General features: G+C 69.5%; 214 protein-coding genes, 1 other RNA gene and 4 pseudogenes (1 of these 219 cut by a window edge). 87 read left to right on the top strand and 132 right to left on the bottom strand.

Annotated elements, in window-relative coordinates; all coding sequences use genetic code 11:
• The first annotated feature begins 275 nt into the window (after positions 1–275).
• Positions 276–503, top strand: a complete 228-nt coding sequence (locus tag A3CU_RS0110755; RefSeq protein ID WP_027942291.1) for a hypothetical protein — start codon at positions 276–278, stop codon at positions 501–503.
• 85 nt (positions 504–588) lie between these two features.
• Positions 589–1,251, top strand: coding sequence for an LppX_LprAFG lipoprotein (locus A3CU_RS0110750; RefSeq protein ID WP_027942290.1), 663 nt, complete (start codon positions 589–591; stop codon positions 1,249–1,251).
• 54 nt (positions 1,252–1,305) lie between these two features.
• Here A3CU_RS0110750 and A3CU_RS0110745 read toward each other — a convergent pair whose 3' ends face one another.
• Positions 1,306–2,835 carry an alpha/beta hydrolase gene (locus A3CU_RS0110745; RefSeq protein ID WP_052371626.1) on the bottom strand — a complete coding sequence of 510 codons (1,530 nt, stop codon included), beginning with the start codon at positions 2,833–2,835 and terminating at the stop codon, positions 1,306–1,308.
• A 79-nt stretch (positions 2,836–2,914) separates the two neighbouring features.
• Positions 2,915–4,555, bottom strand: a complete 1,641-nt coding sequence (locus A3CU_RS0110740) for an alpha/beta hydrolase (protein ID WP_084143193.1) — start codon at positions 4,553–4,555, stop codon at positions 2,915–2,917.
• A 66-nt stretch (positions 4,556–4,621) separates the two neighbouring features.
• On the opposite strand from A3CU_RS0110740, the gene secA2 reads away from it, so the two are divergent.
• Together secA2 and A3CU_RS0110730 are read left to right on the top strand one after the other, a co-directional pair.
• On the top strand, positions 4,622–6,949 hold the full coding sequence (secA2, locus tag A3CU_RS0110735) for an accessory Sec system translocase SecA2 (RefSeq protein WP_027942287.1): 2,328 nt from the start codon (positions 4,622–4,624) through the stop codon (positions 6,947–6,949).
• A gap of 147 nt (positions 6,950–7,096) precedes the next feature.
• The gene (locus A3CU_RS0110730; protein ID WP_027942286.1) at positions 7,097–8,827 is read left to right on the top strand and encodes an NAD+ synthase; all 1,731 of its coding nucleotides are present in this window, start codon (positions 7,097–7,099) and stop codon (positions 8,825–8,827) included.
• Between the two features lie 158 nt (positions 8,828–8,985).
• Here the strand turns inward: A3CU_RS0110730 and A3CU_RS0110725 are convergent, their stop codons facing one another.
• The 3 genes from A3CU_RS0110725 to A3CU_RS0110715 are packed head-to-tail and all read right to left on the bottom strand — an operon-like array spanning position 8,986 to position 12,070.
• Positions 8,986–9,702: an ABC transporter permease gene (locus tag A3CU_RS0110725; RefSeq protein ID WP_027942285.1), complete on the bottom strand. Its 717-nt coding sequence runs from the start codon at positions 9,700–9,702 to the stop codon at positions 8,986–8,988.
• Positions 9,699–11,150, bottom strand: a complete 1,452-nt coding sequence (locus tag A3CU_RS0110720; RefSeq protein ID WP_027942284.1) for a DUF1349 domain-containing protein — start codon at positions 11,148–11,150, stop codon at positions 9,699–9,701. The genes A3CU_RS0110725 and A3CU_RS0110720 overlap by 4 nt, the downstream gene beginning before the upstream one ends.
• On the bottom strand, positions 11,147–12,070 hold the full coding sequence (locus A3CU_RS0110715; RefSeq protein WP_027942283.1) for an ATP-binding cassette domain-containing protein: 924 nt from the start codon (positions 12,068–12,070) through the stop codon (positions 11,147–11,149). The genes A3CU_RS0110720 and A3CU_RS0110715 overlap by 4 nt, the downstream gene beginning before the upstream one ends.
• A gap of 128 nt (positions 12,071–12,198) precedes the next feature.
• Between A3CU_RS0110715 and A3CU_RS0110710 the strand changes: the two genes are divergently transcribed.
• From A3CU_RS0110710 to A3CU_RS0110700, 3 genes are all read left to right on the top strand, one after another.
• Complete coding sequence (locus A3CU_RS0110710; RefSeq protein WP_052371625.1) at positions 12,199–13,335, top strand: sensor histidine kinase; 1,137 nt, start codon at positions 12,199–12,201, stop codon at positions 13,333–13,335.
• Positions 13,332–13,985 (top strand): response regulator, encoded by a 654-nt coding sequence (locus A3CU_RS0110705; protein ID WP_027942281.1) that lies wholly within the window; start codon positions 13,332–13,334, stop codon positions 13,983–13,985. Before A3CU_RS0110710 ends, A3CU_RS0110705 begins: the two co-directional genes overlap by 4 nt.
• A 65-nt stretch (positions 13,986–14,050) precedes the next feature.
• Entirely contained in the window at positions 14,051–14,587 is a 537-nt protein-coding gene (locus A3CU_RS0110700) for a methylated-DNA--[protein]-cysteine S-methyltransferase (RefSeq protein ID WP_027942280.1), read from the top strand.
• Here A3CU_RS0110700 and A3CU_RS0110695 read toward each other — a convergent pair.
• From A3CU_RS0110695 to A3CU_RS0110675, 5 genes are all read right to left on the bottom strand, one after another.
• Positions 14,584–15,174: a DinB family protein gene (locus tag A3CU_RS0110695; protein WP_027942279.1), complete on the bottom strand. Its 591-nt coding sequence runs from the start codon at positions 15,172–15,174 to the stop codon at positions 14,584–14,586. The two genes, A3CU_RS0110700 and A3CU_RS0110695, sit on opposite strands and share 4 nt — an antisense overlap.
• Positions 15,175–15,252: 78 nt before the next feature.
• Complete coding sequence (locus tag A3CU_RS0110690) at positions 15,253–15,921, bottom strand: response regulator (protein ID WP_027942278.1); 669 nt, start codon at positions 15,919–15,921, stop codon at positions 15,253–15,255.
• A complete protein-coding gene (locus tag A3CU_RS0110685; RefSeq protein WP_027942277.1) occupies positions 15,918–17,102 on the bottom strand; it encodes a sensor histidine kinase in 1,185 nt (394 codons plus the stop codon). The genes A3CU_RS0110690 and A3CU_RS0110685 overlap by 4 nt, the downstream gene beginning before the upstream one ends.
• 17 nt (positions 17,103–17,119) lie before the next feature.
• Entirely contained in the window at positions 17,120–17,950 is an 831-nt protein-coding gene (locus A3CU_RS0110680; RefSeq protein ID WP_027942276.1) for an ABC transporter permease subunit, read from the bottom strand.
• The gene (locus A3CU_RS0110675; protein WP_027942275.1) at positions 17,947–18,861 is read right to left on the bottom strand and encodes an ABC transporter ATP-binding protein; all 915 of its coding nucleotides are present in this window, start codon (positions 18,859–18,861) and stop codon (positions 17,947–17,949) included. The genes A3CU_RS0110680 and A3CU_RS0110675 overlap by 4 nt, the downstream gene beginning before the upstream one ends.
• A 147-nt stretch (positions 18,862–19,008) precedes the next feature.
• On the opposite strand from A3CU_RS0110675, the gene A3CU_RS0110670 reads away from it, so the two are divergent.
• The 5 genes from A3CU_RS0110670 (at position 19,009) to panB (ending at position 24,305) form a co-directional block, all read left to right on the top strand.
• Entirely contained in the window at positions 19,009–20,256 is a 1,248-nt protein-coding gene (locus tag A3CU_RS0110670) for a DUF1727 domain-containing protein (protein ID WP_027942274.1), read from the top strand.
• Positions 20,246–20,965: a type 1 glutamine amidotransferase gene (locus A3CU_RS0110665; RefSeq protein ID WP_027942273.1), complete on the top strand. Its 720-nt coding sequence runs from the start codon at positions 20,246–20,248 to the stop codon at positions 20,963–20,965. The genes A3CU_RS0110670 and A3CU_RS0110665 overlap by 11 nt, the downstream gene beginning before the upstream one ends.
• 80 nt (positions 20,966–21,045) lie before the next feature.
• Positions 21,046–22,458: a sensor histidine kinase gene (locus A3CU_RS0110660; RefSeq protein WP_245616983.1), complete on the top strand. Its 1,413-nt coding sequence runs from the start codon at positions 21,046–21,048 to the stop codon at positions 22,456–22,458.
• 17 nt (positions 22,459–22,475) lie between these two features.
• On the top strand, positions 22,476–23,201 hold the full coding sequence (locus A3CU_RS0110655) for a response regulator transcription factor (protein WP_027942271.1): 726 nt from the start codon (positions 22,476–22,478) through the stop codon (positions 23,199–23,201).
• 255 nt (positions 23,202–23,456) lie between these two features.
• Positions 23,457–24,305, top strand: a complete 849-nt coding sequence (gene panB / locus A3CU_RS0110650; protein ID WP_043840880.1) for a 3-methyl-2-oxobutanoate hydroxymethyltransferase — start codon at positions 23,457–23,459, stop codon at positions 24,303–24,305.
• An 80-nt stretch (positions 24,306–24,385) separates the two neighbouring features.
• Here panB and A3CU_RS0110645 read toward each other — a convergent pair whose 3' ends face one another.
• The 19 genes from A3CU_RS0110645 to A3CU_RS0110560 form a co-directional block, all read right to left on the bottom strand.
• On the bottom strand, positions 24,386–25,321 hold the full coding sequence (locus tag A3CU_RS0110645; protein WP_043840879.1) for a cytochrome c oxidase assembly protein: 936 nt from the start codon (positions 25,319–25,321) through the stop codon (positions 24,386–24,388).
• A 13-nt stretch (positions 25,322–25,334) separates the two neighbouring features.
• Positions 25,335–25,625 carry an undecaprenyl-diphosphate phosphatase gene (locus tag A3CU_RS0110640; RefSeq protein ID WP_027942268.1) on the bottom strand — a complete coding sequence of 97 codons (291 nt, stop codon included), beginning with the start codon at positions 25,623–25,625 and terminating at the stop codon, positions 25,335–25,337.
• A 239-nt stretch (positions 25,626–25,864) separates the two neighbouring features.
• Positions 25,865–26,635, bottom strand: a complete 771-nt coding sequence (locus A3CU_RS0110635) for a helical backbone metal receptor (RefSeq protein ID WP_027942267.1) — start codon at positions 26,633–26,635, stop codon at positions 25,865–25,867.
• Between the two features lie 40 nt (positions 26,636–26,675).
• On the bottom strand, positions 26,676–28,085 hold the full coding sequence (locus A3CU_RS0110630; RefSeq protein WP_027942266.1) for an RNB domain-containing ribonuclease: 1,410 nt from the start codon (positions 28,083–28,085) through the stop codon (positions 26,676–26,678).
• 93 nt (positions 28,086–28,178) lie between these two features.
• Positions 28,179–28,547, bottom strand: coding sequence for a hypothetical protein (locus A3CU_RS0110625; RefSeq protein ID WP_052371635.1), 369 nt, complete (start codon positions 28,545–28,547; stop codon positions 28,179–28,181).
• Between the two features lie 45 nt (positions 28,548–28,592).
• A complete protein-coding gene (locus A3CU_RS53440) occupies positions 28,593–28,751 on the bottom strand; it encodes a hypothetical protein (RefSeq protein ID WP_169739611.1) in 159 nt (52 codons plus the stop codon).
• Positions 28,752–28,833: 82 nt separating this feature from the next.
• Positions 28,834–29,934 (bottom strand): hypothetical protein, encoded by a 1,101-nt coding sequence (locus tag A3CU_RS0110615; RefSeq protein WP_027942264.1) that lies wholly within the window; start codon positions 29,932–29,934, stop codon positions 28,834–28,836.
• A gap of 87 nt (positions 29,935–30,021) precedes the next feature.
• Entirely contained in the window at positions 30,022–31,020 is a 999-nt protein-coding gene (locus tag A3CU_RS0110610) for a C40 family peptidase (RefSeq protein WP_027942263.1), read from the bottom strand.
• A gap of 5 nt (positions 31,021–31,025) precedes the next feature.
• On the bottom strand, positions 31,026–31,622 hold the full coding sequence (locus A3CU_RS0110605; RefSeq protein WP_027942262.1) for a hypothetical protein: 597 nt from the start codon (positions 31,620–31,622) through the stop codon (positions 31,026–31,028).
• A 339-nt stretch (positions 31,623–31,961) separates the two neighbouring features.
• Positions 31,962–34,139, bottom strand: coding sequence for a hypothetical protein (locus A3CU_RS0110600; RefSeq protein WP_027942261.1), 2,178 nt, complete (start codon positions 34,137–34,139; stop codon positions 31,962–31,964).
• Complete coding sequence (locus A3CU_RS44335; protein ID WP_052371623.1) at positions 34,136–37,012, bottom strand: ATP-binding protein; 2,877 nt, start codon at positions 37,010–37,012, stop codon at positions 34,136–34,138. Before A3CU_RS44335 ends, A3CU_RS0110600 begins: the two co-directional genes overlap by 4 nt.
• Positions 37,013–37,015: 3 nt before the next feature.
• A complete protein-coding gene (locus A3CU_RS44330) occupies positions 37,016–37,435 on the bottom strand; it encodes a hypothetical protein (RefSeq protein ID WP_052371622.1) in 420 nt (139 codons plus the stop codon).
• A 15-nt stretch (positions 37,436–37,450) separates the two neighbouring features.
• Positions 37,451–37,717, bottom strand: coding sequence for a hypothetical protein (locus A3CU_RS0110585; RefSeq protein ID WP_027942260.1), 267 nt, complete (start codon positions 37,715–37,717; stop codon positions 37,451–37,453).
• A 523-nt stretch (positions 37,718–38,240) separates the two neighbouring features.
• Positions 38,241–39,107: an SCO6745 family protein gene (locus A3CU_RS0110580; RefSeq protein WP_027942259.1), complete on the bottom strand. Its 867-nt coding sequence runs from the start codon at positions 39,105–39,107 to the stop codon at positions 38,241–38,243.
• 72 nt (positions 39,108–39,179) lie between these two features.
• An RNA gene (gene rnpB, locus A3CU_RS49715) (RNase P RNA component class A) lies at positions 39,180–39,601 on the bottom strand.
• A gap of 135 nt (positions 39,602–39,736) precedes the next feature.
• Positions 39,737–40,864 (bottom strand): bifunctional RNase H/acid phosphatase, encoded by a 1,128-nt coding sequence (locus A3CU_RS0110575; protein WP_027942258.1) that lies wholly within the window; start codon positions 40,862–40,864, stop codon positions 39,737–39,739.
• A gap of 23 nt (positions 40,865–40,887) precedes the next feature.
• Positions 40,888–41,625 carry a zinc ribbon domain-containing protein gene (locus A3CU_RS0110570; RefSeq protein WP_027942257.1) on the bottom strand — a complete coding sequence of 246 codons (738 nt, stop codon included), beginning with the start codon at positions 41,623–41,625 and terminating at the stop codon, positions 40,888–40,890.
• Positions 41,626–41,628: 3 nt separating this feature from the next.
• Positions 41,629–42,477, bottom strand: a complete 849-nt coding sequence (locus tag A3CU_RS44325) for a Nif3-like dinuclear metal center hexameric protein (RefSeq protein WP_052371621.1) — start codon at positions 42,475–42,477, stop codon at positions 41,629–41,631.
• 39 nt (positions 42,478–42,516) lie between these two features.
• On the bottom strand, positions 42,517–43,137 hold the full coding sequence (locus tag A3CU_RS0110560) for a TetR/AcrR family transcriptional regulator (RefSeq protein WP_245616981.1): 621 nt from the start codon (positions 43,135–43,137) through the stop codon (positions 42,517–42,519).
• 87 nt (positions 43,138–43,224) lie between these two features.
• Between A3CU_RS0110560 and A3CU_RS0110555 the strand changes: the two genes are divergently transcribed.
• The 4 genes from A3CU_RS0110555 to A3CU_RS0110540 all read left to right on the top strand — a co-directional run bounded on the left by A3CU_RS0110555 (position 43,225) and on the right by A3CU_RS0110540 (position 46,720).
• Complete coding sequence (locus A3CU_RS0110555) at positions 43,225–44,109, top strand: alpha/beta fold hydrolase (protein ID WP_027942255.1); 885 nt, start codon at positions 43,225–43,227, stop codon at positions 44,107–44,109.
• A gap of 259 nt (positions 44,110–44,368) precedes the next feature.
• On the top strand, positions 44,369–44,833 hold the full coding sequence (locus A3CU_RS0110550) for a low molecular weight protein-tyrosine-phosphatase (RefSeq protein ID WP_043840878.1): 465 nt from the start codon (positions 44,369–44,371) through the stop codon (positions 44,831–44,833).
• Positions 44,830–45,687 carry a fructosamine kinase family protein gene (locus A3CU_RS44320; protein WP_043840877.1) on the top strand — a complete coding sequence of 286 codons (858 nt, stop codon included), beginning with the start codon at positions 44,830–44,832 and terminating at the stop codon, positions 45,685–45,687. Before A3CU_RS0110550 ends, A3CU_RS44320 begins: the two co-directional genes overlap by 4 nt.
• A 154-nt stretch (positions 45,688–45,841) precedes the next feature.
• Positions 45,842–46,720 (top strand): SURF1 family cytochrome oxidase biogenesis protein, encoded by an 879-nt coding sequence (locus tag A3CU_RS0110540; RefSeq protein ID WP_027942253.1) that lies wholly within the window; start codon positions 45,842–45,844, stop codon positions 46,718–46,720.
• On the opposite strand, the gene A3CU_RS44315 is transcribed toward A3CU_RS0110540, so the two are convergent.
• Together A3CU_RS44315 and A3CU_RS0110525 are read right to left on the bottom strand one after the other, a co-directional pair.
• Positions 46,614–47,525 carry a cobalamin biosynthesis protein CobD/CbiB gene (locus A3CU_RS44315; protein WP_052371620.1) on the bottom strand — a complete coding sequence of 304 codons (912 nt, stop codon included), beginning with the start codon at positions 47,523–47,525 and terminating at the stop codon, positions 46,614–46,616. The genes A3CU_RS0110540 and A3CU_RS44315 overlap by 107 nt on opposite strands.
• Before the next feature lie 199 nt (positions 47,526–47,724).
• A complete protein-coding gene (locus tag A3CU_RS0110525) occupies positions 47,725–48,324 on the bottom strand; it encodes a PadR family transcriptional regulator (protein ID WP_027942252.1) in 600 nt (199 codons plus the stop codon).
• 136 nt (positions 48,325–48,460) lie between these two features.
• Here A3CU_RS0110525 and A3CU_RS0110520 point away from each other — a divergent pair, with 136 nt between their 5' ends.
• Complete coding sequence (locus A3CU_RS0110520; RefSeq protein ID WP_027942251.1) at positions 48,461–49,303, top strand: alpha/beta fold hydrolase; 843 nt, start codon at positions 48,461–48,463, stop codon at positions 49,301–49,303.
• A 96-nt stretch (positions 49,304–49,399) separates the two neighbouring features.
• Here A3CU_RS0110520 and A3CU_RS0110515 read toward each other — a convergent pair.
• The 5 genes and pseudogenes from A3CU_RS0110515 to A3CU_RS0110495 form a co-directional block, all read right to left on the bottom strand.
• Positions 49,400–49,763 (bottom strand): annotated as a pseudogene (locus A3CU_RS0110515) (FAD-dependent oxidoreductase); the annotation flags it as partial.
• A 237-nt stretch (positions 49,764–50,000) separates the two neighbouring features.
• The gene (gene nudC, locus A3CU_RS0110510; RefSeq protein ID WP_027942249.1) at positions 50,001–51,005 is read right to left on the bottom strand and encodes an NAD(+) diphosphatase; all 1,005 of its coding nucleotides are present in this window, start codon (positions 51,003–51,005) and stop codon (positions 50,001–50,003) included.
• Entirely contained in the window at positions 51,002–52,387 is a 1,386-nt protein-coding gene (locus A3CU_RS0110505; protein ID WP_027942248.1) for a M16 family metallopeptidase, read from the bottom strand. The genes nudC and A3CU_RS0110505 overlap by 4 nt, the downstream gene beginning before the upstream one ends.
• Positions 52,388–52,480: 93 nt before the next feature.
• Positions 52,481–53,767 carry a M16 family metallopeptidase gene (locus tag A3CU_RS0110500; protein ID WP_027942247.1) on the bottom strand — a complete coding sequence of 429 codons (1,287 nt, stop codon included), beginning with the start codon at positions 53,765–53,767 and terminating at the stop codon, positions 52,481–52,483.
• A gap of 239 nt (positions 53,768–54,006) precedes the next feature.
• Entirely contained in the window at positions 54,007–54,852 is an 846-nt protein-coding gene (locus A3CU_RS0110495) for an RDD family protein (protein WP_027942246.1), read from the bottom strand.
• Between the two features lie 24 nt (positions 54,853–54,876).
• On the opposite strand from A3CU_RS0110495, the gene A3CU_RS0110490 reads away from it, so the two are divergent.
• The 3 genes from A3CU_RS0110490 (at position 54,877) to A3CU_RS44305 (ending at position 56,527) form a co-directional block, all read left to right on the top strand.
• Entirely contained in the window at positions 54,877–55,884 is a 1,008-nt protein-coding gene (locus tag A3CU_RS0110490) for a stage II sporulation protein M (RefSeq protein ID WP_027942245.1), read from the top strand.
• 111 nt (positions 55,885–55,995) lie between these two features.
• The gene (locus A3CU_RS44310) at positions 55,996–56,247 is read left to right on the top strand and encodes a hypothetical protein (protein ID WP_052371618.1); all 252 of its coding nucleotides are present in this window, start codon (positions 55,996–55,998) and stop codon (positions 56,245–56,247) included.
• Between the two features lie 16 nt (positions 56,248–56,263).
• The gene (locus tag A3CU_RS44305; protein ID WP_043840913.1) at positions 56,264–56,527 is read left to right on the top strand and encodes a hypothetical protein; all 264 of its coding nucleotides are present in this window, start codon (positions 56,264–56,266) and stop codon (positions 56,525–56,527) included.
• 111 nt (positions 56,528–56,638) lie between these two features.
• On the opposite strand, the gene A3CU_RS0110475 is transcribed toward A3CU_RS44305, so the two are convergent.
• The 5 genes from A3CU_RS0110475 to A3CU_RS0110455 are packed head-to-tail and all read right to left on the bottom strand — an operon-like array spanning position 56,639 to position 61,721.
• Positions 56,639–57,934 carry a DUF58 domain-containing protein gene (locus A3CU_RS0110475; protein WP_027942244.1) on the bottom strand — a complete coding sequence of 432 codons (1,296 nt, stop codon included), beginning with the start codon at positions 57,932–57,934 and terminating at the stop codon, positions 56,639–56,641.
• A 40-nt stretch (positions 57,935–57,974) separates the two neighbouring features.
• The gene (locus A3CU_RS0110470; RefSeq protein ID WP_027942243.1) at positions 57,975–58,928 is read right to left on the bottom strand and encodes an AAA family ATPase; all 954 of its coding nucleotides are present in this window, start codon (positions 58,926–58,928) and stop codon (positions 57,975–57,977) included.
• A complete protein-coding gene (locus A3CU_RS0110465; protein ID WP_052371616.1) occupies positions 58,925–60,073 on the bottom strand; it encodes a DUF4350 domain-containing protein in 1,149 nt (382 codons plus the stop codon). Before A3CU_RS0110465 ends, A3CU_RS0110470 begins: the two co-directional genes overlap by 4 nt.
• A complete protein-coding gene (locus A3CU_RS44300) occupies positions 60,070–60,705 on the bottom strand; it encodes a DUF4129 domain-containing protein (protein WP_245616979.1) in 636 nt (211 codons plus the stop codon). Before A3CU_RS44300 ends, A3CU_RS0110465 begins: the two co-directional genes overlap by 4 nt.
• Before the next feature lie 26 nt (positions 60,706–60,731).
• Complete coding sequence (locus A3CU_RS0110455) at positions 60,732–61,721, bottom strand: DUF7847 domain-containing protein (protein WP_027942241.1); 990 nt, start codon at positions 61,719–61,721, stop codon at positions 60,732–60,734.
• Positions 61,722–62,064: 343 nt separating this feature from the next.
• Between A3CU_RS0110455 and A3CU_RS0110445 the strand changes: the two genes are divergently transcribed.
• A complete protein-coding gene (locus tag A3CU_RS0110445) occupies positions 62,065–62,961 on the top strand; it encodes a neutral zinc metallopeptidase (RefSeq protein ID WP_043840911.1) in 897 nt (298 codons plus the stop codon).
• Between the two features lie 162 nt (positions 62,962–63,123).
• On the opposite strand, the gene A3CU_RS0110440 is transcribed toward A3CU_RS0110445, so the two are convergent.
• From A3CU_RS0110440 to A3CU_RS0110420, 5 genes are all read right to left on the bottom strand, one after another.
• Positions 63,124–63,579, bottom strand: a complete 456-nt coding sequence (locus A3CU_RS0110440) for a hypothetical protein (protein WP_342668904.1) — start codon at positions 63,577–63,579, stop codon at positions 63,124–63,126.
• A gap of 62 nt (positions 63,580–63,641) precedes the next feature.
• Positions 63,642–64,661, bottom strand: a complete 1,020-nt coding sequence (locus tag A3CU_RS0110435; RefSeq protein WP_052371615.1) for a potassium channel family protein — start codon at positions 64,659–64,661, stop codon at positions 63,642–63,644.
• A 203-nt stretch (positions 64,662–64,864) separates the two neighbouring features.
• The gene (locus tag A3CU_RS0110430; protein ID WP_245616977.1) at positions 64,865–65,689 is read right to left on the bottom strand and encodes an NAD(P)H-binding protein; all 825 of its coding nucleotides are present in this window, start codon (positions 65,687–65,689) and stop codon (positions 64,865–64,867) included.
• 112 nt (positions 65,690–65,801) lie between these two features.
• Complete coding sequence (locus tag A3CU_RS44295) at positions 65,802–69,131, bottom strand: ATP-dependent helicase (RefSeq protein WP_084143190.1); 3,330 nt, start codon at positions 69,129–69,131, stop codon at positions 65,802–65,804.
• Positions 69,128–72,292, bottom strand: coding sequence for an ATP-dependent helicase (locus A3CU_RS0110420; protein WP_156960308.1), 3,165 nt, complete (start codon positions 72,290–72,292; stop codon positions 69,128–69,130). Before A3CU_RS0110420 ends, A3CU_RS44295 begins: the two co-directional genes overlap by 4 nt.
• An 85-nt stretch (positions 72,293–72,377) precedes the next feature.
• Between A3CU_RS0110420 and A3CU_RS0110415 the strand changes: the two genes are divergently transcribed.
• Complete coding sequence (locus tag A3CU_RS0110415) at positions 72,378–72,665, top strand: MGMT family protein (RefSeq protein WP_027942234.1); 288 nt, start codon at positions 72,378–72,380, stop codon at positions 72,663–72,665.
• A gap of 139 nt (positions 72,666–72,804) precedes the next feature.
• On the opposite strand, the gene A3CU_RS0110410 is transcribed toward A3CU_RS0110415, so the two are convergent.
• Positions 72,805–73,773, bottom strand: a complete 969-nt coding sequence (locus A3CU_RS0110410) for a helix-turn-helix transcriptional regulator (protein WP_027942233.1) — start codon at positions 73,771–73,773, stop codon at positions 72,805–72,807.
• A 63-nt stretch (positions 73,774–73,836) separates the two neighbouring features.
• Here A3CU_RS0110410 and A3CU_RS0110405 point away from each other — a divergent pair, with 63 nt between their 5' ends.
• Both A3CU_RS0110405 and A3CU_RS0110400 read left to right on the top strand, forming a co-directional pair.
• Positions 73,837–74,223, top strand: coding sequence for a DUF3224 domain-containing protein (locus A3CU_RS0110405; RefSeq protein WP_027942232.1), 387 nt, complete (start codon positions 73,837–73,839; stop codon positions 74,221–74,223).
• A 9-nt stretch (positions 74,224–74,232) separates the two neighbouring features.
• On the top strand, positions 74,233–75,357 hold the full coding sequence (locus A3CU_RS0110400) for a winged helix DNA-binding domain-containing protein (protein ID WP_027942231.1): 1,125 nt from the start codon (positions 74,233–74,235) through the stop codon (positions 75,355–75,357).
• Positions 75,358–75,374: 17 nt separating this feature from the next.
• On the opposite strand, the gene A3CU_RS0110395 is transcribed toward A3CU_RS0110400, so the two are convergent.
• The 6 genes from A3CU_RS0110395 to A3CU_RS0110370 all read right to left on the bottom strand — a co-directional run bounded on the left by A3CU_RS0110395 (position 75,375) and on the right by A3CU_RS0110370 (position 81,355).
• Positions 75,375–75,677 carry a hypothetical protein gene (locus A3CU_RS0110395; RefSeq protein WP_027942230.1) on the bottom strand — a complete coding sequence of 101 codons (303 nt, stop codon included), beginning with the start codon at positions 75,675–75,677 and terminating at the stop codon, positions 75,375–75,377.
• A gap of 51 nt (positions 75,678–75,728) precedes the next feature.
• On the bottom strand, positions 75,729–76,409 hold the full coding sequence (locus A3CU_RS0110390; RefSeq protein ID WP_027942229.1) for a sirohydrochlorin chelatase: 681 nt from the start codon (positions 76,407–76,409) through the stop codon (positions 75,729–75,731).
• On the bottom strand, positions 76,406–77,533 hold the full coding sequence (locus tag A3CU_RS0110385; protein ID WP_043840875.1) for a uroporphyrinogen-III synthase: 1,128 nt from the start codon (positions 77,531–77,533) through the stop codon (positions 76,406–76,408). The genes A3CU_RS0110390 and A3CU_RS0110385 overlap by 4 nt, the downstream gene beginning before the upstream one ends.
• Positions 77,530–77,859, bottom strand: a complete 330-nt coding sequence (gene nirD, locus A3CU_RS0110380; RefSeq protein WP_043840909.1) for a nitrite reductase small subunit NirD — start codon at positions 77,857–77,859, stop codon at positions 77,530–77,532. The genes A3CU_RS0110385 and nirD overlap by 4 nt, the downstream gene beginning before the upstream one ends.
• Before the next feature lie 5 nt (positions 77,860–77,864).
• Positions 77,865–80,399, bottom strand: a complete 2,535-nt coding sequence (gene nirB / locus A3CU_RS0110375; protein ID WP_027942226.1) for a nitrite reductase large subunit NirB — start codon at positions 80,397–80,399, stop codon at positions 77,865–77,867.
• A gap of 161 nt (positions 80,400–80,560) precedes the next feature.
• Positions 80,561–81,355 carry a TIGR02569 family protein gene (locus tag A3CU_RS0110370; RefSeq protein WP_084143189.1) on the bottom strand — a complete coding sequence of 265 codons (795 nt, stop codon included), beginning with the start codon at positions 81,353–81,355 and terminating at the stop codon, positions 80,561–80,563.
• Positions 81,356–81,450: 95 nt separating this feature from the next.
• Here A3CU_RS0110370 and A3CU_RS0110365 point away from each other — a divergent pair, with 95 nt between their 5' ends.
• Entirely contained in the window at positions 81,451–81,930 is a 480-nt protein-coding gene (locus A3CU_RS0110365; RefSeq protein WP_027942224.1) for a hypothetical protein, read from the top strand.
• A gap of 77 nt (positions 81,931–82,007) precedes the next feature.
• On the opposite strand, the gene moeZ is transcribed toward A3CU_RS0110365, so the two are convergent.
• The 3 genes from moeZ to A3CU_RS0110350 form a co-directional block, all read right to left on the bottom strand.
• Positions 82,008–83,186 (bottom strand): adenylyltransferase/sulfurtransferase MoeZ, encoded by a 1,179-nt coding sequence (gene moeZ / locus A3CU_RS0110360; RefSeq protein ID WP_027942223.1) that lies wholly within the window; start codon positions 83,184–83,186, stop codon positions 82,008–82,010.
• Positions 83,187–83,293: 107 nt separating this feature from the next.
• Positions 83,294–84,394: a DUF3152 domain-containing protein gene (locus A3CU_RS0110355; protein WP_027942222.1), complete on the bottom strand. Its 1,101-nt coding sequence runs from the start codon at positions 84,392–84,394 to the stop codon at positions 83,294–83,296.
• A gap of 114 nt (positions 84,395–84,508) precedes the next feature.
• Positions 84,509–85,501, bottom strand: a complete 993-nt coding sequence (locus A3CU_RS0110350; protein WP_027942221.1) for an alpha/beta fold hydrolase — start codon at positions 85,499–85,501, stop codon at positions 84,509–84,511.
• Between the two features lie 85 nt (positions 85,502–85,586).
• Here A3CU_RS0110350 and A3CU_RS0110345 point away from each other — a divergent pair, with 85 nt between their 5' ends.
• Positions 85,587–86,240: a TetR/AcrR family transcriptional regulator gene (locus tag A3CU_RS0110345; protein WP_027942220.1), complete on the top strand. Its 654-nt coding sequence runs from the start codon at positions 85,587–85,589 to the stop codon at positions 86,238–86,240.
• Here A3CU_RS0110345 and A3CU_RS44290 read toward each other — a convergent pair.
• Together A3CU_RS44290 and A3CU_RS52300 are read right to left on the bottom strand one after the other, a co-directional pair.
• On the bottom strand, positions 86,155–87,087 hold the full coding sequence (locus A3CU_RS44290; RefSeq protein ID WP_063628810.1) for an alpha/beta fold hydrolase: 933 nt from the start codon (positions 87,085–87,087) through the stop codon (positions 86,155–86,157). The genes A3CU_RS0110345 and A3CU_RS44290 overlap by 86 nt on opposite strands.
• On the bottom strand, positions 87,084–87,983 hold the full coding sequence (locus A3CU_RS52300; protein ID WP_027942219.1) for an AurF N-oxygenase family protein: 900 nt from the start codon (positions 87,981–87,983) through the stop codon (positions 87,084–87,086). The genes A3CU_RS44290 and A3CU_RS52300 overlap by 4 nt, the downstream gene beginning before the upstream one ends.
• 49 nt (positions 87,984–88,032) lie before the next feature.
• On the opposite strand from A3CU_RS52300, the gene A3CU_RS0110330 reads away from it, so the two are divergent.
• Positions 88,033–88,782 carry a TetR/AcrR family transcriptional regulator gene (locus A3CU_RS0110330; protein WP_027942218.1) on the top strand — a complete coding sequence of 250 codons (750 nt, stop codon included), beginning with the start codon at positions 88,033–88,035 and terminating at the stop codon, positions 88,780–88,782.
• Between the two features lie 71 nt (positions 88,783–88,853).
• On the top strand, positions 88,854–89,171 hold the full coding sequence (locus A3CU_RS0110325; protein ID WP_027942217.1) for a DUF4873 domain-containing protein: 318 nt from the start codon (positions 88,854–88,856) through the stop codon (positions 89,169–89,171).
• A gap of 58 nt (positions 89,172–89,229) precedes the next feature.
• On the opposite strand, the gene A3CU_RS0110320 is transcribed toward A3CU_RS0110325, so the two are convergent.
• Positions 89,230–89,460, bottom strand: coding sequence for a DUF3107 domain-containing protein (locus tag A3CU_RS0110320; protein WP_027942216.1), 231 nt, complete (start codon positions 89,458–89,460; stop codon positions 89,230–89,232).
• Positions 89,461–89,541: 81 nt separating this feature from the next.
• Positions 89,542–90,189 carry a ferritin-like fold-containing protein gene (locus tag A3CU_RS0110315; protein ID WP_027942215.1) on the bottom strand — a complete coding sequence of 216 codons (648 nt, stop codon included), beginning with the start codon at positions 90,187–90,189 and terminating at the stop codon, positions 89,542–89,544.
• 354 nt (positions 90,190–90,543) lie between these two features.
• Between A3CU_RS0110315 and A3CU_RS0110310 the strand changes: the two genes are divergently transcribed.
• The gene (locus tag A3CU_RS0110310; RefSeq protein WP_084143198.1) at positions 90,544–92,151 is read left to right on the top strand and encodes a DEAD/DEAH box helicase; all 1,608 of its coding nucleotides are present in this window, start codon (positions 90,544–90,546) and stop codon (positions 92,149–92,151) included.
• 88 nt (positions 92,152–92,239) lie between these two features.
• Positions 92,240–93,616, top strand: coding sequence for an Rv3212 family protein (locus tag A3CU_RS0110305; RefSeq protein WP_027942213.1), 1,377 nt, complete (start codon positions 92,240–92,242; stop codon positions 93,614–93,616).
• Between the two features lie 265 nt (positions 93,617–93,881).
• Here A3CU_RS0110305 and A3CU_RS0110300 read toward each other — a convergent pair whose 3' ends face one another.
• The gene (locus A3CU_RS0110300) at positions 93,882–94,211 is read right to left on the bottom strand and encodes a hypothetical protein (protein ID WP_027942212.1); all 330 of its coding nucleotides are present in this window, start codon (positions 94,209–94,211) and stop codon (positions 93,882–93,884) included.
• A 91-nt stretch (positions 94,212–94,302) separates the two neighbouring features.
• Positions 94,303–95,160, bottom strand: coding sequence for a RecB family exonuclease (locus A3CU_RS0110295; RefSeq protein ID WP_027942211.1), 858 nt, complete (start codon positions 95,158–95,160; stop codon positions 94,303–94,305).
• A gap of 183 nt (positions 95,161–95,343) precedes the next feature.
• Between A3CU_RS0110295 and A3CU_RS44285 the strand changes: the two are divergent.
• Positions 95,344–96,704: pseudogene (locus tag A3CU_RS44285) on the top strand (aspartate aminotransferase family protein).
• A gap of 23 nt (positions 96,705–96,727) precedes the next feature.
• Here the strand turns inward: A3CU_RS44285 and A3CU_RS0110285 are convergent.
• Together A3CU_RS0110285 and A3CU_RS0110280 are read right to left on the bottom strand one after the other, a co-directional pair.
• Positions 96,728–98,239 carry a multicopper oxidase family protein gene (locus A3CU_RS0110285; RefSeq protein ID WP_027942210.1) on the bottom strand — a complete coding sequence of 504 codons (1,512 nt, stop codon included), beginning with the start codon at positions 98,237–98,239 and terminating at the stop codon, positions 96,728–96,730.
• The gene (locus tag A3CU_RS0110280) at positions 98,236–98,460 is read right to left on the bottom strand and encodes a DUF5957 family protein (protein WP_027942209.1); all 225 of its coding nucleotides are present in this window, start codon (positions 98,458–98,460) and stop codon (positions 98,236–98,238) included. The genes A3CU_RS0110285 and A3CU_RS0110280 overlap by 4 nt, the downstream gene beginning before the upstream one ends.
• A gap of 134 nt (positions 98,461–98,594) precedes the next feature.
• Here A3CU_RS0110280 and A3CU_RS0110275 point away from each other — a divergent pair, with 134 nt between their 5' ends.
• The gene (locus A3CU_RS0110275) at positions 98,595–99,779 is read left to right on the top strand and encodes a sensor histidine kinase (RefSeq protein ID WP_027942208.1); all 1,185 of its coding nucleotides are present in this window, start codon (positions 98,595–98,597) and stop codon (positions 99,777–99,779) included.
• Positions 99,743–100,402, top strand: coding sequence for a response regulator (locus tag A3CU_RS0110270; protein WP_027942207.1), 660 nt, complete (start codon positions 99,743–99,745; stop codon positions 100,400–100,402). The genes A3CU_RS0110275 and A3CU_RS0110270 overlap by 37 nt, the downstream gene beginning before the upstream one ends.
• 6 nt (positions 100,403–100,408) lie before the next feature.
• Here A3CU_RS0110270 and A3CU_RS44280 read toward each other — a convergent pair whose 3' ends face one another.
• From A3CU_RS44280 to A3CU_RS44275, 4 genes are all read right to left on the bottom strand, one after another.
• Complete coding sequence (locus A3CU_RS44280) at positions 100,409–101,086, bottom strand: DUF2269 family protein (RefSeq protein WP_043840874.1); 678 nt, start codon at positions 101,084–101,086, stop codon at positions 100,409–100,411.
• Between the two features lie 219 nt (positions 101,087–101,305).
• Complete coding sequence (locus A3CU_RS0110260; RefSeq protein ID WP_027942206.1) at positions 101,306–102,175, bottom strand: PHP domain-containing protein; 870 nt, start codon at positions 102,173–102,175, stop codon at positions 101,306–101,308.
• Between the two features lie 73 nt (positions 102,176–102,248).
• A complete protein-coding gene (locus A3CU_RS0110255) occupies positions 102,249–102,809 on the bottom strand; it encodes a PH domain-containing protein (protein WP_027942205.1) in 561 nt (186 codons plus the stop codon).
• Positions 102,810–102,821: 12 nt separating this feature from the next.
• On the bottom strand, positions 102,822–103,013 hold the full coding sequence (locus A3CU_RS44275; RefSeq protein WP_043840873.1) for a hypothetical protein: 192 nt from the start codon (positions 103,011–103,013) through the stop codon (positions 102,822–102,824).
• A gap of 210 nt (positions 103,014–103,223) precedes the next feature.
• Between A3CU_RS44275 and A3CU_RS0110245 the strand changes: the two genes are divergently transcribed.
• The gene (locus A3CU_RS0110245; protein WP_245616991.1) at positions 103,224–103,601 is read left to right on the top strand and encodes an NUDIX hydrolase; all 378 of its coding nucleotides are present in this window, start codon (positions 103,224–103,226) and stop codon (positions 103,599–103,601) included.
• A 203-nt stretch (positions 103,602–103,804) separates the two neighbouring features.
• Here A3CU_RS0110245 and A3CU_RS0110240 read toward each other — a convergent pair whose 3' ends face one another.
• Entirely contained in the window at positions 103,805–104,896 is a 1,092-nt protein-coding gene (locus A3CU_RS0110240) for a DUF2332 domain-containing protein (RefSeq protein ID WP_027942203.1), read from the bottom strand.
• A 39-nt stretch (positions 104,897–104,935) separates the two neighbouring features.
• Entirely contained in the window at positions 104,936–105,439 is a 504-nt protein-coding gene (locus A3CU_RS0110235) for a MaoC family dehydratase (protein WP_027942202.1), read from the bottom strand.
• Between the two features lie 300 nt (positions 105,440–105,739).
• On the opposite strand from A3CU_RS0110235, the gene corA reads away from it, so the two are divergent.
• From corA to A3CU_RS0110215, 3 genes are all read left to right on the top strand, one after another.
• Positions 105,740–106,822, top strand: coding sequence for a magnesium/cobalt transporter CorA (gene corA / locus A3CU_RS0110230; protein ID WP_027942201.1), 1,083 nt, complete (start codon positions 105,740–105,742; stop codon positions 106,820–106,822).
• A 180-nt stretch (positions 106,823–107,002) separates the two neighbouring features.
• A complete protein-coding gene (locus tag A3CU_RS0110220) occupies positions 107,003–107,647 on the top strand; it encodes a metallophosphoesterase family protein (protein WP_027942200.1) in 645 nt (214 codons plus the stop codon).
• Positions 107,644–108,489: a ParB N-terminal domain-containing protein gene (locus tag A3CU_RS0110215; protein WP_027942199.1), complete on the top strand. Its 846-nt coding sequence runs from the start codon at positions 107,644–107,646 to the stop codon at positions 108,487–108,489. The genes A3CU_RS0110220 and A3CU_RS0110215 overlap by 4 nt, the downstream gene beginning before the upstream one ends.
• Before the next feature lie 14 nt (positions 108,490–108,503).
• On the opposite strand, the gene A3CU_RS0110210 is transcribed toward A3CU_RS0110215, so the two are convergent.
• The 10 genes from A3CU_RS0110210 to A3CU_RS0110165 form a co-directional block, all read right to left on the bottom strand.
• On the bottom strand, positions 108,504–109,244 hold the full coding sequence (locus A3CU_RS0110210) for a class I SAM-dependent methyltransferase (protein ID WP_027942198.1): 741 nt from the start codon (positions 109,242–109,244) through the stop codon (positions 108,504–108,506).
• Between the two features lie 226 nt (positions 109,245–109,470).
• Positions 109,471–109,923 carry a type II toxin-antitoxin system VapC family toxin gene (locus A3CU_RS0110205; RefSeq protein ID WP_027942197.1) on the bottom strand — a complete coding sequence of 151 codons (453 nt, stop codon included), beginning with the start codon at positions 109,921–109,923 and terminating at the stop codon, positions 109,471–109,473.
• Complete coding sequence (locus A3CU_RS0110200) at positions 109,920–110,228, bottom strand: toxin-antitoxin system HicB family antitoxin (RefSeq protein ID WP_027942196.1); 309 nt, start codon at positions 110,226–110,228, stop codon at positions 109,920–109,922. The genes A3CU_RS0110205 and A3CU_RS0110200 overlap by 4 nt, the downstream gene beginning before the upstream one ends.
• A 204-nt stretch (positions 110,229–110,432) precedes the next feature.
• On the bottom strand, positions 110,433–111,617 hold the full coding sequence (locus A3CU_RS0110195; RefSeq protein ID WP_027942195.1) for an ABC transporter ATP-binding protein: 1,185 nt from the start codon (positions 111,615–111,617) through the stop codon (positions 110,433–110,435).
• 3 nt (positions 111,618–111,620) lie between these two features.
• Positions 111,621–112,463: a carbohydrate ABC transporter permease gene (locus A3CU_RS0110190; protein WP_027942194.1), complete on the bottom strand. Its 843-nt coding sequence runs from the start codon at positions 112,461–112,463 to the stop codon at positions 111,621–111,623.
• A complete protein-coding gene (locus A3CU_RS0110185; protein WP_027942193.1) occupies positions 112,463–113,422 on the bottom strand; it encodes a carbohydrate ABC transporter permease in 960 nt (319 codons plus the stop codon). The genes A3CU_RS0110190 and A3CU_RS0110185 overlap by 1 nt, the downstream gene beginning before the upstream one ends.
• Positions 113,419–114,711 (bottom strand): ABC transporter substrate-binding protein, encoded by a 1,293-nt coding sequence (locus A3CU_RS0110180; protein ID WP_043840872.1) that lies wholly within the window; start codon positions 114,709–114,711, stop codon positions 113,419–113,421. The genes A3CU_RS0110185 and A3CU_RS0110180 overlap by 4 nt, the downstream gene beginning before the upstream one ends.
• A gap of 206 nt (positions 114,712–114,917) precedes the next feature.
• Positions 114,918–115,436 carry a YflT domain-containing protein gene (locus tag A3CU_RS0110175; RefSeq protein WP_027942191.1) on the bottom strand — a complete coding sequence of 173 codons (519 nt, stop codon included), beginning with the start codon at positions 115,434–115,436 and terminating at the stop codon, positions 114,918–114,920.
• A gap of 96 nt (positions 115,437–115,532) precedes the next feature.
• On the bottom strand, positions 115,533–116,729 hold the full coding sequence (locus tag A3CU_RS0110170; RefSeq protein ID WP_027942190.1) for an acyl-CoA dehydrogenase family protein: 1,197 nt from the start codon (positions 116,727–116,729) through the stop codon (positions 115,533–115,535).
• Positions 116,730–116,882: 153 nt separating this feature from the next.
• Positions 116,883–117,719, bottom strand: a complete 837-nt coding sequence (locus A3CU_RS0110165; RefSeq protein WP_027942189.1) for an SPFH domain-containing protein — start codon at positions 117,717–117,719, stop codon at positions 116,883–116,885.
• A 223-nt stretch (positions 117,720–117,942) separates the two neighbouring features.
• On the opposite strand from A3CU_RS0110165, the gene A3CU_RS0110160 reads away from it, so the two are divergent.
• The 4 genes from A3CU_RS0110160 (at position 117,943) to A3CU_RS0110145 (ending at position 121,898) form a co-directional block, all read left to right on the top strand.
• Positions 117,943–118,791: an aminoglycoside phosphotransferase family protein gene (locus A3CU_RS0110160; RefSeq protein ID WP_027942188.1), complete on the top strand. Its 849-nt coding sequence runs from the start codon at positions 117,943–117,945 to the stop codon at positions 118,789–118,791.
• A 104-nt stretch (positions 118,792–118,895) separates the two neighbouring features.
• Positions 118,896–120,188, top strand: a complete 1,293-nt coding sequence (locus tag A3CU_RS0110155; protein WP_027942187.1) for a magnesium transporter MgtE N-terminal domain-containing protein — start codon at positions 118,896–118,898, stop codon at positions 120,186–120,188.
• Entirely contained in the window at positions 120,181–120,675 is a 495-nt protein-coding gene (locus tag A3CU_RS0110150) for a DUF1003 domain-containing protein (RefSeq protein WP_027942186.1), read from the top strand. The genes A3CU_RS0110155 and A3CU_RS0110150 overlap by 8 nt, the downstream gene beginning before the upstream one ends.
• Before the next feature lie 77 nt (positions 120,676–120,752).
• Positions 120,753–121,898, top strand: coding sequence for an Mrp/NBP35 family ATP-binding protein (locus A3CU_RS0110145; RefSeq protein ID WP_027942185.1), 1,146 nt, complete (start codon positions 120,753–120,755; stop codon positions 121,896–121,898).
• Positions 121,899–122,045: 147 nt separating this feature from the next.
• On the opposite strand, the gene tatB is transcribed toward A3CU_RS0110145, so the two are convergent.
• The 4 genes from tatB to sigE form a co-directional block, all read right to left on the bottom strand.
• Positions 122,046–122,444, bottom strand: a complete 399-nt coding sequence (gene tatB, locus A3CU_RS0110140) for a Sec-independent protein translocase protein TatB (RefSeq protein WP_027942184.1) — start codon at positions 122,442–122,444, stop codon at positions 122,046–122,048.
• Positions 122,445–122,571: 127 nt separating this feature from the next.
• Positions 122,572–124,068, bottom strand: coding sequence for a S1C family serine protease (locus A3CU_RS0110135; RefSeq protein ID WP_027942183.1), 1,497 nt, complete (start codon positions 124,066–124,068; stop codon positions 122,572–122,574).
• Positions 124,069–124,240: 172 nt separating this feature from the next.
• Entirely contained in the window at positions 124,241–124,924 is a 684-nt protein-coding gene (locus tag A3CU_RS0110130; protein WP_027942182.1) for a zf-HC2 domain-containing protein, read from the bottom strand.
• Positions 124,921–125,523, bottom strand: coding sequence for an RNA polymerase sigma factor SigE (gene sigE, locus A3CU_RS0110125; RefSeq protein ID WP_211246393.1), 603 nt, complete (start codon positions 125,521–125,523; stop codon positions 124,921–124,923). The genes A3CU_RS0110130 and sigE overlap by 4 nt, the downstream gene beginning before the upstream one ends.
• Positions 125,524–125,741: 218 nt before the next feature.
• Between sigE and A3CU_RS0110120 the strand changes: the two genes are divergently transcribed.
• Both A3CU_RS0110120 and A3CU_RS44270 read left to right on the top strand, forming a co-directional pair.
• Complete coding sequence (locus A3CU_RS0110120; RefSeq protein ID WP_084143187.1) at positions 125,742–126,422, top strand: O-methyltransferase; 681 nt, start codon at positions 125,742–125,744, stop codon at positions 126,420–126,422.
• Between the two features lie 64 nt (positions 126,423–126,486).
• A complete protein-coding gene (locus A3CU_RS44270; protein ID WP_052371613.1) occupies positions 126,487–127,272 on the top strand; it encodes a helix-turn-helix transcriptional regulator in 786 nt (261 codons plus the stop codon).
• Positions 127,273–127,285: 13 nt separating this feature from the next.
• On the opposite strand, the gene A3CU_RS44265 is transcribed toward A3CU_RS44270, so the two are convergent.
• Positions 127,286–128,551, bottom strand: a complete 1,266-nt coding sequence (locus A3CU_RS44265; RefSeq protein ID WP_245616975.1) for an MFS transporter — start codon at positions 128,549–128,551, stop codon at positions 127,286–127,288.
• Positions 128,552–128,614: 63 nt separating this feature from the next.
• On the opposite strand from A3CU_RS44265, the gene A3CU_RS44260 reads away from it, so the two are divergent.
• Positions 128,615–129,598 (top strand): LysR family transcriptional regulator, encoded by a 984-nt coding sequence (locus A3CU_RS44260; RefSeq protein WP_052371612.1) that lies wholly within the window; start codon positions 128,615–128,617, stop codon positions 129,596–129,598.
• A gap of 66 nt (positions 129,599–129,664) precedes the next feature.
• On the opposite strand, the gene A3CU_RS0110100 is transcribed toward A3CU_RS44260, so the two are convergent.
• Together A3CU_RS0110100 and A3CU_RS50985 are read right to left on the bottom strand one after the other, a co-directional pair.
• Complete coding sequence (locus A3CU_RS0110100) at positions 129,665–131,113, bottom strand: leucyl aminopeptidase family protein (protein ID WP_027942179.1); 1,449 nt, start codon at positions 131,111–131,113, stop codon at positions 129,665–129,667.
• Positions 131,114–131,273: 160 nt separating this feature from the next.
• Positions 131,274–131,441, bottom strand: a complete 168-nt coding sequence (locus A3CU_RS50985) for a DUF3117 domain-containing protein (RefSeq protein WP_081617745.1) — start codon at positions 131,439–131,441, stop codon at positions 131,274–131,276.
• 317 nt (positions 131,442–131,758) lie between these two features.
• Here A3CU_RS50985 and A3CU_RS0110090 point away from each other — a divergent pair, with 317 nt between their 5' ends.
• Complete coding sequence (locus tag A3CU_RS0110090; protein ID WP_027942178.1) at positions 131,759–132,553, top strand: enoyl-CoA hydratase-related protein; 795 nt, start codon at positions 131,759–131,761, stop codon at positions 132,551–132,553.
• Here A3CU_RS0110090 and A3CU_RS0110085 read toward each other — a convergent pair.
• Positions 132,541–133,140, bottom strand: coding sequence for a response regulator transcription factor (locus A3CU_RS0110085; RefSeq protein ID WP_027942177.1), 600 nt, complete (start codon positions 133,138–133,140; stop codon positions 132,541–132,543). The two genes, A3CU_RS0110090 and A3CU_RS0110085, sit on opposite strands and share 13 nt — an antisense overlap.
• Here A3CU_RS0110085 and A3CU_RS0110080 point away from each other — a divergent pair.
• Entirely contained in the window at positions 133,139–134,155 is a 1,017-nt protein-coding gene (locus tag A3CU_RS0110080; protein ID WP_052371611.1) for a sensor histidine kinase, read from the top strand. The genes A3CU_RS0110085 and A3CU_RS0110080 overlap by 2 nt on opposite strands.
• Here A3CU_RS0110080 and A3CU_RS0110075 read toward each other — a convergent pair.
• From A3CU_RS0110075 to A3CU_RS0110060, 4 genes are all read right to left on the bottom strand, one after another.
• The gene (locus A3CU_RS0110075) at positions 134,118–134,864 is read right to left on the bottom strand and encodes a polysaccharide deacetylase family protein (protein ID WP_211246390.1); all 747 of its coding nucleotides are present in this window, start codon (positions 134,862–134,864) and stop codon (positions 134,118–134,120) included. The two genes, A3CU_RS0110080 and A3CU_RS0110075, sit on opposite strands and share 38 nt — an antisense overlap.
• A gap of 79 nt (positions 134,865–134,943) precedes the next feature.
• The gene (locus A3CU_RS0110070; RefSeq protein WP_027942174.1) at positions 134,944–135,510 is read right to left on the bottom strand and encodes a DNA-3-methyladenine glycosylase I; all 567 of its coding nucleotides are present in this window, start codon (positions 135,508–135,510) and stop codon (positions 134,944–134,946) included.
• The gene (locus A3CU_RS0110065) at positions 135,510–135,962 is read right to left on the bottom strand and encodes an SRPBCC family protein (protein ID WP_027942173.1); all 453 of its coding nucleotides are present in this window, start codon (positions 135,960–135,962) and stop codon (positions 135,510–135,512) included. The genes A3CU_RS0110070 and A3CU_RS0110065 overlap by 1 nt, the downstream gene beginning before the upstream one ends.
• Positions 135,963–136,032: 70 nt before the next feature.
• The gene (locus A3CU_RS0110060) at positions 136,033–136,329 is read right to left on the bottom strand and encodes a DivIVA domain-containing protein (protein WP_027942172.1); all 297 of its coding nucleotides are present in this window, start codon (positions 136,327–136,329) and stop codon (positions 136,033–136,035) included.
• Positions 136,330–136,487: 158 nt separating this feature from the next.
• On the opposite strand from A3CU_RS0110060, the gene A3CU_RS0110055 reads away from it, so the two are divergent.
• Entirely contained in the window at positions 136,488–137,159 is a 672-nt protein-coding gene (locus A3CU_RS0110055) for a lysophospholipid acyltransferase family protein (RefSeq protein WP_027942171.1), read from the top strand.
• Positions 137,160–137,204: 45 nt separating this feature from the next.
• On the opposite strand, the gene A3CU_RS0110050 is transcribed toward A3CU_RS0110055, so the two are convergent.
• The 3 genes from A3CU_RS0110050 to dapE all read right to left on the bottom strand — a co-directional run bounded on the left by A3CU_RS0110050 (position 137,205) and on the right by dapE (position 139,989).
• Entirely contained in the window at positions 137,205–137,774 is a 570-nt protein-coding gene (locus A3CU_RS0110050; protein WP_027942170.1) for an LOG family protein, read from the bottom strand.
• The gene (locus A3CU_RS0110045; RefSeq protein ID WP_027942169.1) at positions 137,775–138,545 is read right to left on the bottom strand and encodes an LOG family protein; all 771 of its coding nucleotides are present in this window, start codon (positions 138,543–138,545) and stop codon (positions 137,775–137,777) included. It abuts the gene before it with no gap.
• A gap of 382 nt (positions 138,546–138,927) precedes the next feature.
• Positions 138,928–139,989 (bottom strand): succinyl-diaminopimelate desuccinylase, encoded by a 1,062-nt coding sequence (gene dapE / locus A3CU_RS0110035; protein WP_027942168.1) that lies wholly within the window; start codon positions 139,987–139,989, stop codon positions 138,928–138,930.
• A gap of 14 nt (positions 139,990–140,003) precedes the next feature.
• Between dapE and A3CU_RS0110030 the strand changes: the two genes are divergently transcribed.
• Positions 140,004–140,426, top strand: a complete 423-nt coding sequence (locus A3CU_RS0110030; RefSeq protein ID WP_052371610.1) for a hypothetical protein — start codon at positions 140,004–140,006, stop codon at positions 140,424–140,426.
• Positions 140,427–140,484: 58 nt separating this feature from the next.
• Positions 140,485–141,468 carry a 2,3,4,5-tetrahydropyridine-2,6-dicarboxylate N-succinyltransferase gene (gene dapD / locus A3CU_RS0110025; protein ID WP_027942166.1) on the top strand — a complete coding sequence of 328 codons (984 nt, stop codon included), beginning with the start codon at positions 140,485–140,487 and terminating at the stop codon, positions 141,466–141,468.
• An 11-nt stretch (positions 141,469–141,479) separates the two neighbouring features.
• Here dapD and A3CU_RS0110020 read toward each other — a convergent pair whose 3' ends face one another.
• Positions 141,480–142,376: a prenyltransferase/squalene oxidase repeat-containing protein gene (locus A3CU_RS0110020; RefSeq protein ID WP_027942165.1), complete on the bottom strand. Its 897-nt coding sequence runs from the start codon at positions 142,374–142,376 to the stop codon at positions 141,480–141,482.
• Positions 142,377–142,507: 131 nt separating this feature from the next.
• On the opposite strand from A3CU_RS0110020, the gene A3CU_RS0110015 reads away from it, so the two are divergent.
• On the top strand, positions 142,508–143,470 hold the full coding sequence (locus tag A3CU_RS0110015; RefSeq protein ID WP_425388231.1) for a CHAD domain-containing protein: 963 nt from the start codon (positions 142,508–142,510) through the stop codon (positions 143,468–143,470).
• A 306-nt stretch (positions 143,471–143,776) separates the two neighbouring features.
• On the opposite strand, the gene dapC is transcribed toward A3CU_RS0110015, so the two are convergent.
• Both dapC and fdxA read right to left on the bottom strand, forming a co-directional pair.
• Positions 143,777–144,865 carry a succinyldiaminopimelate transaminase gene (dapC, locus tag A3CU_RS0110005; RefSeq protein WP_027942162.1) on the bottom strand — a complete coding sequence of 363 codons (1,089 nt, stop codon included), beginning with the start codon at positions 144,863–144,865 and terminating at the stop codon, positions 143,777–143,779.
• Entirely contained in the window at positions 144,862–145,182 is a 321-nt protein-coding gene (fdxA, locus tag A3CU_RS0110000; protein ID WP_027942161.1) for a ferredoxin, read from the bottom strand. Before fdxA ends, dapC begins: the two co-directional genes overlap by 4 nt.
• 115 nt (positions 145,183–145,297) lie before the next feature.
• On the opposite strand from fdxA, the gene A3CU_RS0109995 reads away from it, so the two are divergent.
• From A3CU_RS0109995 to A3CU_RS44255, 4 genes are all read left to right on the top strand, one after another.
• Positions 145,298–146,071 (top strand): GNAT family N-acetyltransferase, encoded by a 774-nt coding sequence (locus A3CU_RS0109995; RefSeq protein ID WP_027942160.1) that lies wholly within the window; start codon positions 145,298–145,300, stop codon positions 146,069–146,071.
• On the top strand, positions 146,068–147,063 hold the full coding sequence (cofD, locus tag A3CU_RS0109990; protein WP_027942159.1) for a 2-phospho-L-lactate transferase: 996 nt from the start codon (positions 146,068–146,070) through the stop codon (positions 147,061–147,063). Before A3CU_RS0109995 ends, cofD begins: the two co-directional genes overlap by 4 nt.
• Complete coding sequence (locus tag A3CU_RS0109985; RefSeq protein ID WP_043840871.1) at positions 147,056–148,393, top strand: coenzyme F420-0:L-glutamate ligase; 1,338 nt, start codon at positions 147,056–147,058, stop codon at positions 148,391–148,393. The genes cofD and A3CU_RS0109985 overlap by 8 nt, the downstream gene beginning before the upstream one ends.
• A gap of 161 nt (positions 148,394–148,554) precedes the next feature.
• Positions 148,555–149,142 (top strand): NUDIX hydrolase, encoded by a 588-nt coding sequence (locus tag A3CU_RS44255; RefSeq protein ID WP_052371609.1) that lies wholly within the window; start codon positions 148,555–148,557, stop codon positions 149,140–149,142.
• On the opposite strand, the gene A3CU_RS0109975 is transcribed toward A3CU_RS44255, so the two are convergent.
• Both A3CU_RS0109975 and manB read right to left on the bottom strand, forming a co-directional pair.
• Positions 149,087–149,980 (bottom strand): DNA-3-methyladenine glycosylase family protein, encoded by an 894-nt coding sequence (locus A3CU_RS0109975; protein WP_027942157.1) that lies wholly within the window; start codon positions 149,978–149,980, stop codon positions 149,087–149,089. The genes A3CU_RS44255 and A3CU_RS0109975 overlap by 56 nt on opposite strands.
• On the bottom strand, positions 149,980–151,053 hold the full coding sequence (gene manB / locus A3CU_RS0109970; protein WP_027942156.1) for a mannose-1-phosphate guanylyltransferase: 1,074 nt from the start codon (positions 151,051–151,053) through the stop codon (positions 149,980–149,982). Before manB ends, A3CU_RS0109975 begins: the two co-directional genes overlap by 1 nt.
• A 214-nt stretch (positions 151,054–151,267) precedes the next feature.
• Between manB and A3CU_RS0109965 the strand changes: the two genes are divergently transcribed.
• Entirely contained in the window at positions 151,268–151,630 is a 363-nt protein-coding gene (locus A3CU_RS0109965; protein ID WP_027942155.1) for a hypothetical protein, read from the top strand.
• A 141-nt stretch (positions 151,631–151,771) separates the two neighbouring features.
• Here the strand turns inward: A3CU_RS0109965 and A3CU_RS0109960 are convergent, their stop codons facing one another.
• From A3CU_RS0109960 to A3CU_RS0109950, 3 genes are all read right to left on the bottom strand, one after another.
• Positions 151,772–152,632 carry a glycosyltransferase family 2 protein gene (locus A3CU_RS0109960; RefSeq protein ID WP_027942154.1) on the bottom strand — a complete coding sequence of 287 codons (861 nt, stop codon included), beginning with the start codon at positions 152,630–152,632 and terminating at the stop codon, positions 151,772–151,774.
• Between the two features lie 327 nt (positions 152,633–152,959).
• Positions 152,960–154,087: a glycosyltransferase family 4 protein gene (locus tag A3CU_RS0109955; protein WP_027942153.1), complete on the bottom strand. Its 1,128-nt coding sequence runs from the start codon at positions 154,085–154,087 to the stop codon at positions 152,960–152,962.
• A 238-nt stretch (positions 154,088–154,325) separates the two neighbouring features.
• On the bottom strand, positions 154,326–155,402 hold the full coding sequence (locus A3CU_RS0109950; protein WP_027942152.1) for a glycosyltransferase family 4 protein: 1,077 nt from the start codon (positions 155,400–155,402) through the stop codon (positions 154,326–154,328).
• A gap of 19 nt (positions 155,403–155,421) precedes the next feature.
• Here A3CU_RS0109950 and A3CU_RS44250 point away from each other — a divergent pair, with 19 nt between their 5' ends.
• The 4 genes from A3CU_RS44250 (at position 155,422) to A3CU_RS0109930 (ending at position 160,871) form a co-directional block, all read left to right on the top strand.
• Positions 155,422–156,390 carry a glycosyltransferase family 2 protein gene (locus A3CU_RS44250; RefSeq protein ID WP_052371608.1) on the top strand — a complete coding sequence of 323 codons (969 nt, stop codon included), beginning with the start codon at positions 155,422–155,424 and terminating at the stop codon, positions 156,388–156,390.
• 116 nt (positions 156,391–156,506) lie between these two features.
• On the top strand, positions 156,507–159,005 hold the full coding sequence (locus A3CU_RS0109940; protein ID WP_027942151.1) for a glycosyltransferase: 2,499 nt from the start codon (positions 156,507–156,509) through the stop codon (positions 159,003–159,005).
• Positions 158,998–160,125 (top strand): glycosyltransferase family 4 protein, encoded by a 1,128-nt coding sequence (locus A3CU_RS0109935; RefSeq protein WP_052371607.1) that lies wholly within the window; start codon positions 158,998–159,000, stop codon positions 160,123–160,125. Before A3CU_RS0109940 ends, A3CU_RS0109935 begins: the two co-directional genes overlap by 8 nt.
• 137 nt (positions 160,126–160,262) lie before the next feature.
• Positions 160,263–160,871: a hypothetical protein gene (locus A3CU_RS0109930; protein WP_027942149.1), complete on the top strand. Its 609-nt coding sequence runs from the start codon at positions 160,263–160,265 to the stop codon at positions 160,869–160,871.
• 11 nt (positions 160,872–160,882) lie between these two features.
• Here A3CU_RS0109930 and A3CU_RS0109925 read toward each other — a convergent pair whose 3' ends face one another.
• Positions 160,883–161,890, bottom strand: a complete 1,008-nt coding sequence (locus A3CU_RS0109925; RefSeq protein WP_027942148.1) for a helix-turn-helix transcriptional regulator — start codon at positions 161,888–161,890, stop codon at positions 160,883–160,885.
• A 60-nt stretch (positions 161,891–161,950) separates the two neighbouring features.
• Here A3CU_RS0109925 and A3CU_RS0109920 point away from each other — a divergent pair, with 60 nt between their 5' ends.
• Positions 161,951–163,423, top strand: coding sequence for an MFS transporter (locus A3CU_RS0109920; protein ID WP_027942147.1), 1,473 nt, complete (start codon positions 161,951–161,953; stop codon positions 163,421–163,423).
• A gap of 35 nt (positions 163,424–163,458) precedes the next feature.
• Here A3CU_RS0109920 and A3CU_RS0109915 read toward each other — a convergent pair whose 3' ends face one another.
• The gene (locus A3CU_RS0109915) at positions 163,459–164,370 is read right to left on the bottom strand and encodes a TIGR03564 family F420-dependent LLM class oxidoreductase (RefSeq protein WP_027942146.1); all 912 of its coding nucleotides are present in this window, start codon (positions 164,368–164,370) and stop codon (positions 163,459–163,461) included.
• 98 nt (positions 164,371–164,468) lie between these two features.
• On the opposite strand from A3CU_RS0109915, the gene A3CU_RS0109910 reads away from it, so the two are divergent.
• Positions 164,469–165,074: a TetR/AcrR family transcriptional regulator gene (locus tag A3CU_RS0109910; RefSeq protein WP_027942145.1), complete on the top strand. Its 606-nt coding sequence runs from the start codon at positions 164,469–164,471 to the stop codon at positions 165,072–165,074.
• 240 nt (positions 165,075–165,314) lie between these two features.
• On the opposite strand, the gene A3CU_RS0109905 is transcribed toward A3CU_RS0109910, so the two are convergent.
• Positions 165,315–165,665 (bottom strand): ArsR/SmtB family transcription factor, encoded by a 351-nt coding sequence (locus A3CU_RS0109905; RefSeq protein WP_027942144.1) that lies wholly within the window; start codon positions 165,663–165,665, stop codon positions 165,315–165,317.
• An 86-nt stretch (positions 165,666–165,751) separates the two neighbouring features.
• Between A3CU_RS0109905 and A3CU_RS0109900 the strand changes: the two genes are divergently transcribed.
• A complete protein-coding gene (locus A3CU_RS0109900; RefSeq protein ID WP_052371606.1) occupies positions 165,752–167,020 on the top strand; it encodes an MFS transporter in 1,269 nt (422 codons plus the stop codon).
• A gap of 328 nt (positions 167,021–167,348) precedes the next feature.
• Here A3CU_RS0109900 and A3CU_RS0109895 read toward each other — a convergent pair whose 3' ends face one another.
• Genes A3CU_RS0109895 through rfbB form a run of 3 tightly spaced genes read right to left on the bottom strand, consistent with a single transcriptional unit; the run spans position 167,349 to position 170,113 of the window.
• Positions 167,349–168,206, bottom strand: coding sequence for a nucleotidyltransferase family protein (locus tag A3CU_RS0109895; RefSeq protein ID WP_052371605.1), 858 nt, complete (start codon positions 168,204–168,206; stop codon positions 167,349–167,351).
• 21 nt (positions 168,207–168,227) lie between these two features.
• The gene (gene rfbD / locus A3CU_RS0109890; protein WP_027942141.1) at positions 168,228–169,124 is read right to left on the bottom strand and encodes a dTDP-4-dehydrorhamnose reductase; all 897 of its coding nucleotides are present in this window, start codon (positions 169,122–169,124) and stop codon (positions 168,228–168,230) included.
• A complete protein-coding gene (gene rfbB, locus A3CU_RS0109885) occupies positions 169,121–170,113 on the bottom strand; it encodes a dTDP-glucose 4,6-dehydratase (RefSeq protein ID WP_027942140.1) in 993 nt (330 codons plus the stop codon). Before rfbB ends, rfbD begins: the two co-directional genes overlap by 4 nt.
• A 126-nt stretch (positions 170,114–170,239) precedes the next feature.
• Between rfbB and A3CU_RS0109880 the strand changes: the two are divergent.
• From A3CU_RS0109880 to A3CU_RS0109855, 6 genes and pseudogenes are all read left to right on the top strand, one after another.
• Positions 170,240–171,493: pseudogene (locus A3CU_RS0109880) on the top strand (LCP family protein); the annotation flags it as partial.
• A gap of 148 nt (positions 171,494–171,641) precedes the next feature.
• A complete protein-coding gene (locus A3CU_RS44245; RefSeq protein ID WP_084143184.1) occupies positions 171,642–172,952 on the top strand; it encodes an LCP family protein in 1,311 nt (436 codons plus the stop codon).
• A gap of 39 nt (positions 172,953–172,991) precedes the next feature.
• Positions 172,992–173,693, top strand: coding sequence for a TIGR03089 family protein (locus A3CU_RS0109870; protein WP_027942138.1), 702 nt, complete (start codon positions 172,992–172,994; stop codon positions 173,691–173,693).
• A gap of 494 nt (positions 173,694–174,187) precedes the next feature.
• Entirely contained in the window at positions 174,188–174,529 is a 342-nt protein-coding gene (locus tag A3CU_RS44240; RefSeq protein ID WP_052371603.1) for a hypothetical protein, read from the top strand.
• 280 nt (positions 174,530–174,809) lie between these two features.
• On the top strand, positions 174,810–175,211 hold the full coding sequence (locus A3CU_RS44235; protein WP_211246389.1) for a hypothetical protein: 402 nt from the start codon (positions 174,810–174,812) through the stop codon (positions 175,209–175,211).
• Between the two features lie 266 nt (positions 175,212–175,477).
• A complete protein-coding gene (locus A3CU_RS0109855; RefSeq protein ID WP_342668902.1) occupies positions 175,478–175,774 on the top strand; it encodes a protein-tyrosine phosphatase family protein in 297 nt (98 codons plus the stop codon).
• A gap of 321 nt (positions 175,775–176,095) precedes the next feature.
• Here the strand turns inward: A3CU_RS0109855 and A3CU_RS0109850 are convergent, their stop codons facing one another.
• Together A3CU_RS0109850 and A3CU_RS0109845 are read right to left on the bottom strand one after the other, a co-directional pair.
• A complete protein-coding gene (locus tag A3CU_RS0109850) occupies positions 176,096–176,701 on the bottom strand; it encodes a LysE family translocator (protein WP_027942136.1) in 606 nt (201 codons plus the stop codon).
• Positions 176,702–176,933: 232 nt separating this feature from the next.
• Positions 176,934–178,079 carry an acyl-CoA dehydrogenase family protein gene (locus tag A3CU_RS0109845; RefSeq protein ID WP_027942135.1) on the bottom strand — a complete coding sequence of 382 codons (1,146 nt, stop codon included), beginning with the start codon at positions 178,077–178,079 and terminating at the stop codon, positions 176,934–176,936.
• A gap of 117 nt (positions 178,080–178,196) precedes the next feature.
• Between A3CU_RS0109845 and A3CU_RS0109840 the strand changes: the two genes are divergently transcribed.
• Positions 178,197–179,858, top strand: coding sequence for a class I adenylate-forming enzyme family protein (locus A3CU_RS0109840; protein WP_027942134.1), 1,662 nt, complete (start codon positions 178,197–178,199; stop codon positions 179,856–179,858).
• A gap of 12 nt (positions 179,859–179,870) precedes the next feature.
• Here the strand turns inward: A3CU_RS0109840 and A3CU_RS0109835 are convergent, their stop codons facing one another.
• Positions 179,871–180,359, bottom strand: a complete 489-nt coding sequence (locus tag A3CU_RS0109835; protein ID WP_027942133.1) for a MarR family winged helix-turn-helix transcriptional regulator — start codon at positions 180,357–180,359, stop codon at positions 179,871–179,873.
• Positions 180,360–180,420: 61 nt separating this feature from the next.
• Here A3CU_RS0109835 and A3CU_RS44230 point away from each other — a divergent pair, with 61 nt between their 5' ends.
• Positions 180,421–180,876 (top strand): hypothetical protein, encoded by a 456-nt coding sequence (locus tag A3CU_RS44230; protein ID WP_052371601.1) that lies wholly within the window; start codon positions 180,421–180,423, stop codon positions 180,874–180,876.
• Here A3CU_RS44230 and A3CU_RS0109825 read toward each other — a convergent pair.
• The 5 genes from A3CU_RS0109825 to A3CU_RS0109800 all read right to left on the bottom strand — a co-directional run bounded on the left by A3CU_RS0109825 (position 180,873) and on the right by A3CU_RS0109800 (position 186,203).
• Positions 180,873–181,721: an alpha/beta fold hydrolase gene (locus A3CU_RS0109825; protein WP_027942132.1), complete on the bottom strand. Its 849-nt coding sequence runs from the start codon at positions 181,719–181,721 to the stop codon at positions 180,873–180,875. The two genes, A3CU_RS44230 and A3CU_RS0109825, sit on opposite strands and share 4 nt — an antisense overlap.
• Before the next feature lie 280 nt (positions 181,722–182,001).
• Positions 182,002–182,496 carry a 5-(carboxyamino)imidazole ribonucleotide mutase gene (purE, locus tag A3CU_RS0109815; RefSeq protein ID WP_027942131.1) on the bottom strand — a complete coding sequence of 165 codons (495 nt, stop codon included), beginning with the start codon at positions 182,494–182,496 and terminating at the stop codon, positions 182,002–182,004.
• 34 nt (positions 182,497–182,530) lie between these two features.
• Entirely contained in the window at positions 182,531–183,712 is a 1,182-nt protein-coding gene (locus A3CU_RS0109810; protein ID WP_027942130.1) for a 5-(carboxyamino)imidazole ribonucleotide synthase, read from the bottom strand.
• Between the two features lie 12 nt (positions 183,713–183,724).
• Complete coding sequence (locus tag A3CU_RS44225) at positions 183,725–184,915, bottom strand: glycosyltransferase 87 family protein (protein WP_043840870.1); 1,191 nt, start codon at positions 184,913–184,915, stop codon at positions 183,725–183,727.
• On the bottom strand, positions 184,896–186,203 hold the full coding sequence (locus A3CU_RS0109800; RefSeq protein ID WP_027942129.1) for a glycosyltransferase 87 family protein: 1,308 nt from the start codon (positions 186,201–186,203) through the stop codon (positions 184,896–184,898). The genes A3CU_RS44225 and A3CU_RS0109800 overlap by 20 nt, the downstream gene beginning before the upstream one ends.
• Positions 186,204–186,680: 477 nt before the next feature.
• Here A3CU_RS0109800 and A3CU_RS44220 point away from each other — a divergent pair, with 477 nt between their 5' ends.
• The 3 genes from A3CU_RS44220 to A3CU_RS0109785 are packed head-to-tail and all read left to right on the top strand — an operon-like array spanning position 186,681 to position 189,902.
• A complete protein-coding gene (locus tag A3CU_RS44220) occupies positions 186,681–188,735 on the top strand; it encodes a sigma-70 family RNA polymerase sigma factor (RefSeq protein WP_052371600.1) in 2,055 nt (684 codons plus the stop codon).
• Between the two features lie 41 nt (positions 188,736–188,776).
• A complete protein-coding gene (locus A3CU_RS0109790; protein WP_027942128.1) occupies positions 188,777–189,313 on the top strand; it encodes a GtrA family protein in 537 nt (178 codons plus the stop codon).
• Positions 189,314–189,350: 37 nt separating this feature from the next.
• The gene (locus tag A3CU_RS0109785) at positions 189,351–189,902 is read left to right on the top strand and encodes a GtrA family protein (protein ID WP_027942127.1); all 552 of its coding nucleotides are present in this window, start codon (positions 189,351–189,353) and stop codon (positions 189,900–189,902) included.
• A gap of 24 nt (positions 189,903–189,926) precedes the next feature.
• Here the strand turns inward: A3CU_RS0109785 and A3CU_RS0109780 are convergent, their stop codons facing one another.
• The gene (locus tag A3CU_RS0109780; protein WP_027942126.1) at positions 189,927–191,222 is read right to left on the bottom strand and encodes an ATP-binding protein; all 1,296 of its coding nucleotides are present in this window, start codon (positions 191,220–191,222) and stop codon (positions 189,927–189,929) included.
• Between the two features lie 95 nt (positions 191,223–191,317).
• Positions 191,318–192,010 carry a response regulator transcription factor gene (locus tag A3CU_RS0109775; RefSeq protein WP_027942125.1) on the bottom strand — a complete coding sequence of 231 codons (693 nt, stop codon included), beginning with the start codon at positions 192,008–192,010 and terminating at the stop codon, positions 191,318–191,320.
• A gap of 47 nt (positions 192,011–192,057) precedes the next feature.
• On the opposite strand from A3CU_RS0109775, the gene hisN reads away from it, so the two are divergent.
• On the top strand, positions 192,058–192,831 hold the full coding sequence (hisN, locus tag A3CU_RS0109770; RefSeq protein ID WP_027942124.1) for a histidinol-phosphatase: 774 nt from the start codon (positions 192,058–192,060) through the stop codon (positions 192,829–192,831).
• Here the strand turns inward: hisN and lepB are convergent.
• The 8 genes from lepB to A3CU_RS0109720 all read right to left on the bottom strand — a co-directional run bounded on the left by lepB (position 192,822) and on the right by A3CU_RS0109720 (position 200,428).
• Entirely contained in the window at positions 192,822–193,604 is a 783-nt protein-coding gene (lepB, locus tag A3CU_RS44215; RefSeq protein WP_052371599.1) for a signal peptidase I, read from the bottom strand. The genes hisN and lepB overlap by 10 nt on opposite strands.
• Positions 193,605–194,134: 530 nt before the next feature.
• Positions 194,135–194,416, bottom strand: coding sequence for a hypothetical protein (locus A3CU_RS0109755; RefSeq protein ID WP_027942122.1), 282 nt, complete (start codon positions 194,414–194,416; stop codon positions 194,135–194,137).
• A gap of 243 nt (positions 194,417–194,659) precedes the next feature.
• Complete coding sequence (locus tag A3CU_RS0109745) at positions 194,660–196,996, bottom strand: glycohydrolase toxin TNT-related protein (protein WP_027942121.1); 2,337 nt, start codon at positions 196,994–196,996, stop codon at positions 194,660–194,662.
• 3 nt (positions 196,997–196,999) lie between these two features.
• On the bottom strand, positions 197,000–197,320 hold the full coding sequence (locus tag A3CU_RS0109740; RefSeq protein ID WP_027942120.1) for a hypothetical protein: 321 nt from the start codon (positions 197,318–197,320) through the stop codon (positions 197,000–197,002).
• A complete protein-coding gene (locus A3CU_RS0109735) occupies positions 197,317–197,757 on the bottom strand; it encodes a YbaB/EbfC family nucleoid-associated protein (protein WP_027942119.1) in 441 nt (146 codons plus the stop codon). The genes A3CU_RS0109740 and A3CU_RS0109735 overlap by 4 nt, the downstream gene beginning before the upstream one ends.
• A 221-nt stretch (positions 197,758–197,978) precedes the next feature.
• Positions 197,979–198,920, bottom strand: coding sequence for a hydroxymethylglutaryl-CoA lyase (locus A3CU_RS0109730; RefSeq protein ID WP_027942118.1), 942 nt, complete (start codon positions 198,918–198,920; stop codon positions 197,979–197,981).
• The gene (locus A3CU_RS0109725; RefSeq protein ID WP_027942117.1) at positions 198,920–199,465 is read right to left on the bottom strand and encodes a PH domain-containing protein; all 546 of its coding nucleotides are present in this window, start codon (positions 199,463–199,465) and stop codon (positions 198,920–198,922) included. Before A3CU_RS0109725 ends, A3CU_RS0109730 begins: the two co-directional genes overlap by 1 nt.
• Before the next feature lie 153 nt (positions 199,466–199,618).
• Positions 199,619–200,428 (bottom strand): biotin--[acetyl-CoA-carboxylase] ligase, encoded by an 810-nt coding sequence (locus A3CU_RS0109720; RefSeq protein ID WP_027942116.1) that lies wholly within the window; start codon positions 200,426–200,428, stop codon positions 199,619–199,621.
• A 179-nt stretch (positions 200,429–200,607) separates the two neighbouring features.
• Between A3CU_RS0109720 and A3CU_RS44210 the strand changes: the two genes are divergently transcribed.
• Positions 200,608–201,804, top strand: a complete 1,197-nt coding sequence (locus tag A3CU_RS44210; RefSeq protein ID WP_425388230.1) for a C40 family peptidase — start codon at positions 200,608–200,610, stop codon at positions 201,802–201,804.
• A gap of 64 nt (positions 201,805–201,868) precedes the next feature.
• On the opposite strand, the gene A3CU_RS44205 is transcribed toward A3CU_RS44210, so the two are convergent.
• Together A3CU_RS44205 and A3CU_RS0109705 are read right to left on the bottom strand one after the other, a co-directional pair.
• On the bottom strand, positions 201,869–202,336 hold the full coding sequence (locus A3CU_RS44205) for an SRPBCC family protein (RefSeq protein WP_052371598.1): 468 nt from the start codon (positions 202,334–202,336) through the stop codon (positions 201,869–201,871).
• Between the two features lie 48 nt (positions 202,337–202,384).
• Positions 202,385–202,747, bottom strand: coding sequence for a VOC family protein (locus A3CU_RS0109705; protein ID WP_027942115.1), 363 nt, complete (start codon positions 202,745–202,747; stop codon positions 202,385–202,387).
• Between the two features lie 104 nt (positions 202,748–202,851).
• On the opposite strand from A3CU_RS0109705, the gene A3CU_RS0109700 reads away from it, so the two are divergent.
• On the top strand, positions 202,852–203,655 hold the full coding sequence (locus A3CU_RS0109700) for a helix-turn-helix domain-containing protein (protein ID WP_027942114.1): 804 nt from the start codon (positions 202,852–202,854) through the stop codon (positions 203,653–203,655).
• A gap of 32 nt (positions 203,656–203,687) precedes the next feature.
• Here the strand turns inward: A3CU_RS0109700 and A3CU_RS0109695 are convergent, their stop codons facing one another.
• Positions 203,688–204,443 (bottom strand): TetR/AcrR family transcriptional regulator, encoded by a 756-nt coding sequence (locus A3CU_RS0109695; protein ID WP_027942113.1) that lies wholly within the window; start codon positions 204,441–204,443, stop codon positions 203,688–203,690.
• A 59-nt stretch (positions 204,444–204,502) separates the two neighbouring features.
• Here A3CU_RS0109695 and A3CU_RS0109690 point away from each other — a divergent pair, with 59 nt between their 5' ends.
• The 9 genes and pseudogenes from A3CU_RS0109690 to A3CU_RS0109650 all read left to right on the top strand — a co-directional run bounded on the left by A3CU_RS0109690 (position 204,503) and on the right by A3CU_RS0109650 (position 214,544).
• On the top strand, positions 204,503–204,976 hold the full coding sequence (locus tag A3CU_RS0109690) for a VOC family protein (RefSeq protein WP_027942112.1): 474 nt from the start codon (positions 204,503–204,505) through the stop codon (positions 204,974–204,976).
• Positions 204,977–205,131: 155 nt separating this feature from the next.
• Positions 205,132–205,881 (top strand): class I SAM-dependent methyltransferase, encoded by a 750-nt coding sequence (locus tag A3CU_RS0109685; RefSeq protein ID WP_027942111.1) that lies wholly within the window; start codon positions 205,132–205,134, stop codon positions 205,879–205,881.
• A 140-nt stretch (positions 205,882–206,021) separates the two neighbouring features.
• Positions 206,022–207,209: an NAD(P)/FAD-dependent oxidoreductase gene (locus A3CU_RS0109680; RefSeq protein WP_027942110.1), complete on the top strand. Its 1,188-nt coding sequence runs from the start codon at positions 206,022–206,024 to the stop codon at positions 207,207–207,209.
• Positions 207,206–208,102, top strand: a complete 897-nt coding sequence (gene sigJ / locus A3CU_RS0109675) for an RNA polymerase sigma factor SigJ (RefSeq protein WP_027942109.1) — start codon at positions 207,206–207,208, stop codon at positions 208,100–208,102. The genes A3CU_RS0109680 and sigJ overlap by 4 nt, the downstream gene beginning before the upstream one ends.
• A gap of 79 nt (positions 208,103–208,181) precedes the next feature.
• Positions 208,182–208,865, top strand: coding sequence for a hypothetical protein (locus A3CU_RS0109670; protein ID WP_052371597.1), 684 nt, complete (start codon positions 208,182–208,184; stop codon positions 208,863–208,865).
• A 111-nt stretch (positions 208,866–208,976) separates the two neighbouring features.
• The gene (locus A3CU_RS0109665) at positions 208,977–209,567 is read left to right on the top strand and encodes a DedA family protein (protein WP_425388229.1); all 591 of its coding nucleotides are present in this window, start codon (positions 208,977–208,979) and stop codon (positions 209,565–209,567) included.
• Positions 209,564–211,595: pseudogene (locus A3CU_RS44200) on the top strand (phage holin family protein). The gene A3CU_RS0109665 and the pseudogene A3CU_RS44200 overlap by 4 nt, the downstream one beginning before the upstream one ends.
• A 207-nt stretch (positions 211,596–211,802) precedes the next feature.
• Entirely contained in the window at positions 211,803–212,975 is a 1,173-nt protein-coding gene (locus A3CU_RS0109655; RefSeq protein ID WP_027942106.1) for a serine hydrolase domain-containing protein, read from the top strand.
• A 168-nt stretch (positions 212,976–213,143) separates the two neighbouring features.
• Entirely contained in the window at positions 213,144–214,544 is a 1,401-nt protein-coding gene (locus A3CU_RS0109650) for a PI-PLC domain-containing protein (RefSeq protein ID WP_027942105.1), read from the top strand.
• Positions 214,545–214,682: 138 nt separating this feature from the next.
• Here the strand turns inward: A3CU_RS0109650 and A3CU_RS0109645 are convergent, their stop codons facing one another.
• Positions 214,683–215,612, bottom strand: coding sequence for a hypothetical protein (locus A3CU_RS0109645; protein ID WP_027942104.1), 930 nt, complete (start codon positions 215,610–215,612; stop codon positions 214,683–214,685).
• A 192-nt stretch (positions 215,613–215,804) separates the two neighbouring features.
• Between A3CU_RS0109645 and A3CU_RS0109640 the strand changes: the two genes are divergently transcribed.
• Positions 215,805–216,215: a VOC family protein gene (locus A3CU_RS0109640; protein ID WP_027942103.1), complete on the top strand. Its 411-nt coding sequence runs from the start codon at positions 215,805–215,807 to the stop codon at positions 216,213–216,215.
• A 69-nt stretch (positions 216,216–216,284) separates the two neighbouring features.
• A complete protein-coding gene (locus A3CU_RS0109635; protein ID WP_027942102.1) occupies positions 216,285–216,749 on the top strand; it encodes a nitroreductase family deazaflavin-dependent oxidoreductase in 465 nt (154 codons plus the stop codon).
• A gap of 108 nt (positions 216,750–216,857) precedes the next feature.
• Here the strand turns inward: A3CU_RS0109635 and A3CU_RS0109630 are convergent, their stop codons facing one another.
• On the bottom strand, positions 216,858–216,985 hold the 3' end of the coding sequence (locus tag A3CU_RS0109630) for an SDR family oxidoreductase (RefSeq protein WP_027942101.1). Its footprint extends 661 nt past the window's final position; 128 of the gene's 789 nt are visible here — the last part of the coding sequence; the start codon falls outside the window, past its right edge — the gene reads right to left on this strand; it ends in the stop codon at positions 216,858–216,860.

Raw genomic sequence — 216,985 nt, 5'->3', positions numbered from 1 at the left:
ACCGGCCCAGATCCACCAGGTTTCGAGCCGGCTCCACATAACGAGGCGTCAAACACTGATTTCTCACGTATACCTTCTCATCTCGCTCAACAGGCACGCACCATCTGGCAGTACTGGCACGCCCCGCCTTTGTCAGGGCCGCTTCCCACCCAAACCCCAACACTCCCAACAGGATTCAGGCTGCCCTCAGCTTCACCAGATCGCTGCGACGACCCAGCGACGAAGGTCTCCCACCTCCGTTCGATACAACAAGCGCCTCATGGCGCACCCAGGCCTTGTGGTGGCACCTGACCCGCACCGGCCACCTCTTCGACTCCCGCGTCGACGCGCCGGCGGCCCGGGCGACGCGAGTGCGTTTCGCCCTGGGCTCCCTGGCCTATCCGGCGACGGTGGGTCTCGCCTTCGTGTCCGCCCCGCTCACCCTGGCGGCACACGGCCTGATCGCCCTGTACTACGGCTTCAACCAGATCCGCGTGCCTACGCGGGACCCAGTCGCGTCATGAGATCGGCGAGCGACTTCGCCATCGGGGCGTCGCCGCTGGCGTACCGCAGGACCTTCTCGCGGTCTTGACCGGATACGGTTAGCGCATGCTCCGCCGCATCGCCGGTGTTCTTCTGGCGGCCGCCGCCCTCGCCACTGGCTGCGGCCCATCGCCCGACACCAGTGGGCTCCCCGACGGCACCCAACTGGTCTCCGCCGCCGGGGCGAGCCTGGACCAGGTACGCACGGTCCGGTTCGATTTCGATGTCAGCGGCACGATTCCCGGGCTGGACGTGCGCGCGGTCAGCGGGCAGGCCAGCCGCGACGGCTCGGCCTCGGGCAAGGCCGACGTGCAGGACACCGTGAACCGATTCGAAACGACCTTCGCGATCAACGGGCCGACGTTGTACCTCACCGACCAGCACGGGAACCGGACCGAGCGGCCGGTGCCCGCCGGGTACAACCCGGCTGTCGTGCTGGATCCCTCACGCGGGCTGCCTCGGCTGCTCACCGAGGCGACCGGGCTGAAAACGGAAACGAAGGAAGACGTTCAGGGGGTGCAGGCGTACCGCGTCACCGGTGAGCTCGCCGGGAACGTCGTGTCCAGCGTCGTGCCTCAGATCCACTCGGACGTGGACGTCAAGTTCTGGGTGACGCAGAGCGAGCCGCGAGAACTCGTGCGGGTGTGGATGCAGGTGCCGCCGCAGCAGCCGAACGAAGGTGCGGTGATGCTGCAGCTTGCGCTCTCCGACATGAGCGCTTCGGGGTGAGTGGGGTGGCTACGGATGTTTCGTAGCAAATCCACCTTCCTCCAAAACGAGCGATCAGGGCGAGCAGTGCGTGTTGGGTGGCGGCAGGGTGCCGTCGACAAGGTAGGCGAGGCCCGCGATGTCGACGCACTGGTTGCCGTGGAGGAACGCGGTGTGCTGGGCGCCCTCGAACGTGAGTAGGTAACCGCCCAGGTCGGACGCCAGGTTCACGCCCGCGTGATACGCGGTCACCGGGTCGTCGGTGCTCGAGATGATCAGCGGTGGCGCGATGCCCGGCGCCGATGGCCGATGCGGCTTCGATGTGCTGGGCACCGGCCACGATGCACAGATGTCGAGTTCGTCGCGGTCAGGTCGGCCCCCGGCCAGAAACGGCGCGGCGTCGATCGTGCGCTGCCGGGCCGAGGCGATCACCGCAGGATCGGTCAGACGTGGGTTGTCGACACAGCGGACCGCGTAGTACGCGTCCTGCAAGGACGAATAGTGCCCGTCCGAGCCGCGCTCGTAATAGCTGTCGGCAAGCTTCAGCAAGACACTGCCGTCGCCAGACTTGAGCAGGTTCAAGCCGTTGTTGAGGGTCGGCCAGGACTGCTCCGAGTACATGCCTTCGACGACGGCGGTGATCGCGTCGTCGAAAGACAACCTCCTGCCGTCTGCCGTCTTGGCAGGAGCCGTGGCCAGCGGCCGGACGAGGTCCTGGAACACCGCAGTGGCGCGAGCAGGATCTGCACCCAGCGCGCAGCCATCGTGACGGGCGCATTCCTGGGCGAACAAGCCGAAAGCGTGGCTGAAACCCGTCCCCTGCGCGATCAAGGAGTCCGGCTCACCTTCGGTGGGGTCGACGACACCGTCGAGCACCAGGGCACGCACGTTGCCGGGAAACGTCTCCGCGTAGCGGTAGCCGATCTCGGTGCCGTAGGAGTAGCCCAGGTAGCTCAGCTTGGCGTCGCCGAGGACCGCACGCAGGATGTCGAGGTCCTTGACCACGTCGCGAGTGCCGACGTTGGCCAACATCTCGGTGCCATGCTCGGTTCGCTGCGCGCACTTCACGGCGAAATCGCTGGTGACCGCACCCGCGCGTTCGGCATCCCATTCCGTGTCGCTGAGGCAGTGGATCTGGGGCCGGCTGGCGCCGATTCCGCGGGGATCGAAGCCGACCAGGTCGAAGCGCAGGCCGGCGGCGTTGTTCGACACCACCGGCGCCAGGCGCGCCGCCGCCTTCATGCCCGAACCTCCGGGGCCACCCGGATCCATCACGAGCGAACCGATCCGGTTCGCCGGGTCGAGCGCCTTGTGGCGAAGGACGCCGATGGTGATCGAGTCCGCCTGCGGACGTGCATAGTCCAGCGGGACGGTCAGCCGGGCACACTCCACGCCGGGTGTCCGGAACGCCTCTCGACTCAGCTCATCGGTCGCGTACGGTGCGCAGTCGCTCCAGGACAGCTTCTGGTCGTAGAAGCGGTCGAGGGCGTGGACGTCGGACACCGGCGCGGGCTGTGGGTGCTGTCCGCTGGTGCACGTGGCCAGCGAGCCGGCGAGGGCCACGGCGGCGACGATGTGTAGCAATGAACGTTTGCTACGGATCATCCGTAGCAAACGCCCCTTCCTGTCGATACGCGCCTGGTCGTGGGCAGTGTGGGGCATCTCCCATATCGTGCCAGCCCGATCACTGAGCGGCACATCGTTGCCCCACCGGGGGGAGGGTGTTGTTGATCAGGTACGCGCTCCCGGCGGTGTCAACACACTGGTTTCCCTGCAGGAAGGCGGTGTGCTGGGTGCCCTCGAAGGTCAGGAGCGCGCCGTTCATGGCCTCGGCGAGGTTGACGCCCGCCTGATAGGGAGTGGCCGGGTCATTGGTGGTGGAAATCACCAGCACCGGCGGCACGCCGCTGATCTTCGGCTCGTGGGGTTGCAAAGTGTTGGGCACCGGCCAGAAGGCGCAGGAATCCAGCGCCGCGCCGTTAGCCCTGCCGTCGTCGAGGAAGGGCGCGACCTGCTCGAAACGGTTTTCCGCGTCGAGGATCTTGGTCTTGTCCGTCACGGGCGGATCGTCGACGCAGCGGATCGCGGTGAAGGCATCCTGATTGTTGCTATAACGGCCGCCGGGGTCCCGCTCGTTGTACATGTCCGCCAGCGCCATCAGCGTCTCACCCCGACCGCTCCGCAGGTCGTTCAAGCCGGTGTTCAACGTCTGCCACAGCTGCTGCGAATACAGCGCCTGGATCGTGCCGAGCGTGGCATCGGCGTAAGTCAGTTTCCGGCCGTCCCGCAACGGGACCGGATTGTCGATCAACGGCCGGGCCAGGTTCTGGAACACCTGGGAAGCCTCGGCCGGGTCGGCACCCACCACGCAGTCCTGACGTGCCGCGCACCACGCCGCGAACTCGTTGAACGCGGTCTCGAAGCCGGCGCCCTGCGCGATCTGCTCGTCCAGCGAGTCCTGGCTGGGATCGACCGCGCCGTCGAGCACCATGGCGCGAACATTGCCGGGGAACTCCTGGGCGTAGGTGTAGCCGATCCGGGTGCCGTACGAGTAACCGAGATAGGTCAGCTTCGGCTCGCCGAGCGCCGAACGCAGCACGTCCATGTCCCTGGCCACGTCCCGGGTGCCGAGATTCGCGAGCATCTCGGGGCCGTGCTCGGTGCGTTGCGCGCATTTGGCGGCGAAGTCCCTGGCCGCGGACTCCTGCTGGGCCACGCCGGCCGGCGAGCCGTCGACGCCCAGGTCCTCGGCCCGCTGGGCGTCGCGCTCGCGGTCGGTCAGGCAGTGCACCTTCGGCTCGCTCGCTCCGACGCCCCGGGGATCGAAGCCGATCAGATCGAACCGCTGGCCGAGTTCGCTGCCGGAAAAATGCGTTGAAAGACTCGCGGCCAGTGCCATGCCGGACGCACCCGGCCCACCGGGATTCACCACCAGAGCGCCGACCCGGCCGGTGCTGTCACTCGCCTTGTGCCGCAGGACACCGATGGTGACGGTGTCGCCGTCGGGCTTCGAGTAGTCCAGAGGCACCGTCAGCCGTGCGCACTGCAACCCTTTGCCACCAAAAGTGGATCTCGTGTCCGCCGAGGTCGCATATGGTGCACACTCGCCCCACGTCAAAGGCTGCGCGTAGAACCTGTCCATTCCGGGCGGCACGGCACCAGCGGGTCCCCTGGACTCGGTCACTGCCTGCTGCCCGGCGGACTCCGACGATGGCGCGCATGCGGCGACCACAGCAACGAGGAAGATGCCGGTTGATATGGCTACGCGCGTGGTTCGCTTAACGAGAGGCACCGCGTGATCGTGCCATCCTGGCAGTGAACGCATAAACACCACTGTGGCAGCGGGTGTGGCACGTTGGTGTGAGCTACGGAAAGAGACAGGAGACCAGGGGTGCCAGCACTGATCAGCCGGGTGGGCAAGCGGCTCCGCCGCCTCATCGAACGGCCGGCCAGCGTCGAGCTGACCCGGTACGAAGCGCTGCTCCCGGCCGTCGAGGAACTCGAGGCGGAGGTGGAGAAGCTCACCGATGCCGAGCTCACCGAACGCGCCGGGAAACTCAGGCTCGAGGACGAATTCGGCGAAGCCCAGTTGACCGAGCTGTGCGCCCTCGGCCGGGAAGCCGCCCGCCGCGCGCTGGACGAACGCAGCTTCGACGTGCAGTTGCTGGGCACCATGGGGCTGCTCGCCGGACACATCGTGCAGATGGAAACCGGTGAAGGCAAGACGATGGCCGGCGCGCTCGCCGCGGCCGGCTACGCCCTGCAGGGCAAGCGGGTGCACGTCATCTCGGTCAACGACTACCTCGCCCGCCGCGACGCGGAATGGATGGCTCCGGTCTACCGCCTGCTCGGTGTCTCCGTGGGTTGGGTGGAGCCGTCTCTCACCCGGGATGAGCGGCGCGAAGCCTACGCGGCCGAGGTCACCTACGGGGCGGTCAGCGAGATTGGTTTCGATACGCTGCGCGACCGCCTGGTCACCCGGGTCGACGAGCTCGTGCAGCCGGAGCCGGAGGTCGCGATCGTCGACGAGGCGGACTCGGTGCTGGTCGACGAAGCGCGGGTGCCACTGGTCATGGCAGGTTCGGTGGACGCCGCCGTCGCGGACGTGGAAGTCGCCAACGTGGTGCGGCGACTGCGGCCCGGCCTGCACTACGAGACCGACTCGGACGGGCGCAACGCCTGGCTGACGACTGCCGGGGCGTCGGTCGTGGAAAAGGCGCTCGGCGGGATCGACCTCTACGGTGACTCGGGCGCGGACCGGCTGGCCGCGGTGAACGTCGCCCTGCATGCGCACGCTCTGCTCACTCGGGACGTGGACTATCTGGTCCGGGACGGGAAGGTCCAGCTGATCAACGCCTCACGTGGCCGGGTCGCCGAACTCCAGCGCTGGCCGGACGGGCTCCAAGCCGCCGTCGAAGCCAAGGAGCAACTGCCCGCGACCGACCGCGGCGAGATCCTGGATTCGATCACCGTGCAGGCGTTGCTCGCCCGGTATCCCCAGGTCGCGGGCATGACCGGGACCGCGGTGGCGGTGGCCGAGCAGCTGCGTGAGTTCTACCGGCTCGAGGTGGCGGTGATCCCGCCGAACAAGCCCAACGTCCGCGAGGACCAACCGGACCGCATCTTCGCCTCGCCGTCGCAGAAACTGCGGGCCATCCAGGCGGAGATCCGCGAGGTCCACGAGACGGGACGCCCGATTCTGGTCGGCACCCAGGACGTGGCGGAATCGGAGGAACTGGCCGAGAAACTGGCGAAGGTGGACCTGCCGTGCGTCGTGCTGAACGCCCGCAATGACGCGGAGGAGGCCGCGATCATCGCCGAGGCCGGCACCTACGGCGCGGTGACCGTGTCCACCCAGATGGCCGGGCGGGGGACCGACATCCGGCTCGGCGGCGCCGACGGCCGGGATCGCGAGCGCATCACCGAACTGGGCGGGCTGCACGTGATCGGCACCGCGCGCTACCCGAGCAGCCGCCTGGACGGGCAGTTGCGCGGGCGGTCCGGGCGGCAGGGTGACCCCGGGAGCGCCGTGTTCTTCGCCAGCCTGAACGACGACCTGGTGCTGTCGAACGCGCCCGATGTGCCCGAGGGCATCGAGGCGGACGACGAAACCGGGGAGATCACGGACCAGGCGGCGCAGCGGCAGATCAACCATGCCCAGCGGGTCGCCGAGGGTGTGCACCTGGAGATTCACCGCAACACCTGGCGGTACACCCGGTTGATCGAACACCAGCGACGGGATCTGCTGAAGCATCGGGACGAGCTCCTGCGCACCAAACTGGCGGCCGAGCAGTTGGAGAAGGCGGCGCCGGAGCGTTATGCCGAGCTCGCCGAGGCGCTGACCGAAGAGAAGCTCGAGCAGGTGTGCCGGGAAATCATGCTGTACCACCTCGACCAGCTGTGGTCCGATCACCTGGCCTTCCTCACCGACGTGCGGGAAAGCATCCACCTGCGCGCGCTTGCGCGGGAGACGCCGCTGGACGAGTTCCACCGGACCGCGATCCCGGCCTTCCACAAGATCGTGCCCGAGATCGAGGAGCGCTCGGTCAAGACGCTGCAGGAAACCGAGATCACAGCGGACGGCATCGACCTGGCTGCGTCGGGAGTGCGCAGACCCACGTCGACGTGGACCTACCTGGTGCACGACAACCCGTTCGACTCGGACTTCGAGCAGACCCTGAAGCAGGTGCGAAGCTTGCTCAAGCGCAAGAAGAGCTGAGCGCTTCGTCCTGGGGTCGTTGTGGAGGAAGGTGGATTTGCTACGGACTATCCGTAGCAAATCCACCTTCCTCCACTTCCAGGTTCGAGCAGCGGGATTCGGCACATGGGGTCGTGAGCGGCGGGCCTGGTGGGTGAGAATGGCGCCATGCCGCAACTGAGGGTCGCGCTCGCGCAGGTCAACTCGACGGTCGGGGACGTGTCGGGTAACGCACGGTCGACGGTTGACTGGGTACGTAAGGCCGCCGGCCAGGGAGCCCACGTCGTGGTGTTCCCCGAGATGTCGCTGACCGGATACCCGGTCGAGGACCTGTCGCTTCGCGAGACGTTCGCCCACGCCTCACGGCGGAAGGTCGACGAGTTGGCCCGAGAGCTGGCCGACGCTGGGTGCGGAGAGATCCTGACCTACGTCGGCTACCTCGATCTGGACGACGTTGGACCGCGTGACGCCGCAGCAGCGCTGTACGGCGGCGAAGTGGTGGCTCGCCAGTACAAGCACCACCTGCCCAACTACGGCGTGTTCGACGAACACCGCTGGTTCAAGGCCGGACAAACGCTCGACGTCGTGCGCCTCCACGGACTCGAGATCGGCATGGTGATCTGCGAGGACATCTGGCAGGAGGGCGGTCCCGTGTCCGCGCTCGGCAAGGCCGGAGTCGACCTGGTCGTCTCCCCCAACGCGTCGCCATACGAACGGTCGAAGGACGACATCCGCCTGCCGCTCGTCTCCCGCCGGGCTGCCGAGGCGGGTGCGCCCCTGGTCTACACGAACCTCGTGGGCGGCCAGGACGATCTGGTCTTCGATGGGGACTCCATCGTGGTCGGCGCGAACGGCACGCTCCTGGGTCGCGCGCCGCAATTCGTCGAGCACCTGCTCGTCGTCGACCTCGACCTGCCGGCGCGCGATCACTCCGCCGAAGGCGAGTTCGAGGGCCTCCAGGTACGCCGGCGCGTGCTGGGCAACGAACGGGTGACGGCCTACCAACCGCTGGCCGAACCTCCGATCAGCGAGCCGCTTTCCGACGAAGCCGAGGTGTGGTCCGCGCTGGTCGTGGGGCTGCGGGACTACGTGCACAAGAACGGGTTCCGATCGGTGACCTTCGGATTTTCCGGCGGCATCGACTCAGCGGTCACCGCCGCGCTCGCCGCCGACGCGCTCGGCGCTGAAGCGGTTTATGGCGTTTCGATGCCGTCCAAATACTCGTCCGAACATTCGCAGTCCGACGCGGCCGAGTTGGCGCGACGGCTGGGCTGCCATTTCCGCGTCGAGCCCGTGGCCGACATGGTCGACGTCTACGTCAAGCAACTGAACCTCGACGGAACCGGGCTCCCCGAAGAGAACATTCAGGCCCGGGTTCGCGGCATGCTGCTGATGGCGCTGTCGAACCTCGATGGCCACCTGGTGCTGGCCACCGGCAACAAGACCGAGCTTGCAGTGGGCTATTCGACGATGTACGGCGACGCGGTCGGCGGGTTCGCGCCCATCAAGGACGTGTTCAAGACCCATGTGTGGGCGCTTGCCCGCTGGCGGAACGCGGAAGCGGTGAAGCGGGGCGAGATCCCGCCGATCCCGGAGAACTCGATCACGAAACTGCCCTCGGCCGAACTACGGCCGGGGCAGTTCGACACCGACTCGCTGCCGGACTACCCGTTGCTCGACGACATCCTGGACGACTACGTCGAAGGCGATCGCGGTTACGAGGATCTGCTGGCGGCCGGGTTCGACGCCGAGACGATCGACCGCGTGATCCGGATGGTGGACCGGGCGGAGTACAAGCGCCGGCAGTACCCGATCGGCACGAAGATCACGTTCAAGGCCTTCGGCCGGGATCGTCGCCTGCCGATCACCAACGCCTGGCGTGAGGGCGAGCAGCGTTGACGCGAGCTTGAAAGAGAGGAAGGGGCGTTTGCTACGGATGATCCGTAGCAAACGCCCCTTCCTCCATTAAGGAGTCGGTGCGCGGCTGAGTCCACAGCGGACCCGAATCCAGGGCGAGCAGCCGGCCGGCCGAGCCGGGGCTCGCGCACGGTCCGCAGTCAGGCGTCCCGGAGGTGGAGAGCCAGGCCACCGGCGCCGAGCGCGGCGGCGGCCCATGCGGCGAGCACGCCGAGCCCGGCCCACGGCGCGATGGGCAGCGTGTCCACGCCGACGGTGACCTGGATCGCCAACCCGGCCGTCATCGGGCCGATCTGCTGTAGGTGCCGGTACCAGTCCGGGTCGCCAACCACGGAGGCGACGATCGGGAAGACGTACAGCAGCCCCAGCACGATCCCGATGGCCGCCGCCGTATCGCGCACCGTGGTGGCCACGCCGAGGCTTAGCAGCCCGACCAGCACGAGGTAGAGGACCGAACCCGCCGTCGCCCGCAGCACCGGGCCGCTGGTCAGCGACAGCCCGCCGGCCGCCGCGCAGGCGAACACCGCGGCTGCCGCCGCGACCAGCACCAAGCCGCCGACCACAGTCGCCTTCGCGACGAGCACCGTGACCCGCCGCGGCAGCGCGGTCAAAGTCACTTTGATCATCCCGGACGCGTACTCGCCACCCATCGCGAGCACCGCCAGCACGGCCACGACCGCCTGCCCGACCTGGACGCCAGTGAGGGCCACCTTGGCCGAGTCGCGGGCCGTGCCCCCGTCCGCCGCGTCAGCCAGAACGCTCAGCCCCACGGTCAGCACGACCACGGCGAGCAGCAGCCATCCGGTTCCGCGCACCGTGCGCAGCTTCGTCCATTCGACGTGCAGCGCCAGCCTCACGCGTCCCTCCTTCGCAGCACCACCGCGGCGGCACCGATGGCGAGCGCCGTGTAGCCACACAGGACAGCGAAGCCGCCCCAGGACGGGAGGGGGAAGTACCCGTTCGCCGGCGTGTATGCGGCGGCCACCTGGGCGTATTCGGGCAGGCTCTGCTGAACGGCGAACGCGGCCGCCGGGGTGAGCCGCAGCAACCACTCCCCCACACCTTCGGGCAGCACTGAGGCGATCGCCAGCAGGTACGGCAGCACCATCGCAACCACGACGGCCGTAACGACTCCGGCAGCCCGTCGCAGGATCACGCCGACAGCCGAGGTGAGGATCGCGGTGACCGCCAGCAGCGCGGCGATCCCTACGATGACACCCGCCTCCGTCGCGCCGGACACGGGCAGGATGGGGAAGCCTTTGCCGCGTTGGATCGCGGTGACCACCGGGATGGCGACCGCGGCGGCAACCAGCCCGGTCACGAACGCGGTCCCGCCGAGCACAACCGATTTGGCCGCCAGGACAAGACCGCGTCGCGGGCTCGCGGTCAGCGTGGTGCGGATCAGTCCCCGCCGGTACTCGCCGGTGACGGTCAGCCCCGCCACGACCGTCACCACGATCAGCCCTGCGAAGGCCCCCACCAGGCCGCTCTCGACGGTCTTGGCAAGGCTGCCCCGGCGGACGACAACGGGCGCGATGTCCCCGGCCCCGCTGACGACGAAAGCCGAGCCCACACGTTCGAATGCACCTCCGCGGTCACCGATCTTGTCACTGGCCCAGGTGCCACCCCATTGGCCTCGCAGGCCGACACCCTCGAAGCCGGCGCTGACGGTGGTGGGGTCCCCCGGCCCGCCGGACTTCGCGACGGCATCGGGGGAAGTGGCGAACATGCCAACCTCCACAGTGGACGGCAACCCGCGCAGTTCGGCCGTGCCCACCGACTGCCAGCGCGCGCCGTCGGCGGACTCCTCCGCGAGGATCGTGTCCCCGGTGCGAGTCAGCCGCAGCCAGCGCGGATCGGTACTCGGAGTGCCGGCGATGTCATGCGTGTAGTCGTACTGCATTCGTACGCCGTGCGCCCCGGTCAGCATCACCGCCGCATACGCCGAGCCCTGCCGCACGCCGTCCTTGACGAGGATCCCCGCTTTCGCCCAGGGCTGCGGGCTGCCACCGGATTGCGGGTCGGTCAACGAACTCACCTTCACCGCGATGCTGCCGTTGCCCGTCAGCGGTTGGTGGACGAAGTTGAACGCATCGGTCACCGCCGTACCGTCCGGGCCGACGGGCGGCGTGCGGTCCGGGCAGGCCTGGCCGTTGGGGCCGGCGCAGCTGAACCCGCCACCGCCCGACCCGACCAGCCCGACCAGCACCGTGACGATCGCCGCGGTGAGCATGCCGAGGACCCAGCCGCGAACCGTGACGAACTTGGTCCACTCCGCCCGCAGCAGGTGCGCGAAGTGGTTCATGCGGCCTCCTCGGTCGCGCGGAACTCGACCGCGTCCCTCGTGAGCTCCATGTACGCCTCTTCAAGAGACGCCCGATGCGCGGTGACCTCGGAGAACGGCACGGACGCGGCGCCCAGCAGCGCGACCACCCGCTCGGCGGGCAGGCCGGACACGATGAGCGTGTCCGGTCCGGTCGCGGCGACGGTGGCGCCGGCCCCGGCAAGCACGGTCATCGCCTGCGCGCGGTCGGTGGTCCGCAGCGTGAGCCGGTCGCCCGAGGCGGCGGCGATGAGTTCCGCCACACCGGTGTCGGCGATAACGCGCCCGCGGCCCACCACGATCAGATGCTCGGCAGTGCCTTCGAGTTCGCTCATCAGGTGGCTGGACACCAGGACGGCCCGGCCCTGCGCGGCCAGCGACCGCAGCAGGCCACGGATCCACACGATGCCTTCGGGATCGAGCCCGTTGACCGGCTCGTCCAGCATCAGCACGGGCGGGTCGCCCAGCAGTGCCGCGGCGATGCCGAGCCGTTGCCGCATTCCCAGCGAGAAACCACCTGCATTCCGGCGTGTCACAGAGGTGAGGCCAGTCTGCTCGAGAACTTCGTCGACCCGCCGGCGCCCGAGCCCCTGGGAATGCGCGAGCCACAGCAGGTGGTTGCGCGCGCTGCGACCGGGCTGGAGTGCGCCGGCATCCAGCAACGAGCCGACCTGGGTGAGCGGGCGGCGCAGGCTGCGGTACGGCCGGCCGTTGACCAGCGCCCGTCCTTCGTCGGCCGCGTCAAGCCCCAGGATCACGCGCATCGTGGTGGACTTGCCGGCACCGTTCGGGCCGACGAACCCGGTGACGTGCCCTGGGCGGACGGTGAACGTCATCCCGTTCAGCGCCAGTGCCGGGCCGAAGCGTTTCCGCAGGCCGGCGACTTCGATGGTGGCTTCCATGGTCGGAAACGGTAGGGCTGGACGGGGCCGGAGTCGTCACGGCGGCGAGCGATCTCATCCCTCCCTCTCCAGGGGGAGGCGGGCATCCCCGAAGCCAGGGACGCACCAGGAAAGCCGAGACCGCGACAATGATCCCCGTGATCGGTGCCCGCCTAGCCCGTTGGGCCACGTCCGCGGTGGGCAGTGGCGTGCTGGCCGTCGCCGCGCTCGCCGAGTCCGTCACCCGCACCGTGGTGACCGGCCTGGGCCCGCCGCTTGCGTTCGTGGTCGCGGCAATGGCACTGGGCACGACGGTGCCGCTCAGCCTGCCGCGACGGCCGGCCGCGGTGACGGTCACGGCACTGATCCTGCTATCGCTGACGCTTCTTCAGGACGTGACCGTGGCGGGGGTGATGGCCCAGCTGATCGTGCTGTACCGGCTCGGCCGCAACGGCGATTCGCTCATGGGGACCGCGCTGGCCGTCCCGTTCCCCGTCCTGGCACTGCTGCCGGACCCGGACATCGCGACAGTGGTGCTGGCATCGGCGGCGCCCGCGCTGGTGTGGGTCGGCGCCGCGCTCCGGGCTCGTGGCGAGGCGTCGGTCCACCACGCGGCACGTCAGGCGATCGCCGCCGACCTCGTCCAGCACACCGCCCGCGGCGAGCGGGCCCGGATCGCCCGCGAGCTGCACGACGTGGTCGCCCACCACATCTCCATGATCTCCGTGCAGGCCGAGACCGCCCGGCTCACCATCGCCGACATGCCCGCGGCCGGAGCCCAGCGACTGCGGGAGATCGGCGACACGGCCCGCGCCGGGCTGACGGAGATGCGGCGGTTGCTCGGCGTTCTGCGGGAGGACGCTGCGGACGACCCCGTCGAACGCCATCCGCAGCCCGGCCTGGAGCAGCTCAACGACCTGCTCGACGAGTCCCGGGAGACCTCCGGTGCGGCGACCCGGCTCATCGTGTCCGGCTCGCCGGTCCGGCTCGACCCCGGTGTGGAGCTCGCCGCGTACCGGATCGTGCAAGAGGCGCTGACCAACGCGCGGCGGCATGCGCCCGGCGCGGCCGTCGACGTCGAACTTCGCTACCGCGGGGAGGTCCTGAGTGTGCGGGTGCGCGACAACGGGCCGGGGCTGGCACGCACCGAACCCGGCGGTCAGGGACTGGCCGGAATGCGCGAGCGTGCGGCGGCGGTCGGCGGCGAGCTACGGTGCGGCGCGGGGAGCCTCGGCGGCTTCCTCGTCGAAGCGACGCTGCCCGCCACGTCCGAGGTGACCACGTGACCGTTCGGATAGTCGTCGCGGACGATCACGAGGTGGTCCGCACCGGGTTCGCGGCCATGCTGGACAGCCAGCCCGGGTTCACGGTCGTCGGGACGGCCGGGGACGGTGCCGAGGCCGTGCGAATGTGTCGCCAGATGGTCCCCGATGTCGTGATCATGGACGTACGGATGCCCAAGATGGACGGCATCGGGGCCACCCGGCAACTCGCCACGGCCGGTCCACGCGTGCTGATCCTGACGACCTTCGATCTAGACGAGTACGTTTACGACGCTCTCCGGGCCGGCGCCAGCGGGTTCCTGCTCAAGGACGTCACCGCCGAGCGGTTGTTCGACGCGGTACGCGTCGTCGCCGCCGGAGACGCCCTGCTGGCACCGACCGTGACCCGGCGCCTGATCAGCGAGTTCGCCCGCCAGCGTCGCCGGCCGGAGCGGCCGCGAGCCCTCGCCACCCTCACCCCGCGCGAGACCCAGGTCCTGCGTCTGATCGCCGAAGGCCTCTCCAATCCCGAGATCGCCGCGCGCCTGGTCGTCACCGAAGAGACGGTCAAGACGCACGTGAGCCATGTGCTGAGCAAGCTCGGCCTGCGGGACCGCACGCAGGCCGTGGTCGCGGCCTACGAGAGCGGCCTCGTCGTGCCGGGTGAACGCTGAAACATCACGCGGAGTTTCGGAACCGCTTTTGAATGCCACCCCCTCATCCGGGAGAATCCACTGTCATGACGGTCAAAGGCTTCGCGCTGTTCGACACCGCGATCGGGCACTGCGGCATCGCGTGGAGCGAACGCGGAGTGGTCGGAGCGTGTCTGCCTGAACGCAGCCCCACCGTCACCCGTGCCCGGCTTCGGTCGCGCTATCCCGAAGCCGCGGAAATGGAGCCGCCGCACCAGATCCGGCAGGGCATCGAGGACATCGTCGCCCTGATGCGCGGCGAACCCCGCACGCTTGCCGAAATCGAGGTCGACTTCGACGGAATCCCCGAGTTCAACCAGCGCGTCTACGAAATCACTCGAACCATCCCACCCGGACAGACCCTTACCTACGGCGAACTCGCCGACCGGCTCGACCTGCCCGGCTCGGCCCAGGCCGTAGGGCAGGCGCTGGGGCGCAACCCGGTCCCCATCATCGTTCCATGCCACCGGGTTCTCGGCGCCGGCCGCAAACTGACCGGATTCTCCGCACCGGGCGGCGTCGAAACGAAACGCAGGATGCTGCTCATCGAGGGCTCTACCGCGGTCGAGCCAACGCTCTTCTAAACCTGCAAGACCGGACTCCACGGCTTCAGCCAAGGGGTTTCCGGCCAGTTCTCGGCCGCGGCCATCAACGGAAAGGCGGTCGCACCGTCGATGTGCTCACGGACGATGTCGGCATGCCCGGCGTGCCGCGCGGTTTCCTGGATGAGATGGAACAACACCCAGCGCACCGACCAGGCATCGATGTCCGGCGGGTACCACGGGATTTCCCTGGGCACCGGGACCGGCCGGCCGAGATCGGGAATACCGGCCACGATCTCCTCGGTCTCGCGGGCCACCTGCCCGTAGAAGGCCAGCACATCATCGATGGTTTCCTCCGGGGCGAGCCGGAATCCGGCCAGGTACGCTGCCTGCCGCTCCGCCAGCGTGCCGCGCTCTTCCCGTTGGGACACCGTATCCATCCAGCCCTGTTCGGTGTGCGCGACATGTTTGATCAATCCGCCGATGCTCAGTGAACTGGCGCTGGGCACCAGCCGGGCCTGCTCGTCGGTGAGGCCGTAGGCGGTGATGCGCAGGACACGGCGCTGCTGGGCGAGATAGGCCAGGAGGCCCTCGCGCTCGTTGGCGATCGGTGGGACGTTACCGTGCATGACGGGCTCCTCTCTGTCGGTAATGGGATCGTCTCACCGGGTACCGACAATTCGGGCCTTCTCGGTCGCCGCTGACGGTCAGCCGGGACGGACCAGGCCGACCTCGTAGGCGAACACCACGGCCTGCACCCGGTCCCGCAGCCCGAGCTTGTTGAGGACCCGCCCGACGTGCGTCTTCACCGTCGCCTCGGACACGCCGAGCCGAGCCGCGATCTCCGCGTTGGACAACCCACCCGCGAGTTCCACGAGCACCTCGATTTCCCGTTCGGTCAGCCGGGACAGTTTTTCCGCCGACTTCGGCTGGGCACGGTTTCCGGGATCGGGCAACTGATCGGCCATCGCGTCCAGCAGCCGGCGGGTGACGCTGGGCGCCACCACGGCGTCCCCCGACGCCACCGCGCGGATCGCCGACAGCAAGTCCTCCGGCGGCACGTTTTTCAACAGAAACCCGCTGGCGCCCACGCGAAGCCCGGCGAACGCGTATTCATCGAGATCGAACGTGGTCAGGATGAGCACGCGGGACCGCCCGTGCTTGCGGACGATCTCCCGGGTAGCGTCGATCCCGTCCATACCGGGCATCCGGACGTCCATCAGCACCACGTCCGGGTCCAGCTCCGCGGCCCGGCGCACCGCCGCCGCGCCATCGGCCGCCTCGCCGACGACGGCAAGGTCCGGCTGCGAGTCCAGGACCAGGCGGAAACCAAGGCGCAGCAAGGGTTCGTCATCGACGAGCAGCACTTTGATCACGACACCGCCTGCCCGTCCCCCAGCCTGGTGTGCACCCGCCAGCCGCCTCCGGGGCGCCTGCCGGCCTCCACCGCACCGTCGAACATGGCCGTCCGCTCTGCCATGCCGGCCAGCCCGTGCCCGTTCCGTCGCGACGCTGGGGAACTCGTTCGTCCGTCGTCTTCCACGTCCACTTCGACGATTGGCTCGTCATAGCGCAGGAGGACCTTGGCCCCGCTCGGCGAATCGGCATGCTTGAGCACGTTGGTCAGCGCCTCCTGGACGATCCGGTACACGGTCAACTGCGTGGTGGGCGGCAGTGGGAACGGCCGGCCCTGCACCGTCAGGGACACGGGCAGGCCCGCCGCGCGCACCTGCGTGAGCAGGTAGTCGAACTGGTCGAGTCCGGGCTGCGGGGCCCTCATCGCCGCCTGCTCGTCGCCCCGCAGCACCCCGAGCAGACGGCGCATCTCGGTCAGCGCCTGCCGTCCCGTGGACGACACCTGGCGCGCGGCCGCCTCGGCCTCGGCTGGGCGGCCGCGCGCGGCGAACGCCGCACCGTCGGCCAGCGCGATCATCACGGACAGGTTGTGGGCCACGATGTCGTGCATCTCCCGGGCAATGCTGGCCCGTTCGGCGGCGGCGGCCAACTGCGCCCGCTGATCCCGTTCGTTCTCGGCACGGCGGGCGCGGTCCTCCAGCGACGCGAGGTATGCCCGGCGGGTGCGGACATTGCGGCCGAGCACGAAGGCGGCCGTGGCCAAGCCGGAGAGGGCCACGAAGGCCGAGAGCCGGCCGGACACCGGAGCCCACCGGAACACCGCGATGACGACCCCGAACTCCAGCACGGCGTATGCGAGCAGAGCCTGCGACAACTCGCGGTAGGCGGCGACGGTGTAGAGCCCGACCAACAGCCCGACGTCGGCCCCGAGCACCTGCGAAACCAGCCATTGCACGCAGGCGACGACCGCCATGCACCCGAAGGCCGCCAAGGGATAGCGGCGCCGCCACACGAGCGGCATCTGCAGCTGGATGCCGAACACGAGGGCGCGCGGGCTCAGCTCGCCGGACTTCCACAGAACCGACGTCAACACCATCAGGATGGCGGCCAACACCGCGTCGGCCGCCAACGGATGACACCGCGACCAGGCACGAATCCGGGCCACACCAGGCCAGCGCACGGCCGCGACGTCTTCCGTCATTCCGGTCATCACCCCGCTCAGACGTCCCGTCTCCGCAACGAAATCGCTCCCGCCGCGACCGCGAGCACCAGGTACAGACAGAAAACCACGAAGCCGTTCCACGGCGCGAGCATTCCGGGTTCCGGATGCACGGTCAGCACCTCCTGGCCCGCGTTGGTCGGCAGGTACGGGTTGATGTGCCGGCCCCAGCTGTCCGGCAGCGCGCTCATCAACGGAGGAAGGATGAGCAGGACCCCGAACAGGGTCGCAATCGCGCCCGCGGTGTGCCGGACGATCCAGCCCAGTGCGACTCCGATGAGCCCGACCACCGTGAGGTAGAGCCCGGTCCCCAGCACGGCGCGGAACACTCCGGGCGCCGCCAGCGTGGTGCCGGCGTGCTGCGCGTTGAGCAAGGCCTGGCCGAGGAAGAACGCGCCGAACGCGCTCGCCGTGCAGACCATGCCGGACACGAGTCCGAAGACGATCAGCTTGGCCCACACCAATGGCAGGCGTCTGGGCGCGGCGGAGACGCTCGACCGGATCATCCCGGTGGCGTACTCACCCGTCACGGTCAGCACCCCGAGCACGCCGATGGTCAGCTGGGCCATGAAGACACCGCGCAGGCTGGTCGCGGTGGGATCGTACTTCGCCAGCTCGGCGGGGGACATCGACGAGAAACGGTTCGCCGTGACGCCGGAGAACAGGACGCCGAAACCGGCCATCACGAGGACGGTCGCGGCCAACACGAGATACGAGGACCGCAAAGAAAAGAACTTGGCCCATTCCGAAGCCGCCACCCTGGCGTGGGTGACCTTCACCCCTGGCGGCATCGAGGCGTCGGCGGCCGCGGGTGCGGTGAGCGTGGTCATGAAGCCTGCCTTTCCGGCCGGTATTCGACGTCTTCGTCGGTCAGTTCCATGAATGCCTGCTCGAGGGACGCCTTGACCGGGGTCAGTTCCTCGAGCGGGATCCGGTGGTCGCAGGCGATCTTCCCGATTTCGCCGGCGCTGGGGCCGGTCACCTCCAGCAGCCCGGTTTCCGTGCTGGTGACGGTGACGCCGGGGCCGGCGAGGATCTCACGCAACGCGCTCGCGCTGGGGCTGCGTACCAGCACCGTGTTCCGGGAAGCCGATTCGGTGAATTCCCGTACCGAGGTATCAGCGATGAGCCGACCACGACCGACGACAATGAGGTGTTCCGCGGTCAACGCCATCTCACTCATCAGATGCGACGACACGAAGACGGTTCGGCCCTCCGCGGCCAAACGACGCAGCAGATTACGGATCCACAGAATCCCCTGCGGGTCGAGGCCGTTCACGGGTTCGTCGAGAATCAGCGTGGCCGGATCCCCCAGCAACGCGGCCGCGATGCCGAGTCGCTGTCCCATCCCGAGGGAGAAGCCGCCCGCCCGCTTCCGGGCCACCTCGCGCAACCCGACGAGTTCGATCACCTCGTCGACGCGCCGGCGCGGGATGCCGTGGGTGAGGGCGAGTGCGAGCAGGTGGTGGTACGCGGACCGGCCGGTGTGGACGGCGCGCGCTTCGAGCAGTGCCCCGACTTCGCGGAGCGGAGCGGGATGGTCCGCGTAGCGCCTGCCGTTGACCGTCACCGTTCCCGAGGTCGGCGCGTCCAGCCCCATGATCATCCGGATGGTGGTGGACTTGCCTGCCCCGTTCGGCCCGAGGAACCCGGTGACCACCCCGGGCCGCACGGTGAAGGTCAGGTCGTCGACGGCGGTCTTCCCGCCGTATCTCTTGGTCAGTGTCTGTGCTTCGATCATTCCGCAGAAGTTAGGCACTCCTGGCGCGTGCCACGACGGTCTCACGGCCGATCTTCTTCACTCGAAGGTGGGACTTCTGGCGTACGGGATCGCCCGGAGGTCACATTCTCAGGGTCCTCACAGCATTCACCACGCAGAGTGTGCGCCATGCTGGTGGCGAGTGACCTGCCGTGGCGAACCCGGTTCGCGATCACGGCCGCGCGCACCGCGGCGACCCTGTCCCGCCGAACCGGCCGCGGTGGCGGCAGCATGATCGGCGGCCGGATCGCGGCCAAGCTGGATCCGCACGCGCTGCAACACCTCGCGCGTGGCCGCACAGTGGTACTCGTGACCGGCACGAACGGCAAGACGACGACCACGCTGATGCTCAGCCGCGCGCTCGAGGCACTCGCGCCGGTGACCACCAACGGTGACGGAGCGAACATGCCGGACGGTGTGCTCGCCGCGCTGGCCGCGAACACCGAGGCACCGTTCGCCGTGCTCGAGGTGGACGAGACCTACTTACCGTGGGTCGCCGAACGGGTCGACCCGGCCGCCATCGTGCTGCTCAACCTCAGCCGGGACCAGCTGGACCGGGTGGGCGAGATCCGCAAGACCGAGCGCGAGTTCCGCAGCTGCGTCGAGAAGCTCGCGGACACGGTCGTGGTGGCGAACTGCGACGACGTGCTGGTCGCCTCCGCCGCGGCGGCCAGCAAACATCCGGTGTGGGTCAGCACCGGCCAGACCTGGCGGGACGACTCCGTCGCCTGCCCGCGCTGCGGGCGCGCCGTCCGGCACCATCCCCAGGACGAGATGGAATGGGACTGCGTGTGCGGACTGGTCCGGCCGAAACCGGACTGGGTGCTCGACGGCGACCGCCTGACCGGCCCGGACGGCGTGGCGCACCGGCTCCAGCTGGCCCTGCCCGGCCGGGCGAACGCGGCGAACGCGGCGCTTTCGCTGGCCACCGCCACCTGTGTCGGCGTCCCCCTGCCGCAGGCGCTGGGGCAGGTCCGGAGCATCACCGCGGTCGCCGGGCGCTACCAGCGGGTGCCCTACGACGGGCACGCGGTCCGGGTGCTGCTGGCCAAGAACCCGGCGGGGTGGTACGAGACCCTGCCGCTGCTGAATCCGGGTGACCCGGTGGTCATCGCGATCAACGCTCGCGAAGCCGACGGCCGCGACCCGTCCTGGCTGTGGGACGTGCCGTTCGAGCGGTTGCGCGGGCGCCGGGTGATCGCCTCCGGGGAACGGGCCACCGACCTCGCCGTCCGCCTTCGCTACGCGGAAGTGGACGCGAGCGCGCAGCCGGATCCGCTGCGCGCGGTGACGTCACTGGACGCGGGCCCGGTCGAGCTGATCGCGAACTACACCGCGTTCCGCGAAGTCAATGCCAGGTTGGGCGATGCCGACTGACACCTCCAAGGTCCACATCGGCCTGATACTGCCTGACGTGCTGGGCACCTACGGTGACTCCGGCAACGCCACCGTGCTGTGCAAGCGGCTCGAATGGCGGGGCATCCCCGCCATGGTCGTGCCGGTCCGGATCAGCGAGCCGACCCCCGCCTCGCTCGACCTTTACGTGCTGGGCGGCGGAGAGGACGACGCACAGGCGCTGGCCGCCGACTACCTGCGCGAAGACGCGGGCATACAACGGGCCGCCGAGCGCGGCGCCGTCGTCGTCGGAGTGTGCGCGGGCCTGCAGGTGCTCGGGACGTCCTTCACCACCTCCGACGGCGTGGTGCACCGCGGCCTCGGGCTCCTGGACGTCACCACGAAGCCGGGTGAGCGGCGTTCCGTCGGTGAGGTGGTGGTTCAGCCGGACCCGCGGTTCGGCCGCCAACCGTTGACCGGCTTCGAAAACCACATGGGCGCCAGCTCGGTCGGGCCGGACAGCGTGCCCCTCGGGCAGGTGCAGCGCGGCACCGGGAACGGCGACCGCAGCGAGGGTGCGGTGCGCGGGCGGGTGCTGGCCACCTACCTGCACGGGCCGGTGCTCGCGCGCAACCCGGAGCTGGCCGACCTGGTGCTGGGCTGGGTCGTCGGACATCCGCTGCCACCGCTGGAAGTCCCGGAAATCGAGCTCCTCCGCCAGGAACGGCTGGCGCGGCGTCGGGCACGATAACCGGTGTGGCGGCGCGAACGAGGCTGACCAGGGCCAGGAGGAAGGGGCGTTTGCTACGGATCATCCGTAGCAAACGTTCATTGCTCCAACAACGGGCGTCCTGGCGCGGGCCGGGGTTCCGCGCGGGCATCCGGATGCGGGCGACCGCGGTGGCGGTCGTGGTGCTGGCCACGGCCCTGGCGCTGGCCGGGGTGGCGGTCGTCGTGCTGCTGGGCTGGTCGCTGGACCGGGCCGCGACGGACAGCGCGCGCGACTCGGCCCACCAGGTGGCGAGCCAGCTCGCGCGGCAGGGTGCCCGTGACCTCAGCGACAGCGACGTGGCCAGTACCGGGGACACCTCGGGGGTGACCCAGGTGCTGGACCGCACGGGGCGGCCGATCGCGAGCGACCCGGTGATCAGCAACCGGCCCGCCCTCACCACGGCACGGCCGGGGCCGGGCCGGGAAATCGTGGAGACGGCGCAGCTGTCGATCACCGATTCCGAGGACAGCTTCCGGCTGGTGTCGGTCGGTGTGGCCGGGCCGGGCGGTCCGTACGTGGTGGTCGCCGCGCGGTCGCTGAACGAAGTCGAGGGCGCCTCCTTCCGGCTGACCCTGCTGCTGGCCCTGGCCTGCGTGCCCTTGCTGGTGATCGCCGCACTCGCGGTGCATCGCGCGGTGGGTTCCGCGTTGCGCCCGGTCGAGCGGATGCGGCGCACCGTCGCCGAGATCCCGGCCCGTGATGTCACGCTCCGGGTGCCGCTGCCGCCCGCCCAGGACGAGGTTTACCGGCTGGCCACGACCCTCAACGGAATGCTGGACCGGCTCTCCTCCGCACAGGAAGCGCAACGACGCTTCGTCTCCGACGCCAGTCACGAACTGCGCTCGCCGCTGTCCACCATCACCACCGCGCTGGAGGTCACCTCGCATCATCCGGAGACGATGAGCCGGGACGAACTGGTCGACATCGTCTCCCGGGAGGTCGCCCGGCTCCGCGAACTGGTCGACGACCTGCTGGTGCTGGCTCGCACGGACGACACGACCGACACCCCCACCTGGAAGGAAGTCGATCTCGACGACCTGGCACGGGCCGAGGGCGAGCGGATCGCCACCAGCGCTCTCGAGGTCGAGATCCGCGCGCTACCGGCCAAGGTGCGCGGCAACCCCGAACAGCTGCGGCGCGCGGTGCGGAACCTGGTGGACAACGCGCGTGACCACGCGCATCGGCGGGTCCGGGTGGCGACCTCCACCGTCGACGCGACGGCGATGCTGGAGGTGAGCGACGATGGGCCGGGTGTGCCGGAAGCGGACCGCCAGCGGATCTTCGAGCGGTTCGTGCGGCTCGACGACTCGCGTGAGCGCCGGGTCGGCGGGGCGGTCGGGCTGGGGCTGGCCATCGTGGCCGGAATCGCGCAGCGCCACGATGGGCGGGCCCGCTACGTCGAGCTGGCGGATCCCCGGTACTCGGGGGCGAACTTCCGGCTCGAGCTGCCCATCGCGAAAGATCAGGACTGACCGGGGACACTGATCGCATGCGTGTGCTGGTGGTCGAGGACGAGCGGCCGTTCGCCGAAACACTGCGCCGAGGGCTGATCGCCGAGGGCTTCACCGTCGACGTGGTGCATACCGGCCCGGAAGGACTCTGGGCCGCCACCGAGCGCGCCTACGACGTGATCGTGCTGGACATCATGCTGCCCGAGCTGTCGGGTTACGAGGTACTGAAGCGCCTTCGCGCGACCGAGCGCTGGACGCCCGTGCTCATGCTCACCGCGAAGGACGGCGAGTACGACGAGGCGGACGCCTTCGACCTCGGGGCCGACGACTACCTCACCAAACCGTTCTCCTACGTGGTGCTGCTCGCCCGCCTGCGAGCCCTGTTGCGCCGAGGCGCACCGGCTCGGCCCGCCGTGCTGACCGCCGGTGACCTGCGGCTCGACCCCGCTGCTCGCACCGTCCACAGAGGGCAGACCAGGATCGAACTGACCGCGCGGGAGTTCGGGCTGCTGGAGTTTCTGCTGCGCCGGCGGGGGGAAGCGCTGACCAAGAACGAGATTCTCAGCCACGTCTGGGATGCCCACTACGAGGGCGACGAGAACGTGGTCGAGGTCTACATCGGATACCTGCGTAAGAAGATCGACAACCCGTTCGGCACACACACGATCCAGACGTTGCGCGGTGTCGGGTACCGGCTTGCCGCTGCCGAGCCCGAAGCCGGCACGTCCGCGGAGGCGAGGCCCGGCGCGGCGGAGGATCACTGATCTCAAGGGCCTGCCCACGATGAACATGGCGCCGATCAAAAGAACAACGATCCAGTCGCCAGTGGTCTTCGTCTGCGGCACGGTGGCGCTCGCGTCGCCGAAGCCGAAGGTGCCTTCCTGTGCGGCCCCTTCACCACCGTGTGAAGCTCATCGCACAGCCTTGGGGGATGCCCGCGGCGAGTGTCACGCTGGATTTTCCAGATCCACGACCCGGGGACCGGTTTCACGGCCTCGAGGGAAGGACGGTTGACGAGGATGTCCCAGCACCCCGAAACGGCTCCATACGGTAGCGGCGCCAGTGCGCCGACCCGGCGGGTACGCATTCACCACCTGCAGGAACTCAAGGAACGCGGGGAGCCATGGCCGATGCTCACCGCCTACGACATGTATACGGCGCAACTGTTCGACGAAGCGGGCATTCCGGTACTGCTCGTCGGCGACTCGGCCGCGAACAACGTGTTCGGCTACGACACGTCGCTTCCCGTGACCGTGGACGAACTGCTGCCGCTGGTCCGCGCGGTCACTCGCGCGGCGAAGCGGGCACTGGTCGTCGCGGACCTGCCATTCGGCTCCTACCAGCTCTCTCCCGAGCAGGCACTGGCCACTTCGGTACGGTTCATGAAGGAAGGCCGCGCCCACGCCGTGAAGCTGGAAGGCGGGCGCCGGTTCGCGACGCATGTCGAAGCCGTCACGTCGGCCGGAGTACCGGTCATGGGGCACATCGGTTTCACCCCGCAAAGCGAGCACAACCTCGGTGGATACCGCGTTCAGGGGCGTGGCGAGGCTGGCGACGAACTGGTGGCCGACGCCCTGGCACTGCAGGAAGCCGGCGCGTTCGCGGTGGTGATGGAGATGGTCCCGGCCGAAGTGGCCAAGCGGGTCACACACGAGCTGCGGATCCCCACGATCGGGATCGGCGCGGGCTCCGACTGTGACGCGCAGGTGCTCGTGTGGCAGGACATGGCCGGGCTGCGTCGCGGCAGGACCCCGCGTTTCGTCAAACGCTATGCCGACCTGGCCGGAGTGCTCTCCGAAGCCGCCGCAGCCTTCGCCGACGAGGTCCGCCGCGGCGAGTTCCCAGCCCCCGAACACGCCTTCCACTGATCGGCAGGCGGTGTTCCGAACAGCGGGCTCCAACTAGTTCTTCCAAAGCAACGCCGGCCGCTTGCGGTGGGCCGCCTGCTTCACGGCTGTCCCCGCTCGCGCTTGAACCGCTCGGTGAGGGCGGGATCACTTTCCCACCACAGCCCGGTCGAGGAGTCGGCCCGTTCCGCGGTGGAGCGGGCCGTCTGTTCCTCGGCGTCGAGTTCCTGGTCGATCCGCTCGGCCTGCCGTTGGTCTTCGTGCATCCACCGACGCATCAGCGCCCCGACGAACGGCAGGCCGGCCAGGTCACCACCGATCCACAGCACCCCGGCTCCGATGATCTGGTCGGTACGCAGGTCCGGGCCCCAGGTTCGGCCAAGCGCGTGGTAGTAGCCGGCCGCGCGCAGCGGGCCCAGCCACAGCACCAGCCCGAGGGCGGCATCGACGATCACGTCGGTCAGGCTGATCCCGAACGAGACGAGGTGATGGTCCTCGCGCGGGGTCGGGTCCACCCGCAACCGGGTCCAGAAGTAAACGAACCCGCATCCGACAAGCACCAGCCGGACCAGCGAATCGACCGCCGAGTTCCGCAGGCACAACTCGTACAGCGGGGTTAGGTAGATCAGAAACGGTGGAACGATCAGCAGTACGGTGACCACGAGGGGGAAGGTGAGCGCCCTGGCCACCCGGCCGTGCCCGATGGCCCGCAACCGCTGTGCGCCGGGAAGTGTCGACAGCAGCAGCGTGAGCGGGGCACCGAGGGCGAGCAGCAGCGGCGTGACCATCAGCAGAACCACGATCTGCACCGCCCGCGGCCAGAACAGGACTCGGTCGTAGACACCCAGGAACGAGCACGTCACCAGCAGTATCGTCGCGAGCCCGGCCAGGAACGCGACCGTGCGGACACGGGACCAGCCGGGGACCCGGCGCGCGAGGTGGATGTATCCGCCGCCCAGGACCAGCACGAAAACCAGCGCGGCAAAATCGGGCGTCCAGGCCGTGAACACCCGTTCCCAGGAAAGCGGAGCAATCATGTGGCGAAAAGGATCAAACTGACCAGTCCGGCGATTCCACAATACGGGTCAGTGCGCGGCTATCGAAAGAGGAGACGAGGAACCAGACCGACAGGTGGCCGGCGACGAAGGCCACCAGACTGCCCACTATGGCCGGCCCGAGCGACGCGTGGTTCTCCGGCTTCCGCCGCGACGGCATCTTCAGCAGGCCCGCACCCAAGATCGCTGGTGTGGCAAGGAAATAAGCGAAGCGCGCAGCGTCGGCTTCCGCAACGCTGATCGCACGCATCGGCATGGTCGGCTGAGCCGAGAAGCCGGCGGTCATCTCGTCGGCACGCCGACGACAATTGCGTCGGCATATGTCACAGCGGACATTCTGGACCTTTCTTCAAGCGCAAAGCACAGGTTCGGCGACGAAGCTACCCGACTTCAAGGCGCCGCTGTCACAGGCACGGCGTCACATTTGACGCGTGTCCCACGTTCCCGTCGTGTGAGTCCCACATTCCGGTAGACCGGAGCGTGGGACACGCGCAACGGGAACGTGGGACTCGCGGCGAGCAGCGGTCAGCGTTCCAGCGCCGCCGAGAGTTCCTGATGAGCGACCAGCAACGATGGTCCGTACCAAGTGAGATATCGGCCGGACACCAGCGCGTAGCGGACCCCGGGAAAGGCGTCGGGCCCGTCCTCGTGAGTGAATTCGTACGGCTCGTCGGGCAGCACGAGCAGGTCGGCCATCCCGCTCGCGAACCATGACCGGAGTTCGTCGAGTTTCGGCCGCGGATACCGCTCGGGGTAGTCCCCGTACACGATGGAGACTCCAAGGCGCTGCAGCACGTCGCCGCCGAAGGTGTCCCGGCCCAGGATCACCCACGGCTTGCGCCAGACCGGTACCACCGCCCGCGTCCAGGCCGGAACGGTTTCCCGCCACAACTCTTCGGCCTCGACCAGCCAGCGCGGTTCGACGGTCTCCAAAGCCTGCGCCAGCAACCGGCGTAACGACGCGAGCGCGTGCGGTACCGTGGCCGGCGCACGCATCACCCACACCGGAAAGCCGTTGCCCCGCAGGATTTCCACGTCCTCGGGGCGATTCTCCTCCGAGTTCGCCAGCACCAGGTCCGGGCGCAAGGCGAGCACCCGATCGATCTTCGGGTACTTCGACCCGCCCACCCGCGTCACTGCCAAGCCCGCTGGGTGGGTGCAGTAGTCGGTCACCCCGACAAGCCTTCCCGGCACCGTCGCCTCGATTGCCTCGGTCAGCGCCGGCACCAGCGACACCACTCGTTCCGGGACACCTCGGGTCGGCACATCGGCGCCGAGATCGTCGAACAAGGTCATAGCTCGGCCTCAACACGCTCGGTTCGGATCACGTCATCCATCACGCCCGCTCGAAGGCGACCTTCCGCCGCTCCACGTCGACCGAGATCAGCCGGACCGTGATCCGCTCGCCCTCGGGCAGGTTCGCCCCGGCGCACTTACCCATCACGGGCGGATTCTCCACCAGAATCTCCGCACGCGCCTCCTCTGCGCGCAGCACCACCGCCTCGAACGTTCCGCCGATCAGTTCGCGCAGCATCCACGCCTCGACCTGATCGATGCAGGCTCGCTCGACGCGGGCGGCGAGGCTGTCCGACGCGCTCATCAATGTGGGCAACGCGGGCAAGGCGGCCCGTACCCAGTCGGGCACCGGCGCTCCGGCGCTCACCGCGAGACAGATCTCGGTGGTGAACCGGTCCACCAACCGGCGGATCGGCGCGGTGACGTGCGCGTACGGCGCGCCGACCCCGGCGTGACCGACCGAACCCGGCAGTTCACCCTCGAAGGAGGTGTAACCCGCGCCGCGCAGTAGCCGGGTTGTGCACGCGTAGAGGGCCATCGACTCGGGCAGCGTGGGGTCCAGGCCGGTGAGAAGTTCGGACACGCCGGTGCTCTCCGGCCAGACGATGCCCAGCGCGTGCGCCGATCGACGCAGCCAGTCCACCGACTCGGCGTCGGCATCCGGAAGCGTCCGGAGCACCCCGATCTTGGCCTCGACCATGAGGGACGCGGCCGCCATCCCGGTGAGCAGGGAGAGCTCCGCGTTCCAGGCCTCCACGTCGGTGCGGGGACGCATGCCCAGCACCCAGCCGTTCCCGGCGTCACCGCCAATCGCCTGCTCCGGGAGCTGGAGTTCGACGGCACCACGTCGCACCGCCGATGCGCGACGCATCGCGCCCAGTTCTCCAAGCGCGGCAAGGGAGGGATGCGGCACGCCGGCGTCGAGTGCGGCCTGGACCGTTTCGTAGTCGAACTGCTCCGTCGAGCGGACCCAGGCCCGGCGCACCCGGACGTCGACCGGCTCCGCAGCGGAGTCGAGGTCGATCGTCCACAGCACGGCCGGACGGATTTCGCCGGGCAGGAGGCTTGCCGCGCCTTCGGACAGCACCGGTGGATGCAGCGGAACGTTGCCGTCGGGCAGATACAGCGTTTGACCACGCCGCCGGGCCTCGGTGTCGACCGATCCGCCAGGGCGCACGAATCCGGCGACGTCGGCGATCGCGTAGTGCACCCGGAAACCGTCCCGGCGACGGGAGTCGATCACCACGGCCTGGTCGAGATCCTTCGCGCCGGCTGGATCGACGGTCACGAACGGCAGGTCGGTGGCGTCCTCACGGTCACCGATGAACTGCGACGGGTCCATCACCGCGGACTCGGCCTCGGCCAGCACATCGGCCCCGAACGACTCCGGCAGCTCGAACTCGGCGCGCAGACGACCGAAGTCGCCGTCCGCCGAGTGAGTGCGGATCACGAGGGCCACACAAGCACCCTAACCCGCCAGGGGCGGATCGATCCCTCCTTCGGGGCTGGGCCACTTGGGTGTATCTTGCCGAGTCGCGCGGTGCTACACCGTCTGGATGCCAAGCCAGAGGAGTGCGGCCACCTTGACGACCTCCAGCGCGACATAGGCCAGATGGCCCCGTGACCGGGGCAGTTCCTCACCCGCCAGCACCCGGTCCGACCGGCGGTTGAGCCATGGCCGCACGGCACCCAGTCGCGCTGCCAGCACGGCGACCGGGATCAGCGCGCTGGTCAGGACGACCGGATGCGGCCCGGCGAGGACGACGGCAACCACGACCACGATCGCCAGCACGATCTCAGCCGCGTTGAGCGCACGGAACACGATCCGCCCGATGCCCAGCCCGATCGGCACCGTCACGCCCGGGGCGCGGAATTTCAGCGGCGCCTCCAGGAACGAGATGGCCAGCACCATTCCGAACCAGGTGAAGCAAGCGGCGGCGGCGACCGGGTTCACGTCCTACTCCTCCTCCGGCTCGGCTGCTGGTAGTTCGGCGCCACAGCGCACACAGGTGGTGGGCGCCGGCTCGTCGGCGAACAGCCCACACTCCGGGCACACCCGTCCGAGCCAGCAGGCCGGGTCGCCGCCTTCCTCCGCACTGACACCACCCGCATTCATACCGTCAGTGTTCCAGGCCGGTGGACGTCGAAGACGCCGCCACCTCTGCCGATTGCGGCCTTCAGCGCTGTCTACGAGCAAGTCACGGGGCGCGGTAACGGTATGGGATCTCGGTCGACTCGCCGGTCGGGCCGAACTGGACGGACGTGTCCGACGAGTCATCTGGCGGCTCGTCGAACCAGCCGCGCCGTTTGAGTGGGAGACCGTGTGGCGGTGTGTCTGCATCAGCGTCGGGGACGGGTGCGGCTGGGATCTCCGCGGTGGGCGGCGTGACGGAGACCGGCGGCGCCGGCTGCTCGATCGGGGAAGGCACGGGTTCGGGAACCTGCGTGGCCGGCGGAACAGGTGGCGCCGGTTCCGTCGCCGGGCGCACGGACTGGGCGGGCGTCGTTTCCGCGGCCGCGGGAGGCACTGGATCGACGCTGCCGCGCGCATCGGGTCCGTTGGGGGCGGTGGCAGGCGATGGCTCGAGAGGTTCGGACGAAACGGTTTCGGTGGGCGCCGTCGCATCGCCCCCCGGAGGTGACTCGGGTATAGGCGGGAGGGCAACGGGAGCCGATTGGGCGGTCAAGGGGGCGGGCTCCCGAGGGGTCGAGACCTTCTTGGGCGGTTCGGGCAGCGGCGGAACGGCCGGAGACGGCGACCTCGGCGTCGACCGCCAGACCGGCGCCGGGGGCAGGTTCATCGGCACGGGGGGCGGCGGTTCCGACGGCGGTTGCTGCCCGGCGGCGGCACGGCGCGGGATCGGATCGAGGCAAGAGACGAGCACGCTGGTGTTCTGCGGGTCCTCGACCTTGCGACCGCTGCGCTCCCGGTAGACCATGTCCCCGTCCGCATCGATCTCCACCAGGTAGCCGGCCTCGGCCAACTGCTCCTCGTCCAGATCGACGAGCTTCTCGTACCGCGAAGGCACGACGCGATACACCGGCCACGACAAACCCCGGTGCACCTCGTGGAAGTGCGAAAGCAGGTTCGCCAGCTGTTGCTGCCAGGGCAACGGCATCGATTCGGCCAGCGAGCGCGGCACCACGACGTAGTTCTCGTCCACGCCCGGCCCGCCCAGCGCCAGGTAGTCGGCCAGCGGCGTGCTCGATGCGGGTGGTCCAGACGGGTGGCGCGGTGGCGGTGCCCCGAACGCGTCCCTCGGTTCGGGCTTGCGGCGCTTGCCGAGTTTCTTGGCCACTTGGCGATCAATCCTTCTGTGCTATTCACCCGTGCCGGGGCGCAGCGTGGATTCCGTAGCAAATCCACCTTGCTCCATTACGCCCCCTCACACACCCGGCCGCACGGCCTGGGGCAGTAGTTCCTTCTCGGTGAACGAGACCGTACGGACGTGGACCGGCACCCCGGTCTGCTGAGCCTCCACGATCTTTCCGTCCCCAAGGTACATCGCCACGTGATGGATCGTGGCCGGATTGGCCGGGTCATAACCCCAGAACAGCAGGTCACCGGGCTGCGCATCGCGGACCGGCAGCATCGCTCCGTCCTTGTACTGGTCCTCCGACACCCGGTCGAGGGACATTCCGGCAGCCTGGTACGCCCGCAGCATCAGACCCGAACAGTCATAGGCGTCCGGACCGGTCGCGCCCCACACGTATGGCTTTCCGAGTTCCCCCAACGCGAACTTGATCGCCGCGGCGGCCGCCTGGTTCGGCGGCAACGCCAGGCCGACGTTCTGGGCGCAGCCGGTCGTCCCACTGACCTGGCCGACATTCTCCACCAGGTACGAGGCCATTGGCTCCCACTTGTGGTACCGGTCCGGAAAGGCCGACCGTTCCACCGCCTGCGCCGAGGTGCCCGGCCGCAACTGATCCCAACCCTGCACCGAGACCAGCACGTCGTAGAACTTGTTGATCTCGTACACCGGGTCCTGCAGCTGCGCCACGGTCCCCCAATTCATCGACGGGCGCATCTGGAAGATGCCCAGCGAGTCCCGGTCGCCGTAATCGAGGTTCCGCAGCCCGGACTCGGTCATGCCCGCCTGAATCGCGATCTGCCAGGCCCGCGGCGACAGGTTGCGCTGCTTCCCGATCGAGATGATCAACGATACGATCTGCCGTTGCTCGGCCGTCAGCACGCCCGCCTGCCCCGCCGCCGTGGTCGCCTGCCCGGGCTGGGTCGGCCCGATCGCCGCGTCGCAGCTGACACCGGTGATCCCCCTGGCCTGCTCGGACTGCTGGTCGGTGACGACCTTGACCACCACACCGGCGGTCATGACTGCGGCGGCCAGCGCCGCCACCACAACCCCGCCCAGGAGACCTATCCGCATCGCGCTCAGCTCGCCTGGTCGTATTCGGACACGCGCCACCCGGCGTCGGTGCGAGACACCGTGATGGACAGCTTCGGCCCGTTCGTGGGAATCACGACCTGCACCGAGCTGGTGTAGGAGGAGACCACGACCGGATCACCGGTCACCGCGGTGGCCGGGACGTTCGCCGGATCCACAGTGGACATCTTCGAGGCGAGGTACTCCTCGGTGGTGTAAGGACGCAAGCCGTCGAGCCACTGCGCCGGGGTGAGCCCGGCCGAGTGGTTCACCCACGCCCGCGCCCACAAGTTGGCCACGTTCAACGCCTCCGGGTTGGGCGCCGCTGAGCTGGGCCGGACCAGCGGGGCGGTCAGTCGCGTCGAAAACGGCAGTGTCGTCGAGTCCGGAGCCGGCTGCGACGAGCTCGAAGCACCCTGTGCGCCCGCGGGCGCCGGTGCGTCGCCACCGCGATGACCGAGCAGCTTCGGCACCGCGATGCCGATCGCGATGACCAACGCCGCGACGACGACGACCGTGCCCGTGAGATGGCGGGGCGAGCGCAGCGGAAATCCCCAAAGTCTGCGGTAAACGGCGGCTCGCCCACGGTTCGTCCGAATCGGCACCGGCTCACCTGCTCTTCCGCAAGCCGCGGGCGACCCCGCTCACGGCAGTTCCTTCGCGAGTTTGCGCGCCACTGTGTCCTGTGGGGGCTCGGCCCCCACACCCCGACTGGGGGCAAGCCCCCAGACCCCCTTGTCTTGTGGGGGCCCGGCCCCCACGCCCCGACTGGGGGCAAGCCCCCCAGACCCCCTGATCGTGTCGACGGGGCGCTCCATCCAAGATCCAGTCAGGCCCTCCACACGGGCGCCCCGCCGCCCCGATGGCGCGACAAAGGCGCGCGCGTGGTGCTCACCTTGATTGCCGCGCCTTGACACCGGGCTACTCATGCTCGGACATCCCCGTCACCTCATCAAATCGTCCGTGTCACGCAGTTCGATTCCCCGGGAAGGCCGGTACAGCACGAAGACGGGCCTCCCGGCGACCACTTCCTGCTCCACCCGCCGCGGCTGGGGTGCGGCCTGCGCGCGCGCTCCCGAACTCGAGATGCGCGATGGTACGACCACCGGATCCGGCTCGTCCCAACCACGGTCGAACACCGGCGACGTGTCCACCCGCCGGCTTTGTGGTTGCGGCGGAACCCACATCGCGTCCGCCCGCCGGGTCGATCCGGGCGGGGCTGAATACACGTACGCATCGGGCTGCCCGTCCATCGGCGAATAGCCGGAAAGCGCTCCGGAAACGTCACCACCGGCGGGAAGCGCTCGCCGGGAAGGGCCGCCCCGCAGGGCCGGTCCCCCACCCGGCCACGGCGCGCCGGACCAGGCCGCGGCCGGACGAGCGGCCATGGAACCGGCGCCGTCGAGCCGTTGCGCGCTGGCGAAGATCGTCGCTTCCGGACGGAACCGCCCGCCGCCGGAAAGCGCGGGCCGCTCGCCGTCGCCGTCCTCGGAGTCACGCACGTTCTGCCAGAACTCGTCCTGCGGCGTCGGTCCGGGCTTGCGCCGAAACCGCGAGAAGAGCCCACCGCTGGGTGCGGGAATCGACGTGCCGACCATGCCCACCGACATCTCCACCATCTGCCACAGCCGCCGGACCGGCCGTCCCACCAGGAACAGCAGCACGGTGACCAGCCCCGCCAGCACCATCTGGGTCAGTATGGTCAGCGAACTGCCCGCGGCGAAGATCGCCTGCAGCAACAGGGCATGGACGCCGGCCAGCACGGACAGCACCAGCAGGTTGAACCCGACCCCGCCGATCACCTTCGCCACCCGGCGCAGGATGTCGTTGTGCACCAACGCGACCAGGCCGATCAGCGGCGCGGTCAGCGCGAAGAGCCGGATGAGTACCTGTGCCAGGAGCACGGAAGCCTTGGCCAGTAACTGGAACAGCGCATACACCAGGCTTTGCGCCAAGGCCAGGAAGCCGGCGCCGGTCCGGCTACCGTCCTCACCGGTGAAGTACCCGCTCACCGGCCCCAACTGGGTCGAGATGTTCTTGTACGCCGCCTTCTTCCCGTCCACAACGGACTGGTTGGCGTCGTCGCCGTTGCGCAGCTGTGTCCAGGTGAAGGCCTGGGCGTCCAGCAAGGGGCGGCCGAACTGCTGGGCCTGCGTCGCGTCCGGCGAGCCGAACTCGCCACGCAGCCAGTTGTCGTAAACCACATGGGTATGCAGGTCGGTCGGCAGGATCTCACGCACAATCCGGTTCGCCGAGTCGTCGACGAATCCAGCCTGCATGTTCGTGGTGGTCTGGACGATCGTCCGGTCGATCGGATCGAAATACCGCAACATCGCCAGTGAGGACGCGGCCAGCCACATCGCAGCGAGCGCGTACAGGCCGCGTTTACTGACCGAGGACAGGTCGCCACGCCAGATGTTCCGGAACATCATGATCGCCAGCAGCAGCGCGGCCAGCCCGAACAACTGGGCGTAGATGTTGTTGTAGACCTTCTCCGCGCCGGACTTCACGGCGTTGTAGATCGGGTTCAGCAACCCGCCTTCCATCACCGTGTAGTGCAGCGAGTTCGTCGCGCCCACAATGTTTTTCGCGACGTTGAACAGCTGGTTGCCGGCCCAGGTGTCGATGGTCGAGTTCGGGCTGGCGATCCCCGACAACGGCCCGCAGTCGGTCTGGTAGGTGTCCCAGACCATGCCGGCGTAGCTGTAATCGAGGTAGGCGCTGCCGTCCTCACCGTGGGTCGCCGGCGGATCTATGGCGCCGACCATGCCCGCGCCGGGGCGCTCCGGGTTGGGCGCTTCGCCGCACGCCGCGGCGGACGCGGACGGCGCGAACGCCACGGCCTGCAGGCCGAACAGCAGGGCCGCCGCGATCAGCGCGGGTAACCTGCTCGGTCTTTTACGGCCATGGGGCCGGCGCCCGGGACGCGATCGCGCCGCGGACACCCGGTCACCACGCCGGTCTCCCCACTTGTCGCCGGGCACCCGGTCGTCAGGCCGGCGGGACCTGAGGCCGGGGGCAACCTTGTCGCTCGTCCGCATGGCCGGACGAAGACGTTTGCCGAGCGCGTGCCAACCCGCCGCGACGGCGAGCACGGTTGCCAGAGTCAACACGGTGCTCATGGCGCATCCCAGCCGCCGCGCTTGCCTGCCGTGACGTGCTCCTGCTCCGCGAGGAGCTGCTCCTCGGTGAGGCCGACCTCCTGCTCGGCCGCCAGCTCCAGATCGGCTTCGAACTCTTCGTCTTCAGGCGCGGGCACCGGCGCGGGCACCTCGCTTTCGGGTTCGGGTGGCCGGCCGCGGTCGGCGGGCGATGCGTCCTTGGCGCCCGGCGTGGTGTCCATGACCGCGCGCAGGTGCTCGAGATGCGGGCCGGAAAAGTCGACCCGGATGCGTTCCACGCCACCGGCGCCGTCGCCGAAGATGAACTGGCGTGGCTCCCGGTCCCGCTCTATACCCCGATGCGCGCCGGGCCGGCGGCCCAGGGCGGACACGACCTGCTCGTAGCCCACGCCTACCGGCACCTTCAACAGCCGCAGCGCGTCCGCCTGCGCCTCTTCGTCGTCGAGCCGGCCCACGAAAACCGAATCCAGCAGCGCCACGAAACCCTGGATCCGCAGAAAGTCCGCGGGAATCTGCGAGGACAGCAGCACCCGCACATTCCATTTACGCGAGTCACGCGCGAACCGGTTCATCAGTACCCGGCCCGTCGGCACCTCGGAGAGGAAGAACGCCTCGTCGATCCACACGCCCTTGCGCTGGTCCTTGGGCTTCTCGTAGACCGAACGCTGGGTCAGCCAAGCGGCCAGGTTGAGCATCTCCACGCCGAGCGCCTCGGCGTCGGTCCAGTGCTCGCGGCCGACCCCGTCCTTGGGCAGGGTCAGGCCCGCCATGGTCAGCACGGTCAACCGGTCGTCCCGGGTTTCGGCGTAGGGGTCGGCGTCGGTTTCCGGGATGAGCAGCGACATCCGTTCGCGCATCTCGTCCAGGAAGTCGGCGACCACGACCGCGTGCTCGTGATGCTCACTGGAATCCCGGCGCAGCGCGTCGATGACCTGGCCGGGGTCGGCGTCGTAGCGGCCACCGACGGCACGGACCGCGCGCAGCAGCACGATGCGGCTCTGTGGCATGCGGGCCACTTCGAAGGGCAGGACCCCGGTCAGCACGTCGAGCACGAGCCGCCGCCGGGTCGCACCGGCCAACGCCCGTTCCCGGCGCCAGGCGCGCTCCGGGTCGTCCTCGTCCATGAAGTGCTCGAGCATGGGCTCGGCCACCACCCGATACGGGTTGAGGATGCCGGGCTGGGCGTTGAGCAGGTTGATCGGGCGCGCGTACGGCCGGATCTCGGGCAGGTCGCACAGTCTGGACAGCGGGCCGGACGGGTCCAGCAGCGTCCAGTGCGCGCCGGCGCGCAGCGTCTTGTAGACGATCCCGCCGCCCAAGAACGATTTCCCGCCACCCAGGCCGGCGACCATCGCGGTCAGGCCCGAACCATCGCGGATCTCCTGGGCCATCCACGGGTCCCAGGCGACCGGGCGCCGGGTCGCCGTGCAGGTCTCGCCGAGCAGGATGCCGCGGCGGTCGCCGACTTCCGCGGTCGCCGTCGGCACCGCGGCGGCGGCCCAGACCACCGACCCCCGCCGCATGTAGGCGGAGGAGGCCAGCGGTTCACCCGGAATGAACTCGCGCGCCAGCGCGTACTGCGCCTCGGGATGTTCGATGGCGATCTTCGGCTTGTACAGGTCCAGCAACTGCTGGGCCAGCCGCAAGGCTTCCCGGTCGGTCGCGCCGGAAACCGCCAGGCGCCACCAGGATCGCACCCGGGTGGCCAGCGCGGTGAACCCGGAGGTCATCTCGTCGTCGATCTCGAGCACGCGGGAAGCCTGCCGGGAAAGCGACTGCGGCGGCTCGAGTTCGTGCTCGTCGGTGTAGTGCTTGACCTGTGAGCGCACCTTGTTCATCTGGCGCGACAGCTCGCCCGCCACCTCCTCCGGCCGGCGCACGTAGATCCGCGCCGACCACTCCACGGGGGCCGGCAGGCGGTCCGCGTGCTGCACCCACGGATCGTCGACCTCGGGGATCTGCAACCCGTGCATCTGCCCGACGGTGAGCACCACCAGGCGCCGCGCGATCCCGGCGTTGGAGCCGGTGCGACCGCGCACGGTCAGCGTGGGCGCGTAGGGCTCGGCGTAGAAGTCGGCGGCGTCGGTGAAGCTGGCCAGGTCCTCGGGTTCCCAGGCCGCGCCGGGTACCGCGGGCAGGTTCCGCGGGGCGGGCAGGCCGAGCGAGCACGAGCGGTGCATCAGCCAGGACATCTCCTCGGCGTGCACCGGCCGTCCCTCCAGCCCGGACGAGCCGATGACCTGGTCCAGATGGTCGACCTCGGAATCCAGCGCGGTCAGCTCGGCGTCCACCGCCTCCGGGAGGATCCGGCGCAGCAGCGGCGCGGCGCTTTCCACCGCGCGGTCGACCATGCGGCGGGTCTGGACCTGAACGCCGAGGTAGACCTCCTTCTCGGCCATCGAGCGGCCCATCAGCTGCTGTTGCTCGCCGATGAGGTAGTCGTCGAAGGACAGCGCACCCGGCACGTCCTGGGGCCGGCCCAGCGCGTTGTGCACGTGCGCCTCGGCCCACATCCGGATCGGATACGGCCGGGCCGTCACCCGCAGGTGCAACCAGCGGCCCTGCAACTCGGCGTACTGGCCCGCGATCGCCGCGATCAGCTCCCGGCGCTGCGAGTCCGAGCGAAACGACCAGCGCTGGGGGGCCAGCCGGTACCAGGCGTAGACCTCATGGCCGGTGCGCACCAGGTGCCCGTCGATGCTGCGGAGCGCGATCGAGGGGGTGTAGTTGGGGATGGCCTGCTCTCCGGGCAACCGCCGGTTGGCCGTCGTCGGTTTCGCCGGCCCGCCCCGGCCGGCCGGGGTGCCCGCCTGGCTGTGCCACTGGCCGGCCCCCCGTGCGTCTTTCCTCCGGCGTGCGCCACGACCGAACAACGGCTACCTCCTGACCGGCGCCGGGGAATGGCGCAAGAGCTGTTGCCTTTTGTGCTTGGGCAGGGGTCGGTGCGCGGTCACCCGGATCTTGGTGGCGCTGGCCGCGCCGCCGCCCCCTCGCGTTCGCTCCCTTGGCGTGTGCAACTCACGTAGCCACATGGCGAACACCGCGCCCAGCGGGCGCTCGTGGTTGATCTTGGCGGTGATCAACCGGGTGATCAAGATCGTTGCGACGAAGGCCCACGCCGTGGAAAAGAACCCGAACGGGATGCGCAGCTGCCGCTCGACGGCCAGCACCACCACGAAGACCGCGATACCCACGCCCCAGGCGACGTAGCGGGCCCGCCATGGGAAGGTCGCCTTGGGTGGTCCCAACCAGACCGCGTCGACGCGGTAGACCTCGTCATCGGTTCGAATCCGCACGCGCGTCCCCCGCGCTCAACCGGTGAACAGGCCGGCGATCCACTGGCCGACGTTCACGCCCAGTCCGCTCACGGCAAGGCCGATGATCGCCAGGGCGATCACCACCCCGGCCAGGCGGCGCATGACACCGGCGTTGTCGCCCTTGCCGCCGCCCAGCCAGAGCAGCAGCAACGCGACGGCCAGCAGTACCAGCGGGATAATGTTGTCGAGTATCCAGTTCTGGACGCCTCTGGTCTTGAGCTCGCCTTCGGCGGCCACTTGGACGACAGTCATCAGGGTCATCGCGTACTCCTGGGTGCGAGGAGTGTGTCGGGTGAGCCCGGCGGGCTCACGGTGGGCGGAGATTGTCCGGTCTGGTCTAGATCATCATGGCGTCACGTGTCGTAACGGTCAAAGTGCTCTCCGTTTGAGGGCAGTCCATTCACACCAGGCACAGTACGGTCAGTCTCGCTGAGTTTGGTCGCCCTCCATCATCGTTGCAACGCCGCCCGGGATTAACCCCGACCACCCGTATTTCGTAGTTCGAGTGCGAACTCACCCTCCGACGAGTCCTCAGCTCACTCTGGGTTTGTGAACAGGTCGCTGGATCGCAATGCCGACAGTGTGTCATGCCCCGTTCGATGGCATGTGCCATACCCGGCTGTCACCGGTCCCCACGGTCGGTGGATCACCCGGCCCCGCAGGCCGCCGATTCTGGTACCGCTTTCCGCTCCCGCGATGATCACGCTGAGTCGCGGAATTTCCGTGGTTCATGCCAGCGTGTGATTGGTGGCGGTGGGATCTCCTCCCCTGAACGCGCACAGCATCAAACCCGTGGTGCCGCGAAGAGATCGGGTGGGTAGGCGCCCGCCGCGATCGCCGTGCGACTCAGTTCCCGGCACAGCTCGGCCAGCCGGGCGGACCGCTCGGCGCCCAGCACCAGCCAAGGGCCGACCGCGGCGGCGTTGGTCTGATCCTCTATCCGGGCCCTGAGCTCGACGCCTCGATCGGTAAGCGCTTCCCCTTCGAGGATCCCCTCCGCCTGCAGTCGAGCGACCGCACCGGCCCACTGTTCGTCGGACCAGCCGCGCAGCGACTTCGCGAACACCGGCCGGAAGGACTTGCCGGTGGCCACGTGGGTGACCAACGCGGGCAGCCCGCCCAGGCCGTTCGCGACCAGCGCGGCGATGTGCCCGTCGCCGCGGAACTCGCGCAACAGGGTGATCGCGTGCCAGAGCACGGCATGCGGTTCGGCCGGCCAGTCGAGCTCGGCGTTCCCGGCGTAGAGCGGGCGGCCTTCCGCGGTACACCCTTCGGTGGCCGCCCGGGCCAGTTCGGCGGCTTCGGCCAGTTCCGGCGAGGACACCGCTTCTCCGAGCAGGCGCCGCATGACCACGTCGACCGCGTCGGCCCGTGCGGCCAGCACCTGCTCCGGCTTCGCCAGGCTCCAGGCGCGCGGAATGTGGCGCGCGATCACCTCGGGGTTGAAGTTGTAGAACGTCGCGGCCACGACGCCGGGTCCGACCGCCCCCAGCGGAGCCGACCGGCTGGCGAAATACCCCATCCGCCCCGGCCGCAGCCCGGCCGCGGTGAACCGCTCCTCCGCCTCGGGCGCGAAGTAGAGCAGGCTGTGCAGCGAGTCGGTGGCCCGATGGCACCGGTAGGCGAGCGCGCGGGCTTCGTCGTGATCCACACCCACGACGCTAGCGCGAACACCGCGTCCGGGTGAAGATCCGCCGGCCCGGACCCCACTCGCGAGTGGAGGCGGACGAGTTGGCGTATAAGCCGGATCCTGTACCCCGGCGCTCATCGCACCGGGGTGGCGGCCATCCATCTAGACCTGCCGTCGCCGGCAGGTTCGAGCGGTCTACCCGCAGGCATCGGGCGGGCCGCCCTCGAACGCCTGCACAGACACCCTTCACGGGCGTCCTCTTGACCTTGCTCCGGGTGGGGTTTACCGAGCCATCCCGGTCACCCGGGATGCTGGTGGTCTCTTACACCACCGTTTCACCCTTACCCCGTGCCACGCCCGCCGGTACCGGAGGCACCAGCACGCCTGGACCGGGGCGGTCTGTTTTCTGTGGCACTGTCCCGCGGGTCGCCCCGGGTTGCCGTTAGCAACCACCCTGCCCTGTGGAGTCCGGACTTTCCTCGAGGACTTCTCCCCGCGGCCGCCCGGCCAACTCGTCCGCCTCCCCAGGATAGTCCGCACTCCCGACATACCCGGCGCCACCTGGGCGAGCCCAGCCAGGTACTGGAGGAAGGTGGATTTGCTACGGATAGTCCGTAGCAAATCCACCTTCCTCCACAACGCGGGCGGACTCAGCTGAGGTGGGAGACGTCGTTGACGAGGCGGACCAAGGCGTTGCCGTCGGGGTAGAACTCGACGATCGACAGCGAGGCCAGGTCGAGGTGCATCCGGAACAGCAACGACGGGCCCGCATCCAGGCCTAACCGCAGGAGCGACTTGATGGGCGTGACATGGCTGACCACGACGATGGTCCGGCCGGCATGCGCGGCCACGAGGTCGGCGCGGACCCCGCGGACCCGGTCGTACACGACGTCGAAGCTTTCCCCGCCCGGTGCCGCCACCGAGGTGTCGCGGATCCACCGGGCGTGCAGTTCGGGATCCTGGCGGGCCGCGTCGGCGAAGGTCAGCCCTTCCCACGCACCGAAGTCCGTCTCCAGCAGTCCCTGATGGGTCTCGACCCGCCCGCCGATCGCGTCGGCGATCTCCTGCGCCGTCTGCCTCGCCCTGGTCAGTGGCGAGGAGACGATCGGCGCGACCTCCCCACCGGCCGCCAGGCCCGGCAGCGCGGCGAGACGTTTGGCGAGGGCGGCTGCCTGTTCCCGGCCGTGCTCGGTCAGCGCCACGTCGCCCCGCCCGGAGTAGCGCCGGTCGATGGAAAGCTCGGTCTGGCCGTGCCGGACCAGCAGCATCCTGGTCGGCCGCCCCTGGGCGCCGCTCCACCGGGTCGCCGACGCGGTGGCGCCGGGCGCACCCTGAGCCGGTGCCGGTCGGGCCTTCGCACCAGCCGGATTGGTGGCCTTGCCCGCCTGCGTGTCCATCGCCTCATTGGCGAGGCGGTCGGCATGCGCGTTCTGCGCCCGGGGAATCCACTCGTAGCGCACCCGCTCGAACCGCGCGGCGAGATCGCGCGCCTGCAAGGCGAGCGGCTGCAGCGCCGCATGCTTGATCTTCCAGCGGCCGGACATCTGCTCGACGACCAGCTTCGAGTCCATCCGGACGTCCACAGTGGACGCGCCGAGCTCGGCGGCCGCACGCAGGCCGGCGATCAGGCCGGTGTACTCGGCGACGTTGTTGGTGGCGATCCCGAGCCCATCCTGGCTTTCCGCCAGCACCGCCCCGGTTTCGGCGTCCTTGACCACCGCACCGTACCCGGCCGGCCCGGGGTTCCCGCGCGACCCGCCGTCGGCCTCGACGATCACGCGCCGCGGCGCATCCGAGCGGGTCACAGGCCGGACTCCAGGGTCCGCACCAGGATGGCGCCGCAGTTGTCGCACCGCACAACCTCGTCTTCCGGCGCCGCCTTGATCTCGGCGACCGTGCTGCGGTCCAGTTCCAGCTGGCAGGCACCGCACCGGCGGGCCTTCATCAGCGCCGCGCCGATCCCCTTCTGCTCCCGCACCCGTTCGTAGAGGCGCAGCAGGTCGTCGCCGAACTTGGGCAGCAGCTTGGCCCGGTCCTCGGCTCGGCGGGCCTGGGTCGTGTCGAGGTCGGCGAGGGCCTCGTCCCGGCGACGTTTCGCGTCCGCCAGCGACTCCTCGGCCTTGTCCACCTCGGCGCCGGTGTGCCGCGCGTCCATCTCCAGGGCCTCACGGCGTTCCATCAACTCGAGCAGGTCGTCTTCCAGCGCCGTCTGCCGCCGGCTCAACGTGTCCAGCTCGTGCTGGATGTCGGTCATCTGCTTGGCCGCCACGGAACCGGACTCCATCAGCTTCCTGTCCCGGTCGCCGCGGGCATGGACCGACTCGACCTCCTTCTCCTGCCGCGTGATCTCGCGGTCGAGGTCGGAGGCGGCGGTCTGGGTCGAGACCAGCGCGTCGCGCCGTTCCCGCAGGGTCTTCTCGGCGTCGCCGATCTCGGCCAGCTCGGGCAGCGTGCGGCGGCGGTGCTCGACGCGCGACAACTCGGCGTCCACCTTCGCGAGCTCGAGCAGCTGACGCTGGACGGCGGGTTCTGCCTTCACCGGTCATTCTCCCTTGACGCTGAGTCGCTTTTGCCCACTCCCGGTCTTCGCCCCGGCACGTACCGTCCAGGGATCGGTGGGGCGTGTGGACACGTGAACCTCGACGTTACCCGCAAAGGCCGCACGGAGAACCGCCGAGGCTTGCTCGCACCAGGGCCACTCGCTGGCCCAGTGCGTGACACCGACGAGCGCGGGCCCGCCCGCCTCGAGATGCTCGCCGGCCGGATGGTGGCGCAGGTCGGCCGTTACGTACGCGTCGACTCCGGCGACACGTACGGCGTCGAGGTAGGAGTCGCCCGCCCCACCTGACACCGCCACTGTCCTAATGAGACGGTCGGGGTCTCCGGCGCCGACCACACCCGGCTCCGTTTCCGGCAGTGCGTCCGCCACCCGATGGACGAATGCGGCGAACGGCTCCGGCTCGGGCAGTTCGCCGATGCGGCCGATGCCGGTCGCGCCGTCGGGGTGGGGGGCGAGCGGCCGCAGTACGCGCAGCCCGATCGCTTCGGCGAGCGCGTCCGAAACGCCGGGGCTCGCCGCGTCGGCGTTGGTGTGTGCGCAGTACAGCGCGATGCCGCCGCGGATCAGGCGGTGGACCAGGCGCCCCTTGGCGGTGTCCGCAGCGACGCCATGCACACCGCGCAGCAGCAGCGGATGGTGCGCGACAATTAGCTGGGCGCCGAGCGCGAAGGCCTCGTCCACAGTGGCCGTGACGGGGTCGACGCAGATCAGGACGCGGTCTACCTCCTCGGCGGGATCACCACAGACCAGTCCGACGGCGTCCCAGCTCTCCGCCAGCTCGGGCGGGTAGGCGGCTTCCAGACTGCTGATCATCTCGGCAAGGGTGGGCATACCCGGATCTTCGCATCTCATCTCCGGCGGCACGCGGGTTCACCCGGCATGAACGACCGGGGCCAAGAGGCGGTCGAGGAACTCTTCCACCGCGCTCTCGGCCGTGGCCAGCGCCTTGGTGCGGTCCTCGGCGTGGGCGACCATCATGGACAGCTCGTTGAGTGCGGCGAGCACGATGCGCGCGAACGCGTCGACATGGTGTGGCTCGATCCCGCCGTCGTGGGCAGCGTCGGCCAACAGCCCCCTGATTGTTCCCAGCGGGCCTTGTTCGTCCAGCGCGCGCCACCGCTGCCAACCCAGCACGGCGGGCGCGTCGATGAGCACGATCTGCCGAACAGCGGGATCACCCGCGAGCCGGATCCAGGCCAGGCAACCGACGCGCAAGGCCGCGAGCGAATCGGGCGCGGCACGCATCTCTTCTGCCGCAGGCCGGCTGGCTCGAGCGCTTGCGTCCTTCACCACGGCCAGGAACAGCGCTTCCTTGTTCTTGAAGTGGTGGTAGAGGGACCCGCGGCTCGCGCCGGACTCGGCCAGCACCGCGTCGATGGAAGTGCGGTCGTAGCCGCGGGAGGCAAAGAGGCGGCTGGCGATCTCGATCAGCTGCGCCCGGGTCGTCTTGCCTCGTTCCACGTTCTTGTTCATCGCCGTCCCGGAGATCATTGACAGACCGACTGTCGGTCTGTAAAAGTTAGACCGACAGTCGGTCTTTGGCCTGCAGATTACACCTGACCTCGACAGGGGAAGCTGATGCCTGCCACGACGCAACATCTCGACCTCCACCGCCGTGAGATCGATACTCCCTCCGGGCCGGCCAGTTGCCTCGACACGGGCGGCCCTGGCAGGCCGGCGGTGTTCGTCCACGGACTACTGACCAGCAGTTATCTGTGGCGCAACGTGCTCGACCGGCTTCCCGAGCGCCGCTGTGTGGCCATCGACCTTCCGCTCCACGGCCAGACCCCCGCCGCTGACAGGCGGGACTTCTCCCTGCCGAGCTTGGCTCGCTTCGTCGCCGACTGCTGCGACGCGCTCGGCCTCACCGACATCGATCTGGTCGCGAACGACACCGGCGGCGCCATCGCCCAGGTGTTCGCGGCCGGTGACCCCGACCGGCTCCACACCCTCACCCTGACCAACTGCGAGGCACACGACAACGTGCCACCCCGAGGGTCGAGACTGGCGTACTGGCTCGCTCGGGCCGACCAAGCCACCCGCCTCGACTTCATCGCCCGCCTCGGACCGAGGCGGGTGCAGACGCCGGCAGCCCGCAGACGCATGTACCGGTCCGGCTACCAGGATCCCGCCGGCCTGCCCGACGACATTGCCCGCGCCTGGCTCGAACCGCTGTTCGCCGACCGAGAGCGGACCCGCCGGAACCTACGCATGTTCACTTCCATCCGTGCCCGCGACCTACTCGCCGTGGAGCCCGCTCTGACCCGGCTGGAGGTTCCCACCCTCATCGTGTGGGGCACGGGCGACAAGTTCTTCTCCCGAAACTGGGCCTACTGGCTGCGCGACACCATCCCCGGCGCCACCGAGGTCGTCGAACTCGACGGGGCACGGCTGTTCTTTCCCGACGAGCGGGCCGGCGAACTCACCACCGCGCTACTCCGCCACTGGGATGCCCATCCCTAGGACGAGCGATAGCCGGGCAACTGGTTGAGGAGCTTGGCGACGTACCGGGGCGGCCGCGGCGGTCTTCGGTGCGGGGCTATCTGTAGCAAATCCACCTTGCTCCACCATGCGCGGCACCGAGAACTCTCCTTCCGTGATGCCGAGTGCTCCGCGCCGGGCGCAAGGCCGTTCGGTGGTGGCCTCCGTGCATGGCTACGGTGGTCATGTTTCTGGCTTCCGTGTTGGTTGGGTGAACGCCAGGGCACCGAGGAGAACCAAAATGTGCATCCACCTCTGTTTCGTCTGTTCGGGCAATATCTGCCGGTCACCGATGGCGGCGCTGGTGTTCCGCGAGCACCTGCGGCGTGCGGGGCTGGCCGGGCAGGTCCGGGTGACCAGCGCGGGCACCGGCCCGTGGCACGTCGGCGAACCGGCAGATTCCCGGGCGCGGGCCACGCTCGCCGCGCACGGGTATGGCGGGGAGCATGTCGCCGCCCAGGTCGACAGCGACCATCTCACGGCTGACCTGTTGCTCGCCGCCGACTCCGGGCACCTGCGCAGCCTGCTGCACAAGGTGGACGACCCCGAGCGCGTCCGGCTGCTGCGCGAGTTCGACCCGGCGGCGGGGCCGGGCGCCGAGGTGCCCGATCCCTACTACGGCGGTGATGGGGGTTTCGACGAGGTTCTCGCCATGATCGAGCGCACCATGCCCGGCCTGCTCGACTGGGTCCGCGAGCGGTTGTGAACGCACGAGAGGCCATCGAGCGGCTGCACGGTGGCCGGGTCGCCCGGGTAAGCCCGCGCGGCGGATCGATCTCGGTGGCTTCACTGGAAGGTGGCGAGGCCGTCGTCGCCAAACGCGGCGTGGGTCCTGGCGCAACCGCGGCCGAGGCAGCCGGGCTGCGCTGGCTCGGCGAGCACGGCGACGTGCCGGTTCCCACCGTGTACGGCCACGACGACGAATGGATCGTCCTGGAGTACATCCCGCCCGGCGCCCCCTCGAAGCAAGCCGCCGAGGAACTCGGCCGCGGGCTGGCGAAGGTGCATCTGCGCGGCGCACCGGCGTTCGGCAGCCCACCACCTGGCGGCCCGGCCGGTGCGTGGATGGGCGTCGCGCCGATGCGCAACGAGTCCCATCCGGACTGGCCCTCGTTCTACGCTCGGCAGCGCATCGAGCCGTATGTCCGCATGTGCGTGGACCAGGGACTCTTCACCGCGGGCCAGGTCGCGATCTTCGACCGGGTGTGTGAGCGGCTCCCCGGACTGGCCGGCCCGCCGGAGCCACCCGCCCGGCTACACGGCGACGCCTGGAACGGGAACGTGCACTGGTCGGACCGTCAGGCCTGGCTCATCGACCCGGCGGCGCACGGCGGGCACCGCGAGGGTGACCTCGCCATGCTGCAACTGTTCGGGGCTCCCCTGCTCGACCGGTTTCTCGGCGCCTACGCCGAGAGCGCCGAAAGGCCGCTGGCGGACGGCTGGCGCGACCGTGTGGAGCTGCACCAGTTGTTCCCGCTGCTGATGCACGCCGCCGTGTTCGGGGGCGGCTACGCAGGACAGGCCCTGAGCGCCGCACGAAAGGTGTTGCGCCTAACGTAGAGGTCGTGCACGGCCGGGCAACAGGACAATCTCGAGGTGACCGGTGAGCGCGCGACGCGAGCTCACCGGTACGAGGCGTGCCGTCGAGAGCGAGGACCAGCCGGCGGCCGCTCCTGAGCACACCACGGAGACCCGCGCCGGCTCGGGATTTTCCTTGAAGACGCTCAAGTTCCTGCTCCGGCCGAGCTGGATCGCCCTGGTACTGGGCGTGCTCGCCTTCGCCTTCGCCTGCTTCTACCTGCTGTCACCCTGGCAGTTCGGCCGAAACGCCGAGCGGACGGCCCAGAACGACGCGATCCAGAAATCCCTGACCGCGGCTCCTCGCCCGCTGGACAGCGTGCTTCCGCCGGGGGCCGCGCCGTCCACGCAGACCGAATGGAGCCGGGTCACGATCACCGGGACCTACCTGCCCGAAGACGAGGTTGTCGCCCGCCTGCGAACCGTGCAGGGGCAGCCGGCGTTCGAGGTGCTCACGCCGATGCGCACGACGGACGGCCAGGTCGTGCTGGTCGACCGCGGGTACCTCAGCCCCGGAGACCGCATGAGCGTTCCGCCGTATACCGCCGCACCCGCCGGGACCGTGCAGGTCGAGGCGCGCATCCGGCAGGACGAGACGGACCCGAAGAACCGGGACGCGTTCGCCGACGCCTCCACCGGCGGCAAGCTGCAAAGCTACGTCGTGGATTCGCGGGTCGTGGCCCGATCGAGCGGACTGCCCATCCGGCCCGGCTACTTCCAGCTGGAGCAGAACCAGCCCGGTGTCATCAACGCGCTTCCGCTGCCCCAACTGGATTCCGGACCGTTCTTCTCCTATGCGCTGCAGTGGATCGCGTTCGGGGTGATGGCGCTCGCCGGGCTGGGCTATTTCACCGTGCGCGAACTCAAGCCTGGCGGGGTGCTGGCCGAGATGGGTAGTCGCGAGCGGGTCAGTCGGCGGCGCAAGTCGGTCGCAGAGATGCTCGCCGAAGACGACGAAGACCACGCCGGCGAGACCGGCGAACCTCCAGCAGGGCGGCAAGAACCGCGGAGCTGAGCGCGGTCAGCCAGCCGATCACCCGGGACAGCTCGACCGCACGCGTGACATGGCCGGCGTCGGGGTTTCGCCCGTCACCCAGCACCGGCCGCTCCTCGACGCCGTGCGGATAGACGGTGCGACCGCCGAGCCGGATCTCCAGCGCGCCCGCGAAGGCCGCTTCGACGCGTCCTTCGTTGGGGTTGGGATGCGCGATGGTGTCGCGCCGCCATGCCCGCCAGGCACCGCTCGCCGAGCCGCCGACCACCGGCGCGCCGGTGACGGTCAGCGCGGCGGTGAACCGCGTGGGCACCAGGTCGACGATGGCGCCGAACCGGGCGAACACGCGTGCGCGATCGCGCAGCGCGGTGACCAGGCGCGAGAAGACCATGCCGGGGATACCCGCGACCGCGCCCCAGAAGAGCGGGCCGACGACCGTGTGCGAGGTGTGCTGTGCGACCGACTCGACCGACGCGCGCGAGAGCCCGATCACGTCCAGGGAGTCGGTCCGGCGGGTATCGAGTTCGGCCAGCTTGGCCCGCGCCGACTCGAGCTCGCCCTCCTCCAGGTCGCGGGCCAGCTTGGTGCCGTTCGTGGCCAGGCCCGCGCCACCCAGGACGGCCCAGGTGGCCACGGCCGTGCCGAACGCCTGCAGCACCGGGCGGGTCCGGCCGGCCCGCTCGACACCCATGCCCGCCGCCAGGGCCGCTCCCGCCAGCAACAGTCCGGACTTGCCGTCGAGCAGGCGCTCGACCCGCCTGGATCCGCTGATCGCTTCATCCGCGGCCGCCCCCAGCAGCAGTCCGATCGCTCGTGCCGCACTCACCTGAAGGAGGTTAGCGCCCGGCCCCTCTGTGGCCTCGGTCACCCTGGGGTCTCTTCGAAGGCGACGCTCAGGGGGTCTGCTTGCCCTTGGTGAACCCGACGAACAAGTTGATCAACAGGTAGACCTCGACGAACGACGTGCCGGTGCATTCGGGTGTGGCGTCGGACAGCAGGTGCACCGCGCGGCGGGAGTGGGTCGCTCATGCCATGCCCTTCGCCATTTCGTGCCATTTCCGCTGATATGCGGGGTCTTTCAGGGAGTCGATGAGCCCGGTGACGAACTGTCGCTCGAAGTCGAGTGCGGCCAGGCGGTATTGGTCGTCGACCAGGTATATCCACTCGATCCCGTTCACGGCGGCGGTATCGAGTTCCGCGCGCGCGGCTTCGGCCTTGTGGTGCAGGATCGCCAAGCGCTTGCCTAGCAGGTCGATCGCATCGTCCGGTGGCAGGACCATCAGCAGGGACAGGGCGGAGACGAACTGCGGGTATTCGTCGCGGGGTGTGGCGATAAGCTCGCGCAGCCAGTCACGCAGCTCGCTGCGACCGGTTTCGGTGATCGTGTAGATGGTCCGCTCGGGACGTTGAGTGTCGCGGACGGTCTCCTGCTCGGCGATGAAACCGGCCTTGAGTAGCTGGTTCACCACCGTGTACAGCGAGCTGCGGGTATAGCGGACGTTCCGATCCTTGCCGTGCTCGGTCAGCAGACGGCCCAGTTCGTACGGGTGCGTCGGCCCGGGCATGAGTTCCGCCAACACGAACAACGCCAGCGGATTGGCCACCTTGCGCTGCTTCGGAGCCATTCCCTTCATAGTTCTCCACAACTATACGTAGACAATTAGTCGCATGCGACTATACCCTGACCAAGATCAGAACATCCTGGACGCGGTGAGGGCACCGCGTGTTTCCAGTCCGAACCGACGAAAGGCAAGGCCAGCGATGGCTACATTGACTGTTCCCGGTGCCGACCTGTACTACGAGGTGGCCGGTTCCGGCCCGACCCTGCTGCTCATTGCCGGAGGCGCGGACGACGGCCGCGATTTCGGCAGCGTCGCCGAGGCTCTGGCCCGGCACTTCACGGTCGTCACTTACGACACTCGGGGCATATCGCGCAGCCGGTTGCACCATCCGGTCGATCAGGTAACGATCGAGACCGAGGTCGCCGATGCCTTGTGCGTGCTGTCGCAGGTGACCGATGCCATGGCGCACGTCTTCGGCACCAGCGCCGGTGCGCAGATCGCGCTCGCGCTCGCCGCCCGCCGTCCCGACCGAGTGGCCTCGGTGATCGCCCACGAGCCTCCTGCCGTTCTCCTGCTACCGGTCGATGATCCCCGGCGCGACCTCCTACATCGCGTCGTCGACGCCTACCGGGAACAGGGACTGCACGCCGCGCAACAGGCGTTCGCTGTCGGGGCCGGGCTCGGCGGACCGGCCTGTTCGGATGAGCCGCCCTTCGAGAGCGAGGCGGGGGCGACGGCCATGCAGGCCAAGCTGACCCGGATGCAAGGCAATTTCGAATTCTTCATCGCTCGCCGGATGGGGCCCATCGGGGACTGTCTTCCCGATCTCGAGGCCCTGCGAAACCTCCACGACCGCATCGCAATCGGGGTCGGCGCAGCATCACGGCGACAGCTCGCCCACGACACCGGGCTCACACTCGCTGCCGCGCTGGACCAACAGCCCGTGGTCTTCCCGGGTGGACACCCGGGATATGCCACACATCCGCAAGGATTCGCCCGAGTACTCCACCAGGCAATCTTGTCGCGCAGCCCGACACGGTAGAACCTCACCTGTCAGGCCTCTGTCGGGCATCTCGAGCAGTTCATCGATGACCGCCTGAGGTCGCAGGCCTTACGGGATGTTCGAGGAAACGGCGGTGCCGCTGACCTTGTGGCCCCACCGGACGGTGCCGGCCGGAAGCGAGTCGAGCAGGATCTGTCGCAGCTCACCGCGTTGCACCTCGGGGCGGCCACCCGTGCCGTCGTCGGCCTTGTCGAGCAGGACCGTGCCGTCCCGGTCGACGAGCCGCAGCTGCTGGCGGCCCTCCAGGATCAGGCCATGGAACTCGTCCATCAGGCCGGCCGCCTCGACGGCGAGCTGCCCGTTGTAGTCGTGGATGTCGAGCATCCCGCCCTGCACGCGTGCCATCGGGGACGACTCCGCCTCGTAAACCGTGGACGGGATCCCGTGGACGTGCAGGACGCGGGCCAGCGTGAGGCCGCCGAGGGCCGGCACCGATGATCGGAGACTCCCGTCCAGCGACGTGCCAGCACTTCCGTTCGCGTACCTGGGGAGCTTCTCGCGGGGCGACTACCGCAGCCTTTTAAACGGGCCCTAACGAGAGGAAGGTGGATTTGCTACGGATAGCCCCGGGCCCGGAGTCGCCATGGCGCTGCGGGTCCGGTCGCGCGGCGGTGGGTGCCGCGCGGGTGTTTCGTAGCAAATCCACCTTGCTTCACAAAGCGGCAGCCGGCCTGGGTCAGGCGCCGGGGTCGGCGTAGGCCCAGGCTTCGAGCATGACCCGCGCTATCGACGAGGTGCCGGGCAGGATCATGGTGCCGCCGCCGGTGAGGGGTACGGCCTCCCCGGCACCCTCGAACGCGGCCCGGACATCGGCGCGCGGGACCCAGCGGGCGTCCTCGATCTCCCCATCGGCCGGGGTGAGCGGCCGGGACGCGTCGGCGCGCGCGGCGAAACCGAGCATGATCGAGCGCGGGAACGGCCACGGCTGGCTGCCCAGGTAGCGCACGTCCCATACTTCGGCGCCGGCCTCCTCGCGGATCTCCCGCGTGACACAGTTTTCCAGGGACTCCCCCGCCTCGACGAATCCGGCGAGCACCGAGTACCGCCCGGGTGGCCACACCGGCTGGCGCGCGAGCAGCACGTGTTCACCGTTCAGGCCGATGTCGTCGTGGACCAGGCAGATGATCGCCGGATCGGTGCGCGGGTATTCTTCCCGGCCGCACGACTGGCACCGCGTCGCCCAGCCGAACTGCAGCCGCTCCGTGCGGCCGCCGCACCGGGCGCAGTACCGCGCCTGCCGGTGCCAGTTCCGCAACGCCTGCGCGGTGGTGAACAGTCCGGCCGACCTGTCGTCCAACTGGTCGCCGTACGCGCGCAGGTCCACCCACAGCTCGTCGCCGGCCTTGGGGATCTCCTCCCGAACTCCCCAACTGCCCCGGACCGGCACCAGCACGGGCTCACCGTCCGGTTCACCGGGCAACGACCAGTAGTCCACGCCCTCCCATTCGCCGAGGAACAACGCGTCCGTCGGCGGCAGGTCGCCGAACATCACCGCCTTGCGCGTGGCGAGCGACGATTCCCCTTCCCGTACCGGCGTGCGGAGCTTGCGGTCGAGCAGCAGCACTTCTGCGGTCACCCAGCGGGTGCGCAGGCGTTCCGGGTTGGTCCGCAACGTTTCCTGACGATCCACAGTGGACCGTGACAACGTGGGCAGCCTGCCGAGCTGGAACGGCGCGGTCATTTCGGGCCGGCTTCTCCGACGGTGAACTCGCCGATCGCGGCCAGTTTCGGCGCGAGACTTTCCGCGTCGCCCACGACCACACCGGTGAACCGCGCCGGGGCGAAGAAGTCCAGCGCCGCCTGCGCGACCTCTTCCGCGGTGACGGCGGCCAGCCGGTTCGGATGCGCGGCCAGCCATTCGACGCCGAGCCCGCTCGCGGTGAGCGCGGACAGCTGCCCGGCCAGACCGGCCTGGGAGGAGGTGGCGATGACCAGCGAACCGACCGCGTACTGGCGAACCGACTCGATCTCGTCGGCATCCGGCGGCACCAGGGCAAGCCGGCCCAGTTCGTAACGGGTCTCCAGAACCGCGGCGGCGGTCACTTCGTTCGCGGTGTCCGCGTCGACCCCGACGGTCGCGGTGGAACCGGTGAATTCGAAACCGGAGTGCGCGGAGTAGGTGTAGCCCTTGTCTTCGCGGATGTTCTCCACCAGCCGGGAGGAGAAATAGCCGCCATACGCCAGGTTCGCCAACTGCAGCGCCGGGTACCGCGCGTCAGTGCGAGGCAAGGCCGCCGCGACCAACCTGATCTGCGATTGCACGGCGCCCGCGCGCGGTACCAGCAGCATCTCCCCGCCGGACAACTCAGGAAGCTCCAGCAGAGCCGCGGCGGCACGCTCGGATGCCCAGCCGCGCAAGGCGTTTTCGACGTCGCCGACCACCTGGTCCGGGTCGATGTCGCCGACGAGCACCAGCACCGAGCCGCGGGGCAGCACCGCGGCGTGGTGCAGCGCCCGGACCGATTCCGGCGTCACCTGCCGGACGTCCTGCGGCTGGGGCACCTCACGGGTGACGGGGTGGTCGCCGTAGCTGTGCTTCAGCAGCGCTTCGCGGGCGATCACCCGCGGCTGGGTGCGCGAAACGGCGAGCCGTTCGATGAGCCGGGCCGCCTCCCGGCTCACCTCGTCGTCCACATAGGACGCCGAGGTGAGTGCGTCGGCGAGCACGTCCAGCAGGGTCGGCAACCCGCTGGCCAGCGCCTTGCCGGTGAAGGCGAGCCGTTCCGGGTCCACGGAGGCCCTGAGTTCACCGCCGATCAGCGCGAGTTCGGTGTCGATCTCGACCCGGTCCCGGCGCGCGGTGCCGGTGAGGATCGTCTCGGCGAGCACCTCGGCGGTGGCCGAGTGCAGCGGCTCGGTGCCACCGAAGGGAACGCGCAGCCGCAGCTCGACCATCGGCACGTTCGCCTTGCGCACCGCGAGCACGCGGAGCCCGTTGCCCAGCACGGTGTCCACATGGGACAGGTCCGCGGCCGCGCGCTGAGCGCCGAGCACGGGCACCGCCCGCGGTCCACGCTCGGTCCGGCCGATCTCCGCCGCGCTGCGGTGGGTCGTCGAAGTCACTTGCTTTCCTCCGTTGCGGTTTTTCCGGCGTCCCGCACGGCAGCGGAACCAGCCGCCCGGCCACGTCGGGCGCGCACCACGAATTCGGTCACGTCAGTTTCCGCCCGTCCCGGCGGGCTCGACGACCAGCACGGCCCGCGAATCCGGGCGCAACGCCTTCGCCGCGGACGCGACGTCCTCCGCGGAGACCTCGGCCATGCGGTCGGCCAACCGGTACATCAGCGACGGGTCGCCGTAGAGCAGTTCGAAGGCGCCGAGCCCGAGCGTCCTGGACACGAGGCGGTCGTGCTCGGAGTGCAGGCTCGCGCTCCAGCGCGCGGTGATCTTGGCGAGCTCACGCGCGTCGGGTGGGGTCGTGGCGAGCTTGTCCAGTTCCTCGTCGAGCGCGCTGAGGATGCGCTCCGGCGCGACGTCGGGCGCGTGGATCGCCGTGACCGAGAAGGTGTCCGGGTCACGTGCCTCGAACGGGCCGAACAGGCCCGCGCCGGCGCCGATGTCGGTGACCAGCGGCTCGCGGTGCACCAGCCGCTGCTGCAGGCGGGAGCCGTCGCCGTCGGTGAGCACGCCGGCCAGTACCAGGTTGGCCAGATAAGCATCGAGTTCGTTGATCGGATCAGGCATGCGGTAGCCGACCGCGAGCGCGGGCAGGGGCGCGTGCGGGTCGGCGTGGCTTCCGCGGATCTCCCCGGCCGGCGGCGGCTCGGCGAAGGAGCGTGCCTGCGGGGCAGGCCGGTGCGGCACGTCACCGAAGTGCTTCTCGATCAGCTCGCGAGCCGCGTCCGGCTCGAAGTCACCGGCCACCGTGAGCACCGCGTTCGCGGGCGAATAGTAGGTGTCGAAGAAGGCCGCGCAATCGTCCAGCGTGGCCTGCTCGAGATCGGTGAAGTCGCCGTACCCGTTGTGCGCGTTCGGGAACGTCTGGTAAAGGACCGGCGGGAGGAGGATCCACGGGAACCCGCCGTAGGGCCGGTTCAGCACGTTGAGGCGGATCTCCTCCTTCACCACGTCGATCTGGTTGGCGAGGTTCTCCTGCGTCAGCTTCGGTGCCCGCATCCGGTCGGCCTCGAGGAACAAGGCGCGCTCCAGGGCCGCCGCGGGCAACACCTCGTGATAGTCGGTGTAGTCGGGATGCGTGGACCCGTTGAACGTGCCGCCGCTGGACTGCACGAGCTTGAAGTGCGCCAGCTTCTCCAGGCTCTCGCTGCCCTGGAACATCAGATGCTCGAAGAGGTGGGCGAATCCGGTGCGCCCTTCGGGCTCCGAGCGGAAGCCCACGTCGTAGTGCACGGCGACGCCGACCACGGGAGCGGTCCCGTCCGGCGCGAGCACGACCCGCAGGCCGTTGTCCAGGGTGAGGCGAAGATTCTCGGGTGCGGCCATGGCTACGAGCGTAGCCGCGATGCGAACCTCTTTGTCGGGGACGGTGGTGGGCAGCGTCGATCTTCACCGGGAAGTGCTCGACCGGCCGGGCCACCCTCGCGCTCGAGCGGTTCGCCGCGCCGGCGGTTCCAGCGGAGGCACGGCTGCGCCAGAGGGGCCGCGTAGTGGAGCAAGGTGGATTTGCTACGAAACGCGGACCACCGGGCGCCGGACGAAAAGCCTGGTCACGGCGTCCACGCTCAGGCGGGCGGAGTGAAGGGGTGGTCAGCGGCCGGCGGAGGCGGCGGAGCCTGCGGGGGCGAGGCGGGCGCAACCGGCATGGCCGGAACGGGCGGTTGCCCGGCCGCACGGTTGCGCCGCTCGGCCAGCACCGCCTGCAGGTAGGCCCAGCCGGGGACCCCGTGCGGCGGCGAGGCGCCGATCCGGCCGGCCACTTCCCAGACGAGATCGTGACCGAGCGCATCTCGTGCTTCCGGGCGCAACTGGTGATAGCGGGCGAGGTACTGCCGGATGGCCAGCGCCAGGTCGTCGGTCAGCCCGGACAGATCGAGCTGTCCCGCCCACGACGCGAGCGCGGGCGGCATCGGGAACATCTGGGGTGCGGCAGTGTCCGGGGAGCGCTCCTGGATCACCACGGTGCCGGCCAGGAAGTCCCCGACGCGTTTGGACCTCGCCGAGCACAGTGACACCACGACGGCCACGACACTCCACACCAGTACCGGCCCGAAGTCGACGATCACGCCTGTCAGCGCGCGGGTCAGCGCGTGGCGGAACCGGATCGGCCCCCCGTCATCGCGGACGACGCGCAGGCCCAGCGCCATCTTGCCCAGGCTGCGGCCCCGGCCCAGCGTTTCGAACAGCGTCGAGTAGCCGACCCGCACCAGCACGAACACACCCAGCAGGATCGCGGCCGCCTGCGCGGGGTCGTCCACGCCCGCCAGGGCCTCCGAAAGCAACACCGCGAGCAGCACGGCGAACTGGATCAGCGCGTCCAGGGCAGCGGCCACGCCACGGCTGGCCAGACGCGCTATGCGCAGGTCGAGAACAACCGCTTCGCCGGTGACCAGTTCGGGTTCGGCAGACACCCGTTAACTGTAATGTGGTCGCTCGTGGACGTGGACGTGTTCGTCGCTTCCCATCGTGCCGAATGGGATCGGCTCGCCGAACTGCTGGACCGGCGAGCCCCGTTGCACGGTCCGGAAGCCGACGAACTCGTCACCCTCTACCAGCGCAGCGCGACGCACCTGTCGATGGTGCGCTCGGTCGCCCCGGACCCAGTGCTGCTGGGCCGCCTTTCGTCGCTGGTCGCGCGAGCGCGGTCGGCGGTCACGGGCAGCCACAACCCGGCATGGCGCGAGGTCGGTCTGTTCTTCTCCCGCCGATTTCCGGCCGCCGTCTACCTCAACCGGCGCTGGTGGCTCGCCGCGGCGCTGGTTACCATCGTGGTCAGCGGGCTGCTGGGCGCCTGGATCGCCACGGATCCACAGGTCCAGGCAAGCATCGCCGCGCCCGAGGAGATCCGCGCGCTGACCCAGCCGGGTGGCGGGTACGAGAGCTACTACTCCAGCAACCCGGCCGCTTCCTTCGCCGCCCAGGTCTGGACGAACAACGCCTGGGTCGCCGCGACCTGCCTGTTCCTCGGGGTCGCCGCAGGCATTCCGGTGCTGTGGGCGCTGTGGCAAAACGCGCTCAACCTCGGCGTGGGCGCCGGTCTGATGTCTTCCGCCAACCGGCTCGACATCTTCCTCGGGCTGATCACGCCGCACGGACTGCTCGAACTGACGGCCGTGTTCGTCGCGGCGGGCACCGGGCTGCGCCTGGGCTGGACGGTGATCAACCCGGGCCGGGAGTCCCGGGCGGCCGCGCTCGCCCGGCAGGGTCGGACGGCAGCCGCGATGGCGCTCGGGCTGGCCTGCGTTCTGCTCGTGTCGGGTGCGATCGAGGCGTTCGTGACGCCGTCCCCGCTGCCGACCTGGGCGCGGATCGGGCTCGGAGTGGCCGCCGAAGCCGCGTTCCTGGTCTACGTTTTCGTGGTCGGCCGCCGGGCCGCGCGGGCGGGGTACACCGGGGACATGGACGCCCGCTACCGCGACGACAGACTTTCCGAAAGCGCTTAGACTGCTTGCCCCAGACGGCGCCGTGGTGCGGAGAAATGACGGTACTCGCGCCGGTCCGACACGCCGTTGATCTTCCCGGTACGGCGCCGGGACCCGTCCTATAGTGGCGCGATGGTGAAGCGCGAGGCGTTGACTCTCTCCGAGGACACGCACGCTCAGATCAGGAAGCTCGCCGGGGAAGCGGGCATGCCCGTGCACGCCTGGCTCGTTGCGGCGGTGGAGCGCGAGGCCTTCCGCCAGCTGTGCGAGAAGACGAACCAGTGGTGGAAGGAGCACCCGGAAGAGGTCGCCCGCACGACCGAGGACTTCCGCCACCGCCAGGAGTGGCGCACCGAACTCGACCGTGACCACTCGGCCGCGTAGAGGCCAGATCTGGACCGTGGCGGGCCCGAAGCCACGGCGGGTGCTGGTCTACAGCGGCGACATGTTCAACGATCTGGCCGACGTGCCGTATGTCATCACCATGGAGGTCGTCGACCGGGCCAACCCGCTGGAGGTGGTCGCGACCGATGGCATGCGGATCGCCTACACGCGGCTCGACCACGTGCCCAAGGGGTGCCTGGCGGAACAGCTCGGCGAGGTCTCGGCGTCGGTGATGGAAACCATCAACCGACGCCTGTTCCTGGTCATCACCACGAACTGATCCTGGCGCCACGGTGGTTTTGGAGGAAGGTGGATTTGCTACGGATCATCCGTAGCAAACACTCATTGCTCCAAAACCAAGGTGACCACTGAGGCACCTGGGGCAGTTGGGTCAGAGGCGGCCGGCGGCCTTGAGGGCGAGGTAGCGGTCGGCGAGGGCCGGGGGCAGTTCCCCGGGAACGGCGTCGACGACCTCGACACCGCGGCCCGCCAGCAACCCGGTCACGTGGCGCCGCTCGGCGAGGACGCGCTCCGCCGCGGCCGCGTCGTAGACCGCCTCCGCGTCCCCGCGCCCAAGTGCCATCTCGGCGACGCGGGAGTCACCGACGGAGGCCAGCAGCAGGCGGTGGCGAGCGGTCAGCGACGACAGGACCGGCAGCAAACCTTCCTCCAGCGGCGCTGCGTCCAGGCCGGTGAACAGCACGACCAGCGAGCGGCGGCGCGCGCGGCGGAGCACCTCGGCGACCATGCCGCGGGCGTCGGTCTCCACCAGGCTCGGCTCCAGCGGCGCCATCGCGTCCACCAGAGAAGGCAGCAGGTCTGCCCCGGAGACTCCGGTGACCTTGGCCCGCAACCTCCGGTCGTAGGCGAGGAAGTCGACCCGGTCGCCGGCACGCGACGCGAGCGTGGCCAGCAGAAGTGCGGCGTCCATCGCCGCGTCCAGGCGGGGCGAGTCCCCGACGCGTCCCGCCGAGGTCCGCCCGGTGTCCAGCACGAGCAGCAGGTGCCGGTCTCGCTCGGGCCGCCAGGTGCGCACCATGACGTCGGTCGAGCGGGCCGTGGCCCGCCAGTCGATGGACCGGACGTCGTCGCCGATCACGTATTCCCGTAGCGAGTCGAACTCGGTTCCCTCGCCCCGCACGAGCGCGGCCTGGCGCCCGTCGAGTTGCTGCAGCCGGGCCAGCCGCGACGGAAGGTGCTTGCGGCTGTGGAACGGCGGCAACGCCCGCACCGTCCACGGCACCTGATGCGATCCCTGCCGAGCCGCCAGACCGAGCGGACCGACCGCGCGGACCGTGACCCGGTAGGCCTGCCGGTCGCCGCGCCGCGTCGGCCGCAGCCGCACGGTGAAGTTCTGACGCCCGCCCGCCGGCACCGAGACCCGCTGCCGCTCCTGTGCCACCCCGGCACTCGGTGGCCAGGCGTCCCGCAGCACGCCGCGGACCCGCCGCGAGCCGGGATTGGCCACCGACAAGGTGACCTCGACCGCTTCTCCGAGCCGCACCGAGGTGGCGCCCCGGCGCGTGAAAACCAGCGCCCGCACGCTGCCCGCCAGCAAGAGATCGACGACCACGCCCAGGGCCAGCACGGCGAGCACCGACAGCACGCCCGTCCACGATGGCAGGCCGAGCGCCACCACGATGATGCCGACGAGCGCGAGCGCCGCGACCCGTCCGGTGATCGCCATCGCTACTCCAACATGTCCACTGTGGACACCGACCGGAGAATCATCGCGGCACGGGGACGGTGGCCAGCAAACGGTCGAGGACGCCGTCCGCCGTGACGCCTTCGAGTTCGGCCTCCGGTCGCAGGTCCAACCGATGCCGCAGGGTGGGGCGGGCCAGTGTCTTCACGTCGTCCGGGGTCGCGTACTCGCGCCCGGTGAGCCACGCCCACGCCCGGCTCGCCGCGAGCAACGCCGTCGCGCCCCGCGGGGAGACCCCAAGCCGCACCGACGGCAGGGAACGGGTGGACCGGCACAGGTCGACGATGTAGCCGAGTACCTCCGGGCCGACCGTGACCCCGGCGACCGCCGACCGCGCCGCGGCCAGCTCCGCCGGTCCGGCCACCGGCTGGATCCCGGCGGCCTGGAGGTCCCGCGGATCGAAGCCCTGCGCGTGCCGCGCGAGGATCCCGATCTCTTCCTCGCGCTCGGGCGGCGACACGGTGAGTTTGAACAGGAACCGGTCCAGCTGCGCCTCGGGCAGCGGATAGGTGCCCTCGTACTCCACCGGGTTCTGGGTGGCGATCACGATGAACGGGTCGGGCAGCGGCCGGGGCTTGCCGTCCACCGACACCTGCCGCTCCTCCATCGCCTCCAGCAACGCCGCCTGCGTCTTCGGTGGAGTGCGGTTGATTTCGTCCGCGAGCAGCAGGTTGGTGAACACCGGGCCCTCCCGGAAGGAGAATTCCCCGGAATGCGCGTCGTAGACGATCGAGCCGGTGACGTCTCCCGGCATCAGGTCGGGAGTGAACTGGACGCGGGTGGTCTCCAGCGCCAGCGCCGTGGCCAGCGTGCGCACCAGGAGGGTCTTGGCGACCCCCGGCACGCCCTCGACGAGCACGTGCCCGCGGCACAGCAGCGCGATGATCAGCCCGGTGACCGCGGCGTCGTTGCCCACCACCGCCTTGCCGACCTCGCCCCGCAACGCGATCAACGCGTTCCGCGCGTCGTCTGTCAACGTACCTCCCTCGTTAGCCGGTCGAGCTCGTCGGCAAGCCTGACCAGTGAAGCGTCATCCCCCGGTGCGGGACCGTACAGCAGCGCCCCGACCTCGGCGGGCGACCTGCCTGACCGGGCGGCGATCGAGGACACCACCGCGGCGGGTTCGGCTGCCGCGCCCAGCCCGAGCGTCGGGCGCAACCGGTCGACCACGGCTTGCCGCAGGATGTGCGCGGCGTGCGCGGAAGATCGCGACCGCCGGTACAACCGTGCCCGCCCCTCGACGGTTTCGGCGGCACGCACCACCACCGGCAACGGCTCGGCGACCACCGGCCCGAGCCGCCGGCCCCGCCACAGTGCGAACAACACGGCCGCTACGCCGACTTCGACCGCGCCGTACAGCCAGCCGCGCGGCACCAGGTCGAGGAAGGATCGCTGCGCCAACCCCGCACTCTGATCACCGGATGCCGGCTGGTACCAAACGAGCTTGGCGCTCCTGCCGAGCAAGCGCATGGTCAGCGCCGCATTGCCCTCCGTGGCGAGGTTTTCGTTGGTCAACGGGGCTCCGCTGCCCAGCAGGGTCGTCCGGCCGACCTGGAGCAGCGAGCCGGCGTAACAGCCCCGGGCCGACTGATGGGCCTGGTAGCCGACGCCACCGAGCAGCACGTCACCGGCCGCGACCGCGGCGGCCACCGTGCAGTCCGGCGAGCGCACGCCCACGTCCGACTCCGGCATCGTGGAGACGCCGGGCAGCACCGCGTCGAGGGTTTGCTGCCGCGCGCCGACCAGTACCGCCTCGCCGGCGTGGCTGCGCAGTTCGGCAAGGCGCCCGGGTTCGACCAGGCCCGGCCCGGTGACCAGCAAGGTGGCGTCCGGGGAGAGCTCCGCCTCGGCGTCGGCGAACGTCCGCACTCCGACGACGCGCACGCCTTGCTGGGTAAGCAAGTTCGCCAGCGCCCGCGAGCCGCCGGGCTCCGCCGAGCCGGGATCGAGGTCGCCGTGACTCGTGTCGCCCCGGATGAGCAACACCAGGCTCGCGCCGAGCAGGATCACGACCGCGATGAAGATCGGCGCCCGCGCGGCCCGCCAGACCCGTTTGGCATCCGGCGAGGTCGGGGTGGACAGCGGGCCTGCGCCGGCCTCGCTGGTGTGCGGAGCGCTCATGTTGTTTCCTCCGCAAGGGAGGCACCGCGGTTTCCGCGACCTGACCCGAGTGCGTGGACTCCGCGATCCAGCGCCGCCAGCCGCTCATAGTCCACAATGGATGCCTGCTGCCCGCCGTAGTGCACCGCGTCGAACAGCCGCGCGGCGCCGAGCAGCTCGTCCCGGAAATGCGGCAGGTGCCGCCCCGCCTCCCGGGCGGCCTCGTCGGCGGTGCGACCCGACATCTCCTCGAGCACGCCGGTTTCCTCGAGCTCGCGCACGATCGCGCGGAACCGTTCCCGCACCGCACCGGCGAAGTCGCCGGCCGCGGCGGCCTCCTCGGCGGCACGCCGGTAGTCGTCTGCCAGGCGGACGTGGCCCTCGAACACCGCACGCGGAACCCGGCCCGCCCGCGCGAACTTGCCGACGCGAAGCCGGATCACCACCACGACCAGCACCACGACGGCCAGCAACACGAGCAGTCCCAGCGCCCCGCCCGGGGTGACGCTCGACGCCGCGGTGAACAACCTGTCCAGTTGCCGGCCAAGCCAGGTCAACGCCCGCACGACCACGTTCGGCTGCGCCGTCTGGTAGTCGTAGCCGGACAACTCCGTTTCGGCAGCACGCCGCGCGTCGTCCCGGTCGATGACCACCGGGACATCCGCCAGCCAGCCGGGAATCACACCGCGCCCGCCGCGCGGGCCAGCTGAATGTCCATGCCCTCCTTGCGCATCCGCTGGTCGATGTAGAGCAGCGCGGTGGCACCCGCGACGAACGGCGCGACCAGTGTCTGCGCGACCACCTGTCCCGCACTGGAAAGCAGCTGCACGCCGATGGAGGCGCTGCCCAGTTCGGCCATGTCCGCGCCCCCGACACCCGCCGACAGGTTGAACGGAATCTGGATGACGAAGGCGATGACCGTGGCGCACACACCGGTGAGCAGAAGGACGCCGAACACGCGCCACCACGAGCCCTGGACGAGCAACCGGGACCGGTTCAGCGCCTGCCCCACGCGGCCGTGCTCCAGCACCAGTGCCGGGCTGGCGAGGCTGAACAACGCGTACAGCCAGATACCGGGAACCAGGAAGAACACGGAGCCGACCGCGACCATCAGCGTGTAGAGCACGGTCACGCCGAGCAGTGCCGGCAGCCGCGGCGCCAGTTCGCCCAGCGCCTCGCCGAACGTGATCGGCTTTCCGAGCACCGCCTTGCCCACCACGACGGTCATGAACCCGGTCAGGAAGGTCCGGATCAGCACGGTGATCACGAGGGTCACGCCCAGCGTTGCCGCGGTCTGGCCGAGGACCGCGGACGCGTAGTCCAACGCCTCCTGTGGCGTCGCCGCCGGACCGGGCTGCGGCGGGATCGGTCCCATCTCGCTGAGTAGCCAGATCGAGGCGCCGAGACTCAGCGCGGCCTCGATGACGGCGACGATCGCGGAGACGCCGAAGGTCAGCCCGGGATGGCGGCGCATCGTGTTGATCGCGCCATCGAGGATCTCGCCCACGCTCAATGGCCGTAACGGGATCACGCCGGGTTTTCCGTAACCGCGGGGAGAGCCGTACCCGGGTGCCTGCGGAAACGAAGGCGGCGGTGCCTGCCAGCCCGGCGAAGGCTTCTGCTGGTCTCCTTGACGGCTCGGATCCGACCAACCGCCGTTGTCGCTCACTGTTCCTCCGCGTGTTTGCGCGCGACCGCGATCGTGTCGACGCGGCGCTGGAGTCCAAGACCAGGTTCCATCCTCGACCATGGCGCCCGATAACGGACCTTCGGGGCGCGCATGCCGACCACCTTGATTCTCGGGCCTGACACTGCCTTCCCGGTCTCGCTCTTGCCGCCCACTCTCGCAGACCCCCTGTGCCCGGCCAGCCCGGGCACGCCGGTCGGCAGCCAAGTCGTGATCTCCGTGGCTATGCTGGCTGCCGATGACGTACCCGCCGAGTACCCAGCGCCCCGGCCAAAGACACCCGCGCCGACGGCAAGGCAAGTCGTCATTGCCGGTGGCATTGTTCGTGCAGGGCGCGGTGGCGGTGCTGCTGCTGGGGCTGGTGGTGGCGATCCTGGTGAGCAAGTTGCCGGGGGACGACTCGTCCGGGCAGGCCACGGCGAGCGGGCCCGTCGGATCGGCGACGGCCGCGCCCGGCACCAGCGAGGCGGCACCGGGTTCCGGTAGCGGCGGGTCGTCCGGGCAGAAGACCCTCAAGCTCGCCGACCATCCCATCCTGCAGGACCCAGACGCCGGGTTACAGAACTTCATCTGCGTGTTGCCGTCCTGGGAAAGCTCGGAAGCCGGAGCCGAGGCGTTCTTCACCGCCGCCACCCGTTGCCTCAACGAGGCGTGGGGACCGTTCCTGACCTACTACCACCTGCCATTCGTGCCGCCGTCGCTGCATTTCCCGACCGGGAGCAGCTTCCAGACCGCGTGCGGGAACATCGCGGTGGGCGTGGCCACGGCCGCCTATTACTGCGACAACAACCTCTACGTGCCCTATCGCGGCTTGCAGGTCGAGCAGTACGGCAACAATCCCGGCGTGTACCTCGCGTTGATCGCGCACGAGTACGGCCATCACGTGCAGGAGGTCGCCGGGATCATGGACGCGGTATGGCAGCAGATCTACACCTACGGTCAGGTCAGCCCGACCGGCCTCGACCTGTCGCGGCGCAAGGAGCTGCAGGCCCAGTGCTTTTCCGGGATGTTCCTGGGCGCGGTGGTCGATCGCGGCGGTTCGATCAGCCGTGACATGTACGCGAAGGCGTGGCGCGATCAGGACACGCGCGGCGACAACACCTCCGGCAGCCACGACCACGGCACCAACGCGCACTACGCGTCGTGGTGGCGAGTGGGCGCACAGTACAACCGGATCGCCCGGTGCAACACCTTCGCCGCGGCCACCTCGGACGTCTCCTGACCTGCCCGGTCCTGCTGGTCCGGCGCGCACGACGTTTCGAAGCAAATACGCCTTGCTTCTTTTCCCGCCACCGAGCCACAACCCGCTGAAGGAAGCGGACGCTGCTCCCCGCCGGCTACTTCACCATGGGCCGGTCGGCTGACGAGTTCGGGACAGCGCTGCTCAAGCCAGGGCCGGCTCACGCCGGGGGCCGCGAAGGACCAGGAAGGCGTAGGTGCCGCCGCCAAGGCAGGACAGCGCGAGCAGGGCAAGGCCGACCGGGCGGCGGAGGTCGGTGTGGCCCTGGATCACGTCGGCGAGGTGCACCTTGCCGGAGCCGGTGCCGAAGTCCACCGGGACGGTGACCTGCACCCGGTCGCCCTTGTCGTGGCCGCAGGCGTCGAGGTTTCCGGTCCGGCTCTGGCCACCCTGCTGGAACTCCACGGTTTCCATCGCGTTCGTGCCGGTGCAGGACGCAGGGGTGGTCACCGTCGCGTCGGCGACGATGCCCGGCGCAGGGGCCGTGAGCCCCAGGATGCCCGGCCCCGCCCACCACACGCCGGTCACGATCGCGACGCCGGCCAGCGCGGCGATAGCGAAGGTCTTCCAGCGCGACACGAGGGTCTTCCAGCGCAACACGTTCGCAATGGTTCCAGATGCGTCCGGCAATGCACACCCGCCGACGTCACGGACCGGCTGCGTCAGTCCCCACTGTCGACCGGAGTGACCTTCCGCACGTACAACAGCCGGTCTCCCGGTTCGAGCGCGTCGACATGCGGCGAGTCGACCCGGTGCAGGGTGCCGTCGCGAACCACCCCGAGCACGATGTCGGCCAGGTGGCGCGGCGAGCCGCCCTCCTCGGCACGTTCCACCGGCCGCTCGGTGATGGCGAGCCCGGACTCGGGAGTCAAGAGGTCCTCGACCACGTCGACCACGGTCGGTGAAGCCGTCGCCATGCCGAGTAGGCGGCCGGCGGTCTCGCTGGACACGACGACCTGGTCCGCGCCGGACTGCTTGAGCAGGTGCACGTTCTCCGCCTCGCGCACCGCGGCCACGATGTGCGCCTTGGGCGCGAGTTCCCGGGCCGTGAGGGTGGCCAGCACCGCGGAGTCGTCCCGGTTGGTGGCGACCACCACTGCCCGGGCCCGCTGCACCCCGGCGACCCGCAGCACATCGGACCGGGTGGCCGAGCCGTGCACGGTGACCAGACCGAGCGCGGCGGCCGAGTCGAGCGCCTGCGGGTCGGTGTCCACCACGACAACCCGGTTCCGCTCGACGCTCTCGTCACCGAGGAGAGTATTGACGGCGGACCGGCCCTTCGTGCCGAACCCGACCACCACCACGTGCTCTCGCACTCGCCTCCTCCATTTCTGGGCCCGGAAAGCCTGCCGCGAACGCTCGGTCAGCACCTCCAGTGTGGTACTGACCAGGACGATGAGAAACAGCACCCGCAACACGGTGATCACCGAGACGTTGACCAGGCGGGCGGAGGCGCTGACCGGCACGATGTCGCCGTAGCCGGTCGTCGTGAGCGAAACCGTCGCGTAGTAGAAGCTGTCCAGCAGGGAAAGCGGAGTACCACGGTTGACATCAAGGTAGCCGTCTCGATCGACGTAGACGATCAGCGCGGTGGCCACCAGCGCCACCAGGGCGCCGATGACCCGTCGCACGATCGACCGCAGCGGGGTGGTCGACGGCTCGGGCATCCTGATCATGCCCATGAGTGTCCGATCGGGATCACGCACCTGTGGATCGTAGAAGGGCCGCCCCGCTCTCCGCCAGGCACACCGGCTCAAGCCCAAGCGTCCCCGTTCTGGAGAAAGCGAGGACGGTCTTGCGCTGGACCCGGCAGCGACCACTCAACGGATCGCGGAGACCCGGCCGAATGGGAGGCGTTCCGCCGTGGCGCCAACGACCGCCGGCATCATCTCCAGATGTCGGCGGCCTCCCGCACGAAGTCCTCGAACGCCCGCGGCGCACGCCCCAGCACCCGGCGCACATCATCGAACGGCGTGGCGTAGAAGCAATCCCGGACACCGGTGGCGGCCTCCAGAGACCACGCTACGGCGTCCTGCGATGTGCCGGCCGCGAGCGCACCGGCCGCCCACTCGGCGGGGTCGACCTCCACGACCTCGATCGCGCGACCGGTCTCATCGGCGATCACGGCCATCGCGTCCGCATAGGACAGGGCTCGTGGCCCGGACAGCTCGTAGGTCTGACCACCATGGCCATCCGCCGTCAGTGCCGCCACCGCCACCTCGGCGATGTCTGCCACGTCGATGAAGTCGATCGGCGCGTGACCGGTCGCGATCTGGCGTAACGTGCCGGCACGCACCGCGTCCCGGAGGCGACCCTCGGCGAAGTTCTGGTTGAACACGCTCGGCCGCAGGATGGTCCAGGCCACCCCGGACGAACGCACCGGTTCCTCGAGCGCGAGCATCCGTTTGCTGCCGGCACGGGCGCTGCGTCCGGACAGCAGCACCAGCCGCCGTACGCCGGATCGGACTGCCCGGGGCACGAACGCGCGCACCGCGTCCACGGCCAGGTCCGGCACCGTGGGCGTGGCGAGGTAGACACTCCCGATGCCCGCCAGCGCCGGTGCCCAGGTCCGCTCGTCATCCCAGTCGAAGCGGGTCGCGCTCGACCGGGACACCGCCCGCACCCGGTCACCCCGCTGCCGCAGCAGGCTCGCGACGAGCCGCCCCGTCTTCCCCGTCGCCCCAAGCACCAGCACCGAGTCCCCAGTCACGCGTCTCACCGTAGTGGAGCGCCACATAGCTACCCGCAGCGCACGAAACGTTACGCATCCGACGCCGACATCGCGTTGAGGCATGACGCCAGGTCACACGCGGGGTCGACGGTTAATCCGTAGCAAATCCACCTTGCTCCACTTCACCGGGCTCTTCGACGGACTCTTCAGCGGGCTCTTCGGGTACCGAGCGGAGCAGGGCGCGAAGGCCGTCGGGGTCGAGGAGGTCGACCGGGCGCAGCGTGTGGTCGTGCCGGACGTAGTGGAAGGCGGCGCGCACCTTCTCCAGCGGCGTGCCGGACAGGGACGCCCACGCCAGGCGGTAGGCGGCGAGCTGCACCGCCAGCGGACGGAGCCGGGCGGGTTCGGGCACGGAGCCGGTCTTCCAGTCCACGACCGTCCAGCCGCCGTCCGGATCGGCGAACACCGCGTCCATCCGGCCACGCACGGTCACACCGTCGATTTCCGTGGAGAACGGCACTTCGACCTCGTGCGGTGTCCGGTCCGCCCAACTGCTCGCCTCGAACGCGGCGCGCAGTTCGTCCAACGCCTCGTCGCCGGGCGCGTCCGGGTCGGCGGCGCCGGGCAGTTCGTCGATCTCCAGCAGGCGCTCCCCGGCGAACCGATGCTCGAGCCAGCCGTGGAATGCCGTGCCACGGCGGGCGAAGGCGTTGGGCGGCACCGGCAGGGGGCGACGCAACCGGCGGGCGAGACCGGCCGGGTCGGCGGCCAGCTCGACCAGCTGGCTCACCGAGAGCCGGCCGGGCAGAGTGATCGGTTCCCTCCTCGCCCCGGCCGCGGCCCGCTCGGCCAGCAGCACGTCGGTGTCCGCGATCCATCCGTCGGGATCGTCGGTCTCCTCGACGGCCGGGCCGTCGAGCGCGGCCAGGACCAGCTCCGCGCCCGCCGCCACGGCCTGCCGCCGCTCCCCGAGCGGGTCGGCGGGCCAGCTCGCCGTCCGACCCTCGGCGACCAGCGGGTTCTCCTGATCCTCGGCCGGTTCCTCGGCCCACGCCACCGGTTCGACCAGCTCCGCGAGCTCGGTGAGGAAGGCCGAGGGCCCCTTCGGTTTGCCGCTCGACTCGTTCCACCAGTGCCCCGACACGAGCATGGCGTGCTCCGAGCGGGTCAACGCGACATAGCAGAGCCGGCGTTCCTCCTCGGCCTCCCGCTCGGCGAAGCTTTCCTCGTGTTCCGCGAGCGCTTCGAGGATTTCCTTGCGGTCCATACCCGGTGCGACCCGGAGCTGCGGCAGGTCCTGGGCGTCACCGCGCAACGCGGCCGGCAGCGATGTGGCCGTGCGCAACCACGACGAAGACCGCCGCTTCGCCGGGAACACCTCCCGCACCAGATGTGGCACGGCCACGACCTGCCATTCCAGGCCCTTCGCCGAATGCACGGTGAGCACCTGCACCCGGTCCGGCAGCACCTCGACCTCGCCGGGGGTCAGGCCGTCCTCCGCGTGGACCGCCGTCGCCAGGTAGTCCACAAAGGACATGAGCGTCGCGTCGGGCGCGGTCTCGGCGAATTCGGTTACGACGTCGGCAAAAGCGTCGAGGTGCGCCCGGCCGGCGCCACCCGGCCTGGCCAGGGACTCGACGTCGAGCAGCATGGTCCGCTCGATGTCGGCGACGAGTTCCGGCAGGGACTGATCCAGGCGGAGCCGCAGCCGGGAAAGCTCCCCGGCCAGCGCCCGGATCCGCCGGTAGCCTTCCGCCGAGTACCGCTCCGAGTCACCGGGATCATCCAGGGCGTCGATCAACCCGGTCTGCTCGGCATGCTCGGTGAACAGATCGTCCAGGTCCGACTCTTCGGTCGGGGGCGGGGCGGCGATTTCGTTCGCCCGCTGCCACAGTTCGGCCAGGTCCGCGGCCGCGAGCCGCCAGCGCGCGCCGGTGAGCAGCCGGGCGGCTGCGGTGCCGGCCAACGGGTCGGCCAGCACCCGCAGCGTGGCCACCAGATCGGCCACCTCGGGTTCGTCGAGCAGGCCGCCGAGGCCGACGACCTCCACCGGCAGGCCACGCGCCCGCAGTTCGGCCGCGATCGGCGCCATGTCCGCCCGCCGGCGGACCAGCACGGCCGCGGTGGGCGGCGAACCGGTCGCCTCGAGGAAGGTGAACCAGCGGCCGGCCATGGCGTCGGCGATCCACGCCCGCTCCGCGCGGACGTCCGGCAGCAGGGCGCATTGGATGTCCGCCGGGCCGGCGCCGTCGCGGGCCCGCAGCCGCTCGACACCCAGGCCACGCGCCCGCAGCGGCTCGGCGATCCCGTTGGCGAGGGCGAGCACCTCGGGCGGGTTCCGGAAGCTGGTCAGCAGCCCGAACTCCCGGGCCGGGGCGAGCCGCTCGGCCTCCGGTGGAAGCTCCGACCCCACATCCGCTACTGGGGGCTGCCCCCGGACCCCCTTTTCCCGGCGGGGAAAGTCGGTGGTGAACCGGGGCAGGTTCGCCGCACTGGCCCCGCGCCAGCCGTAGATCGCCTGCGCCGGGTCGCCGACCGCGGTCACCGGCAGCGGAGGTTGCTCGGTGCCGCCGAAGAGCGAACGCAGCAGCACCCGCTGGGCGTGGCCGGTGTCCTGGTACTCATCCAGCAGCACCGCGCCGTAGCGCTCCCGCTCCCCCGCGACGACCTCGGGATGCCCGGCGGCCAGCCGCGCGGCCAGCGACATCTGGTCGGCGAAGTCGAGTGCCCCCTCTGCCCGCTTACGCTGCTGGTAACCGTCGATCAGGGGCAGCAGCGCGAGCCGGAACCGTTGTGTCTCCAGCACTTCCGCGAGTGCCTTCGGCAACGCGGCGCGCTGGCCCTTGGCGCGCGGAGCATGCTCGATCAACTCGCACAGCCGGTTGCTGTACTCGGCCAGTTCGGCCGCACCGACCAGGTGCTCCCCCAACTCGCCGGCGAGCGCGAGCAGCTGGCCGGTGACCGAGGCGGGCACCCGGTCGGTCTCCAGATCACTGTCCCAAGTGGACACTACGCGGTGCGCCAGCCGCCACGATGCCGTCTCCGAGAGCAATCGCACGCCCGGCTGCACGGGCAGCCTCAGTCCGTGCTCGGCGAGCAGGCGGCCGGCGTAGGCGTGGTAGGTCAGCACGGTGGGCTCGCCCGCGAGGATTTCGGCCCGGCGCCGCCCACCCGGGTCGATCCGGTCGAGCAGGCCCGAGCCGGCCAGCCGCCGCAGCCGGGCCCGCACCCGTTCGGCGAGCTGCCGCGCGGCCTTGCGGGTGAAGGTGAGCCCGAGCACACGTTCCGGGGTGACGATGCCGTTGGCCACCAGCCAGACCACCCTGGCCGCCATCGTCTCGGTCTTCCCGGCTCCGGCGCCCGCCACGACGAGCGCGGGCTCGACCGGCGCCGCGATCACCGCGGCCTGCTCCGGCGTGGGCGGGTGCAGCCCCAGCGCTTCGGCTACCTCCGCGGGCGAGACCGGTTCGGCGCCGGTCACTCGGTCACCTGCCTGCCCTCGGGGCGGATCGGGCACGAACCGCGCCCGGGGCAGCGCTCGCAGTCGGTGTTCTCGTTGGCCTGGTACACCGGCCCGGACGACGACACGGCGACGTCGCGCACGAGGTCCAGCCAGCGCCGGCCGCTCTCGTCGTCCAGCGGCGGCTGGTCGCGCTGGGTGGCCCCGTTCTTGGCATGCGACTTGGCCAGATAGACCAGCTTCGCCCCGCCCGGGCTCTGGTTCTCGCCGAACGCGCCCAGCAGCACGGAAAGCTGGTAGGTGGCCAGCTGCGGGTGCAGTTCCGCTTCGGCCGCGGTAACCGGGCTCTTGCCGGTCTTGAGGTCGACGACCACCATCCGGCCCTCGCGGTCGGTCTCCAGCCGGTCGACCCGGCCGCGCAGCCGCACCACCAGGCCGTCTTCCCCGATCGGCAGCTCGACCTCGACGTCCTGCTCCACCCCGAGCTGCGCCAGCTCGCTGCGGCTGATTTCCAGCCAGGCCAGGAAGTTGCGCACCATCTGCTCGACGCGGGCGCGTTCCCGCCGAGAGAACCACGGCGCCCCGGCGTCGACCCTGGCCCAGGCTTCGTCGAGCGCCCTGCGCAGGCCATCGTCGTCGAGCCCGTTCGCCGCGGCCTGCGCGAGTCCGTGCACGAGGGTGCCGGTCACCGCGGCCAGCTGCGCCGGGTCGCTGCCGCCGTGCCGCTCGATCAGCCAGCGCAACGGACACCGGGTCAAGACGTCCACTGTGGATGGTGAGACGCGGACGACGTCACCCGAGCGGTACAGCGGATCGTCGGTCGACACGTCGGACAGGCCATACCACGAGCGAGGGTGCGCGCCGGGCACGCCGGCCGCCGCCAGTCGCGCGAGCTGCCGGGCCGCGCGCTGCCGGCGTTCGGGCTCGGTGCGCTCGTCGCAGACGGCCCGCCGCAACTCACCGACCAGCTCGGCCAGGACCAGCGAGCGCCCCGGTGGCTTCATCCGGGAGTCCACACCGGACTCCTCTGCCGTGTTCTCCTCGAGGTCGTCGATGAACCGGGACGGCTGCTCGTCCTCCCCGGCGACCGCGCTGACCAGCAGGGTCCGCCGTGCACGGCTGGCCGCCACATAGAACAGCCGGCGTTCCTCGGCCAGGATCGGCGCCGTGGCGGACACCCGGTCACTGTCCACTCCGGACAATTGGTCGACCAGCTTTTCCACGCCGAGCAAGGAACCGCGCAGCCTCAGGTCCGGCCAGCTACCCTCCTGAACCCCGGCGACCGCGACGACCGTCCATTCACGGCCGGCAGCGGCGTGCGCGGTCAGCAGCGATACCCCGTCGCCGCGGGCGGCGACCGGCGCCAGGCTGTCCCCCGCGATGTTCTGCGACGACAGGTAGTCGGCGAACGAGGCCACACTCGCCTTGGGCAATCTGTCGACATATCGACCGGCGGCGTGGAACAGTGCCACGATCGCGTCCAGGTCCCGATCCGCCTGCGCGCCCAGCGTCCCGCCACCCGCGGCCGTCCGCACCAGGCGCTTCTGCAGCCCGCTTTCCCGCCACACCTCCCACAGCACCTGCTCGACCCCGGCACCGCGCTCGACCGCGGCCCGGGCGGTGGCGATCAGGCCGCCGACGCGCCGGACCGGCGTGGCCTCCGAATCGGCCAGCCCGGCCAGTTTGTCGTTGTCCCGCAACACTTCCAGCAACAGCTCGTCGCTGGAACGATGCCCGCCGCCGGCCACCTCCAGCCGGCGCAGGCCACGGCGCATCCGCCGCAGCGCGAGCGGGTCGGCGCCGCCCAGCGGGGAGGACAGCAGCATTTCGGCGAGGTCCACGTCCAGCACGTCCGGGTTCGCCGCGACGCGCAGGACGGCGAGCACCGGACGAATCGCGGGCTGACGGGCGAGCGGCAGCTCCTCGGTCGCCGAAGCGATCGGCACGCCCGCCGCGCGCAGGGCCCGGTGCAGTACCGGGAAGGACTGGCCGGGCGAGCGGACCAGCACCGCCATCTCCGACCACGGCACACCGGCCGTCAGATGCGCGCGGCGCAGCTGGTCGGCCACCCAGCTCGCCTCGGCCGCCGGGGTCGGCATGAGCCGGACCCGGACCGCGCCCTCGTCCCGGTCCTCCCCCGCGGTGAAGGCGCGGTGCCGGTTCGCACCCGGGAGCGTGCCGGCGATCCTGGTCACCGCGCCGTGCACGGCGGGACTCAGCCGGTGCGTCCTGGTCAGCGTGATGGTGCGCGCATCGCCGGAGTCCGCGTCGGTGAGCAACGCGGGATCCGCGCCACGGAAGGAGAACACGGCCTGGTCGGGGTCGCCGGCCAGCACGAAGTCATCGGCCGCCGAGCCCAGCAGCCGCAGCAGGCGGAACTGCAGGTGGTCGAGGTGCTGGGCATCGTCGACGAACACGTGCCGGATCCGGGCCTGTTCGCGGGTGAGCAGCTCGGGATCGCCCTCCATCTCCACCAGCGCGCCGGCCACCAGCTCCGCGGCGTCGAGCGCGGGCGACCCGCCCGCGCCCTGCAGTACGGTGACCTCCTCGTACTGCCGCCAAAACCGCCCTGCCGCCGCCCATTCCGGGCGGTCGAGGCTGGTTCCGAGCTTGATCAGGTCTTCCGGGCCGAGCCCGCGTTCGGCGGCGCGCAGCAGCAGGTCCCGGAGCTCCTCGGCGAACCCGGGGACGGCCAGCGCGGGACGCAGCCGTTCCGGCCAGTACTCGGCGCCGGTCTCCAGGTCGCCGGCCAGTAGTTCTCGCACCACGACGTCCTGCTCGGGCCCGGACAGCAACCGGGGCGGCGGCAGTTCCAGGGCGGTGGCCTGCAGCCGGAGTAAGGCGAAGGCGTACGAGTGCACGGTGCGCACGATGGGTTCGCGGATGGTGCGCGCGCCTGAAACGACCCGCCGGGTGATGTCGGCGCGTAACGCATCGGCGGCGCGGCGGGACGCGGTGAGCACGAGCAGCCGTTCCGGATCGGCGCCGGAGTCGATGCGGCTGGCCGCGGCCGTGGCGATCAGAGTGGACTTGCCGGTGCCCGGCCCGCCCAGCACCCGCACGAACCCGCTCGGGCGCTCGATCACGTCGGCCGCGCCGGCGTCCCAGTGCTGGGGGCGTACGGGTTCGGCGGGCCGGCGGACCAGCCGTGCTTGCCTTCCCGCGCCACTCACGCCAGAGATGGAATCACGGCGCGCTGATCGTCTCGCGCAGGGCACGCCGGTTGCTCGGGCCGAAAGTGCCGGAGGAGGTCAGTAGGGTGTAGCCGTGGACGAGGAGTTGCACGAGCGGGTGCGGGAGGTCATCGCGACGGTACCGCCCGGCAAGGTCGCCACCTACGGCGATATCGCCGCGATCGCGGGCGCGCCGTCGCCGAGGCTCGTCGGGCGGATTCTCGCCGAGGACGGCGCCGACCTGCCCTGGCACCGCGTCCTGCGGGCCAATGGCACCCCCGCGCCCCACCTCGCACACCGGCAGCTCGAGCTGCTGCGCGCCGAAGGTGTGCTCGCCGACGGTCAGCGGGTCAACCTGCGCACCCACCGTTGGCAGGGCTGACACCGGCCCACCCGACACGCGAGTCCCCCACTCCCGTAGCGCGAGTCCCTCGTTCGCGTCGCACGAATCCCACACTCGCCGTGGAACCGCCCTGACGGAAACGGGGACACACACGACGGGAACGGGGGACTCGCGCGGATCAGGCGTAGTGGGAGCCCATCCTCGCGACGGCTTCGGCCACCTCGGCGCGCAGGTCGGCGGGAGCCAGCACCTGCAGTTCCGGGCCGAAACGCAGCAGCTGCCCCAGCGCCGGACCGCGCGGCTCGACCGGCAGCTCCACAATGGACCACCCGTCGTCGTCCGGTTCCCCGCCGGTTTCCCGCAGCGCGCGAGCGCCGACGGCACCCATGTGGAACGGCACGAGATCGCGCCCCAGCGAAGAAAGGCGCACGACGGCGACCCGGGGATAGAGTCTCCGCTCGTACTGCTCCGACCATCCCCGCCAGTAGGCCGCGAGATCGAAGTCCGTGGGCCGGGAGAACGACTCGCCGGAGTCTTGCAACTCGATAATGCGCGAGACCCGGTACGTCCGGTCGGTGCCGTCGCGGCGGCCGGCGAGATACCAGTTCCCGGCCTTGAGGATCAGGCCCAACGGGTCGAGCGTCCGGGTCACCTCGCTGTCGTCCCAGCGGCGGTAGCGCATCGTCACCCGCCGGCTCTCCCAGACGGCACCGGCGATTTCGGCCAGCCGCGATGGGCTTTCCACGCCACGGAACCAGCCAGGGACGTCCAGCAGGAAACGCTCGGCCACGGTGCCTGCGCGAGCCCGCAGGTCCGCGGGCAAGGCCGCGACGACCTTCAACTGCGCCGCCGCCAGCACCGTGCCCAGGCCCAGTTCGGCCGCCGCGGCCGGCACGCCGGCCAGCGCAAGCGCTTGCGCCTCCTCCTCGCTGAGGCCGGTCAACCTGGTGCGATAGCCGTCGACCAGGCGATACCCGCCCGTTCGCCCCCGGTCGGCATAGACGGGAACGCCGGACGCCGACAACGCGTCGATGTCCCGGTACACCGTGCGCACCGAGACCTCCAGCTCCTCCGCGAGTTCCTCCGCCGTCATCCGCCCGCGGTTCTGCAACAGCAGCAACACCGAGAGCAACCTGCTCGCCCGCATAAATCTCAGCCTCCACCAAAAGCCTGACACAAGATGACAGGTATGGGCGGCAGACTTTGCGCCATGACCGACACCTTCACCGTCCAGGGCTGGACCGAGAACATCGTCAGCGGCGGGGAGAACGCTCCGCGGTTCGCCCACGCGCATGTGACCTTTGGCTACACCGGCGTGATCGAAGGCAGCTCCACCTGCGATTACCTGATGTACTACCCCGGTGAGGGCCACACCGACCAGAAGGCGCCCGGATTCGAGCGCATCGAGGGCACCGTCGAGGGCCGCAAGGGCAGTTTCGTCCTCCGGCACGAGGTTGGTTATGGGGCCGAAGGGGTGCAGGGAACGTTCATCGTGGTACCCGGCTCCGGCACCGGCGATCTGGCCGGTATCAGGGGAACTGGCACCGTGTGGGGCTCCAGCAGGACCATGAACTACACCTTCGACTACAAGCTGTAAGGGACGATCTTGCTGGAAGTCGATCGCGAACAGGTGCTCGCCCATCGGATCGCGGCCCACGGGCTGCACCGGGACGAGACGGACCCGAACACGCTCGCGGTGTTCGACCTCGGCCTGCAGAACACCCAACGGGACACGGCGGCGCTCTCACTCGCCGCCCGCGTGGCCGATGAGGTCACCGAAGAGTCCATGGTGGACGATCCCCGGTTCGTGCTCGCGTGGACGCACCGCGGCGCGCCGCACTTCCACCGGCGGGACGAGTTGCCCGCGGTGACGTCGGCGCTCGTCCCGCTGGACGAGACCGACGCGATGAACCGGATGCTCTTCCAACGGCGGATGGTGGAGGCGGCCGGGGTAGGCGCGCTCGACGGCTTGTTCGCCACCGCCCGCGCGATCCGCGAGGTCGTGCACGAGCCGATGACGAAGGGTGCGGTCAGCACCGCCATCACCAAGATCATCCCGTCCGGGTTGTCCGCATGGTGCCGGGGTTGCCAGGCGACGCACGTTTCGGAGCAGGTGATGCGCCTTGCCGCGGTCCACGGCGGCACCCGGCTGGAGGCGGGCGCCTCACCGGCCACGCTCGCGCCGCTCGAAGGCAGCCCGCCGATGCGAACCGAACCGGACCCGGCCGCGGCAACCGCCGTGGTCGTGGCCTACCTGCGCCTCCACGGACCGGCCACGCCCACGGAAGCGGCCGGTTTCGTGGGCACCACGGCGACGATGGCCAAGCGCATATGGCCGGACGGCCTCACCGAGGTGCGGGTGGACGGCCGCAAGGCCTTTCTCCCAACGGGAGATGTGCCGGCCCTGGAGAACCCGCCGGAGCCCGGCGTCGTGCGGTTACTGCCGCCGTGGGATCCGTTCCTGCAGGCCCGCGACCGCGGGCTGCTGGTGCCGGACAAGGCTCGGCAGAAGGAAATCTGGAAGATCATCGGTAACCCCGGCGCGCTGCTGGTGCACGGGGAGGTCGCCGGGACGTGGCGCACCAAGGCGGCCGGACGCAAGCGCCTCGACTTCACCGTTCATCCATTTTGGACATTGCGACCCGCCGTGAAGCGGGAGGTCGAAGCCGAGGCCGAGCGCGTCGCCGCCGTCCGTGGCGTCCCCGAACTGCGCGTCGCCTGGACCGGTTGACCTTCAACCGCGGCCGATCAGGCGTCGAGGCCGAGCGCCGGGTACTCGGGGTGAGTGGCGTAGCGGGCGGCGATCTTCCGGACGTCGGCGTCCGCCTGATGCCATGCCTCGTTCCCGTAAACCAGCGTGCGCAGCGCGTGCACGCTGTGCTCCAGGCGCAGGCGCAAGCCCTGGTCGTCCACACCGTCCTCAATTGGGAATTCCTCGTTCAGGCGTGCCTTGCAGAAGTAGTAGACAGCGGGAAGGTTTGCCAGGATGAACACGCAGACATCTTCGCCCATCGCACGGTGATCGGAAAGCAGTTGCGGCGTTCCGGACACTGCGCCCACCGTCCGTGACTTCCCCGAACTGCGCGCCGCCTGGACCGGTGCCTATACGGCAACCGAACGGCGCAGCGCCTGGCGGTAGCGAAGCAATATGAGGTCGACGACGCCGGGATGGGAGCCGAGCGGCTCGGCAACCACGTCGGCGCCCGACTCGGCCGCCCTGCGGTGGAAGAGGCCGGGCGCGAGCAGCCAGGCGGCCACCGCGACCCGGCGCCCCTGGCCGCGGGCGAGCGACACCGCGTCGGCGACAGACGGTTGCGCCGTGGCCGTATAGCCGACGCGGACATAGGTGCCCAGCCGGCAGGACAGTGCCTCGGCCACCAGCCGGACTTCGGCGAGTGCGAATGGATCGCTCGACCCGGCTGCGGCGAGCACGACCGCGTCGCCGTTCCGGTAGCCCGCCCGGTCGAGCCGGTCCCGCAGCACGTCGAGCAGTTCCGGAGCGGGGCCGAACGCCTCGGCGAGCACGACGTCGGGATGCCCACTTGCCGCGATCTGGGCGGGGATGTCGGTGCGCACGTGGTAACCGGAGGCCAGGAACGCGGGGATCACGACGGTCCGATGCCCGCGTACCGAGTCCAGCACCGGCGTCAGGCCGGGCCGGCGAACATCGGCATAGGCGAGCAGGACGGGCACATCCGCCTCTTCCCACACCCGCTTGGCCAGTGCCTCGACGACCAGCGCACCCTCCAGAGCCCGGGTTCCATGCGCCACCAGCACGATCACGGCGTGTCTCTTTCCACAGCCAGGCGGTAACCGCGTTTGACCACGGTCTGCACCAGCGTGGCTTCGCCGAGGGACGCGCGCAGACGGCCGACGGCGGTCTCGACCGCGTGTTCCTCGCCGCCGCCCGGGAGCACCGCGGTCAGCTCACGGCGCGAGACGACATGGCCGGGTTCGGCCGCCAGCGCCCGTAACACGGCCATCGGCGCGGGCGCCACCTCCCGCAACTGACCGTCCACAATGGCCGCCTGGCCACGCAGCTCGATGCCGCGTCCGGCAACGCGCAACCGCGGCGACCGGGCCTGGAGAGCCTCGGCCACTTCGCGGGCCAGCGCGCCGATCCGGGCCCGCGTGGGCTGCACGACCGGGATACCGAGCGCGGCCAGCGGTGCCGCCGCGATCGGCCCGACGCAGGCCACGAGCACCCGATAAGTGAAGGCGTCGACGAGCGCGGCCTGACGCCCGGTCCGCCGGGCCAGTGCCAGGGTGCTCGCCGCGGCGGGTGCGCTGGTGAACGGCATCGCATCGACGGCCCCGCCCAGCACGGCGTCGATCAGCCGGTCGAGCGGGCCGGGGTCGGCGGGGCCCACCCAGCGGTAGACCGGCACCTCGATCACCTCAGCGCCGGCCTCGGCCAGCGAATCAACGAAGTACGGCAAGGGTTCCCCATGCAGCTGCACGGCGATCCGCCGACCGTCCACTCCGGAGTCGAGCAGGTGCTGCAGCAGTTCCGCGTTGCTCTCCGACTTCGGTGAATAGTCCTCGGACAGGCCGGCGGCACGGATCGCGCCCCGCGCCTTCGGCCCGCGCGCCAGCAGTGTCGCCTTGCCCAGCCGGACGAGCAACTCTTCGCCGAGCCCCCAGCCCTCGGCCGCCTCGATCCAGCCACGGAACCCGATGCCCGTGGTGGCCACCACCAGGTCCGGCGGATGCTCGAGCAATGCGACGGTCGCGGAGCGCAGTTCGGTGTCGTCGGCCAGCGGTACGATCCGGATCGCCGGACCGTACCGAACGGTTGCGCCCTTGCGTACGAAAAGCGCGCCGAGCTCGTTGGCGCGCCTTGCCGCGGTGATCCCCACCGCGAAGCCGGCCAGAGGCGGGATGCCGGGCGGCGAAACGATGTTCATGGCCGGACGTGCACCACCCCATCGACGACGTGCACCCGGTAGGCGCGCACTCTCACCGTCTCGTCGTCGAGGCACACGCCGGTGCGCAGATCGAACCGTTGCTTGAGCAGCGGCGACGCTACGAACGGCACGCCCTGGGCATCGCCGGTCAACCCGCGCGACAGCACCGCTGCCCGGCCGAACGGGTCCATGTTGGACAGTCCGTAGAACTCGTCGCGCCCGGTACGGAAGATCGCCACCTGCCGGCCGTCGGGCAGCAGCGCGGCAACCCCGCGCCCCGGGGCCAGCCGGTCCACCTCGCACACGGGCACCATCTCGGCACGCATCACGGTCACCGCGACTCCACCTCCGGCATGCCGAGCAAAACGGGTACCTTCTGCTCCCGTTCCACCCGGAACGAGATGGTCGGGTCGGGCGTTCCCGGCGCGTTCACGAACGATGTGAAGCGGGCGAGCTTCTCCGGGTCCTCCAGCACGCCGCGCCATTCGTCCACGTAGTTCTCCACATGCTTGGCCATGGCCGCGTCCAGCTCGTCACAGATCCCGAGCTTGTCGTCGACGATGACCTCGCGTAAGTGATCCAGACCGCCATCCATGTCTTCGATCCACGACGCGGTCCGCTGCAGCCGATCCGCGGTGCGTACGTAGAACATCAGGAACCGGTCGAGGTACCGGATCAGCGACCCGGAGTCCACATCGGACACCAGAAGCCGTGCGTGACGGGGCAGGGTCCCGCCGTTACCGCCCACGTACAGGTTCCACCCCCGCTCCGTGGCGATCACGCCGAAGTCCTTGGCCCGCGCCTCGGCGCACTCCCGGGCGCAGCCCGAAACGCCACCCTTGATCTTGTGCGGCGAGCGCAGGCCGCGGTAGCGCAACTCCAGTTCGATCGCCATGCCGACACTGTCCTGGACGCCGTAGCGGCACCAGGTCGAGCCGACGCACGACTTCACCGTGCGCAGCGCCTTGCCGTACGCGTGCCCCGACTCGAACCCCGCGTCCACCAGCCGCTTCCAGATATTGGGTAGCTGGTCGACGGTCGCGCCGAACAGGTCGATGCGCTGCCCGCCGGTGATCTTGGTGTAGAGCCCGAACTCCCGGGCGACGGCGCCGAGCACGATCAGCTTGTCGGGCGTGATCTCGCCGCCGGGCAGGCGTGGCACCACCGAATAGGTGCCGTTCTTCTGCATGTTGGCCAAAAAATGGTCGTTGGTGTCCTGGAGGGTGGCCTGCTCGCCGTCGAGGATGTGACCGCCGTTGCGCTCGGTGGTGTCGATGGTGGCGAGGATCGAAGCAGCCGCGGGTTTACAGATCGCACAGCCGGAACCCGTGCCGTGCTTGGCGATCAGCTCGCCGAACGTGGTGATCCGGGTGGCCTTGACGATCTCGAACAGTTCCTGGCGCGAGTGCGCGAAGTGCTCGCACACGGCCTTGGACCGCTCGACCCCGCACAGGTCCAGCATCTTGGACAGCATCGGCACGCAGGAGCCGCACGTGGTGCCCGCCTTCGTGCAGGTCTTGATCGCCGCGACGCTGTCACAGCCCTGCGTGACGATCGCGCCGCAGATCGCGCCCTTGCTCACCGCATTGCACGAGCAGATCTGCGCCTCGTCCGGCAGCGCCTGGATACCGACGCCGCCGTTGCCGTTCCCCTCCGGCGCGAGCATCGTGGCCGGGTCGGCCGGAAGCCGTCTGCCGACCAGCGGCCGGAGCAGGTTGTACGAGCCGGCGTCGCCGACCAGGATGCCGCCCAGCAGGGTCTTGTCCCTGCTGGAGACCACGAGTTTCTTGTAGTAGCCGGAAACCGCGTCGGCGAGCACGACCTCCAGCGCGCCTTCGGTGGTCGCGTGCGCGTCACCGAAGCTCGCCACGTCGACGCCCATGAGCTTCAACTTCGCCGACATGTCCGCGCCGGGGAACACGCCTTCGGCACCCAGCAGTTGTGCCGAGACGATCTCAGCCATCGTGTAGCCCGGCGCGACGAGGCCGTAACACCGGCCTTCGACCGCAGCACATTCGCCGACGGCGAAGATGTCCGGGTCGCTGGTACGGCACGAAAGGTCGACCAGGATTCCGCCGCGCTCGCCGACAGCCAAGCCCGCGTCGCGCGCGAGTTCGTCGCGCGGCCGCACCCCGGCCGAGAACACGACCAGGTCGAGGTCCAGTTCGGTGCCGTTGGTCAGCTTCGTCGACAGGCGGTCGCCGTCCGCCTCGATCCGCTCGGCGGAGGTTCCGGTGTGGACGGTCAGGTCCAGCTCGGTGACCAGCTTGCGCAGCAGGCTTCCGCCGCCCTCGTCCACCTGGATCGGCATCAATCGCGGCGCCATCTCCACCACATGCGGGGAAAGTCCCAGGTCGCGCAGGGCCTTGGCGGCCTCCAGGCCGAGGAGCCCGCCGCCGACGACCATGGCAGCGGCCCGCCCGCGCCTGGTCGTCATCGCGCGCTCCACGGCGGCCCGGATCGCGTCCAGGTCTTCGATGGTGCGGTAGACGAAGCAGCCGGGCAGGTCGTGCCCGGGCACCGGGGGCACGAACGGGCGGGAGCCGGTGGCGAGCACGAGCGCATCGTGGGCCTGCCTGAAGCCGCCCGCCGTGGTCACCGTCCGGGCCGCCCGGTCGATCCGCCGGACCGGGTCGCCCAGCCGCAGGCCCACCCGTTCATCGCCGGCGTAGTCCGAGCCGGACAGGCTGAGCGCACGCGCGTCCCATCCGTCTACATACGATGTCAGTGCGACCCGGTCGTACGCCGGGCGCGGCTCTTCGGCGAGCACGACCACCCGCCAGGAGCCCTCGGTGTCCGTGGCCCGCAACACCTCCACGAGCCGATGCCCCACCATGCCGTGCCCGGCGACGACCAGGGTCCGCATCGTTTGCGCAGCCAGCGTCACGCGTACCTCCCTTCCGACGGTTCCGAAGGTAGGAACGGCGTGTTACGTGGAAAACGGCCAAATGTTTCAGGCGGTTGACATTTCTTCGGCGTCACACGGGGATGCCGGTGAGCATTGACCCAGCGAACTTGCACAGGTCATCAAAGGATTTCACTCACCGCACTGGCGGCGCCACGCAGGCCGTCGAGCGCGGAAGCCGTGGCGCGCGGGTTCAACGCGTGCCCGGCGAGGCGGAAGAGTAACGCGCGCAGCAACAGTTGGGACCACTCGGGCAGATGTGACCACCGGTGAAGCAGTTCGATATCCGCGCCGCCCCAGGAAACCGCGTCCACCACGGCGATCGCGGCCCCCCATTCGGCGGGGCGGTAATACGGGTCGAAATCGACGACGCCGGGTGGTTCGGCACCGTCGAACAGCAGGCTGCCGAAAAGGTCACCAGGCACCACCTGGTCGGGCAGCCGCACTTGCCTTCGCGCCACGGCGAGCACCTCGAACCAGCGCCCGCCCTTGTTCTCGGCGATCGGGATATCGGCCTCTTCCCACGCGATGCGGTCGGCGAGCGCGTTGGCGTCCTTGCGGCGGAAGCCGGGCCGCGGCTCGCCGGTGATGGCCTGGGCCAGCCGCAGCGTGGCCGGGATGATCTCGTCGTACCGGCATTCGGGGGTTCCGCTCAGGTACCGGCTCGCCGCCCAGCCCCCGACGATCCACCGCCCGTCGGTGGCGCGGACCGGGCGGGCGACCCGCACCCCGGCCGCGTCGACCCGCCGCAGCACGCGCGCCAGCCACACCGCCCGGGCGCGGTCGGCCACCGGCTTCAGCACGATCCCGCCGCAACGCCACACGGAACTGCCCGGGAGCCGTTCGGGCTCGGCCTCGACCCCGAAGGCCGCCCGCACACGCTCCGGTGGGCTTTCGGTTCTCGGGCCGGCGGTCACCCGCTGAGATTACCCGCTGATCGGCGAAATCCCGGGAAGGCCGGTTGAGTTTCCGCGCAAGACGGCGACGCGGCGGACCTGGCAGGGTACGCGGCGTGCGTGTGATCCTTCTGCAGCTCGCCGGCGTGTGGGCCGCGGGCTGCTGCGCGGTCCTGGCCGGCTCCTGGACATTCCTCCTCGCCGCGTTTCTCGGCCTGCCGCTGTTCGCGCTGCCCGGCGCGGTGTTGGTGTTCAGCCTGGTCTACCTGGTCGGCATGCTCACCCCGGACGGCGCCCCGCTGTCCGGCCGGCCGTGGCCCCGCGCTGGCTGGGCCGCGATCATCACCGTGCTGGGTTGTGTCGCGAGCGTGCTGGCGTACGCGGTGCTCAACTCGGTGCACGCGGACAACAACGTCGTGCTGAACGTCCTGCTGCTCGCCTTGCCCTTCTCCCTGGTCGCCGCGACGCTGACGGCGAACTGGCTCGCCCGGATCGTCGCCGCCCTCCTGCTCGCCGTCCTGGTCTGGCTCGGCGTCCAGCTACCCGGCGCCGGCTCCTCGTTCACCGCCTTCTGGCACTCCCTCTTCAGCAGCTGAGACGAGCCGAAACGGAGGAAGGTGGATTTGCTACGAAACGTTTCGTAGCAAATCCACCTTCCTCCAAAACCGGTGCCTCAGTACGTGGGCAGGCTCGGGTCGATCTGGCTGGCCCAGGCGAGGACGCCGCCACCGAGGTGCGTGGCGTCGGAGAACCCGGCCCGGTGCAGGGCCGCCAGCGCCTCCGCCGAACGGCCGCCCGACTTGCAGTGCAGCACGATCGGCTTGTCCTGGGGCAGTTCGGCGAGCGCCTCGCCGGAGAGGATCCGGTCCTTCGGGATCAGCTTGGCACCCTTGATGTTGACGATCTCGTACTCGTGCGGCTCGCGAACGTCGATCAGCTCGAAGTCTTCACCGGCGTCGAACTTGGCCTTCAGCTCGGCCGGCGTGATCGTGTGACCGGACGCCGCCTGCTGCGCCTCGTCCGAGACGACACCGCAGAACGCCTCGTAGTCGATCAGCTCGGTGATCTTGGGCGTGTCCGGGTCCTTGCGGATCTTGACCTCGCGGTACCGCATCTCCAGCGCGTCGTAGCTGATCAACCGCCCGAGCAGCGGCTCGCCGATGCCGGTGATCAGCTTGACCGCCTCGGTCACCATGATCGAGCCGATCGACGCGCACAGCACACCCAGCACGCCGCCCTCGGCGCAGGACGGCACCATCCCGGGAGGCGGCGGCTCGGGGTAGAGGTCCCGGTAGTTCAGGCCCCTGCCGTTCGGCGCGTCCTCCCAGAACACGCTGACCTGGCCCTCGAACCGGAAGATCGAGCCCCACACGTAGGGCTTGCCCAGCAGGACCGCGGCGTCGTTGACCAGGTACCGGGTGGCGAAGTTGTCCGTGCCGTCCAGGATCAGGTCGTAATCGCGGAAGACGTCCAGCGCGTTCGCCGAGGTCAGCTGCTCGGTGTGCAGCCGGACGGTGACGAACGGGTTGATCTCGGCGATCGACTCCTTCGCCGACACCGCCTTGAGCTTGCCGACGTCGGACTGCCCGTGGATGACCTGGCGCTGCAGGTTGGACTCGTCGACGACGTCGAAGTCGATCACGCCCAGCGTGCCGACTCCCGCCGCCGCCAGGTACAGCAGCGCCGGGCTGCCCAGACCGCCGGCGCCGATCACCAGCACCTTGGCGTTCTTGAGCCGCTTCTGCCCGTCCATCCCGACATCAGGAATGATCAGATGCCGGCTGTACCGGGCGACCTCTTCCCTGGTGAGCTCCGCGGCAGGCTCCACCAGTGGCGGCAGCGTCCCTGACATCGGTCCTCCATACTCGTCCTCGTGGACTCCAGGGCAAGCCCTCGCTTCCCCACTACCTACAACACACCCGGAACGCGGAGTCTTCCCACCCTTCCCAAATGCCGGGATCAGTTGGGGAGCCGGTCGCCGAGGTTGGGCACCGGCCACGAGTTCGGCCTGCACACCTTGCCGTCGGCCGGCACGGCGTGCTTGTTGTACGGATCGACCGAGTTGAGCTGGGCTACGTAGTTGTTGCTGACCCCGAAGGTCTGCTGCATCATCACCGGCGCCGCCGCGTCGTTGACCTTGCAGCCCTCGTGGCCAAGGCCCAGCGCGTGGCCGACCTCGTGGTTGATCGCATACTGCCGGTATCCCGTCATGTCCGGCCCGAACGCCTTCGCGCCCCGCACCCACCGCGCCAGGTTGATGATCACGCTGTGCTGCGCGGCGCGGAGGTAGCACGAGGTCGGGTACTTGATGCCGTAACCGCACAGGTCCGGCCGGGTGGCGGTGTTCGTGGTGGTGAGGCGGACCCGGAAGTCCGGCGCCGGCCCGCTTCCGTCCACCCGCTGCAGCGATACGTCGCCGGCCCCGGTCCAGCCGCGCGGATCCGACAGGGTGCCCTCGACCGCCGCGGCGAACGCGTCGTCACCGGCGTAACTTCCCGGATCGATCCCGTCCTCGACCTCGACGGTGTAGCGGTAGAAGTGCTTCCCGTTGCCGATCTTCTTGCCGCTGGTCCCGTCCTTGGGCAACGGGATGATGTGCCACGAGCCCTGCCCGGTCTCGGTGAACACACCACCGTCGGGCAGTTCGGCGGTAGGGATGTTCAGGTCGATCGGTGCCGCCTGCTGCTCGGAGACGATGGGGTCGTCACCGCCTGTGCCCACGCCAGCCGCGACCGGCGTGTCGGTAATCGGCTGCGCGGGCTGGCGCGCGGTGTTGAACACGACCACTGCCGTCGCCACGAGGAAGATCGGCAACAGGTACAACCGCCAGCCGAAGGCGGCGCGAAACCCGCGCAGCCCGGAGGGCTTGGGCGGCTTCTTGCGGCCCGGCTTCCGGTCCAGTTCGGGTTCCCACGAGGCGCTCAGCGGCTCCGCGCCGGTGCGCCGGCTTCCCGGCCGGTAACGCTCCTCACTGAGTCGAACAGGACGGCTGTCGCGCGACGATGGTGCGTACTGGGCACGGTGCTCATCTCCTGGCGCATCCTGCGTCACTCGATTCACGCGTTCAGCGTGCCACACGGGAACTGTTATGCGTACAGCGACCGGCAGACCACACAGGGGTTTTTCGTCACCCGAATGGTGTGCCGTTCGCTTTCGCTCCGTAGTAACCCGGCACTACCACTCATTCGTCTCGGCCCGCTCCCACATACCCAAAACGGCCTTCGCGACGATCTCCGGGCGTTCCATCTGCGCCACGTGACCGGTTTTCGGCAACACCAGCAGTCTCCCTCTCGGGAGCGCGGACGCGGTGCGCACCGCCCGGCTCACCGAGATCACCCGATCGTGGGTGCCCCAGATCACCAGCGCCGGCGCGGAGACGTTCGGCGCGACGGCCCACAGCGAAGCCGGTCCGCGGGCGAACCAGGTGCGGAAGATGCCCATCGTGCTGCGGGACATGGCCGGGTTCGCCCAGGCGAAACCGAGCCGGGCGGCGTACTCCTCGGCCACTTCGTCCAGCCGGTGGGCGGGAAACGCGGTGGGGTCGGCGAAACACAGGCGGATCACCTGCTCGGCGCGCTCGCGGGGCGAGCAGGCGGCCAGCCTGCGCCGCGCCCGGCGGCCCACCAGCGGCAGGTAGGCCAGCGCCAGCATCGGGTCGGACAGCCGCCGCGGGTCGGGCCGCCGGTCCGGCATCGCGGGTGAGATCAGCGTCAGCGTGCGGACCAGGTCCGGCCGGCGAGCGGCGAGCAGCAGCGAGATCGCCCCGCCCATGGAGTTGCCGAGCAGGTGCACCCGGCCTTCACCGAGCCGCTCGACGAGCCGGGCGAGGAACTCGGCATAGGCGTCCAGGCTGAAGTCGAAGTCCGGCTGGGGCTCGGAGAACCCGAACCCGGGCAGGTCCACGGCCAGTCCCCGACCGTGCGGCGCGAGCAGGGCGGCGAGGTCCGTCCAGTTGGTGGACGACCCGCCCAGGCCGTGCACGAAGAGCGCCGTGGCGCCGGTCGCGCCGGGAGTGCGACGCAGGTACACCGAAATATCGCCGAATGTCTCGACCTGTCCCGGCCACGGTGGCAATTTCGGATCCAGTGCCGGTAACGGAGTCCTCGACAAAGGCACGTGCGTAATCGGTACCCGCCTGGTCACGGATCTCGGCAGCGTTTCCGTCATTCACCCAGCATGCCTATCCAACCCGGCGCTTGGCGACTCGACGGTACCGGCGAGTAATCTCAAACGGGGCCAACCGGGAGGAAACATGACGGAGATCGCGCCGGCACAACAGCGCGGAGTGCGGCTTCCCCGCACCGAACGACGGGTGCAGCTGCTCGCCGCCGCGCAACGGGTCTTCTCGGAGAACGGGTACCACGCCGCGGCGATGGACGAGATCGCCGAGCAGGCCGGCGTCTCCAAGCCGGTGCTCTACCAGCACTTCCCCGGCAAGCTGGACCTCTACACCGCGCTGCTGGAAAGCCACGTCGACGAGCTCGTCGGCACCGTGCGTGACGCACTGGCCTCCACCACGGACAACAAGCAGCGGGTACAGGCCGCAGTCGGCGCCTTCTTCGATTTCGTCAACGGTGACGCCGGGGCGTACCGCATGATCTTCGAGTCGGACCTGCGTGGTGAGCCCGCCGTGCAGGCCGCCGTGGACCGGGCGACCTCGGCCTGCGTGGACGCGATCACCGACACCATCACCGCGGACGCCGGTCTGGACGAGGACAAGGCCCGGCTGCTGGCGGTCGGCCTGGTCGGGCTCAGCCAGGTCAGCGCCCGCTTCTGGCTGGCCCATCACCGCACCATGAGCCGCGAGGACGCGGTCTCGCTCACCGCGACGCTGGCGTGGCGAGGGATCGGGGCCGGGTTCCCGCTGCAGCACCCGCCGCAAGAACCGGGCGCACCAGGTCACTGAGCCGCCGGGCGACCGAGTACGCGCGTTCGTAGGTCAGCTCGTGGCCGGCGCCCGGATAACAGACGAACTCCGCGTGCGGCAGTTCCGCGGCGATCGCCCTGGCATGTGACAGAGGCGTGAGCCGGTCCCGGTCGCCGGCCATGATCACGGCGGGCTTGTCGCGTAGCGTGGCGAGCGCGGCCCGCCGGTCGTGCTGCGACATCGAGTCCCGGAAGCCGGCGACGCTGTTGGGATGGGCCCGCAGGACCTGTCGGCTCATCGCCCGCACGTCGGCCCGCGCGGCCCGGTCGCCGAACGCCAGCCAGCGCAGCGCCGGACCAGCCAGTGCCGGGGGCAGCGGAATGGAGTCCTTCCCGTAGCGGGCAAGCCTCCGTCCGAGTGCCTTGTCGACGCGCGCCGCCGCCCGGCCGGCGGCTCCGCCGAGGCCGAGAGTGACGCGGTCCAGGTCGGCGCACGAGGTGGCGATGAAGGCCACCCCCGCGACACGTTCGGCCACCAGTTCGGGATGCCGCTCGGCCAACGCCATCACGGTCATCCCGCCCATCGAGTGCCCGGCCAGCACCAACTGCCCAGCCGGCACCGCCGCGGCGACCAGCTCGGCGAGGTCGTCGGCGAGTTGGGCCACCGTCGCCGTGCCTCCAGTCGCGGGCGCGGAGCCGCCGTGTCCGCGATGGTCGTAGCGGAGCACCCGCGCCTCACGCGGCAGCCAGGGCAGGATCGGGTCCCACTCGGTGTGGTCCTGGGTCCAGGCGTGCACCAGCACCAGGGTGGCCGGCGCGTCCCGCGGCCCGGTGCCGCGCACCAGCAGCCCGGTTCCGTCCCGGGTGACGAATTCGTGTGCGATCAACGGTCGGCCAGCAGGAAGGACCGGCGCCACCAGTGCGTCCCGGGTGCCCCGACCAGGCCCGCCTCGGACAGGAAAGCCATGATCCGCGCCCCCGCCCAGCGCAGGCTCTCCTGGTAGTGCGGGTTGGCCAGCGCCACCCGCCTGGCCTGCACCGGGTCGAGGCCGACGGCCCGGTAGACCCGCGGATTGATCAGGGTCCGGGTGATCCAGAAACTGACCACGGCCAGCAGCCATCGCTGGTACCACAGCTCGGTCCGGGAAAGCTCGGGCACCCGGCGCGTGACCTCTTCGCGCGCGAAGGCGACGTGCCGGGCCTCTTCCAGCACGTGGATGCGGTTGACCATGCGGACCAGGGGCTGCACGTTCTCGTCGGCCATGCTCTCCCGCTGCAGGCGGTCCAGGATCTCCTCCGCGACCAGGATCGACCCGTAGAGCGCTGGCCCGTAACCGATGACCGGCAGCAGCCGGCCGAGCCGGCGCACGATGCGGACCGGGCCGTAGGCCGGGGCCCCGGTCCGCTCCACGTAGCGGGCGAACATGACGGAGTGACGGCATTCGTCGGCGATCTCGGTGAGCGCGTACTGCACGTGCCGGGTGGTCGGGTCGGCGTGATAGATCTCCTTGAGCAGCATCCGCATCAGCAGCAGTTCGAAGAAGATGCCGTTGCTGGCAATGCTGGCCACCTCGTGCTTGCCGAGTTCGAGCCGTTGCTCCGGAGTCAACCGGTCCCACAGTTCGGTGCCGTAGAGCGAGCAGCGTTTCTCGAGTGCGAACGGCTTGTCCTCCGGGATGGGCGCCGCCCAGTCGATGTCCACCTCGGGGTCGTAGAACCTGGTTGCCGACGACTTCAGCAGGCGATCCGCGACCTTCTCCCGCGCCGAATCCGTGCGCCTCATCCACGCCTCCGAATTCATGTTACTTCTGGTAACAGTTACCTCTGGTAGCATCCAGCTTGTGACGGACCGTGTCAAGCACGAAAAGGCCGAGAAGGCCGAGAAGACGCTGTCCACCGGTGACGCGCGCCGGGACCGGTGGCGCAAGCACCGGGTCGCCCGGCGAGCGGAGTTCGTCGAGGCCGCGCTGCGGGCGCTGGACGAGCACGGCCCCGACCTCGCCATGGAGGACGTGGCGGCCGCCGCGGGAGTGACGAAACCCGTGCTGTACCGGCATTTCGAGGACAAGGCCGACCTCTACCTCGCGCTGGGCCAGCGGGGTACGGAGCTGTTGTTCTCCCGGCTCGTCCCCGCGATCAAGGCCGAGCTCGCGCCGGTTCCGCGGATCCGGACCGCGCTCAACGCCTTCTTCTCCGTCATCGAGGAGCACCCGAACCTCTACCGCCTGCTCGCGCGCGGCGGCACCGGCAGCAAACCCGTCGACGCGGACGTCGTGGCCGAGGACAAGGAGGTCATCGCCACCACGCTGACCGCGCTCCTTGGCGACTACATGCGCATGTTCGGCATGGACTCCGGCGCGGCCGAGCCGTGGGCCTACGGGATCGTCGGGATGGTGCAGAACACCGGCGAATGGTGGCTGGACCGGCGCTCGATGAGCCGGGACAGTGTCGTCGAGTACCTGACCCAGCTCATCTGGGCGGCGATCGACGGCCTGGCCCGTCAGCACGGGGTGGTGATCGACCCGAACCTGCCGATGGAAGCGAGGAAGGTCGTGCAACTGCGGCATGGAGGTACGGCGTGATCGACAATGACGGAGTCCCGATCGCGCGGGCCGACCGGGTGCGGGTGTCCCGCGAGACACCGGGGTACGGCGTGCTCGATGACGGTGACGACGGCTACCTCGGCCCGGCGACGCTGGTGGTCGGCGACGCCGCGTTCGAGGTGGAAGTCGAGCTACGCGGGGTGTTCCAGCCGATCGACGGGCATTACCACTGGTACGGCCGGATCACGGCGAACGAGGCGCTCGAGCAGGCGCTCGGCGGCCGGAAACACGTGGGCGAACTACGCACCCCGGAAGGCTCGGCGCGCGGCGAGATCTGCGATCCCGACCCGTGGGGCCGCTACCGCATCGTCGGCACCAGCACGCCGCCCTTCTCCCTACCGGCCCGTCCGGCCGGTCTGGAACCGTAGCAAGGGGCGTTTACTACGGACTATCCGTAGTAAACGCCCCTTGCTCCAATTCGGCTGGTCAGGCGCCGACGGCGAAGCCGACCTTCCGCGCGTCCGACGGCGCGATCTCGACGTACGCGATGCGGTCGGCGGGGATGAGGAACTTGCGGCCCTTGTCGTCGGTGAGGCGGAACACGCCGTCGTCGGTCTTCAAGGCGTCGGAGACCAGCGTCTCGACCTCCTCAGCCGACTGGCCACTGGACACCACCAACTCACGGGGGGTGTCCTTGATGCCGATCTTGACCTCCACGTGTGACCTCCGCCTTCTACCAAAAGCTCGTCCGAACTAAGCCTAGCTGCCGCGCGGAGCGCGGCCTTGAGGGTGGTGGGGCTAGCCCAGGCCGAGCTTCTGCATCCGCTTGGTGTGCCCCTGCTGCAACCGCCGGAGCAGCGCCGCGATTCCCGAAAGATCGCCGGAACCGGACACGATCAGCTCGGCCAGCCCGTCCCGCTCGGCGGCCACGTACTGCGCCTGGGTCAGCCCTTCGCCGAGCAGCCGGCGTCCCCACAGGGCCAGCCGGTCCCGCGTCTTCGGGTCGGCCTTGATGGCCGCCGCGACCTCCCGCTCGGCGAAGGCCGAATGCCCGGTGTCGGCGAGCACGGTGCGCACCAGCTCCGCCGTCTCCGCGTCCAGCCAGGTGGCCACCTCGCGGTAGAAGTCGGCCGCCAGCCCGTCCCAGACGTATGCCTTGACCAGCGACTCCAGCCAGGACTTCGGCGCGGTCGAAGCATGGTAGTCGTCGAACCGCGAGACGAAGGGCGCCATCGCGTCCTCGACCGCCACCCCGTGCCCGGCCAGGAACTGGGCCAGCAGGTGGTAGTGGCCGATCTCGGCGGCGGCCATCGAGGCCAGCGAAGCCCGGCCGGTCAGGGTGGGGGCGCTGCGGGCGTCCTCGGCTAGCCGATCGAAGGCCGACAACTCGCCGTAGGCGATCACGCCGACCAGGTCCACCACGCCTTCGCTGATCTGTTGTGTCACGGCCGTGAGCGTAGCCCGGACCGTGGAACAGGCGCGCGAGCGCGAGGCGACGGCCGCCACGGCCACCTGGCCCGGAGCTGAAGAGAGAGAAATCCCTCACAGACACACCGGGCCCGAAACACCGGGACCCCGAGGCGACTGGGTACAATCCATGGTGTATTGACCGAAGCTATCGCGATCACAGCAGGGCGCCTACCTCGGATAACGCCCCTGTAAGCCGATAGTGTGAATGGCTAGTCCCATCGCCGTTCACGGAACACACAGTGTGCGTGCACGCCTTTTGAGCGGCATTCCCGCGGGTCCAAGGGATCGAGCGGTCGAGTGCCGGAGGACGACCAGGCCGTGCGCGCTGGTATGAGAGAGGCGATCACCCTGACCGCAAGCACTTCCCACAACCGAACAGACACCGGGCCCGCCGCCCTCGAACACGCCGAATGCGGCCAGCCGGACACCGACACTTCCCACCCACTGCAGGCCGCCGCCCAGACGGAGCCGGAGAACCCCACTTTCGCCGAGTTCGGCGTGCGCCCCGAGATCGTGCGTGCGCTCACCGAGGCCGGTATCGAACGCACCTTCGACATTCAAGCACTCACCCTGCCGCTGGCCCTGGGCGGCGAGGACCTGATCGGACAGGCCCGCACCGGCATGGGCAAGACCCTCGGCTTCGGCGTCCCGCTGCTGCAGCGGCTCGTCACGCCGGGCGACGGCACGCCGCAGGCCCTCATCGTGGTGCCGACGCGCGAGCTGTGCCTGCAGGTCACCCACGACCTCACCGACGCGGGCAAGCACCTGGGCGTGCGCACCCTCGCCATCTACGGCGGGCGACCCTACGAGCAGCAGATCAGCGCCCTGCGCAAGGGGGTCGACGTCGTGATCGGCACGCCGGGGCGCCTGCTGGACCTGGCCGAGCAGCGGCACCTGGTGCTGGGCAAGGTCCGCGGGCTCGTGCTCGACGAAGCCGACGAGATGCTCGACCTCGGCTTCCTGCCCGACATCGAGCGCATCCTGCGAATGGTGCCCGACCAGCGTCAGACGATGTTGTTCTCGGCGACGATGCCCGGCCCGATCATCACGCTGGCCAGGACCTTCCTCAACCGGCCCACGCACATCCGGGCCGAGGAGAACGACGCGGGCGCGGTGCACGAGCGCACCACCCAGTTCGTCTACCGGGCCCACTCGCTGGACAAGCCGGAGCTGGTCGCCCGCATCCTGCAGGCGGAAGGCCGCGGCCTGACCATGATCTTCGCGCGCACCAAGCGCACCGCGCAGAACACCGCCGACGACCTGGCCGGCCGCGGGTTCGCCGTCGCCGCGGTGCACGGGGACCTCGGCCAGGGCGCGCGGGAGCAGGCGCTGCGCGCGTTCCGCTCCGGCAAGATCGATGTGCTGGTCGCCACCGACGTCGCTTCGCGCGGCATCGACGTGGACGACGTCACGCACGTCATCAACTACCAGATGCCGGAGGACGACCAGGCCTACGTGCACCGCATCGGCCGCACCGGGCGCGCCGGGAAGACCGGGGTCGCGATCACCCTCGTCGACTGGGACGAGGAAGCGCGCTGGAAGGTCATCTCCGACACGCTGCGCCTGGGCATCCCGGAACCGGTCGAGACCTACTCCACGTCGAAGCACCTGTTCAGCGACCTGAACATCCCCGCCGACGCGAGTGGCCGGCTTCCGCTGAGCAAGCGCACCCGCGCCGGGCTGGCCGCCGAGCCGGAGGAGAAGCTGGGCCGCAAACGCCGGTCGGACACCCCCAGCCGCAACCGCAAGCGCCGCCGCACCCGGGGCGGCATCGACGCTGCGGCCGCGACCGAGGCCACCGAAAGCACCGCAAAGACGAAGACGGCCCCCTCCGCGGAGCGCGAGGGCACGGACCACACCGAGCGACCGGCCCGGCGCCGCCGGCGCCGCCGGTTGGGGACGGGCAACACGGCTGATACGCCGGCTTCGGCAGACTGAGCGGATACTCGGGTCGCGCGGCGGCGGTAGCCGTCCGCGCGGCCACCTTCGCCGAAACACGAGCCGACTACCGGGAGCGGAAGAGTCAGTGAGCGAGCCCGTTGACCGTGAGCCTGCAGGTGGACGGCACCACAAGCCCTTCGACGACACGGCGGACGTGCCCGTCATCGGGTCGGAAGACGTGCTGGCCGCTCCGGTCAACTCGTACTCGGGACCGCCTTCGGCTCCCCGGCCTCCCGCCCGTCGCTCCCCCTGGAACCGCCCCCGCGATCGTGTCGTCGCGGCGCTGATCCTGGTGGCCGCGCTGACCGGAGGACTGCTGATCTGGGCGGGTAGCGAAAGCCGGTCGACGATCTCGCAGACGGCCCAGAAGGGCCAGCCGTTGCCCCCCGCGCCCGATGCGGTGCCCGGCTCACTCACCGAGCTGTGGCGGGCGCCTGACGGAGCGGTTCCGGTTCCGGTCGCGGGTGAAACCACGGTGGTGACCGCCTCGGGCGGCGACGTGCTCGGCCGCGATCCGCTCACCGGCGCGGTGCGCTGGCAGTACTCGCGTGACCTGCAGCTGTGCACGGCGAGCCGGGCGTGGACGCACGTGCTCGCGGTGTTCCGCAAGGACGGCCTCAACAACGAAAGCGGTTGCAGCGAGGTCGTCGAGCTCGACCCGGACACCGGGCATCGAACGGCGCAGCGCACCGGCAGCGCACAGTTGGGCACCAGGCTGGTGAGCGACGGGGCATACGTGACCGCCTACGGTCCCACACTGCTCAACACCTGGCGTGACGACCTGGTGGAAACCGTTGAATACGGCCGGGTCCCGGCTCTGGTCAACCCCGGCAAGCAGCCGCGGACCGGCTGCTCGTATGGCTCGGTGGCGGCCGCCGCCGGCCAGGTCGGCGTGCTCGAACGCTGCCCGCGCGACCAGGGCGACCGGATCACCGTGCTCCAGGCCGTCCCGAAGGACTCCGACCAGCCGGAAGTCTCCTACAGCCAGGTGCTGCCGGGAACCTCGGCGCAGCTGGTGGCCATGTCCGGCGACAACGCGGCGGTGGCCATGCCGGCCCAGCGGCTGCTCCTGATCTACGGCCCGGACGGCAGCCAGATCGCGGCGTACCCGCTCGACCTGCCCGCCGCCGACCTCGCGCGGGACCCGGCCGGGGGCGTGGCCAGCACCTCCGTCACGTCGTCCAACGTGTACTGGTTCACCGGCTCGAAGTTGATGGCCCTGTCCAGGGACACCCTGACGCCGCTGTGGACGCTCGGCTCCGCGCTCGGGCCGGGTGTGATGTTCGATCATCAGCTCGTGGTGCCCATCCAGGGCGGCCTGGCCGTGCTCAACGAGCAGAACGGTTCGACCATTCGCACCATCGGCCTGGACCGGCACGGCTACACCGGGCCGGTGCGCCTCACCGCCGTCGGCCCCGTGCTGCTGGAACAGCGGGGGGACACCGTGGTCGCCCTGCGCTGACCATCGCCCAGCTCACCCGGCATTCCGCCGTCTGCCAGAGCAGTTCGAGTCGCCCGGCCCCGAGGACCAGTGGGCCTACCTGCCCGCCGCTACTCGGCAAGATCGTCGCGGCACTGCTGGAACTGGTTGCCACAGAAGGAAAAACACCGGAGCGTGAGGCAGGGACGGCTGCACCGGGTCGGCGTGGAAGCTGGCCCAGCAGCGGCCGAGCTGACACGACGTCAGCCGGAGTGCAGTCCGCTTCGGACACCGACCACAGTCGGCGTCACGGCCACCACCAGAAGAACGCGAGCACGAACGCGACATCGGCCACGATGACGACGCCCGCCGCCCTGGCAAGCTTCCCGTCTCGACGATCGGCCACTCGTTGCGCGGCGAGGGCGAGGATCGCGGCGAGGGGATGCCCGATCAGCGGCACCGCTCCCGGCCCGGGGGCGCCGAGGAACGCCGAGACCAGGCCGGACCCGAGCACGAGGAGCGCGAGGGCGGCCAGGCCGGCGGCCAGCGAACCGGTGAGACCGCGCCACCGGCGGCCGAATCGGGTGCGTACGGGCCGGGCCGCTACCCCCAGGGACTCGAGTTCTTCGGTGCTCACCCTTCTCCTCCGCGAGTTCGCGCGCGACCCCGGGCCTGTCGGCGGCGCGCTCCCTGGCCGGTCTGGGAGCCGCGCCCTGACACAGGGTTACTCACGGCGCCAGCAGCTCCCATGACCTGGCCGGCGGCGCGGCCTGTTGCCCCTCCATACAACTCGGTCGGAAGTCACACCAGGAACACCGGGCGGACGTACGCGCGGGAAACAGAGCCTCCGGGTCACCACCTTCGGCCAGGCTGTCCGTCGCGGTGCGAAGATCCTCGGCGGTCTCCTCCGCGCGAACCAGGTGCCTGCGCAGGCCGGCCTCGGTGTGCTCGGCCGCAGCGATCGTGCCGGTCGGTAGATGGTGCAGTTCGACCCGGTGGCACGGGCGGCGCAAGGTGCGTTCGGCGGCGACCGCGTATATCGCGAGTGCCTGCGACGCCCTGACCTCCGCTTCGTCCGGCGGACGGCGCCCGGTCTTGTAGTCCACGATCACCAGCTCCGGCCCGCGCTCGTCGATACGGTCGGCCCGGCCCTCGACGATCAGTGACGCCGGACGTCCGGGTTGCGGGCTGACCGGCGCGGACACCCACCGCTCCAGCCCGACGGGCGTTTCCGACACGTCGTTGTGCTCGACGTATTCGCTGACCCAGGACTGCGCGCGCTCGCGATAAACGGCCGCCTGCCGGGAGTCGGCGAAGCCCCCGTCCTGCCAATGCTCGTTCACCAGCGCCGCGGCCCTGGCCGGCGTGCGTTTGGCCGGCGGCAGCTCGAACAGCGCGCGCAGTGCGTTGTGCACCACCGCGCCGAGCGTGCTGTGCGCCCAGGGGCCGGTGCGCGCCGGGGGTGGCCGGTCGACGTAGGCCATCCGGTAGCGCCGCGGGCAGTCGTCAAAGGTGGCCAGCCGCGCAGGAGTGACCTTCGTCAGCTTGCGCGGCTGAACAGCGAACTCGAAGCCCAGTTGCTCCACGACACCACCGTACGCACCGCCACCGACACTTTAAGCTCCCCCCGGGTTTTGCCCACCGCGCAATCGTGATGAATGAATATTTGCTACGGATAGCCCGGAGGTGCACAACGAGCCGCGTGGTCCGGACAAGGCGCACAATCGCGCCCTGGACGCGCCACGACGTTCGTCCGTAGCGTCGTGACCATGCTGGATGACGCGGCTCACATCGCCCCAGAACATCACCTGGTCCGCTACTCCGGACGCGGCACCTTCAGCCCCGGGATCATCGCACGAGCCGAGGGCAGCTCGGTGTTCACCGAAGACGGGCGGGAACTCCTCGACTTCACTTCGGGGCAGATGAGCGCGATCCTCGGCCACGCGCACCCGGCGATCGTCGCGACCGTCCGCGAGCAGGTCGGCCGGCTCGACCACCTCTACAGCGGCATGCTGAGCCGCCCGGTCCTGGACCTCGCCCGGCGGCTCACCGGGACGCTGCCGGAGCCGCTGCAGAAGGTCATGTTCCTGACCACCGGGGCCGAGGCGAACGAGGCCGCGCTGCGGATGGCCAAGCTCGTCACCGGCCGGCACGAGGTCGTCTCGTTCGCCCGGTCGTGGCATGGCATGACCCAGGCCGCCGCGAACGCCACCTACAGCGCCGGGCGAGCCGGATACGGACCCGCTGCCCCCGGCAACTTCGCCCTGCCGGTCCCTGACCGGTTCCGGCCCGGCATCGTCGACGCCGACGGGAACCTGGACTGGCGCCGGCAGCTCGATCTCGGCTTCGAGCTGATCGACGCCCAGTCGGTCGGCAGCCTGGCGGCCTGCCTGATCGAGCCGGTGTTGAGTTCCGGCGGTGTCATCGAACTTCCCCTGGGCTATCTGGCCGCGCTGCGAGACAAGTGCCATGAGCGAGGGATGCTGCTGATCCTGGACGAGGCCCAGACCGGCCTGTGCCGCACCGGTGACTGGTATGCCTTCGAGCACGACGGCGTCGTCCCGGACATCCTCACCTTGTCCAAGACACTCGGCGCCGGGCTGCCCTCGCGGCCGTGCTGACCAGCGCAGAGATCGAGCAGGAGGCCCACGACCGCGGGTTTCTGTTCTTCACCACGCACGTCAACGACCCGCTCCCGGCCGCTGTCGGCAACACCGTTCTGGACGTGCTGACCCACAACCGCCTCGACCTACGTGCCCGCACGCTCGGTGAACGGCTGCGCGGCGGGCTGGACGAGCTCGCCACGCGGCACCCGGTGATCGGCGACGTCCGCGGGCGCGGGCTGCTGGTAGGGCTGGAACTGACCGAGGAGCGCGAGCAGTGCGTCGGGGACACCGACAAACTCGGTGCCGCCGTCACCCGACGCTGCGCCGAGCTCGGCCTGCACATGAACATCGTGCAGTTGCCCGGGATGGGCGGAACGTTCCGCATCGCCCCACCACTGACCGCCACCGACGCCGAGATCGACCGCGGCCTGGCGATCCTCGATACCGCCCTGAGCGAGGTGACGAGCCGATACCCGACTCCAGCGTGTTCTGCTCTCCCGGCTACCGCGCCGGTCAGGTCGTAGCCAGTGCGGAACGTGGATGCACGTCAGCGGACCTGGAAGTTGGCCATCATCGCCATGTCCTCGTGCTCGAGGTTGTGGCAGTGGAAGACGTACTTGCCGCGGTAGCCGTCGAACCGGATGAGGACCGTGACCTGGTCGCCGCTCGCCAGGTCGACGGTGTCCTTCCAGCCGGAGGCGTACCGGTTGCCGTCCTGCACCTGAAACGGCGCCAGGTGGATGTGGATGGGGTGGGACACGTTCTGCGCCCGCAGGGTCCATCGTTCGACCGTGCCAAGTGCCGGCTCGGCCCAGAGGTGTTCGGGGCTGAACACCTCGCCGTTGACCGTCCACGGTGTCATGCCGTGGTGCTGGGCGCCGTTGCGGGCGAAGGTGAACGTCCGCTCGGTCGCAGCCTCCGATATGGACAGTGGTTCGACATCCGCCAGCTTCGCCGGGATACGGCTGTCCTCTGTTGCCGTGCGGGCGACGACGAAGCGCATCACGCTGGCAGTACCGCCGGTGCCGAGTTCGTTCACCAGCGTCACCTGCTGGCCGACGCGGTAGGCGGAGAAGTCGATCACGACGTCGAACCGTTCGGCCTGCGCGACCTGCAGTCGATCGTGCTGGACGGGCGCGGCGAGCAGTCCTTGGTCGCTACCGATCTGGACGAAGGCGGGTCCCTGCGGTGGGGCGGGGTCGAGCGCGAGGCGGTAGCGGCGCGCGTTGGAGGCGTTGAGGATGCGGAACCGGTAGCGGGTGTTCGTGACTTCCAGGGCGGGCCAGGGCGCACCGTTGACGAGGATGCAGTCGCCGAGGACACCACTGACGAAGTCACTGGTGACGCCGGGCTGCCGTAGCGTGGGGTCGGCCGCTGGGTAGGCGAACGAGCCGTCGGCGGCGAAGGACCGGTCAGTGATCATGAGCGGCACTTCGCGTTCGCCCTTCGGCAGTGGCAGCGCGTCTTCCTCGTCATCACGGATCAGGTGGAACCCCGCGAGTCCTTTGTAGACCTGTGGGCCGGTGAAGTCCATCCGGTGGTCGTGGTACCACAACGTGGCGGCGGGCTGGGCATGCGGATACACGTAGTCCCGTGCGGTGCCCGGCTCGACGAGGTCGGTGGGGTAGCCGTCGTGTTCGGGCGGCGTCCGGCCGCCGTGCAGGTGCACCACGACCGGGACGTCGAGCGCGTTGCGGTGGCGCACCACGATCTTCCGGTCCCGCCGCGACTCGATGGTCGGGCCGGGAAAGATCCCGTCGTAACCCCACACCTGCGTCTTCAATCCCGGCAGGATCTCCGACTCGCCGAGGCGCTGGGTGATCTCGTAGTAGTCGGTGCCGGCGTCGGTGCGTACCGGCTGTAGTACCGGCGGCACCGGCAGCGGCACGGTGAACGGCGCTGGGAGCCGTGCGGCGCTACGCGACAACCCGCCGGCGCTGGACTCGGTCTCCGCATTGGCGCCACCGCTGGGAATCACCCCGGAACAGGCCCCGGCGAGCGGAGCCAGCATGATTCCGCCCGCGGTCATCCGAAGCAGATTCCGGCGCGAAAGCGTCATTGTTCCTTACCCCCACGGTTGCGGTACCTGTTATCGACGACGACCGCGAGCACCGCACCGAGCGCAGCCAGGACCTGCGGCCCGAAACCGATCACGAACGTCCACGGCGCCTGCACCGACCCACTGCTCGCGACAATTCTTCCGACCAGCTCACTGAAGACCAGAAACCCCACCGCAAGGCCGAGGAAAAGGCCGAGAATGGCGACCCCCAAAGTTCTCATGGCCGCCGAGGTTAGCCAGGAACGGGCGGTGTTGTATTCCCTCCAGTGTCGTCACCCAGGGTCGACCACGAGCGACATTCGGGGTCAACACGGGTCGATTGCGGCGCGTCGTTCCCGCTACCTATTCTCGGCCGGTGGACGAGGAACACGGCGGCCACCGCCGGGTGTTGATCGACGCCGCGCTCGGGGCGAGCACGTCCGCGGTCGTGGCCGTGGCGATCGCGATGGATCTCGGCGGCTCCCGGACGCCCGACTACGTGGCGTACCTGTTCGCCGCCGGCCTGGGCGCGCTGATGTTCGTACGCCGCAAGTTCCCGGTACTGGCGCTGATGGCGACGGCGGCCGGGCTGCTCGCCTACTACGCCGCGGATTACCCGCCGGTGGGGCTGGCCCTGCCGGTCGCCGCCGCGTTGTACTCGGCGGCGGAGGCGGGCCAGGTCGGGGTCGCCGCCGCGACCGGGACCGCCTTGGTGCTGGTGAGCACGTTCTTCCGGCTGCGTGAGGGCGACAACCCGAGCTACCTGCTCGGCTTCGAGACGGCCTCGACCATCGGCCTGATGCTGAGCGCGATCGCGCTCGGCACGACGGTCCGCGCGACTCGCGTGCTCCGCTTGGAGAAACAGCGCACCGCGCGGCAGGCCGCGACCGAGCGGGAGTGGGAGGCCCAGCGGAGGGTCGAGGAGGAACGGCTGAGAATCGCGCGGGACCTGCACGACGCGCTGGGCCACACCATCGCGGTGGTCTCGGTGCAGACCAGCGTCGCCACGGAGGCCCTCGACGACGATCCGGAGGCAGCGCGCGCGGCGCTGGCCACGATCCGGCTAGCCAGCGACGAGGCGGTCCGCGAACTGCGCACCACACTCGGGTTGCTGACCGGCTCGGGCGAGGCCGAGGGCCGCAGCCCGGCCGGCAGCCTGCGGAACCTGGACACCCTGGTGGCGGCTACCACCGATACCGGGCTGACGGTGGACGTGCGCACCGAGGGCACACCCGTGCCGCTGCCCGTGGTCGTGGACACCACCGCGTACCGAATCGTGCAGGAGTCGCTGACCAACTGCCTGCGGCATGCGCGGGCGAGCAAGGCCGAGGTGCTGTTGCGCTACGAGCCTGACCGGCTCGAGGTCAGCGTCGCCGATGACGGCGTGGGCGCCGCGGAGCCACGTGGCGGCCGTGGCCTCGTCGGCATGCGCGAGCGCGCCGCGTTGCTGGGTGGCAAGGTGGTGATCAACGCGCGACCGCGGTCCGGGTTCCGGGTCGACGCTTCGTTGCCGATGGAGGTGGGATGCTCCGCGTCGTGCTCGTCGACGACCAGCAGTTGATGCGTGCCGGACTGAGTGCGCTGCTGGAACGGGCCGAGGACATCACTGTGGTCGGTGAGGCCGGCGACGGCGCGGCGGGGGTGGCGCTGGCGGTGGCCGAGCGGCCGGACGTGGTGCTGATGGACATCCGCATGCCCGGCGTCGACGGGATCGAGGCGACCCGGCGGATCGTGGCCGACCAGCGGCTGCGCGGCACCCGGGTAGTCGTGCTCACCACGTTCGACACCGACGAGCACATCTTCGACGCGATCCGTGCCGGCGCATCGGGTTTCCTGTTGAAGAACACCGAGCCCGGCGAGCTCCGGGCGGCGGTGCGCACGGTCGCCGGCGGCGAGGCGCTGCTGTCCCCGTCGGTCACCCGGCGCGTGATGGCCGCCCTCGCGACCAGCCCGCAGCCGCCGGATCCGGGCCGGCTGGACCGCCTCACCGAGCGTGAACGCGAACTGCTGGCCGAGATCGCCGCCGGCCGGTCCAACGACGAGATCGCCGAACGGCTGTTCCTCAGCCCCGCCACCGCACGCACGTACGTCAGCCGCCTGCTGACCAAATTGGACGCTCGTGATCGGGCGCAGTTGGTGCACATCGCGTACGAGACCGGGCTGGTGCGACCGGGCGAAGGCTGAGGCGGTTCAGCTCGCGGCCACGGGGGTGCGCCGGGTGGGCGGCGTCGGCGTGGCCTGGCGCCGCCGCGTGACCAGCCTTATCGCCAACACCACGGTCGACAACAGTGGCAAGGGAAAGCCCAGCACGGTACCGGCCGCCAGGTCGGTCAGCGGCGCCCACACCGAGCCCGCGAACACCCAGGCCGGCGCGCTCGGCGGTTTGCCGGTGGCCGAGAACGGAGTCCGCCGCCACGGCTTGGTCACCGACAGCCATGCCTGGAAGGCGATCGCGCCCGCCATGAAGGCAGTTCCGGCGATCTGTAGCCCCGTAGCCGGATTCTCCTCCCCGGCGCGGGCCGCATCCTCCGCGGCCTGGAGCGCCGGGGACAGCAGGAAGATTCCGAGGTTGAGCTGGACGATGGTGATGACGAACTTGGCCAGAACCCACCAGCTCCGGAAGAAACCCCACGGTGTTGCGGCGGCGAGCAGGAACCCGGTCAACGCGGAGGCGTTCGCCGACGGCGCGAGTAGGTGAAGATCCAACTGGTGTGCCATGGACATCGCGCTGACCCGCACAGCCGGATCGTCGCTGGCGCCCGCGGTCACCATCAGCGTGACGAGAGTCACCGCCAGCGTCATCCAGCCCACCGAAGTGAGGATGTGCAGCCATACCGCCGACTGCCGCCACCGATTCGCCCTGCTCATACGCTTCGTGCTCTCCATATCCGGCTTGTTGCGACCACACGAAAGCGTAGGCAGCAGGAGCGCCTTCGCCTTCCTGCTTCAAGCGACAACCGGCGTCAACATGGAGCGACGTCGAACGGGCCGAGCCGTATCCGTAGCAAACACGCCTTGCTCCACAAACCCGGAGCCGGGCGGATGATCATCAACCTTCGACGAGCGTGATCGATGCCTCCCGGAGCCTCAACCAACCGCGATCGGCTGTCCGGATGCCTTCGCGACCAGCGCTTCGAACGCTTCGGGATCGGTGGTGTTCGCGCCGATCGGAATGGTCTTGTTGGTGCCGTGATAATCGCTCGACCCGGTCTGCACCAAGCCGAGCTCACGAGCGAGCACCCGCAGTTCCGCGCGGGTGGCCTCGTCGTGGTTGGGATGATCGACCTCGACACCGGCCAGCCCGCGCTCGGCCAGCGCCGCGATGTTCTCGGCCGAGATGACCCGGCCGCGGCTGCGCGCGAACGGGTGGGCGACCACGGTCACCCCGCCCGCGTCGGCGATCATGTCGATCGCGGTCTCGACCGGCGTGTCCTGCCGTGACAGGTAGTAACCACGACCATTGCTCAGGTACTCGGCGAATGCTTCGTCCACAGTGGCCACCAGGCCGGCCCGGACCAACGCCTGCGCCAGGTGCGGCCGCCCGGCCGGCGAATCCGCGGGCAGCCGGCCGAGCACCTCGTCGGCGTCGATGGGCAGCCCGTCGGCGGCCATCCGCTCCGCCATCGCGCGCAACCGGTCCCGGCGCTCACGCCGAAGTCGCTGCTGCTCGGCGACCAGGGCGGGCGCGGCCGGATCGAACAGGTACGCCAGCAGGTGCACGCTGATCGGGCGGCCCGAGTCGGATGTGCTCACGCAGGACAGTTCGGCACCGGGGATGAGGGTGAGCCCGGCGGGCAGGGCCTCGATCGCCCCGGCCCAGCCCGCGGTGGTGTCGTGATCGGTGAGCGCGATCACGTCCAGCCCCGCGGCGGCCGCGACGGCCACCAGTTCCGCCGGCGTGTCCGTGCCATCCGACATGGTCGAGTGGGTGTGCAGGTCGATGCGCATCCCGCCCATTCTTACCGAACCCGGGGCAGCACCGGCCGGTGGCACTCCGGCCGCCTGCGGCGGTGCCCGGGTTTCCGGCTGGTCAGCCGACCATCTTCTTCCCTTGGGCCCGGCGTTGTGCCTTGATCATCGAGAACCGCTCGGCCTGCTTCGCCTTGTCGCCGAAGACCAGTTCGGAGATGGTGTCGTAGAACTCCTCGGGCCGGGGCAGGAAGTCGATCCGGTTGAGCGCCTGGATCTGCCCGGCCGACTCGACGATGACCGTGCCGTAGCCGAATATCCGGCCCGAGGCGCTGCGCTGGTAGGTGAGGTCGGTGACCTTGCTGAGCGGCATCATGGCCACCTTGGTGGTGATCACGCCGGTGGTCAGCACGAACCGTTTGTCCGTCACCACAAGGCGCTCCACCCACCATTCGATGACCTTGTAGGCGTAGACCAGTACGACCAGCAGCGCGGCGTACCAGAGCACGTTCTGCACGAGCCAGAGCGAACTGGGCAACAGGTAGGACACCATCACGCAGATCGCGAGCAGACAGATCGCCTCGATGGTGTCCCAGGCCAGCACCGCCCAGTGCCGCCGGATGCGAATGACCCGACGCTCGGTGTCGAGTAGGTACTCGTCGGGATCGCGAGGGGCGAACATGGGCGACGCCGCTTAGCTGAACACGTTGCTGACGAAGGTGATCACGGCCTCTGCCGAGCTACGCAGGAAGTCGAGGACGTTCGTGACCAGGTTCGCCGCGGAACCTGGCTGGGCGATCACGAAGAACAAGACCAACGCGATACCCAGGAGTCCGGCTAGCTTCTTCGCGTTCACAACGATCAATCCCGTCTCTTGCTCCGGCATCGGTCTAGCAAGGTCACCAGTTATGTTGTACCGCACCGAGGTCCAACGCGGGAGGGAAGTCCCGCGCTTGGGTCAGTGCCCGCGCGCGATCATACCGCATGACTACTCTCTGTGTACACGTCGCGGAACAAGATCAGCTTCTGATGCGTGGCGCACGGCTGGTGATCGGCGGGATAGTCTCGGCTGGTGCAGGCGAGTGACCGGCTCTTGGTGCGGTGTGTGGGTGGCATCACTTTCGACGACACCGGGCGCCTGCTGCTGATCCAGCGCGGCCACGACCCCGGGCGTGGGCTCTGGTCCATACCAGGCGGCCGAGTGGAAAGGGGCGAAACGGACCACGCGGCCGTAGTGCGCGAGCTGTGGGAGGAAACCGGCCTCGACGTGGTCCCCGGCGAACTTGCCGGCATGGTCGTACGTGGCCGGTACGAGATCTACGACTACCTGTGCGAGGTCCGCGGCGGGCGGCTGCGACCCGGCGACGACGCGGCCGACGCACGCTGGGTCGACGCCGCCGTCTTCGCGCGCCTCGACCTCACCGAGGGACTCGCCGACACCCTCCGCGCCTGGGGCCGGCTCCCCTCCCGGTAGTGGAGCAAGGTGGATTTGCTACGAAACAACTGAAGGTACGGACGTCCCCTGGGCGGCCAACCCGCGGTTGGCTCGGAGCCCGGACCGAGCCGTCCCCGGGAGCGTGTGACTATCCGTAGTAAACCCACCTTCCTCCAAAACCAGCGCGTTTTCATGGCGGAGCCGGTTGCGGTGAGGCACCGGCAGGTAAACCACGTCAGTCCCTAGGAGGCGAGCCAGGTCATGCGGTGGCCGTAGCGGGAGGTATGGGCCATGGCGACCGCGTCGGCGATGCCGTCGCGCCACCTGACCAACCCGAGTGTGCACGCACCAGCCGCACCCCAGAACGCCAACTCGTCGCGGCCCGGCAGGACGTACGACAGCGCCACCTCGTAGGGCTCGTCGGTGACCCACCACAGCGGGCGGTCGGCGGCCAGTTTGGCCAGGCCGGAAACGAAGTCGGCCCGCCGTTCCTCCGCGATGTGACCCAGGACCCGGCAGGTCACCACCACCAGCGGCACGTCCTGGGGCACCCGTGCGGCGACCGCGGCGAGATCGTCCACCGCGTCCCCGGTGACCAGTTCCGGCGGGTCCTTGCGCTGGGCTGCCGCGGCCGTGCGCAGCATCCGGATGCGATCGAGCTGGTCGGCCCACACGCACGCCTCGAGCCAGGCCAGCTCGTCCTCGTCGGACGCGTCGATCAGCGTCGGGTCCAGACCCAGTTTCGCGCTCACGGTGATCTTCTTCGGCAGCTTGGGGAGCGCCGCACCCGGACCGAGGTCCAGCGCGCAGTGCAACCCGACCGCGGCCTTGGCCGGTCCGGCCACGATCTGCTCGCCACCGTCGCACTGGTAGTGGTAGCCGAACCGGTCCAGGCCGAGCAGCAATCCCGCGCCGCACCCGACCTCGAGCAGCGCGATCTTGCCGCCCGCCTCCTTGGCGGCCATGGCGACCGCGGGGTACAGCCCGGTCGCCCGGCCGACCTCGTTGTTCACGATCTCGCGCGTCGAGATCAGCTCTCGTACCCGGTCGGCGCGGGCGAGCAGGAACTCGCGGAAGGTGGGCCAGGTGCCGTCGTCGACGCCGTCGAAGCCGCCCAGTGACGGGTAGTAGCGCGACAGCGGGTGAATCGGATCGGCCTGGACCAACCGGTGTGCCGCGGCGAACAGAAGGGCCGGATCGTCGCCCGGCGCCAGCAAGCCGGCCACGTCGGCGTCCTCCGCGGCCCGCTCGGCCAGGTGCTCGTACAGCGGCGACGTGCCGGCCGCTCCGGCCGCGAAGTCTCGCAGGCCCTGCTTCACTTCTTCCAGGGGCATGCGCCCACCTCCCGCATCACTGCCGCCGCCCCGGACTGCCTACTCGTGCGGCACTGGACGACCTGGTTGCTCACCACCACGCGCCTGCCCGTAGGACTGCCTGGGCACCAGCACCTTGCGGCGGAACACGCACACTATCGTGCCGTCCTGTTTGTATCCGCGCGTCTCCACGTACACCACGCCACGGTCGTCTTTCGACTTCGACGGGGTCTTTTCCAGCACCTCGGTCTCACCGTAGATCGTATCCCCGTGAAACGTCGGCTTGACGTGCCGTAGCGACTCGACCTCGAGGTTGGCGATCGCCTGGCCCGAAACGTCGGCCACGGACATGCCCAGCAGCAGCGAGTACACGTAGTTCCCGACCACCACGTTCCGGCCGAAGTCGGTGGTCTCTCCAGCGTAGTGCGCATCCAGGTGCAGCGGATGGTGGTTCATCGTGAGCAGGCAGAACAGGTGATCGTCGTACTCGGTCACCGTCTTGCCCGGCCAGTGCCGGTACACCGCACCGACCTCGAACTCCTCGAAATACCGCCCGAACTGCACTCCGACCTCCCTGCGGGTAACACCACACCGACCTGAAGCGACATTCACCGATGTCGAGGAGTACCCTCGGTGATCGGTGGCGGCGCGTCAACGGCGCCGGTCGAACGTCGGCCCAAGGAGGTGAGGAACGCAATATGAGCAGTGGTGATAGTCCGCTCCCTAGTAAAGCCAGCGTTCCCAGCCTGCCCGCCCGTTCGATCCTCGGCCGGTAGGCCGCTTTCTGGGACAACGCTGGTCAAGGCCGGGCGGAGGAGAACCGCTCGGCGGTCGTAGCACGCACTACGTCAGCCAGGAGATCCCATGCCCACGTTACCTTCGCTCGGTGGTCTGCGCGGCCGGGGCAACGGTCGCGGCCGGCTTCGACCGCCCGTTCCGGTACCCCTGTCGGCCTACATCGTCGACTGCGCCGTGTATGTCGACGGTAAACGGCTGCCCGGTCGCTGGACGCACGCCGAGGCCATCAAGGAGGTGCGCCGGCGGCGCGACGGGTTCGTCTGGATCGGGCTGCACGAGCCGGACGAGCAGCAGATCCAGGGCATCGCGGAGGCCTACGGGCTGCACGAACTCGCCGTCGAGGACGCCGTGCAGGCACACCAGCGACCGAAGCTCGAACGTTACGACGACACGTTGTTCATGGTCCTGAAGACCCTCCGCTACGCCGAACACGAGTCTCCGACCACGGCCAACGAAATCGTCGAAACCGGCGAGCTGATGGCGTTTCTCGGGGTGGACTTCATCATCACCGTCCGGCACGGCGGGCACTCGGGGCTGGCCCGGCTGCGCCGCGAACTCGACGAGGACGCCGAGCAGCTCTCCAACGGCCCGGCCGCGGTGCTGCACGCCATCACCGACCACGTCGTCGACCAGTACCTCGAGGTCTCCAGCGCGGTCGAAGACGACATCGAGGAAATGGAAACCCGGGTGTTCGCGCCCCGCACCCAGGTCAGCGCCGAGCAGATCTACCTGATGAAGCGCGAGGTGCTGGAACTACGCCGCGCCGTGATGCCGCTGGCCGCGCCGGTACGGCGGCTGGCCGAGGGCTTCACGCGGCTGGTGCCCGACGAGGTGCGCTCGTACTTCCGGGACGTCGACGACCACCTGACCACGGTGTCCGAGCGCGTCGCCGCCTACGACGAACTGCTGACCACGCTGGTCGACGCCACGGTCGCGAAGATCTCGTTGCAGCAGAACACCGACATGCGCAAGATCACCGCCTGGGCCGCGATGATCACGGTGCCGACGATGATCGCCGGCATCTACGGCATGAACTTCGACTACATGCCCGAAGTGCACACGAAGTTCGGCTATCCCGTGGTACTGGTCGTCATTCTCCTGGCCTGCCTGCTCCTCTACCGAATATTCAGGAAGAACAAGTGGCTGTGAACCATTCCTGAATCGGCACGAAAGGAGTTTCGAATGTCTCGCATGCTGACCAACCTCAAGTTCTGGGCCCTCACGGGGTGCCTGCTGTGGATCGCCATCGTGGCCGTCGTGATCGCCTACCACCCCGAACTCGCGACGGCGAAATAGCCTCGCCGGGCTCGCCTGCCCTATCGTCGGGGTATGCGCGCGCTGGTGGTCGCCGATGAGGTCGACGAGCTGCTGTGGGCCGGCGCGGTCCACACCCGTGAAGTCGATCTGGTGCTCGGCGCGGGCGACCTGCCGTTCGACTACCTGGCCTTCCTGGCAGACGCGCTGGACAAGCCGTGCGTGTTCGTCCCTGGCAACCACGACCCCGACCTGACCGGCTTCACCCGGCACCGTGGTCTGTTCCTGCACGATGGTTTTCCCACCGCCTGGCCCGGCCCGCCGGGCGGGATCAACGCTGACGGGCGGCTTATCGACGTCGCGGGCGTGCGCATCGCCGGCCTCGGCGGCTCCGTGCGCTACAACGACGGGCCCAACCAGTGGACGCAGTCCCAGCAGGCGCGCCGCGCCCGCAAACTGGTCCGGACCGCCGAACACCGGCGTCGCAAGGACGGGCTCGGCGTCGACATCCTGCTCACCCACGCCCCGCCGCGTGGGCTAGGCGACCGGGAGGACGCTCCGCACCACGGCTTCGATTGTCTGCATTGGACAGTGGAACGGCTGCAGCCGAAATGGCTGCTGCACGGGCACATCCACCCCTACGGCCGGCGGCCACCGGAGTACCGACTCGGAAAGACCCGCGTCCGTAACGTCGTCGGCGCGCACGAGGTCGTCCTGTGAGCGCCCGGGACAGCGGTTTCCCCCGCGTCGACGCCGAACACGACTTCCTGCGGGTACGCCGGCGGCAGGTGCTGTCCCGCCTGGCGAACCGGCTTCGCCGGGAACCCGACGACGTCAACATCATGCTGCCGTTCGCCGAAGTAGTGGACGCACTCGGCTACGTCAGTGAACGCCGCATCGGGCTGCGCGTGATCGCCATCGAGTCGATCGTCGGCAGCGTGGACCGGGGCCGGGACTTCGACCGCCGGTTCCGCCCCACCTCCGGCCGCGTCCGCGAGCGGTGGGAGCGGCTCGCCCAGGCCGCCCGCCGTGGCGAGAGCATCCCGCCCATCGAGGTCTACCGCGTCGGCGAACTGCATTTCGTCATCGACGGCCACCACCGCGTCTCGGTCGCGCACGCACTCGGATTGTCCGCGATAGAGGCCCAGGTGACCGAGGTCCGGACCAGGCTCGGCTCCGATGGGATCCGTCACCGGGGCGACCTGATCGTGAAGGATTACCGGCGGCTCTTCCTGGAGCGCGTGCCGCTGACGGGCCGGGCCCGGACGAGCATAGTGTTGTCCGACCCGTGGCATTACGCGATGCTCGGAGAGCACGTCGAAGCCTGGGGGTTCCGGCTGATGCAGGACGAGGGCACCTATTCGGACCGCGCGACGATCGCGCGGCGGTGGTACGACGAGGAGTACCTGCCGGTGGTGGACCTGCTGCGACAGGCGGATCTGGTCGGCCGGCGGACCGAGGCCGAGGCATACCTGTGCATCGCGGGAGAGCGCTATCGGCTCATTCGCACCCACCGCTGGGACGACGACGTGATCGCGGCCCTGCGCAACCAGCCCCGCTGATCCGGGCGTCGGTGTCAGCGCGCCGGCCGGGCAATGGTGATGATCTCCGGGCTGGTCTCGGTGAACGGGTTGCCCAGCCAATCCCCGAACTGCTCGTCCACGACCAGCCCCGCGTCCGACAGGAACGATTCCAGTGACGGCGCGTCGAGAAACCGCAACGTGCTCCGGCTCGTCTCCGGCGACGCCCAGCCGGCGCCGTCGAATGTCTCTGTGAAGGTGACCACGCCCTCGGAAACGGTTTCGACGTCGTGCCACACGCGCACCACGGCACCGGAAGCGTCGGTCACCTCGACCGCGTTGGCCGGGGTCCAGCGTTCCCAGGCACGAGCCGCCGGATTGCGGGTCTCGAACGCGAAGCGGCCACCGCCGGTGAGGACCGAACGGATCTTCGCGAGCGAGGCGCGCAGTTCGTCGTCGGACACGAACACCTGGAAGGCATGCCCGGTCATCACGACCAGGTCGAACTCGTGGGCCCAGGTGACCGAGGCCAGGTCGCCGAGCACCCACTCGATATCCGTGCGCTTGCGTGCCCGGGCGAGCATTCCCGGTGCGGGGTCGAGCCCGCACAGCCGGCCGGTGTGCCCGGCGTCGCGGGCCCCGCGTAGCAGCGCGCCCGTGCCGCAGCCGACGTCGAGCACCGACTTCGCCGACATCACCAGCGGGAGGTAGAAGTCGAGGTCACCGCCCGGCTCCCAGGTGTTGAGCAGGTCGTAGAGCCCGGCAAGCCGGGTGTCGGAGTAGGCGTGATCCACCACGATCACCAGGCTGCCAGGCGTGCACCCCCGGCCGCGACCGATTTACCCACGAACGTCCGTGCTTTCGGCCGCGGCCCGGATAACCGCGGTCACGTCCGCCCCGGTCCTCAGCATCACCCGGCCGTCCTCGACGTAGGCGACCAGGCGCCGACCCGACTCGATACCCGCGGCCCGCCGAACCGGAGCCGGAATCGCCGTCCGCGCAACGCAGCCGTCAAACTCTCACTCATCGTCCAGGTTGTTCGCTAGGCAGTACCCGGAACCCCTCCCCGATGGCCGCCGCGGACAACGCCTTGTCGTAACAGGCGAACTCCCGGCAATCCCGGTCGGCGGAGGCAACGACCTGGGCGGTCGCGAGCTGGATCGCGTCATAGCCCCGCAGCCCGTGAATGCCGGTCTGCCTTGCCGCGACGTCGAGCACCACCTCCGAAATCGGCACGACCGCGAACCGAGGCGGCTGGTCACCGACCCCGAAGTAGTCGGCCTCGAACTGATCGACCATCGCCCGGGCTTCGGACGCGGACATCGCGGCCATGCGATGTTTCTTCCAGATCGCGGAGGGCACTTCGACGCGGGCGAGCTGCGAGACGATCAGATCCGTGAGGGATCTGATCGTCTCGTAACCACTCTCCGGAGCGTAGAGCTTGACCAGCGCGGACGAATCGGCGAACACGCTCATCGCGGACCACGCCCCTCGCTGACCAGATCAGACATCAGCGGGCCTACCGACGCCGCCTTGCGTCCGGCTTCCTCCACCAACTTCGGGTCTGGCCGGTGCGCCACCGGTTGACTCGACTCCCACAACAGGCCCGCGCGGCGCAGCCGCTCGCGGGTGCGGGTGGTCGCGTCCTCGGCCAGGTCCGGGTTGGTCGCGGCGTCCAGCACCTTTGTCACGTACTCATTCATGCTCATCCCCTGCTGTTTGGCGGTTAGTTGAACTCGTTTCACCAGTTCCTCGGGCGCGCGCCAGCTCACCTGTGCCATGACAGCATGCTAGCAACCGCGCCTGCAGGCAGGGTAGCGCTTGGGTGCGACAATTCGCGGTGTTCGGTGCTTGTTCGGGGGCCCCCACCCGATCTTGTGGCCAGCGCTCTCCCACGAGCCCTGCCCGCAAGATCGGGTACCTCCGGACGGCGGGTTCGACGACCCACCTCGACCAGGGACCTACCGGTTCGGAGAACAGGCTTCTCAGCTCTGGGAGGTGAGGCTCCTTCCGCCGTCCGGGTCGAAGAGCTGGAGATTGTCCGGGTTGAACCAGATGTCCACGCCGGTGCTCTCGGCGGCCCCGGAAGACGCGGACAGCCGGGCGACGATCTGGGTGCCTTCACCGCCCGGAACGTCGTCGGCACCGGTATCCGCCGCGAGCTCGGCCAGCTCCGACGAGGTCGCCGCTTCGCCCTCGAGCGCGAAGTAGGCGTACTTCTCCGATCCCATCGACTCCAGCACGTCGACCTGCGCGGTGAAGGTCACACCGGAGCGCCTGAGCTGCTCGTCGACCAGTTTCGCGTCCTCGAAATGCTCCGGCCGGATGCCGGCGATCACCTCGCGGGGCGCGTTCGCGGCCTCGGCCGCGCGCCGCAGGGGATCCGGCAGGTCGAACGCGCCGAGCGCGCTCTTGAGCTGACCGTCGGCGAGCGTGGCCGGCACGAAGTTCATCGACGGCGAGCCGATGAACCCGGCGACGAACAGGTTCGCCGGGTGGTCGTAGAGGTGCTGCGGCGTGCCGATCTGCTGCACGTGCCCGGCGCGCAGCACGACCACCCGGTCGCCCAGCGTCATCGCCTCGGTCTGGTCGTGCGTCACGTAGAGCGTGGTGGTGCCGAGCTGCTTCTGCAGCTTCGACACCGACGTGCGCATCTGACCACGGAGCTTGGCGTCCAGATTGGACAGTGGTTCGTCCATCAGGAAGGCCTTCGGGCTGCGCACGATCGCCCGCCCCATCGCGACCCGCTGCCGCTGCCCGCCGGACAGGTTCGCCGGCTTGCGGTCCAGGTGCTGGGTCAGGTCGAGGATGCGCGCCGCCTCCTCGACCTTCTGCCGCACCGTCGCGTCGTCCACTTTGGCCAGACGTAGCGGGAAAGCCATGTTCTCCCGCACGGTCATGTGCGGGTACAGCGCGTAGGACTGGAACACCATCGCGATGTCGCGGTCCTTGGGCGCCTTCTCGTTCATCCGCTGGCCGTCAATGCGCAGCTCCCCCGTGGAGATGTCCTCCAGGCCGGCCACCATGTTCAGCGTGGTGGACTTGCCGCAGCCGGATGGCCCGACCAGGATGATGAACTCGCCGTCGGCGATCTGGATATCCACTTCGGACACCGCGAGCGCACCGTCGGGGTAACGCTTGCTCACCTTGTCCAGAACGATTTCAGCCATGTCCTAACCCTTCACGGCGCCGGAGGTCAGCCCCGCGACGATGCGGCGCTGGAAGAACAGCACGAACAGAATGATCGGGATCGTGATCACCACCGCGGCGGCGGAAATGGTCCCGGTCGGGTCCTCGAACTGGGAGGCCCCGGTGAAGAACGACAACGCCGCCGGCACCGTCCGCGACGCGTTGGTCGAGGTCAGTGAGATGGCGAAGAGGAAGTCGTTCCAGCAGAAGATGAACACCAGGATCGCCGTGGTGAACACACCGGGCGCGGCCAGCGGCGCGATGACCCGGCGGAACGCCTGGGCGGGCGTGGCGCCGTCCATCTTCGCCGCCTTTTCCAGCTCCCACGGGATCTCGCGGAAGAACGCCGAAAGCGTGTAGATCGCCAACGGCAGCGAGAAGGTGATGTACGGCAGGATCAGCCCCGGCCAGGTGTCGAACAGGTGAAGACTCCGCTCGATGTTGAACAGCGGCGACACCAGCGAAACCTGCGGGAACATCGCGATCAGCAACGAAACCCCGATCAGCAACCGCTTGCCGGGGAAGTCCAGGCGCGCGATCGCGTAGGCCGCCATCGTGCCGAGCACGACCGCGATCAGGGTCGCGATGAGCGCGATGCCGAGCGAGTTGATCAGTGCCCGGACGAAGTCGCTGGTGGCGAAGATGTCGATGTAGTTCTGGAATGTCCACGACCGCGGGATGAACTTGCCGTCGGTCAGGGTGTCCTTCGTCTTGAAGGACAAGGACAGGATCCACAGCACCGGCACCAGCGCGTACACCACGACGACGATGTCGATCAGTGTCCACCGTGTCCGGCGCCCGGCGGTGAGCGTTCCCTGCATGGCCATCAGCGCTTACCCCCTTGGTCACTACCCGGTGCGGCGGTACCGAACACCTTGACGAACACGAACGCGATGATCGCGACCGTGATGAAGATCAGCACCGACATCGTCGAGCCGATACCCAGGTTCAGCCCCTTGAGGAGGTTGTTGTAGGTCTGCATGGACACCGACGACGTGTCGTTCGCGCCGTTGGTGAGCACGAAGATGTTGTCGAAGACGCGGAACGCATCGAGCGTGCGGAACAGCAACGCCACCAGGATCGCCGGCTTCATCACCGGAACCATCACCTTGGTGAACCGCTGCCAGGCGCTCGCGCCGTCCATCGACGCCGCCTTCAGCAGATCGTCGGGCACCAGCGCCAGCCCGGCCATCAGCAGCAGCGCCATGAACGGCGTGGTCTTCCACACCTCGGCCAGGATGATGATCGCCAGCGACGGCACGTACGAGGTCAGCGGAGCCCCGCCGCCCGCCAGCGTGTTCGCCAGGTAGCCGGTGTCGGGCGTCCACGCGTAGTACCACGAGAACGCGGCCACCACGGTCACGATCCCATAGGGGATCAGGGCGACCGTGCGCACCAAACCCCGGCCGACGAGGGTGCGATGCATGATCAGCGCCAGCAGCATGCCCAGCACCAGTTCGATCGCGACGGAGACCACGGTGATCAACATCGTGGTGCCGAACGCGGTCCACCAGTAGGAGTTCGTCAGGACGGTGATGTAGTTCTCCAGGCCGACGAACGCCCGCTGGTCCGGAAACCGCAGGTCGTATCGCTCCAACGACAGCCAGATCGAGTAGATGATCGGGTAACCGGTCACCGCCAACATCACGATCGCGGCCGGCGCGCACAGCCACAGCCCCAGCCTGCGTTCGGCCTTCTTTCCCTCACTGAGCACCGGCTTTTCCTTCTTCGCGCTGGTGCCGGTTTCGGCCTGGGTCGCCGGGACCTCCGAGACGGCCTGGCTCACGGGATCACCCCTTTCGACTGCAGCGCGTCCGACAGCTTGTCGCGCAAATCATTGGCGGTGGCCTGCGGATCGATCTTCGACGGCGGCGACAGCACCTTCGAGATCACCGTGGACAGGTTCTGGTAGGCGGGGGTGAGCGGCCGCACCGCCGCGGTCTTCAGCGCGGTCAGAATCGTGTCGCGCATCGGATATGCGGTCGCCATGCTCGGGTTGTCGCTGGCGTCGACCGGTTTGCTCGGATCGATGGGCGTGTCGTCGGTGTAGATCGACTCGATGGTCGGCGGCACCCCGTCCTTGACCGCGGAGAACTTCTGGCTTTCCTTGCTGCGCAAGCACAGTGCCGCATCGAACGCTTCGGGCTTGTGCTGCGAGTAGGAGCTGACCGCGAGATTGAAGCCGCCGATCGTGGTCTTGGCCGGCTCTCCCGGGCTCGCCGCGGGATAGGTCGTCCACTTGAAGTGCGACGCGTCGTTCGGCTTGTCCTCGGCGTAGGAGGCATACACGAACGGCCAGTTCAACTCGAAGGCGCCGTTGCCGTTCTCGAAGGCATGCCGGACGTCATCCTCCTTCGAGTTGGTCAGCGACGGGTCGGTGATCCCGGTCGAGGTGACCTGCTTGAGGATGTCCAGCGCCTTGACCGCGCCCGCGTCCATCACCACGGATTTCCCGTCGTCGGACAGGATATGCCCGCCCACCGAGTCGACGATGGTGTTGTAGATGACGACCAGGCCCTCGTACTGGGCACCGGTGAACAGGATGTTGCCCGGCTTGCCCTGCGTCTTGAGCTGGTGTGCCTCGGCCATCATCTGGTCCCAGGTCTTCGGTGGTTCGGGCGTGATCCGGTCGTCGTACCAGAGCAGTTGGACGTTCGTGTTCTTCGTGGCCGCGTACAGCTTCCCGTCCCAGGTCGCCGTTTCCAGCGGACCGGGCAGCACGCCGTCCTCGGCGGCCGCCTTGTTCGCGCCCGTCCACTCCTCGATCCAGCCGGCCTCGGCGAACTCCGGCACCCAGGTCACGTCGAGCCCCAGGATGTCCATGCCGGTATCGCCCGCGGCCAGCCGCCGCACCATCTGCTGTCGCTGGTCGTCCGCACCGCGTTGCAGTTTGTTGTAGACGATCTGGTACCGCCCCGCGGCCTTGGCGTTGCAGTTGTCGACAACCGTCTGGAAGTTGTCTTCCGGCGAGTAGTAAACGTTGATCGTGATACCGCTGCTGGAACCGCATGCAGTGAGCAGCCCAGCGGCCATCATCCCCGCGCCCAGCGCGGCGATGGCTTTGTGCTTCCCCATCAGTCTCCTCACCCGACGCGGCACGCCGGCGAACAGACCGCACGTCAACGTGCCTGTGGATCGGTGGGGACCCAACTTATTCCCGGGGTTCGTTGTTGGCAAGCACAAACCGTAACGATTCAGCCGCCCTCCGTCCGACAGCCCTGTCGAACGTGCTCCGGCTACGGCCCTCCCCACCCATCAACGCACGCGTTCGGCGCGCGGAGTCACGAAGGGCGCATTGCAAGCTTCGCGAGCAGGTCCCGGCCCTGCTCGGCACTCCGGGGTTGACACAACACGTCGTAACGCCCGGCCACCAACTGGCTCGCCGAGGAGAAGTCGCGGCGACCGCGTGTCGAGCCGTAGCTGATCGCGGCGAAGACGACACCGAACAGCATGCCGGAGACCAGGCCGACCAGGATGGGCTGGTAGAGGCTCACGCCCGAACTGAAGAAGCTCAGCAGCAGCCCCACGAACAGGCCGAACCAGGCACCCGAGATGGCGCCGGTGCCGAGCACCTTGCCCCAGGACAGCCGGCCGATCACCCGCTCGACCAACATCAGGTCGACGCCGACGATCGTGACGTCCGAGACGGCGAAGTCGTTGTCGGCCAGGTGCTCGACCGCGCGTTGCGCCTCGGTATAGGTGGCGTACGAGCCGATCGGCCACCCGGTGGGCGGCGTCGGCGTGCGCGGCAACCCCTGAGCTGGGCGTCTTGCGGAGGAAAACGGGCCGGTCACGATCATCACCTGTGCTGTGTCTGCCAACGGAGTGAATTCATCCTGCCAATCCCCAGGAAACCACGCGAGACGGGCATATGTCCCACGTTCGCCTCCGGCCGGTCACTGCCTGGCACGGTATTCGCGCAGCAGGCCGCGGCTGATGATGGTCTTCTGGATCTCACTGGTGCCCTCGCCGATCAGCAGGAACGGCGCCTCGCGCATGAGGCGCTCGATCTCGTACTCCTTCGAGTAGCCGTAGCCGCCGTGGATGCGGAACGCTTCCTGGGTGACCTCCGCGCAGTACTCGGACGCGATCAGCTTGGCCATCCCGGCCTCGACGTCGTTGCGGGCGCCGGTGTCCTTCAGCCGGGCGGCGTTGACCATCATCAGGTGCGCGGCCTCCACCTTGGTGGCCATCTCGGCCAGTTTGAACGCGATCGCCTGATGCTCGGCGATCGGCTTGCCGAACGCCTGCCGCTGCTGCGCGTACTCGATGGCCAGTTCGAAGGCGCGGATCGCGATCCCGCACGCGCGCGCGGCCACGTTCACCCGCCCGACTTCGATGCCGTCCATCATGAACGCGAATCCCTTGCCAGGTGCCCCGCCCAGGATCGCCTCAGCGCCGATGCGGTAGCCGTCGAACACCGCCTCGGTCGTGTCGACGCCCTTGTACCCCATTTTGTCGATCTTCCCGGGAATCGTCAGGCCCGGCGCGACCTCGCCGAATCCCGGGGGCTTTTCCACCAGGAACGCGGTCAGGTTCTGGTGGGGCTTCGGCGCGCCCTCGTCGGTGCGCACCAGCAGTGCGACCAGATTCGCGGTGCCGCCGTTGGTCAGCCACATTTTCGCGCCGTCGATGACGTAATGCTCGCCGTCCCGCTTGGCGCGGGTCTTGATCGCGGCGACATCCGAGCCCAGGTCCGGCTCCGACATCGAGAAGGCGCCGCGGATCTCGCCGGTGGCCATCTTCGGCAGGAAATGCTTTTTCTGCTCCGGCGTACCGTGCCGCGAAATCATGTGCGCGACGATGAAATGCGTGTTGATGACACCGGACACGCTCATCCAGCCGCGGGCGATCTCCTCCACCACGAGCGCGTAGGTGAGCAGTGATTCGCCGAGCCCGCCGTATTCCTCGCCGATGGTGAGCCCGAACAGGCCCATCTCCTTCATTCCCTCGACGATGTCGGCGGGATAGGCGTCGGCATGTTCGAGTTCCTGCGCGTGCGGAATGATCTCCTTGTCCACGAACGCGCGCACGGTGGACAGGATTTCGGACTGCACGTCGGTGAGACCGGCGGTCTGGGCGAGACGGGCCATGCTCGACTCCTGGGTCTTCGCGGTTGTTACCGATGAGTATGACCCTGGATCAGCACTGAGTCATTCGGAACGTGTCCGGGTAGCCAGGCCGCGACTCCTTCACGTCGGCTACCGGTTTGACCACGGGGGCGGCCGATAGCACTGTAGAGCCGCTCACGTGGTCTCTTCGGGTACCCGCGGTGACGGCGCGGTCTGGCCGTCGGCCGGCTCCTCGTGAGGGACCTGCATCTTCTCGCCGTGCCGGGTGGCGTGGTCGAGGAAGCGCAACAGCTCCACCGGGAACGGCAGCACCAGCGTCGAGTTCTTCTCGGCGGCGACCTGCACGACCGTCTCCAGCAGGCGCAGTTGCAGCGCCGCCGGCGTGTCGGCCATGGTGGCCGCCGCCTGCGAGAGCTTCGTCGACGCCTGCAGCTCACCGTCCGCCGAGATGACCCGCGCACGCCGCTCCCGCTCGGCCTCGGCCTGGCGGGACATGGAGCGCTTCATCGTCTCGGGCAGCGCGACGTCCTTGATCTCCACCCGGTCGATGTGCACGCCCCAGTCCAGCGCGGGTGAGTCGATCATCAGCTCCAGGCCCTGGTTGAGCCGCTCACGGTTGGACAGCAGGTCGTCGAGGTCGCTCTTGCCGATGATGGAGCGCAGCGACGTCTGCGCCACCTGGCCGACCGCGAACCGGTAGTCCTGCACGTTGACCGCGGCGACCACCGGGTCGATGACCTTGAAGTAGACCACCGCGTCCACCCGGACCGTGACGTTGTCGCGCGTGATGCCCTCCTGCGCCGGCACCGGCAGGGTGATGATCTGCATGTTGACCTTCTGCAGGCGATCGGCGATCGGCACCAGCATGGCCAGCCCGGGCTCCCGGACCCGCGATCGCACTCGCCCGAACCGGAAGACCAGACCTCGTTCGTACTGCCTGACGACTCGCAGGCTCGCGCCGGCCCAGACGGCCCCGGCGGCGGCGACCGCGACAATGATTTCCACCAACATGGCAGCTCCCGGTTGCGACCCGGTCCGTATTGCCCTTATCGAATGTTACGCCCGCCACAGGCCAAAAGTTCAACAAGAACATCGTTCAAGACACTCGGCGGGCACCCGAGCCCGGGCAACGGCGCCTTGCGGGGCGCTACCTCTACGCCCCGGCCGGGATACCGGCCGCCGAAAACGGCATGCTTGGCTCGTGCTTCGGGTACCGGAAAGCTTCGCTCACGACATGATCAGGCGCGAAGGCGCGGCGGCGCGGAGGTGGATCGAAGCGCTGCCCGCGCTCGCCGAACGCTTCCTCACCGGCTGGCGACTCGAACCCGACGGCGAACCGATGCACGGGTTCGTCGGGCTGGTACTGCCGGTGACCCGGGCCGATGGCGCACCCGCCGTCCTCAAGCTGACCTGGCTCGACACCGAGACCCGGGACGAGCCGACCGCACTGTCCACATGGGACGGCGCGGGCGCGGTGCTGCTGCTGGAAAGCGACCCCAGCCAGGGCGCGCTCCTGTTGGAGCGCCTCGACGCCGGTCGCACGCTGAACGACCGCCCGATCGTGGAAGCCACCGAGATCGCGGGCGAACTGCTCCGCCGGCTCAGCGTCCCGGCGCCCGCCCCGATCCGGCGCCTGCGCGACGAAGCCGCTCGCCTGACCGAGACCCTGCCGGCCACGTGGGCACGACTGGGCGAGCCGGTGCCCCGGCGGCTGGTCGACACGGCCGTGGCCCTGTGCCGTGAGCTCGGGCCGGAAAGCGGCACGATGCTCGTCAACGAGGACCTGCACTACGAGAACGTGCTGGCCGGCACCCGGGAGCCGTGGCTGGTGATCGACCCGAAGCCGGTCGCGGGGGATCCCGAGTTCGCCGTCATTCCGTTGCTGTGGAACAGGATCGACGAGTCCACGATGGAGGAGAAATTCGCCGTCGTGGTCGGTTCGGCGGGACTCGACCGGGCCCGCGCGCACGCGTGGACCTTCGTGCGCGCCGTACAGAACTGGCTGTGGGCACTCGAGTCGGCCGAAGCCATGGCGCCCGGCCTCGCCACCATCACGCACTGGGCCGCGCGGAAGGTGGGCTGATCCTCGGCGGTGCGCTCAGTCTCCAGCCAACGGTGACCAACCGCACGCCGGAGAAGCGGAGCCTGGACGGCGAGCGGGCTCCCACTATGCCTAATCTTTCTCGCATGGCCCCCGTGAACAGGGTTTTTGCTGCACAGCTCGCCGGTTTGCCGGTGTTCGGCCCCGATGGTGAATCGATCGGGAAAGTCCGGGATGTCGTGGCCGGGCTCCGGCTGGACCAGCAGCCCCCGAGGGTGCTCGGCCTGGTCGTCGAGCTGTCCACCCGGCGACGGGTGTTCGTGCCGATGCTGCGGATCACCTCGATCGAGCCGAATGCGGTCACGCTCGCCACCGGGTCGGTCAACATGCGCCAGTTCCACCGGCGCCCCAACGAGGTGCTCGTACTCGGCCAGGTCACCGACGCCCACGCGCGGCTGGCCGCCACCGGCACCCGGGTCACCGTGCTGGACGCCGCCATGGAGCCGACGCGCACCCGGGACTGGGTGCTGGCGAAGGTCGCGGTGCGGGAACGCGGCGCGAGGCTCGGCATCGGCAAGCGGCGCTCCTCACTGCGGGTGCTGCCGTGGCCGGACGTCTCGGGCCTCAGCCTGACCGACCTGTCCGGCCAGCCCCAGGGCGCCGGCCAGCTGCTCATGCTGTTCGACACCATGCGGGCCGTCGACATCGCGGCGACCATGCGGGACCTGCCGGCGAAGCGCAGGTACGAGATCGCCGATTCGATGGACGACGAGCGGCTGGCCGACGTCCTCGAAGAGCTGCCCTACGAAGACCAGAAGGAACTCCTCGCGCACCTGCCCGAGGAACGGGCCGCGGACATCCTCGAAGCGATGAACCCCGACGACGCGACGGACCTGCTCGCCGAACTGGCCCCGGCGGAGCAGAGCCGGCTGCTCGACCTGATGCCGCCGGAGGAGTCCGAGCCCCTCAAACGCCTGCTGACCTACTCGTCCGACACCGCGGGCGGGTTGATGACCTCCGATCCGGTGGTGCTCACCCCCGACGCCACCATCGCCGAGGCGCTCGCGCGCATCCGCAACGCCGATCTTTCGGCGGCGCTGGCGACCATGATCTTCGTCTGCCGTCCGCCGACCGAGACACCGACCGGCCGGTACGTGGGCTGCGTGCACTTCCAGCGCCTGCTGCGGGAGCCGCCCGCGGAACTGGTCGCCGGCGCGGTGGACACCGACCTGCCCGCGCTGGACCCGACCGCCCCGCTGGCCGAGGTCACCCGGTACTTCGCCGCCTACAACCTGGCATGCGGGCCGGTGGTGGACGCCGAGGACCATTTGGTCGGCGCCGTCACGGTGGACGACGTGCTCGACCATCTTCTCCCCGAAGACTGGCGAGAGACCGGTCTCCGCGACGTGACCGAAACCCAGGAGGTGAAGAATGCCTGAACTGCTCGCCAAGCGGCGGCTCGACCAGCCGCGGGCGACGACGCGCAGGGCGATCAGCTTCGACCCGGACACCTTCGGCCGGGTGTCCGAACGACTCGCCCGCTTCCTCGGTACCGGCAAGTACCTGTTCTGGCAGACCTTGATCGTGATCGTGTGGATCGGGCTGAACCTCAGCGCGGCCGCGCTGAGCTGGGACCCGTACCCCTTCATCCTGCTCAACCTGGCGTTCTCCACGCAGGCCGCGTACGCGGCGCCGCTGATCCTGCTCGCCCAGAACCGGCAGGACGACCGAGACCGAGTGGCCCTGGAAGAGGACCGCAGCCGCGCGGCGCAGACCAAGGCCGACACCGAGTTCCTGGCCCGCGAACTGGCCGCGCTTCGCCTGGCCATCGGCGAGGTGGCTACCCGTGACTACCTGCGCGGCGAGCTGGACAAGCTCCGCGAAGATCTCAAAGCCAGACCGCGCAAGACCAAATCCGGTCCGTAGCATGGACACATGACATCCCTCGGGTCGACGCGCGGCAATCACGGCGACCACGGTGCCGTTCTCGCGGAGGAACGCATATGACCACTACGCAGCAGAGCCCGACCGTCGACGACGTGCGTGCGGCGCTGAAGAACGTCCACGACCCGGAGATCAGGAAGCCGATTACCGAGCTCGGCATGGTCAAGGACGTCAAGGTCGACGACGGGGTCGTGACGGTCGCGGTCTACCTGACGATTGCCGGCTGCCCGCTCAAGGAGACCCTCACCCGGGACACGACCGCCGCGGTGAGCAAGCTCGACGGCGTCCGGGATGTGCGCGTCGAACTGGACGTGATGAGCGACGAGCAGCGCACCGAACTGCGGCGGTCACTGCGCGGCGACGCGGCCGAGCCGGTCATCCCGTTCGCGCAACCGGGCTCGCTGACCCGGGTGTACTGCGTGGCCTCCGGCAAGGGCGGAGTCGGCAAGTCGAGCGTGACGGTGAACCTGGCGGCCGCGATGGCCGAGCGCGGCCTGTCGGTCGGTGTGGTCGACGCCGACATCTACGGCCACTCGGTGCCGCGAATGCTGGGCGCGCAGGGCAAGCCGACCAGGGTCGAGAAGATGATCATGCCGCCGCAGGCGCACGGGGTGAAGGTCATCTCCATCGGCATGTTCACCCCGGGCAACACCCCGGTGGTGTGGCGGGGCCCGATGCTGCACCGGGCGCTGCAGCAGTTCCTCGCCGAGGTGTTCTGGGGAGATCTGGACGTCCTGCTGCTCGACCTGCCGCCGGGCACCGGGGACATCGCGATCTCGGTCGCGCAGCTCATCCCGAACGCCGAGATCCTGGTGGTCACCACCCCGCAGCAGGCGGCGGCCGAGGTGGCCGAGCGGGCCGGGGCGATCGCGCTGCAGACCCGGCAGCGGCTGGCCGGCGTGATCGAGAACATGTCGTGGCTGGTGACCCCGGACGGCACCCGGATGGAGATCTTCGGCTCGGGTGGCGGCCAGCAGGTCGCGGACTCCCTGTCCCAGGCGACCGGTGCCGACGTGCCCCTGCTGGGCCAGGTTCCCCTCGATCCGCGCCTGCGTGAGCAGGGTGACGCCGGCACGCCGATCGTCCTCGCCGACCCGGAGGCCTCCGCCGCCACCGTCCTGCGCGACATCGCGACCAAACTGTCCGTCCGCGCCCGCGGTCTCGCCGGCCGGATGCTCAACGTCACCCCGACCGGTCGCCGCTGACCCGCGCTTGCCTTCGGAGGTTTTGGAGGAAGGTGGATTTGCTACGGATGATCCGTAGCAAACGCCCCTTGCTCCAAAACCGGGCCTCCCGCCGACCAGTTCACCGGCGCGCGGACGAGGCCCGCTCGGCCGGCGAGGGGGCGAGGATCAGGTGGCGTCGGGGTCGACCGGCGGCTTCTCCCCCGGCTTGAGCGGCTCGGGCTTGGCCGCGGGGGCGGTCGGGTAGCCGTTCGGCTTGGTGCTGCCGCCGCTCGTGCCGTTGAGGCCCAACGGGTCGGAGTCGCCGTCGAACAGGTGCTGGGTGATCGCCCGCTTGGGGTCGAAGTTCCGCAGCTGGCGCAGATCTTCCAGCGGCTTGCGGAAATCGTCGAACTCGGGCCCCATCTCGTCCTTGAGCTGCTGCCGAGCGCCGCTGGCGAACTCACGGACCTTGCGCACGCTCTGCCCCAGCCAGGCCGCCGCCCCCGGGAGCCGCTCGGGACCGAGGATGAACAGACCGGCGACGACAAGAACGAGGATCTCACCCCACCCAACGCTGCTGAACACCTGTCCACCTCCGCACCTGTTGAACCCTCATCAGGGTACTCGGCCGGACCCGGTAATGGCCCCGTCACCAGCCCGGGACAGCTCTTCCGCCGGAAAATTCATGCCGCGGTCACCGGGGCGGGCCGGTTCAGTCCGAACCCAAGGTGACGTTGACGACGAGCGGGCGTCCCTGCCGTACGAGCTGAATGGCCACGACATCGCCGGCGTTGTGCGCCCGCACGGCCACGGTGAATTCCGCCTCGTCGCGCACCATGCGGTCGCCGACCTTGGTGATGACGTCACCCTCGGCGATCCCCGCCCGCGCCGCCGGACCACCGTCAGCGACGTTGTTCACCCGCGCCCCCTCCGAGGTGTCGGCGGAGACGGACGCCACGTTGAGCCCGATTTCGGGGTGCTTGACCTGCCCGGAGCTGATCAGCACCCGGGCGACCTTGATGGCGTCATCGACCGGGATCGCGAACCCGATGCCGATGCTGCCTCCTTGCCCGGAGCCGCCCTCCGAGCGGATCGCCCAGTTGATTCCGACCAGTGCGCCGGTGGAATCCACCAGCGCGCCGCCAGAGTTGCCGTGGTTGATCGGGGCGTCGGTCTGGATGGTGTCGGTGGTGACCGGCGGAAGCCCGCTGCCGCCCGGGTCGCTGATCGGCCGGTGCAGGGCGCTGACAATCCCCGCCGTCACCGTGTTCTGCAGCCCGAGCGGCGAACCGATCGCGATCACCGAGTCGCCGGGCGCCAGGTCGGACGACCTGCCGATCTGGATCACCGTCGGGTTGGCCACCGAAACCTTGAGCACGGCCAGGTCGGTCTTCGGGTCGGTGCCCACCACCTTCGCCTGGGTTCGCGTGCCGTCGGTGAACACCGCCGTGATGGTGGCCTGTGGATCGTCGGACGCCAGCGAGATGACGTGGTTGTTGGTGAGCGCATAGCCCTGGGGGTCGATCATCACGCCGGAACCGATGCTTCCGGACCGGCCGGAGACCACCTCGATCGAAATGACGGCCGGTGACACCCGGCGGGCGATGTCCGCGATCGAACCGGGCGCGCGTTCCTTCCCGGCCTCCGCCTCGGAGATGGTCGCCGTGCCGGCCAGTGCGTCGGACACCCACCAGCCGACCACCCCACCGGCCGCACCGATGACCAGGCAGATCACCCCGAGCAGGGCGAGCGCGAGCGGTTTGACCCGGCGCCCGAACAGCACCTCGGGCAGCGACAGCATCGCGCCCTTCGGGCGCTCGCTGCCGTCCTCGTCGCCGTTGTCCGGTTCGACGGCAGGGCTGCCCAGCACGGCCGCGGCACCGGGGTCGCGCCAAGGGTCGGCGGTCTTCGACCACAACGGATCCTCAGCCGCGTCGGCGGCGGGTTCCCCGGTGTAATCGGCGGGCCGCTGGAGCAGCACGTCCTCCGCGCCGGGCGGCCGCCCGAACGCCTCCGTCAGCGACTCCGGAGTGGGAGGCTTCGCGATGATGGCGGCGCCATTGGACGCCCCTGGAGTGGGCAGCCGGTCGAACGCCCCCGCCACGCCATGCGGCCGGCCGAAGGCAGCGGCCTGCGCCGGATCCACGGGAGGCCGGTCGACGGGCCTGGGCGGCAGGCGTGGCTCTGCTCGCGGCTCGGGCTGGTTCATCGTTCCCCGGTACAGGCGACTTTCGCGTGACAATACAACACGGTGCCCATCTGACGTTTTGGACGGCGCTCCACTGATTATGTAGCTCAGCCAGTGAAGCAAGCGTCAGTGCCTTCGGCGACCGGTAACTGGCCCAGACCCCCGTATCCCCCTGGGGCGGCGCGCTCAACGATCAGCGGGTCTGGACGACCTGTGTGACGGCAGGCAAAGTCGTGGTGGTGGTCGTCGTCGGCGGTGGCGTGTCCGCCCCACCGCCCATCTGCGCGCGCAGCACCCCGGGCGGGGTTCCGCCGGTCTGCTGCGGGACCTGCGCGGTGCCGCTGGTGCCCCCGGAGGTCACCACGATCGCCAGCGCGCTCAGCACGAGTCCCGACACGACCACGCCCGCGCCCTGGGCCGCCCGCCGGCGTACCGAACCCGAACTCGGGCGGTCGGCGTCCGCGCCGAGCACCGCTGAACCGCTGCCCAGCGGGGCACTCGTGCCCAGCGGCGCCGAGGAACCCAGCCGGGTGGACATACCCAGCCCGGGCACCCGGTCCGGTCGCTGGATCGCGACCAGCTGCCCGTCTTCGGTGACCGCGAGGTTGTCGGGCGAGGTGGGCAGGTCCGTGTGCTGTGGGATGGCCCGCAGGCTCGCCAGGAATCCCGCGGATATCTGTGGTGTCTGGGCATGCTTGACCGCCGCCCGGGCCTGGCGCTGCGCGCTGGCTTCGGCGGCGCAGATCTGGCAACGTGCGATATGCGAAGCAGCGCGGTCCCGCGCCCCCGGGGAAAGCTCGCCGTCCACGAAGGCGACGACGGCATCCGGCATGAGGTGCGACTCGGCGAAGGGACCCCAACCTCGCGGCTCGGTCATAGGGAAGCCTCCACGGTCTCCTGTTCAAGTGCGCGACGCCGCTCCAGCGCGGCGCGCAGAGCCTGCCGGCCGCGGTGGATCCGGCTACGCACCGTGCCCAGCTTCACGCCCAAAGTCGCGCCGATCTCCTCATACGAAAGGCCTTCGACGTCACACAGCACCACGGCGGCACGGAACTCCGGTGGCAGCTCGTCGAGCGCGGCCTGCAGGTCCGGGTCGAGGTGGGTGTCGCTGTACACCTGCTCGGGGCTGGGATCGTCACCCACGATCCGGTCGGTGTCCTCGGGCAGTCCCTCCATGCGCACCCGCGAGCGGCGGCGCGCCATGTCGAGGAAGAGGTTCGTGGTGATCCGGTGCAGCCAGCCCTCGAACGTCCCCGGCTTGTAGGACGCCAGCGAGCGGAAAACCCTGATGAAGGTCTCCTGGGTGAGATCCTCGGCGTCGTGTGTGTTGCCGGTGAGACGGTAGGCGAGCCGATACACGCGGTCAGCGTGCTCCCGCACAACCTCATCCCAGGACGGCGGCGTCCAGGCTGCCTCGTCCACCGTCACCGGACGGCCCTCGGCCGCCCGCTCCTCGTTCGTCAGGCTCGTCTGCATCGGCGGGAAAGACACCTCCATCAGGCTGTTCTCCCAACTGCTCGGTTCAACGCGGAAGATCCGCGCCGTGTTCCCGTAGGACACCAAGCTTCGTCGGTCTTCTTATGTGTCTAGTGAGATGCCACTGAGAGCCACCTGAGAGTGCGTGCGGCCCGGAGAATCGCCCACCGCGCCGGCCCACCACCGACCGCAACGGACGCGCTGCGCGCGGCAGTTGGATGCAAGCGCGCAAAATCGCAACAAGATTACTCTCTTGCACGGTTTGCCCTGCGCCCAACGCTAATCTCTCCCGCGTGAGCTCCGACGATAGCTACCTGCCCGACGACGAGGTGCTGCTCGCCGCCCGCGGGCGGGCGGAGGAGTTCGGCTGCACCCCGGTCTGCCCGGCGGCGGGCGCGGTACTGACCTTCCTGGCCACCAGCTTGCGGGCACGGGCCGTGGTGGAGATCGGGACCGGCACCGGCGTCAGCGGGTTGTACCTGTTGCGCGGCATGTCCCCGGACGGGGTGCTCACGTCAATCGACATCGAGCCCGAGTTCCACCGGGCGGCCCGCAAGACCTTCGTCGACGCGGGCTTCCCGTCGGGGCGGACCCGGTTGATCATGGGGCGGGCGCTGGACGTGCTGCCACGGTTGACGACCGGCGGCTACGACCTGGTGTTCGTCGACGCGGCACGGGCCGAGTACCTGGGCTACTACGAGCTCGGGGTGCAGTTGCTGCGGCCGGGCGGGGTACTCGCCTTCCACGGTGTGCTGACGCCGCGCACCGAGGTCCCTGGCCGCCGCGAACCGAGCCTGCTCGCCACGCGCGAGCTTGGCCGGGCCTTTCGTGAGGACAAGCGGCTCGTGCCGCTGCTGCTGCCACTCGGTGGGGGGTTGCTCGTCGGCGCGGCGCGCTGATCGTCCGAAAAGTGTCGGACTCCCGTGGCAGCATGCCGCCAGGTCCGATTCCGGGAGGTGCGCCGTGCGGAACACCGTGGTGGAAGCCGCGCGCTTCCTCGCCTCGCGCGCCGACGAGCCGATCGTGCTCGGTGATGTGGCCGACCACGTCGGCTACAGCCCGTTCCACCTGGCGCGGGCCTTCGAACGACACCTCGGCATGCCGCCAGGCCATTTCCTCGCGGCCCATCGCTTCCAGCGCGCGAAACGTCTCCTGCTCGCCAGCGACCTGCGGATCATCGATGTCTGTCACGAGGTGGGGTTCACGTCGGTGGGGACCTTCACCACCCGGTTCACCGCCGCGGTCGGGCGGTCCCCGCTCGAGTTCCGTCGCCTGCCCACCCTGCTCGCCGACGCGCCGCCCGAGCCGGTACTGGTGCCGGGCGGCGCGCCACGGGGCGGGACGGTCAGCGGCTCGGTCCGGCTCAGCCCCGCCGCGCTCGCGGCCCTCGGCAGCTTTCCGGCCGTCTACGTTGGGCTGTTCCCGCGGCAGAGCGCGCGCGGGATCCCGGTCAGCGGAGCCTTGCTGGGCGATACCGGCGACTTCGTGCTCACCGGCATACCCCCTGGCACCTACTGGGTGCTCGCCGCGGCCCTGCCCGCCCTGGCCGACGCCGAGGCCCAGCTCGTGCCCGGGCAGACCGTGTCCGGGGCCGCCGCCGAGCCGATGCACGTGAGCGCGGTGAGTCTCCGGCACCATCGGGAGATCCTGCTCGATGCGCGCCCGGACTGGGCGCCGCCGGTCGTGGTCGCGCTACCGCCCCTGGCCTCACCGGCAACGGAACCCCTGGTCGCGACCGCCGGGCCCTGACGCGTGCCCGCGTTCACGCCGCGGAGGCGGTCTTCCGCGAGGCGACGGTGATCGTCTCGACGACGATGGCCAGCACCAGCCAGCTCACCGTGGCCACGACGAGCCAGAACCATCCTGCGTGGCTGTAGATCACGCTGCCGGCCGTGCCGCCGACACTGCTGCCCAGGTAGAAGCTGAGCGTGTAGATGCCGGCGGCCTGCCCGCGCGCCCCGGCCGGTGCCTCCGCCGCGGTCCAGCCGTTGGCGACCGCGTGGGCCGCGAAGAATCCGCCGGTCAACACGACGAACCCGAGCACGACCGCCGGCAGCGCGTCCGGCACCGTGAGCGCCAGGCCGACCGCCATGACCGCGAGCCCCGCGGCGACCGACCTCAACCGCCCGAATCGGGCGACCAGCCTCCCCGCCGCGGCGGAGGACACCGAGCCGATCGCGTAGGCGAGGAACACCAGCGACGCGATCGCGGGTGAGAGGTCCAGCGGCTTGCCGGTCAACCGGAAGCCCGCCGCGTTGTAGATAGACACGAACGCGCCGATGGCCAGCATCGCGACCGCGTACTGCGCCAGCAATACCGGCTTGCGCACCGCGGCCACCATGCCCCGCAACACGCTCCGTAACTGCTCACCCCACGCTCGTTTTGGAGCAAGGTGGATTTGCTTCGGATCATCCGTAGCAAATCCACCTTCCTCCAAAACCGGGCCGGACGACGGGGGCAGGGTCATCACGGTGAGTAGTGAGCAGAGCAGCGCGAGCACGGCGACCATGGCGAGTGCGCCACGCCAGCCCAGGGCTTCGGCGCCGAATCCGGCGACCAGCCGGCCGAGCATGCCGCCGATGCTGTTGCCGGCGATCATCGCCCCGACCGCAGCGGCCACCCCGGTACGCCCGAGCCGCTCCACCAGGTACGCCGCGGCGACGCCGGGAAAGCCGGCGATCGCGATCCCTTCCAGTGCCCGCAGCAGGAGCAGAACCGGGTACGACGGTGCCAGCGGCAGCAGCAGGCCGAACACAACGGATGCCGTCACCGACGCGGTGATCACCGGCCGTCGGCCGACGACCTCCGACAGCGCGGCGATCGGCAGCACGGTGATGGCCAGCGCGCCGGTGGCCACGCTCACCGCAAGCGAAGCGCTGCCGGGGTCGAGCTGGTACTGAGCCGCGAGTTGCGGCAGCACCGGCTGCGGCGCGTATAGCAGTGCGAAGGTCGAGATTCCACCGGCAGCAACCGCGATCTTGACGCGACGGGTGGCGGTTCGGGCAGGAACGAGCAGGTCAGCGCGCACGAACACGAAACTAAGCTCAGCTAACCAATGCGTCCAATACGAGAATCTGCAAGTATTCATACGATGATGGATGAGATCCGGGCGGAGGCCGATGACCAGCACCTCATCGCCCGGCTCGCGCCGGGCCTGGCCCTGCTGACCGCTCTGAGTGAGACCGGCAACATCACCCGCGCGGCCGAACGGCTCGGGGTGCCCCAGCCGACCGTCAGCCGGCGACTGGCGGCACTGTCCGAAGCCATCGGCGCTCCCCTCACCCAGCCCGCCGGGCGCGGCGTGCGGCTGACCAGGGTCGGCGTGATCCTGGCCGGGACGGCGGGCCGCGCGCTCGCCACCGTCGACGCGGGGATACGCCAGGCGCGCGAGGAGCTCGACCCGGCGACCGGGCATGTTGTGCTCGGCTTCCTGCACCTGCTCGGCCGGTGGCTCGTGCCGAGCCTGCTTCGGGACTTCCGCGCGCAGTATCCCGGCGTGCGCTTCACCCTGGTGCAGGGCTCGCGCCGGCACATCCTGGGCAGGCTGGCCGACGGCGAGCTCGACCTGGCCTTGATCGCCCCGCTGCCGGTGGACGATTCCACGCTCACCGGGAGCGTCCTGTCCGAACAGGAACTACTCCTGTCGGTCCCGCGCTCGCACCGGCTGGCGGCGCGCCGCCGGATCCGGTTCGAGGAACTGGCCGGCGAGGATTTCGTCACCCTCGAACCCGGCTACGGGCTCCGCCAGATCACCGACGCGCTGTGCGCGAAGGCCGGCTTCGACCCCAAGATCGCGTTCGAAGGCCAGGAGTCCGAGACCGTACGCGGCCTCGTCGCGGCCGGACTCGGCGTCGCGCTGTTGCCGCGCTTCGGCCCCGCCCCGCCGGCCGGAGTCGCGGAGATCCCGCTGTCTCCGAAGGTGACGCGCACCATCGGCCTGGTGTGGCCGAGCGAGGAGCAGTTCACGCCAGCCGTCCGCTCCTTTCGTGACCATGTGCTGACCACGCAACGCGCGACCGGCACCGCACCTCAAGCAACCAGGCACCGAGCGCGGACCGAGCCCGCCGGCGCGTGAGGCAAACACACGGCGCGACCAGCACCGCACCTCAAACGACCAGGCACCGAGCGCGGATCAAGCCCGCTACTCGCCCGCCTCCGGCGGCTGGCCGGCATAGGAGGCGGCCAGCTCGACCAGGGTGCGGGCGGCGAAGCCGGTCGCACCGGGCACGACCTCGGCGTAGCTCTTGTCCGCCCGGGCGGGGCCCGCGATGTCGAGGTGCGCCCACGGCAGCCCGTCGACGAACTCACGCAGGAACAACGCCGCGGTGATCCCGCCGGGGCCCGTCGGGGTCTGCCGGACGTCGGCGAGCTCACCGCGCACCGCGTCCACATGGTCGTCCAGCAGCGGCATCCGCCACCACGACTCACCCGCGGCCTGTCCCGCGGCGAGCACGCGGGCCGCGAGCGCGTCGTCACTGGCGAACAGCGCACCGGTCCGCAGGCCCAGCGCGACCTTCATCGCCCCGGTCAACGTCGCCACGTCCACCACGGCGTCCGGCCGGAACCGCCGGATGCCATACGCCAGGGCGTCGGCGAGAACCATGCGGCCCTCGGCGTCGGTGTTGGAGACCTCGGTCGTCTTTCCGCCGTAGTGGCGCACCACGTCACCGGGCCGGTAGGACCCGCCGGAAACGTGGTTCTCCGCGGCCGGCACCAGGGCCGAGACCCGCAGCCCGAGCCGCAGCGCGGCGATCGCGCGCGTCGCCGCGATCACCGCCGCGCCGCCCGCCATGTCGGTGCGCATCAGGTGCATGCCCTCGGCCGGTTTGATCGACAGGCCACCCGTGTCGAAGGTGATGCCCTTGCCGACGAGCAGCAGGTGCCGGCTCGCCCCGCGCGGCCGGTAGCTCAGCTCGATCAAGCGGGGCGGGCTCGCCGACCCGCCGCCGACCGCCAGCACTCCGCCGAAGCCCTGCGCGGCGAGCCATTTCTCGTCCCGGATCGTGGCGCGCAGTCCGGGCACGTCCGCCACGACCCGCTCGGCCGTTTCGGCCAGCCACGCCGGATTCTTGATGTTCGACGGCGCATTGGACAGGTCTCGCGCCAGGGCGGCCGCACCGGCCAGCTCCCGGACGCGGGTCAGGTCGGGGACAGCGGTTCCGGACGGTGCGAGCACGCGCACCGTCCGGACGCCTGCCTTGTCACCGTCGGCACTGACCTTGAACCGGTAACCGCCCAGCAGCACGCCCGCAGCCAGTGCCGCGAGTCGGTCTCCGTCGGCCTCCGCGTCGCCCAGGTCCACCTGAACGGTCCGGGCACGGTCGCCCTCGGCCGCCGCGCGCACCAGCGCCGCACCGGCGGACCGCCAGTCGGCCGGTGTGCCCTGGCCCACGCCGACCAGCCACCGCACGTCGTCCGCGGCGACGTCCCGCACCTCGCCCGCCTTCCCGGCATGCCGCACGCCGCCCAGCTCGACCTCCTCGCCGGCGGCACGCACCACCCGGGCCACGGGCGCGCCTCGGCGGAGGTCGTCGGCGACCTCGAACTCGATCAATCGGCTGGGGATGGCCGGTAAGGGGTACCGCGCCACGGGGGCCTCCGTTTCTTCGCGACCCGACCGCGGTCAGGTCACCACAGCGCGCCGATTCGTGCACCTCACGAACGCCGCGCCGGTCGTATCTTCAATCGTGGGGACGACGAAATCCGGTTCGAGGGTTTCCCTCAACCGGTGACATGACGCGACCTGAAGATCAGCTGGTCGCCTCCTGCAGGGCGACTCCCAGATCCTTGGCCTCCTCGGCCGAAAGTTCGACGACGAGTCGCCCGCCACCCTCGAGCGGAACGCGCATCACGAGGCCCCGCCCCTCCTTAGTCACCTCGAGGGGACCATCTCCGGTCCGGGGCTTCATGGCCGCCATAGCGTGCTCCCTCCGTCTCAACCGGCGCGCCCGGGTCGCGCTCGCCTAAGCCAACCGGGTGTCGAGGTCATTCTCCCTCATCAGCCTGGCCGCGCGAACGCGGACCGATCTTTTCGTGTTGCATAGGTGCTGGTATGCGCGCCGGAACCGGACAAAGTTATTCACGCGGGACGAGGACCCATGGCGACGGACAACGAGGGTGCACGTGGGCGGGGAGGCAGGCCGCCGCTTCGCTCAACCGGTAGCCGACAACGAACGTCACGGCCTGACTGCCCGCACGCGCTCTGGACAACACGGACAAGCCGGGAGGAACACACATGAGTGTTGAAGACGTATTGCTGACCGCCGACGCGGACGGTGTGCGCACGCTGACTCTCAATCGCCCCAAGGCTTACAACGCCCTCACCGTCGAGTTGAAGGAACGACTGCTGGACGCGCTGCGGGAGGCGTCCGCAACGCCGGAGGTGCGGGCCGTGGTGCTCACCGGTGCGGGTAAGGCCTTCTGCGCAGGTCAGGACCTGAAGGAGCACGCCGAATTGCTCACCGCCGGCGACCCCGCGCCGCTGGGCACGGTGGCCAAACACTACAACCCGATCATCCGGGCCATCGTGGAGCTGCCGAAGCCGGTGATCGCCGCGATCAACGGGACTGCGGCCGGCGCGGGCGCCGGGTTCGCCTACGCGTGCGACCTGCGGCTCGCGGCCAGTTCCGCGGGTTTCCGGATGGCCTTCGCCGGGGTCGGGCTCGGGCCCGACTCCGGCGCGTCGTGGACGCTGCAACGGCTCGTCGGCTACGGCCGCGCGGAGGAGCTGATGCTGCTCGGCCGGCCGGTCGACGCGGCCGAAGCACTGCGGTTGGGCCTGGTCAGCGAGGTTGTGGCGGACGAGGAGCTACCCGGCCGGGCACACGAGCTGGCCGCGCAACTGGCCGCCGGGCCCACCTGTGCCTTCGCCAAGGTCAAGGAGGTGTTGAACAAGGCGTCGAGCAGCACACTCGACGAGGCGCTCGCCGCCGAGGACGAGGCACAGTCCTTCCTCGGCGCCACCGAGGATCACCGCGAGGCGGTAACGGCCTTCGTCGCCAAGCGAAAGCCGGAGTTTCACGGTAGGTAACCGGGTGCGAGCAGCGCCGCCTGGGTTCGGCTGGTCACCCCGAGCTTGCCGAGCACGCTGCCCACATGCGCCTTCACCGTGCGCTCGGCGAGGCGCAGCTGGGCGGCTATGTCCCGGTTGGACAGCCCACGGCCGAGGAGTTCCAGCACGTCGAGCTCCCGCGGGGTGAGCGGTTCGGTGGGCGGGACGGCGATGGCCGCGGCAGCGGTCGGGCTCATCGCCGTCACGCCCTGATGCGCGGCGCGCACCGCCGCGACCAGCTCGTCCCCGGTGGCGTCCTTGAGCACGAAACCAGCGGCGCCGGCGGCCAGCGCCTGCTGGATCTCCCGGGGCCTGCCCACCGTGGTCAGCATGAGCACCTTCGGGCAGGCGCCCGGCCGTTGCCGCAGCCGCCGGAGCGTCTCCAGGCCGTCGAGTCCGGGCAGGTACAGGTCCAGCAGCACGACGTCGGGCTGATCGGTGATGGTGAGCAGTTCGTCGCCGGTGGCGAGTTGGCCGATCACCTCGATGTCCGGCCGGGAGTCGAGAATGAGCGCCAGCCCCTCACGGATCATCGCGTGATCGTCGACAACGAGGACCCGGATCATGGACACACCCTACTGGCGGCGTCTGCGCCCACAGCTGGTGAACGCCGTGGTCGTGGCGGCCTTCGTGGTCGGCGGCGCCTGGTCGTGGCGCCAGGGCTGGCCGGGCGCCCTGCTCAGTGCCGCCCAGCTTCTGCCGCTGTTCGCCCGCCACCGCGCCCCGGGTGTGGTGCTGGCCGTGACCACGGCGGCGACCGTCGCGCACCTCCTGGTCGATCCGCCGCGCAACACCATGTACCTGCCGGTTCTCATCGCGCTGTATGCCGCGGCCGGGAACCGCATCGGGTGCGGGCTCGCGACGGCCGCCGTGGGCGCGGCGGTGTTCCCGGCGAAGGGGATCTTCGACGGCACCCTGCTCGCCGTCGCCGCCTGCGCAACGGCCTGGTTACTGGGCGTCGAGCGCCGACGGCATGCGGCCGAGCGCACCGAACTCGCCGCCCGCCGCCTGCACGACACGCTCGCGCAGAGCACGACCGTGATGCTGGTCCAGGCCGAAGCACTGCGCGCGGGCGGTGCCCTCACCGAGGCCGACCGTGCCCGGTTGGACACCGTGCTGGCCGCCGGGAGGGGCGCGCTCACGCTGGTCCGCCGCACCCTCCGCGAGCTGCACGACCAGCACGACCTGCCGCCGGATCTCACCGAGGTGCTGGCCCGGCTGCGCGCGGCCGGGCTCGTCCTCGACCACGATCCCCGGTTGACCGGGCTCGCCCGCCCGGTCCGGGACATCGCCGAGCGGATCATCGCGGAGACCGCCACGAACGCCCTGCGGCACAACGGTCCCGGCGTACGCCTGCACCTCGGCGTGGAGGTGACCGGCGACGCGGTCCGGATCACCGCGCGCAACGCCAGGTCGAACCGGAAACCGCCCGGCTCCGGCTATGGGCTGACGAGCCTGGCCGAGCAGGTTGCGTCGGTGCACGGGACGCTGCACGCCGCCGAGACCGGCGACGGCGAGTGGCTCGTCACGGCCGAACTGCCGCTCACCTGCCCTGGTAGCCCAGTAGCTGCGAGACGGTGACGAACCGGTAGCCACGCTGGCGTAGCTGGTCGATCATCGGCCCGAGCGCCTGCCGGGTCGCCTCGCGCCCGGCATACATCGCGTGCAGCACGACGATCGAGCCCGGCTGGACGTGCGTGGCGGCGTAATCCGCGATCGCGGTGGCACTCCGGTCGATCTCCGGGTACGAGTTCGGCTCGACGTCCCACATGATCGTCTTCCGGCCGTGCTCGCTCAGGTAGTGCGGCAGGGCGAACAGCTTCTTGCCGTTCGGCGGACGGACCAGGATCTCGCCCGAGTAACCGGTGGCGCGGATCAGCGCGTCGGTGCGCTCGATCTCGTCGGCCACAAAGCCTGGAGTCACGCCGACCATTCGCTCGTGCGAAAAAGTGTGGTTGCCGATCTCGTGCCCCGCCGACGCGATCGCGCGACCGAGGTCGGGCTGCGCGGCGAGGTCACGGCCGATCAGGAAGAACGTCGCGGGCACCTGCCGGTCCGCGAGCACGTCGAGCACCGCCTGCGTACCCGCGGGATCCGGCCCGTCGTCGAAGGTCAGCGCGACCACCCGCTGCGAGGTGTCCACCCGGTCCACGATGTCGCCGAAGAACTGGAAGGTTCGCGAATTGGCCACCTTGAGCAGCCCGAAACCGGAACCGAGCAGCACGACCAGGGTGAGGGCCACCCCGATCGTCCACTTCCGGACCCGGCGCGAGGAGAAGATCGAAAGCATGACGTGACCCTCGCGTGCCCGACGCCGGTCCGGAAGCGGCGAAGGTCCTAGTACCTCCGGCCGGTCGGTCTTTGCGGCGCTATCCCGCGCGGAAACAACCCGCGAGATGGTCGTCGACCATGCCGGTCGCCTGCATCAGGGCGTAGCAGGTGGTGGGGCCGACGAAGGCGAAGCCGCGCTTCTTGAGGTCCTTGGCCATGGCCGTCGACTCGGGGGTGATCGCCGGAACCTCGTCCATCGTGCGCGGACGCCGGCGCCGGAGCTGCGACGGCGCGAACGACCACAGCAACTCGTCCAGCGGCCGGTCCAGCTCCACGACGGCCCGCGCGTTGGTGATCGTGGCCGCGATCTTGGCCCGGTTGCGGACGATGGCGGCGTCCGCGAGCAGGCGCGCTACGTCGTCGTCGGTGAACGCGGCCACCTTCTCCGGCACGAACCCGGCGAACGCCAGGCGGAACCCTTCGCGCTTGCGCAGGATGGTCAGCCAGGAAAGGCCCGACTGAAACGCCTCCAGGCACAACCGCTCGTAGAGCGCATCCTGGCCGCGCAGCGGAACGCCCCACTCGGTGTCGTGGTACTCGGCGTAGTCGGGCGCGGTGTTGCCCCAAGGGCAGCGGGCCAAGCCATCGGCACCCAGCAGGCTCATCAAGCTCCAATCGAGTAGTTCTCCGCGAACCGGGCGAACTGGCGAAGGGAATGCCGCACGCCCATCGCGACCACCGGTTTCGCCACCGGCCAGCCGAGCCGGCCCAGCAGCCCGAACGGCAGCCGCAGGCTTTCCGACCAGACGAACGTGGAGTCCTGCGGCCCCTTCGCATGCACGTGGAACGCACCGGTGCCGCGCACCAGCTTGCCCGCATGCCGCACGGCGCACCGCACCGGCGGCTCCCAGGTGGTGATCTCCATCGTATCGGTGAAACCGACCCCGCCCAGGCCCGTGAACGCCGCCAGCCGGGAACCGACGCTGCGGCCGTCCCCCTCGATCACCTGCACCTGGGTGACGAGCATCCACTCGTGCTGCCGTGCCCAGTCGGTCAGCGCGAGCCAGGTGGTACCGGCCGGCGCGGCTACGTCCACCGCGAACACGAAATCGGTCATCGACGTTCCTCCGCGGCTTTGCGCGCGACCGCGATCGTGTCGTGACAGCCGCGAGTCGACCCACGGGGTGTCATCGTGCTCGCTCGGCCTCGAGTTCGTTGACCCGTGCCCGCAGGTCGTCGATCTCGGCGCCAAGCCGCTGCATCACCCAGTCCACTTCAGACATCTTGTAGCCACGCAGGACGAGCTGGTAGCGCACCTTCCGCACGTCCTCGCCGAGGATGTCCTGTGCGGGCAGCCGGGTCGGCGAGCTACCCGGGGGAAGAGGCGCGAGCTCCTCGCCCCGGCCGAACACCACAGCGGCGATCAGGAACACCACCGCCGCCACCAAGAGCATGACTACGAGGTAAATCAGCGCGGTCGTCACGGCACGATCGTGACACACCAGCACCAGGCACGTCGCGCGCGCCGCGATGCGGGGATCGGGTTCCACGCCATCGGGCCTGGCGGGCCGGAGACCGGGTTCACCGGATCAGCCTGCAAAGATGGGTGTGAGGCCCAGAGTGAGGGAGTCGGGAGGGCGCCTTGCTACACCTGTTGATCCGGCATGTTCTGGCACCGTTCGCGCGTGCGGTGTACCGGCCCGAAGTGCATGGAGCGGAGAAGGTGCCGTTAACCGGGGCGGTGATCCTGGCGGCCAACCACCGCGCCGCCGTCGACACCGCGGTCATCTCCCTGTGCACCCCGCGCCGGGTCGCGTTCCTGGGCAAGGCCGAGTACTTCACCGGCAAGGGCCTCAAGGGCCGGTTCCTCGCCAGCTTCCTCGGGGCGCTGGGTTACGTGCCGGTCGAACGCGGCAACGCCGCGGCCGGGCTGTCCGCGCTCGAAGCCGCCCGCAAGGTTCTCGTGGCCGGAGACGCCTTCGCGATCTACCCGGAGGGCACCCGCTCGCTCGACGGCCGGCTGCACCGCGGGCATACCGGCGTCGGCGCGCTGGCGCTGGCCACCGGGGCGAAGGTGGTGCCGGTTGCGCTGACCGGCACCGAGAAGGTCCAGCCGGTCGGCAAACGCTTCCCCCGCGTCTCCAAGGTCACCGTGCGGTTCGGCGACCCCCTCGACTTCAGCCGCTACGAGGGTATGGGCGCCTCGCCCGCGGTCCGGCGTTCGGTAACCGACGAGATCATGTACGCGATCCTGGAACTCTCCAAGCAGGAATACGTCGACACCTACCACAAGCGCCCCGGCGACGTCGCCTGACTGGCTCTGGGTCGTGTCTCCAGGGCGAATCAACCTCCATGGGGTTCAGTCGGTCCACTTGGGGACGACGGGCGGACGGTAGGCCTCGAAGGCGTCCAGCAGCACCGCGGGATCGGAGTCGACGAACACCATGTCGCGGTGCTGTGGCCGCACGAATCCCTCGGTGACCATGTGGTCGACGAAATCGCGCAGCGGGCGGAAGAAGCCGGCGACGTCGAGCAACCCGATCGGCTTGCTGTGCAGGCCGAGCTGGGCCCAGGTCCACATCTCCGCCAGCTCCTCCAGCGTGCCCACCCCACCGGGCAGCCCGAGAAAGGCGTCGGACAGCTCGGCCATCTTCGCCTTGCGCTCGTGCATGTCCTCGGTGACGTGCAGCTTGGTCAGCCCCGTGTGCCCGAGCTCGACGTTCATCAGGTGCTTCGGGATGACCCCGATCGCCTCACCACCCGCGGACAGCGCCGCGTCCGCGACGACGCCCATGAGCCCCACTTTCCCACCGCCGTACACGAGCCCGATCTCCCGCTCGGCGAGCAGCTTGCCCAGTGTCGCCGCCTGCTCGGCGTAAGCGGGGTTCGTTCCGGTCGACGAACCACAGAACACACAGATCCTGCGCATCTAGTGAGTGTCCTCCCATGCCTTGTACGCCTCTTGGACCACGCGGATCGCGTCGTCGATGTCGTCGGTCAGGTGCAGCAGCGCCACGTCCTTCTCGTCGATCTTTCCCCCGCCGTACACCGAGTTCTTCACCCAGTCGTACAGCCCGCCCCAGTACGATCGTCCGAACAGGACGACCGGGAACTTGGTGACCTTCTTCGTCTGCACCAGCGTGAGCGCCTCGAACAGCTCGTCGAGCGTGCCGAACCCGCCGGGCAGGCAGATGAACGCCTGCGCGTACTTGATGAACATCGTCTTGCGGGCGAAGAAGTAGCGGAAGTTGACGCCGAGGTCGACCCACGGGTTCAGGCCCTGCTCGAAGGGCAGCTCGATGCCGAGACCGACGGACAGCCCGCCCGCCTCCGAGGCGCCGCGGTTGACCGCCTCCATGGCCCCGGGCCCGCCACCGGTGATCGCCGCGAATCCCGCCGTGGCCAGCGCGGCGCCGAGCCGGCGGCCCAGCTCGTACTCGGGATGGTCACGGGGCGTGCGCGCCGAGCCGAACACGGTGACCGCACGCGGCACCTCCGCGAGCGCGCCGAACCCCTCGACGAATTCGGCCTGGATGCGCAGCACCCGCCACGGGTCGGTGTGCACCCAGTCGGTCGGGCCCCGCGAATCGAGCAGCCGCTGGTCGGTCGTGGTCGTCTCCGCGCGGCGTCCACGCCTGAGCACCACCGGGCCCAGATGCTTCTCCCGTGGATGCTCCGCGTACTCGGATACCTCTTCTATCACGTTGCGGAGCTTAGCGGCGGCCGCGCTCCTGGCAACCAACTGAGGCGAAGCGGTTGCGGTACGTAGCCAGATCCCGTCATTCGATGTCGGCGTAGCGGGTCATGCCTTGGCCGCCCCGCCTCGTCGAACGCGATGGACACACGCTTGGCGAGACTTCTTTGTCGTTTGGCCGGGACATCGGCGACCTTCTTCAGGCCCTCAGTGACGGCGAGGCGGACAACCTGTTCCTCACCATCGGACTCCCGCAATAGGTAGCGACGGGATCGATACGTCGCGGGCGATGTGACGTCACCTGATCACCTTTGGTCACGACGACTCTCGAATTGAGACCCTCGAATGGATGGACGTGCAAGGCGCCGAACAGGCTGGCTGACCCGTCTCACTTGCCCAGAAAGTCGCGCAGGACCTCCGCGACCCGGCGGATCTCCGTGCTCGCCACGTGTTCTTCACGGGTGTGCGCGAGCGTGGGGTCCCCCGGGCCGAAGTTGACCGCGGGCGTGCCCAGTGCGGCGAACCGCGCCACATCGGTCCAGCCGAGCTTGGCCGCCGCCTGCCCGCCGGCCGCTTCGACCAGCGCCGCCGCGGTGGGCGCGGACAGTCCCGGCAGTGCCCCGGCGGCGCAGTCCACAACGGACAGGTCGAGCCCGTCGAAGACCTGCCGCAGATGCTCTTCCGCCTGTTCGGCGGTGCGGTCCGGGGCGAACCGGAAGTTGATCGCGAGCACCGCCTCGTCCGGCACCACGTTCCCGGCGACCCCACCGGCGACGCGCACGGCCTGCAACCCCTCGCGATAGGTCAGCCCGTCGATCTCCACCTCCCGCGCCCGATACTCGGCCAGCCGCCGGAGCGGCTCGGTGAGCGCGTGGATCGCGTTCACGCCCATCCACGCCCGCGCCGTGTGCGCGCGCCTGCCGCCGCACCGCACTTCGATCCGCATGGTCCCTTGGCAGCCCGCCTCGATCACCGCGTTCGACGGCTCACCGACGATCGCGAGGTCGCCGCGCAGCCAGTCCGGCAGCTCGCGTTCGATCCGGCCGAGGCCGTTGCGTGCCGCCTCGACCTCCTCGCAGTCGTAGAACACGAAGGTGAGGTCGTAGTCCGGCTCGGTCACGGTGGCGGCGAGGTGCAGGAACACCGCGTCGCCGCCCTTCATGTCGACCGTGCCCAGCCCATGCAGGACGTCGCCATCGCGCCGCAGCGGCAGGTTGTCGTTCACCGGCACCGTGTCCAAATGCCCGGCCAGAATCACCCGCGATGGCCGGCCCAGGTTCGTCCGGGCCAGCACGGCGTCGCCATTACGCACCACTTCGAGATGCTTCTGCTGGCTCAGCGCGTCTTGTACGGCGTCGGCGATCGCGGCTTCGGATCCCGAAACGCTGGGTATGTCCACCAGCGCGCAGGCGATGTCGGCGGGGTCGGCGTGCAGGTCGAGCGCGTCCATACGAGGAGACTACGGTGACAGGCGTGCACACGCGAAAGACCTTGGCGATCGGCGCCCTGACGCTCCTCCTGGCCGCCTGCGGCGGGCAGGAGGCGGGCCCGAAACCCCAAGGGGGCGGGCAGACGGCCAGCACGGACGTGCTCGGGATCAAGCTCGACGCGCTCACCGCCGACCAGTGCTACCGCAGCCCCACCAGCCAGGTGCCGCGAGGCTGTGCGAAGTACATCACCGAGCTGGGCAGCACCGTCGGCACGGTGCGGGCGGCCGGTCTCGTCGGGTATGCCGATGACCTGTCCAAGGGCATCGACGCGTACCGCGCATCCAACTGCGAATCCGTCTCGACACCGGGTAACCCGTGCTCACAGACGCTTTCCGACATCGCCGCGACACTCACCAGGATCAAGCAGAAGGTCGACCAGTGGACATCGGGCCGCTGACGGCCGAGAGCCTGGGCGGGTGTCATCCGGAGCCACGGTCACGAGTTACGGTAGGTGCGTGAGCGAGACCCCGAACCCTGAAATCACGGGCGCGTCCGGCGTCGGGTTGGCGACCGTGACGACCGGCGGCACGATTCTGGACACCTGGTTCCCCCACGCGAAACTGACCGAGGCCGGTGGCACTTCCGGCACCGAGCGGCTGTCGGGTGAGCAGGCCGCCGAGATCCTCGGGGAGGAGGCGGCCGCCCTGCTGGGGCCGGACCCCGACCGGGGCGTCGAGGTCGCCGCCGTGCGCACCACGATCGGCAGGCTGGCCGACGCACCGGCCGACGCACACGACGTGTACCTGCGCCTTCACCTGCTGTCCCAGCGGCTGGTCCAGCCACACGGGCAGAGCCTGGACGGCATCTTCGGCCTGCTTGCCAATGTGGTCTGGACCAACCACGGTCCGTGTCCGGTCGAGGGTTTCGAGGCGACCCGGCTGCGTCTGCGGGCGCGTGGGCCGGTCACCGTCTACGGAGTCGACAAGTTCCCCCGCATGGTCGACTACGTGGTGCCCAGCGGGGTGCGCATCGGTGACGCGGACCGCGTCCGGCTGGGTGCCTATCTGACCAGCGGCACCACGGTGATGCACGAGGGCTTCGTCAACTACAACGCCGGCACCCTCGGCGCGTCCATGGTCGAAGGCCGCATCTCCGCCGGGGTAGTGGTCGGCGAGGGCACCGACATCGGCGGCGGCGCTTCGATCATGGGCACGCTTTCCGGTGGCGGCAAGGAGGTCATCTCGGTGGGCCGGCGCTGTCTGATCGGCGCCAACGGCGGGGTGGGCATCTCGCTCGGCGACGATTCCGTGGTCGAGGCCGGGCTGTACATCACCTCGGGCACCAAGGTGCTCGTCGACGGCAGGTCGGTCCGGGCACGGGAGCTGTCCGGGATCTCCGGGGCACTGTTCCGCCGCAACTCCACGACCGGTGCCGTCGAGGTCGTACCCCGGAGCGGCTCGGGCATCGAACTGAACACCGCCCTGCACGCCAACGACTGACTCGCTTCGATTCAGCCGTCCAACAGGCCGTTCTCCTTCAGTATCCACAGCGCGTGCACGGTGTGATAACCGCGCCATTCCAGGCCGGCGGCGGGCGAGTAGCTGGCGAAATCGACCGACCAGCCGCCGTCCGGCTGCTGCCCGTTCGCAAGGCGGTGAAGTTCGGCGTCGACCACGTCCGGTTCGAACAGGCGTCGCGCCGGCCCGCCGGGAAGTGGCGCGAAGTCCAGAGGGCGCATCATTTCGTCCGGGGAGCCGCCCTCGACGTGCAACAACCCGTTCGCGGGGACGTGAATACGGAGGCTGTCCAACAGTTCGGCCGCCTCCGGGCGGGTTTTACAGGCAGCGTCGAGGAAGCGCGCGGCGAATGCGAGCACCAGAGCGTGCGGCTGAGGGCCGAGGTTGGCTATCGCGGACAGGCAGTATTCGGTGATGCGATCGAGCCAGGGGTGGGCAGCCACATCCGCGTCGTGCACGGCTACACGGTGTGCGTTCTCCGCGACAATCGCCGAGATTTGGAGCGAGGACACGGTCGAGTCGGCGTTCGCCCAGAACGGTGCGCAACCGGTGGGGTTCGTGACGGGCAGCGCGAACGGCAGACCTCCGTCGGGCAACGTCACCGAGGCCAGCCAGTCACACAGCGCGACCGCCTGTGGGCTCCGAACCGAATCGGCGACCTCCGCGAACACTTCGAATGCGTGCAGCGCGGCTCCCGGCTGGCTTTCGGTGGCACGCAGGTCGGGTTCGAGACCCCAGCCGAAGCCGCCGTCGGGATTGCGGTACGCCGCGAGTGCCGCGAGGGTGCTCTCGGGGTCGCGTTCACCGAGGAGGTTCTGGTAACGGCGACGATCGAGGACTCGCGCATGCGTGGCCATGAAGGCCGATGCCGCTGACAGATCGATTGACATGGGCCCATCCTTACCGCTGTGCCGGGTGACCGTCTTGAACAGTCCGGACATCCCTTCTCAAATTGAGCTGCTCCGTTGACGACGCGTCACGTTCGCCGCATGCGAGAGTGATTCACCTATCATTCATCTTTGTGAGTACCGAAAAGTTATCCGGTACCAACGAGGTGACCACGCGCCGGACGAAGACGCCGGCCGATCTCGGTCTGTCCGACGAGCCCATGGTCGTGGGACCCGAGGACTCACCCACCGCGCATCTGCGGGCCAAGCTCGACGCTCAGCTTCGTGCCCTGCTCGCCCACGAGCCTGGTACCCGCTCCGGTGCGGACCCGGAGGATCTGCACCAGATGCGGGTGGCGGTGCGGCGCATGCGGAGCGTGTTGAAGTTGTCCGAGGACCCGGCGGCCCAACACGTCCGCGCGGAACTGAAGTTGCTGGGTTCGGTTCTCGGCGAGGTGCGCGACTACGACGTGCTGATCGACCACCTCCGCACCACGGTGGCGGGTTTCGGCGAGCAGGACCTTCAGGCTGCCGACCAGCTCATCGCGGCCTTCGCCGCCCAGCGTGACCAAGCCAAGCGGCGGTTGAACCAGGCTCTGAACACGGCGCGGTACACCGCCCTGCTCACGGCCATCGGCGAGCTGACCAAGACCGCCGAAGTCGCGAACGCGCCGGATGACGGCCGGCTCGATCCGGCCACAGCGCTCCGCAAGCCCTACCGCAGGCTCGTCCGGGCGGCCGCGGCGCTGCCCAACAATCCGCCCGACGACGAACTCCACGCCGTGCGCATCCGTGGCAAGCGTTTGCGGTATGCCGCCGAACTGGCGGTGCCGGCGGCGAAGAAGAAGCAGGCGGCGCGGCTGAAGGCCCTCGTGAAAGCCACCAAGCGGCTCCAGGACGTGCTCGGCGACCATCAGGATGCCGTGGTCGCCGCCGACCGCGTGCGCAACCTGGCCGTCACCTCCGACGAGCGGATGGTCGGTTTCATCGCCGGGCGCATCGTCGAGCGTGAGGCCAATCGCCGTGCCGAGGCACGCGCCGCCTGGCCGGACGCGCTCGCCGGCGTCAACAAACTGGCGGCGCGGCTCCTGCCCTGACCCGCCCCGTTCTGGAGCAAGGTGGATTTGCTACGGACTATCCGTAGCAAATCCACCTTGCTCCACTTCCCGGGCCGACTCAGGCACGAACGCGTCGGTCGTGCTCGCGGGCAACCAAGCGGGGTTGGACCGCCTCAACCCGGAACTCGGCCGCCTCAACCCGGAACTCGGCCGCCTCAACCGGGAACTCGGCCGCCTCAACCGGGAACTCGGCGGCCTCGGCCGAGAACTCGGCCGCCTGAAGCGGGAACTCGGCCGCCGGAGGCGGGGACACGGCGGGTGGNGGTGACGAGCCGGGGGCGGGGGTCAGGCCAGGCGTTCGGCGGCGGCGGCGACACGCTCGTCGGTCGCGGTCAACGCAACGCGCACGTGCTGCGAGCCCGACGGGCCATAGAAGGTGCCCGGCGCCACCAGGATGCCGCGCTCGGCGAGCCAGTTGACGGTCTGCCAATCGGTCTCGTCCCGGGTGGCCCACAGGTAAAGCCCGGCCTCCGAGTGGTCGATCCGGAAGCCGTTGTCCTGCAACGCCTTCGTCAGCACGAGCCGCCGCCGCGCATAACGCTCCCGCTGTGTCGCGAGCGCCGCGTCGTCGGCGAGCGCGACGGTCATCGCCTCCTGCACCGGCCTCGGCACGATCATCCCGGCGTGCTTGCGCACGGCGAGCAGTTCGGCGATCAGCCGCGGGTCACCGGTGACGAATCCGGCCCGGTAGCTGGCCAGGTTGGCCGATTTGGACAGTGAGTGGACCGCCAGCAGCCCGTCCATGCGGTCGCCGCACACGTCGGGATGCAGGATCGAGACCGGCTCCGCATCCCACCCGAGCGTCAGGTAGCACTCGTCGGAGACCACGATCGTGCCCCGCTCGCGCGCCCAGGACACGACCTTGCGCAGGTGCTCCACGCCGAGCACGCGGCCGGTCGGGTTCGACGGCGAGTTCAGCCAGAGCAGCCGCGGCCGCTGCGGGCCGAGCGCGAACAGGCTGTCCGCGCGCAGCACACCGGCCCCGGCGAGCAGCGCTCCGACCTCATACGTGGGGTAGGCCAGCTCGGGAATGACCACGGTGTCGTTCGCGCCTACCCCGAGTAGCCGCGGCAGCCAGGCCACCAGCTCCTTGGAACCGATGGTCGGCAGCACCGCATCAGGTACGAGCCCGACGACGCCGTGGCGCCGCCGCAGCGCCTCGACCACCGCGGCACGCAGCTCGGGCGTGCCGTGAGTGGCCGGGTAGCCCGGGATGTCCGAAACCGAGGCCAGCGCGTTCCGGACGGCCTCGGGCACCGGATCGACGGGCGTGCCTACGGACAGGTCGACCAGCCCACCCGGGTGGGCACGTGCGGTCTGGCCGGCACCGGCCAGCGAGTCCCAGGGAAAGTCGGGCAGCGTGGCCGAGGTCATTCGCCGCGCGGCGCCAGGTCCTTGATCCACTGCGGATCGTCGCTGACCTTGCCGACCTTGGACGCCCCGCCGGGAGAGCCGAGCTTCTCGAAGAAGTCGACGTTGGCCTTGGTGTATTCGGCCCACTCCTCGGGGACGTCGTCCTCGTAGTAGATGGCTTCCACCGGGCACACGGGCTCGCAGGCACCGCAGTCCACGCACTCGTCGGGGTGGATGTAGAGCATCCGGTCGCCCTCGTAGATGCAGTCGACGGGGCACTCGTCGATGCACGCCTTGTCGAGCACGTCGACGCAGGGCTCGGCGATCACGTAGGTCACTGCGCTCTCCTGTGTGAATGAGATCCGGCTATGGCTCGGACATTACGCGTCTTCGCCCCAAGCTTTCCAGGTAAGGCCACCCTTATTCTCCCCCGGTCGCCGCACAATGTAACCCGTGTGGACCACCGAAAAGTTGGAACTTCTCTGCGCGGAGGCGTGGCCCGCCGTGATCGAGGACGAACTCGGTGGCTGGCGGCTGCGGGCGGCGTACGACATGACGCCGGAGGATGTTCGCGGGCGGCCGTTCACCGGCCGGGCCAACAGCGCGCTGGCGATCGGCGACCCCGGCCTGCCGGTCCCGCAGGCCCTGGAGGCAGTGTGTGAGTTCGCCCACACCCACGGAATTCCACCGATGGTGCAGGCGATCGAGGGCAGCGAGACGGAGCGCGCCATCGAGGCCGCGGGCTGGCTACCGAACGTCGCGCATGCGTCCGGTCATCGCGTCTCCGTGCTCGTGGGCCCGCTCTCCACCGGCGACCCGGAGGTCCCGATCCTGGCCGAGCCCACTCCCGGCTGGTGGGAACTGGCGGTGGGGAGCCCGGCACCGACTCCGGCCCAGCGGCACGTGCTCACCGGCGGTGAGACCGGGTTCGGCATCGTCGAGATGGACGGTGTCACGGCCGGCGCGGTTCGGGCGGCCATAGTGGAGGACGTCCTGGTCGTCGCGCGGCTGGCGGTGCGGCCCGAGTATCGGCGGCGTGGACTGGCGAAGGCGCTGATGGCGGCCTGTGGCCGGTGGGCCGCCGGGCGTGGTGCGGCCGCCTGCGTCCTGCAGGTGGATGTGCGCAATGCGCCGGCGCTCGCGCTCTACCAGTCGCTCGGCTTCCGCGGAGATCACAGATACCGCTACTGGGTGCCGCCTTCCCCGTGGAAGGATCGGTTCTTGTGAAGGTTGTCGTAGTTGTCGGCGGCGTCGGCGGCGCCCGCTTCCTGCTCGGCGTGAAGGCGGCGCTCGGCCTGCCGCCGATCGGCCCGGGTGAGTCACCGCACGAGATCACCGCCGTGGTGAACACCGGTGACGACGTGTGGATGCACGGCCTGCGGATCGCTCCGGACCTGGACACGTGCATGTACACCCTGGGTGGTGGTATCGACACCGAACGTGGCTGGGGTCATCAGGACGAGACCTGGACGGTCAAGGAGGAACTCGCCGCCTACGGGGCCGAGCCCACCTGGTTCGGTCTCGGGGACAAGGACATCGCGACCCACCTGATCCGCACGCGGATGCTGCGCGCCGGGTACCCGCTGTCGGCGGTGACCGAGGCGCTGTGCGACCGCTGGCAACCTGGTGTCCGGCTGTTGCCGATGACCGACGACCGCGTGGAAACCCACGTCGTCGTGGACGATCCGGACAACGCCGGGCAGCGCAAGGCACTGCACTTCCAGGAGTGGTGGGTGCGGTACCGGGCGGGTCTTCCCGCACATTCGATCGTGCCCGTCGGGGCGGAGGAGGCCAAGCCCGCGCCCGGCGTGCTCGATGCGATCTCCGAGGCCGACGCCGTCCTCTTCGCACCGTCCAACCCCGTGGTGTCGGTCGGCACGGTGCTGTCGGTGCCGGGCGTGCGGGACGCGCTGCGCAAGACCTCCGCGGGCGTGGTGGCCGTCTCGCCCATCATCAGCGGGAAACCGTTGCGGGGCATGGCGGACGCCTGCCTCACCGCGATCGGCGTAGAGACCTCCGCCGAGGCGGTCGGCCGGCACTACGGCTCCCGGCGCACCTCCGAGGACGGCCTGCTCGACGGCTGGCTGGTGGCTTCCGGAGAGACGGTTCACGTGCCCGGCGTCGCCGTGTGTGCGGTGCCGCTGCTGATGTCCGACATCGACGCGACCGCTGCGATGGCGCGGGCGGCCCTGCAACTGTCTGGAGTGGACATTGACTGAGCGAGACCATTCCGCGGAGCGGCTGGAGATCATTCCGGTGACCGGGCTGCCGGAGTTCCGCCCTGGCGACGATCTCACCGGCGCCATCGCGGACGCCGCGCGGTGGCTGCGGTCCGGCGATGTCGTGGTGGTCACCAGCAAGGTCGTGTCGAAGATCGAGGGGCGGCTCGTCCGGGTACCGGCCGACCCCGAGGAACGGGACGCGGCGCGGCGCAGGCTGGTCGAAGAGGAGGCCGTGCACGTGCTGGCACGGTTCGGCCGCACGTTGATCACGCAGAACCGGATCGGTGTGGTGCAGGCGGCCTCCGGGGTCGACGGGTCCAACGTGGCCGGTGACGAGATCGCGCTGCTGCCGGCCGACCCCGACGCGTCCGCGCTGGCGCTGCGCAACGGGCTGCGGGAGCGGCTCGGGGTCGAGGTCGCGGTGGTCATCACCGACACCATGGGCCGGGCCTGGCGGGTCGGCCAGACCGACACGGCCATCGGCTCCTCGGGCATCAAGGTGCTGCACTCCTACGAGGGCCAGGTCGACGGCCAGGGCAACGAGTTGCAGGTCACCGAGATCGCGGTCGCCGACGAACTGGCCGCGGCGGCGGACCTGGTGAAGGGCAAGCTCGGCGGGCTCCCGGTGGCGGTGGTCCGCGGAATGTCCCTTGTGGACGACGGCTCGACCGCGCGTAAGCTGGTGCGCCCGGTCGAGGAGGACATGTTCCGGCTGGGCACCGCCGAGGCGATCGCGCGGGGCCGCCGCGAGGCGGTGCTGGTGCGCCGTTCGGTGCGCCGGTTCACCGACGAGGCGGTCGAGGAGGACGTGCTGCGCCGCTCGATCGGTGCCGCGCTGACTTCCCCGGCGCCTCACCACAGCAAGCCGGTGCGGTTCGTCTGGCTACGTGACCAAGGCCTGCGCACGAAGCTGCTCGAAGCCATGCGCGAATCCTGGCGCGCCGACCTTCGCGGCGACGGCTTCACCGACGAGCAGATCGCCAAGCGCGTCAGCCGCGGCGACATCCTGTTCAACGCTCCGGAAGTCGTGGTGCCGTTCCTGACCCCGGACGGCGCGCACACCTACCCGGACGCGCGCCGAAACGCCAATGAGCGGACGATGTTCACGGTCGCGGGCGGCGCGGCGGTGCAGGGACTGCTGATCGCGCTGGCCGCCGAGGGGCTCGGCTCGTGCTGGATCGGATCCACCATCTTCGCCGCGGATGTGGTGCGGGACGTGCTGAGCCTGCCCGAGGGCTGGCAGCCGCTCGGCGCGGTGGCGATCGGCCACCCGGCGGAAGCCGCAGCGCCGCGCGAGCCGTTGCGGGAAGGGCTCATCGAGCTGTGAGCCTCCTGTGTTATTCAAAACGCGCGATCGACGAACGCGTCTACGGACCGCGACCTGGCAACCCACATCCGGCCAATCTCCTCCGGCGGCCCGCAGCCGCGTTCGCGGAGCCTCCGGCGGCGCGTCTTCCACTCGCCGAAGCACTAACACGGGACTTTTGAATGACCCTCTTACATCGCGACGCGATCTCCACTTTGGACAGCTGGCGCCCTTCCCTGCCCGCTCAGGAGTCCCTTCGGCAGGCTTTTCTCGGCTTCCTCGCCGCGCGCGAGGACGCCTGCGCGCGGTCATGTGCCGCGGGGCACGTGACCGCGTCGGCGGTGCTGCTGGACGCGGACCGGACGAGCGTGCTGCTGACCCTGCACCCACGGGTCGGCCGCTGGCTGCAGCTCGGCGGGCACTGCGAACCCGGTGATCCCACGCTGGCCGCCGCGGCGCTGCGAGAGGCGACGGAAGAGTCCGGAATGGACGGTTTGCGCATCGACCCCGAGCCCATCCATCTGGACGTGCATCCGATCACCTGCTCGCTCGGCGTGCCGACCCGGCACTTCGACGTCCGCTTCGCCGTCCACGCCCCGCCCGGCGCCGAACCCGTGCGCAGCGACGAGTCCGACGACCTGCGCTGGTGGCCGCTGGACGGTCTGCCACCGGACTCGGACGACCTGTCCGAAATGCTGGCCAGCGCGGCGCGGGTCACAACGCACGGTAATCGCGCACCGGGAGTCGCGGGCCGAAGCGGGGACGGCTGAACCCCGCGGCTTCGACGTATCGCACCGCTCGCTGGCGTTGCGGCGCATAGGGGGCGAGCACCTCGGCGAGGCCGGCGTCGTCGAGTGCCTTGCCCAGCAAGGCATATCCGACCACGGACGGGATGTGGAAGTCCCCGAAGCTCACCGCGTCCGGATCACCCCAGGCCCGCTGGGCCACCTCGGCCGCGGTCCACACGCCGATGCCCGGCACCTTGCGCAGCAACGCGCGCCCTTCGGCGCCGCCCAGTACGGCCGCGCGTTCCAGCCGGTGCGCCACCTGGGCGGCGAAGATCAGCGCGCGCCGGCGGCTGAGGTCGACACCGGCCCGATGCCACTTCCAGTCCACGATGGACAGGATCGCGCGCGGTGACGGCGGCACGCGCAACCCGGCCGGCGCCGGGCCGGGCGCCGGCTCGCCGAACCACCGGCACAGCTCGCGCCACGACCGGCGGGCCTCGATCCCGGTGACCTTCTGCTCCAGCACCGCCGGCACCAGCGCGTCCCACACCCGGCCGGTCGCTCCGAGCCGCAGCCCCGGCTTCCGGCGGCGCACGGTCGCGACCAGGTCGTGGTGTGCGACGAATTCGCGATCGTCGTCGCGCGCGCCGAGCAGCGCCGGTACCCCGTCGAGCAGGCGGTCCCCACCGGGTCCCCACGCCTGCGCCTCGACCTCACCATCGGCGAACCGGCGCAACATCAGGGTCGCCGGGCCTTCCGGCGTGTTGCCGGTCAGCCACGTGATGCCCGCCTCGTGGCGCTGGCAGGGATCACCCTTGCCCCGCCGGTGCGGTGCCAGCACCGCACCGAGGTCCAGCGGAAACGGCGGGCGGTACAACATCAGGCGTCACTGGAGAATCGGATCGAACCGGCCGGAAGCGCCACGCCTGGCCACACCCGGGCGCCGGTGAGCAACTCGCATCCGGAACCCACGGTGGCGCCATCGCCAAGGACCACCCCGCGCAGCACCGCGCCCTTCTCGACACGCGCGCCCACGCCCAGCACGGAGTTCTCCACCACCACATCTTCGCCGATGACGACACCGTCGAACAGCACGGATCCGTCGATCCGCGCACCGGTCGCGACCTCCGCCCCGGTGCCGATCGTGGCGCCGCCGGTCACCGTGGCTCCCGCGGCGACGTGGGCGCCGTCGAGAACGAGCGCTTCGCCGACCGGGCCCGGCAACGCCGACGTGGGCGCCACCCCGCGGACGAGGTCGGCGGAGCCACGCACGAACGCCTCCGGGGTACCGACATCGAGCCAGTACGAGGCATCGACGAAGCCGTGCAGGTGCGCACCGGCGGCCAGCAGGCCGGGGAAGGTGTCCCGCTCCACCGAAATCCGCCTGCCCGCCGGGATCGCCTCGATGATCTCGCGCCGGAACACGTAGCAACCGGCGTTGATCTGGTCCGTCGGCGGGTTCGGGGTCTTCTCGAGGAACGCGGTCACGCGGCCGTTTTCGTCCGTGGGCACCGAACCGAACCGGCTCGGATCGGCGACCCGCTGCAGGTGCAGGGTCACGTCCGCCGAGCTGTCGCGATGCGCCCGCACGAGCGCCTGGAGATCGGCGCCGGAGAGGATGTCGCCGTTGAAGATCACCGCATGGTCGGCGCGCAGGTGGTCGAAGACGTTGCGGATCGCTCCCCCGGTGTCGAGCGGTTCTTCCTCCACCACGTACTCCAGCTCCAGGCCATGCGCGGAACCGTCGCCGAAGTACTCCTCGAAGACTTCCGCACGGTAGGAGGTGCCCAGCACGACGTGGGTCATTCCCGCGGCACGAATCCGGGACAACAGGTGACTCAGGAACGGCACGCCCGCGGTCGGCAGCATGGGCTTCGGGGCGGACAGGGTCAGCGGGCGCAGTCGGGTGCCCTTGCCACCGACGAGCACCACGGCGTCTGGTTCCACGTCAATTCCTCCTGTGTCAGTGCGGGACACCCGCACCCGGTCGGACCACGCAAGCCAGGAAAAGACGATTGTGGCGCACGCGGTCCTCCTGTTATCACGCAACACCCCGCGACAAACCCGGGGGAAACGCTAACGGTGAATGCCCGGAGGGCCTACCCTAGACAGCACACGGGTGGCCCCGGTCGGAGAGGGCCTGCAGGTCGAACGGGAGGCCGAGGGAATGGACCCCCGCGAACGAGCCGATGCCTTGCTTGCCCGGGCACGGGCACGCAGTCCTTTCGTGGTGACACCAGAGGTCGCGACGTCCCCAATGGACGCGGCGAACACCCAGCGGGTCCCCCGTGCGGTGGTGAACAGAATCGACCGTGAAGAGGACCCGGACTCCACGGCGGTGGTGCCGGCGACGCTGATCAACTCGGTGCAGGGCGACCTGCAGTCGCCCGGACCCGAGCCCCAGACGTACGTCGGCCTGCCGGCCGTGCGCCCGCCGGAGCCGCCGGAGCAGGAGGTGGGTGGTCTCATCCCCACCACCACGAAGTCCACCGGTCGCTCCGATCTCTCCCGCCGCCTCGAAGGCCTGTAAAGGGGGTCTGGGGGCTTGCCCCCAGTCGGGGGTGTGGGGGCGAAGCCCCCACAAGGCACAGTCTCTGGGGGCTTGCCCCCAGACCCGGGTGCGAGGGCGGAGCCGCCACAGGCCCAGTGTCCGGGATTGCCCCGACAGGGCTCAGCCGCCGCGGGTCTCGATCTTGAGGCGGATCGCGAGACCGGCCTTGATCAGAGCCAGCACTGGTTTCCACGCCGGCCCGCGATGGCGATCGGCGAGGTAGCGGTAGGCGCTTTCATGGTGAGCGGCGAGCATCTTCTTCGGTGCCCGAGAAGTCGCTTTCCCGCCGATGTGGGTCACCGCCGCCGAGGGCGCGTAGACGTTCTGCCAGCCCGCGCGGCCGATCCGGTCGCCGAGGTCGACGTCCTCGAAGTACATGAAGTACCGCGGGTCGAAGCCGCCGGTCGATTCGAACGCCGCACGCCGGAACAGCAGGCAGGAACCGGAAAGCCAGCCCGCGGTCCGCTCCTCGGGGGCACGCTCCTGCCGGTATGCCCTAGTCCACGGGTTCGCCGGCCAGATCTTGCCGAACACCGCGTGCCCGATCCCGCGTCCGAAGGAGGGCAGCAACCGCGCGGACGGGTAGACCGAGCCGTCGGGCTCGCGGATGAGCGGGCCGAACGCGCCGCCGCGCGGCCAGCGCTCGGCGACATCCAGCAGCGTGTCGAGGGAACCCGGGTCCCACTCCAGGTCGGGATTGGCCACGACCACCCAGCCATAGCTGTCGTCCAGCTCGGCCACGCCGCGGTTCGCGCCCCCGCCGTAGCCGAGGTTCTTCCCGATCCGCAGCAGTTGCACGTTCTTGCGCCGCGCGGCCTTGTCGAGCGCGTCGTCCGTCGAGTCGTTGTCGGCCAGCACGACTCGTACGTCGCGCACGGTGGCCTTCTCGAGCGTGTCGAGGAAGCGTTCCAGGTCGTCGCCGGGGAAGTAGGTCACCACGACCACGGCAAGGCCATCGCCATAGCGTGTCGGCTCGGTCACCTGGTCATTGTGCCGGGTTCGCCGCCACGCCCACGGACCAGCCCTGGATTTCCGCGCCTTGCCCGATTTCACACCGGCGATCGCGTCCGGGAGTAGCTGGAGGCGAAGGGTCGAGCCGGTCATCGAGAAGGTGGTCAACCTCTGACTGACGTAAAAAATGACGGATGGCGAGAAGTCTGAGGCGGCTGGTGGAACAAACCCTTGAACAGCGCGAAGCCCGTAACACGACCGTCCGGACGCACTACGGGCTCACTTCTCGACCCTACGGGGGCCTTGCACTACTGACTGTAGTGCGGATCGCAACCGCTCTTGTCCACTCTGCACGGTTCACCCGCGCCGGTGAGCCAACCAGGCCTTCCCGTACGCTTCGCGATGACGGTCCGCGCTGGCGGCCCAGGAGAACTCCTTCGCCCGCCGCTGCGCGGCCGCGGCCAGCGCGGCACGACGTGAGGGGTCGTCGAGCAGGTCGGACAGGGCCACCGCCACGTCACCGGCACCCACCCCACAGTAGGCGACGGCGTCTCCGCCGACCTCCGGGAGCGACAGTCGCCGGGTGGTGAGTACGCAGGCACCGCATGCCATGGCCTCGAGCACCGGCAGCCCGAACCCCTCGCCCAGACTGGGATAGGCCACCAGTTCCGCCCCGCCGAGGAACCCGGCCAGCGTTTCGAACGGCAGGTAGCCGGCCCGGATGACACGCAGCCGGAGCGGCGCGGCGTCGAGCGCCTTCTCGACCTGGGTGTCCCAGCCCGGCTGGCCGGCGAGCACCAGCGCGGGCGGGTCGGGCCTGGTCTCGACCGCCTTGACGAAGCCGCGGATGAGCGCGGGCACGTTCTTCCGCGGCTCCAACGCACCGAGGAAAGCCACATACGGCATGCGTTCGACGCCGATGACCCGCCGCGCCGCCCGCACCTCCTCGGGTGTCGGCGAGTGGAACCGCTCGACGTCGACGCCGTGCTCGATGATCTCCAGTGTTTGCGGGCGGGCCCGGGTCACCCGCGCGAGCTCCGCCGCGGTCGCCTTGCTGGGCACCACGCACACCGTGGCGCGGCGCAGCGCAGTAGTGGTCCAGGCTCGGAAGAAGCGGGCCTTGACCGACGAATGCAGCACGGCGTCGGTGAAGAACGTCGCGTCGTGCAGGGTGACCACCGAGGCCGTGGGACTCGCCAGCGGCAGCGTGTAATGCGGTGAGTGCACCACATCGACACCGAGACGCCGGATCAGCCTGGGCAGCGTGGTTTGCTCCCAGACGAGCCGGGCGGTTCGGGTGGCCGTCGACGGCGAGGTCAGGACCACTCGCGACCGTGGCGCGAGCCGGCTGTAGAGGGCGGCGTCGCGCGGCTGGCAGACCACCGTGATCCCCGCGTCGTCCGCGTCGAGTGCCTGCACCAGCGAGTCCACGTAGCGGCCGACCCCGCCTCGGTCCGCGGGCACGGCGGTGGCGTCGATCAGCACGCTGGGTTCGCCTACTCCCACCCGTGCAGAGTACGACCCCGCGAAGCCGGGTTGGTCAGGAACTCACAAACTCATGCCGGAACCCAGGTGGCGCGAGTCCCACACTCCCGTCGCGCGAGTCCCACACTCCCGTCGCGTGTGTCCCACACTCCCGTCGCGTGTGTCCCGCATTCCGGTCGCCTGGAACGTGGAACTCGCACGCCGGGAACGAGGGACACGCACGACCGGAACGAGGGACTCACACGACGGGAACGGGGGACTCGCGCCTGCCGGTGTGGATCGTCCAAACCGCAGAGGCCGCGGCCTGCCAGGTGAACTCCGCGGCCCGCCCACGCCCCGCTTCGGACAGTTCGGCGGCGCGGATCGGTGAAGAAATCACCTCCTGCAGAGCCGTGGTGAGCGCTTTCACGTCCCCTCGTGGCACCACCACCCCCGCTCCCCCGGCGACCTCGACGAGTGCGGGCGCGTCGGAGTGGACCACCGGCACCCCGGCGGCCATGGCCTCCAGCACCGGCAGGCCGAAGCCCTCCGCCCAGCTGGGCGCGGCGAGCACCGTCGCGCGCCGGAGCACGGCGGCCAGTTCACGGTCGGGCAACCGCCCGAGGACCAGCGCGTCCCCGGTGTCCACCCGGCCCCAGCCACGCTGCCCGACGAGCACCAGCGGCACCCCGAGCGCCCGCGTGGCCTGGACGAGCAGGTCCACGCCCTTGCGCGGCTCGATGGTGCCGACCGCCAGTACGAACCGGCCGGGCAGGTCGACGGACACGCGCTCTTCGCGGGTGAGTGCCTGGTCCAACGCGCGAGCCACACCGTGCCCCGCGACGTGCACCGGCACCGGCAAATCGACCCGGCACCGCAGGTCGTCGGCCACCGCCCGGGTCGGCACGACCAGCCCGGTGGCGCGCCAGGCCGCCCGCGCGATCATGGCGCGGTGCCAGGACACTCCGCGCGGGGTGAGGGTTTCGGGATGGGTCCACGGCACGGTGTCGTGCACGGTGATCGAAAGAGTGCGCCGGCCGGCCCGGGGCGGAGCCAGTGGGGTAGGCGCGTGCACCGCGTCCCCGCCGGGCCACAGCGGGATCCCGAGCTGCCACGCGGCGATCAGCGCCTTGGGCGGAACCGGCAGCACGCGTGGCCCCGAGACACCGTCGACCTTCGCCTTTTCCACGTCCGCATGGCGTGCGACGACGCTGGAGACCGCCCACCCGGGCGGCGCCGTGGCGGCGAGGGCGCGCAGCAGTTCAGCGGTGTAGCGACCGGTCCCGCCAGGCACCGGCGCCAGCAACTGCTCGGCGATCACCACGAGTTCCGGCACGGCCCGTATTCTGCTCGCCGTGCCGGCGAACGCAGCGCAGAACCCCGGGCACCGGGTGCGGACCACGGTGGTGGTGGTGACCTGGCGAGGCGCGGACCACATCGTCGCCTGCCTCGACGCGCTGGCCGCTCAGGAACGTCCACATCGGATCCTGCTGGTGGACAACGCCTCCGACGACGGCACGGCGCGACTCGTCGCGGCGCATCCGGCCAAGCCGCAGGTCCTCCGGCTGCCGCGCAACACCGGTTACGCGGGCGCCATCGCCGCCGCGCTGCCGCTGGTCGAGACGGAGCTCATGGCCTGGCTCAACGACGACGCGGTGCCCGATCCGGCCTGGCTCGCCCGGCTGGAGGACGCGCTGGGAAGCGCCGCGGCGGCGGGCTCCCGATTGGACCGCGCCGACGGTTCCGTCCAGTCCCTGGGCGTCCGGCTGACCGGCGACGGCTATGGCGCGGACGCCCAGGAAGCGCCGGTGTTCGGTTTCTGCGGCGGTGCGGCGGTGCTGCGGACCGACGTTCTCCAGGCGGTTGGCGGCGTGCCGGCGGACTTCTTCTGTTACTACGAGGACACCGACACCGCGTGGCGGCTGCGGCTGGCCGGGCACGAGATCGCCACCGTCCCGGACGCCCGGGTCGCACACCGGCACGGCGCCAGCACCCGGCCGGGGTCGCCGGACTTCCATCGCTGGAACGAGCGAAATCGACTGCTCACCCTCCTGCGTTGCGCTCCCGCCGCGATCGCCGCCCGCGAGCTCGCACGGTTCGCCGCGATCACCGCGTTACTGCCGCTGCGTGCCGACGTGCCCGACGCCCCGAATTTCCGCGTTCCGCTGCGCTGCCGCGTGCTGGTCGACGTGTTGGTCCGGATGCCCGCGACGGTCCGCGCGCGCCGCGAGATCACCCGGCGGAGCCGGGTGGGCCGCCGGCAGGTCTGGCGAACTTGGGCCGGCCGGACGGCTCGGCCCGAGGGCGCGACCGTCGATCGCTAGGATGCGAGCTCTCAGGGCTTAGCGTGCGTTTCGAGGGGCCGGGTTTGACCTGCGGCGGAGTCGGCACCGCACATCCGAGGGGTGCGCTGGGAGAACTTCGCGCTGGAGGTGGGGACTTGGTTTCGGGGGATGGGCCGCTGCCCTTGGTCTCGGTGATCGTGGTGAACTACCGCGGCGCCGACGACACGGTCACCTGCCTGCGTGCGCTCACCGAGGACGTCGACTATCCCCGCCTGGAGATCCTGTGCGTGGACAACGCCTCCGGCGGTGACGACGTGGCGCGCATCAAGGCGGTCCCGGGCGTCAAGGTGATCGCGTCGGAGACCAATCTCGGCTTCGCCGGCGGCTGCAACCTGGGCGCGAAGCACGCCGAGGGCAGCGTCCTCGCCTTCCTCAACAACGACGCCAGGCCGGATCCGGACTGGGTGCGGACGGCCGTAGCGGAGCTGCGTGCCGAGCCGGGCGTGGCCGCGGTGGCCAGCAAGGTGCTCGACTGGGACGGCACCGGCGTCGACTTCGTGGACGCGGGCCTGACCTGGTTCGGGATGGGGTACAAGCGCCACGCGGGCACCGCGCTGGCCGAGGTGCCCACGGCCGAGCACGAGGTCGCCAAGGACGTGCTGTTCGCCACCGGCTCGGCGATGTTCGTGCGGGCCGGCGTGTTCGCCGAGCTCGGTGGGTTCGACGAGCGCTTCTTCATGTTCTACGAGGACGTCGACCTCGGGTGGCGGCTCAACCTGCGCGGCTGGCGGGTGCGTTACGTGCCCGGCTCGCTCACCTATCACCGGCACCACGCGACGATGTCCGAAGTGGACGCCCCGGACAGTGGGCGAGAAACGTTCCTGTTGGAACGCAACGCCCTGGCCGCGCTCTACAAGAACCTCTCCGACGAGACCCTGGCCAGGGTGCTGCCGGCCGCGCTCGCGCTCGCGGTACGCCGGGCGACCGCGCGGGGCGATCTCGACGCCACCCAGCTGGACCTCGCCCGTGGTGTCGGCCCGGCCGAGGTGTCCCCGGTCGAGGTGCCCAGGACCACGCTGGCCGGGGTCCTGGCGGTGGACCAGTTCGTGGAGTTGATGCCGCAGCTGGCCTCCTCGCGCGCGGTCGAGCAGGCCGCCAGGGTGCGCACCGACGCCGACCTGATTCCCTTGCTGCGTAAGGCTTTGGAGCCCGCCTACCCGCTCGAACGGTACCTTGCCGCGCACGAGATCCTGGTCGAGGCGTTCGGCATCGACCAGGTGTTCGGGCAGCGTCGCCGGGTCCTGGTGCTCACCGGTGACGCGATCACCGAGCGGATGGCCGGGCCCGCGATCCGCGCCTGGAACATCGCCTCCGTGCTGGCGGGTGAGCACGACGTGCGCCTGGTCACGGTCAACCCGGTGGCCGCGCCGCCGCCCGCGCCGTTCCACGTCTCCGCGGCCCGCAAACGGGATCTGACCGAACCGATCGCCTGGGCCGATATCGTGATCCTGCAGGGCCACGTGCTGGAAATGGCACCGGAGCTGAAGAACTCCAACAAGATCGTGGTCTGCGACCTCTACGACCCGATGCACCTGGAGCTGCTGGAACAGGGCAAGGACGCGCCGGACGACCGGCGGGCCGCGGACCTGGCCGGGGTCACGAAGGTGCTGGACGCACAGTTGGAGCGCGGGGACTTCTTCCTGTGCGCCTCGGAACGGCAGCGGCTGTTCTGGCTGGGCCACCTGGCCGCGCTCGGCCGCCTCTCCCCCCGGTTGTACGACGCCGATCCCACCACGCAGTCGCTGCTCTCGATCGTCCCGTTCGGACTTTCCCCGGAGCCTCCGCGGCGCACCGGGCCGGGTCTGCGGTCCACGCTCGGCATCAGCGAGGGCGACCGGGTGGTGCTGTGGGCCGGCGGTGTCTACAGCTGGTTCGACCCGCTCACCCTGGTAAACGCCATCGACAAGGTCCGGGAAGAGCACACCGACGTGCGGCTGGTGTTCCTCGGCATGCGCCACCCCAACCCCGAGGTCGCCGAGATGGACATCGGCGCCCGCACCGTCGGCCTCGCCGACCGGCTCGGGCTGACCGGCAAGCATGTGTTCTTCAACGAGCAGTGGGTGCCATACGCCGAACGCCAGAACTGGCTGCTCGACGCCGATTGCGGGGTCACGACGCATTTCGAGCACGTCGAGACGACCTTCGCCTTCCGCACGCGGGTACTCGACTACCTGTGGTCCGGGCTGCCGATAGTGACGACCGACGGGGACGCGTTCGCCGATCTCGTGCGGTCCGAAGGGCTCGGCGTGGTCGTGCCGGCCGAGGACACGGAGGCGTTGGCCGAGGCGCTGGCACGCGTGCTCTACGACGAAGAATTCGCCGCTGCCTGTAAGGAACGCATCGCGATCGTGGCGCAGCGCTTCGCCTGGCCGAAGGCGCTCGAACCGCTGGTCACGTTCTGCCGTGACCCGCGCCCCGCCGCCGACCGGCTGCCCGGGGCGGCGGACCTGGTGGTCTCCGAGCCACTGCGTGGTGGCGAACTGGTGCGGCGCGACCTCGCGCTGGTCCGCGAATATCTAGCCGACGGAGGGCCGAAGGAGCTGGCCCGCAGGGTCGCCGGGCGGATCCGGAAAGTGGCGCGCCGACGTGGCTGATCTCCCGCCCGCCCGCCGCCCGCCACCTGGCGGCACGACCAGGCCCGTCCGGGTACTGCTGGACGGCACCCCGCTGCTGGGCAACCGGACCGGGGTCGGCCGCTACACCGCCTCGCTCGCCGAGGAGCTGGCCTCGATGTCCGAAGTGGACATGCGGGCGGTGGCGTTCACCATGCGGGGCTGGCGGCAGTTGCGGCGGGTCCTGCCCCACGGCGCGCGGGCCCGTGGCATGCCGGTTTCCGCGCGGCTGCTGCGCCAAAGCTGGCTGAGGTCACGATTCCCGCCGGTCGAACTGTTCGCCGGGCACGCGGACGTCGTGCACGGCACGAACTTCGTGTTGCCCGGCACGATCCGCGCGGCAGGCGTGCTCACGATCCACGATCTCGCCTTCCTCGACGCCCCGGAGGAGCTGGCGCCGAGCAACCAGGATCTACCCGAGCTGGTCCGCCGTGGCGCGGCGCGCGCACACGTGATCTGCACCCCGACCGCGGCGGTCGCCGACGCGGTGTCCGAACGGCTGCACGTCGCCCGCGAGAAGGTGGTGGTCACCCCGCTGGGGGTGGACGCGGCGTGGTTCACCGGCCGGGTGCCGCCCAAGGAAATGCGGGAACGGCTGCGGCTGCCCTCGGAGTACCTGCTCTTCGTCGGCGCCTCCGGTCCGCGCAAGGGCCTCGACTGGCTGCTGAACGCGCACTCCGCCGCCCCGGACCTGCCGCCCCTGGTGTTCTCCGGCCCGGGCCGCTTCACCGTGTCCGACCGCGTCCACCACCTCGGCTATCTGTCCGAAGTGGACCTTCGTCACGTGGTCGCGGGTGCGTCGGCACTGGTGCTCCCGTCTCGCGACGAAGGGTTCGGCCTGCCCGTCCTCGAAGCGCTCGCGTGCGATGTTCCCGTGGTGTGCAGCGACATTCCCGCACTACGGGAGATCTCCGGCGGCTATGCGCACCTGGTCCCCTACGGCGAAGTCGACGCCCTCTCCGATGCGCTTCGCGCCGCGATCTCCGACCCGCACCCGGCGTCGGCCTCGATCGCGCATCGCGCCCACGCCGCGACCTTCACCTGGCACCGCTGCGCCCAAGCCACCGTGACCGCCTACCGCAAGGCCTTGAACCGGCACTAGCAGTGTTTTTCCACGAGCACGTGGCCTCCGGTGCGCGAGTGGTCAGCTCAGGCGGAAACACGGATTTTTGGACACATCTTGCCTCCACCTTCGCCTGTCTAGACATCTCCGGGCGGAACCGGCAAACTCCGGTAACTGTGACGTCCCCGTACCCCCCTCAGCCCCGGAATCCGCACCCGCCGCAGCAGGTCCAGTACAACCTGGGCACCGCCAAGCTGAACAAGAAGTTCGGCGTGCTGGGCACCTGGACCGTGGGCATCGTCGGCGTCGTTCTCGTCGGCGGCGCGATCTGGTCGCTGGCCGCCCAGACCATAGTTCCGATCGGGCTCGCCGTTGCCGCCGCCCTGTTGGCGATCCTCCGCCGATTCCTCCTGCCCAACCGGACCGGCGTGATCGACAAGCGGGCGATGGGGTCCATCACGATCGGCACCCAGGGGATCGCCATCGCGAACGTGGAGGGCAAGGCGAACGTCTTCTCCTGGCAGGAGATCGAGGCGATCGGCGTGCTCCGGTGGAAGGAGAACATTGTCTTCCGCAGCGTCTCGCCGCGGATCGCCCAGGCCCTGCGCCCGATGAAGCCGGGTGTTCCGGTGTATCTCCCGATCTCGATCCTGTACATCGAGGCGCCACGCGAGGAGGTCGTCGCGGCGCTCCGCCACTACGCCGGCGGCCGGTTCGCCGGTGTGGACCTCGACAAAGACGCACTCACCGCAGCCCGGCCGAGTGCCGCCCCCAATCGTTTCTAAAACGGTGGCCATTAGTCGTCGATTTCCGGCTGCGTTGCTCGCTGGTAGCGACGGGCGAGTGTGGTGCAGGCCGTGTGGAGGTCGGCGGGCTGGATGTCGGTGAGTTCGGTGTCGAAGGTGGCGAGGATTCCGGCGATGCCCGCCCAGGACCAGGCGCCGAGGGTGAGGCGAGTGGTGGTGGGGGTGATGGGCTCGACGACGGATCCGCCGGGGGCCCATCGTGCGACGAGCGCGGCGGGGTGGTGGAGGACGGCGGATCCGAGGCATGGCCATTCGGCGGGGGTATCGCTGCGGTCGTAGCTGGTGACGACATGCTCGGCGACGCTGCGGTTCGGCAGGGTTCGCGGGTTGAAGGGAACGCCGGTCGGGGTGCGGGGGTGGATGCGGTCGATACGGAAGATGGGCCAACTGTCGTCGAGTGGGTCTCGCGCGACGAGGTACCAGCGGCCGGCCCAGACGACGAGGTGGTGGGGCTCGACCGTGCGTGGCGGAGCGAAGTCCGCGTCGCGGGGGTCGGGGCGGGTGCCGTCGGCACGAAGGTGATCGAACCGGAGCAGGTGACGTCGGCGTACGGCGTCGCCGACGGCTTTAAGTGTCGCCGGGCCGATGGGCGGTGCGGTGAACTCCCAGTAGTTCGGTAGCGAGGTCAGCTGCATGGAGTCGATCTCCGCACGAAGCCGGGCCGGCATCACTTGACGCAGGGTGTCCAGGGCGCGGGCACTCGCTTCGCGGAGTCCGAAGACGGTGAGCGGGGTGGTCTGCAAGGCCAGCGCCACCGCGACGGCCTGGTCGTCGTCGAAAAGCAGGGGCGGAAGTGTCGAGCCGGCGCCGAGCCGGTAGCCGCCGTCCGGGCCTTTGGCGACTTCGACGGGGTAGCCGAGTTCGCGCAGGGTGTTGATGTCGCGGCGCACGGTCCGGGTACTGACTCCAAGGCGGGCGGCCAGTTCTGCGCAGGCCCAGTCGCGGCGGGCGGCCAGCAGCGACAGCAGGGTGAGCGCGCGGAACGACGTGGTTGCCATGGTTTCATCCTCGCCGACGCGCGGACATTCGATGTCCGCTGCTCCTGCCAATGTCGCGACATGAGCACCAAAAACCTTGCTACGGCGGGAAGCCGAGCGGACATACCCGCGACCTTGACCGGTCGTGCTGCCGTGATCGCCATCGGCGCGGTCATGATCGCGTCCTTCATGGACCTTCTCGACGCGACAATCGTCGTCGTTGCCGGGCCTGCCCTGGCGAGTTCGCTCGACGCAAGCCCGGCCCAGTTGCAGTGGGTGCTGGCCGCTTACACCCTCGCGCTTGGCTCCGGCCTGATCACCGGTGGACGGCTCGGTGACAGCTACGGCCGTCGACGGGTGTTCCTAGCCGGTCTCGCGGCCTTCGTCGTGTTCTCGGCATTGTGTGCGCTGGCGACCGGACCCGGGTGGCTGATCATCGCCCGGACCGGCCAGGGCATGGCCGCCGGGCTGATGGTGCCGCAGACGTTCGGGCTGATCCGTTGCACTCTGGCGCCGGCAGCACAGGCTCGAGCGTTCGGCGCCTTCGGCGCCATCCAGGGCCTGGCGGCCGCGGCCGGACCACTGCTCGGCGGTCTGCTGGTGAACGCCGACCTGTTCGGCCTCGGCTGGCGCACCATTTTCTGGGTCAACGTGCCCATCGGCGTGGTCGCGTTCGTTCTCGGCGCGCGAGTACTGCCCGAGAGCACGACCGGGGTTCGTGCTCGGTTGGATCTTGCCGGCGTTGTGATTTCGGTCGGTGCGATGTTGTTGATCCTCGTCCCTCTCGTGCAGGGCCGTGAGTGGGGATGGCCGTGGTGGGGGTTTCTTCTGATGGCTACCGGCGCGGTGTTGTTGGCGGTGTTCGGCATGCTCGAAGCCGGGATTCGGCGGCACGGAGCTCAGCCTCTGCTCGACCCGGCATTGCTGCGGGTGCGCAGCGTCGCGGCAGGTCTCGTGGTGTCGCTGCTATTTTTTGGCGCGATCAGTGCGTTCTTCCTTACGCTGTCGGTGTATCTGCAAGACGGGACGGGCCGTAGCGCCTGGGCTACTGGACTGATCGTCCTGCCCTATGCGCTCGGCTCCATGGCGACCTCAGGTGTCGGTGTCGCACTGGCCGGGAAGGCCGGCCGTCGGCTGCTGATCACCGGCGCGTTGGTGCTCGCCGGATCGCAAGGGTTGTTGTGGTGGCTGGTGGGCGGCGGCCAAGTGCCCGGGTACTGGTCACTGGCCGCGGCGCTGTTCGTCGGCGGGCTCGGTCTCGGCCTGGCCGCTCCGATCCTGATCAACATCGTGCTGGCGGGCGTTCCTGGGCGAGACGCCGGCGCTGCCGGTGGTGTCCTGTCGACCGTTACCCAGCTTGGTGGCGCGACCGGCGTGGCCGCGCTGGGCACGTTGTTCTTCACCGTCCTCGCCGATCAGCCGGCCACCGGTGAACAGGTCAGCCGGTTCAGCCAGGCGCTGAGTAGCGTTCTGACCTGGGAGATCGCCCTGTACCTGGCTGTGGCGGCGATCATGCTGCTACTGCCGCGGACCACGGCTCAAGCCCACTCCTGAGTGGACTACAAGGAAGGCGGGACAGACGTTTCGCTTCAGCGGGCCAACTCGGCGAGCAGGTCGACAGTGCGGTTTTGTTCGTCGGCGGTTCCGTAGGGTGCGGCCATGAATTCGGTGACGCCGGCATCGTGAAATCTGCTTAGTGCCCGCGCCACTTCAGTTTCACTGCCGACGACTGCGACATCCTCCGGGCCGGTCACTCCTTCCCGATCGAGTGTCGCGCGATATTCGGGCACCTGTGCGGCGAGGGCGAACTGTTCGGCGATCCGGGCACGGACGTCGTCGGCTGTGTCGGTGACGCACACCGGCAGGCCGGCGACGACTCGCGGGGCCGGTTTTCCGGCGTTGGCCGCTGCCTTGGTGATCGCCGGAACGATGTGCTCCCCGAGGGCTTTCGGTCCCGTCATCCAGGTCGCGGTCCCGTCGGCGAGTTCTCCGGCCAACCGCACCATGCGTGGCCCCATCGCCGCGACGAGCACCGACGGCGCCGGCGCACTGCCGGGGACGGTCACTGCACCCACAACGGTGACCGTCTCACCGCGGTAATCGACGCTTTCGCCGCGCAGCAGCGGGCCGAGCACCGTCAGATATTCACGCATGCGCTGCACGGGCCGGTCGGTGGGCAGTCCGAACATCCCAGACACCATCGCGCCGATACCCGCCCCCACACCCAGCGTCAGCCGTCCCGTCACCGCGGCCTGCACGGTCAGCGCTTGCCCAGCCAGCATCATCGGGTGTCGCTGGGGAACGGGTACCACGGCCGTGCCCACCGCGATATCGGTGACGGTGGCACCAGCCACCGCGATGGTGGTCAGTGCATCCCAGCCCAGGGCCTGACTCGACCACGCCGTGGCGAATCCGGCGTCAGCTGCCACCCGCACTTGATCGACGACTGCGTCCAGCGTCGAGGGACCGCGCACGTCACCGACAGCCAAACCGATCCGCATTCTTCGTCTCCTCGCGTCCGCAAGTGGAGGGGGTACCCCAGTTATGCTCCGGTACTATACGGGGGACCTACCCCACTTAGCCAGAAGGTGTCCGGCCGATGGGAGAAAACCCCAGTTCGTCAGGTCGACAGCGGGCCGACGCGCGACGCAACCGCGATCGACTGGTGGCCGCGGCGAGTGCGGTGATCGCCGAGGCCGGAGCCGGGGCATCGCTGGAAGAGATCGCCCGCCGTGCCGGGGTCGGGTCGGCCACCCTGCATCGCCACTTCCCCCGCCGTGCGGAACTGCTGGAAGCCGTGCTCCGCGATCGCGTGCGGGCATTACGTGATCGAGCGGAGGACCTGCTGGCGGCATCGAGCGCGGGGGCAGCCCTGGTGGGCTGGCTACGTGATGTGGTGGCGCACGCAGCCACCGTACGGGGACTTGGACCAGCGCTGACCGGGTACGAATCCGATCCGGGGTTCTCGCCCCACACCACGATCCGAGAGGCCGCACAGAAACTACTCGCTCGCGCCCATCGAGAGGGCTCGGTGGAGTCGAGCGTCACCGTCGACGATGTTCTGCAACTCGCCAACGGCATAGCACTGGCAACCGAATCCCTCCCAAACCCGGCACAACGCGCGGACACACTGGTAGCTCTCGTCGCCGGTGGACTCCTGCACCCGCCGAGCAGTCGAAAACCCCTCGACAGCACGATCGAGTGAGACTCCACCAGATGCGGCGTCGTCAGCGTGCCGCGCTGATCGTCCACAACGAGATGCACCGTGTGCCTGTCGCGCAAGGCATTCAGGGTCCGCCTCCCACGTCGAGCACCGTTGCCGGCGCCGTGAGGTAGCGGCGGGGAAGTTCCTGTGTGCGTAGAAGTTCCAGGCGGCCGCGTGGTGTACTGGCCAGTCGAATTCGGCCTGACCGCGCTCGAAGCTCTCGCAGTCCGGGTGCTTCGTTCAGCGTGACCAGTCGGCGATCACTTCGCGCCCGTGGGGGATGGCGAGGTCGAGGAGGCCAGGGAAGCGGGCGTCGAGATCGTCGCGGCGAAGCCGGTTCAACCGCCGGGTTCCCTCGTCTCGCTGGTGGATCACGCCCGCTTCGCGCAGGAATTTGAAGTGACCGCTTTGCGTGGACTTGCTCACCGGTAGCGCGAAGGCCGCGCAGGCCAGTTCGCCGTCTGGTTCGGCGTCGGCCAGACGGGCGACGATGGCGAGCCGGACGGGATCGCTCAGCGCGGCCAGCACGGCGGTGAACCGCAGGTCGCCCCGGGCTGGATGCACGAGCTCAGTCGCGGTGCGGCTTGCCATACCCTCACCTTACCCGAATATGTTCGAGGGTACCGAACATGTGCTATGTTCGATCAGTCTCGAACATAGCTGGGTTGGAGGAACGAATGCGGACCGATCGCCCCGCCACGCGGCCAGACCAGGCCGTGCCGGCCAGGCTACGTGCCGGCGATGGATCTGAACGAGCCGGTGATCGCGCGGGGGGATGGCGGTTCTGGGCAACGGCGTACACGCTGCTGATCCTGTTGACCGGCACGAACCTGCCGACACCGCTGTATCGAGGCTACGAGCAACGTTTCGGGTTCTCGCCCTTGGTCGTCACGCTGATCTTTTCCTCGTACGTGGCCGTGCTGATCCCTTCCTTGCTGGTGGCCGGCCCGCTGTCCGATGCGATCGGTCGCCGCCGGGTACTGCTGCCCGCGGTGGTGGTGGCAGCGCTGGGATCGCTGGCGTTCGCCCTCGCGGAAAGCACCGGGTGGTTGTTCGCCGCCCGTATCCTGCAGGGCCTCGCCGTCGGCGCGGCGTCCGGGCCGTTGACCGCGGCCCTGACCGAACTCGAACCGAACGGCAACCACCGCAAGGCGGCACTGGTGTCGACCGTGGCGGCGGCGGGTGGCATGGGCCTTGGCCCCGTACTGGCCGGCCTGCTCGCCCAATACGCCCCAGCACCACATGTGCTGCCGTTCCTGGTCGAAATCGTGTTGCTGCTCCCCGCGGGGGCGACCATGGCCACGCTGCCGGCCGCGCGATCCACGAGCCAGTGGCGGCCTCGTCGCCCCGAGATCCCCAAGGCGATGCGCGCGGTCTTCGCCACCAGCGGTACGGCCAACTTCCTCGCGTTCGCCGTGATCGGATTGTTCATGAGCCTCATTCCCACCTACGTCGCCGACCTCACGCACAGCACGAACCTGCTGCTCGGCGGCGGGGCCGTTGCGTTGATGCTGGCGTGCTCGGCAATCGCCCAACTCGCCGGCTACGGCAGGCCGGCACGCAGCCTGCAACGTGTCGGCTTGCCGCTGCTGGCCGCTGGTCTGGGACTACTCGCTCTCGCCGGTGTCCAGTCGTCGCTGATCCTGCTGCTCGTCGCGGCCGCTCCCGCCGGAATCGGCCAGGGCTTGGTGTTTCTCGGCGGTCTCACCGCGGTCAACCATGCCGCCCCCGCCAACCGCCGCGCCGAGGTGCTGTCCACCTTCTATGTGATCTCCTACTGCGGCACCGGCCTGCCCGCCATCGGCGTCGGCTTCCTCGCCACCGGTATCGGTCTCATTGCCGCCGTGCGATATTTCGCCGTCGTCGTCGCCGTGCTCTGCCTGGTCGTGCTCTTTGCCCTGGCCCGAGCACGCCACCGCACCGCCGCCACCACGCCAACTGACTGACACCGCAACACAGACGCCTGAACCCAGAACTCGCACTCCCGAACCCAGAACTCGGACACCTGAGCCCAGAACTCGGACGCTTGAGCCCGGAACTCGGACGCTTGAGCCCGGAACTCGGACGCTTGAGCCCGGAACTCGCGTGCCTGAACCGGGGACACGCCGGGTCTCGGTGTGTCCCCGGTCCAGGACGACGAGTTCCGGGTTAGGGCGGATGAGTTCCCGGTTCAGGAACGCGAGTTCCGGGTTGGGGCGGGTGACTCCCCGAACGGGAACCCGGTCCAGTGTGGACTGTTCAGCCGCGGCAGACTCGTCCTTGGGCGGGGTGTGCTCAGGATTTCGCCGACAGCGCAAGCGCGGCGTCAATCGTGATGTCCAGGAAGGCGAGGGTGTCGCGGCGGCGGGCCAGCGGGTTGCGATAGCTCCGGCGGCCTTCAGCTCCTTCGGTACGCAGGCTCAGGCTTTCGGCGATGATGCGCTGCCAGCGCGGTCCGAACTCCGTCTGGGCGTACCGGCCCGCACCGCATTTGGAAGTCATCGTTCCGGTGGCGAGCAGGTGGTGCAGCCGGCTCACCCCGAGCACCGCCCACACCGGAAACCACGCACTGAGGCCGATGGCGAGGGACAGGGCGCTCCGCTGCCGGTTGCGCTGCCACCACGGCCGCCAGTAAGTGCGGAGGTTGTCGATGGTGAACGCGCGCAAGGCATCCTGGTCGGCCCACAGGTCCACTTCGGCCGGCCGCGGCCCGCGCACCGTGATCCCATGCCAGGCCAGCTCGCAGAACGTCACCGGGTTGAGACCGGACCGTCCGGCCGGGGTGAATCGGCTTTCCTGCGCGCAGGGAAGGTCAAGACATTCGTCTGGCCCGGCGGCAAGGTCGCGCCAGGTGAGCACCGCGCCATCAAAGTGCGGGCGGGGGAAGCGGGCCACGGTGCGGGCGTGTGCCTCCGCCAACGCCGCCATCTCCCGGGACTCGGGCTCCAGGCGACGGTCGGTCACCGCGACGAAGTCGATGTCGCTGGCCGTGCTGAGTCGGCCGCGACCGGCGCCACCGGGGTGGAAGTCGCCCAGGGCGAGCGATCCGACCAGGTAGAAGCCGGTGACCAAGCCCGGCGCCGACTCGTCCACGGCCGTCAGGAACAGCTCCACGCTCCGGCGGGCCTCGACCGGGAGATCGTCGCCAGGCATCTGCCGTCGATTCCCCAGGCCCTACGACAGGTAGGAGTGCAGGGCCTCCCGCCACGGCCGGAGCGGGGTCAAGCCCGCCGCGAGCCAGGAGGCGTTGGAGAGCACCGAATAGGCGGGCCGCGGCGCGGGACGGGGGAACTCCGCGGTGGTACACGGGCGGACCCGATCGGGATCGGCGCCGATCTCCTCGAAGATGGCGCGCGCGAAGCCGTACCAGGTGACCTCGCCGGCCCCGCTGCAGTGCAGCACCGGCGCCTGCGGCGCGTCGCCCGCGGTGATCCTGGTGGCCAGCTCGAACAGGCCCGCTGCGAGGTCGGCCGCCAAGGTCGGCGTGCCGCGCTGATCGTCCACAACGGACAGCGTCTCGCGCTCGCCGGCCAGGCGCCGGATGGTTTCCACGAAGTTCTTGCCCTCGCCGTAGACCCACGACGTGCGCACGATCCAGGACCGCGCGCCCGAGCCCAGCACCGCGTCCTCGCCCGCGGCCTTGGTGCGGCCATATGCGCTGCGGGGGCCCAGCGGGTCCGCGGGTTCGTAGGGCCGGTCCCCGTCCCCGGGAAACACGTAATCGGTGGAGACGTGCACCAGCGGCACTCGCCTCGAAGCACACGCGGCGGCCAGCACGCGCGGCCCGTCCGCATTGACCGCGAACGCGCGCCGCTCGTCGGTTTCCGCCGCGTCCACCGCGGTGTAGGCGGCCGCGTTGACCACCACCGGCTTCCGGCCCGCCGATTTCGCTCCTTCGGCGAACGCGCTCACCGCGTCCACCACCGCACCGGTCCGGGTCAGGTCGAGCTCGGCCGAGCCGAACGCGACCACGCCCACCGACGGCGAGGCCAGCGCGGCCAGCGCGCGACCGAGTTGCCCGCCGCCACCGGGCACCAGCAGGCTCAGCGCCTGGCCATCCCCCTCGCTCATTTGGCCACCAGTTCGGCGCGCTTGCGCAGCGGTTCCCACCAGGCCCGGTTCTCCCGGTACCACGCGACCGTGTCGGCCAGCCCCTCGCCGAAGGGCACCCGTGGCCGGTAGCCGAGTTCGTCGGTGATCTTGGTGATGTCCACCGAGTAACGCCGGTCGTGGCCCTTGCGGTCGGGCACCCGCTCGACCATGTCCCAGCCCGCTCCGACCGCGGCCAGCAGCCGCTCGGTCAGCGCCCGGTTGGTCAGCTCGGTACCGCCCCCGATGTTGTAGATCTCGCCCGCGCGCCCGCGCTCGGCCACCAGGCTGATCCCGTAACAGTGGTCGTCCACATGCAACCAGTCACGGACGTTCATCCCGTCACCGTACAAGGGAACCTTCCGCCCATCGAGCAGATTCGTCACGAAGAGCGGGATGACCTTCTCCGGGAACTGATACGGACCGTAGTTGTTCGAGCATCTGGTCACGCAGACCGGCAGGCCGTGTGTGCGGTGAAACGCCCGGGCGAGCAGGTCCGACGACGCCTTCGACGCCGAGTACGGCGAATTCGGCTCCAGCACGTGGTCTTCCCGCCAAGCCCCCTCCTCGATCGAGCCGTACACCTCGTCGGTGGAGACATGCACGAACTTGCCCACGCCCGCGGCGAGCGCGGCTTCGAGCAGGGTGTGCGTGCCGAGCACGTTGGTCAGCACGAAGTCCGCCGCCCCCTGGATCGACCGGTCCACATGCGACTCCGCGGCGAAGTGCACGACCAGTTCCACCCCGGACATCAGCTCCGCCACGAGCGAGGAGTCGCAGATGTCGCCGCGCGCGAAGGTCAGCCGCGGGTCACCGGCCACCGGGGCCAGGTTCGCCTCGTTGCCCGCGTAGGTCAGCTTGTCCAGCACGACCACCTCGGCGCCGGCGAGCCACGGATAGTCCCCGGACAACACCTGCCGGACGAAGTGGGACCCGATGAAACCGGCTCCCCCCGTGACCAGTACCCGCATCGGCACCCTCCTGAAGAAGCGCATTCATTACTCGACCCGGGCAACGTACGCCAGCCGGGCGGAGTCTTCACAACGGGAACAGTAATCTTTGAGCCGGGTACACCGGGCGGGGCGGGAGGAGCCGACATGCGCGAGGGGGTGGCCACCCGCCAGGAAACCGCGGCAGAGCCCGCGTGGCCGGCCGAGCCCATTCCCGTCCGGCGGCGCCGCGGCCACCCGTTGGTGGTCTTCGCGCGGCGCGGCGGCAAGGTCGTGATCAGCCTGGTCTCGGCCATCGTGCTGGCGCTGGCCTGGTACGGCTGGCAGTACGTCGGTGACCCGAACGATGGCCTGACCACCACCCAGGTCTTCGACGACGAGGGGCTGCACGCGGTCCCGCTCGATGGCGCGGTCGACATCCTGCTGGTCGGCATGGACAGCCGGACCGACGCGCAGGGCAACCCGCTGCCGCGGGAGGTGCTCGACACGCTGCACGCCGGTGAGTCCGACGGCGTGCGCAACACCGACACGATGATCCTGGTGCACATCCCGCAGAACGGGCAGCGCGCGGTCGCCGTCTCGTTCCCGCGTGACTCCTGGGTCGAACTGGCCGGAGGGTACGGCAAGCACAAGCTCAACAGCGCCTTCGTCTACGCGTACAACGACAAGTTCAAGACGCTGACCGAACGAGGCACTGCCGACCTGAAGGAGGCCGACCGGCAGGCCACCATCTCGGGCCGCAAGAACCTGGTCGGCACGCTGGAGAAGTTGATGGGCCGGCCCGGCATGATCGACCGGTACGCCGAGGTGAACCTGGCCAGCTTCTACGAGATCACGCGGGCCCTCGGCGGGATCGACGTGTGCCTGAACAACGCGGTGAAGGAACCGAAGTCCGGGATCGACCTGCCCGCCGGCCGGCAGACGATCGAGGGTGTGCAGGCGCTGGCGTTCGTGCGGCAGCGCTACGGGCTGCCCAACGTCGACCTCGATCGCATCGTCCGTCAGCAGGCGTTCCTGTCCGGCCTCGCGCGCAAGGTGCTTTCCCGTGACGTTCTGCTGAACCCCGTGAAGATCAGCGATCTGATCACCGCAGTGAAGAAGTCGGTGGTGCTTTCGGACAACTGGGACATCGCCGAGTTCGCCGCCCAGATGCGCGGCCTGAACAGCGGGAACGTCGAGTTCCACACCATTCCCGTGGTCGGGCCGGCGGTGATCGGCGGCGCGGACGTGCTCCGGGTCGATCCGGCGGCGGTGCACGACTTCATCGGCGGCCTCACCCCCGACACCCCCGCCGAGAGCGCACCACCGTCCGCGCCACCCACCAGCAGTGGACGGATCACCCCGGCGGCGAAGCCCGGGAGCTCCGCGGGTTCCAGCAGCGCCACCGTGGCCTCACCGACGACGAGCAGCCAGCCCCCCATCACGGGTGGCGAAATTCCGTGCATCAACTGAGCGGGTTCGATACGGCCTCGCGGAGCGCGCCCGTTGAGGGTGGTGGCGGGCGACGGGCGGGCCGTAGTCTGAGCACGCGGCGAGGGGAGGCACGCGGGTGAGCGAGGACGAGACGGCCGAGGAGCGTCCGGCGCCGGCCACGCGCGAGGCCGAACCCAGTTCCGAACAGGCCGCCGAAGCGGACCCGGAATCCGCGGATTCGCCTGATGAAACCGGCTCGGGAGAACAGGTTCCGGTCAGGCGGAAGAGGCGCACCGTGCGGACTGCCGGCAAAGTCGCCTTGTCGCTGGTCTCGGTCGTGGCGCTGGCGGTGACCGGGTACGCCTTCTTGACCTATCACCGGGTGCAGAACGACGTGCGCACCGGTGACATGCTCAGTGTTCCCGAGGACGCGAAAACCCCGCCATCGGACGACGGCGCCGTGGACATCCTGCTCGTCGGTACCGACGCCCGCACCGACGTCCAGGGAAATCCGCTGCCCCTGTCGGTGCTCAAACAATTACGCACCGAGCAGGATGCCGGACTCAACACCGACACCCTGATCATCCTGCGGGTCCCCAAGAACGGCGGCAAACCCGTCGCGACCTCGATCCCCCGCGACACCTGGATCGACGTTCCACGGGGTGGCCAGGCGAAGATCAACTCGGTGTACGGCGTCGCCAAGGCGGCCGCGGCACAGGAGTTGCGCGGCCGGGAGGACAACGCGGCCGTCGAGCGCGATTCGGACCTGGCGGGGCGGAAGGCACTGGTCCAGGCCGTCCAGGACTTCACGCAGGTGCACATCGACCACTACGCCGAAGTGAACCTGCTCGGCTTTTACCTGATCACCAACGCACTCGGCGGGGTCGAGGTATGTCTCAACCACGCGACCGAGGACAAGGACTCCGGCGCGAACTTCCGGGCCGGCCTCCAGACGATTTCCGGCGGCGACGCGCTTTCCTTTGTGCGGCAACGGAAGAACCTGCCGCACGGCGACCTGGACCGGATCGCGCGGCAGCAGGCGTTTCTGGCCTCCGCCCTGCACAAGGTGCTCACCGCGGGCACCCTGACCAACCCGTCGACGATGAACAGCCTCCTCGACGCGGTGAGCCGGTCGCTCGCCTTCGACCCCGGCTTCGACCTGCTGCAACTGATGGAGCAGGCCAAGGGGATGGCGACCGGGGACATCACGTTCGGCACCATTCCGGTGATCACGATCAACGGCTGGAGCCCGGATGGCAAGCAGAGCATCGTCGAGGTCGATCCGAACGCGGTCCGGCAGTACTTCGCGGGGCTCGCCAAGACAGCGCCCGCTCCCAGCACCGGGGGCGTCGCTCCCGCGGCATACTCGGTCCCGGTGCACGAGAACCCGGTGCACCAGAGTCCGGTGCACCAGAACAACATCAACGGCGTGGAGTGCGTGAACTAAAATGATCACGCTCCCGCGCGAACTCGCGGAGAAATACCCATGAGTGTGACCGAACACCTGCTCCGGCCCCTGCTGACCCAACCCGGCCGGCCGTTGATCACCCACTACGACGACGCGGCGGGGACCAGGGTCGAACTGTCCGTGGCGACCGTGGCGAACTGGGCGGCCAAGACGGCGAACTGGCTGGTCGAGGAATTCGACCTGGAGCAGGGTGACGACGTGGCGGTGGTGCTGCCCGCGCACTGGCAGACCGTCGGCGTGCTGCTCGGCGCGTGGTGGTGCGGCGCGCACGTCGTCGGCGAAACGAAAGGCGCACGGGTCGCCTTCGTCGGGCCGGAATCGGCAAGTGAAGCCGAATCGACCGCTGTCGTCGCGCTGGACCCGCTGGGACGCGGCCTTGCCCAGCCCCCGGCGGACGGTGGGCTCGACTATCTGGCCGAGGCCCGGCTGGCCGGCGACACGTTCAGTGCGCTGATCCCGGTACCCGGCGACACGCCGGCCCTCGAAGGGTCCACTGTGGATGACCTGCTCGCCCGGGCGCGGGAAGGGGCACAGCGGGCCGGCCTTTCCGCGGGCGATCGCGTTCTGTCCACTATGGAATGGACCGTGCCCGACGGCATCGTCGGCGGGTTGCTCGCCCCGCTGTCCGCGGGAGCGCATCTGGTGCAGGTCAGCGCCGCCGATCCGGCCAAACTCCCCGACCGCCGGCGCGCCGAGCGCACCACCGTCGAACTCTCCTGACCGCCCCCGCAACGGTCCCACGGCGAACTCTCCTTAACACCCCGTAACAACCTCACAGCGAACTCTCCTGAACGCCACCCCAACGGCCTCACAGCGAACTCTCCTGAACACCCCCGCAACAATCCCACGGCGAACTCTCCTGAACACCCCGTAACAGCCTCACGGCGAACTCCTGAACGCCTTCGCAGCGGCCTCACACAACCGGCGAACCGGACAATTTCGTCGCCCTGCCCGGCCCGAGGTCATCCCTCGCGGGTGAAAATGCCGTCTCGGGGTGCGTCGCCGTGGAGCGTGCCGGAAACTCTAATCAGCCCTCCGGCGTGGTTCCCCCAGCGCGCCCGAGGGCTCCTTCTTTTCCTCCCACGTTCCGATAGACCGGAAGGTGGGACTCACAGGACGGGAAGGTGGGACTCACAGGACGGGAACGTGGGACTCGCGCGTCGGGAATGGGGGACTCGCCGGCGCTTCTCGGCGGCCCGCGCAAGGAGACAACCATGGCCCAGCACCCTCGCCGGGTGACCGGCGACAACCGTTTCGCCACCGCCGGATTCGTCCTGGGCCTGCTGGGGCTCGTCTTCGCCGTCATCCCGTTCATCGGCCTGATCGCAATGCCCCTGGTCGTCCCCGGCCTCGTGTGCGCCACGATCGGCCTCGCCCGCGCGGTGCGGTACCAGGCACCCCGCCTGAGCACAGCCGCGGCCGGGCTCGTGCTGTCCACGATCGGGTTCGTCGTGTGCCTGGTCTGGATCGCCGGCATCGCCCACGACATAAGCACCTCCGCAGCCCCTGGCGCGGCCGAGCCCTACCAGGTGACCAGCGCCGCGCACGACTCCTAGCGCGAGTCCCACACTCCCGACGCGCGAGTCCCACACTCCCGTCACGCGAGTCCCCCATTCCCGTCGTGCGAGTCCCACATTCCCGTCGTGTGAGTCCCACGTTCCCGACGCGCGAGTCCCACATTCCCGTCGTGTGAGTCCCACATTCCGGCCTACCGGAATGTGGGACACGCGAGTGTGGGACTCGCGGTTATACGCTTTCCAGACCTTTCGCCAGCTGTCAGTGATTCGGCTGTCCCACGGAACAGTCACGGAACAGGCAAAGATCAGGAGGTGTCCCGTGACGCTCCCCAGGAAGGGGTCCCGCCTCATCACGGTGGGTGATGCGGTTTACCGGTGGCGCGTCCGCCACAAGCCCACCTACAACCAGGGAAACGGCTGGTCCTCCATGACCTTCGCGGTCGAACTCGCGGAGAATCCGGGCAACGCTCTCCGCGTCGTACTCCCCTATACCAGACCAGACAATTGGCTTCTCGAACAATCGATGGGTGTTAGCCCCGGCCTCGTCGCGCACTGCATCTACAGAGCGATCAGTAAGGGATGGACACCGGACCGCCCCGGCTCTGCTCATCGGTTGGAACTCACCCGAGGCGAACTCTCCCCTCCGCACCCGGCGATGGCGGTCACCTACACCTGGGTGGCAGAGCACCAGGACGAATTGCTCGACGCCCGCGAGTCGTAAGACAACGACGCTCAACTCGGCCGCGTCGGCTAACGCGGTGGGCAACGGCCCCGCGCGTCTCCGCTGTCCTGATGCCTCGTCGTATGCTCGTGATGTCGACCAGAAAAGAGGAACGGATGGCAGACGGTTCTTGGGACCTCAACGCTCCGGGGGTTATGCGGTTGCCGTCGGGCAGACTGGTCCGGGGCCGGGGCTTGCGGAATCCGCTCCCGGCGGGGCCGGCACCTGAGTTCGGGCTGTATTTGCAGGGCTCGGAGCCTGGCCCGATGGACTGGGAGAGCTGCTGGGTGCACTGGCCGGATTTCTGGCTCCCACGCGACCGCGATGGTTTCGCCGATGTCTTGCAACAATTGTGGACACGGGCGGAGGCGGAACGGGTCGAGATCGCCTGCAGCGGCGGCTTCGGACGGACGGGTACGGCGCTGGCGTGTCTCACCGTGCTCGATGGTGTTCCCGGGAACAAGGCGGTCGCGTATGTGCGCGAGCACTATTCGCGTCGTGCCGTTGAAACGCCGTGGCAGCGACGCTTCGCCGCTCGTTTCGTAGGTTTCAAGCGCGCTTGAGAATATTTGGCGTCGTTTTGACGCGAGTCCCACCTTCCCGTCGCGTGAGTCCCACACTCCCGTCTACCGGAATGTGGAACTCGTGCTACGTGGATGTGCGACACACACGACGCGAGTGTGGGACTCGCGGCTACTCAGCCCTTGAGCAGGCGCGGATTCATCCCTGCCGGGTCGGGTGCCGCCCGGTCCGGCAGCCCTCGGGCGCGCCGCGAGGGGATCACGGACTGGTTTGTTTGGCTGATCTCTGAAGCGGTGCCGGGGTCTGGGGCAGAGCCTCGGGTGATTCTGCATGCGCGTAGTGGCCCCGCGCTGGGGCGGGGTTTAGCGGTGGGTGGTCGCGAGTTTGGCGCCGATTCCGAGGTAGCTGAGGGAGAAGATGCGTTGGACCAGGCGGACGATGCGGGGCTTGGTGATGACGTGGTGGCGCATGGCGCTGGCGAATAGCCCGTACCCGAGGAACACGATGAAGGTCATCGCCATGAACACGGCGCTGAGGGTAAGCATTTGCCGTAGCGGGTCGTGGTCCTGGGAGATGAACTGCGGGAGGAAGGCGAAGAAGAAGAGGGTGAGTTTCGGGTTCAGGAGGTTGGCGAGGATGGCGTTGCCGATGGCGCGCCAAGTCTTGCGCGGGGATTTGTCGTGCATGGTGAGGATCCCGGTGTCGCGCCAGGTGATCCAGGCCATGTAGAGCAGGTACGCCACGCCGGCGAACTTGAGAACATCGAAGGCGACTGCTCCGGCGCTCAGTAGGGCGGCGGTCCCGGTGATGGCCGCGAGTAGGTGCGGCACGATCCCGAGGGTGCAACCGAACGCGGTGACCACTGAGGCGCGTCGGCCAGCGCGTAGCCCGGCGGCGATTGTGAGGATCGCACCGGTGCCTGGTGTGGCGATGATGGCCAACGATGTGAGGACGAAACCGAGGTTCATGATGCCGATCTTGCCCACACTGGCCCGCTGCGCCAACCGTCGATGCGTCTGGTCTTGGAGCCTGCTGCGTCGCCGAGGCCGCTATCGCGTGGCATGGGTGGTGGGCTCGGGGACCGAATGTGTGGCGGCAGGCGATCGACGCGGTGTTCGGGCGGCCTGACTCCTCTGACGGCCTGGAGGCGGCCTGATCATGGAAATTACGAGCCGCCCGAACTACCGGACGAAGACCGAATCAGCCCTTGAGCAGGGCGCGGGCCATTACCAGGCGTTGGATCTGGTTGGTGCCTTCGTAGATCTGGGTGATCTTGGCGTCGCGCATCATGCGTTCGACAGGGAAGTCGCGGGTGTAGCCGGCGCCGCCGAAGAGTTGCACGGCGTCGGTGGTGACCTCCATGGCGGTGTCGGAGGCGAACGCCTTCGCCGCGCTGGCCAGGAAACCCGCGCGGGCGTCGCCGCGTTCGGAGGCGGCGGCGGAGGCGTAGACCATGTGCCGGGCCGCTTCGATCTTGGTGCCCATGTCGGCGAGCATGAACTGCACACCCTGGAAGTCGCCGATCGCGCGGCCGAACTGCTTGCGCTCCTTGACGTAGGCGATTGCCGCGTCGAGTGCGCCCTGCGCGATGCCCAGCGCCTGCGCGCCGATGGTCGGGCGGGTGTGGTCGAGGGTGCGCAGCGCGGTCTTCAAACCGGTGCCGGGCTCGCCGATGATCCGATCCGCCGGGATGGTGCAGTTCTCGAAGTAGATCTCCCGGGTCGGGGAGCCCTTGATGCCGAGTTTGCGTTCCTTGGGCCCGACCGAGAAACCCGGGTCGTCGGCGTGCACCACGAATGCCGAGATGCCGTTCGACTTCTTCTCCGCGTTCGGGTCGGTCACCGCCATCACGGTATACCAGCTCGATTCGCCGGCGTTGGTGATCCAGCACTTGGTGCCGTTGAGCACCCAGGAATCCCCGTCCCGCACCGCGCGGGTGCGCATCGATGCGGTGTCCGAGCCCGCTTCACGCTCGGACAGCGCGTACGACGCCAATGTCTCACCGGTGGCGATCGACGGCAGCACCAGCTTCTTCAGCTCCTCCGAGCCCGCGAGCAGGATCGGCTGGGTGCCCAGCTTGTTCACCGCGGGGATCAGCGCGGCCGAGGCGTCGACCCGGGCGACCTCCTCGATCACGATGCACGCCGCGATCGCGTCCGCACCTTGACCGTCGTAGGCCTCGGGGATGTGCACCGCGTTGAAACCGGCCTTCGCCAGCGCGTCGGCGGCCTCGGCCGGAAACCGCTCCTGTTCGTCGACCTCGGCCGCGTACGGAGCTATCTCCTTTTCCGCCAGAGCACGCACCACGGCCCGCAACTCGTCATGTTCCTCAGCCAGCTGGTACAGGCCCTGTCCGTTGGACACCTGGTCACCCCTTCCACCGCGTCGCCGACCCCGATGTTAGCGGTCGTTTACTTCATCGTCCGTGTGTTTTCGGCCGCAATTTCCGCCTAGGGTGTAGTGATGCCGACCACAGGGCCGTCCCCGTCGCTCGACTATCCCGAAATCCCCGTTGGTTCGATTCTCGCCGGCTCCGCCGCTCGCTTCGGAAGCCGGATCATCTTCGCCCATGACGACCAGGAGCTCACCTTCGCCGAGCTCTACCGCGCCGCCTGCCAGTTCGCCAACGCGTTGCACCGCAACGGTGTCGAACCCGGCGACCGGGTGGCGATCCACCTGCCGAACTGCCTGGCCTACCCGGTCGCCTACTACGGGATCGTGCTCGCGGGTGCCACCTTCACCCCGGCCAACCCGCTGCTGCCGCCGGCCGATCTCGCCGCCCAGCTCGCCGACTCCCGCGCGATCGCGGCGGTCACCTCCGGCCCCGGCCTGGAGGTGCTCACCGGGATCCAGGACCGGACCCGGATCGGCCTCGTCGTGGTGGTCCGCCCGCGCGGACCTCTGCGGGCCGGACAACGGGAATTCGCCGAGTTTCACGCCGGAGAACCGGCAACCCGCCCCGACGTGGAAATTGACGTCCACACCCGGCTCGCGCACCTCGCCTACACCGGCGGCACGACCGGACGGTCGAAGGGCGTGCGGCTGCCCCATCGCAACGTCGTGGTCAACACGCTGCAATACGCGTGCTGGAGTTCCGGTTCCGTGCCCGCGCTCGACGAGCGGGGCGATCTGGTGCTCGACGCCAGCCGTGCCGGGCCCGAATGGCCGGTCCGGCTGGGCGAAGGCATCTCGATCAACCTGACCCCGTGGTTCCACGCGATGGGCACCATCGGCGGGCTCAACGTCCCGGTCGCCAACGGGACCACGGTGCTGCTGCAGAGCCGCTTGGACCCGGCCGCCTACCTGGCCGAAGCCGAGCGCAGCCGGGTGACCACGATGGGTGGTGCGCCTGCCCTGTACGCCGCACTGCTGGCCTGCCCCGACTTCCCCACGCGTGACCTGTCATCGGTGCGCACCATCACCTCCGGCGCGGCCCCGATGTCGCACGAGATGATCAAAAAGCTGCGGCACCGGTTCCCGGACGCGGTGATCGCCGAGGGCTACGGCCTGACCGAGGTGACCATGTGCGCGACCACGGCGCCGTTCGGGCGGGGAGCCGTGCACAAGCCCGGCACCGTCGGGATTCCCATCTTCGACACCGAGATCAAGATCGTGCCCGTGGACGGCGGGGACGACCCGTTGCCACCGGGCGAACCGGGCGAGGTATGCATCCGGGGCCCGCAGGTGATGACGGGGTACCACGAACGTCCGGAGGAGACCGCGGCGGTGCTGGTGGACGGCTGGCTGCACACCGGCGACATCGGCGTACTGGACTCCGATGGCTACCTGTCCATTGTGGATCGCAAGAAGGATCTGCTGCTGTACAAGGGATACAACGTCTACCCGCGCGAACTGGAGGAGTTGCTGATGGCCCAGCCCGGGGTCGCCGCCGCCGCCGTGGTGGGCCGGCCGAGCCCCGACGTCGGCGAGCTGCCGGTGGCCTTCGTGGTCCGCCGGCCAGCTGGGGATGCGCTCACGGAGCAGGAACTGATCGACACGGTCAACGCAAACGTGGTGCCCTACAAGCGACTCCGCGAACTGCGCTTCGTCGAGCAGATCCCGGTCTCCGCGGCCGGCAAGGTCCTCAAGCGCGAACTCCGCGCGCGGCTACACAGCGAGAGTTGAACGCCGGCGGTGTCACCGTCGGCTGACCGAGTCGAAGTCCTGCACGAAGCGAGTCAGCAGACGGGCAAGGGCGGCGCGGTCCTCGGCGGCCCAGCCGGCAGTGACCTCTGCGATGACACGGCGGCGGAATTCGCGGATCTCCGTGAGCACATCGCGCCCTTCCGGGGTGAGAGCCAGTAGCGAGCGGCGGCCGTCATGCTGATCGGCCTCGCGCCGCAGCAGCCCGCCGTCGAGAGCCTGGGCGGCGAGACGGCTGGACCTTGGCTGATCGACGTCGAGAACCGCGGCGGCTTCGGTGATAGTCAGCGTGTCGCCCCGTTCGGTCGCGGACTCGATCACGTCGAGCAGTTCGAAGACCGAATCGGGAAGCTCGGCATGGTGCCCGGTGCGCTCGCCTCGCCGCTCCGACAGCCGTGCCAGAGTGCGGCGCTTTTGCGCACGGCGCAAGGCCACGACGGCCGACTCGATGTCTGCCACATCCGAATCCGGCTTGCCGTCCACATCCCCTCCATGCATACTCGTCGACAACTACATGTCATTCTACATACACCTCCGGGGATCCATGAACGCGCCCAAGCCCATCGGATACTGGCTCAAGCATCTGCACAACCTGCTGGAGAAACACTTCGACGCCACACTCGGCGACCTCGGTCTCGGCAGGCGACATTGGCAGGTCCTCAACACGTTGAGCCGCCGCGAGACCACTCGCGACGAACTCGCCGCGGCCCTCGCCCCGTTCTGGACCGCGGGAGAGCCGGACCTCGACGGGGTGTTGCAGGATCTCAGCGGTTGGATACACACCGGGAACACCCTCGCCCTGAACAACGACGGCCAGGCCGCGCACGAGCGCATAGCGGCTCGCATCGACGCGACCCGCGCCATGGTCCTCAATGGACTGACTCCTGATCAATACATCGAGACCGTACGGATCCTGTCGGTAATGGCAGCCAACGTCGAAGCGGAGCTAACGAAAATCAGTGATCTTCGGGAGCAAAGATCAGAAGGGGCGGCGGACTAACGGGCAGTGTGCTCGCGGATCGCTGAAGCGAGCGCGGCCCAGTCAGCGCGTTCCACGCCATGGCCGGAGTCCGGCAGGACCAGTAAGCGCGCGCCCGGTATTTCCTCGGCCAGTGCCTGTCCGTGCGGGAGTGGGAACATCGGGTCCGCGGCGCCGTGCACCACCAGCGTCGGCACCCGGATACTCGCGAGCGGCGGACGGTCCCCCGGTGCCTCCTCGACGAGGCCATGGTTCTGCGCCGAGGCGGGGTTGTGCGCGCGGTCGATGTCGGCTTGCACCAGTTCTCGGACCTCCCGTTCCGGGAACGGCCGACGGCCACCGGTGAGCATCCGAGCGTAAGCCACCAGATGGTCGACCACTGACTCCTGGTCGGTCCAGTCGGGGTGCGCCGCCCGCTGGAACCTGCTGAACTCGCGGGTCGGCCCGGGCAGATCGCGGCCACGGGGGGTGGGCACGGCGAACGTGGTGCTGATCAAGGTGAGAGTACTGGTCCGGTCGGGATGTTCGAGCGCCACCAGTTGCGCCAGGGCGCCTCCCGAGGAGACCCCCACGAGATGCGCCGCCTGGATTCCGAAGGCATCGAGCACACCGACCGCGTCCGCCACGAGGTCCCCCGAGTCGTAGCCGGGATGCCCAGGCTCATAGGTTACGGACCGGCCGGTATCGCGATGGTCGTAACGGATGACGAACCTTCCACCCGCGGCTAGCTTGAGGCAGAAGTCGTCCTCCCACCACAGCATCGATGCGTCTATCCCCATGATCAGCAAAACCGGTGGCTGCCCCGGGTCGCCGAAGGATTCGGCGCACAGCCGCACTTCTCGGACGGTGATCATGCGCTCAGCCATAGTGAAGCCCTCCCGGCGCCGCGGCGGCAGACGCGCCCAACCTTCGACCCGGCCCTGCTGGCCGGTATGCCATCGATGTTGGATTCGTTCGTGTAGCGATGGTTTTCGATGGTGATGATCGGCGTCCCCCGGAGATCGCCTTCCACGCGGCCGGCAACGAAGCCGTGCTTTCCATGGTCCGGGCCGGCCTCGGGCTGCCAACCACCGGGCGCTGAAACGCAGGTACGGCAAGGACTTCGAGGCGTACCGAATTCGGCGGGGGTTTCGCGTAGATCACTCTCTAATCGGCCAGGCGCTTGCGCAGGGCCGCGTCCTTGTCGTGGACGAGCTGTTCGAGATCCGCCTGGAAGGCCGCCATCCGGCGCCGCAACTCCGGGTCGGCGGCGGCGAGGATGCGGACGGCGAGCAATCCGGCGTTGCGCGCACCGCCGACGGAAACGGTGGCGACCGGAACCCCGGCCGGCATCTGCACGATGGACAGCAGCGAGTCGAGGCCGTCCAGGTGCTTCAACGGAACGGGCACACCGATCACCGGCAGCACGGTCGCCGACGCGACCATCCCGGGCAGGTGTGCCGCGCCGCCCGCGCCCGCGATGATCACCTTGAGGCCCCGGTCCGCGGCGGTCTTCGCGTAGTCGAGCATCCGCTGCGGCGTGCGGTGCGCCGAGTAGACCCCGACCTCGTAGGACACCTCGAACTCGGCCAGCGCCTGCGCGGCCGCTTCGAGCACCGGCCAGTCGGAGTCGCTCCCCATGATCACACCGACGTCGGGCATGCCTGTCTCCTCACTCGTGGCTGGAAAGCCTGGGTCAGTGGATCTGGTAGCCGTCAAGCCATTCGGCGTGCGAGAGCCAGTGCGCGGCGAGCTTGGCCCGCTCCCGCACATCCTCGATGGCCTGGCCGGTCAGGTTGACGTGCCCCAGCTTGCGCCCGGGCCGCTCACCCTTGCCGTAGAGGTGCACGCGAACTTCGGGAAATCGCGCGAACAGGTGGTGCAGGCGCTCGTCCGGGCCCATCTCCGGCGTCTCGGGCGCGCCGAGCACGTTGGCCATCACGGTCGGCGCCCGCAGGCTCGTCGCGCCCAGCGGGTAGTCCAGCACCGCCCGCAGGTGCTGCTCGAACTGCGAGGTCGCCGAGCCGTCCATGGTCCAGTGGCCGGAGTTGTGCGGGCGCATGGCCAGTTCGTTGATCAGCAGCCCGTCTCCGGTCTCGAACAGCTCGACCGCGAGCACGCCGACCACGCCGAGTTCGGCGGCGATCCGCAGGGCGATTTCCTGTGCCTGTTGCACCAGCGGCTCCGCGAGCCCAGGAGCCGGCGCGAGCACCTCGGTGTTGATCCCGCCGTCCTGCACGGTTTCCACCACCGGCCAGGCCGCGCCCTGTCCGAACGGGGACCGCGCGACCAGCGCCGACAGTTCCCGGCGCATCTCCACCCGTTGCTCGACGAGCAGTTCGGCCCCGGCGGCCAGCAGCTCGGGTACGAGCGCGCGCGCTTCGGCGTCGGACTCGACCATCCACACGCCCCGCCCGTCGTAGCCGCCACGAGCGGTCTTGAGCACCACCGGCCAGGAGTGGGTCGCGGCGAACTTCGCGACATCATCCACTTCGGACACCTGCGTGAAGGCCGGGCACGGGAACCCCTGTGCGGACAGCCGTTCCCGCATGAGCAGCTTGTCCTGCGCGAAGGCGAGGGCCTCGGCCCCCGGCCGCACGACGAACCCTTCGGCGGCCAGGGTGCGCAGGTGCTCGTTCGGCACGTGCTCGTGGTCGAAGGTCAACACGTCGACTTCGGCGGCGAACGCGCGAAGGGCGGCGAGGTCGGTGTGGTGACCGATCACCACCTGACCGGCCACCAGGCCCGCCGAATCGTTCTCGTCTGCGGCCAGCACCCGCAGCGACTGGCCAAGCGAAATCGCGGCCTGGTGCGTCATCCTGGCGAGCTGGCCGCCGCCGACCATGCCGACCACAGGAAGTTTGGTGCGAGAATCCATAACAGTTGAAGACTAAGTAGTGTGCGACAAGCCGGGTGCTCCGGGGTTGGCCCGGGCCCGCAGGCCACGGCGCGTCCAGCACTCACGCATGGCCAGCCCGAGGATCCCGAACGCCGCGGCGAGCACGTAGGCGTTGCCCGGGATCGACCAGCCGAGGCCCCAGTTGAACTCGGTGTCCCCGCCGTTGGGCACGAGCATCACCACGCAACTGCCGAAGAGCGCGACGACCGCGCCTGCCCACAGCCACCGTCTGCGCACCGCGAGCAGCACCGCCAGCGGCACCGCCCACACCCAGTGATGCGACCAGGAGATCGGTGAGACGAGCAGCCCGACGAACGCGGTCACCAGCAACGCGCCCAGCGTCTCGCGCCGGGCGTGCAGGCGCCGCACCAGCCACACGGCCGGCGCCACGATCACCGCTCCGATCACCAGCGCCACGATCAATGACCAGGGAGCGTCGTGGGTCGCGCGGTGGACCAGCCCGCCGAGCGACTGGTTGAAGATCCAGTGGGCGCCGTCCCACTGGTTGGGGCCGAGCGCGCCGCCGCCGGTCCAATAGCGGATCGAGTCCCGCGGCGTCAGCGCGAACATGACCGCCTGGAGGCCGGCGAAGGTGCCCAGCGCCCGCAGCCCAGCGCGCCACCGGCCGGTGACGAACAGGTGGGCTACGAAGATCAACGGGGTCAGTTTCACCGCCGCCGCGACGCCGGTGAGCACCCCGGCCCAGCGGGTGGAGGCCAGCGCCAGCACGTCCACGACCACCAGCGCCATCAGGATCAGGTTGATCTGCCCGAGGACCAGCGTCTTCCACACCGGTTCGAGCGCCAGCGCGCACACGGTGAGGGCGGCCACCGGCAGGGTGCCGCGGCGCGCGCACAATCGCACCACGACGGCCAGCGACACCAGCGACGCGGCCGACACGACGCCCCACACGAGCCCGCTCGGCAGGGCGGCGAGCGGGACGAACAGCAGGGCGGCGGCCGGGGGGTAGATGAACGGCAGCGACACCCACGGCGGCAGAGCGCTCAGCCGTTCCGGGCCGTAGAGCGAATCACCGTGGAGGAAGGCCAGCGCCCCGGCCCGGTACACCGCGCTGTCCTCGCCCAATCGCCAGTCGCCCAACCACACGACGACCCCGGCGGCCAGCGCGACTCCGACGAGCAGGCCGGCGCCGAGCCGCCCGTCAACGCGCGGCGCTGGCACGGCGTCGCAGCAGGGCCCAGCGGGCGACGAGCACCACGGCGAGCACGATCGGGACCAGGATGTAGGCGCTGCCCAGAACGGTCTGCCAGAACTTCCAGTGCAGTTCGATGTTGCGCCCGTTCGGCAGGACGAGCAGCACGCAACTGATGAACACCGCGATCACGGCGAAGGTGCAGAGCCAGCGCCGCCAGGCCGTCGCCGGGGTGGTCTGCGGCAGGCGCGAAACCAGCAACACGATCAACGGCACCGCCCAGATCCAGTGGTGCGACCAGGAGATCGGCGAGACGAGCAGCGTGTAGAACGCGGTGACCAGCAGCGCCGCCAGCGCCTGGCCGCGGCGGTGGAAGCGGAGCATCAGCCAGACCGCCGGGATGGCCAGCAACGCGCTCAGGCCCAGCGCGGCCTTCGAGGCCCACGGCGCCAGGTCGGTGAGACGGTTCATCAGGCCGTTCAGCGACTGGTTGCCTGCCCAGTGCACCGGCCCGATCCGGCCCGTGTCGTAGATCGTCTTGGTCCAGTAGCGGATCGTGTCGCCCGGGATCAGCAGCAGCATCAGGCCCTGCAGGCCGACGAACGTACCCAGCGCGCGGGCGGCCTCGCGGCGTTTGCCGGTGAAGAAGAGGTGTGCCACGAACAGCAGGGGCGTCAGCTTCACCGCCGCCGCGATGCCGGTGAGCACCCCCGCCCACCGGGAGCCACGGGCCGTGATCACCAGCACGTCCACCACGACCATGGCCATCAGGATCAGGTTGATCTGACCGAGGAACACGGTGCGCCAGACCGGTTCCAGCCCGAGCATCAACACCGAGAACACGAGCGTGGCGCGGGCCGGGGAGGACCACCAGCGGGACTCGAAGGTGGGCGGCTTGGGCAGCGAGCCGATCGCGACCCGGATCACCAGCGCCATGGCGAGCAGCGAGATCGCGGTCAGCAGGCCCCAGGCGATCTGCGTGGGCACCAGGGCCAGCGGGACGAACATCAGGGCGGCCGACGGCGCGTAGGTGAACGGCAGCAGCGCCCACCACGGTTCCGGCGCCAGTGTGCTCGAGTCGTACAGCGAGTCCCCGTGAAGCAGGGTCAGCGCGCCCGCCCGGTACACCGCGCTGTCCACCCCGAGGCGCCAGTCGAGGATCGCGCCGACGATGCCGACCGCGATCGCCAGCACCGGCAGCGCGGACAGCAGCACGATCGACCTCGGGCGCACGAGCAGGCGGGCCAACGAGGTGCGCAATGCCAGGCGCGGATGGCGGCCCCGTTCGCCCTCGGCGACAGACACTGACTGCGTCACGTCATCAGCAAATCACGAATGCTCTTCGCATGTCCGGCGCACCCCGCAAACGACCTCCGCGCGCGCTCGGGTAGCGCCCGATTGACGAGCCTTGAGCCACCAGGCCGTGGGACGCTTCGGGCAAATCGAGCACGGGCGGTGAGATGGCCGCACCGATCGGGCGGATTCGGGCCGGGCGTCTCCGCCGCGTCACCGGCCGTGGCGCCGCCGGAGATTACGCCGTGACCTGCGGTTATGACCCTCCGAGTACAAGATCGGCCGCGGTCTGGCGGTGAATCGCGCCGTGCTGCGCCCGAAGCATGCCGGGGTGATGATGATTCACCGGGGCCGGGTGAACTGTTGGGCCCTGGAGGGTCATCCGCAATGTCGCGAGATGACGAGGCAACCCAGGTCCGCCACACTGGCGTTACGCGACGTCAACGCCGACGAGCGGCGAGCCCCTCGGGCGTTGCGCGCCGTTTGGGGAGGAGGAGTGCAGTGTCCACCGTGCCCACCGGCTTCGATGGCCAGAGCGACGCCGAGCTGATCACCTCCGTTCGGACGGGGACGCTCGCCGCCTACGGCACGCTCTACGAACGGCACGTGAGCGCCGCCTACAACCTGGCCCGCCGTCTGGCGCGGTCCAACGTCGAGTCCGACGACCTGGTGTCGGAGGCATTCGCCAAGGTGCTGGATATCCTCCGCAGCGGGAAGGGCCCGGACAGCGCCTTCCGGGCCTACCTGCTGGCGACCCTGCGACACACGGCCTACGCCAAGAACCGCAAGGACCGGTGGGTCTACCTCAACGAGGACATGACCACGGTCAGCCGCGCGGGCGGAGCCGCCGCCGACGCTCTCACCGTCCAGTTCTCCGACACGGCCGTCGCCGGACTCGAACGCACGCTGGTGGCGAAGGCGTTCAGCCGGCTGCCCGAACGCTGGCAGGCCGTGCTGTGGCACACCGAGATCGAACAGCAGCCGCCGGCCGAGGTGTCGCTGGTCCTCGGCCTGAGCCCCAACGGTGTGTCCGCGCTGGCCCACCGCGCCCGGGAAGGGCTGCGGCAGGCGTACCTCCAGGTGCATCTCGCCGAGACCCCCACCAAGCGGTGCCGGGCCACCGCCGAGCGGCTGGGCGCGTGGACCCGCCATGGCCTGGCCAAACGCGAGCGTGCCCAGGTGGAGGCGCATCTCGACGAGTGCGCCCAGTGCCGCGCGCTGGCCGCGGAACTCGCCGACGTCAACGGCGCGCTGCGCGCGGTCGTCGCCCCGATCGTGCTGGGCGACGCGGCGTTCGGCTATCTCACCACCACCGGCGACCGCAGCACCACGGGCGACCTCGCCACCACGGGTGCGGACGGCGAGGCCGCCGGCACGGGCGCGGCGACCGACCGCCAAACCGGGTCTCGGCAGGTCGTCGCGGTCGCGGTCGCCGGGGGCGCGATCGCCGCCGCGGTGGCCGCGGCGCTCGCCATGAGCGGCAGTTCGCCGTCGATTCCGACGGCGTTGCGGCCGCAGCCCGCCCAGCAGTTGCCCGCGCCGGAACTGCCGCTGCCGGCGATCCCGCCGAGCGTCCCGTTGCCGCTTCCGCCCATCGGCGGCGGCCAGGTTCCGCCCGCCCAGGTCGTTCCCTCGCCGGAGCTGCCGCAGCGGGCCGCGCCATCGCAGCTTTCTCCGTCACCGTCGTCGACGTCCCAGCAGCCATCACCACCACCGACGTCCGCGCCGTGGACCGAGCCCCAGCCGCCGTCGAGTCAGTTCTCGCCGGCGCAGTCACCCGGCGCCTCCACACCGCCTGCCCGAGCACCCCGGCTGACCGTGCAGGGCCCGCCGTCCGGCATAGAACTGACGGCGGGTGGCAGCCCGGCCGAGCTGTCGATCACGGTGCACAACGACGGCGATGCCGCCTCCGAGCCGGTGACCGTCGCGCTGCACCTGCCCGACGGCCTCCACACGGTCGGCGCCGGCCGGCAACCCCTCGCTCAGGAGGGCGGCGGCCCGGTCGCCGTGGACTGCTCGGGCAGTCAGGGCTCCTCGGCGAGTTGCCGGACGGATCGGGGGCTGAGCCCCGGCCAGACCGTCGTGATCACCTTCCGGTTGGCCGCCGCTCCGGACGCCCACAGCGGCGCCGTGACCGGCACGATCAGCGCGGGTGACGGGATCCGGGTACCGGTCAGCGTCCCGGTTTCGGTCGACACCCCGCCCGACTCGCTGGAACTAGGTGTCGATGTCGCGCCGGCGTCATCGTCCCCCCAACTGCTCTGGCTTGATATCAACGTGCGCAACGATGGGGCTGCGAGCGCGCCGGTCAGCGTGGCCATCGACCGTCCGGCCCGGCCGGCCCCCGGCAACCCCCCGGCCACCTGCGCCGGCAGCGGCGGCGACACCTCCTGCACGGCGAGGGACCGGCTGTCCCCGGAGGGACAACTGCACCTGCGGTTCCAACTCGACGCCGCGCCAGGCGGGACGCCGGTCAAGGTGACCGCGAAGCTGGGCTCGGCAACGGCGGCCAGGACACTCCCCCTCAGCCCGCCCGCCCAAGTCCCATCGTCGTAACCGAGAGGTCCGTCACGAGCCGCAGGAGTAGCGTGGCGAACATGCCGGGAACACGCCGGATGCTCGGGCTCCTACGGTCTTTGCTGAGCAAGCATCACGAACTGCTCAAGTTCACGATCGTCGGCGGGGTCTGCTTCGGCGTGACGAACGTCGTCACCTACGCCCTCCGGCTCACCGTGCTGACCGCGCAGCCGATCACCGCGCTCGCCGTCGGCGTGCTCGTCGCGACCATCGTGTCGTATGTGCTGAACCGGGAGTGGTCCTTCCGCACCCGCGGCGGGCGCGAACGGCACCACGAAGCCGCGCTGTTCTTCCTCATCAGCGGAATCGCCGCGGGTCTCAACGAGGTCCCGCTGGCCGTCTCGCACTACCTGCTCGACCTGCGCACCCCGCACGTCGGGCTGCTCACCCAGGAAATCGCGGACTACGTGTCCGGCATCATTCTGGGCACGCTGGTGGCAATGGTGTTCCGGTGGTGGGCATTCAAGAAATGGGTGTTCCCACAGGCCGACGCGCGACCGCGAATAGTACGCGATCGGGCACCGACCGCTGAGAAAACGGGTGAACGAGCCGCCTGATCTCCGGCCGTTTGGTCATCCTCCGTACACTGCGGCAGTGACCGTTGTGGAAAGCGTGCTCTCCCACACCCCCGAGCCGTTACGCTCGGTGCTGATCAAACATCGGGAACTGCTCAAGTTCGCCATCGTCGGCGGAACCACGTTCGTCGTCGACAACGGCGTGTGGTACCTGCTCAAGCTGGGTGTACTCGAGGCGAAGCCGACCACGGCGAAGGCGATCGCGATCATCGTCGCCACCATCGTGTCCTACATCCTGAACCGGGAATGGTCATTCCGGACCCGCGGCGGGCGCGAACGGCACCACGAGGCCGCGCTGTTCTTCGTGATCAGCGGGCTGGCCGTGGTGGTCAACCTGATCCCGCTGTACCTTTCGCGCTACGCATTCCATCTCGAAACGCCTTACGTGGATCGGTGGGTTCAGGAAACCGCGGACTTCGTCAGTGGCTCGATCATCGGCATGCTGCTGGCCATGGTGTTCCGGTTCTGGGGCTTCAAGAAATGGGTCTTTCCGGACGAATTGGGACAGCGCCGCCGCGATGCCACCGTCACCGAGCTCCACCCCGTCAAGGCCGAGGCCGAGGGCGAATAACGGTCCCGCCCGACCCGACAGTCGCTAGCGCGGCACGCGCTCGGGGGGCCATGGCACCTCGGGCGGCACGTCGCCCGGCCCGGGCGAACGTAGGAACAGGCTGAAAACCGCAGGTCGCCGGCTGGACAGTTCGAGCCGGCCGCCGTCCGCCTCCGCCAGCGCGCGGGCGAGCGCGAGCCCCACCCCGGTCGATCCGCCGCCGGAGAACCCGCGCTCGAACACGTGCGGCGCCAGCTCGTCCGGAATCCCGGAGCCGGTGTCGCTGACCTCGACCACCACCGAACCGTCGGCCTCCCCGCGGCGAGCGGCGAGGGTGACCGTGCCCGCCCCGTGCCGCAGGGCGTTGTCCAGCAGCACCCCGACCACCTCGCGCAGCCGCCCGGGAGTGGCCCGCGCCATGACCCCCTCGGCGACCTTGAGCCGCAGATTGCGTCCCTCGGCCCGCAACAACTCGCGCCATTCCTGCGCGACCTGGGACAGGGCCTGGGACAGCTCGATCGCCTCGACATCGACCTCGCTGGCCGCACGTGCCGCCGCGAGCAGCTCTTCCAGCGCTTCGGAGAGGCGGTCGGCCTGTTCCTGCGCGGCTCTGGCCTCCTCCGCGATGTCGCCTTCCTGGCTCAACAACGTCAGCGATTCCAGCCGTAGCTGCAGCGCGGTCAGCCGGCTGCGCAGCTGATGCGAAACGTCCCCGACGAGTTGGCGCTCCCGCTGCACGAGTTGCGCGAGCGCGTGGCCCGAGGTGTCCAGCGCCTCGGCGACCATGTCGAGTTCGCCCACGCCGTACCGGCGCGTGTCGGCACGGAAGTCACCGCCGCCGAGTCTCGCGGCCCGTTCGGCCACGTGTCGAAGCGGCTTGGCAAGCCGTCTCGCGGTGACCGTGGCGACGACCGTGCCGATGCTCACCGACAGCACGACGAGCAGCAGCACGGCCAGGGTCACCGTGGTCTGCCGGGACCGCAACGGGCCGGCCGGGATGGACAGCTGCAGCTTCCCGCCCTTGGCCAGATCGGCCGATGCCGCCACGACATCGGGCCCGGGATCGGCGCCCTCCTGCAGGGTCGGCATGCCAGGCCGCTCCACCACCAACCGGCCGCCGTTCGGGATCAGGATCGCGACCCCGGCGAGATCGTCCTGCATGAGGTTGTCGTCGGCCATCGCGGTGTCGAGGTTGGCGGCGATCTGGGTGGCGCGCTCGGACAGGTCCTCCGTACTGATGCTTTCGACCAGCTTCCACGCCGTCACGCCTAGCGGGATGCCGAGGGCGGCGGCGGTCACCGCGACGGCCAGGAGAATGGCCAGCAGGATGCGACGACGCACAGTTCCTCAGTTCCAGCAGGGGCAACCGACTGTTTTGATGTGATTTGCGTGGCGGTGCGAGTAGCGGAAGCACAACGTAGCCATGTCGGGTCCGCTCAGTCGACGTTGAACCGGAAGCCGACGCCGCGCACGGTGGCGATGCGACGTTCGCCGTCGCCCGAGTGCACCACCGCGCCCTTCCCGTCGCTCCCGACGGAAAGTTTGCGCCGCAGCCACGACATGTGCATGTCGAGCGTCTTCGACGTCTTGGACTCCAGCTCGTTCCACACTTCGGCGAGGATCTCATCCCGGCTGACCACCTGGCCCGCGCGGCTCATCAGCACCCTGAGCAGCTCGAACTCCTTGTTGGCGAGCTGGACCTCGCGACCGTCGACCGTCACCAGGCGAGCACCCAGGTCCATGCGCACGCCGCCGATGTCGAGCACCTCGGGCGCGCGACGGCGGAGCAGGGCGCGGATGCGGGCGAGCAGCTCGGCCAGACGGAACGGCTTGGCCACGTAGTCGTCGGCGCCGGCGTCCAGACCAACCACGAAGTCCACCTCGTCGGTGCGCGCGGTGAGCATGAGCACCGGCAGTTCGGAGCCGTTCGCGCGGAGCCTGCGACAGACCTCGAGACCGTCCATCCCGGGCAGTCCCAGATCCAGCACGAGTAGGTCCACCCGGTGCTCGGACGAGGCCTCCAGCGTCGCCGGGCCGTCGGCGACGATCTGGACCTCGTACCCCTCCCGTTGCAGCGCGCGGGAAAGCGGCTCCGCGATCGCCGGATCGTCCTCAGCGAGTAACACGATGCTCACCTGACCAAGCCTACGACCGTAAGGCGTGAAACCATCGTCGTGTGCCCGAAGATCTGACGCTCGCCAGGCATCTCGCCGACATCGCCGACGCCATCACCACCGCCCGCTTCCGCGCCCGCGACCTCCAGGTGAGCAGCAAGCCCGACCGGACACCCGTGACCGACGCGGATACCGCCGTGGAAGACGCGATACGCGAGCGGCTCGCGACCGAACGACCCGCCGACGCGGTCGTCGGCGAGGAACGCGGCGGCACCTCGTGGTCGGCCGGGCGAGCCTGGGTGGTCGACCCGATCGACGGCACCAAGAACTTCCTTCGCGGCGTGCCGGTGTGGGCGACCCTGATCGCACTGGTCGAGGACGGGACGCCGGTGGTGGGCGTGATCAGCGCGCCGGCTCTCGGCCGCCGCTGGTGGGCCGCCCGTGGCGAGGGAGCATGGTCGAGCGACGCCTCGGGTGAGCGCAGCATCTCCGTGTCCGGGGTGTCCGCGCTCCAGGACGCGTACCTGTCCACGACCCACCTGGGTTCCTGGACCGAACACCACTCACGTGAGGCCTACCTGGCGTTGACCGACGCCTGCTGGGAAAACCGCGCGTTCGGCGACTTCTGGTCGCACTGCCTGGTGGCCGAGGGTGCGATCGACCTGGCCGCGGAGGCGATCGTCAACCCGTGGGACGTCGCGGCGGTGCAGGTACTGGTGACCGAGGCGGGCGGCCGGTTCAGCGACCTGTCCGGCAAGCCGCGCTTCGACGGCGGGTCGGCCGTTTCGTCGAACGGGCTCCTGCACGACGAGGCCCTGCAGATCCTTCAGCGATAGCTTTTCCCGGGACGGCGGGCGGTGAGGTTGACGATCAGCCAGACAAGGCCGCCCAGGGACACGAGACCGCCGACCACGGGTACTACCGCCGCGACGGTCTGAGCGGTCCGGTCGAACCGATGGGGCTCGCCCGGCAGGCCCGCGTCGGTGAACGCGTGAGTCGGCGCCAGGACCTTGTCATTCAAGAGAACGACTACGCCGACAATCGCCGAAAAAGGAAGGGAGCCTTTTTCCGCCGTGAAGGTGTAGGCCCGCGAATCGCGTGAATTACCACGGTTATCGCCGAGGACGAACACGCCTCCTTCAGGAACCTCCACCGTATAGTGGTCATAGTCGTCGAAGGCGGAATTACCGCGCGGATCGTCCGGGGCGAGGTAGTCCTCGGTGATGGCTTTACCGTTGACCAAGAGCTTGCCGTCCGGATCGCAACAGCCGACCGCATCCCCGGGTAGTGCGACCACTCGCTTCACCAACAAGACGCCCTGGAGATCCCGATCCAGCCATGCATCGGTTTTGACGATGACGATGTCACCGCGCCGGACATCCTCACCCGAAATGGGAAGCACTTTCACAATATCGCCGCTTTGAATGGTCGGCGTCATGCTGTCCGTAGCCTGCTTCACCGCGGAAAACACCCGCGGGGGCAACAGGGCGAACGAACCCACGACAACAAGTACACCGATCACCAGGACCGCGGCCGGTAGCCGCCACCTGATGCGCGGTCTCCGTCTTCCGGGCTCCTGCCTCTCGGCGGTCGGCACGATTTCGGTCACCTGAAGTTATTCCTCCCAAATCGGACCGAGATTACTCGGCGCCGGGGAAGGGTGATCAGCGAGCCTCGGACATCGCTGAAACCGCGAACTCACCGTCGCGAACCGAGAACTCACCGTGCTGGACGGGGGACATGGGTGCCTGAAGCGGGGACACAGGTGCCTGAAGCCGGAACTCAGGTGCCTGGACCGGGGACACGGGTGCCTGAAGCCGGAACTCGCGCGCCTGGACCGGGGACACGGGTGCCTGAAGCCGGAACTCGCGCGCCTGAACCGGGGACACGGGTGCCTGAAGCCGGAACTCGCGCGCCTGAACCGGGGACACGGGTGCCTGAAGCCGGAACTCGCGCGCCTGAACCGGGGACACGGGTGCCTGAAGCCGGAACTCGCGCGCCTGAACCGGGGACACGGGTGCCTGAAGCCGGAACTCGCGCGCCTGAACCGGGGACACGGGTGCCTGAAATGGGGACTCGCGAGCCTGAAGCCGGAACTCGCGAGCCTGAAACGGGGACACGCGCGGCGGAGGCGGGAACTCAGGCGGTGGTGACGGGGAGGAGGCCGACGGCGCCGCGGGCGACCTGTGCCCACGCGAGTCGGCCGAACAGGTAGTGGCACGCGACCTGCTCGTTGGTGAACCGCGCCCAGTCGTAGCGGTTTCCCTGTTCCCGCCAGAAGACCTCCCACACCGGCGCCCCCTCGTCGGACTCGTCGACACGGAGCACGCACCACGCGTTGTCCGCCTCGGCGCCGATCGAAACCACCTCGTGCGGCACGCCGATGGTCTCCAGCCACCGCACGATCGTCTCCATGTTCATCTCGTTCCCGCCCCCTTGCCCGGCGAACTCCCGCGGTCAACGCTCATGTCGGACACCCGCACCCAGTCGATGGCTCACGCGTACTCATGTCGGACACCCGCACCCGGTCGGTGGCTCATGCGGTCTCCTCGGTGCCCATGTCGGACACCCGCACCCAGTCGGTGGCTCACGCGGTCTCCTCGGTGGTGATGCGGGTGCCCTGCACCCGGTCGGCCCAGGTGAGCAGCGCTTCTCGATGGTGGCTCACGCGGCCTCCTGAAAGGTCACATCGGCCAGGTATCCCATGGTCACGAGTTCGTCGGCCGAGTAGACCGCCCGGTACCGGAGCCCGCCGCCGGGCTGGCCGAACCAGCCGACGTAGCGCGCCTGCCACATCGGCACCTCGCGCAGCACGCGGTAGCGGCGGTAGCCGGCGCTCAGCGCCGAGGGCGGGAGGGACCGGTGCGCGAACCCGGTGCCCTCCGGCGCGAACACGCGTCCGGTGATGTCGCCGAACCGGTCCAGCATCGTGCCCTCGGCCAGCACCTGTGGCTCACCCGGCTCCGTCCCGCCTTCGGGATACACCTCGCCGGGCGGCCAGGCATACTCCGGGGCCGAGTCGCGGACCCCCGCCAAGAACCGGCGATTCCAGTCGTGCCCGGACAGCCCCGCCAGCGGTTCGTAGCCCTCGATCAGCCCGGCCGGTGGGGACGCGGGCGGCGTCGGCAGGCGCCGGAGCCCGGCCCGGACCTTCGCCAGTGCGTCCGCGGAGTCGATCAGGTCGGAGCGCGGGTGGTCGTGCGGCGGAAATCGCAGGCCGGGCGCGTAGTCGACGTCGGGAGGTGGCACCGGAAGCTGCCGCTGCGGACGATCGGAAGCGACCGGCAGGTGGCCGATCGGGAACATGTGCACCAGGAACAGCGCGACGATGCTCTCCCGATCCTGCCGCGGCGCGCCCAGCGGCGGGGCCGGATTGGGTGCCGCCGGATTGGGCGCCACCGGGTAGGGAGCGGCGGCGTAGGGCGGCGGGAACTGTTGCGGGTAGCGGAATCCGCCGCCGGGCACGGGCGCGCGGCCCGGGCCGGCCACGGGCGCCGCTCCCACACCGGCTGCACCTCCCGCGTCGGGTGCACCTCCTGCGCCGGGTACAGCTCCGATGCCGGGTGCAGCGGTCCCTGCCGGTGGTGCGGTCCCGGCGACCGGCGGTGGCATGACGGCTCCACCGATCGGGCCCCCTCCTCCGACGAACGGCGGCGGCTGGTATCCGGGCGGTGGAACGGCGGGCGGCACGGGTGCGGCGGCGGGCCCGAAACCGGGGCCGGCCGCCGGTGGCGGCGAGTAGGCGGCGTCAGTGAATCCCGACGCGACGGTCCCTCCCGGGAAGTGGGGCGCGGCGGGGTGCGCGGGCGGGGCCACCGGGGCCCCGGACGGCGGGGTCGGGGCGTCGGCGAAGCCGCCGGACTGGACGAAACCGCCGTGGGACGGCACAGACATCGGCGGATCCTGAGGGGGCGGAAGCTGGACCGCGCCGGCACCTGGGACCGGCGGGGGCGGTGGCATCTGCGGCAGTTGCCGCGGAGTGTCCATAGTAGACCCGGCGAGGTCGTCGACGATGTGCCCGGTCGCGGAAGCGGTGTGGTCGACGGCGCCGGCGCCGGCGACATGGTCCACGCCAGCCGCGCGATCGACAGCACCCGCAGCGTGATCGACGGCGCCACCAGCGTGATCCACGACGCCACCACCGTGATCGACAGCACCACCAGCCTGACTCGCGACACCACCAACGTGATCCACGACGTCGCCCGCATGGTCCACGACGCCACCAGCGTGATCGACAGCACCAGCAGCCTGACTCGCGACACCACCAACGTGATCCACGACGCCAGCACTGTGGTCCACGATCGGTGCGGCGGTGTTCGACACGACATTGCCGGCCAGTGGCGCGGCCACCTTGCCGACCGGGTCGCCCACCCGGCCCACGGCGTCGCCGCTGGAGAGCAGGTGCCCGGGCAGGCCGGTGACGGTGCTGAGCAGCTCCTGCTGACCGGCCGGCGTGTGTGCCCCGGGGTGCGGGTCGACCAGCGGGCCGGGCGTGGACGATCCGCCGCCCGGACCGAGTGCGCCGGCCAGCCCGTCCGTCACCGCGGAGAGGTTGGTCGCTGTTCCCTTCAGGACGGTGTCCAGTCCGAGCAGCGCGGTGGGATGCCCGGCCGAGGCCGCCGCGTGCGCCGCATCGGTGTCCTTCGCCGCGCCGACCAGCTGCCGGATCATTTCCACCTTGGCGGCGCCGACCACCTCGGCCGCGTGGTCGAGCCGGCCGGCGGCCTCCCCCGCGCCCCGTGCGGCGGTGGTCAGGCTGCCGTGGTCGGGGTCCACGAAACCGGACCACCGTCGGCCGGCTTCCTCGGCGGCGGTTCCCGACAGCGCCCCGACCGCGTCGCCCGCGGTGCGGTCGGCCTCGGCCGCGAGGCTACTGAGCCTGGCCTGCGCGTCGCGCCAGGCGTTCGCCTGCTCGCGCAGTTTGTCCTCGTCGGCCTGGGGCCAGGACACACCGGTCGCCGCCGCGATGTCGGCCAGCTCCTTCGGCAGTTCGATGCCCATCGGCTATCCCCCGGCCGCGCGGTCGATCGACTCGGCGGCGGCGGAATCCCCCGCCCGGTGCCGCCGCGCGGCTTCGCCGAACGCGTCGCCGACCTCGCGCAGGCTCCCCGCCAGGTTCCGGACCACCTCGGCGGAATCCCTCGCCGGGCCGGCGTGGGCCGCGGCGAAGTTCCGGCCCACCACGTCGTCGCCCCAGGCGGACTCGGCGTCGGTCAGCGCGCGGTCGAGTTCGGCGGCAATCTCGCCGGCGGAGGCGACCAGGCCGTCGAAATCCTTGGCGCGAGCGGCGAGCCGATCGGCGTCGACCTCGAAGCCGTCGCTCACCGGGTGCCCTCCTGGATCCAGTTCTGGTCCTCGTAGCTTTCCTCTTCCGCCGCCCGTTCCGCCGGCGGCTTGTCCGGCGCGATCTCGCCTGCCTCGAGATCGCCGGTGCCGAGCAGGAGGGCCTGGGGATCGGTTTCACTCGGCAGTGCCGGGGCCAGCACCTCGGCGGCCCGCGCCAGCGCGCGCGCGGTGGCGTCGCCGGTGGCCCGCACGATCTGTTCGGCCAGCTCGGCCGGCCGGTACCGGCGGTAGGCGTCCTCGGCGATCGCCAGGCTCGTGAGCGTCCCGCGCGGTCCCACGGTCGCGGTGATCAAGCCCGCCGCGTCCCGCGCCGAAGCCGTCACCGAAGCCAGTTCCCGCTGCACGGAAGCCAGCTGGTCCCGGCTGCGCCGGTAGTCGGCGAGCAACTCGTCCACCTGTGCGCGATGCTCGGTCACGGCGCCCTCCCTGGCTCGGTACGGCGATCGGCTTGGAGTCTGACGTGAGCCGGCCACCCGCGGTTCCACCGCGCAAGAAGAACCTTGGTCAATTCTTTTCCAGCGAAGGCAAGGACGGTCGCGATGGGAAGCGCGTATCTGCAGGAGTGACCCGTTCCTACCGAATTTCGGGCAGTAACGGGTCACTCATGTCACCCGAGGGTTGACAAAGCGGGGGGGTGTTACTTCGACAGGGCCCGGACCACCCGTGATGGGCTCGGCCGGCCGAGCCGCTCCGCCAGCCACGTGCTCGTCGAGACCAGCGCATCCAGGTCCACGCCGTGCTCGACACCGAGGCCGTCGAGCAGCCAGACCAGGTCTTCGGTGGCCAGGTTCCCGGCGGCCGACTCGGCATAAGGGCAACCGCCGAGCCCGCCGGCCGAAGAGTCCACAGTCGACACTCCACAGCGCAGCGCGGCGAGGGTGTTGGTGAGCGCCTGGCCGTAGGTGTCGTGGAAATGCACGGCCAGCGCCTCGGTCCCGACGCCCGCCTCGCCGAGCGCGCCGAGCAGCCGCTCGACCTGGCCGGCGGTGGCCACGCCGATGGTGTCACCGAGCGAAAGCTGGAAGCAGCCGAGATCGAGCAGGCGCCGGCTCACCCGCACCACCTGCTCGACGTCGACCACCCCTTCCCAGGGGTCGCCGAAGCACATCGACAGGTAGGCCCGGACCTCGACGCCCGCGTCGAGCGCCCGCCGGACGGCCGGCTCGAACAGCTCGAACTGACCATCCACAGTGGAATTCAGGTTGCGCCGGGCGAAGGTTTCGGTGGCGCTGCCGAAGATCGCGATCTCCGTGCAGCCCGCGGCCAGCGCGCGGTCGAGCCCGCGCTCGTTGGGCACCAGCACCGGGTAGCGCACGCCCGGCCGGCGCGCCAGCCCAGCCAGCAGTTCCTCGGCGTCGGCCAGCTGCGGCACCCATTTCGGCGAAACGAAACTGGTGGCCTCCAGCACGGTCAGCCCCGCGGCGGCGAGCCGGTCCAGGAACTCGATCTTGACCTCGACGCCGAGGGCGACCTGCTCGTTCTGCAGCCCGTCCCGCGCCCCGACCTCCCAGATCGTCACCCGGTCCGGTAGCCAACCGGCCGGCGCCCGCGCCGGCAACCCCAGCTCCCGGACGCTCATCAGCGCCTCCCGCGTCCTCGTGGCTGCCCGTCGTTCGGGCCCGCGTAGTCGTCGTATGGGTTGTCGTTGACCTCACGGTAGATCAGCGTGTGCACCCGCTCAACGCGCGGAATGTCCTCGAACCGCAACGGTTCGTCGGAGGCCGACTCGATGATCAGCGTGCCACAGCCGAACATGCGGTCGATCAGGCCGTGCTCGAACTGCACGCTGTTGATCCTGGTCATCGGGATGTCCAGACCGGTCCGGCGGAGCACGCCTTCCCGCGCGATGAGCCGATCGGTGGTGACCACGAAATGCGTGGTGCGCCACCGGATCAACGGCCCGAGGAAGAGCCAGCTGATCAGCACCACGGCGACGACGGCGAGTGCGACCAGCGACACCAGTTCCCACGGCGAAGCCAAGCCCCTGGCCAGGGTGGCCAGGTAGCCGCCGGCGCCGAGCGTGACGAGCAGCCAGAAGAACGGCCCGATCAGCATCTTCGCGTGCGGGTGGCTGTGCACCATGACCTTTTCGCTCGAGCTGAGCAGGTCCTCGGGAAAAGACATGGCGTTACCGTACCGTCAACCGCTGACTCGGCAGACCACGATCACACAGCGACCGGGCCGCTATCGGGGGAATTCCGCGCATTGCCAGCTCCTCCGCAAGTTGGCGCGCGACCGCGTCTGAGCGCCGCGACTTCACCGGGATGCCACACCCGCTTATGCCATCCGCAGGTGCACGACATCGCCGGCGAACACGGTGCGCCTGCGGCCATCCTCGCCGAGGACCGTCAACTGCCCCGTGGAATCGACGTCCTGCGCGGTGCCGATCAACGCGTCCCCGCCCGGCAACATGACCCGCACCTGCTGGCCCAGGGTTTCGCAGCGTTCGCGGTATTCGTCGAGCAGCCCGGCGCGCGCCAGATCCCCGCAGGCCGCGCGCCACCGGCTCTCCCGGCCGGCGAACGCGGACAGCAGGATCAGCGCGATCTCGGTCCGGTCGGTGGTCCGCGCCCCGGTCTCCGCCAGCGATGTCGGCAACAGCCCGGCCGGGTTCGGCGGGATCCGGCCGTTGACGGGCAGCACGTTGAGCCCTATGCCCAGCACCACCGCGCCTTCGTCACCGGCGACGGCCTCGGCGAGAATGCCCGCGCATTTCGCGCGGTCCTCCCCCGCGAGCACGTCGTTCGGCCATTTCATGACCGCGTCGACCCCCAGTTCGGCGGTCAGGTCGGTGACCGCGAGCCCGGCCACGACGGCCAGGGACCCGTACTCGGCGAACGGGACCTCGTGCGGCCGGAGGAGCACGCTGAGGTAGATACCGCTCCCGGCGGGCGAACTCCACGACCGGGCCCGTCTGCCCACCCCGGCCGTCTGCTCCTCCGCGATCAGCACGGTCCGGTCGGCGGCGCCTTCGTCGGCGGCCTTTCGCAGGTCAGCATTGGTGGAACCCGTGCTACGCACGACATCCAGAGCGTGGAACGGGGGAACGAGCTCCGCCCGAAGCCGCGCGACGTCCATCTCGGCCATAACGGCACCCTACGGCCCGCGAGCCGGATCTTCGCCCCGTGTGCGGCCAAACCACCCGTCTTCTCCTGCTTTTATTCGAACGTGTTCGGGTAGCCAGGCCGTGACCTCGATCGCCGGCTGCTGTGCCGTGTCACCAAGCGTGCTATCTCGCGTTGTGAATAACCCTCTAGAGTTGACGAGTGACCACTCGGTTCTGGGGCTTTCTCCGCCGAAGGCAGCACGATGATCGCCCGCCACGCGCGCGGGCCCGGCAGGATCGCTGGCGGGGGGCCGGCGGGCGAGGGCTGATCGCGCTGGTCATCATCGCCGCGCTGCTGACCTGCGGCTGGCTGTTCATGCGGCCGGATCCGGTGCCGCTGGCCGGGCCGGCCAGCCCGGCCTCCCCGGGCCCGGGCGGCAACGCGACCGGCGCCGGCCCATCCGTGCTGGAAGCCAGCGCTCCCGTCCAGGCGCAGGCACCGGAGCAGCAGCAGGGCAAGACGGCGTTGGAGCAATGGGCGGCCGGGCTGGCCGGCCCGCTGGACATCCCCGAACGGGCGCTCGTCGGTTACGCCAACGGCGAGTTGACCCTGCGGCACGAGCAGCCGGACTGTCACCTGTCGTGGGTCACCCTGGCCGGTATCGGCAAGGCGAGCTCCGACCACGGGCGGCATGGCGGCGGTCAGCTCGACGACAACGGCGTGGTGAACCGGCCGCTGGGCGCCATCCCGTTGCAGGGCGCGGCCGGTGAGGCCGCAACCGAGCAGCGGAGCGGGCCGATGCAGCTGACCCAACAGGAGTTCAAGCGCGCCGGGGAGACCGGGAACATCCAGGACATCGACGACGCCTCGATCGCGGCCGGGCGCGTCCTCTGCACCGGCCGCACCGACCTGCAGGGCGGGCAGGGCTGGTGGCAGGCGATCGCGAACTACCGCGGCTCCGCCCTGTTCCGCCAACAGGTTCTCGGCAACGCACAGCTCTACGCCACGCTCTCGCTGGCACCGGACACCGCGGGCAAGCCCGCGGTGCGTGCGATCCGGTTCGCCCTCGACCAGATAGGCCTGCCCTACGTGTGGGGCGGCAACGGCCCCGACACGGGCGCGGCCGGATTCGACTGCTCGGGCCTGACCAAGGCCGCCTACGACAGCGCGGGCGTCGGTCTCCAGCGCACCGCCGACTCGCAGTTCCGGTCGATACCCGTGGTACCGAACGGCGAACAGCCGAAAATGGGCGACCTGGTCTTCTACGGCAATCCGGCCACCCGGATCCATCACGTCGGGCTCTATCTCGGAAACGGCATGATGATCAACGCTCCGACCGAGGGCATGGCGGTGCAGATCGCCACCTATCACGTGTCCGGCGACGATTATGTGGGCGCCGGACGGCCGGGTAACTGACCATTTGTCGTAGGTTCCGCCTGGCCGTTTTCGTGTGCGGACAACCACAACAATGACCATCTGGTCAGGTATCGCGGGAAGCTGGCGAGGTCATGGCACCCGCCGCGATGCGGGTCGTGGATCGTGGATCGTGGAAATCCTCGAGAGTCTGTTTGATGACTGTCAGGCCCTGTGTCATGGCAGCGTCAAGGGATTTGGCAAGGTCGTCAGGAAGCACATCGTGTATCCACACCAGTCGGCAGCACTGCTCGCCGTCGGCGATGACCTGCATAGAGGCGTTGTCGTGGTCTGGTCGAAGGCTGCCACCGACGACCGCGTAGGCGATCCGGCGGGTGTCGTGGTCCATGGAGACCAACTGCTCCCGGACCACCGTGCCGTCGGCGAAGGTGACGACCCGGGTGTCGGCGTCGGCGCGGGTGTCCACGACGAAGCCCGGCGCCATGCGTGATGGTCCCGCGCTGAAGTCTCCGATCACCTCCCACACGTCCTCCGCGCTGGACTTGATCAGGACTTCTTTGCTGATTGAGGCCATTTCTCCTGCCTTTGCTCGAGGTGGGGCCGGACGAGAACGGGCAGCCGGTCAGTCGCCCGCAGCCAGGCACAACAGATGTCCCTCGGGGTCGGCCAGCACCACCCACTGCTCACCGCCGGGCTGGTACTCGGGCCTGGTGGCGCCGATCGCAAGCAGTTGCTTGACCGCTTGGTCGACGTCGGCGACGGTGAAGTCCAGATGTGCCTGCTTCGCCGGGCTCGGCCAGTTCGGCGGCTGGTAACCGGCAACACGCTGGAAACCAAGTTGGACGCCGCCGCCGTCGCCCAGGTGGACACAGTCCACATCGCGGTAGGTCACCTCCCAACCGGTGACCGTGCGGTAGAACTCGGCGAGCGGGCCGGGAGCAGCGCAGTCGATGACGACCGTGGCGAGTTGGGCCAGTGCGGACATGGGGTTGACTCCTTTGGTTCGGTGCACACAGCCTGCCCCTGACCACCGGCGACAGTCTTGAAGATTCTTGCGGGACTGTCACACCCCCCACATAGCGTCAAAGGGTGCTCTCCTTTGTCGATGTCGCCACCCGCCCGGACTTCGCGGTCACGGCGGTGAACTGCCGAGACGATCACCGGAACTGGTCCGCGGAGGGGCCGCGCGAGGACGTACGGGTCGTGCTCGTGCGTCGAGGCGGATTCCGCAGGCGCGTTCGCGGGGTAAGCACCGACATCGACGACACCGTCGGCTACCTCGGGATGCCCGCAGAGGAGGAACACTTCGCCCATCCCACCGGCGGTGACGTGTGCACCTCCATCAGCCTGACACCTGCGCTCTGGCGCACCCTGGCGGGCGACTCTCCACAGCTGACCGGCTCGGCGCTGTACGTTGACGGGCGGCTCGACCTCGCCCACCGGCGACTCCTCGCCGCCACCACCGACGACATCGACTACGCCGGTGCCGAGCGACTGGTTGGTCTGGTCGTCCGGATCGTTCGGCAGGTCGTCGCGACAACCGCCCCGGATGGCGCCCCGCCGGCCGCCCGCGACCGGACGCTGGTGGCCGCCGCCCGGGGCATGATCAGCGACGGTCATCCCGCCGCGGCCGGCCTGATCCCGCTCGCCGCTGTCCTGGACGTCTCGCCGTACCGGCTGAGCCGGGCGTTCACCCGCGTACTCGGGGTGTCACTGACCCGTTACCGCAACCGGGTCCGGGTGGCCCGCGCACTCGATCGACTGGAAGCCGGCGAACCCAACCTCGCGATCCTCGCTGCCGACCTCGGCTTCGCCGACCACGCACACCTGTGCCGGACCATGCGGGAGCACCTGGGCCACACGCCGACCGCCCTACGCCGGCTACTCACCTGACGATCAGCAGGTCGGCCGTCCGCCGAACGCGGCTATTTGCTGTTCACGAATGATTCGATGCCGTCGATGACGCGCTGAAGGCCGAATTCGAAGGCGTGCTCGGCGTCGTGGACGCCGTTGTAGTGGGTGGTCGCGGCGGTGCCGACGCGAACCGCCAAGGCGTATCGCTCGTGGTCGAGTAGCCGGTCCAGGTGGGGAGCGAGGGTGGCCCACCACTGGTCATCGCTTTGTTCGGTACGGGCGGAGAATTTCTTCCACTCGATGAGGTTCGCGGTGGCGCCGCGGACGTACTCCAGGACGAGGGTCAACACCGAGTCCATTTCGACGTCGGTCAGTCCGATCCCGTCGACGGCACGCAGTTCGGCGTTGTACTTGGCGATCACGCCCGGTCCCAAGGGTGGTCGTCTCGGGAACAGGGTCAACAGCCAGGGGTGGCGTTCGAACAACGCCCGGTTGGCGCGGGCGACCCGCTCCAGACGAGAACGCCAGCCGTCACCGTCTTCGTGGTGGTAGCGGATCTCGGCGCTGACCCGGTCGACCATGATGTCGAACATCTCGGCCTTGCCGGGCACGTACCGGTACAGCGACATCGTGCCGACGCCGAGCCGATCGGCGACACGCCGCATCGACAGGCTGTCCAGCCCGTCGGTATCGGCGAGTTCGATCGCGGCCGAGACGACCTGGTCGAGGCTGAGCTCGGGTTTCCGGCCGAGGCCGGAGCGCTGCCGCACCTCCCACAGCAACTCCAGCGTGCGCACCGGGTCACCGGCGCCGGCAGACGTGGCCATCGACGACCTCCCTCATTTGCGTGTACCGTACGCAGAGAGTTTGCGTATGGTGTACCCAAATGGAGGTTCGAGTGGTCGCGGCATCGTTTCGAGTGGGTCTGCGGGTCGGCGACGTGGAAGCCGCTGCGCGGTTCTACCGAGGGTTCGGGTTCGACGAGGTCGGCAGCGTGCCGAACCCCGACGGCCAACCGGTGATGACGATCCTCCGGCGAGGCGAGGTACAGCTGATCGTCGATGCCCTGGTGGGCATGCCCTTCCCCGACAGCGAGCGGGAGCGGCAGACCCAGACCGGTCCGCGTGGACTCGGGGTGGCGATCGGTCTGGGCGTGGACGACCTCGCCGTGAGCTACGAGTACTGCCGGAGCGCCGGGTGCACGATCACTTCCGAACCGATGGACGAGGCCTGGGGCGACCGCGTGTTCGAGTGCATCGACCCCTTCGGCTATCAGTGGGAGTTCTCCCAGCCCATCACGGACTGGCAGCCCGCCGCCGGACTCCAAGCCGCGCAGGCCAGTTGGTTCGGCACCCGGTGAATCCGCCGGACCCGACCGGCACAGAGGTGCGGATCCGCCCGACCGGGTGGGTGGCCGGGCAGGTCCGACGGTACGAGAAGTCCGGGGCACCAAGGGAACCGCGGTGAACGGCACGCCCTGTCTGCCGGTTGTTCCTTATGAGTGATCATGGTGGCATGCGCACGTTCGAGGAGTTGGTTGCCGAGGCTCAGGCCGTCGACGTCTCCGGTTGGGGGTTTGAGTGGTTGCGGGGCCGGGCGACCGAGGAACGGCCGCCGTGGGGTTACGCGCGGCTGTTGTCGCAGCGGCTTCCGGAGGTTGCCTCGGCGCTGGACATCGACACCGGTGGTGGCGAGGTCCTCGCTGAACTGCCGGTGCTGCCGAAGCGGATGTGCGTGACGGAGAGCTGGGCGCCGAACGTCGCCCGCGCGAGAGATCTGCTCGGACCGCGCGGGGTCGAGGTCGTCCAGACCCGCGCGGGGGAACCGCTGCCGTTCCCGGCCGAATCGTTCGAACTGGTGACCAGCCGCCACCCGGTCCGGCCGGACTGGCCGGAGATCGCCCGCGTGCTCGTCGACGGCGGCCACTACCTGGCCCAGCATGTCGGGCCGGCCTCGGCCTTCGAGCTGATCGAATACTTCCTCGGCCCCCTGCCCCGACAACGCGCCACGCGGGACCCGCACCGAGAGGTCGATGAGGCCGAGTCCGCCGGACTCACCCTCATCGACCTGAAAACAGCACGGTGCCGCATGGAGTTCTTCGACATCGGGGCAGTCGTCTACATCCTGCGCAAATGCGTGTGGTGGGTACCGGACTTCAGCGTCGAGCGCTACCAGGACACGCTGCGCCGTCTCGACGCGCAAATCAGGTCCGACGGGGCATTCGTCGCGCACTCGACCCGGCACCTCATCGAAGTCCGCCGATGACGGTCAGCACGCACGGCGGCAGCGGTCGAGGAGTGGTGCTGCCGGGTCAGTGTGGCGTGCTTTCGTTGCTTCAAGGTTTCGGGTGATGGGTGTCACGTCGTGGTATGTCACGCCTGGGCGGGCGGCGGTGTCTTGGGGGCATGACTGAGCACAGCACACTCAACAAGGTTGTGGTGATCGGCGGTGGTTATGCCGGGTCGGTCGCGGCGAATCGGCTGCGGGCGCGGCCGGGCATGGACATCACGCTGGTCAATCCTCGTCCGAGGTTTGTCGACCGAGTCCGGTTGCACCAGTTCGTGGCGGGTACCAGCGACGCCGCGGCGGACTACGGCACGCTGCTCGGCGAGAGCGTCAACTTGGTTGTCGACAGTGCCACACGTATCGACACCGCCGGCCGCACCGTGGAGCTCGCCTCGGGTCGCTCGCTGGACTTCGACTACGTCATCTACGCGGTCGGCAGCACCGGGGCGATACCGTCAGCGGTGCCTGGAGCGGCCGAGTTCGCTTTCTCCGTCGCTGAGTTCGAGTTCGCGCAGCGGCTGCGCGCCAAACTCGACGAGCTGCCTCGCGATGCTCCGGTCACTGTGGTCGGTGGCGGATTGACCGGTATCGAGACGGCGGCCGAACTGGCCGAACAAGGACGTACGGTCACCCTGGTGTGTAGCCAAGCCCTGGCACCGACCTTCAGCGCACCGGGTCGCCGCGCCATCGCCAAGTGGCTGTCCCGGCACGGAGTCTCCGTGCTCGAGGCCAACCCGGTCACCGAGGTTCACCCCGACGCGGTCGTCCTGGCCAGTGGCGCGGTGCGGCCGAGCGCGCTCACCATCTGGACGGCCGGTTTCGGCGTGCCGGAACTGGCCCGGGCCAGCGGGTTGCGCACCGACACACTCGGCCGGCTACTCACCGACGAGACGCTGACCAGCATCGACGACGACCGCGTCGTCGCGGCCGGCGACGCCGCCGCACCATCGGGCCAGCCGCTGCGCATGAGCTGCTACGCAGCCGGGCCACTCGGGGCACAAGCCGCTGACACCGTGCTGAACCGCATCGCGGGCACCGAACCGGCGCCGATCACCCTGGCCTTCTCCGGAGCGTGCGTCAGCCTCGGCCGCCACAACGCCGTCCGGCAAATCGCACGCAAGGACGACCGCGCGGTCAACTTCTACCTCGGCGGCCGCGCTGGCGCCGCGGTCAAGGAACTCACCTGCAACCTCGCGACCTGGAAGATCCGCCGCGAGGCCCGCAAACCAGGTTCCCTAATCTGGCCCAAAGGCGGCCCGCGTCCCGAGCAGCCGGCCTCCGCCTCACAGGTGATCACGTCCCCATGACCACCGACGAGCATGCCGAGCGGTTCACCCTGCTGCGGCCCCTGCTGTTCACGATCGCCTACGAAATACTCGGCTCGGCGACCGAATCCGACGACGTGCTGCAGGACAGCTACCTGCGATGGGCCGAGGTGGACCTCGCGACGGTGCGGGACACCAAGTCGTATCTGGCACGGCTGGTCACCCGCCAAGCCCTCAACGCCGTACGCGCGAACGCGCGCCGCCGCGAGGACTACATCGGCCCGTGGCTGCCCGAACCGCTGCTGCTCGACCAACACGACGCGTCGGCCGATGTGGTGCTCGCCGAGTCGGTGTCGATGGCCATGCTCGTGCTGCTCGAAACACTCACCCCCAACGAGCGTGCGGTGTTCGTGCTACGCGAAGTGTTCGGCTTCGACTATCACGACATCGCCGCAGCCGTCGACAAATCCGTGACAGCGGTGCGCCAGATGGCGCACCGCGCCCGCGAACACGTGCAGGCGCGACGCAAACGCTTCGAACCCGCCGACACCGCGACCACCACACAGATCACCGAACAGTTCATGACCGCCGCGGCCACCGGTGACCTGGACGGTCTGCTCGCGCTACTCGCACCGAACGCCACCTGGACGGCCGACAGCGACGGCAAGACCATCGCCGCGCGCCGGCCAATAGTAGGCGCGGAAAAGATCGCCACCTTCCTCACCGAAACCTTCCGCACCGCGCAGCTGACACCAGACCAACGGATCGAGATAGCCAACTGCAACAACACACCCACACTGATCATCCACAACGGCGACCACGTAGCAGGCGCCTGCCTGATCGAGATCATCGACGGGAAGATCACCAACTTCTACGTCATCCGCAACCCCGACAAACTCATCACGGTGACGGCTCCACGACAGATCAGCCGGTAAGTGCTGATCAAGTCCGGCACCGTTTCAAGAGTCGCACTAACATTCGGCCAAAGGCTGGGCCGGGTCGTGAGGAGCCGCTATGAACGATGCGACCCGAACGCGATCGGAACACCATGGACAGACCGCTGACATCGCAGCGCTGCGGGCACGGCTGCGGCATGTCTACTGGATCGGTGGCGGCACCGGCGCCGGCAAGTCGACCGTCGCTCGTCGCATAGCGGCTCGGCACGGCCTGCATCTCTACGCGACCGACGACGTGATGTCGGATCACGCCGGCCGGTGCACCCCCGAAGACTGTCCGTTCCTGAGCGAGTTCCGGGCCATGGACATGGACCAGCGATGGGTGAACCGATCTCCGGAAACGATGCTGGAGACGTTCCACTGGTTTCGAGGCGAGGGCTTCGGCCTGATCGTCGACGACCTCCTGCGTCTCCCGAGCGAACCTGGTGTGCTCGTCGAGGGCTTCCGGCTGCTGCCCCACCTCGTGAAGCCCCTCCTGGCCCGGCCGAGCCGCGCCCTCTGGCTCCTCCCGACGCCCGAGTTCCGCCGGGCCGCGATCGACAGCAGGGGCTCGACATGGGCCATCGCCCGCAAGACCAGTGATCCGGAGAAGGCCCTGCGCAACCTGCTCGAACGAGATCGGATGTTCACCGATCGCCTGCACGAGCAAACGAAGCCTCTGCAACTGCGCGTCGTCGAGGTCGATACCACGATGACCGAGGACGATCTGGTCCGGCAGGTGACACAAGCGTTCGAACTCTGATCCCGGGTGGGTTCGTGGAGGTTGTGCGTTATGTCTCTCGCGCGCCTTACCTCCCGGAAGCAGGCGAATACTGAGCTATGTGGACGGACTGGACCTGCGTTTCCTCCGGCGATGAGCGCGCTGGCACTGGATTGGTCGAATACGTCGTCGGCCGGCTACCCGACCCTGTTCGCCGGCGTGCTGATCGGCTCGATCGTGCCCATCGTGCCGACCGGAGCGTTGGTCGGCGCCGCGGCCGCGGTAGCGATGACGACGTCACACCTGTCGCTGCCGCTGGTGCTCCTGCTCTCGGTGCTCGGCGCTGCGATCGGGGACGTGGTCACCTACCTGATCGCGCGTGCCGGCAGTGAAGCCGCGATCCGCCGGCTGGTCCGCGGCCAGCGTCCCGACCGCCTGATCAACGCGCGGGAGCGGTTCGCCAAGCATGGCTGGCAGCTCGTGGTCATCGGCCGCCTGGTGCCCGCCGGCCGGATCCCGGTGCTGGTCGCGGCGGGCGCGGTGGCCTATCCGTGGCGCCGGTTGCTGGCGGCCACCGCGATCGCCTGCGTGCTCTGGGCGCTCGCCTACGCCGTTCTTGGGATCGTCAGCGGCGGCATCTTCGACTCGCCCCTGGTCGCCACGCTGATCGCCACGGTGCTCGTGCTGGTGGTCACCGGCGCGGTGCAACTCGTGGCGAAACGGCGTGAGCGGAGGAAGTCGTGACGAGCGCGGAACGGGGCCGGCTGCTACGTAGTGGGCGCACCGTCGCGCGGGTCCTGTTCGTGTGGTTCGCGGTCACCCTCGGCCTGCACGGACTCGACGTGCTGTTGCCTGGTTTCGCGATGCCGGAGTGGTGGCAGCCGAGGAGTCTGCGCGCTGCTGCTGGGCCTGCTGACCGGTGTGGTCTGGCCACTGGTGCTGCGGGTGGCCCTGCCGATCGCGCTGTTCACCCTGGGCATCGGCAGTTTCCTGCTGCTCGGCGTGGGCGCGTTCGCCGTGCTCGCGGCCGTGCCGGGCGTGGAGATCCGAGGCGTGCGCACGGCCGTCCTCGTGGTGCTGGGCATGTCCGCGGTCAGCCTGTTGATCAGCAGCGTGCTCGCCATCGACGAGGACGAGATCTTCTTCCGCCGGGCCGCGCGCCGCAGCCGGCGCAACCCCCGGCGAGTCGACGACCTCACGCCGGGCGTGATCTTCCTCCAGGTCGACGGGCTCAGCTACGACGTGGCACGGCGGGCGATGCGGGACGGCGACATGCCGACGTTGGCGGCCTGGGTGGCCGCGGACAGCCACAAGCTGGTGCGCTGGCAGACCGACTGGAGTTCGCAGACCGGCGCGGCGGTCTGTGGAATCCTGCACGGCGACAACCATGACATCCTCGGTTTCCGTTGGTACGAAAAGGACCGCGACCATGTGATGGCGTGCGCGCACCCGCGCGACGCGGCCGAGATCGAGCGGCGCCACTCCGACGGGCGCGGCCTGCTCGCCGGAGACGGTGCGAGCCGTGGCAACCTGTTCACCGGCGACGCGCCACACGTCAGCCTCACCATGAGCGCGGTGTCGGTGTTGCTGCCGAAGGGGCTTCGTCGCCGTCGCAACAATCGCGTCGGCGCGGGTTACTACACGTACTTCGCGAATCCGGTCAACGCGGTGCACACCTTGCTTTCGACGTTGACGGACATGTTCCGGGAGCTGTCGGCCGCGGCAAAGCAGCGGCGGGCGGGTGTCCGGCCGCGGGTCAAGCGCGGCGGGTGGTATCCCGTCGCACGGTCGGGCACGACGGTGATCGCGCGCGACGTCGTGGTCTCCGCGGTGCTGGAGGACATCCTGAGCGGGCGGCCCGTGGTGTACGCGGACTTCCTCGGCTACGACGAGGTCGCGCACCACTCCGGTATCGAGCGGTTCGACACCCTGGCCGTGCTGCGGTCCATCGACCAGCAGATCGGGCGGCTGCACCGGGCCAGCAGGCTGGCGCCGCGGCCCTACCACGTCGTGGTGCTCTCCGATCACGGCCAGACCCAGGGCTGGGCGTTCACCGACCGGTTCGGCGAGTCGATCGGGGAATTCGTCGGTCGGCAGTGCGGTGGCCCGGTACCCCGGACCGACACCGTTGGCGGCGGTGGGCCGATAGCGCAGCGGTTACGGGCCAGGACCGCAACGGCCGGCGGCCGGATCGAGCATTCGCGCCGGGCCGAAGACGCCGAGGCCATCGAGGTGACGCGGGTGGCGCCGGGCGTGGTGGTCACCGTTTCCGGGCATCTGGCGATGATGTCGTTCACCGACCACGAGGGCCGGGTCGAGTTGGAGACGATCGAGCGCGAGTACCCGGAACTGCTGCCCGCGCTCGTGGATCACCCGGGTGTCGGCTTCCTGCTCGTGCGCAGTGCCGAGTTCGGCCCGGTGGTGCTCGGTCGCGACGGGCTGCACCGGCTCGCCTCGGGATTCGTGCTGGGCGAGGACCCGTTGCGGGACTACGGTCCGCATGCCGTCGAGCTGATCAGCCGCGTGAACACGTTCCCGCACTGCGCGGACATCATGATCAACAGCCGGTACGACCCGGCGACCGACGGGGCGTCCCCGTTCGAGCCGCACGTCGGCTCGCACGGCGCGCTCGGCGGTCAGCAGGAACGCGGGTTTTTGGTCCACCCGGCGGAATTCGAGCCACCCGGCGAACTCGTCGGTGCCGAATCGCTGCACAAACTGTTCCGGCTCTGGCTGACCAAGCTCGGCCACGACGGGTTCCTGAGCGAATAACGCTCGACCCCGCGCCGCGCCATCCTCGCAGCCGGCACCTATGGATTTCGTATGGCTCCGTCATCGGCTCCCGATCGGTGCCCGCCGGTAGAAGTGACCGCATCCGCTGTCGCCGGTCGAAGCCATGCGCGGCCTGGACGATCAGGCACCGGAGGAAATGGCCGAGATCGCGACTGCCGTCCACGAAATACCTGCAAGGAGTTCGCGATGACCCACCCGACGTCACGGCGATCAATGCTCGGCCTGCTGGGCGCCGCGTCACTGGCCGGCGCCACACTCGTGGCCGTGCCCGGCGCCGCCGACGCCGCGACATCCCGATCCGCCGCGACGCCGAAGGGCCTGCGCCCAGGCGGCGAGTACGAACGGTTCGTCGCCGAACAAGCCGCGCAAGACAGGTTTTCCGGAACCGTGCTCGTCGCCCACCGTGGCCGGCCGGTGCTCGCCCGGTCCTACGGGATGGCGAACAAGGACCGCTCGCTTCCCAACGGACCCGACACCGTCTTCTGCGTCGCGTCGATAACCAAGACCTTCACGGCCCTGGCGATCGCCCAGTTGGCCGCGCAGGGCAAGCTGGGCTTCCACGATCCGCTCGGCGCCCACCTTGACGGCTTCCCCGCCGAGGTCGCGAACACCGTCAAGGTTCACCAGCTGCTGACCCACGACTCGGGCATCGGCCGACCTGCCCGGGGTGAGGGCTCGCCGGAAGAAGCGACGTGGAACAGCTTCGACGAGGTGATGGACGGCACCCTGGCCATCATTCGCAAGACACCTCTCCAGTTCACCCCCGGCAGCAAGCACGAATACAGCAACGACGGATACTTCGTCCTTGCCGCGATCGTCGCGCGAGTGACCGGACAGTCCTATTTCGACTATGTCCGCACGCACATCTTCGCCCCAGCCGGCATGTCCCACACCGACTTCTACAGCCGGCCCCAGGTGCTGGCCGACAACACCATTTCCCGTCCCTACCTGACGCAACCGGACGGCACCCGCATCGACTTCGCCAGCAGCCCCTTCGCGCCGTTCACCATCGGCGGGCCGGCCGGTGGCGCGTACTCCACCGCGTCGGACATGCTTGCCTACGCCGGCGCACTCACGTCGGGCAAGCTGCTCAACCCCGCGTTCACCGGGCTCATGACCAGTGGCAAGGTGGCCCTGCCGCCGTTGCAACCGTCAAGCCAGGCCGAGTTCTACGGGTACGGGTACGACGACGCCATCGTCAACGGCGAGCGCGTCTTCGGACACTCCGGTGGCGGCCCCGGCATAGCGACCCGGCTGGACGTCTTTCCCGGCCTGGACTGGGTGTCGATCGTCCTCGGCAACTACGACACTCCCATCAACCCGATCGTCGAACTCGGGCGCAAGCTGATCACAACATAACCGTTTCCGGGCCGGCGCGGTCGCCAACTCCGCGCCGGCCCGATCCACGAGCGCCCCGTCGATCGTCGGGAATCCGGGTGCATTCCTTGCCGTGGGCATGCCGGTGTGACAAGGTCGTCTCCGCGTGTCCACGCCAGGCACCAGGAGATCCCTGTGAACCGTCTCGCCATGCGCTTTTTTGCCCCACTGGCCGTTTCCGGTCTGCTCGCCGCCGGCACCGTCAGTCCCGCGGCTGCCGCCACCACCTTCACCAACGCGATCTTCCAGGCCACGCACAACAGCTACTCGGGCAATCTGGACGCCCAGCGCGGTTCCATCCGCTACCAACTCGACCACGGCATCCGGTTCATCGAGCTGGATATCCAGGACAACGACTACAGCACGGTGGGCGACTACCGGATCGGCCACAACTCGGCCGGCGACCTGGTGGACCACTCCGGGGGCAACCCGTCGTCGAACCTGCTGCGGGACTGGCTGGCGCAGGTGGCCGCCTGGTCGAACGCCAACCCGACCCACGCGCCACTGGTGGTCATGCTCGACATCAAGGACAACCTGACCGACAACGCCAACTACGCGGCCGGCAACCTGGCCGCGTTGAACGACGAACTGCGCGCCGCATTCGGCGGCAGTCTCATGGAGGCCAGGAACTACGTCACCGGATCCACTGTGGACTCGATGCGTGGGAAGGTGGTCACGTTGCTGTCCGGCGATTCCACCACTCGCGCCGGCTACCAGCGCGACCTCGGCTATCACCCCGCGATCGCGATGAACAACAACGGGCAGATCGTCGAAGTGCACGACTCCGGTGCGGGCGCGCTGTGGTACTGGACCGGCACCTACGGCGCGGATGGCCGAGTGAACTGGCTGCGGCACGGTCGCTACGACAGCGGCACCACGCCGGCGGTGGCGCTCAATGACAACGGCGACCTGGTCGAGGTGCACCAGTCCCAGAGCGCGACCACACTTTGGTACCACGTCGGCCACCTCGGCGCCGACGGCGAGATCAGTTTCTCGGCCAGCCACCAATACGACAACGGGGTGGCCCCCAGCATCGCGTTCACCGGCACGTCGACCCTGCGCGAGGTCCACCGGAGTCCGTCGACCGGCCTGAACTGGCAATGGACGGGCTCCCTGAGCACCACCGGCCAGACGGTGGCCTGGACGAACAACGCCAGGACATCCGACCAGCGCTACCCCACTTCGACGGCGTCCGCGGGCGGCCATCAGGTGACGGTGTACACGCAGGCCGACGGTGCCACGCCGAGCCAAACCCTGCGCGACTCCACCGACCAGGTCACTGGCCAGCGGATCGCCTACCGGCAGCGCGCTTTCGTGGAATACCAGGACGGCGACAACGCCGAACTGCGGCAGGGAGCGCTGTTCTATGCCGCGCCCGCCAGCGACACCGCATTCCTCACCGCCGCCCGCGCGAACGGGTTCCTCGCGCGCGGCTGGCAGTTCGACTCGGCCGGCGACGCCACCAACCCGTTGGTCAACTACCCGGCCACCGACTACCCGTACCAGAGTTGGTACCAGTCGCTGCTCAGCCAGTCCGGCGCCGTGCAGTGATGCCGCGATCGGCACCACCTTTGCTCAAGGCAAATCATCCGGCTGCCTTTCGAATACTGCCACCAAGAATTCCCAACACAATGAGCAGCACCCGCTCCGGGTGTTGCTGAAGATCACCACGGTTGACCGCGGGTGCAGCTACGACTGACGTTCGAGGCTCACCCGGAGTTCGTCGTAAGTCAGGGCCAGCGCGCGGAGAATGTCTCCGGCAGCGGCATCATCGCCGGTGACGAGCGGATATTGCAGCGAGCCGATCAGACGCGCCTGCTCGGTGGCGATGGCCGCCGCGGCGAGGTGCCCCACTTGGCGCAGGCACGCCGCGGCGTCGGCCAGACGTCGCGCGCCGACCCGGACCGCGAAGTGGACAAGGTGCTCGCGGAGTTCTTCATCGCAGTCTGACTCGACGTGTGCCGCGAGAGCCACCGCCGCATCGCCGTTACCGAGGCTGCCCGGCGGCATGTCGGCGCCGTTCTTGCCGCTGAGCCAGCTGATCGCCCGAGGCACGGACGCCGCGATGGCGTCGGCGGGATCGACCCGGCTGCGACGGGTGAAGTTCGCGCGCATCGTGTACGGCCGGCCGTAGTCGAGGGTGTCGGCACGCCAGGCGGTGGTGAATTCGGCCAGCGGCAGCCGCGCGTAGGGGTATCCCTGAGGGTCGTGGACAGTCACCTGTTCGCTGTCCATGGCGAGTGCGACGAGGTAGTGGTCGGCACCGATCGGCCCGGTCTTGCCTGGCTGGTACCGCAACCGGCCCATCTCGACCGGGCCGATCATGACCGGGCCGCGGACCAGACAGGACGCGAGACGGTCGAGCGCGGCACCGGCGTCATCCCCGCTGATGGTGTCCGCGGTCCAGCCGAGGACGGCCAGCGCATCGGCTATGCCGATGTCGGGATTCCAGCCCCACGGGTCGAAGAACGGCAGCGATCCGCCCACCAACTGCATCCCGAACGGACTGCCGGTCACCGTCTCCACCACCGCGGCCTCGGGTGCGTCGGCACCCAGCATCATGGCCAGGCAATTGGTGTAGCAGTACGGTCCTGAACCGCGATAAGGGATGTCGATCACCGCGCCACACTCGCAGTTTTCCGTGGAAAACACAATCGGCCGGCCTTGCCGGAGTTGGCCAACAGCGAGGCGGCATGACGGCGTTAAGGTTCGGTGCAGTCTCCGCACAAACACCATTCGTGACGAAGCAGGTGGCCAAACCGATCAGGAATCAAGAAGCGCCGCCACCGCGCCATGCCTAGCGTGTCCGCCATGGAAATCACCATTCACCAGACCTTCCTCCCGCACACCGACCCGGAAGCCTCCCTGGCCTTCTACCGCGACGCCCTCGGCTTCGAGGTCCGCAACGACGTCGGGCAGGGCACGATGCGCTGGATCACGATCGGTCCCAAAGGCCAGCCCGACACGTCCATCGTTCTGACTCCTCCGGCCGTCACCCCGGACATCACCGACGACGAGCGACACGCCATCACCGAGATGATGGCCAAGGGCACCTACGCCGCCGTCAACCTGGCCACCCCCGACCTCGACGACACCTTCGAGCGCGTGCAGGCCAGTGGCGCCGAGGTCGTCCAGAAGCCGACCGAGCAGCCCTACGGAATTCGCGACTGCGCCTTCCGCGATCCCGCGGGCAACCTGGTCCGCATCCAGGAACTGCGCTGAGTTCAGCCCGCGATCGCAGCCTGGCTCGCGCCGTGGCCGACCGGACTTCGAGATTACTGGAGGTAGCCCATGACACAGAACCAGCAGGCAGGCAGTCGCGGAGGGCCCGGGGCGGTGTCACGGTGGATACAGCGGCGAGCGAACGCCCGCACGAATGCCCGTATCCGGCGTAACGGCGGCAAGTTCATGGGGATGGATTTGCTGATCCTGCACACGGTGGGCCGCCGGAGCGGGCAGCCGCGGGAATCGCCGCTGGCGTGGTTCGCCGACGGCGAGGGCGCCTGGCTGATCGTCGCATCGGGCGGTGGGCGCAGGCACCCGGACTGGTATGCCAACCTGATGGCGCATCCCGGCCGGGCATCGATCGAGTTGCCCGGCCGCGACCCCACACCGGTGACGCCGCACCGACTCGACGGCGCCGACCGCGAACAGGCGTGGCAACGTATCACCGCCGCCCAACCCCGCTACGCGAAATACCAACGCAAAACCGACCGGGAATACCCGGTGATCCGACTCAGCGAACAGTCCGAATAACCAATCGGATCTGGTCGCGTTCCACGCATCGCCGTAACGACGGCGGTCGCGGTCTCCATCGACCGCGACCTCCATCGGCTTACCGCACATCCGGGTGTTATGGCAGCATCAGACGGTCCTGAGCGTGCCGCCGTCGATGATGTGGTCGGCACCGTGAATGTTCGCGGCGCGGTCGGACAGCAGGAACGCGACCAGGTCCGCGACCTCTTCGGGCCTGCCGATGCGCCCCGAAGCGA

The sequence above is a fragment of the Amycolatopsis taiwanensis DSM 45107 genome, assembly GCF_000519205.1.
Lineage (GTDB): Bacteria > Actinomycetota > Actinomycetes > Mycobacteriales > Pseudonocardiaceae > Amycolatopsis_E > Amycolatopsis_E taiwanensis.
This window is presented reverse-complemented; position numbering and strand designations above follow the sequence as displayed.

What these genes read in the sequence shown, in the direction of transcription:
- dapC (WP_027942162.1), bottom strand. Translation starts at nt 144,865, where the DNA reads ATGACCTCGGCCACGCTGCCCGACTTTCCCTGGGACTCGCTGGCCGGT.
- A3CU_RS0110685 (WP_027942277.1), bottom strand. Translation starts at nt 17,102, where the DNA reads ATGACGGAAGACGTCGCGGCCGTGCGCTGGCCTGGTGTGGCCCGGATT.
- A3CU_RS0110745 (WP_052371626.1), bottom strand. Translation starts at nt 2,835, where the DNA reads ATGATCCGTAGCAAACGTTCATTGCTACACATCGTCGCCGCCGTGGCC.
- A3CU_RS0109925 (WP_027942148.1), bottom strand. Translation starts at nt 161,890, where the DNA reads ATGGCAACCACGTCGTTCCGCGCGCTCACCCTGCTGTCGCTGCTGGCC.
- A3CU_RS0109920 (WP_027942147.1), top strand. Translation starts at nt 161,951, where the DNA reads ATGAGCACCAAAAACCTTGCTACGGCGGGAAGCCGAGCGGACATACCC.
- A3CU_RS0110410 (WP_027942233.1), bottom strand. Translation starts at nt 73,773, where the DNA reads ATGCGGGCGAGCAGGTTGCTCTCGGTGTTGCTGCTGTTGCAGAACCGC.
- A3CU_RS0110550 (WP_043840878.1), top strand. Translation starts at nt 44,369, where the DNA reads ATGTGCATCCACCTCTGTTTCGTCTGTTCGGGCAATATCTGCCGGTCA.
- A3CU_RS0110600 (WP_027942261.1), bottom strand. Translation starts at nt 34,139, where the DNA reads ATGAGCACCGTGTTGACTCTGGCAACCGTGCTCGCCGTCGCGGCGGGT.
- A3CU_RS0109650 (WP_027942105.1), top strand. Translation starts at nt 213,144, where the DNA reads ATGCGCTTTTTTGCCCCACTGGCCGTTTCCGGTCTGCTCGCCGCCGGC.
- A3CU_RS0110435 (WP_052371615.1), bottom strand. Translation starts at nt 64,661, where the DNA reads ATGGGCATGATCAGGATGCCCGAGCCGTCGACCACCCCGCTGCGGTCG.
- A3CU_RS0110255 (WP_027942205.1), bottom strand. Translation starts at nt 102,809, where the DNA reads ATGTTCGCCCCTCGCGATCCCGACGAGTACCTACTCGACACCGAGCGT.
- A3CU_RS44230 (WP_052371601.1), top strand. Translation starts at nt 180,421, where the DNA reads ATGAACGCGCCCAAGCCCATCGGATACTGGCTCAAGCATCTGCACAAC.
- moeZ (WP_027942223.1), bottom strand. Translation starts at nt 83,186, where the DNA reads ATGTCAGGGACGCTGCCGCCACTGGTGGAGCCTGCCGCGGAGCTCACC.
- A3CU_RS0110175 (WP_027942191.1), bottom strand. Translation starts at nt 115,436, where the DNA reads ATGATCGTGACCGGCCCGTTTTCCTCCGCAAGACGCCCAGCTCAGGGG.
- A3CU_RS50985 (WP_081617745.1), bottom strand. Translation starts at nt 131,441, where the DNA reads ATGGCGGCCATGAAGCCCCGGACCGGAGATGGTCCCCTCGAGGTGACT.
- A3CU_RS0110090 (WP_027942178.1), top strand. Translation starts at nt 131,759, where the DNA reads ATGAGTGTTGAAGACGTATTGCTGACCGCCGACGCGGACGGTGTGCGC.
- A3CU_RS44310 (WP_052371618.1), top strand. Translation starts at nt 55,996, where the DNA reads ATGGTGAAGCGCGAGGCGTTGACTCTCTCCGAGGACACGCACGCTCAG.
- A3CU_RS0110155 (WP_027942187.1), top strand. Translation starts at nt 118,896, where the DNA reads ATGGCCCCCGTGAACAGGGTTTTTGCTGCACAGCTCGCCGGTTTGCCG.
- A3CU_RS0109870 (WP_027942138.1), top strand. Translation starts at nt 172,992, where the DNA reads ATGAGTGTGACCGAACACCTGCTCCGGCCCCTGCTGACCCAACCCGGC.
- A3CU_RS0110520 (WP_027942251.1), top strand. Translation starts at nt 48,461, where the DNA reads ATGGCTACATTGACTGTTCCCGGTGCCGACCTGTACTACGAGGTGGCC.
- A3CU_RS44325 (WP_052371621.1), bottom strand. Translation starts at nt 42,477, where the DNA reads ATGCCCACCCTTGCCGAGATGATCAGCAGTCTGGAAGCCGCCTACCCG.
- A3CU_RS52300 (WP_027942219.1), bottom strand. Translation starts at nt 87,983, where the DNA reads ATGAGGCGCACGGATTCGGCGCGGGAGAAGGTCGCGGATCGCCTGCTG.
- A3CU_RS0110645 (WP_043840879.1), bottom strand. Translation starts at nt 25,321, where the DNA reads ATGATTGCTCCGCTTTCCTGGGAACGGGTGTTCACGGCCTGGACGCCC.
- A3CU_RS0110205 (WP_027942197.1), bottom strand. Translation starts at nt 109,923, where the DNA reads ATGAGCGTGTTCGCCGATTCGTCCGCGCTGGTCAAGCTCTACGCTCCG.
- A3CU_RS0110065 (WP_027942173.1), bottom strand. Translation starts at nt 135,962, where the DNA reads ATGACCGATTTCGTGTTCGCGGTGGACGTAGCCGCGCCGGCCGGTACC.
- A3CU_RS0110270 (WP_027942207.1), top strand. Translation starts at nt 99,743, where the DNA reads ATGCTCCGCGTCGTGCTCGTCGACGACCAGCAGTTGATGCGTGCCGGA.
- A3CU_RS0109665 (WP_425388229.1), top strand. Translation starts at nt 208,977, where the DNA reads ATGAGCGCGCTGGCACTGGATTGGTCGAATACGTCGTCGGCCGGCTAC.
- panB (WP_043840880.1), top strand. Translation starts at nt 23,457, where the DNA reads ATGTCCCAGCACCCCGAAACGGCTCCATACGGTAGCGGCGCCAGTGCG.
- corA (WP_027942201.1), top strand. Translation starts at nt 105,740, where the DNA reads ATGCCCACGTTACCTTCGCTCGGTGGTCTGCGCGGCCGGGGCAACGGT.
- A3CU_RS0109635 (WP_027942102.1), top strand. Translation starts at nt 216,285, where the DNA reads ATGACACAGAACCAGCAGGCAGGCAGTCGCGGAGGGCCCGGGGCGGTG.
- purE (WP_027942131.1), bottom strand. Translation starts at nt 182,496, where the DNA reads ATGCCCGACGTCGGTGTGATCATGGGGAGCGACTCCGACTGGCCGGTG.
- A3CU_RS0110260 (WP_027942206.1), bottom strand. Translation starts at nt 102,175, where the DNA reads ATGGGCGGGATGCGCATCGACCTGCACACCCACTCGACCATGTCGGAT.
- A3CU_RS0109745 (WP_027942121.1), bottom strand. Translation starts at nt 196,996, where the DNA reads ATGGGCATCGAACTGCCGAAGGAGCTGGCCGACATCGCGGCGGCGACC.
- A3CU_RS0110610 (WP_027942263.1), bottom strand. Translation starts at nt 31,020, where the DNA reads ATGCGGATAGGTCTCCTGGGCGGGGTTGTGGTGGCGGCGCTGGCCGCC.
- A3CU_RS0110150 (WP_027942186.1), top strand. Translation starts at nt 120,181, where the DNA reads ATGCCTGAACTGCTCGCCAAGCGGCGGCTCGACCAGCCGCGGGCGACG.
- A3CU_RS0110075 (WP_211246390.1), bottom strand. Translation starts at nt 134,864, where the DNA reads ATGCTTTCGATCTTCTCCTCGCGCCGGGTCCGGAAGTGGACGATCGGG.
- A3CU_RS0110475 (WP_027942244.1), bottom strand. Translation starts at nt 57,934, where the DNA reads ATGGCGATCACCGGACGGGTCGCGGCGCTCGCGCTCGTCGGCATCATC.
- A3CU_RS0110585 (WP_027942260.1), bottom strand. Translation starts at nt 37,717, where the DNA reads ATGACCCTGATGACTGTCGTCCAAGTGGCCGCCGAAGGCGAGCTCAAG.
- A3CU_RS0110165 (WP_027942189.1), bottom strand. Translation starts at nt 117,719, where the DNA reads ATGTTGGTGGAAATCATTGTCGCGGTCGCCGCCGCCGGGGCCGTCTGG.
- A3CU_RS0110560 (WP_245616981.1), bottom strand. Translation starts at nt 43,137, where the DNA reads ATGATCTCCGGGACGGCGATGAACAAGAACGTGGAACGAGGCAAGACG.
- A3CU_RS0110080 (WP_052371611.1), top strand. Translation starts at nt 133,139, where the DNA reads ATGGACACACCCTACTGGCGGCGTCTGCGCCCACAGCTGGTGAACGCC.
- A3CU_RS0109655 (WP_027942106.1), top strand. Translation starts at nt 211,803, where the DNA reads ATGACCCACCCGACGTCACGGCGATCAATGCTCGGCCTGCTGGGCGCC.
- A3CU_RS0110130 (WP_027942182.1), bottom strand. Translation starts at nt 124,924, where the DNA reads ATGACCGAGCCGCGAGGTTGGGGTCCCTTCGCCGAGTCGCACCTCATG.
- A3CU_RS0109685 (WP_027942111.1), top strand. Translation starts at nt 205,132, where the DNA reads ATGCGCACGTTCGAGGAGTTGGTTGCCGAGGCTCAGGCCGTCGACGTC.
- A3CU_RS0109895 (WP_052371605.1), bottom strand. Translation starts at nt 168,206, where the DNA reads ATGCCTGGCGACGATCTCCCGGTCGAGGCCCGCCGGAGCGTGGAGCTG.
- rfbB (WP_027942140.1), bottom strand. Translation starts at nt 170,113, where the DNA reads ATGCGGGTACTGGTCACGGGGGGAGCCGGTTTCATCGGGTCCCACTTC.
- A3CU_RS0109850 (WP_027942136.1), bottom strand. Translation starts at nt 176,701, where the DNA reads ATGAACCTCGGTTTCGTCCTCACATCGTTGGCCATCATCGCCACACCA.
- A3CU_RS0110680 (WP_027942276.1), bottom strand. Translation starts at nt 17,950, where the DNA reads ATGACCACGCTCACCGCACCCGCGGCCGCCGACGCCTCGATGCCGCCA.
- A3CU_RS0110555 (WP_027942255.1), top strand. Translation starts at nt 43,225, where the DNA reads ATGCCTGCCACGACGCAACATCTCGACCTCCACCGCCGTGAGATCGAT.
- nirD (WP_043840909.1), bottom strand. Translation starts at nt 77,859, where the DNA reads ATGCGTGCCGAGATGGTGCCCGTGTGCGAGGTGGACCGGCTGGCCCCG.
- A3CU_RS0110695 (WP_027942279.1), bottom strand. Translation starts at nt 15,174, where the DNA reads ATGCACGGTAACGTCCCACCGATCGCCAACGAGCGCGAGGGCCTCCTG.
- A3CU_RS0109670 (WP_052371597.1), top strand. Translation starts at nt 208,182, where the DNA reads ATGAACGATGCGACCCGAACGCGATCGGAACACCATGGACAGACCGCT.
- A3CU_RS0110200 (WP_027942196.1), bottom strand. Translation starts at nt 110,228, where the DNA reads ATGGCACAGGTGAGCTGGCGCGCGCCCGAGGAACTGGTGAAACGAGTT.
- A3CU_RS44240 (WP_052371603.1), top strand. Translation starts at nt 174,188, where the DNA reads ATGGCCCAGCACCCTCGCCGGGTGACCGGCGACAACCGTTTCGCCACC.
- A3CU_RS0110310 (WP_084143198.1), top strand. Translation starts at nt 90,544, where the DNA reads ATGAGAGAGGCGATCACCCTGACCGCAAGCACTTCCCACAACCGAACA.
- A3CU_RS0110625 (WP_052371635.1), bottom strand. Translation starts at nt 28,547, where the DNA reads ATGGTGCTGGCCATCTCGTTCCTGGAGGCGCCGCTGAAATTCCGCGCC.
- nirB (WP_027942226.1), bottom strand. Translation starts at nt 80,399, where the DNA reads ATGCGGACCCTGGTCGTCGCCGGGCACGGCATGGTGGGGCATCGGCTC.
- A3CU_RS0110070 (WP_027942174.1), bottom strand. Translation starts at nt 135,510, where the DNA reads ATGAGCCTGCTGGGTGCCGATGGCTTGGCCCGCTGCCCTTGGGGCAAC.
- A3CU_RS0109975 (WP_027942157.1), bottom strand. Translation starts at nt 149,980, where the DNA reads ATGTTGTACCGCCCGCCGTTTCCGCTGGACCTCGGTGCGGTGCTGGCA.
- A3CU_RS0110670 (WP_027942274.1), top strand. Translation starts at nt 19,009, where the DNA reads ATGCTGGTGGCGAGTGACCTGCCGTGGCGAACCCGGTTCGCGATCACG.
- A3CU_RS0110050 (WP_027942170.1), bottom strand. Translation starts at nt 137,774, where the DNA reads ATGCGCAGGATCTGTGTGTTCTGTGGTTCGTCGACCGGAACGAACCCC.
- A3CU_RS0110240 (WP_027942203.1), bottom strand. Translation starts at nt 104,896, where the DNA reads ATGCCCCTGGAAGAAGTGAAGCAGGGCCTGCGAGACTTCGCGGCCGGA.
- A3CU_RS0110135 (WP_027942183.1), bottom strand. Translation starts at nt 124,068, where the DNA reads ATGAACCAGCCCGAGCCGCGAGCAGAGCCACGCCTGCCGCCCAGGCCC.
- A3CU_RS0109690 (WP_027942112.1), top strand. Translation starts at nt 204,503, where the DNA reads ATGGAGGTTCGAGTGGTCGCGGCATCGTTTCGAGTGGGTCTGCGGGTC.
- A3CU_RS0110525 (WP_027942252.1), bottom strand. Translation starts at nt 48,324, where the DNA reads ATGGCTCCGAAGCAGCGCAAGGTGGCCAATCCGCTGGCGTTGTTCGTG.
- A3CU_RS0109900 (WP_052371606.1), top strand. Translation starts at nt 165,752, where the DNA reads ATGCGGACCGATCGCCCCGCCACGCGGCCAGACCAGGCCGTGCCGGCC.
- A3CU_RS0110120 (WP_084143187.1), top strand. Translation starts at nt 125,742, where the DNA reads ATGCAAGCGCGCAAAATCGCAACAAGATTACTCTCTTGCACGGTTTGC.
- A3CU_RS0110085 (WP_027942177.1), bottom strand. Translation starts at nt 133,140, where the DNA reads ATGATCCGGGTCCTCGTTGTCGACGATCACGCGATGATCCGTGAGGGG.
- A3CU_RS0110160 (WP_027942188.1), top strand. Translation starts at nt 117,943, where the DNA reads ATGATCAGGCGCGAAGGCGCGGCGGCGCGGAGGTGGATCGAAGCGCTG.
- rfbD (WP_027942141.1), bottom strand. Translation starts at nt 169,124, where the DNA reads ATGAGCGAGGGGGATGGCCAGGCGCTGAGCCTGCTGGTGCCCGGTGGC.
- A3CU_RS0109915 (WP_027942146.1), bottom strand. Translation starts at nt 164,370, where the DNA reads ATGCGGATCGGTTTGGCTGTCGGTGACGTGCGCGGTCCCTCGACGCTG.
- A3CU_RS0110720 (WP_027942284.1), bottom strand. Translation starts at nt 11,150, where the DNA reads ATGAACCACTTCGCGCACCTGCTGCGGGCGGAGTGGACCAAGTTCGTC.
- A3CU_RS0110220 (WP_027942200.1), top strand. Translation starts at nt 107,003, where the DNA reads ATGCGCGCGCTGGTGGTCGCCGATGAGGTCGACGAGCTGCTGTGGGCC.
- dapE (WP_027942168.1), bottom strand. Translation starts at nt 139,989, where the DNA reads ATGGACGCGCTCGACCTGCACGCCGACCCCGCCGACATCGCCTGCGCG.
- A3CU_RS0109840 (WP_027942134.1), top strand. Translation starts at nt 178,197, where the DNA reads ATGCCGACCACAGGGCCGTCCCCGTCGCTCGACTATCCCGAAATCCCC.
- A3CU_RS0110190 (WP_027942194.1), bottom strand. Translation starts at nt 112,463, where the DNA reads ATGGCCATGCAGGGAACGCTCACCGCCGGGCGCCGGACACGGTGGACA.
- A3CU_RS0110285 (WP_027942210.1), bottom strand. Translation starts at nt 98,239, where the DNA reads ATGACGCTTTCGCGCCGGAATCTGCTTCGGATGACCGCGGGCGGAATC.
- A3CU_RS0109790 (WP_027942128.1), top strand. Translation starts at nt 188,777, where the DNA reads ATGCCGGGAACACGCCGGATGCTCGGGCTCCTACGGTCTTTGCTGAGC.
- A3CU_RS0110280 (WP_027942209.1), bottom strand. Translation starts at nt 98,460, where the DNA reads ATGAGAACTTTGGGGGTCGCCATTCTCGGCCTTTTCCTCGGCCTTGCG.
- A3CU_RS0110145 (WP_027942185.1), top strand. Translation starts at nt 120,753, where the DNA reads ATGACCACTACGCAGCAGAGCCCGACCGTCGACGACGTGCGTGCGGCG.
- A3CU_RS0110405 (WP_027942232.1), top strand. Translation starts at nt 73,837, where the DNA reads ATGACCGACACCTTCACCGTCCAGGGCTGGACCGAGAACATCGTCAGC.
- A3CU_RS0110500 (WP_027942247.1), bottom strand. Translation starts at nt 53,767, where the DNA reads ATGGCCGCACCCGAGAATCTTCGCCTCACCCTGGACAACGGCCTGCGG.
- A3CU_RS0109720 (WP_027942116.1), bottom strand. Translation starts at nt 200,428, where the DNA reads ATGGCCGAGATGGACGTCGCGCGGCTTCGGGCGGAGCTCGTTCCCCCG.
- A3CU_RS44205 (WP_052371598.1), bottom strand. Translation starts at nt 202,336, where the DNA reads ATGGCCTCAATCAGCAAAGAAGTCCTGATCAAGTCCAGCGCGGAGGAC.
- nudC (WP_027942249.1), bottom strand. Translation starts at nt 51,005, where the DNA reads ATGACCGCGCCGTTCCAGCTCGGCAGGCTGCCCACGTTGTCACGGTCC.
- A3CU_RS0110350 (WP_027942221.1), bottom strand. Translation starts at nt 85,501, where the DNA reads ATGACGGAAACGCTGCCGAGATCCGTGACCAGGCGGGTACCGATTACG.
- A3CU_RS0109705 (WP_027942115.1), bottom strand. Translation starts at nt 202,747, where the DNA reads ATGTCCGCACTGGCCCAACTCGCCACGGTCGTCATCGACTGCGCTGCT.
- A3CU_RS0110195 (WP_027942195.1), bottom strand. Translation starts at nt 111,617, where the DNA reads ATGGCTGAAATCGTTCTGGACAAGGTGAGCAAGCGTTACCCCGACGGT.
- A3CU_RS0109695 (WP_027942113.1), bottom strand. Translation starts at nt 204,443, where the DNA reads ATGGCCACGTCTGCCGGCGCCGGTGACCCGGTGCGCACGCTGGAGTTG.
- A3CU_RS0110665 (WP_027942273.1), top strand. Translation starts at nt 20,246, where the DNA reads ATGCCGACTGACACCTCCAAGGTCCACATCGGCCTGATACTGCCTGAC.
- A3CU_RS0110385 (WP_043840875.1), bottom strand. Translation starts at nt 77,533, where the DNA reads ATGAACATCGTTTCGCCGCCCGGCATCCCGCCTCTGGCCGGCTTCGCG.
- A3CU_RS0110750 (WP_027942290.1), top strand. Translation starts at nt 589, where the DNA reads ATGCTCCGCCGCATCGCCGGTGTTCTTCTGGCGGCCGCCGCCCTCGCC.
- A3CU_RS0109725 (WP_027942117.1), bottom strand. Translation starts at nt 199,465, where the DNA reads ATGTCTTTTCCCGAGGACCTGCTCAGCTCGAGCGAAAAGGTCATGGTG.
- A3CU_RS0110170 (WP_027942190.1), bottom strand. Translation starts at nt 116,729, where the DNA reads ATGGCCCGTCTCGCCCAGACCGCCGGTCTCACCGACGTGCAGTCCGAA.
- A3CU_RS0109810 (WP_027942130.1), bottom strand. Translation starts at nt 183,712, where the DNA reads ATGGATTCTCGCACCAAACTTCCTGTGGTCGGCATGGTCGGCGGCGGC.
- A3CU_RS0110655 (WP_027942271.1), top strand. Translation starts at nt 22,476, where the DNA reads ATGCGTGTGCTGGTGGTCGAGGACGAGCGGCCGTTCGCCGAAACACTG.
- A3CU_RS0109730 (WP_027942118.1), bottom strand. Translation starts at nt 198,920, where the DNA reads ATGAGCGTCCGGGAGCTGGGGTTGCCGGCGCGGGCGCCGGCCGGTTGG.
- A3CU_RS0110700 (WP_027942280.1), top strand. Translation starts at nt 14,051, where the DNA reads ATGACGGTCAAAGGCTTCGCGCTGTTCGACACCGCGATCGGGCACTGC.
- A3CU_RS0109640 (WP_027942103.1), top strand. Translation starts at nt 215,805, where the DNA reads ATGGAAATCACCATTCACCAGACCTTCCTCCCGCACACCGACCCGGAA.
- A3CU_RS0110675 (WP_027942275.1), bottom strand. Translation starts at nt 18,861, where the DNA reads ATGATCGAAGCACAGACACTGACCAAGAGATACGGCGGGAAGACCGCC.
- A3CU_RS0109680 (WP_027942110.1), top strand. Translation starts at nt 206,022, where the DNA reads ATGACTGAGCACAGCACACTCAACAAGGTTGTGGTGATCGGCGGTGGT.
- A3CU_RS44280 (WP_043840874.1), bottom strand. Translation starts at nt 101,086, where the DNA reads ATGAGCAGGGCGAATCGGTGGCGGCAGTCGGCGGTATGGCTGCACATC.
- sigE (WP_211246393.1), bottom strand. Translation starts at nt 125,523, where the DNA reads ATGCAGACGAGCCTGACGAACGAGGAGCGGGCGGCCGAGGGCCGTCCG.
- A3CU_RS0110710 (WP_052371625.1), top strand. Translation starts at nt 12,199, where the DNA reads ATGATCCCCGTGATCGGTGCCCGCCTAGCCCGTTGGGCCACGTCCGCG.
- A3CU_RS0109755 (WP_027942122.1), bottom strand. Translation starts at nt 194,416, where the DNA reads ATGAACATGGAGACGATCGTGCGGTGGCTGGAGACCATCGGCGTGCCG.
- A3CU_RS0109910 (WP_027942145.1), top strand. Translation starts at nt 164,469, where the DNA reads ATGGGAGAAAACCCCAGTTCGTCAGGTCGACAGCGGGCCGACGCGCGA.
- A3CU_RS0109825 (WP_027942132.1), bottom strand. Translation starts at nt 181,721, where the DNA reads ATGGCTGAGCGCATGATCACCGTCCGAGAAGTGCGGCTGTGCGCCGAA.
- A3CU_RS0110345 (WP_027942220.1), top strand. Translation starts at nt 85,587, where the DNA reads ATGACGGAGATCGCGCCGGCACAACAGCGCGGAGTGCGGCTTCCCCGC.
- A3CU_RS53440 (WP_169739611.1), bottom strand. Translation starts at nt 28,751, where the DNA reads ATGAATGCGGGTGGTGTCAGTGCGGAGGAAGGCGGCGACCCGGCCTGC.
- A3CU_RS0109855 (WP_342668902.1), top strand. Translation starts at nt 175,478, where the DNA reads ATGGACTGGGAGAGCTGCTGGGTGCACTGGCCGGATTTCTGGCTCCCA.
- A3CU_RS0109965 (WP_027942155.1), top strand. Translation starts at nt 151,268, where the DNA reads ATGGACCCCCGCGAACGAGCCGATGCCTTGCTTGCCCGGGCACGGGCA.
- A3CU_RS0109905 (WP_027942144.1), bottom strand. Translation starts at nt 165,665, where the DNA reads ATGGCAAGCCGCACCGCGACTGAGCTCGTGCATCCAGCCCGGGGCGAC.
- A3CU_RS0110465 (WP_052371616.1), bottom strand. Translation starts at nt 60,073, where the DNA reads ATGAGCGCTCCGCACACCAGCGAGGCCGGCGCAGGCCCGCTGTCCACC.
- A3CU_RS0110715 (WP_027942283.1), bottom strand. Translation starts at nt 12,070, where the DNA reads ATGGAAGCCACCATCGAAGTCGCCGGCCTGCGGAAACGCTTCGGCCCG.
- A3CU_RS0110640 (WP_027942268.1), bottom strand. Translation starts at nt 25,625, where the DNA reads ATGACCGCCGGCTTCTCGGCTCAGCCGACCATGCCGATGCGTGCGATC.
- A3CU_RS0110635 (WP_027942267.1), bottom strand. Translation starts at nt 26,635, where the DNA reads ATGACCTTGTTCGACGATCTCGGCGCCGATGTGCCGACCCGAGGTGTC.
- A3CU_RS44260 (WP_052371612.1), top strand. Translation starts at nt 128,615, where the DNA reads ATGATGGATGAGATCCGGGCGGAGGCCGATGACCAGCACCTCATCGCC.
- A3CU_RS44275 (WP_043840873.1), bottom strand. Translation starts at nt 103,013, where the DNA reads ATGCCGGAGCAAGAGACGGGATTGATCGTTGTGAACGCGAAGAAGCTA.
- A3CU_RS0110740 (WP_084143193.1), bottom strand. Translation starts at nt 4,555, where the DNA reads ATGCGTTCACTGCCAGGATGGCACGATCACGCGGTGCCTCTCGTTAAG.
- A3CU_RS44255 (WP_052371609.1), top strand. Translation starts at nt 148,555, where the DNA reads ATGACCCTCTTACATCGCGACGCGATCTCCACTTTGGACAGCTGGCGC.
- A3CU_RS0110180 (WP_043840872.1), bottom strand. Translation starts at nt 114,711, where the DNA reads ATGGGGAAGCACAAAGCCATCGCCGCGCTGGGCGCGGGGATGATGGCC.
- A3CU_RS0110730 (WP_027942286.1), top strand. Translation starts at nt 7,097, where the DNA reads ATGCCGCAACTGAGGGTCGCGCTCGCGCAGGTCAACTCGACGGTCGGG.
- sigJ (WP_027942109.1), top strand. Translation starts at nt 207,206, where the DNA reads ATGACCACCGACGAGCATGCCGAGCGGTTCACCCTGCTGCGGCCCCTG.
- A3CU_RS0110020 (WP_027942165.1), bottom strand. Translation starts at nt 142,376, where the DNA reads ATGTCAATCGATCTGTCAGCGGCATCGGCCTTCATGGCCACGCATGCG.